This window comes from Emticicia sp. TH156 (assembly GCF_002855535.1).
GTDB classification, from domain to species: domain Bacteria; phylum Bacteroidota; class Bacteroidia; order Cytophagales; family Spirosomataceae; genus Emticicia; species Emticicia fluvialis.
Genome location: NZ_PKRS01000007.1, coordinates 173,015 through 360,393, shown reverse-complemented (window position 1 = coordinate 360,393; position 187,379 = coordinate 173,015). Strand labels below are relative to the sequence as shown.

The 187,379-nt window shown below is 40.9% G+C and carries 166 protein-coding genes and 1 other RNA gene (1 of these 167 cut by a window edge); 67 read left to right on the top strand and 100 right to left on the bottom strand.

Annotated elements, in window-relative coordinates; translation table 11 throughout:
* Positions 1–93 precede the first annotated feature (93 nt).
* The 4 genes from C0V77_RS15220 to C0V77_RS15205 all read right to left on the bottom strand — a co-directional run bounded on the left by C0V77_RS15220 (position 94) and on the right by C0V77_RS15205 (position 5,245).
* Entirely contained in the window at positions 94–1,098 is a 1,005-nt protein-coding gene (locus tag C0V77_RS15220; RefSeq protein WP_101727194.1) for an IS110 family transposase, read from the bottom strand.
* 429 nt (positions 1,099–1,527) lie between these two features.
* Positions 1,528–3,246 carry a GMC oxidoreductase gene (locus tag C0V77_RS15215; protein ID WP_101727193.1) on the bottom strand — a complete coding sequence of 573 codons (1,719 nt, stop codon included), beginning with the start codon at positions 3,244–3,246 and terminating at the stop codon, positions 1,528–1,530.
* Between the two features lie 48 nt (positions 3,247–3,294).
* A complete protein-coding gene (locus tag C0V77_RS15210) occupies positions 3,295–3,813 on the bottom strand; it encodes a gluconate 2-dehydrogenase subunit 3 family protein (RefSeq protein WP_101727192.1) in 519 nt (172 codons plus the stop codon).
* Between the two features lie 103 nt (positions 3,814–3,916).
* Positions 3,917–5,245 (bottom strand): DEAD/DEAH box helicase, encoded by a 1,329-nt coding sequence (locus C0V77_RS15205; RefSeq protein WP_101727191.1) that lies wholly within the window; start codon positions 5,243–5,245, stop codon positions 3,917–3,919.
* Positions 5,246–5,466: 221 nt separating this feature from the next.
* Between C0V77_RS15205 and C0V77_RS15200 the strand changes: the two genes are divergently transcribed.
* Positions 5,467–6,468: an amidohydrolase family protein gene (locus C0V77_RS15200; protein ID WP_229236295.1), complete on the top strand. Its 1,002-nt coding sequence runs from the start codon at positions 5,467–5,469 to the stop codon at positions 6,466–6,468.
* 66 nt (positions 6,469–6,534) lie between these two features.
* Here C0V77_RS15200 and C0V77_RS15195 read toward each other — a convergent pair whose 3' ends face one another.
* Positions 6,535–6,981 carry a DUF2059 domain-containing protein gene (locus C0V77_RS15195; RefSeq protein WP_101727190.1) on the bottom strand — a complete coding sequence of 149 codons (447 nt, stop codon included), beginning with the start codon at positions 6,979–6,981 and terminating at the stop codon, positions 6,535–6,537.
* A 295-nt stretch (positions 6,982–7,276) separates the two neighbouring features.
* On the opposite strand from C0V77_RS15195, the gene C0V77_RS15190 reads away from it, so the two are divergent.
* Positions 7,277–8,488 carry a nucleotidyltransferase family protein gene (locus C0V77_RS15190; protein WP_101727189.1) on the top strand — a complete coding sequence of 404 codons (1,212 nt, stop codon included), beginning with the start codon at positions 7,277–7,279 and terminating at the stop codon, positions 8,486–8,488.
* A 49-nt stretch (positions 8,489–8,537) separates the two neighbouring features.
* On the opposite strand, the gene ssrA is transcribed toward C0V77_RS15190, so the two are convergent.
* Positions 8,538–8,911, bottom strand: a transfer-messenger RNA (tmRNA) gene (ssrA, locus tag C0V77_RS15185).
* A gap of 76 nt (positions 8,912–8,987) precedes the next feature.
* Positions 8,988–11,099, bottom strand: coding sequence for a Tex family protein (locus C0V77_RS15180; RefSeq protein WP_101727188.1), 2,112 nt, complete (start codon positions 11,097–11,099; stop codon positions 8,988–8,990).
* Positions 11,100–11,172: 73 nt separating this feature from the next.
* Here C0V77_RS15180 and C0V77_RS15175 point away from each other — a divergent pair, with 73 nt between their 5' ends.
* A complete protein-coding gene (locus C0V77_RS15175; RefSeq protein WP_143706104.1) occupies positions 11,173–11,676 on the top strand; it encodes a hypothetical protein in 504 nt (167 codons plus the stop codon).
* 115 nt (positions 11,677–11,791) lie between these two features.
* Positions 11,792–13,015, top strand: coding sequence for an NAD(P)/FAD-dependent oxidoreductase (locus tag C0V77_RS15170; RefSeq protein WP_101727186.1), 1,224 nt, complete (start codon positions 11,792–11,794; stop codon positions 13,013–13,015).
* On the opposite strand, the gene C0V77_RS15165 is transcribed toward C0V77_RS15170, so the two are convergent.
* Both C0V77_RS15165 and C0V77_RS15160 read right to left on the bottom strand, forming a co-directional pair.
* Positions 13,010–13,429: a DUF1801 domain-containing protein gene (locus C0V77_RS15165; RefSeq protein ID WP_158237962.1), complete on the bottom strand. Its 420-nt coding sequence runs from the start codon at positions 13,427–13,429 to the stop codon at positions 13,010–13,012. The two genes, C0V77_RS15170 and C0V77_RS15165, sit on opposite strands and share 6 nt — an antisense overlap.
* A complete protein-coding gene (locus C0V77_RS15160) occupies positions 13,407–14,798 on the bottom strand; it encodes a sodium:solute symporter family protein (protein WP_101727184.1) in 1,392 nt (463 codons plus the stop codon). Before C0V77_RS15160 ends, C0V77_RS15165 begins: the two co-directional genes overlap by 23 nt.
* 234 nt (positions 14,799–15,032) lie before the next feature.
* On the opposite strand from C0V77_RS15160, the gene C0V77_RS15155 reads away from it, so the two are divergent.
* On the top strand, positions 15,033–15,866 hold the full coding sequence (locus C0V77_RS15155) for a tyrosine-type recombinase/integrase (RefSeq protein WP_101727183.1): 834 nt from the start codon (positions 15,033–15,035) through the stop codon (positions 15,864–15,866).
* Between the two features lie 49 nt (positions 15,867–15,915).
* On the opposite strand, the gene pdxA is transcribed toward C0V77_RS15155, so the two are convergent.
* Entirely contained in the window at positions 15,916–16,992 is a 1,077-nt protein-coding gene (gene pdxA, locus C0V77_RS15150) for a 4-hydroxythreonine-4-phosphate dehydrogenase PdxA (RefSeq protein ID WP_101727182.1), read from the bottom strand.
* Positions 16,993–17,162: 170 nt separating this feature from the next.
* Here pdxA and C0V77_RS15145 point away from each other — a divergent pair, with 170 nt between their 5' ends.
* Positions 17,163–18,119 carry an NAD(P)-dependent oxidoreductase gene (locus C0V77_RS15145; RefSeq protein WP_255408975.1) on the top strand — a complete coding sequence of 319 codons (957 nt, stop codon included), beginning with the start codon at positions 17,163–17,165 and terminating at the stop codon, positions 18,117–18,119.
* Between the two features lie 18 nt (positions 18,120–18,137).
* Here C0V77_RS15145 and ybeY read toward each other — a convergent pair whose 3' ends face one another.
* Both ybeY and meaB read right to left on the bottom strand, forming a co-directional pair.
* Positions 18,138–18,554, bottom strand: a complete 417-nt coding sequence (gene ybeY, locus C0V77_RS15140) for an rRNA maturation RNase YbeY (protein ID WP_101727181.1) — start codon at positions 18,552–18,554, stop codon at positions 18,138–18,140.
* Positions 18,555–18,580: 26 nt separating this feature from the next.
* Positions 18,581–19,564: a methylmalonyl Co-A mutase-associated GTPase MeaB gene (gene meaB / locus C0V77_RS15135; protein WP_101727180.1), complete on the bottom strand. Its 984-nt coding sequence runs from the start codon at positions 19,562–19,564 to the stop codon at positions 18,581–18,583.
* Between the two features lie 162 nt (positions 19,565–19,726).
* Here meaB and gcvH point away from each other — a divergent pair, with 162 nt between their 5' ends.
* From gcvH to C0V77_RS15095, 8 genes are all read left to right on the top strand, one after another.
* On the top strand, positions 19,727–20,104 hold the full coding sequence (gcvH, locus tag C0V77_RS15130; protein ID WP_101727179.1) for a glycine cleavage system protein GcvH: 378 nt from the start codon (positions 19,727–19,729) through the stop codon (positions 20,102–20,104).
* Positions 20,105–20,188: 84 nt separating this feature from the next.
* Positions 20,189–21,469 carry a dihydroorotase family protein gene (locus tag C0V77_RS15125; RefSeq protein WP_101727178.1) on the top strand — a complete coding sequence of 427 codons (1,281 nt, stop codon included), beginning with the start codon at positions 20,189–20,191 and terminating at the stop codon, positions 21,467–21,469.
* Between the two features lie 23 nt (positions 21,470–21,492).
* On the top strand, positions 21,493–22,023 hold the full coding sequence (locus C0V77_RS15120; protein ID WP_101727177.1) for a DUF4199 domain-containing protein: 531 nt from the start codon (positions 21,493–21,495) through the stop codon (positions 22,021–22,023).
* A 49-nt stretch (positions 22,024–22,072) separates the two neighbouring features.
* The gene (locus C0V77_RS15115) at positions 22,073–22,588 is read left to right on the top strand and encodes a DUF4199 domain-containing protein (protein ID WP_101727176.1); all 516 of its coding nucleotides are present in this window, start codon (positions 22,073–22,075) and stop codon (positions 22,586–22,588) included.
* Positions 22,589–22,591: 3 nt separating this feature from the next.
* On the top strand, positions 22,592–23,314 hold the full coding sequence (gene gldF, locus C0V77_RS15110) for a gliding motility-associated ABC transporter permease subunit GldF (protein ID WP_101727175.1): 723 nt from the start codon (positions 22,592–22,594) through the stop codon (positions 23,312–23,314).
* A 19-nt stretch (positions 23,315–23,333) separates the two neighbouring features.
* Positions 23,334–24,122: a PhzF family phenazine biosynthesis protein gene (locus C0V77_RS15105; RefSeq protein WP_101727174.1), complete on the top strand. Its 789-nt coding sequence runs from the start codon at positions 23,334–23,336 to the stop codon at positions 24,120–24,122.
* Positions 24,123–24,314: 192 nt separating this feature from the next.
* Positions 24,315–25,367: a tRNA preQ1(34) S-adenosylmethionine ribosyltransferase-isomerase QueA gene (gene queA / locus C0V77_RS15100; RefSeq protein ID WP_101727173.1), complete on the top strand. Its 1,053-nt coding sequence runs from the start codon at positions 24,315–24,317 to the stop codon at positions 25,365–25,367.
* Between the two features lie 91 nt (positions 25,368–25,458).
* Positions 25,459–26,157 (top strand): 2-C-methyl-D-erythritol 4-phosphate cytidylyltransferase, encoded by a 699-nt coding sequence (locus tag C0V77_RS15095; RefSeq protein WP_101727172.1) that lies wholly within the window; start codon positions 25,459–25,461, stop codon positions 26,155–26,157.
* Here C0V77_RS15095 and C0V77_RS15090 read toward each other — a convergent pair.
* From C0V77_RS15090 to C0V77_RS15035, 12 genes are all read right to left on the bottom strand, one after another.
* A complete protein-coding gene (locus C0V77_RS15090) occupies positions 26,139–26,945 on the bottom strand; it encodes a hypothetical protein (protein ID WP_101727171.1) in 807 nt (268 codons plus the stop codon). The genes C0V77_RS15095 and C0V77_RS15090 overlap by 19 nt on opposite strands.
* A gap of 1 nt (position 26,946) precedes the next feature.
* Positions 26,947–27,663: an SDR family NAD(P)-dependent oxidoreductase gene (locus tag C0V77_RS15085; RefSeq protein WP_101727170.1), complete on the bottom strand. Its 717-nt coding sequence runs from the start codon at positions 27,661–27,663 to the stop codon at positions 26,947–26,949.
* Between the two features lie 68 nt (positions 27,664–27,731).
* Entirely contained in the window at positions 27,732–34,985 is a 7,254-nt protein-coding gene (gene sprA / locus C0V77_RS15080; protein ID WP_101727169.1) for a cell surface protein SprA, read from the bottom strand.
* A 199-nt stretch (positions 34,986–35,184) separates the two neighbouring features.
* Entirely contained in the window at positions 35,185–35,778 is a 594-nt protein-coding gene (ruvA, locus tag C0V77_RS15075; protein WP_101727168.1) for a Holliday junction branch migration protein RuvA, read from the bottom strand.
* Between the two features lie 105 nt (positions 35,779–35,883).
* A complete protein-coding gene (locus C0V77_RS15070) occupies positions 35,884–36,429 on the bottom strand; it encodes a hypothetical protein (RefSeq protein ID WP_229236294.1) in 546 nt (181 codons plus the stop codon).
* Positions 36,430–36,650: 221 nt separating this feature from the next.
* Entirely contained in the window at positions 36,651–37,106 is a 456-nt protein-coding gene (locus C0V77_RS15065; RefSeq protein WP_101727167.1) for a DUF3299 domain-containing protein, read from the bottom strand.
* A 103-nt stretch (positions 37,107–37,209) separates the two neighbouring features.
* On the bottom strand, positions 37,210–38,421 hold the full coding sequence (locus C0V77_RS15060; protein WP_101727166.1) for an FtsX-like permease family protein: 1,212 nt from the start codon (positions 38,419–38,421) through the stop codon (positions 37,210–37,212).
* A 45-nt stretch (positions 38,422–38,466) separates the two neighbouring features.
* Entirely contained in the window at positions 38,467–39,096 is a 630-nt protein-coding gene (locus C0V77_RS15055; protein ID WP_101727165.1) for an ABC transporter ATP-binding protein, read from the bottom strand.
* 220 nt (positions 39,097–39,316) lie between these two features.
* Positions 39,317–41,701 (bottom strand): ABC transporter permease, encoded by a 2,385-nt coding sequence (locus C0V77_RS15050; protein WP_101727164.1) that lies wholly within the window; start codon positions 41,699–41,701, stop codon positions 39,317–39,319.
* 134 nt (positions 41,702–41,835) lie between these two features.
* Positions 41,836–44,232 (bottom strand): ABC transporter permease, encoded by a 2,397-nt coding sequence (locus tag C0V77_RS15045; RefSeq protein WP_101727163.1) that lies wholly within the window; start codon positions 44,230–44,232, stop codon positions 41,836–41,838.
* Positions 44,233–44,499: 267 nt separating this feature from the next.
* Positions 44,500–45,438: an NAD-dependent epimerase/dehydratase family protein gene (locus C0V77_RS15040; RefSeq protein ID WP_101727162.1), complete on the bottom strand. Its 939-nt coding sequence runs from the start codon at positions 45,436–45,438 to the stop codon at positions 44,500–44,502.
* A gap of 66 nt (positions 45,439–45,504) precedes the next feature.
* On the bottom strand, positions 45,505–46,074 hold the full coding sequence (locus tag C0V77_RS15035; protein WP_101727161.1) for a Crp/Fnr family transcriptional regulator: 570 nt from the start codon (positions 46,072–46,074) through the stop codon (positions 45,505–45,507).
* A gap of 134 nt (positions 46,075–46,208) precedes the next feature.
* Here C0V77_RS15035 and C0V77_RS15030 point away from each other — a divergent pair, with 134 nt between their 5' ends.
* The gene (locus tag C0V77_RS15030) at positions 46,209–47,018 is read left to right on the top strand and encodes a metallophosphoesterase (RefSeq protein ID WP_101727160.1); all 810 of its coding nucleotides are present in this window, start codon (positions 46,209–46,211) and stop codon (positions 47,016–47,018) included.
* An 85-nt stretch (positions 47,019–47,103) separates the two neighbouring features.
* On the opposite strand, the gene C0V77_RS15025 is transcribed toward C0V77_RS15030, so the two are convergent.
* The 3 genes from C0V77_RS15025 to C0V77_RS15015 form a co-directional block, all read right to left on the bottom strand.
* Positions 47,104–47,889: a sialate O-acetylesterase gene (locus C0V77_RS15025; protein WP_101727159.1), complete on the bottom strand. Its 786-nt coding sequence runs from the start codon at positions 47,887–47,889 to the stop codon at positions 47,104–47,106.
* Positions 47,886–49,178, bottom strand: coding sequence for a Na+/H+ antiporter (locus C0V77_RS15020; RefSeq protein ID WP_101727158.1), 1,293 nt, complete (start codon positions 49,176–49,178; stop codon positions 47,886–47,888). Before C0V77_RS15020 ends, C0V77_RS15025 begins: the two co-directional genes overlap by 4 nt.
* A gap of 98 nt (positions 49,179–49,276) precedes the next feature.
* Complete coding sequence (locus C0V77_RS15015; protein ID WP_143706103.1) at positions 49,277–51,976, bottom strand: carboxypeptidase-like regulatory domain-containing protein; 2,700 nt, start codon at positions 51,974–51,976, stop codon at positions 49,277–49,279.
* A gap of 280 nt (positions 51,977–52,256) precedes the next feature.
* Between C0V77_RS15015 and C0V77_RS15010 the strand changes: the two genes are divergently transcribed.
* The 4 genes from C0V77_RS15010 to pgi all read left to right on the top strand — a co-directional run bounded on the left by C0V77_RS15010 (position 52,257) and on the right by pgi (position 56,270).
* The gene (locus C0V77_RS15010; protein ID WP_101727156.1) at positions 52,257–52,799 is read left to right on the top strand and encodes a hypothetical protein; all 543 of its coding nucleotides are present in this window, start codon (positions 52,257–52,259) and stop codon (positions 52,797–52,799) included.
* A 183-nt stretch (positions 52,800–52,982) separates the two neighbouring features.
* Positions 52,983–53,618, top strand: coding sequence for a peroxiredoxin (locus C0V77_RS15005; protein WP_101727155.1), 636 nt, complete (start codon positions 52,983–52,985; stop codon positions 53,616–53,618).
* Between the two features lie 125 nt (positions 53,619–53,743).
* Positions 53,744–54,550 (top strand): glycoside hydrolase family 25 protein, encoded by an 807-nt coding sequence (locus C0V77_RS15000; protein WP_101727154.1) that lies wholly within the window; start codon positions 53,744–53,746, stop codon positions 54,548–54,550.
* Between the two features lie 76 nt (positions 54,551–54,626).
* On the top strand, positions 54,627–56,270 hold the full coding sequence (gene pgi / locus C0V77_RS14995) for a glucose-6-phosphate isomerase (RefSeq protein ID WP_101727153.1): 1,644 nt from the start codon (positions 54,627–54,629) through the stop codon (positions 56,268–56,270).
* 467 nt (positions 56,271–56,737) lie between these two features.
* Here the strand turns inward: pgi and C0V77_RS14990 are convergent, their stop codons facing one another.
* Together C0V77_RS14990 and C0V77_RS14985 are read right to left on the bottom strand one after the other, a co-directional pair.
* Positions 56,738–57,556, bottom strand: a complete 819-nt coding sequence (locus C0V77_RS14990) for a formylglycine-generating enzyme family protein (protein WP_229236293.1) — start codon at positions 57,554–57,556, stop codon at positions 56,738–56,740.
* A 168-nt stretch (positions 57,557–57,724) separates the two neighbouring features.
* Positions 57,725–59,083 (bottom strand): hypothetical protein, encoded by a 1,359-nt coding sequence (locus C0V77_RS14985; RefSeq protein WP_101727151.1) that lies wholly within the window; start codon positions 59,081–59,083, stop codon positions 57,725–57,727.
* Between the two features lie 127 nt (positions 59,084–59,210).
* On the opposite strand from C0V77_RS14985, the gene C0V77_RS14980 reads away from it, so the two are divergent.
* The 5 genes from C0V77_RS14980 (at position 59,211) to C0V77_RS14960 (ending at position 64,261) form a co-directional block, all read left to right on the top strand.
* On the top strand, positions 59,211–60,359 hold the full coding sequence (locus C0V77_RS14980; protein ID WP_101727150.1) for a glycosyltransferase family 4 protein: 1,149 nt from the start codon (positions 59,211–59,213) through the stop codon (positions 60,357–60,359).
* A complete protein-coding gene (locus C0V77_RS14975; RefSeq protein ID WP_101727149.1) occupies positions 60,346–61,398 on the top strand; it encodes an acyltransferase in 1,053 nt (350 codons plus the stop codon). Before C0V77_RS14980 ends, C0V77_RS14975 begins: the two co-directional genes overlap by 14 nt.
* Before the next feature lie 237 nt (positions 61,399–61,635).
* Positions 61,636–62,598 (top strand): VWA domain-containing protein, encoded by a 963-nt coding sequence (locus C0V77_RS14970; protein WP_101727148.1) that lies wholly within the window; start codon positions 61,636–61,638, stop codon positions 62,596–62,598.
* Between the two features lie 21 nt (positions 62,599–62,619).
* Positions 62,620–63,279, top strand: a complete 660-nt coding sequence (locus C0V77_RS14965; RefSeq protein ID WP_101727147.1) for a hypothetical protein — start codon at positions 62,620–62,622, stop codon at positions 63,277–63,279.
* Between the two features lie 34 nt (positions 63,280–63,313).
* Positions 63,314–64,261: a phosphoribosylaminoimidazolesuccinocarboxamide synthase gene (locus tag C0V77_RS14960; RefSeq protein WP_101727146.1), complete on the top strand. Its 948-nt coding sequence runs from the start codon at positions 63,314–63,316 to the stop codon at positions 64,259–64,261.
* Positions 64,262–64,337: 76 nt separating this feature from the next.
* Here C0V77_RS14960 and C0V77_RS14955 read toward each other — a convergent pair whose 3' ends face one another.
* Both C0V77_RS14955 and gltB read right to left on the bottom strand, forming a co-directional pair.
* Positions 64,338–65,843 carry a glutamate synthase subunit beta gene (locus tag C0V77_RS14955; protein WP_101727145.1) on the bottom strand — a complete coding sequence of 502 codons (1,506 nt, stop codon included), beginning with the start codon at positions 65,841–65,843 and terminating at the stop codon, positions 64,338–64,340.
* 99 nt (positions 65,844–65,942) lie between these two features.
* Positions 65,943–70,487 (bottom strand): glutamate synthase large subunit, encoded by a 4,545-nt coding sequence (gltB, locus tag C0V77_RS14950; protein ID WP_409012795.1) that lies wholly within the window; start codon positions 70,485–70,487, stop codon positions 65,943–65,945.
* Between the two features lie 774 nt (positions 70,488–71,261).
* Between gltB and C0V77_RS14945 the strand changes: the two genes are divergently transcribed.
* Positions 71,262–71,876: a glycosyl hydrolase 108 family protein gene (locus C0V77_RS14945; RefSeq protein WP_101727143.1), complete on the top strand. Its 615-nt coding sequence runs from the start codon at positions 71,262–71,264 to the stop codon at positions 71,874–71,876.
* Between the two features lie 144 nt (positions 71,877–72,020).
* Here the strand turns inward: C0V77_RS14945 and C0V77_RS14940 are convergent, their stop codons facing one another.
* From C0V77_RS14940 to C0V77_RS14905, 8 genes are all read right to left on the bottom strand, one after another.
* Positions 72,021–72,416 (bottom strand): response regulator, encoded by a 396-nt coding sequence (locus C0V77_RS14940; protein WP_101727208.1) that lies wholly within the window; start codon positions 72,414–72,416, stop codon positions 72,021–72,023.
* 60 nt (positions 72,417–72,476) lie between these two features.
* On the bottom strand, positions 72,477–74,342 hold the full coding sequence (locus tag C0V77_RS14935; protein WP_101727142.1) for a HAMP domain-containing sensor histidine kinase: 1,866 nt from the start codon (positions 74,340–74,342) through the stop codon (positions 72,477–72,479).
* 708 nt (positions 74,343–75,050) lie between these two features.
* Positions 75,051–76,310 (bottom strand): sulfate adenylyltransferase subunit 1, encoded by a 1,260-nt coding sequence (locus C0V77_RS14930; RefSeq protein WP_101727141.1) that lies wholly within the window; start codon positions 76,308–76,310, stop codon positions 75,051–75,053.
* 95 nt (positions 76,311–76,405) lie between these two features.
* Entirely contained in the window at positions 76,406–77,350 is a 945-nt protein-coding gene (gene cysD, locus C0V77_RS14925) for a sulfate adenylyltransferase subunit CysD (protein ID WP_101727140.1), read from the bottom strand.
* A 31-nt stretch (positions 77,351–77,381) separates the two neighbouring features.
* Positions 77,382–78,083 (bottom strand): phosphoadenylyl-sulfate reductase, encoded by a 702-nt coding sequence (locus tag C0V77_RS14920; protein WP_173830551.1) that lies wholly within the window; start codon positions 78,081–78,083, stop codon positions 77,382–77,384.
* Between the two features lie 12 nt (positions 78,084–78,095).
* Positions 78,096–78,977 (bottom strand): sulfite exporter TauE/SafE family protein, encoded by an 882-nt coding sequence (locus C0V77_RS14915; protein ID WP_101727138.1) that lies wholly within the window; start codon positions 78,975–78,977, stop codon positions 78,096–78,098.
* 5 nt (positions 78,978–78,982) lie between these two features.
* Positions 78,983–79,801: a uroporphyrinogen-III C-methyltransferase gene (gene cobA, locus C0V77_RS14910; RefSeq protein WP_101727137.1), complete on the bottom strand. Its 819-nt coding sequence runs from the start codon at positions 79,799–79,801 to the stop codon at positions 78,983–78,985.
* Positions 79,798–81,888, bottom strand: coding sequence for a HEPN domain-containing protein (locus C0V77_RS14905; protein ID WP_101727136.1), 2,091 nt, complete (start codon positions 81,886–81,888; stop codon positions 79,798–79,800). Before C0V77_RS14905 ends, cobA begins: the two co-directional genes overlap by 4 nt.
* A gap of 444 nt (positions 81,889–82,332) precedes the next feature.
* Here C0V77_RS14905 and C0V77_RS14900 point away from each other — a divergent pair, with 444 nt between their 5' ends.
* Positions 82,333–82,863, top strand: coding sequence for a thioesterase family protein (locus C0V77_RS14900; RefSeq protein WP_101727135.1), 531 nt, complete (start codon positions 82,333–82,335; stop codon positions 82,861–82,863).
* Here the strand turns inward: C0V77_RS14900 and C0V77_RS14895 are convergent.
* The 14 genes from C0V77_RS14895 to C0V77_RS14830 form a co-directional block, all read right to left on the bottom strand.
* Entirely contained in the window at positions 82,858–83,907 is a 1,050-nt protein-coding gene (locus C0V77_RS14895; protein ID WP_229236292.1) for a ribonuclease Z, read from the bottom strand. The genes C0V77_RS14900 and C0V77_RS14895 overlap by 6 nt on opposite strands.
* Positions 83,843–84,265, bottom strand: a complete 423-nt coding sequence (locus tag C0V77_RS14890; RefSeq protein ID WP_101727133.1) for an STAS domain-containing protein — start codon at positions 84,263–84,265, stop codon at positions 83,843–83,845. Before C0V77_RS14890 ends, C0V77_RS14895 begins: the two co-directional genes overlap by 65 nt.
* 57 nt (positions 84,266–84,322) lie before the next feature.
* Positions 84,323–85,198 (bottom strand): hypothetical protein, encoded by an 876-nt coding sequence (locus tag C0V77_RS14885; RefSeq protein ID WP_101727132.1) that lies wholly within the window; start codon positions 85,196–85,198, stop codon positions 84,323–84,325.
* A gap of 29 nt (positions 85,199–85,227) precedes the next feature.
* Positions 85,228–86,256 (bottom strand): glycosyltransferase family 9 protein, encoded by a 1,029-nt coding sequence (locus tag C0V77_RS14880; protein WP_101727131.1) that lies wholly within the window; start codon positions 86,254–86,256, stop codon positions 85,228–85,230.
* Positions 86,257–86,261: 5 nt separating this feature from the next.
* The gene (locus C0V77_RS14875) at positions 86,262–87,242 is read right to left on the bottom strand and encodes a glycosyltransferase (RefSeq protein ID WP_101727130.1); all 981 of its coding nucleotides are present in this window, start codon (positions 87,240–87,242) and stop codon (positions 86,262–86,264) included.
* 15 nt (positions 87,243–87,257) lie between these two features.
* Entirely contained in the window at positions 87,258–88,424 is a 1,167-nt protein-coding gene (locus tag C0V77_RS14870) for a glycosyltransferase family 4 protein (protein ID WP_101727129.1), read from the bottom strand.
* A 108-nt stretch (positions 88,425–88,532) separates the two neighbouring features.
* Complete coding sequence (lpcA, locus tag C0V77_RS14865) at positions 88,533–89,123, bottom strand: D-sedoheptulose 7-phosphate isomerase (RefSeq protein WP_101727128.1); 591 nt, start codon at positions 89,121–89,123, stop codon at positions 88,533–88,535.
* Between the two features lie 5 nt (positions 89,124–89,128).
* Entirely contained in the window at positions 89,129–90,241 is a 1,113-nt protein-coding gene (locus tag C0V77_RS14860) for a glycosyltransferase (RefSeq protein ID WP_101727127.1), read from the bottom strand.
* A complete protein-coding gene (locus C0V77_RS14855; protein ID WP_101727126.1) occupies positions 90,238–91,227 on the bottom strand; it encodes a glycosyltransferase family 2 protein in 990 nt (329 codons plus the stop codon). The genes C0V77_RS14860 and C0V77_RS14855 overlap by 4 nt, the downstream gene beginning before the upstream one ends.
* A gap of 20 nt (positions 91,228–91,247) precedes the next feature.
* On the bottom strand, positions 91,248–92,324 hold the full coding sequence (locus C0V77_RS14850) for a DegT/DnrJ/EryC1/StrS aminotransferase family protein (protein WP_101727125.1): 1,077 nt from the start codon (positions 92,322–92,324) through the stop codon (positions 91,248–91,250).
* 199 nt (positions 92,325–92,523) lie between these two features.
* Complete coding sequence (locus tag C0V77_RS14845; protein WP_101727124.1) at positions 92,524–93,771, bottom strand: ABC transporter ATP-binding protein; 1,248 nt, start codon at positions 93,769–93,771, stop codon at positions 92,524–92,526.
* A gap of 27 nt (positions 93,772–93,798) precedes the next feature.
* On the bottom strand, positions 93,799–94,635 hold the full coding sequence (locus C0V77_RS14840) for an ABC transporter permease (RefSeq protein ID WP_101727123.1): 837 nt from the start codon (positions 94,633–94,635) through the stop codon (positions 93,799–93,801).
* A 37-nt stretch (positions 94,636–94,672) separates the two neighbouring features.
* Positions 94,673–95,770, bottom strand: a complete 1,098-nt coding sequence (locus tag C0V77_RS14835) for a hypothetical protein (protein WP_101727122.1) — start codon at positions 95,768–95,770, stop codon at positions 94,673–94,675.
* A gap of 35 nt (positions 95,771–95,805) precedes the next feature.
* Positions 95,806–98,307, bottom strand: coding sequence for an SLBB domain-containing protein (locus C0V77_RS14830; RefSeq protein WP_101727121.1), 2,502 nt, complete (start codon positions 98,305–98,307; stop codon positions 95,806–95,808).
* Between the two features lie 178 nt (positions 98,308–98,485).
* Here C0V77_RS14830 and C0V77_RS14825 point away from each other — a divergent pair, with 178 nt between their 5' ends.
* Together C0V77_RS14825 and pheA are read left to right on the top strand one after the other, a co-directional pair.
* Positions 98,486–100,405, top strand: a complete 1,920-nt coding sequence (locus C0V77_RS14825) for a DNA topoisomerase IV subunit B (protein WP_101727120.1) — start codon at positions 98,486–98,488, stop codon at positions 100,403–100,405.
* A gap of 61 nt (positions 100,406–100,466) precedes the next feature.
* Positions 100,467–101,540 carry a prephenate dehydratase gene (gene pheA / locus C0V77_RS14820; protein ID WP_101727119.1) on the top strand — a complete coding sequence of 358 codons (1,074 nt, stop codon included), beginning with the start codon at positions 100,467–100,469 and terminating at the stop codon, positions 101,538–101,540.
* 2 nt (positions 101,541–101,542) lie between these two features.
* Here the strand turns inward: pheA and C0V77_RS14815 are convergent, their stop codons facing one another.
* The 11 genes from C0V77_RS14815 to C0V77_RS14765 form a co-directional block, all read right to left on the bottom strand.
* Positions 101,543–101,779 carry a CBU_0592 family membrane protein gene (locus C0V77_RS14815; RefSeq protein ID WP_101727118.1) on the bottom strand — a complete coding sequence of 79 codons (237 nt, stop codon included), beginning with the start codon at positions 101,777–101,779 and terminating at the stop codon, positions 101,543–101,545.
* Positions 101,770–102,699, bottom strand: a complete 930-nt coding sequence (locus C0V77_RS14810; protein WP_101727117.1) for a bifunctional riboflavin kinase/FAD synthetase — start codon at positions 102,697–102,699, stop codon at positions 101,770–101,772. The genes C0V77_RS14815 and C0V77_RS14810 overlap by 10 nt, the downstream gene beginning before the upstream one ends.
* Before the next feature lie 50 nt (positions 102,700–102,749).
* Complete coding sequence (gene truB / locus C0V77_RS14805; RefSeq protein ID WP_101727116.1) at positions 102,750–103,436, bottom strand: tRNA pseudouridine(55) synthase TruB; 687 nt, start codon at positions 103,434–103,436, stop codon at positions 102,750–102,752.
* Between the two features lie 3 nt (positions 103,437–103,439).
* On the bottom strand, positions 103,440–104,231 hold the full coding sequence (locus C0V77_RS14800; RefSeq protein ID WP_101727115.1) for an undecaprenyl-diphosphate phosphatase: 792 nt from the start codon (positions 104,229–104,231) through the stop codon (positions 103,440–103,442).
* Between the two features lie 53 nt (positions 104,232–104,284).
* On the bottom strand, positions 104,285–104,536 hold the full coding sequence (locus tag C0V77_RS14795; RefSeq protein WP_101727114.1) for a DUF3098 domain-containing protein: 252 nt from the start codon (positions 104,534–104,536) through the stop codon (positions 104,285–104,287).
* An 82-nt stretch (positions 104,537–104,618) separates the two neighbouring features.
* Complete coding sequence (locus C0V77_RS14790; RefSeq protein ID WP_101727113.1) at positions 104,619–105,494, bottom strand: ABC transporter permease; 876 nt, start codon at positions 105,492–105,494, stop codon at positions 104,619–104,621.
* An 80-nt stretch (positions 105,495–105,574) separates the two neighbouring features.
* Positions 105,575–106,435, bottom strand: coding sequence for a 1-acyl-sn-glycerol-3-phosphate acyltransferase (locus C0V77_RS14785; protein ID WP_101727112.1), 861 nt, complete (start codon positions 106,433–106,435; stop codon positions 105,575–105,577).
* Between the two features lie 88 nt (positions 106,436–106,523).
* Entirely contained in the window at positions 106,524–107,348 is an 825-nt protein-coding gene (locus tag C0V77_RS14780) for an FkbM family methyltransferase (protein WP_101727111.1), read from the bottom strand.
* A gap of 209 nt (positions 107,349–107,557) precedes the next feature.
* Entirely contained in the window at positions 107,558–108,151 is a 594-nt protein-coding gene (locus tag C0V77_RS14775) for a bifunctional nuclease family protein (protein WP_101727207.1), read from the bottom strand.
* Positions 108,152–108,344: 193 nt separating this feature from the next.
* Positions 108,345–109,310, bottom strand: coding sequence for an electron transfer flavoprotein subunit alpha/FixB family protein (locus C0V77_RS14770; RefSeq protein WP_101727110.1), 966 nt, complete (start codon positions 109,308–109,310; stop codon positions 108,345–108,347).
* Positions 109,311–109,342: 32 nt separating this feature from the next.
* Positions 109,343–110,077, bottom strand: a complete 735-nt coding sequence (locus tag C0V77_RS14765) for an electron transfer flavoprotein subunit beta/FixA family protein (protein ID WP_101727109.1) — start codon at positions 110,075–110,077, stop codon at positions 109,343–109,345.
* Between the two features lie 187 nt (positions 110,078–110,264).
* On the opposite strand from C0V77_RS14765, the gene C0V77_RS14760 reads away from it, so the two are divergent.
* Positions 110,265–110,588, top strand: coding sequence for a tetratricopeptide repeat protein (locus tag C0V77_RS14760; protein ID WP_101727108.1), 324 nt, complete (start codon positions 110,265–110,267; stop codon positions 110,586–110,588).
* Here C0V77_RS14760 and C0V77_RS14755 read toward each other — a convergent pair whose 3' ends face one another.
* Positions 110,589–111,017, bottom strand: a complete 429-nt coding sequence (locus C0V77_RS14755; protein WP_101727107.1) for a hypothetical protein — start codon at positions 111,015–111,017, stop codon at positions 110,589–110,591.
* 236 nt (positions 111,018–111,253) lie between these two features.
* Between C0V77_RS14755 and C0V77_RS14750 the strand changes: the two genes are divergently transcribed.
* Positions 111,254–112,327 (top strand): asparaginase, encoded by a 1,074-nt coding sequence (locus C0V77_RS14750; protein WP_101727106.1) that lies wholly within the window; start codon positions 111,254–111,256, stop codon positions 112,325–112,327.
* A 67-nt stretch (positions 112,328–112,394) separates the two neighbouring features.
* Here C0V77_RS14750 and C0V77_RS14745 read toward each other — a convergent pair whose 3' ends face one another.
* Positions 112,395–112,751, bottom strand: a complete 357-nt coding sequence (locus C0V77_RS14745) for a DoxX family protein (RefSeq protein WP_101727105.1) — start codon at positions 112,749–112,751, stop codon at positions 112,395–112,397.
* A gap of 90 nt (positions 112,752–112,841) precedes the next feature.
* Between C0V77_RS14745 and C0V77_RS14740 the strand changes: the two genes are divergently transcribed.
* From C0V77_RS14740 to C0V77_RS14720, 5 genes are read left to right on the top strand one after another with little or no spacing between them, the layout of a single operon-like run.
* Positions 112,842–113,870 (top strand): DUF3500 domain-containing protein, encoded by a 1,029-nt coding sequence (locus tag C0V77_RS14740; RefSeq protein WP_229236291.1) that lies wholly within the window; start codon positions 112,842–112,844, stop codon positions 113,868–113,870.
* Between the two features lie 12 nt (positions 113,871–113,882).
* Positions 113,883–115,181 (top strand): right-handed parallel beta-helix repeat-containing protein, encoded by a 1,299-nt coding sequence (locus tag C0V77_RS14735; protein WP_101727103.1) that lies wholly within the window; start codon positions 113,883–113,885, stop codon positions 115,179–115,181.
* A 4-nt stretch (positions 115,182–115,185) separates the two neighbouring features.
* The gene (locus tag C0V77_RS14730; protein ID WP_101727102.1) at positions 115,186–116,403 is read left to right on the top strand and encodes a serine hydrolase; all 1,218 of its coding nucleotides are present in this window, start codon (positions 115,186–115,188) and stop codon (positions 116,401–116,403) included.
* Positions 116,404–116,428: 25 nt separating this feature from the next.
* Positions 116,429–117,187 (top strand): NIPSNAP family protein, encoded by a 759-nt coding sequence (locus tag C0V77_RS14725; protein WP_101727101.1) that lies wholly within the window; start codon positions 116,429–116,431, stop codon positions 117,185–117,187.
* A 4-nt stretch (positions 117,188–117,191) separates the two neighbouring features.
* Positions 117,192–118,187, top strand: a complete 996-nt coding sequence (locus tag C0V77_RS14720) for a polysaccharide deacetylase family protein (protein WP_101727100.1) — start codon at positions 117,192–117,194, stop codon at positions 118,185–118,187.
* A gap of 54 nt (positions 118,188–118,241) precedes the next feature.
* Here C0V77_RS14720 and C0V77_RS14715 read toward each other — a convergent pair whose 3' ends face one another.
* Positions 118,242–118,730, bottom strand: a complete 489-nt coding sequence (locus C0V77_RS14715; RefSeq protein ID WP_229236290.1) for a pyridoxamine 5'-phosphate oxidase family protein — start codon at positions 118,728–118,730, stop codon at positions 118,242–118,244.
* Between the two features lie 258 nt (positions 118,731–118,988).
* Here C0V77_RS14715 and C0V77_RS14710 point away from each other — a divergent pair, with 258 nt between their 5' ends.
* On the top strand, positions 118,989–119,456 hold the full coding sequence (locus tag C0V77_RS14710) for a hypothetical protein (RefSeq protein WP_101727098.1): 468 nt from the start codon (positions 118,989–118,991) through the stop codon (positions 119,454–119,456).
* Positions 119,457–119,497: 41 nt separating this feature from the next.
* Positions 119,498–120,700 carry an FAD-binding oxidoreductase gene (locus C0V77_RS14705; RefSeq protein WP_101727097.1) on the top strand — a complete coding sequence of 401 codons (1,203 nt, stop codon included), beginning with the start codon at positions 119,498–119,500 and terminating at the stop codon, positions 120,698–120,700.
* Positions 120,701–121,076: 376 nt separating this feature from the next.
* On the opposite strand, the gene C0V77_RS14700 is transcribed toward C0V77_RS14705, so the two are convergent.
* The 4 genes from C0V77_RS14700 to C0V77_RS14685 form a co-directional block, all read right to left on the bottom strand.
* The gene (locus tag C0V77_RS14700; protein ID WP_101727096.1) at positions 121,077–121,370 is read right to left on the bottom strand and encodes a YtxH domain-containing protein; all 294 of its coding nucleotides are present in this window, start codon (positions 121,368–121,370) and stop codon (positions 121,077–121,079) included.
* Positions 121,371–121,399: 29 nt separating this feature from the next.
* Complete coding sequence (locus C0V77_RS14695) at positions 121,400–121,654, bottom strand: hypothetical protein (RefSeq protein WP_101727095.1); 255 nt, start codon at positions 121,652–121,654, stop codon at positions 121,400–121,402.
* A gap of 314 nt (positions 121,655–121,968) precedes the next feature.
* Positions 121,969–122,421, bottom strand: a complete 453-nt coding sequence (locus C0V77_RS14690; protein ID WP_101727094.1) for a GNAT family N-acetyltransferase — start codon at positions 122,419–122,421, stop codon at positions 121,969–121,971.
* Positions 122,422–122,455: 34 nt separating this feature from the next.
* Positions 122,456–123,487 (bottom strand): RluA family pseudouridine synthase, encoded by a 1,032-nt coding sequence (locus tag C0V77_RS14685; RefSeq protein ID WP_101727093.1) that lies wholly within the window; start codon positions 123,485–123,487, stop codon positions 122,456–122,458.
* A 42-nt stretch (positions 123,488–123,529) separates the two neighbouring features.
* Here C0V77_RS14685 and C0V77_RS14680 point away from each other — a divergent pair, with 42 nt between their 5' ends.
* Positions 123,530–124,429 carry a 1-aminocyclopropane-1-carboxylate deaminase/D-cysteine desulfhydrase gene (locus C0V77_RS14680; RefSeq protein WP_101727092.1) on the top strand — a complete coding sequence of 300 codons (900 nt, stop codon included), beginning with the start codon at positions 123,530–123,532 and terminating at the stop codon, positions 124,427–124,429.
* 56 nt (positions 124,430–124,485) lie between these two features.
* Entirely contained in the window at positions 124,486–125,205 is a 720-nt protein-coding gene (locus tag C0V77_RS14675) for a 6-phosphogluconolactonase (protein ID WP_101727091.1), read from the top strand.
* 73 nt (positions 125,206–125,278) lie between these two features.
* Here the strand turns inward: C0V77_RS14675 and C0V77_RS14670 are convergent, their stop codons facing one another.
* Positions 125,279–126,517: a DUF819 domain-containing protein gene (locus C0V77_RS14670; RefSeq protein ID WP_101727206.1), complete on the bottom strand. Its 1,239-nt coding sequence runs from the start codon at positions 126,515–126,517 to the stop codon at positions 125,279–125,281.
* Between the two features lie 574 nt (positions 126,518–127,091).
* Between C0V77_RS14670 and C0V77_RS14665 the strand changes: the two genes are divergently transcribed.
* The 3 genes from C0V77_RS14665 (at position 127,092) to C0V77_RS14655 (ending at position 130,048) form a co-directional block, all read left to right on the top strand.
* Positions 127,092–127,556, top strand: a complete 465-nt coding sequence (locus tag C0V77_RS14665) for an Lrp/AsnC ligand binding domain-containing protein (protein WP_101727090.1) — start codon at positions 127,092–127,094, stop codon at positions 127,554–127,556.
* A gap of 91 nt (positions 127,557–127,647) precedes the next feature.
* Entirely contained in the window at positions 127,648–129,525 is a 1,878-nt protein-coding gene (locus C0V77_RS14660) for a hypothetical protein (protein ID WP_101727089.1), read from the top strand.
* Between the two features lie 118 nt (positions 129,526–129,643).
* The gene (locus C0V77_RS14655) at positions 129,644–130,048 is read left to right on the top strand and encodes an FdtA/QdtA family cupin domain-containing protein (protein ID WP_101727088.1); all 405 of its coding nucleotides are present in this window, start codon (positions 129,644–129,646) and stop codon (positions 130,046–130,048) included.
* A 92-nt stretch (positions 130,049–130,140) separates the two neighbouring features.
* On the opposite strand, the gene C0V77_RS14650 is transcribed toward C0V77_RS14655, so the two are convergent.
* The 6 genes from C0V77_RS14650 to rfaD form a co-directional block, all read right to left on the bottom strand.
* Positions 130,141–131,127 carry a phytanoyl-CoA dioxygenase family protein gene (locus C0V77_RS14650; RefSeq protein ID WP_101727087.1) on the bottom strand — a complete coding sequence of 329 codons (987 nt, stop codon included), beginning with the start codon at positions 131,125–131,127 and terminating at the stop codon, positions 130,141–130,143.
* A 152-nt stretch (positions 131,128–131,279) separates the two neighbouring features.
* On the bottom strand, positions 131,280–131,816 hold the full coding sequence (gene hslV, locus C0V77_RS14645; protein ID WP_101727086.1) for an ATP-dependent protease subunit HslV: 537 nt from the start codon (positions 131,814–131,816) through the stop codon (positions 131,280–131,282).
* A gap of 154 nt (positions 131,817–131,970) precedes the next feature.
* Positions 131,971–133,575, bottom strand: coding sequence for a pyruvate dehydrogenase complex dihydrolipoamide acetyltransferase (locus C0V77_RS14640; protein ID WP_101727085.1), 1,605 nt, complete (start codon positions 133,573–133,575; stop codon positions 131,971–131,973).
* A 134-nt stretch (positions 133,576–133,709) separates the two neighbouring features.
* Positions 133,710–135,869 (bottom strand): hypothetical protein, encoded by a 2,160-nt coding sequence (locus tag C0V77_RS14635; protein WP_101727084.1) that lies wholly within the window; start codon positions 135,867–135,869, stop codon positions 133,710–133,712.
* A 78-nt stretch (positions 135,870–135,947) separates the two neighbouring features.
* A complete protein-coding gene (gene lepA, locus C0V77_RS14630; RefSeq protein WP_101727083.1) occupies positions 135,948–137,735 on the bottom strand; it encodes a translation elongation factor 4 in 1,788 nt (595 codons plus the stop codon).
* A 155-nt stretch (positions 137,736–137,890) separates the two neighbouring features.
* Positions 137,891–138,856: an ADP-glyceromanno-heptose 6-epimerase gene (gene rfaD / locus C0V77_RS14625; RefSeq protein WP_101727082.1), complete on the bottom strand. Its 966-nt coding sequence runs from the start codon at positions 138,854–138,856 to the stop codon at positions 137,891–137,893.
* A gap of 209 nt (positions 138,857–139,065) precedes the next feature.
* Here rfaD and C0V77_RS14620 point away from each other — a divergent pair, with 209 nt between their 5' ends.
* The 7 genes from C0V77_RS14620 (at position 139,066) to C0V77_RS14590 (ending at position 145,635) form a co-directional block, all read left to right on the top strand.
* The gene (locus C0V77_RS14620; RefSeq protein ID WP_101727081.1) at positions 139,066–139,476 is read left to right on the top strand and encodes a 6-carboxytetrahydropterin synthase; all 411 of its coding nucleotides are present in this window, start codon (positions 139,066–139,068) and stop codon (positions 139,474–139,476) included.
* Positions 139,477–139,511: 35 nt separating this feature from the next.
* Entirely contained in the window at positions 139,512–140,618 is a 1,107-nt protein-coding gene (lpxB, locus tag C0V77_RS14615) for a lipid-A-disaccharide synthase (RefSeq protein WP_101727080.1), read from the top strand.
* A gap of 25 nt (positions 140,619–140,643) precedes the next feature.
* Positions 140,644–141,132: a hypothetical protein gene (locus C0V77_RS14610; RefSeq protein ID WP_101727079.1), complete on the top strand. Its 489-nt coding sequence runs from the start codon at positions 140,644–140,646 to the stop codon at positions 141,130–141,132.
* Between the two features lie 123 nt (positions 141,133–141,255).
* Positions 141,256–142,701 carry a Fe-S cluster assembly protein SufB gene (gene sufB, locus C0V77_RS14605; RefSeq protein ID WP_101727078.1) on the top strand — a complete coding sequence of 482 codons (1,446 nt, stop codon included), beginning with the start codon at positions 141,256–141,258 and terminating at the stop codon, positions 142,699–142,701.
* Between the two features lie 279 nt (positions 142,702–142,980).
* Positions 142,981–144,045 carry a two-component regulator propeller domain-containing protein gene (locus tag C0V77_RS14600; protein WP_229236289.1) on the top strand — a complete coding sequence of 355 codons (1,065 nt, stop codon included), beginning with the start codon at positions 142,981–142,983 and terminating at the stop codon, positions 144,043–144,045.
* 84 nt (positions 144,046–144,129) lie between these two features.
* Entirely contained in the window at positions 144,130–144,720 is a 591-nt protein-coding gene (locus tag C0V77_RS14595; protein WP_101727077.1) for a Crp/Fnr family transcriptional regulator, read from the top strand.
* 129 nt (positions 144,721–144,849) lie between these two features.
* Positions 144,850–145,635 carry an alpha/beta hydrolase gene (locus C0V77_RS14590; RefSeq protein WP_101727076.1) on the top strand — a complete coding sequence of 262 codons (786 nt, stop codon included), beginning with the start codon at positions 144,850–144,852 and terminating at the stop codon, positions 145,633–145,635.
* Between the two features lie 156 nt (positions 145,636–145,791).
* Here the strand turns inward: C0V77_RS14590 and C0V77_RS14585 are convergent, their stop codons facing one another.
* Both C0V77_RS14585 and C0V77_RS14580 read right to left on the bottom strand, forming a co-directional pair.
* On the bottom strand, positions 145,792–146,643 hold the full coding sequence (locus C0V77_RS14585) for a sugar phosphate isomerase/epimerase (protein WP_101727075.1): 852 nt from the start codon (positions 146,641–146,643) through the stop codon (positions 145,792–145,794).
* Between the two features lie 116 nt (positions 146,644–146,759).
* Positions 146,760–148,337 carry a S8 family serine peptidase gene (locus C0V77_RS14580; RefSeq protein ID WP_229236288.1) on the bottom strand — a complete coding sequence of 526 codons (1,578 nt, stop codon included), beginning with the start codon at positions 148,335–148,337 and terminating at the stop codon, positions 146,760–146,762.
* Positions 148,338–148,477: 140 nt separating this feature from the next.
* Between C0V77_RS14580 and C0V77_RS14575 the strand changes: the two genes are divergently transcribed.
* Both C0V77_RS14575 and C0V77_RS14570 read left to right on the top strand, forming a co-directional pair.
* Positions 148,478–149,767 (top strand): aminopeptidase P N-terminal domain-containing protein, encoded by a 1,290-nt coding sequence (locus C0V77_RS14575; protein ID WP_101727074.1) that lies wholly within the window; start codon positions 148,478–148,480, stop codon positions 149,765–149,767.
* Between the two features lie 152 nt (positions 149,768–149,919).
* Complete coding sequence (locus C0V77_RS14570) at positions 149,920–150,645, top strand: N-acetylmuramoyl-L-alanine amidase-like domain-containing protein (protein WP_229236287.1); 726 nt, start codon at positions 149,920–149,922, stop codon at positions 150,643–150,645.
* Positions 150,646–150,648: 3 nt separating this feature from the next.
* On the opposite strand, the gene C0V77_RS14565 is transcribed toward C0V77_RS14570, so the two are convergent.
* The gene (locus tag C0V77_RS14565; protein WP_101727072.1) at positions 150,649–151,926 is read right to left on the bottom strand and encodes an amidohydrolase family protein; all 1,278 of its coding nucleotides are present in this window, start codon (positions 151,924–151,926) and stop codon (positions 150,649–150,651) included.
* 309 nt (positions 151,927–152,235) lie between these two features.
* On the opposite strand from C0V77_RS14565, the gene C0V77_RS14560 reads away from it, so the two are divergent.
* Both C0V77_RS14560 and C0V77_RS14555 read left to right on the top strand, forming a co-directional pair.
* Positions 152,236–152,754 (top strand): uridine kinase, encoded by a 519-nt coding sequence (locus C0V77_RS14560; RefSeq protein ID WP_101727071.1) that lies wholly within the window; start codon positions 152,236–152,238, stop codon positions 152,752–152,754.
* A gap of 87 nt (positions 152,755–152,841) precedes the next feature.
* Positions 152,842–153,723 carry a bifunctional 5,10-methylenetetrahydrofolate dehydrogenase/5,10-methenyltetrahydrofolate cyclohydrolase gene (locus C0V77_RS14555; protein WP_101727070.1) on the top strand — a complete coding sequence of 294 codons (882 nt, stop codon included), beginning with the start codon at positions 152,842–152,844 and terminating at the stop codon, positions 153,721–153,723.
* 36 nt (positions 153,724–153,759) lie between these two features.
* On the opposite strand, the gene C0V77_RS14550 is transcribed toward C0V77_RS14555, so the two are convergent.
* The gene (locus tag C0V77_RS14550; RefSeq protein WP_101727069.1) at positions 153,760–153,972 is read right to left on the bottom strand and encodes a T9SS type A sorting domain-containing protein; all 213 of its coding nucleotides are present in this window, start codon (positions 153,970–153,972) and stop codon (positions 153,760–153,762) included.
* 199 nt (positions 153,973–154,171) lie between these two features.
* On the opposite strand from C0V77_RS14550, the gene C0V77_RS14545 reads away from it, so the two are divergent.
* The 5 genes from C0V77_RS14545 to C0V77_RS14525 all read left to right on the top strand — a co-directional run bounded on the left by C0V77_RS14545 (position 154,172) and on the right by C0V77_RS14525 (position 158,003).
* Complete coding sequence (locus tag C0V77_RS14545; protein ID WP_158237961.1) at positions 154,172–155,263, top strand: sensor histidine kinase; 1,092 nt, start codon at positions 154,172–154,174, stop codon at positions 155,261–155,263.
* Between the two features lies 1 nt (position 155,264).
* Entirely contained in the window at positions 155,265–155,963 is a 699-nt protein-coding gene (locus C0V77_RS14540; protein WP_101727067.1) for a LytTR family DNA-binding domain-containing protein, read from the top strand.
* Between the two features lie 105 nt (positions 155,964–156,068).
* Complete coding sequence (locus tag C0V77_RS14535) at positions 156,069–156,788, top strand: intradiol ring-cleavage dioxygenase (protein WP_101727066.1); 720 nt, start codon at positions 156,069–156,071, stop codon at positions 156,786–156,788.
* A 23-nt stretch (positions 156,789–156,811) separates the two neighbouring features.
* Entirely contained in the window at positions 156,812–157,327 is a 516-nt protein-coding gene (locus tag C0V77_RS14530) for a hypothetical protein (RefSeq protein ID WP_101727065.1), read from the top strand.
* A 4-nt stretch (positions 157,328–157,331) separates the two neighbouring features.
* Entirely contained in the window at positions 157,332–158,003 is a 672-nt protein-coding gene (locus tag C0V77_RS14525) for a hypothetical protein (protein ID WP_101727064.1), read from the top strand.
* Here C0V77_RS14525 and C0V77_RS14520 read toward each other — a convergent pair.
* The 3 genes from C0V77_RS14520 to C0V77_RS14510 form a co-directional block, all read right to left on the bottom strand.
* Positions 157,993–159,189 (bottom strand): hypothetical protein, encoded by a 1,197-nt coding sequence (locus tag C0V77_RS14520; protein ID WP_101727063.1) that lies wholly within the window; start codon positions 159,187–159,189, stop codon positions 157,993–157,995. The two genes, C0V77_RS14525 and C0V77_RS14520, sit on opposite strands and share 11 nt — an antisense overlap.
* Positions 159,190–159,191: 2 nt before the next feature.
* A complete protein-coding gene (locus C0V77_RS14515; protein ID WP_101727062.1) occupies positions 159,192–159,782 on the bottom strand; it encodes an RNA polymerase sigma factor in 591 nt (196 codons plus the stop codon).
* Positions 159,783–159,938: 156 nt separating this feature from the next.
* Positions 159,939–160,316: a hypothetical protein gene (locus C0V77_RS14510; RefSeq protein ID WP_101727061.1), complete on the bottom strand. Its 378-nt coding sequence runs from the start codon at positions 160,314–160,316 to the stop codon at positions 159,939–159,941.
* Between the two features lie 153 nt (positions 160,317–160,469).
* Between C0V77_RS14510 and C0V77_RS14505 the strand changes: the two genes are divergently transcribed.
* Positions 160,470–161,420: a ribose-phosphate pyrophosphokinase gene (locus tag C0V77_RS14505; RefSeq protein WP_101727060.1), complete on the top strand. Its 951-nt coding sequence runs from the start codon at positions 160,470–160,472 to the stop codon at positions 161,418–161,420.
* 34 nt (positions 161,421–161,454) lie between these two features.
* Complete coding sequence (locus C0V77_RS14500; RefSeq protein WP_101727059.1) at positions 161,455–162,015, top strand: 50S ribosomal protein L25/general stress protein Ctc; 561 nt, start codon at positions 161,455–161,457, stop codon at positions 162,013–162,015.
* A 91-nt stretch (positions 162,016–162,106) separates the two neighbouring features.
* Here the strand turns inward: C0V77_RS14500 and C0V77_RS14495 are convergent, their stop codons facing one another.
* The 5 genes from C0V77_RS14495 to C0V77_RS14475 all read right to left on the bottom strand — a co-directional run bounded on the left by C0V77_RS14495 (position 162,107) and on the right by C0V77_RS14475 (position 164,135).
* Positions 162,107–162,676 (bottom strand): Crp/Fnr family transcriptional regulator, encoded by a 570-nt coding sequence (locus tag C0V77_RS14495; protein ID WP_101727058.1) that lies wholly within the window; start codon positions 162,674–162,676, stop codon positions 162,107–162,109.
* A gap of 9 nt (positions 162,677–162,685) precedes the next feature.
* Positions 162,686–162,910 (bottom strand): DUF2798 domain-containing protein, encoded by a 225-nt coding sequence (locus C0V77_RS14490; protein WP_101727057.1) that lies wholly within the window; start codon positions 162,908–162,910, stop codon positions 162,686–162,688.
* A 168-nt stretch (positions 162,911–163,078) separates the two neighbouring features.
* On the bottom strand, positions 163,079–163,405 hold the full coding sequence (locus C0V77_RS14485; RefSeq protein ID WP_101727056.1) for a DUF6686 family protein: 327 nt from the start codon (positions 163,403–163,405) through the stop codon (positions 163,079–163,081).
* A gap of 3 nt (positions 163,406–163,408) precedes the next feature.
* Complete coding sequence (locus C0V77_RS14480) at positions 163,409–163,600, bottom strand: hypothetical protein (RefSeq protein ID WP_101727055.1); 192 nt, start codon at positions 163,598–163,600, stop codon at positions 163,409–163,411.
* Positions 163,601–163,646: 46 nt separating this feature from the next.
* Positions 163,647–164,135 carry a Fur family transcriptional regulator gene (locus C0V77_RS14475; RefSeq protein WP_229236286.1) on the bottom strand — a complete coding sequence of 163 codons (489 nt, stop codon included), beginning with the start codon at positions 164,133–164,135 and terminating at the stop codon, positions 163,647–163,649.
* Positions 164,136–164,288: 153 nt separating this feature from the next.
* Between C0V77_RS14475 and C0V77_RS14470 the strand changes: the two genes are divergently transcribed.
* The 5 genes from C0V77_RS14470 to C0V77_RS14450 all read left to right on the top strand — a co-directional run bounded on the left by C0V77_RS14470 (position 164,289) and on the right by C0V77_RS14450 (position 169,922).
* Entirely contained in the window at positions 164,289–166,655 is a 2,367-nt protein-coding gene (locus tag C0V77_RS14470) for a TonB-dependent receptor (protein WP_229236285.1), read from the top strand.
* A 6-nt stretch (positions 166,656–166,661) separates the two neighbouring features.
* Entirely contained in the window at positions 166,662–167,816 is a 1,155-nt protein-coding gene (locus C0V77_RS14465; protein WP_101727053.1) for a PepSY domain-containing protein, read from the top strand.
* A 62-nt stretch (positions 167,817–167,878) separates the two neighbouring features.
* Positions 167,879–168,583 (top strand): DUF4198 domain-containing protein, encoded by a 705-nt coding sequence (locus C0V77_RS14460; RefSeq protein ID WP_101727052.1) that lies wholly within the window; start codon positions 167,879–167,881, stop codon positions 168,581–168,583.
* Between the two features lie 34 nt (positions 168,584–168,617).
* Positions 168,618–168,833, top strand: a complete 216-nt coding sequence (locus C0V77_RS14455; RefSeq protein ID WP_101727051.1) for a hypothetical protein — start codon at positions 168,618–168,620, stop codon at positions 168,831–168,833.
* Positions 168,834–169,004: 171 nt separating this feature from the next.
* Positions 169,005–169,922 carry a DUF6607 family protein gene (locus tag C0V77_RS14450; RefSeq protein WP_101727050.1) on the top strand — a complete coding sequence of 306 codons (918 nt, stop codon included), beginning with the start codon at positions 169,005–169,007 and terminating at the stop codon, positions 169,920–169,922.
* A 299-nt stretch (positions 169,923–170,221) separates the two neighbouring features.
* Here the strand turns inward: C0V77_RS14450 and C0V77_RS14445 are convergent, their stop codons facing one another.
* Positions 170,222–172,468 (bottom strand): sodium-translocating pyrophosphatase, encoded by a 2,247-nt coding sequence (locus C0V77_RS14445; protein WP_101727049.1) that lies wholly within the window; start codon positions 172,466–172,468, stop codon positions 170,222–170,224.
* A 535-nt stretch (positions 172,469–173,003) separates the two neighbouring features.
* Here C0V77_RS14445 and C0V77_RS14440 point away from each other — a divergent pair.
* On the top strand, positions 173,004–175,475 hold the full coding sequence (locus tag C0V77_RS14440) for a PIG-L family deacetylase (protein WP_101727048.1): 2,472 nt from the start codon (positions 173,004–173,006) through the stop codon (positions 175,473–175,475).
* A 202-nt stretch (positions 175,476–175,677) separates the two neighbouring features.
* Here C0V77_RS14440 and leuS read toward each other — a convergent pair whose 3' ends face one another.
* Positions 175,678–178,461: a leucine--tRNA ligase gene (gene leuS, locus C0V77_RS14435; protein WP_101727047.1), complete on the bottom strand. Its 2,784-nt coding sequence runs from the start codon at positions 178,459–178,461 to the stop codon at positions 175,678–175,680.
* 156 nt (positions 178,462–178,617) lie between these two features.
* Here leuS and C0V77_RS14430 point away from each other — a divergent pair, with 156 nt between their 5' ends.
* Positions 178,618–179,532, top strand: coding sequence for an S-adenosyl-l-methionine hydroxide adenosyltransferase family protein (locus C0V77_RS14430; RefSeq protein ID WP_101727046.1), 915 nt, complete (start codon positions 178,618–178,620; stop codon positions 179,530–179,532).
* A gap of 263 nt (positions 179,533–179,795) precedes the next feature.
* Here the strand turns inward: C0V77_RS14430 and C0V77_RS14425 are convergent, their stop codons facing one another.
* The 8 genes from C0V77_RS14425 to C0V77_RS14390 form a co-directional block, all read right to left on the bottom strand.
* Positions 179,796–180,233 carry a hypothetical protein gene (locus C0V77_RS14425; RefSeq protein ID WP_101727045.1) on the bottom strand — a complete coding sequence of 146 codons (438 nt, stop codon included), beginning with the start codon at positions 180,231–180,233 and terminating at the stop codon, positions 179,796–179,798.
* 146 nt (positions 180,234–180,379) lie between these two features.
* Positions 180,380–181,267, bottom strand: a complete 888-nt coding sequence (locus tag C0V77_RS14420; protein ID WP_101727044.1) for a hypothetical protein — start codon at positions 181,265–181,267, stop codon at positions 180,380–180,382.
* 285 nt (positions 181,268–181,552) lie between these two features.
* Positions 181,553–182,116 (bottom strand): Crp/Fnr family transcriptional regulator, encoded by a 564-nt coding sequence (locus tag C0V77_RS14415; protein WP_101727043.1) that lies wholly within the window; start codon positions 182,114–182,116, stop codon positions 181,553–181,555.
* 109 nt (positions 182,117–182,225) lie between these two features.
* On the bottom strand, positions 182,226–182,786 hold the full coding sequence (infC, locus tag C0V77_RS14410) for a translation initiation factor IF-3 (RefSeq protein WP_101727042.1): 561 nt from the start codon (positions 182,784–182,786) through the stop codon (positions 182,226–182,228).
* A gap of 135 nt (positions 182,787–182,921) precedes the next feature.
* Positions 182,922–184,874: a threonine--tRNA ligase gene (gene thrS / locus C0V77_RS14405; protein ID WP_101727041.1), complete on the bottom strand. Its 1,953-nt coding sequence runs from the start codon at positions 184,872–184,874 to the stop codon at positions 182,922–182,924.
* Positions 184,875–184,908: 34 nt separating this feature from the next.
* The gene (locus C0V77_RS14400) at positions 184,909–186,123 is read right to left on the bottom strand and encodes a tetratricopeptide repeat protein (protein ID WP_158237960.1); all 1,215 of its coding nucleotides are present in this window, start codon (positions 186,121–186,123) and stop codon (positions 184,909–184,911) included.
* Positions 186,124–186,244: 121 nt separating this feature from the next.
* On the bottom strand, positions 186,245–187,141 hold the full coding sequence (locus C0V77_RS14395) for a class I SAM-dependent methyltransferase (protein WP_101727039.1): 897 nt from the start codon (positions 187,139–187,141) through the stop codon (positions 186,245–186,247).
* 27 nt (positions 187,142–187,168) lie between these two features.
* A protein-coding gene (locus C0V77_RS14390) for a hypothetical protein (protein WP_101727038.1) crosses the window boundary here: on the bottom strand, positions 187,169–187,379 show its 3' end. Its footprint extends 1,328 nt past the window's final position; only the last 211 of its 1,539 coding nucleotides appear in the window; its start codon lies beyond the right edge, outside the window; the stop codon is at positions 187,169–187,171.

Sequence of the window (187,379 nt, the reverse complement as noted above, 5' to 3'; positions counted from 1 at the left end):
AAAGACTACGATACCTGAAAATAGAAAATCCAATCTTTTACAGACTGGATTTCCTAAGCATCTCATCTTTTTGATGCAATTATCAAGGATGGCCTAATTAGGGTCATAAGGTTGATTGTTTTTAAAAAGCGTATAAATCAACACCAATAATCTTCTTTGAATAGCTACGGCACCTTTCATTTTTATATTCGTTTTCTCTGTTATTCTCTGATAAGTTTTTTTCATTGCCGGTTCATGCATTGCAGCACTCAAAGCCGGGAAGTATAACGTTTTCCTAATATGTTTGTTTCCCTTTTTGGATATTTTTGTCGGTGCATTTATGGAGGTGCCGGATTGTCTTCGCACCACATCATAACCTGCATAAGCCACCAGTTGGGAACGTGAATGGAATAGGGCAAAGCCATTGGTTTCTGCAATAATGGCAATTGCCGTTATCAGACTGACACCTTTAATGGTACAAACATTTGCGATTCTTTCTTTTAATGCTGGGTCATTAGCCAGTATTTCGCTCATTTCCTCTTGAATCTCTTTGATTTGTTGAGCAATTAAGGCTAATCTACCTTCGATACGTCCGATACTTCTCTGGTCAGGTTGATAAGAGTGTTTCAGGGCATGTAACTGATTTTTGATAGCTGTCTGTTCATCCATTAGACTATTTCTTTCTCTGGAAAGCTGTTTAAGCTGACGCATCTGTCCTGATACAGCTGACCACAAACTCAATTTCCGTTCTACACCCATTTGAGCTAATATTCTCGCATCAATTCCATCGGTTTTCGATTGAATGTTTAAGCTCTGGGCATAACTCTTGAACTGCTTAGCTAAGATAACACTCACCGGCTTTTGGTTTTCAAATAACCAATAGGCTAAAGATTCATAATATACACCTGTAGCTTCCATAGTGTAATGTACCTCTACAGTTATATCGATGAATTGTTGTATCCACCTGTTCATCTTTTCAAAGCCTGAAAGGGTATTTTCAAAGCTTTTGCTGGAAGGAAATAAAACAGACTGATCTAATAGTTTCTGGGCAATGCATACAGAAATGCTTGCTTTACTGATGTCGATGCCAATGTTCTGACGAATGATGGGGTTAGTCATGGTCTTAGGAGTAAAAGTTAATGTCGTTGCTCGCAGTATACTTACTCATCTCCATTGTGGAGTGGTATTAGGTGCTGTTCTGACTTGCTGACTGAAAAATGGGGTAAACTCTACCTGTACATATATCCAATGGATATTGTTTAGCCGCAATTGCCTCTCATTTTTCAGTAGCAATTTAAACTTTTTTCCTCATTCTTATTTTCATTACAAACATACGAGCCGCAATGCTTGCGGCTTCAGAGGCCCGTAAGAAGCATGAAATGCTTGGTTTAAAATTGGGATAACGATTCAATATTGTGTATTTCCAATTTCAGCGATATCCCAATTCTACGATAAGGCGCATGCAATGCGGCTCTACCAAGCCCGGTTTTACACCAAAAAGCCCGGCAATTCAATAAAATCACCGGGCATGCAGCATTCATATCAGTATTATAAATTTCCTTTCTTAAACTCTTTTACGGCGTAGTCTGCTGCACGGGCAGTGATGGCCATAAATGTGAGCGACGGGTTTTGTGTTGAGTTAGACGTCATACAGGCGCCATCGGTAACAAAAACGTTTTTACAATGGTGCATCTGGTTCCACTTATTAAGCAATGACGTTTTCTCGTCTTTGCCCATCCTTACGCCACCCATTTCGTGGATATCAAGACCCGGAGCCTTTTTAGGGTTGTCGTTTGTTCTGATATTCTTGAAACCGGCCAGCGTGAGCATTTCTGTCATTTGCTCGTGGAAGTCCTTGATCATCTTCTCGTCGTTGTCGTCATAGGCAACAGACGTACGAATCAGCGGTATTCCCCATGCATCTTTCTGGTCTTTATCAAGGGTTACAAAATTACTTTCTTTCGGTATGGTTTCGCCCATCATGTGCGAACCCACACGCCAGTTGCCGTACTTACGGTTGAAAAGATTATTTTTGAGGTCTTCACCGATACCACTGTTATCGGTGTATTCCATACGGCTACCGCTGAAACCGGCTGCATAACCCCGAAGAAAGTCGGTCTCCTGTTTGAAAACGTTCCGGAAACGCGGAATATAACTTCCATTCGGACGAATACCTTCTGTTTTAGTATCCAGGAATCCCTCATATTCAGCCGATATCGTAGTACGGAAATTATGGAAGGCTATATATTTACCCAATAAACCGTTATCATTTCCTAATCCATTAGGGAAACGGCTTGAGATGGAATTTAGTAAAATAAGGTTGGTATTGATGGTAGCTGCATTTACAAAAATAACCCGGGCATAGTACTCTGTCATTTGCTTGGTATGCGTATCAACCACTCTTACGCCGGTTGCCTTGTTTTTCTTTTCATCGAAAATGATAGAATGCACCACAGAGTCTGGTCTTAATGTCAGTTTTCCGGTTTTGGCTGCCCAGGGCAGGGTAGAGGAGTTACTGCTGAAATAACCGCCATAAGGGCAGCCACGCTGGCACAGCGAACGGTTCTGGCACTGCCCGCGGCCTTGTTGCAGGTGTATGGGTTGCGGCTTGGTAAGGTGTGCACAACGGCCAATAATAACCGGCCGCGCACCTTTATAATGTTTGGCCATTTCGTTGGTAAAGTGTTTTTCAACACATGATTGCTCATGCGGAGGTAAAAACTCTCCGTCTGGTAATTGTGGCAGGCCGTCTTTATTGCCCGATATCCCTGCAAATTTCTCTACATAGCTGTACCAAGGTGCAATATCAGCGTATCTGATAGGCCAGTCAACGGCGAAACCATCACGTGCGGGGCCATCAAAATCATATTCCGACCACCGTTGGGTGCCTCTGGCCCACATCAGCGATTTCCCACCAACCTGATACCCGCGTATCCAGTCGAAGGGTTTGTCTTGTATATATGGGTGTTCGTTATCTTTTACAAAAAAATGGGCGGCATCTTCATTGAAAGCGTAGCAGCGGCTGGCAATAGGGTTGGCATCTTTCAGCGCTTTGGGTATCTGGCCCAGATGCTCAAACTCCCAGGGCTGCATCATGGTGGTAGGGTAGTCGGTTACGTGCTTTACGTCTCGCCCTCTTTCAAGCACCAGTGTTCTCAGACCTTTTCCTGTTAATTCTTTGGCAGCCCAGCCTCCGCTGATACCAGAGCCAACCACGATTGCGTCAAAGGTGCGGTCTTTGACAGAATCAATATTCAAATATGACATAATAGCTTATAGTGTATGAATAGATTGTAATAATTGTTGTACTTTGGCTTATGCTTTTACAGGCACACAACCATGATAGAAACCCGGAGCCATGTTGAATTTGATAACATTTACCATATAAAATTCAGAATTGGTGTATCCCTGAATGGTTAGCCGTTTAATGGTATTGGCAAATGTTTTTGAGGTGGTGTCTGATGAACTCAGCATCTGGTTGAACAGTGCTTTTTTCTGGTTTGAATCTAACGTGGTGAATGATTTCTGGTAGTTTTGCTGTGCCAGTGCCTCGGTAGCTTTTAGGCCGTCTTTCAGGTTTTTCTGTGCTGCTTCTCCGTAGCAATCGTTAATCATTCTTAGTGCAAACTGGTGCACTTTTAAAGATTTGGCTCCTGGTGTAGATGTTTCCGGAATGATGGTTTCAACGATTTCGCCTAATAGCGCTTCATCATCAAATGTTAAGTTAGCGGTTGTGCCGATTGACTCGGGTGTCCAGCCTGATGCCCACGAAGGCAACGAAACCAGACCACCAAATGCCAGCGACAAGTTTTTAATTGCATTGCGCCTTTGCATAATTATTCAAATATTTAATTGTCGTAAAACTATACAAACTTAGATATTAAAATTGAATAATGCCACCGGCCAATGCTAATAAAATGTTAATAGGTAAAAATACCTATTTTCGAGAGCGTTTTTCGTATGACTTCCCGTATTTCTTTTTCTTTTCTGCCTCGTAATCCCGCCGCACATTTGTTTTCCTGTTTTTCTCTGCTTTTTCATGAAACGCCGGCCCGATATCTTCTTTTTTTAACCTTTTAAGCGCAGGTTCTTTCATAAAAACCCTGGGTTTTTCATCTTCCGTCAACTGGTCTGAAATCTCCAGTCGCTCAGGCAAAGGCAGCATGGGTATCTGATAGCTCATCAGTTGCTCAATGGCTTCTCTGGCTTCCGAATCCTTTTCGGTAAAGAAACTGATGGCTATTCCTTTTTTATCCTGCCGGCCTGTCCGGCCTATGCGGTGAATATAACTTTCTGGCACCTCTGGCACATCGAAATTAATCACATGCGATACCTCTGAAATATCAAGCCCGCGCGAAACCAGATCGGTGGCAATCAGTATACGGTAAGCACCAGTCTGAAACTTCTGAATGGTATCAAAACGATAATTCTGTGATTTGTTTGAGTGTATAACCCCAATCTCAGGCGAAAACTCATTTTCCAGTTCTTCAAAAAGCTGGTCAGCCAGTTGTTTGGTAGCCACAAAAATCAATACTTTGGCGGCTTCCTCTCTTTTGGCAATCAGCATTTCAAGCAGGTTTACCTTTGTAAAGAAGTTAGGCAATTGATAGCCTGACTGCGCTATGTTTTCCAGCGGTGTGCCTGCCGGAGCTGCCTCAATGCGTACAGGCAGATTAAAATGCGTTTGTATAATTTCTTCTACTTCTTCGGTCAATGTGGCCGAAAACAAAAGATTCTGGCGTTTAGCGGGTAGTAAATCAAGAATGTTGATTAGTTGAGGCCTGAAACCCAGGTTCAGCATTTCATCAACTTCATCAATAACAAGTTTCTTAATCGACTTTGACTTTACAATACCGGCAGCCAGTAAATCTATTAATCTGCCCGGTGTACCTACCAGCACGTCTACTCCGTCGGCCAGTTCTGCTACCTGCTGTTTAATGTTTACCCCTCCGTAAACACCCACCACCTTCACACTCTGGTATTTGCTTAATTGCTCAACGGCTTCAACTACCTGGGTAACCAGCTCTCGTGTAGGTACTACCACCAGTATTTGAGGGTTTTTCTCTTTCGAAAACTGATATTGTCTTAGGCATGGCAACAAATAGGCAAAAGTTTTACCCGTACCGGTTTGGGCAATACCGCATACATCCTGCCCCGACATCACTACTGAAAAGGCCTTTTGCTGAATAGTAGTTGGTGTGGTGTAGCCTAAATCGTTTAAGGCGTTTAATAGAGGTTTATTCAGATTTAATTCTTCGAAAGTCATTATTGAAAAAAATTATGGGTCGCGGATTAAGACCTATGGGTACCCCACTCTATTTTATTAGCAAAGGTGAACAAATTTAACGCCTTTTGCTGAAAAGAAGTTTCAAATTTGAAATATAAGTCGATTCGTCCTTTGATAGACAATGTCGGGGTTTCTGTCGACTGTTTTTTGACTTATGGCTGTTGTACATTTACTTTAGAACCTTAAACAATAAAAACAATATGATGAAACAAATCTCTTACAAACAAAACCTGCTTTTAGTGCTGGTTGTTGCTTTGCTTTGCTTTAATGTCAGCGCGCAGGAAACCAAAAAACGCCCGCCTATTATTGATGTACACGTGCATGCCATGAAGGTAAACCCTGCCTTTGCCAACGACCTTTGCCCCTGGTTTCTTAAAAATATGCCAGGCGGTGACCCTAAGCAACCGGCACCGTCTTTCCTGAGCAATGGTTGTGCCGACCCATTGAAAGCAGCCAAGTCTGACAAAGAAATGAAGGATGCACTCTTGGCTACAGCCGAACGCCTGAACGTAATTATGGTAGCCAGCGGTGATGCAGGTGTTTTGCACGACTGGCACAAGGCTGCGCCAAACCGTATTATTCCGTCTTTAGGAATCAGCAACGGTAAAGAAATGACGGTTAAAGCATTTGAAGATTCCCTTTCTAAAGGTTTCTATAAAGTAATGGGAGAGGTAGCGCCACAGTACCAGGGTATGTCGCCTAGTGATTTAAGTCTGGATGAATATTTTGGTGTGGCCGAAAAGCTGGGCGTGCCAGTAGGTATACACATGGGTACAGGGGGCAATGGCATGGCGAATATCACCGCGCCTAAATACCGGGCTTCATTAGGCCGCCCGTTTTTATTGGAAGATATGCTGGCCCGCCACCCGAAACTGAAAATTTGGGTGATGCACGCCGGGTACCCTATGATTGATGAAATGATTGCCCTGATGGGCGCCAACGCTTATGTATATGTTGATTTGGCCGGATTCATCTGGAGCTACCCGCTTGAAGAAGTTCATGCCTATCTGCAACGCTTGATTCAGGCCGGATTCGGTAAACGCATTATGTATGGTACAGACCTGATGGTTTGGCCTAAATTACTGGAGACTTCAATAAACGTAATTGAAAGTGCCAATTATTTGTCGGAAGACCAAAAAAGAGACATTTTCTTTAACAACGCCGCCCGGTTCTTTAACCTTGACGTTAACAAGTATAAGTAATTTAAAATAATAGGGCATACCTCAATGACCTGCCCTAAAGCAGGTCATTGAGGTTATGATTGAAAATCAGTTGGAATTAGCCTGTTTCTTCTGCATTTTTTCATAAACCTTTATACCCATCTTTTGCCCCCATTCTCTACCGGCGTTCATAGATTCTGTTAACAGCATGGGTGTTTTTTCAACCAATTTTTTCCCGGTAGGGGTCTCATAAAATATAATCATGTCCCGTATTTCCTGATGAGAAAAATGTTTATCATAGATTGGTATATAGAGTTCAACAAATTCCTGATAATTAATTTCTTTTTTGAATTCATCAAGAAAACCTTCCGGTAAGTTGTTGTTGGTTGCTGAATTTTTCATCGAATTGACCATGTTTTCAATGGTTACTTTAACAGCATTAATCGCACCGCTTACTACCAGAAAATGCTTTATGTCTTTGATTTTTGCTTCATTGTTTTGTGCCAAAGATGCAAACGAAACGAACAGGAATAGGAGAATAAGTAATTTTTTCATTTTTGAAGATTTTACTGTTAACAGCTAAAAGTGATATAATTTTTGTAATAGTAACCTATTTTTTGTTCTGCAGCAAAATTTAAGAAATTTATTTTAAGTGTGTTTGCAAACAGGCGAAAGAACTTAAACAAGACAAGCACTGTATGAATACCCATAACAAAGATATGTAATCTCTTCTTCAATTTATGTGGTATTTTAGTTTACTTTGAATATATTTTCAATGGGAATCGCACCAAAACTTATTTCGTGACTTTAACTGCACCCTCAGTTATTTAGATCTATAGCAAAACTTAATATGGATAAACGTACAAAACAATTTACGTTAGAGCTGCTGATTTTGGTAGAGGCAATTAAATTGATGCTTTTAAAAGAAAATTCCACCAATTTTGAAAACCTGATAAATGACCCGAAGGTTAACTGGTCGCGCCTTTACAGGCTGGCGGCTTACCATAGTATACGTCCATTTTTGTATGAGGCTTGCCGCAGGGTAGGTATTCAGAACGAATATGTTGATAATCTGAAGAGATTTACACACCAACAGGTTATTAACCACCTGGCAAGTAGAAAAGAACTGGGACGGATTCTTCATTTTTTTAGTAAAAATAACGTTCAAGCTATACCTTATAAAGGTATTTTGTTTTCAGAGAAAATCTATAAAAACCAAATTGTAAGAGAAAGTGTAGATGTAGATATAATCGTGAAGCCTGAACACGCCATGAAAGGGGTTAAGTTGCTTTTGGCAGACGGATATATTTTAAGTCTTGGTCATTATAACCAGAAAGATTCTGTGGAAATAAATGACGAACTGATAAATGAACTGCTGACACGTAATGAAAATCAGGAGATTGGTTTTGATAAATTTTTTGGCCCTGCCGTTAGAGTACATATTGATTACCACTGGTCAATAGGTGAAAAATTTCATGATTATGTATTGGAGGTAGACGATATGCTTGGCAAGTCTGTGGTTGAGAACTTCCAGAATCAGCAGTTACTGGTGCCCAATTCTGAAATTATTTTCAAGATGATTATGAATCACCACGGAGGCAGAGGGTGTTGGGTAAGGCTAAAAGATTTTTGTGACCTGATTGCTTACCGGAATAGTTTCCCTGAAAATGATGATAAGATATTAAGTAGTTGGTCGGCCGAGATGAAGACGCGGAAGGTTTTTGAAGTAGGTAATGCCATTATGAATAATCTGTTTTTTGAGCCGGGAAATTTCAACAGTTTTGAAAAGCAGATACAACAAAGAATTTTTGATTTCTGGGAGGCAGGCAAGCACTATGACCGCGTATGGCCGAAGTTTAAATATAATATTATCTATAAAAACCTGCAGGATAAACCTCTCAGCTGGATAGGCCTGATTAACAAATTGGTTCAGTTTTATTCTGTAACCAGTAAACTTGAGCGGCCCAGGTTAATTGTTTTTCCGGATAGGTTCGTTTATCTGAACGCATTTACCAAGTTTGTATCCTATCTGTGGTTCAGGGCAAAATTAAAGAAGAATTAAGGTTTATTGCTGGCTGAAAAAATAAAAAGCACCATTGAAGGTGCTTTTTTTGTGGAGACGCAGAGAGTCGAACTCTGGTCCGAACATGGCATTTGTCGAGCCTTCTACATGTTTATTCGGTCTTAATTTTCGAGAAAAGGTAGGTGTCCGACATACCAGAGCTTTTCCTTAGAAACCTAAATACTAATTAAGAACAAGTTCCCCGCACTTAATCGCCTCTGCAGGTCGACACTCCGGAATCCCCGCGGCAGAGGTTGGCCGGGGCGGAATGTGGCTAAAAGTTTAATTCACTCCGGAATTAAGCAGCCATGGCATACGAAGTATTGCCAGTTATTGTTCGGAAGAATTTTTAACAGGAGGTTCTACCAACTCCTGACATGCTTTTACTCGCAACCACTCACGCCGTCAAAACCGGTCGTCCCCATGGTCAATATAAGACAAAAAAAAATTATGAAAAGTTCGTGCCATTAAGAAATTATTATTGGGCAGGGTAATGGCATCAGAACTTCATGCTCAGGGCAATTCGCTTACGGGGTATGTCAACTTCTGTTACTTTCACCTGCACTTTCTGATGCACCTTTACTACCTCATTAGGGTCTTTAATAAAACGGTTAGCCATTTGTGAAACATGCACCAGCCCGTCCTGATGCACTCCTATATCAACAAAGCACCCGAACGCCGTTATATTGGTTACAATACCGGGTAACACCATACCTTCTTTCAGGTCTTCTATTTTGTGTACATCAGCCGAAAACTCAAACTCTTCTAATGTCTCGCGGGGGTCTCTGCCGGGTTTTTGTAGTTCAGATAAAATATCGTTCAGTGTAGGCAAGCCCACAGTTGGGGTTACATAGTTATTCAGGTTTATTTTCGATTTTATGGTTGCATTATTAATCAGGTCAGACACCTTCAAACCTAAATCTTTAGCCATTTTCTCAACAATCGGGTAGGTTTCCGGGTGCACTGCCGAATTATCCAGCGGGTTTTTTGCACCATTAATACGCAAAAAACCTGCACATTGCTCAAATGCTTTAGCACCTAAACGAGGTACTTTTTTCAAATCGGCTCTTGACCCAAATGCTCCATTCTGCGCGCGGTAATCAACAATGTTCTGAGCCAGAGAAGGGCCCAGACCAGATACATAGCTAAGCAAATGCTTACTGGCAGTGTTGAGCTCTACACCCACCAGATTCACGCAGCTTTCAACGACCGAATCCAGACTTTCTTTAAGCATTTTCTGCTCAACGTCGTGTTGGTATTGACCTACACCGATTGACTTGGGGTCAATTTTAACCAGTTCGGCAAGTGGGTCCATTAATCGCCGGCCAATGGAAACTGCGCCACGTACTGTTACATCTTTTTTAGGAAACTCATCTCGTGCAATTTCAGAAGCCGAATAAATAGAAGCCCCTTGTTCAGACACCACATGCACCTGTATTTTATCCAGCTTTAAAGATTTCACAAACCCCTCGGTCTCACGGCTGGCAGTACCGTTTCCAATAGCAATGGCTTGTATTTTATAATCAAGCACCAGTTTTTTTACCATTCCTTCGGCCTCCATTTTCTTATCGAACGGATATATCACCGTGTCGTAAATCAAATCGCCCTGCTCGTTCAAAACCACAGTTTTACAGCCTGTTCTGAAACCCGGGTCAATGGCCAGCACTCGTTTTTGCCCAAGGGGAGACGCCAGAAGCAATTGCCGTAAATTGCCGGTAAATATCTTGATGGCCTCAGCATCTGCTTTTTGTTTCGAGAGGTTCGAAAACTCCGTTTCAATACTAGGTTTCAGCAAGCGGTTATAAGAATCGGTGATGGCATCAGCCACCTGATCTTTAGCTTCAGGCAAGCCTCGCAGATAAATTCTGTCAAGGGCATCTACACCGCGTTCTTCATCTATTGAAATATCAACAGATAATATTCCCTCTTCTTCGCCTCGCCTGATGGCCAGCAAACGATGAGATGGAATGCGCGATAATGGTTCTGAAAACTCGAAATAATCCTGATATTTCGCTCCTTCTTCCTTTTTGCCCTTTTTTACTTTGGCCGTAACAATGGCTTCCCGGTCAAATATCTTCCTCACGGCATTTCTGGCTTGTATGTCTTCATTAATCCATTCGGCCATTATATCTCTTGCACCTTGCAGGGCATCATTAATGCTTTCAACTTTATCGTTCAGGTATTTTTCGGCTATGGCTTCAATGTTACGGTCTTTTTGCGCAAATATGATTTTTGCCAGCGGTTCCAGACCTTTTTCAATAGCCATGGTAGCACGTGTTTTGCGCTTTTGTTTGTAAGGCAGGTATAAATCTTCCAGTTCGTTCAGATACAAAGCATTACGAAGCTTTTCCAACACCTCAGGAGTCATTTTCCCCTGTTCTTCAATAGATTTAATAATGGCTTCCCGCCGCTTATCCGCCTCCTGAAATTTCGCGTACAAATCTTTCACCTGAGCTATCTGCACTTCATCCATACTACCTGTCATTTCTTTACGGTAGCGGGCAATAAAGGGCACAGTAGCGCCTTCCTCCAATAAGTTTATGGTATTGGTAACATATTTTTCAGCTGCGTTTACAGCTTGTACTATAATTTGTATTTGTTTTGTTGTCATGGTTCCAACCTTTTTATTAGAAACTGAATCCTTGAGTATAGAATCAATTCAAACACAAAAATCTATTATAAAAATGAAAATTCAACTTTTTATAGGCATCATTCTTTCCACATTATCTTTTGTAGGCTGTGAACAACAATCGGATGATGTAATGACGAAAACGTCAAAGGATTTGAATACCATGGTCATTAAACACGGTACTTCATTTGGTATGTGCCTGGGCCCATGCAAAAGAGAATTGACATTAATGGGCGACGAGGCCTCGTTCACGATTTATTTTAACAGTGGCCGTGGTTCTCAGGGTGGTGACCCACAAACGTATAAAGAGAAACTTACTACAGATTATATGAATGAGCTGGTGAAAAGTGTTGATATTGAGCAGTTTAAAAACTTGAAAGAGGTGATTGGCTGCCCTGATTGCGCTGATGGCGGGGCTGAATGGGTTGAAATAACTATGAACGATTCGAGACATAAAGTTACATTTGAGCATGGACAAGACGTGAAAGAAATTGCGCCTCTTTTGAAAGTGCTTCGTGAAAAAAGGGTATATTTTGAAAACAAATATGTAAAATACTGATATTATTCAGCAGGTATTTTGAAATCTGCCTTTTAAACACTTGCTTTGCAGCCATTAGTCACCTTAGCTTAAAAATCAGCTAAGGTGACTTTTTTTTAACCTTTTTTATTTTAACATGTACGACCTTCTCATTATTGGTGGTGGAGCAGCAGGTTTTTTTACGGCTATTAATGCTGCCGAAAAAAACAAAAACCTGCGGATTGCTATTCTGGAGCGCGGCAGAGATGTTTTACAGAAAGTTAAGGTGTCTGGCGGTGGGCGTTGCAATGTAACCCACGCCTGTTTTGAGCCTTCGGCACTCATTAATTTTTACCCGAGAGGAAATCAGGAATTGCTGGAGCCTTTTAAAAGATTTAATCCGGCACACACCATTGATTGGTTTGAGAGCCGGGGAGTAAGAATAAAAAAAGAATCTGACGGACGGATGTTTCCGGTCAGTAATTCATCGCAAAGCATTATTGATTGCTTTTTAGATGCCTGTTATAAAAACAGGATTGAAATTATTACCAATACACGTGTTGAAAGCATTGAAAACAATGGCGGAAACTGGCAATTGAATGCCATTGGTGACAGGCAGTTTACTTCAAAAAAGCTAATGATAGCCACCGGAAGCGATAACGCTGTCTGGAAATTATTACAGAACCTGGGTATTGAAACGGTGTCGGCTGTTCCTTCTTTGTTTACTTTTAATATTAAAGATGAACGTATTCAGGATTTAATGGGTATCAGCACAGAAAATGTTATTTGCAGGCTGAGCGATTCTAAAAATAAAGCACTGAATGCCTATATTTCTAATGGAGCTATCCTTATTACCCATTGGGGTTTATCTGGCCCGGCCATTCTGAAATTGTCGGCCTGGGCTGCACGTAACCTGCACGATGCCAACTACGAGTTTAGCATATCTGTGAACTGGCTCGGTACGCCCGATATTGAAAAAGTTAGGCAGCACCTACACCAGCAGATAGTAAACCAGCCGAAAAAGAATGTGCTGGCTAATGCAGAGTTTGGTATGTCAATCAGGCTTTGGAAAAGCTTGTGCATAGCCGCCGGGGTAGGCGAATACCAGAAATGGGCTGAAACAGGCAAAAAACATATAGCAAAGCTGGTAGAACAATTGACCGACTGCCGCTTTAGTGTTAAAGGTAAAAGTACATTTAAAGAAGAATTTGTAACAGCCGGAGGCGTTGACCTGGCCGAGGTAGATTTCAGTACTTTCAGCCTTAAAAAATATCCCAACCTATACATGGCAGGCGAGGTACTGAATATTGATGCTGTAACGGGCGGTTTTAATTTTCAGGCAGCTTGGACAGGCGCCTGGATTGCCGCACAAAGTTTATGATTTTTTCCGGCGGGCTGCCTGCAGCATATCGGTAAATACGTTTCGCTCGTTCAATTCATCAAGTATCAGCGCTTCGTTTAGTATTTCAATAAAAGACTGTTTTTTGTTCTGTAAGTCGTCAATATCAGTAAAAGTGATGCCGTGTATATACTTTCTGCCTTTCGCATCTAAAAGTCCGTGCTCGTTAGATAACTGATAACCTCTCAGAAAACACAATTCCAGTCCTTTTTTGGGGTGTATTTTGCCTATGTAGCACACATCATGCTTCACTTTGTACATAGGGGTATTGATACTGAAATGCTCCTGCATTTTAGGATGAGCATTCATAATCAGTTTCTGAAGACCTGCTATTAATTGGTCAATATGCGGTAGCTGATGACTTTTAAAGTCTTCAACCGACAGGTAATTTGTCATTGGGTTTAATGAATGAACCGACGAGCATTCCTGTAATACTGGCCAACAGACCATAAATAATACCGGGTGTATCAGTCGGGTAAAATTGTAAAGTAAGCCAGACGGTCATGCCCATAACCATTGAAAGTAACGCCCCCAGTGCCGATGCTCTTTTCCAGTACAGGCCAGATGCCAACGGCACAAACAAAGCTACCAGACTAACGGCTGATGACTCTCCCACCAACTCATATATTTCAGACTTGTTGAGCGATAATACAACGCTTACCATTGTAATACCAATTACTGAAAGCCTCATAATTTGCAAAAGTCTTTTGTCAGACAGCTTATGACCGTATAAAGGTTTAAGCAGGTTCTCGCCTACAACTGTTGCAGGCGCCAGCACAGCCCCACTGCAGGTACTTAAAATGGCAGAAAGCAAAGCCCCAAAAAAGAGTATTTGTATGCCCAGGCCAGCATGATGCAGCACCAGAAACGGAATGGCCATCTGGGTATCACCTGCTTTTATGTCAGGATACAGTAGACTTCCGCACAGCGCAATTACTAAAGGCATACAAGCCACACTCATATACATAAACGCCGACCAGTACGCACCCCTAACGGCAACTTTCTCTGATTTGGCCGACAAAACCCGTTGAAAAATGTCCTGCTGAGGTATCGAACCCCACCCAATGGTTATCCAGGCCGCAAAATAGGTTATCCAACTGCTGAATGAATGCTCTTTGGGTACCAATCTGAAGAAACCCGTTGGGGTTTTGTTTATCAGTTCGCCCCAGCCGCCAATTTTACCCCAAAGCTCTAGCATTAAAATAAGCATACCAACTATAATAATGGCCGTTTGAATGGTATCTGTAATAGATACCGACCACATACCACCCACATAGGTATAAAACACAACCACCGAGGCGCATATCAAAACACCGTAAACAAAGGGGATACCCGCAATGGCCTGTAAAACTATGGCAAGGGCTACTAACTGAGCGGCGATCCAACTGAAATAAGACGGTATAAGAAAAAGTGCGGAAATCCATTCAAGGCTATTGCCGTATCTGATTCTGAAATAATCGCTGAAAGTAAGGATGTTTAGTTTATAGAGCGGGCGTGCAAAAAATAAGCCTATGAGCAGTAAGCATAAAGAGGCTCCGAAGGGGTCTTCAATGACACCCAAAAGGCCATTCTGCACAAACTCTGATGACGCCCCCATAACCGTTTCTGAGCCAAACCAGGTTGCAAACAGACCCGACGCAACCACGTAGGTTGGCATTCTGCGGCCTGCAATGGCAAAATCACTGGCTGTTTTAACAAATTTAGAAGCAAACCATCCTACAAGTACTGTTCCCAGAAGGTAAATAAAAATAAACGTTAATAGCATGCTTATTCAGCTTTGGTAAGGTTGGATTTAATCAGGTTTTGAAAATAGTAATTTTTGGAGTTCAGTGCCCGCAATTGTGGTTTTTTATTTAAAAATATTGTTTCATTTGCAAAATTTTTTAAAAAAGGCGCCTAGTTTCGTTTTTTAATATCAACTTTGTGCTTTCATCTCTGACATAGCCAAACACCACAGAGAAAAGTTTAAACCATTTCTTAATTAAAAAATTGCCCAACAGTGACCCATCTCATTGAGCGATTTACAGAAATTCTGAAGAAGGGAAAGTACAACTCCCAAACTATAGCCGCTTATAGAAACGCCATTTTTGTTTTTTACAACCATTTTCGTGACCTGCCGCAAAGCAAAATCACCGATGAACTTGTATCTAATTATCTTTTGGAACTGAGCGAAAGGAAGGGGGCCGGGTCTGAGGCTTCAAAGCAGGCAGGAAAAGCCATTAAGCTTTTTTTTGAACTGATTTTCAAGCGCAAGCTGGGAATAAAAAGTTCTGGCCGCATGAAAGAAGATACGCTGCCCGAGGTACTGACCGAGAAAGAAGTTGAATGCATTATAAGCGTGCTTGATAACCCCAAGCACAAAGCTTTAATGGCCACAATTTATGCCCTTGGCCTAAAGCTGAGCGATGTACTTGTGCTTAAAATTAATGATATTGACTGGCAGGCCCGCCATATTACCATTCCTTCTTCAAAAACAGATAAAGGCCGCAAACTCAGGATTCCCTCAAAACTGATTCCTATTCTGATTGCTTACTTTGAAAAACATAAACCTCTGGAGTTGTTGTTTGTAGGCGAAAAAGGAAAAACATATAGCCCGCGTAGCGTGCAGTTGGTTTTTCAGCAGGCTTTGCAAAAAGCTAAAATTGATAAAAACGCCACGGTTCACACCCTTCGCCATAGTTATGCGGTGCATTGTCTGGAGCGTGGAATGGACATACACCTGCTTAAAGATATTCTGGGCCATAAGTACCTCCAAACTACTTCCATTTATTATCAGCTGGCCAATATTGACCTGGCCAACCTCAGAAGCCCGTTTGAAGATCTTGAAATTTAAGGTTCTAATAAAAAACCCGATAGAGGTAAATCCATCGGGTTTTTTATGCTTAATCTTCCATGCTGGCTTCTTTCAGCACTATGTTTTTCTTTTTCAGCGAATTCGCCTCCAGTTCACTTAATTCAGCCCTGTTTTTGGCCACATCAACAGCGGTATAAATGGCATGAATCATAGACGACTCATCTGCCTCATTTTTTCCGGCAATATCATAGGCTGTTCCGTGGTCTGGCGATGTGCGCACTTTTGGCAGCGCAGCTGTAAAGTTTACACCGTTTTCAAATGCCAGCATCTTAAATGGCATCAGCCCCTGGTCGTGGTACATGGCCAGAACAGCATTATACTGTTTCCAGGCGGCAGTTCCAAAAAAGCCATCAGCCGGAAACGGGCCAAAAACCAAAGTGCCTTTTTTCTTTAGTTCTGTTAAAGCCGGTTGTATAATTTCTTTCTCTTCATTACCCAGCAAGCCGTTTTCACCCGCGTGCGGATTCAGCCCCAAAACTGCAATGCGTGGTCTCTGGACACCGAAATCTCTTTTCAATGAAGTATGTATCTGCTCTATTTTTTTAATTATCAGTTCTTTGTTTATTTTTTGTTTTACCTGCTCAATAGGTACATGGCCGGTTGCTACGCCTATCTTAAGTGTATCGCTCACCATAAACATCAAGACGTCTTCCACTTCAAATTCACTGGCCAGGTATTCTGTATGGCCAGGAAACTTAAATTCATCGCTCTGTATATTATGCTTGTTAATAGGCGCGGTTACCAAAGCATCTAACTTGCCAGCTTTCAGGTCGGCCACGGCTCTTTTCAAAGACTCAAACGCCAGTTTACCGGCTTCCGGCGTTACTTTACCTGGTTGTAGTTCCAGGTTCTGGTCGTTCATGCAATTAATTACATTTACCTGCTTATGGTTAATCTGGTCAATTTTCTGAATCGTAAAAAACTGCCAGTCTTTTAGTTCAAGCATTTGCCGGTACCTGTTTATGATTTTCCCTGAGCCATAAATAACAGGTGTACATATTCTGTTTAAACGATTTCCTCCAACTGCCTTCAGTATCACTTCCGGTCCTATGCCGTTCATGTCGCCGATACTAATGCCAATTACGGGTTTATGTTGTTCGCTCACTTTTCTATTGATTTAATTATTTCAATTCTTTCTTAAATGATATGCTATCGGGCAGGCGGTGGGTTTTCCGACAAATATGTATTGATTCTTGCCGATATTTGTTTGACAATATGGTTGGCAAACGTAATTTTGCCGCAATTTACTGACAAACATACGATAAAAAAAATACTGTGAATACAATTAAGCCCGGTAAGCAAAGTTCTGTTTTGATTGTGGATGAAATGCACCCGAGTATCATGCCTATGCTTGATGGTATTGGCCTGGTACCAGATTACCAGCCCAAAATAAAACGGCAGGAGATAATTGCGTGTTTGGGTAATTATGTGGGCATGATAATCAGAAGTAAAACCTTTGTTGATGATGAACTACTGCAAAATGCAAATTCGCTGAAATTTATCGGCAGGGCAGGGGCGGGGCTTGATTTAATTGATGAAGAACTGGCAAGCCAAAAAGGCATTGTAGTATTTGCAGCTAATGAAGGCAACAAGGTTGCCGTTGCCGAACATGTGCTGGGTATGCTACTGGTTTTAATGAATAATCTCCTCATAGCAGACAGGCAGGTAAGAGAAGGCAGATGGCTGAGAGAGGAAAACAGAGGTTACGAGCTTTACAGAAAAACTGTAGGTATTATAGGATATGGCAACAATGGCTCAGAAACCGCCAGAAGGTTTGCCGCTTTTGGATGCAAAGTGCTGGTTTATGATAAATACAAATCGGGTTTTTCTGATGAATACGTAAAGGAGGCCGCAATGGAGGATATTTTTGAAGAGGCCGATATCCTTAGTTTGCACATACCATTAACTCGTGAAACGCACAAAATGGTAGATAATACCTTTTTAAGCAGTTTTGCTAAAAGTATCTATTTTGTAAATGCAGCCAGAGGAGAAATAGTAATGCTTGATGCCATTCTGGCGGGCCTTAAATCGGGGAAAATAAAAGGGGCCTGCCTCGATGTGCTTGAGAATGAAAAACTTCACCAGCTTTCAGAAGATTCTAAAGGAACTTTTGACCAGTTAATTAAGTCAGACAAAGTGATTTTTACACCCCATATAGCCGGTTGGACTCACGAATCTTACGTACGGATTAATGAGGTGTTGATACAAAAAATAAAAGAAATGATTAGATAACCATCTATACTGATGCGCTTACTGAAACAATTGCAAATATTGATTTTCTTTTGCGCGCATCAGTTTTTCTTCTTCATCTGTTTTATCCAAATACCCGCAAAGATGTAAAACCCCGTGTGCCAGTACACGTTTCAGTTCATGTTCAAAACTAGCCTGAAATGCCGTAGCATTGTCTTTTACGCGGTCAATACTAATAAATATGTCTCCTTCAATGCGTTCTTCTTCTTCCGAATTGTCAAAAGTGATAATATCCGTCAGAAAGTCATGATCAAGGTATTCAATATTAATTTTCAGCAGGTATTCGTCTGAGCAGAAAATGTAATTGATATCTCCGGCCTTAAAACCTTCCTCTTCAATAATACGCTTCAGCCAGTTTTTAATTTTAAGCTTTTGCTGCAACCTGAAATCAATATCTTCAACATGAAAATTAATCATACAACATCTGTCTTTATTTTTTCTAATTATTTTCTGATACTGTTTAGCAACTCTCTGGCTCCCTGAATGGCCAGCATTTTGCCCGATAGAATGTTTGTTTCAATCTCGCTCATCTTACTCTTTATAACCGGATTACCGAAAAACTCTTCTTCCAGGGTCTGTTTTATATAGGTATGTAGCCATTCAAGGTTTTGTTTTTGTCGGTTTTGCAGCCAGAAACCGTTCTGCTGCATTTGGTTTACATAGGCAATTACCGTGTTCCAGATTTCTTCAATACCTGTATTATTTAAAGCAGAGCAAGTAAGAACAGGAGTTTGCCACCCATTGCCTGCGGCGGGGTACAAATGTAGTGCCTGCAGGTATTCAAGCCTGGTATTATTAGAGGCCTGCATATTATCTCCATCGGCTTTTGTTATGGCTATGGCATCAGCCATTTCAATAATGCCACGTTTTATACCTTGTAGTTCATCGCCTGCTCCGGCCAGCATCAGTAGCAAAAAAAAGTCTACCATGCCTTTTACAACTGTTTCCGATTGCCCTACGCCAACGGTTTCAACTAATATTACCTCAAACTGAGCTGCTTCGCATAATAGAATTGTCTCGCGGGTTTTATTGGCTACCCCCCCAAGGCTGTTGCCAGCCGGCGATGGGCGTATATACGCCAGCGGGTCATGGGCCAGCTCTTCCATGCGGGTTTTGTCGCCCATTATACTGCCTTTTGTAATCTGGCTGGTGGGGTCTATGGCCAGTACGGCAATTTTTTTGTTCAGGGCGGTAATGGCTTTGCCAAAAACCTCAATAAAAGTGCTTTTTCCCACACCGGGCACACCGGTTACCCCCAGCCGTATAGATTTACCTGTATAGGGCAACAGTTGTTCCAGCAGTTGTTGTGCCAGAGCCCTGTCTTGTGGTAACTGACTTTCAATAAGCGTAATAGCACGGCTAAGTATCATCCTGTTGCCGGATAACACTCCCTCTTTATACGTTTGAATGGAAAGCCTCTTTTGCATTGTATATAATTGTGTGCCAAAGATAAGCGCGTTTTGTTTCGTAAATGAAAAACAGTGTAGGCTTATTTTGTTGGCTTATCAGCTTTTTTTTAACCGGGAATTTTTCAAGTTTCCGACAAATCTACTAACTTGCGGTCGAAATTATAAAACACTTCACGAAAAATGAATTTTCCTTCAGATTTACGTTACACCCAGGAACACGAATGGATTAAGCTAGAAAGTGGCAATGTTGCTGTGGTTGGTATTACTTATTTTGCACAAAGCGAATTAGGTGATATAGTTTTTGTTGAGATAGAAACCCAGGGACAGGAACTGGAGGCTAACGCCATCTTCGGCACAGTTGAGGCGGTAAAAACGGTTTCTGACTTATTTTTGCCGGTGTCCGGAAAAATAATTGAGGTAAATTCAGCGCTGGCCAATAATCCTGAATTGTTAAACTCTGACCCTTACGGTGAAGGATGGCTGATTAAAGTGGAGGTAACTAATGTTGCTGAGATAGACTCTTTGTTAGATGCTGAGGCTTACCAAAAAATTATCTAAGCAAAAGATTATGACATTCGAATCGAAGATATTTTAAACAGAGATGCCCTGCTAAGGGCATTTTTTTTGAATTTTTATAGGAAAATGAAAACTTTGCTAAAATCTGTAAAGATTATAGACGCCAAATCTGACTACAACGGACAGGTAAAAGATATTCTGATTGTGGACGGTAAAATCAGCAGGATTGCTGACCTAATAGACGAAAAAACAGATAAACGGATTGAAGGCGAGAACCTTCATGTATCTACTGGCTGGATAGACCTGCGTGTATCACCGAAAGACCCCGGATACGAATCGAAAGAAGATTTAAGCTCTTTATGCCGGGCTGCTGCAGCAGGTGGATTTACGACTCTTGTTACCCTGCCTAATACAAAGCCTGTTGTTCAAACCAAAGAATCTATTGCTTATTATAAAAGTTTTTCTAAAACCCAGGTGGTAGACATACTACCTGCCGCAGCCGTAACAAAAAATTGTGAAGGAAAAGACTTTACAGAAATGCTTGACCTTCATCATGCCGGTGCCGTTGCTTTTACAGATGGCGACCACCCTCTTTGGAATGCCGACATCCTGCTTAAAACACTTCAGTATTTATATCCTATAGATGGTTTATTGATGAATAGACCAGAAGAGACCACGCTGGCTATGTTTGGCCAGATGCATGAAGGCATAGAAAGTACTTTGCTGGGTATGAAAGGTATTCCGTCAACGGCAGAGGAGCTGATGATTATGCGCGACTTGAAATTACTTGAATATGCTTACAGCCAGATAAGTGAGAAAAAAGAAAACCCTGCATTGCATTTTTCAACTATTTCAACCGCCAGGGCAGTAGAATTAATAAGAGAGGCCAAAGCCAAAGGCTTGCCTGTCAGCTGCGATATTGCCGCGCATCAAATTGTATTTAAAGATGCTGATTTGAAAGAGTTTGATACGAATCTGAAAGTAAATCCGCCTTTCAGAACCGTTGCTGATATAAAGGCACTAGTAGCCGGCCTGGCCGATGGCACGATTGATGCGATTGTGTCTGACCACAACCCCCAGGATGAAGAGTCTAAAAACCTGGAATTTGATATGGCAGATTTCGGAATCATAGGGCTTGAAACCACTTTTGCGGTAGCCAATACCTACGGGCAGTTATCGATTGAGAAACTGATTAGCAAGTTAACCACTAATCCGGCAGGTTTATTGCGTTTAACATCTAACACCATAACAGAAGAGTCTCCTGCCAATTTAACTGTGTTTAACCCTGATTTAGAATGGATTTTCACTGAAAAAGATATCCGCTCAAAATCTAAAAATACACCATTTGTGGGGCACACTTTTAAAGGCAAGGTAGTTGCGGTAGTGAATAAGAACCTGGTAGCCTGAGCGCTGCTTTTGAAAAAGATATTATGCTAAAGAACAGAATTATCAGACACTCGCTGCTTTATGGAAGCATGGCCGCTGCCATTTGTATATTGGTGGCGCTTATTCAGTTTTATGGTATTCATAAAAGTCCGTTCGGGCGTTACAAGCTACCTGCCTTTGGTATAAACGTTCTTTTTATTCTGATTGCCATCTGGACCTACCGGGCCACTAACCGTGGCGTTTTAACCTTTACCGAAGGCTTTTCGGTGGGGTTTCTTACCAATTTGTTTGCTGCTTTTATTACTGCCACATCGTACTTCGTTTTTTTGCAATTGGCAGGTAATGAGGCCATTATGCTTTGGGTAAATGAAAACATACAGGCCATTGAAAAAATCAGAGACAGTCATATCAAGAACTTTGGCTTGCAGGAATACACCCAACTGTTAGAACAAGCTAAACAGGTGCCGTCTGCAGGGTATGTTTTTCTGGACGAAATAGGCAAAAAACAGATTTGTATTATTGCAGTAACAATTATTTCTTTGATTTTCAGACGACATACCTTCAATATTTCGTAAATTTTAATAACTTTAGTTTATATTAGAATTTAAAATAGAATCAACAATTATGGAACAACCCTCAACTGCGCGTGTAGCTCTTAAGTGGGGCATTATTATTGCCGTAATTACAGGTATTTACTCAGTGGTAAGCTATACAACCGGTTTGTTTAAAAGCGGTTTTTCTAACGCTGCGATTTATCTTTTTCTTTTAATAGGTATTATTCTTGCAATCCGGGAGTTCAGAGCCTTGAATGAGAATTTTATTAATTTTGGTGAGTCGCTTGGCGTTGGTACACTGGTTAGTGCCGTTGCCGGAGTAATTTCTTCTGTATTTACGTACGTCTACATTATTTTTATTGATACAACCATCATGGGTCAAATGCAAGACCTGCAACGTGAAAATTGGGAGGCCCAGGGCTTAACTGAAGAACAGATTAATCAGGCTATTGAAATATCTGCTCCTTTTACAACACCAGGTTTTATATTTCTTATCGGGCTTTTAGTTTATATGCTAATTGGTTTTGTGTTTTCGTTAATCATATCAGCTATAATGAAGAAAGATAAACCGGAAATGAATTTTTAATACATGCTAAACATATTCAGAAAAGAGCTCAGTAGTTTTCTTAATTCGCTGGTCGCCTACATAGTTATCGGGGTTTTTCTGGTTCTGGCGGGCTTGTTTACCTGGGTTTTTGAGGGCAATGTGCTAGACTACGGCTTTGCCGACATGACAACCTTTTTTCAGTTGGCACCCTACATTTTTATTTTCCTGATTCCGGCCATTACTATGCGTCTTTTTTCGGAAGAATTGAAATCAGGTACCATTGAGCTTTTGTTTACCAAACCACTGACCGACTGGCAAATTATTCTCGGTAAGTTTCTGGCCTCATTTGTTTTAGTAATAATAGCGCTTTTACCAACATTGCTTTATTATTATTCGTTGTCGGTTCTGGGTAACCCCAAGGCAAATATTGATACTTCTTCGGTAATCGGCTCATATATAGGCTTGTTTTATCTGGGTGCTGTATTTGCATCTATCGGGCTGTTTACGTCTTCGCTTACCGATAACCAGGTGGTTGCCTTCATTTTGGGTTCGGTTGGTTGTTTTATTCTTTATGATGGTGTTCATCAGCTGGCCCAGCTATTCAATGGGGTTACGCAATATTCAATAGATTACCTCGGCCTCAGCTTTCATTATGAATCAATCAGCCGTGGCCTGGTAGACTCCCGCACGCTAGTCTATTTTACAAGTGTTATTGTTTTAATGCTCTACTTTACTAAAATTCAGGTTTCAGGTAAAAAAAGCTGAAATTAATTAAAATCTACGTATGCAATTACCTATATATCAGGTTGATGCCTTTACTGATAAATTATTTGGCGGGAATCCTGCGGCAGTAGTGCCTCTGAATGAATGGTTGCCTGAAGAGCTTATGCAAAACATTGCACTTGAAAACAATCTTTCAGAAACTGCTTTTTTTGTACCAACTGATAACGGTTATCATATCCGTTGGTTTACGCCTGTTGCAGAGGTTGCCCTGTGTGGCCATGCTACCCTGGCTACTGCCTGCGTTTTATTTAAAAGGCTAAACTATAGTGCAGATGTTATCTTGTTTGAGTCAAAAAGCGGAGTGTTAAAAGTAACAAATACAGGCGATTTATTGGAACTTGATTTTCCTGTACAGCCAATTGCTCCTGCTTCTGCCCCCGACTTACTAGTAGATGGCATTGGCCCAATACCTATGGAAATCTACCGTGCAGCAGATGACTACGTACTGGTATACGCCGCACAAAATGATATTGAAAACCTTCAGCCTGATTTCGGTATCCTGAAAAATGTAAAAGCCAGAGGCATCATCGTTACGGCGCCGGCTGCCTCTGAAGAACTGGATTTTGTTTGCAGATTCTTTGGCCCCGCCGTAGGTGTTAACGAAGACCCCGTAACAGGTTCTGCCTTTACAAAACTGGTGCCTTATTGGGCAAAGAGAACCGGTAAACTTGCATTTAAGGCAGAGCAGGTTTCAGCAAGGAGGGGAAAAGTTCTTTGTAAAATACATGAAAACAGGGTATTAATTGCAGGCTCAGCCAGAATTTATCTGGAAGGCACTATAACCGTTTAATCTCATTTTCAAACATTTATGTCAAAAGACTTGACACCCCCTATCTTGATTTAGTACATTTGCGACCTAAAAAACTGAAGGCCAGGGAATATTCCTTTACCTTTTTTTCTTCATGCAGGTAAAATTTATCCCCAAACATGAAGAAATTCAACAAAAATTTTCCGTTCTCAACGGAATCGGGGATTCTATAAAATGAAACTTTCAGAATTTAAATTTGATTTGCCTCATAGTCTGGTGGCCATGTATCCTCCTGAACAACGCGATGGAGCGAGAATGATGGTTGTAAACAGAAAAACAAAAAAGATAGAACACAAAATGTTTAAGGATATTGTTGATTACTTTGGTGAAAAAGACACCCTGGTAGTTAATGATACCAAAGTTTTTCCGGCTCGTTTATATGGTTCAAAAGAAAAAACCGGCGCTAAAATTGAAGTTTTTTTATTGCGTGAGCTGAACAGAGAAATGCGTTTGTGGGATGTGCTGGTTGACCCCGCAAGAAAAATCAGAGTAGGTAATAAATTATATTTTGGAGATAGCGACCTGGTGGCAGAGGTAATAGATAATACTACTTCACGCGGGCGCACTATCCGTTTTCTTTTTGACGGCTCGCATGAGGAAATGATGAAAACCATTCACGAACTGGGTGAAACGCCGTTGCCTATTGATATCATCAAAAGAAAAGTTACTGACCAGGACCGCGAAAGATACCAGACCATATTTGCAGATAAAGAAGGTGCAGTAGCGGCTCCAACTGCCGGAATGCACTTTACAAGAAACGTGCAACGCCGCATGGAAATAAACGGGGTTAATTTCTGCCCGGTTACGCTTCATATCGGTATAGGTACGTTCCGTCAGGTTGATGTTGAGGATTTAACCAAACATAAAACCGATTCAGAGAATTTCTTTATTCCGGATAATACCTGCCAGATTGTGAACGATTCAATAGATAAAGAAGGTAAAATTTGCGCTATTGGTACTACCGTACTGAAAGCGCTTGAATCTTCTGTGTCTGCCAGTAATCATCTGAAACCAGTAGATAACGGTTGGACGGATAAATTCATTTTCCCTCCGTACGACTTCAAGATTACCAATTCACTGCTTACCAACTTTCATTTGCCTGAGTCTATTCTTATTATGATGGCTTGTGCTTTTGGTGGCTACGAATTAATTATGCAAGCCTACCATGAAGCCATCAAAGAAAAGTATAAGTTCTTTACTTATGGCGATGTGATGTTGATTCTTTAACACAGGAATTTATAAAATAAACTATATATTGAACCGGGAAATGGAGAGCGCTTTCATTTCCCGGTTTGTTTATTACCTAAAACACATTCTGATGGAAAAGCAAAAATTTGCAGTTTTAGTAGCAGGTGGCAGTGGTTCGCGAATGGGTAGCGATATACCCAAGCAGTTTCTGCCCTTATCTGGTAAACCTATTCTGCTGCATACTATTGAAAAGTTTCTACAAGTAGAGGGTATCCGGATTATACTGGTTTTGCCAGAGAAAGATATTGAATTCTGGGGCGAAATTATTTCTTATGAAGATTTCGCCAATCCTCATTTAGATTCGCTGCAAGTAGTTATTGGTGGTAAAAGCCGTTTTCAGTCTGTAAAAAACGGCTTAGCATTTGTGCCTGATGATGCCCTGGTTGCCATACATGATGGCGTAAGGCCATTGATTGATATCCAGACCATCAAGCAATCTTTTGATTTAGCAGCAGAAAGTGGAAGTGCGGTTACGAGCGTACCGCTGAAAGACTCTATACGGCAGATAGATGATAATGGCAAAAATCTGGCTGTTGAAAGAAGTAAATACCGCCTGATGCAGACACCACAGACCTTTCAGTCTGGTTTGATTAAAGCTGCCTATGCATTGAACGAACAGGATTCTTTTACCGATTGTGCCAGTGTTTGTGAAATGGCAGGCTACTCGGTGAACCTGATTGACGGAGCCTATGAAAATATTAAAATTACTACGCCGGAAGATATGATTGTGGCTGAAGCACTCTTGAGAAATTATTCAAGGCAGTCGTAGCTGAAAGTAGAAGTGTTTGATACTGTGCCTGGCGGGTTGTTTCTGATGATTCTTATTTTATCCGGATACCCCTTGTCGTTATAAGTCAGTTCTCTTTTGGATTGCAGGCCTTCAGTTTCTTTGAATGAATCTGACTGAAAAGTAAATACTTTTGAGGAAACTATGTTGTTATCGCCGAATGGAAGAAACGAATTGAGGGGGCGTACAAGCCAGTAAAATTTTATTTCTGGTATGCCCGAAAAGAAATTGCGTTTATTGTCGAAGGTATGTTCGGTTATGGTAGGTGGGGCAACCAGGTCAGACCTGAAAACCCTGTAGGGGTTGCCAAGATTATTGTATTCAATGCTTCTGTTTATACCCAGCTTATACCTGCTCAATACATTAATGGGTCTGTTTCTCAGGTCATATTCAACGTTTATTTCATCATCTGGGTCACCGTTGGTGGTCTGAACAATTTTAACTGCATTATCTCGGTCGTCATAAATTCCTTCAAATCTTTTTATATTTTTCAAATCTGCCTCATCTCTTACAGCTTTTACTCTGCCTTTTGAATCATACTCAAAAAATGCAATAACTTTATTGACTGTATCGTTACCGGCATTAAGGTCAAAGCTGAGAAGTTTTTCTATTCTACCGTCTTTTAAAGTAATGAAATCATAATGAATTGTTTGATTGATTGGGTTTTCTTGTACAAACTTTACTAACCTGCAGGTGTCCAGGTCTTCAACCTTACGGCAGGCAGATACAACCAATACCAGAAGAATAGTCAAAAGAAGAAGAAGTCTCATTTCAGAAGATTTTGGCCAATAACCATTCGGGTAATATTTTCATTAAAGTTGCTAATAAAACATACCTTTTGGTAACATAAACCACACTTTTTTTAGCTGCTATGGCATTTGCAATCTGTGCCGCTGCTGTTTCGGGCGTAGCCACCCAGAACATGCCTTTATTTTGTTTCGTCATGGGCGTATCCACAAAACCCGGCCTTACATCTGTAACCTGAATACGAAGGTTGTTTTTTGCCGAACGTAGCCGCAGGCCTTCCATATAGCTGGATACAAAGGCTTTAGAGGCATGGTACTCCGGCGCATAAGGGTTGCTACGCACAGCCGCAACTGATGACACCCCCACAATGTGCCCGCCACCTTTCTTTTTAAAATAATCGTAAGCCCATTGGGCAATGCCCACAAAGCCTCTTACGTTAGTGTCTATGGTTTTTATTTCTTCATCAAATGTAGCCTTACCAAAACCCACCCCGGCATTAATAATAATCTGGTCAAACCCACCATTGATATCGGCCAGCATTTGCATGATTTTTCTGGCGTTTATAAAATCTGCCATGTCCATTTCTGCTACATGCACCGGTTTATCAGGATAGGTATTCCTGATTTCTTCAAGCAAGGCTAAGCGGCGGCCGGTTAGGGTTACTTCATTGCCCTGCATAATCAGTTTTTCTGCCAAAGCACGACCTATGCCCGAAGTTGCGCCAATAATGATGGTTTTCATTGATGTATAATAAGAAACGGTTACAGTTTTGAAACGGTAACCCTAATGTATGAATAAACTTCCGGTTTTTACTGGTCTGATAAATTAAATCTGAGGTTGATACCGCCTGTAGTGGTTCTTCTCGGATACGAGAAGTTGGTAACAAACGGGGTATTATTGGTGTGGTCAACGTAGAAGTTCAGCAAAACGCGTTTATTTACCTGATAGGTAATTCTTGGCCCCCATTGCAGGTTATAGTTTCCTTGCGTGGGCTGAGGGTCTCCGTCCAAGCGGCGCTGAATCGCTTTTATGTCACGAATGGTGAATGCAAACTGGAAATTAAGGTCATTTTTTAGAGTAACAACTCTGCCATCCCGACCTCTCAAAGGTAGTTTTACTCCACTTTTTCTGAATCCAAGATTGAAGACCAGATCTGAACTGCTATACTCAGCCACCTGCGAATTGGAGAGGTTCAATACTGCTCTGCGCTCGCGGTTCCAGTCAAACCTACCTGATATTTTACTTTTGGTAGTAAACTGTACGCCGATGAAAGGCGCAAACTTTTCTTCTAATGAAATGGTGCTCATGATCAGTGCTGGCAAGTACAGATTTCGTGCGCCTACCATTACGTTTTCATTCACTATACTTGCCAGAGGGTAGCCTGCCAGTGCCCAGTCTATTTTTTGTGCATCATATAACAATGACGACGTAAAATTGCCTACGTTGTAGCTGGCAGTATAACTATGGCTGATAGCAATAGAACTGAAAACATTATTAAATGGCTCAAGATTTGCCAATCCGGTATAATCAATGCGCCAGTTTGGCATAGGCATTGTGAGCTTTTTATCTGAGAACGGGAACCTCTTCAGGTTTAGTGTTTTGGCATCTTTACCGCTGTAGGCAGCAATAAATGCCGGTATAAGCACATCCTGAGAGTTTTCTGCATAGGCGCCTGCTTCACCATTTCCGCTTTCTGCCTGCATGGTATTTAACCGGTTAATGATAATCTCGCGGTTGGTTTTCATGTTTTCAAAAACCTGATACCTGTAATTATTGCCCACTTCCATTTTTTCAAAGAAAGTATTAAATGCCCAGAAAGACATACCGAAGTTTCCGGTTCTGATAGGGCTTTTTCTTTCATATTGCTGGCTTGTTGCATTGAAAACGTAATATTCCTGATAGCTGTCTCCACGGCTGAAATTGCCACTTATCTGCATTCTGAAATCCTTGAATGGCTCAATGGTTGTCCGGTAGCTGAATCTGCGTTGCAGAGACTGTGTGTAGGGTTGAGTAATGAGGTCAGTTTTTGATAACCACCCTTTCTCATCGGCCTGATTAATAAAGGCCCGGTTACGGTACTGATTACCCAGTACAAATCCCATGCTCTCTGAGGTAAGGTATGAGCCGTCTAAACCAAAGAATTTGGGCTCAGGCATAAAGCCGGGAAGAATGGTTGTTTCAATAACGGAGTAGTCGTAGTCTATACCACGCACAGCCATCAGCAGGCGCGTAAACGACTTGGCTACATTGCTTGGCGCTACTTCCAGGTTTTCGTCATCACCCGGGGTGCGGGTAAATCTTTTTCTTTCCTGATTTGGCGAATTGGCAAAACGCAGGTATTTAACCTTGTTATAAAGTTTTACGAAATCTATTTTTCCTCTTATTCCGGTTTCTCTTCCGTTTCTGATTGTATTGCCAAATGCCTTTCCGTTAGCATCTGCCAGATTCAGCGCCATAGCCTGGTAATTAAAATTATTATTGTATTTAAAATCACCAGTTACCCAGTCCAGCAGAAAGAACTTATCAAGCGGTAGCCTGTAAGTAAAGCGCATCTCCTGATTAAAGTTTTTGGCTCGTCCGGGTTTTACAATATTGCTTAGCAATTTACTCTCATTGTCGCCGTAAGGTTCATCAATAACGGCGTTCATAGTGGCGGTGTAAGTAAAGAGGATGCTCCTTGACAAATTCCACTGTAAATCATACTGGCGGTTCAGCAGGAAATACTTCTCAAAATAAGGTACCACACCATTGGTGGTTAAGTCAGCGTTTCTGAGTTGGGTTCTGGCAAAACTTCGGTCAAAGTCTGTTCTGAAAGCCATTACCGTTGGCACCGGAGACAAGTTAAAGTCTTTCAGCCAATATAAAAACGGGCGTTCCATTTTTTTGTTGTTTTTGAAAGGCTCCCATTTTATCTCTTTTGGTTGATACTGATAAGTTAAGCCACCTCTGTTTTGGGTAAGGCTGTAATCATCAATCAAAATATTGCTTCGGTTTACATTGTTTTGCGCATAGGTAAATGAAAAGTTTTCAATATCATAGATATGGGCTTTGGCATCTTCTTTTGTTTTTACCTTTCTTACGTTCGAGAAATTGAAACCTTTACGGGTGCTGTTATCAATTACCATGCGCCTGTAGGCTTCTCTCCGCGCAGCGTCTGTAATGTTGTTCAGCGCGTTTTCAAGAGGCATGTCAGGGTCTAGCGGATTAAAATGAGGAGTAATGGTCTGTTTGTCGAAATTAACAAAAAACGGAATTCTAAGTCCCCACTTTTCAGGGAAAAACTTATCCATTTCAACATTTGAAGCAATACCTATTCCTTTTCCGGTTTCTCTGGCTCTTTCAGAGATGCGGTCCTGCACACCACCAAAGCCAAAGGTTTTTAGGTTTGCATTTACCGAAAGCGTGGCAATATCAGCCAGTTTAATATTGGCCGACATAATTGCGGCATCGCCGGATGTCTGGTCAAAGCCATAAGCCCGTAATTCGTTGGCCCAAATAGTATAGGTTTTCAATTGCTCGGTGCCGGTTGATGCGTTACGCAAACCAATCATTATGCTTAACACTGCGCTTAAATCAGGATTCCCCAAAACGGTAATTTTGTAAGTATTGCCATCTGTGCCGTTTTCACTGGTGCCGGTGGTTGTACCAGAGTAAGGTTTGTTGATATTAACAGCATTGCGGTTGCGTTCACCTTTCAGCGCTACCAGGTCTTGTAGGGCTACGTCAATAAAGTTTTCTGAAGGCCAGATTACATTTTCGTCAATAGAGCCATTCGGGGTTAGCTTTAGCTGAGGAATCTCGATTTCGTAATAGTGCTGCGACAAATCCGTTCCGATTCTGATAAACGCGCCGCCCACTTTATTCTGGTCGTTGGCTTCATTCTCTGCATGAATAAACATTCTTAATCTCTTATAATTAAGCATGTCTACACGGGTATTGCGGAACACCCCTCTGGAATCGCCATTGCGCAGGTCTGTTACAGCCAGAGACATCGATTGCTCGTTGAATTTTACATTAAACTGCTGTTGAGTAATATCCTGGTCGCGTATGAATCCCGGAGGAACCTTATAGGGTGTTTTCCCTTCTTTTATATTACAGTTTTGTCCGTCTTCGCCACAGCCGTTTTCTTCAATATTTACTACGCCCATTTTAAACTTTGCGTCGTATAGCTGCGGGGTTTCGGTCAGGCTTTTGTCATATACACGATACTGATTAGACTCTAGCTGAAGGGACGCAAAACGAAGCACCACCGGTTGCTCAAAGTCGGTGAGCATCATACGCATAAAGCGGATTGATTTAAAACCGTTAATGTCGCCAACTTTATTGGTAAATTGCTTAACAGGTACCCGGAAAAGGTACCATTTGGCTTCTGATCCATTTGGAGCGTTTACGCTTACCTGGTCAACAATATAGCTGTTCCCTACGCTTAATCTGCCGGGTGTAAGATTAATTTCGTATTCGTAGTAGTTTTCAATGTCATTGATTGTGTTGTCGCCGTTGATATCTTCTTTGTCTGGCGTTACAGAGTTGGCCAGCGTTGGGCTGGTGGCCGAATTGGTATTGCTTGGCGGCGAATTGTTTTCAATACCCAGATAGTTTTTAAATCGCTCTATTAAAGACTGGCTGGCTGTAAATTCAGGGTCGGTAAAGAACTTGAAGTCATCTGCCGACGGGTCTTTTTCTATTTTTTCTCTGGCCGTTGGGCTTAATTTATCCAGAAATGTTTTGATATGGTCAAAAGTTCTTTCCTGGGCATTGCTTAATCCATCCAGACCCACATCCTGTTTTTCGCGCGAACCAGGCTGGTTGTCGAAGGCATCGGTCATAAACTGCACATTTGGGGCAAAACCCCATTTGGTTTGAACAGGCCTGGATGAGTTGCTTACTGATTCGTTGGCCGGGAAACCGTTTTCAAAGCTGTTTCGCCCGTCTGGTATTAAATCTTCTGAGATGTCGCCCAGATGAAATTTCAGTTTCCCTCCGGTTGTGTTTATCTTGTTTCCGTTAGGAGAGCCGTCTTTAACAATATCCTTGAATGGATCCAGCATCCAGAAGGTAAGGTATTCTGTATTGGCGTTGTCAAAATCATTATCAGCGGTTATACCCCGCATCACTGAACCAAAGTTCTGCTTCGGGTTGTTCAGATAACCATCGGTAGTCAGATTCGGATTATAGTTATACATGCCTCTTTCTGCCGGAAAATAAGAAACATCAAGCAGGTTTACAGGTACCGACTGGCTAAAGGTAGGTATTGACCGCCCCGGGAAAATCTCAAGCGGATTATAAGCTTTTTCGTACAGATTTTGGCTGGCTGCCTCCTGCACCTGAGGGGGTAGGGTACCTTGTGCTGCAAAACCGTTATCAATATAGGTAGTCTGGTCTATTGTGTAGACCGAAATTTTTGCTCTTTTATAGTTATACTCATAGCCTGAGTGGCTTCCCTGAAAACTCTCCGGTACGGTGCCGGGTCTCCAACGGGTAGGCTGGCGGGTAAGGTCATTGATGTTTCTGGTAGCCTCAAAATCATCAATCATGGCATTGCCATTGGTTCTTTTATTATTAACAGCCGGAAACAACTTGGCATACTCGGCCGCAAACTGAATAGCCGACATTTCCTTGGTCTGAATCAGCGGCAGGGCATCCAGCCATCTGGTCAGAAACCGGGCATCTTTTCTATAATTGATATCAAGCCCGACTATGGTGTTATTAACCGGCTCTTGCCCAATGGCGGTACGGGTCATAAATGCCGGGGTACTTTCGCGGAGGGTCATGGCTGTGGCGCCTATTCTGATGTCTTTGCTAAGGTTGAAGTCAAGCCTGGTACCCACCATCATTCTGATTTGCGTGTTGAACATATCCGGCCTCTCATAGTCAATTTTAATCTGGCGCGACGAGTTAAGTACGCTTTGATTCAGAAATCTGATTCGGCCCAATTGCGGTTCAATCAAGTAGTCAATGCCATCCTGCAATTGTATACCACCTGCAAAAATCCGAACAGATTGCGGTGAAGCGCCCAGTGGGAGTGGCACCTCTGCCGAATTACTTGCCTGCAGGCTACCGCGGATAAAAAACTTATTTTTGGTGGTTACCTGCTGTGCATCGGCAAGGGTGGTGCGGTATAATTCGCTAAATACGTATTTGTCTTTAAGTGCCTGTTCGCTTGCATCAAATTTGGCATCCAGTGTTGCACCGAATGGCTCAAGAACCGGAAAAATTAACCTGCCTGTTTTGGCATCAATGGTAACATCTTCAATGAAGTCGAAATTTCCATCTCCACCAGGCTGGGGGTCATTGTTAGGGTTAAGGTTGTCCATGTTCATTACCCTAACCAGCGGTACATCTTTCAGATTCCTTCCTTCCTGTAAATTGGGGTTGTCTATGCCTGTTTTGTCGTCTTTATAAATAATTCTAAGCTGAAAACCCAACTTACCAACACCGGGCACACCTAATGAGTAGATGTTTTTCATCATCAGGTCCCACATGGGGTCACTGGTGCGATTCCGTATGATAGACGACTTAATGAGTTTCAGCATAATGGCTTCATTCTCAGGCCGAATGGCGTAGTCTTCTGTCAGCTCACCCACTTTGTAGGTATTGCCATTGTAAGTGTATTCGTAGGCCACAGCAAGTATTTCATCATTACGTAGCGGTGTAACTAACGAAATATAGCCCAACTCGGCATTAAACTTGAAGTCACGTTCTGTCAGGCGTTTGGCGCCTCTTAAAACTTCATAATCAATGCCTTTTTTAAGGTTTAATGATGCCAGTGCGTCACCAGAGCCTGAATCATCTATTTTACGGAATACAGGATTATCAACCAGGCTGTTATATAGTGGGTTGCCCTGGTTTTTTACCGGCTCATAACTATTATTGCCAGACTTTGTATCACCCAGGCTTGTAAAACCAATCAGGTTTCGCATAGATTCAACCGTATTGGTGCGGTTGGTAACGTAAACTTCAATACGGGTAACTCTTACACCCGAAAGCACCAAAGGCAGGTTGCGCAAGGCTCGTTCATAATTGCTTCTGAAAAACTGCGCAAGGAAAAAGTGCCGGTTTTCTTCGTAGTTATCGGCTCTTATTTCAAAAGAGCGGTTTTGTGCACCGCCGTTCAGGATGATTGACTCTGTTTTTGAGCGTTGCTGAGCTACCACGGCCGTTACATCTAATTTGCCAAATGTAAAGGCTGTTTTCACCCCGAACAGGTTCTGAACCCCGGGTATCAACTGGCTTTTAACAGGCATGCTTATGTTGCCGGCTTCAACTTTCTGAATAATATCTTCCGGCCCGTTTTTAAAGTTCAGCTTTAGTTGATTTTCGAAGTTAAACGCCGCTTTGGTGTCCAGGTTGGTAAGCATACCCAGTTTTTCACCTATCTGGCCATTAAAGTTGATATTAATCTGCTCGTCGAAATTGAAGCGCGTTTGCCTGCGCTGAATGATTGGGAGCAGCGGATTATCAATAAACTGATGAATAACTTTAAAGTCGAGCGTTACGAAACCGTTTGGCTTTAGCTGCTCAATCATGCTGCTGCCGAAAATGCGGTCTACCAGGTTGCCTTTTTGCAGCAGAGGCCTGAGGCCACGGTCAGTGGTGGCGCTTTTACCGTCCTGCAGGTTTTCATATTCGCGAAGTAAACTTTTTCTAACATAAGCATTCTGCAGACTTGAATACTCATTGAACGATAGCGCCTGTGGTATCCTATAATCTAGGTTTTTTCCGGCTTTTTCAGAAATTGAAATTTCTTTTGAGTTGGGAGAGATACTAAAATCGTTACGGATATTGCCGGGGTCTTTCAGATAAAACGGCGATTGCGGCGCACTTTGCGAGTAACGGTTCAGGTATCTGTCCTGCCATCTGTAAGCCGGTTGGCGGCCAGTACGTACAATAACGGTATCTACCGCCGGGGCAGCAAGTGAGTCTGTCCGGGAATTATCAGTTTTTGTTGTGGTATTTCTTCTCCTGCCTCCTATTTGAGCCTCCGCATCTTCACTTATCAATCCAAAGCTGACAACAAAAAAATAAAAGAATATATAATTTTTTCCAAATGGCTGTCTGAGCATAAATTTTGGGGAGTATCAATAGGTATTTTGAATTTAACGACTAAAAACTTACCTGTAGTCTGTTATAAATCAGAAAAAATTGGGCGTTTGTTTATTCTTATTCACAGATGTTCAGATTTTCAGACCTGTTAAATTCTATCAAAGCAAAAATGGATATTTTTTCATTAAAAAAACCTTTGCCGCCAGTTTGCGTCTGGTATTATCTCAGCGCCAGTTTAATCAGTTGTTCTAATGTCAGGTCGTTACCTTCTTTTTTCAGAATGGCATCAATGCTTTTTTCGGCTGCGGCTCTTTGAAACCCTAAAGTAACCAATGCTGTAAGGGCTTCGCTGCGCAAAGCAGCATTGGCCGGTGCAAATATATTTGTTGTGGCGCCGCCCGGCAACGACTCTTTTTTAAGTTTATCTTTCAGTTCAATAATGGCTCTTTGGGCGGTTTTCAGACCAATGCCTTTTATGCTTTGAATGGTGCGTACATCTTCTGAAACAATGGCTTGTTTGATTTCACCAGATGAAAGCGATGATAGCATAATTATGGCGGTACCCGGCCCTATACCAGACACACTGATGAGGTCTTCAAACAATTCTTTCTCTGCGTTGTCGTAAAAGCCATAGAGTGTATGTGCATCTTCTCTTATTATCAGCAGGGTTTGTAGTTTGCATCTTTCACCTGTATTGTGCAACGCAGCGTAGGTCTGAAGCGAAATTTTTACATGATAACCTACACCTGCCACATCAATAATTACAAAGGTAGGGTCTTTGAAAGCCAGTTTACCGTCTAGATAAGCAATCATAATATTCTACAGCACGAAGTGGCCTGTAAGCGTGGTTTAACAATCAGTAACACGTATTAAAATGTAAAGAAATAAAAAATAAGGCACTTTAACACCTTTTCTGGTCTATTTTACCATATTAACACGCAAACCGGCACTAATTTGCCCATTCAGAAAAAATGGCGATGGCAGTGCTTCTACATAAACGCCTGCATCAATGAAGAACGCCAGCTGAGGGCTGGGTAGTTTAAACTCGGCTCCGGCGGTTCCTGTTGGTCCTAATGATATTTTGCTGACCGATTTTACACTTTCAAACCTCCAGGCATCCGGAAAATGCCTTCTGCTGTTTATTTGCCCGCCAAAGCCATAATATACATGGCCCCAGTCTTTACCAAACAAGGGTTGATGAAACAGGTATATGCCTTGCACCATGAAACCTGCGGTTTTGTATTCTCCGTTATTATACCGGCGATTATTATTATACACTAGTCCGTAAGTGCCAACGTTTACATCAAAGGCTCTTGCTCCGTCCTGAAAATATTTTCTGATGTTAGCTCCCAGGGGCTCTCCTAAGCGAAAACCTACAGCCCAATTGTTATCATATTGCGCCTGAACAAGGTTTACTGATGACAGAATAATGGCAGGAATCAGGAGGAATAGTGTTTTTTTCATAAGTGAGAATTTAAGTGTTTAATAGCGCTTTTTTGAACATGACAATCGAAACTGATTTTACCCTGCTAAAAAAGCTATGTGTTTGCGTCATTTATTATCTGATGCTTCATTAACGTACAACGCACACACAAAATTTTGCATCTTTTTTTAGAATTTGTTTTTCAATAAAAAATGCGCCAGATAGCTGAATCAGGCGCATTTGAAATATATTGATTCATAACTTACTGAATCAAATCAGCATTAGCCATGATGTAATTTAACTCATTAATATCATCGGCATTCAGTTTTAAAGTACCTTTTACCGTTATTCTGTCGTCGGTATTAAATCTTTTGGTGGTTTTTTTGAATTTAACCTGCACCACAGATTCAGGCCCTGCCTGGCCGCAGAAAAAACAAGAGCTGTAAGGGTTGGCAGAAAGCACATACATGTTGGCATCAACATCAACAGGTATCATATAACCTGTCAGCACTACTTCTTTTCCCTGCAAGCCGGCTACTTTCTGGCCAAAAGTAGGGTAAAGCACAAACATTGATTCTTCTGCACTCCATTTCTTTTTAAAAGTTACGTCTCTCAGGGTTTCCCAGGTAATTTTTGTAGGCTCTTCTGCCACGAAACCAAATGAAAGCGCGCCTAAAAAGAAAAGGTTGATGATGAAGTACTTCGATAGATTTTTCATTTTATTTTCATACCCTTTGATAAACAAAGGACGTTTAGTTTATAGATGTTGTTCTGATTAAAGGAGCTAAGCCTGAAATTATTGTATAAAATTAAAATATAATTTATTCTTCAGCAAGTGTTCGTGAAATATTCAGCCTGTAAATATTCACAGACGGCAGAGCCGCAGCCAGAATGCCAATTGCTAAAGCACCAATAAACAGGTATATTTCGCCGGTTTGCAGGCCAATCTGGCTTACGTCAAAATGGAATTTCTTGCTGATACTGTTTGATATTAATAATACACCTGCTCTGCTAAAAACCACACCGGCTGCAAAACCAAACAAGGCTAGCAGTACGCCTTCCAGCAATAGCATCAGAAACAAGCGTGTACGGCTGGCACCCATTGAAAGCATCAATGCCATTTCGTATTTGCGTTCTTTTAAAGAGTTATAAAGCGAAACAAAAACGCTGATACCCGATATAAGCATAATGACAGCCGCCAGAATCTGTAATCCATCCATGCCAATGCCCAGGAGTTCAAATAAACGGTTTACCTCAATAGCTGGCAGGGCTGCCTGAAGTTTAGAGTTCTGGTTAATATTACGCGGCATGGTCATTAGCCCCATAGGCGAACGGAACTTGATAAGCGCACTGGTAATTTCTTTTTTGCTCATGTCTGCCTCACCTTCTTCATGTGCCTCACCCTCAGAATGCGCTTCTTCATGGTCATGGATGTTCCAGACACTGCTCAGGCTGGTAAGTACAACGTTATCAATAACAGAGTTATTAAATTCAAGAATACCCACAACTTTATATTTCTTGTCTCCGTGTTGTTCTCCTTCGGCATCAAGCCCATGAGAGCTTATAAAGGTATCACCCGGTTTTAATCCGGTATTAGCAGCTACCTGAGCGCCTAAAACCACATCAAGGTCTTTTTTAAAGATTGCACCCGTGGCAAAGTTTGCTTTAAAATGCTCAAGATATTTTTTGTTGGTGCCTACAATCCTGTACCCACGGTAGTTGTCACCCATTGATAATGGTATCATTTCTTTTACAAGGGGGTTCTGCGCAATCTCCAGCACATCGCTCATATAAACATTTCCGGTTGGGTTATCTATCTGGTAAACGCTAGACAGAATCAGTTGCAAAGGGCTGCCTTTAGCGCCTACAACCATATCAATGCCACTTATGTTTTTGGCAAATTTATCTTGTAATTGTTTGCCGAGCAGCAATAGCAGTGAGATTATGGCTATGCCCAGGGTCATGAGTAGTACGCATAAAAAACTGTTCAGTTTTTTATCGAGTATATTTTTCCAGCTTATTTTGAGTAGCATCGTTTATTATTGAGTATAGGGTATTTGAGATAGGCCATAATTGGCTCAGCTCAATATAATTTTGTTATTAAACTTATCTTTCAGGCGTTGGTCGTGCGTTACAATTACCAAAGACGCACCTATGTTTTTTGATTGGTTTTCAAGCAGGTTAATTACCTTTTCGCAGTTCTCGTCATCCAGGTTAGAGGTGGGTTCATCTGCCAGTATCACCTCAGGGCTGTTCATTAAAGCACGTGCAATGCTTACCCGTTGCTGCTCGCCACCGCTCAACAGTGTTGTTTTTTTATCTAGCAACTCATAAAAGCCCAGGCTTTTAGCCAGCTTTTCTGCCTGTTCTCTGGCCAGCGCTTTATCTGCCAGATAATTAGCCAGCAAGAGATTATCAAGCACGGTGAGCGAACTCACAAAATGAGATTTCTGATAAATAATACCCAGGTGCCTTGCCCGCATTTTCGCCGCTTCTTTTGGATTTAGAGTGGCAAATTCCTGATTGTCAATTTGAATAGACCCGCTTTTGGGGGTTAACAAAAGCGCCAGCAGGTGTAGCAGCGTAGTTTTGCCAGTGCCTGAATTACCCAATATAAGCAGGGTGTCGGCCGAGGCACATGAAAAAGACGGAAAACTGAATTGCTTTTGTTGATTATAAGCAAATGTAAGATTGCGGCAAGTTAGCATTAAAGTTTTTTGTTCAAAGATACGTATTTGCAACTATATTGCACAAATGTTTGGGTATCAGTTCATGAAAATTTAATCCAAAACTACATAGCGTAATGGAATGTGGAAAGCCTTAAGGTAATTTTTAAATAAATAATTTGAAATTACAAAAAAAGCGAGAAGGCCGTCTTCAAACCTTCTCGCTTTTATATACCCTATTAGGGCTTTTGGGGGGTGGGAGTTAATCTGTCTTCAAAGTTTTTACAGGATTCATCAAAGCGGCCTTTATGGCCTGATAGCTCACTGTCAATAAAGTAATCAATACTGCACCCAAAGCAGTTATCGCAAATACCCACCATGAAATATCAGTCTTGACGGTAAATTTGGCAATCCACTGGTTCATAAAATAGTAGGCAACGGGAGTAGCTATTACTATTGAAATAACCACCAGCATTACAAAGTCTTTTGAAAGCAATTGCCAAAGTCCGAAAACGGTGGCTCCGAGTACTTTTCGTACACCTATTTCTTTTGTTCTTTGTTCTGCCATAAAAGATGCCAGGCCAAAAAGACCCAGACAGCTGATAAGTATTGCCAGAATAGCAAACGAAGTAGCAATTTTACCTACTCTTTCTTCATCTGCAAATTTTTTATTGAAGTCTTCATCGGCAAATCTGTATTCAAAAGGTTCAGTAGGGTTAAATCTCTTAAAGGTTGCTTCCAGCTTTTCAACCGCTGTCGATGCGCTTACGGAAGGGTTTATTCTGGCTAAAACAATGTTTTCGGCCGTGTTGCTTAGAAAATAAACTATAGGATTAGCGGCCTCGTACGGCGAGTTTACCACCATGTCGGGTACTACGCCAATTACAGTTGCAGGCCTGCCAAACCATTTCAGTACTTCTCCTACCGGTTTTTTAAAGCCCATAAATCTGGCGGCCGCTTCGTTGATAATTACTGCTGATGAATCTGAGGCAAAATCTTCAGAGAAATTCCGTCCTTCTTTAAATTTCCAACCAATAACTTGTGCATAATTGTAAGATATACCTGTTATAGGTAAATCTGTGGTAAGAGAAGGGTCTTTCCCGCGCCACTCAATTCCGCCTGTTGTACCCCAGAAAGCCGTAGTCGGATTGCTGGCTTCTGCCATTTCAGTTACTGCACCTGATTGAATCAATTCTCTTCTGATAGCCTCCTGGTGTTTATGAAATTCCGGGGTTGAAACACTGATGGATATTAGCCCATTGGCATTATACCCTATGGGTCGGTTTTTGGCATATTGTATTTGTTTAAACACAATGATGGTTCCTATTACGAGTGTTACCGATACAGCAAATTGTATTACCACCAGCACCTTACGCGGCACAGCTGCAAAACGCCCTGCTTTAAATGTGCCTTTCAGAACTTTTATAGGTTGAAATGAAGAAAGATAAAGAGCAGGATAGCTGCCCGAGATAAGCCCGATAAGGAGGCAGAAAGTAATTCCCACAAGCCAGAAAATAACATTGCCAAACGGGATGGTCAGGTGTTTGGAAGCAATGTCATTAAAAAAAGGTAGACTAAGCTGAACCAATAGCAAAGAAATGATAAATGCCATGCCCACTACTACCATTGACTCGCTCAGAAACTGGCCAATCAGCTGCGTTCTTAAAGACCCGATTGCCTTGCGGATTCCCACTTCTTTGGCCCGTTTTTCGCTGCGTGCTGTACTCAGGTTCATGAAATTTATACAAGCCAGTATCAGTACAAAAATACTGATGATACCAATAAGCCTGACATATTCAATTTTTCCGCCTGTATTTACACCGTCTTTAAATTCAGAATACAAGTGCCAGCGGCTCATCGGCAACAAAAACAATTCGGGCTTTTTTCTGGCCAGATACTCATTTACCTTATTGAGCTTAGCATTTTTTATTTTGAACGATACCTTCTCAACTTCTGCCTTATCAGTAAGTTGTGCGTAAATCTGAAAAGCATTTGGCCGCCAGGGGTCATCTTCTTTTTTTATCCAATCGGTATTGTTGAAGTACAAAGCCCATGGGGCAACAAACGCCATATCATGAAAAGTGGTGTTTTCTGGCAGGTCTTCGTAAACTCCGGTAACTTTTAAGTCTAGTTCATTATTGATTTTTATGATTTTGTTCAGAGGGTCTTCATTGCCAAAAAATACGCTGCTTAAAGATGCTGATAGTATAACAGAACCCGGTTCTTTCAAGCCTTCGCTGCTGCCTTTTATCATTTTTAGGGTTAGCATATCTGCAAACTGTGGTTCGGCAAAAATGCCCTGTTTGCTTAGTTTATTGTTACCCAATGTGAGCAGATGTGAACCCACGCCTGTTGTTAAAGCCACCGATTTAAAATCGCTTCCGTAGCTTCTACGCAGTTCATCAGCCAAAGGATATGGCACATAAGGTTGTGTGGTTTTTTTACCATTGTTGGTAAGGTTTTGCATTATCTGCATAACGCTGTTCTGGTTTTTATGGTAGGTATCAAAAGATACTTCATCAAAAACCCATAGCCCAATTAAAATGGCCACGGCCATGCCCGTTGCCAGACCGAATATATTAATAAATGAATACCCCTTGTGTTTAAGGATATTTCTAAACGCTATTTTGAAATAATTAAGTATCATCAGACTCTTAGCCCCTAACGGGTGGCTTGCCTTTTGGGAGCATTACCTATTTGAAAACAAGATAAGCTCCGGATTAATAGATTTAAAACCTATGTAATGCATAAGCTATTTTACCTACGCTGGTTTAGAAACACTTACTCTGCCTTCAATGATTTTACCGGATTCGTCAATGCTGCTTTAATAGATTGGAACCCAACCGTTGCTATTGATATTACAAAAATTAACAGACCAATAAAAGCATAAAACCACCATTGAATTGTAATGTGATATGCGAAGTCCTGTAACCATTTATCCATAAAGTAATAGGATAGAGGTATAGCGCAAACAAATGCAATACCCACCAGTTTTAGGAAATCGGTAGAAAGCAGCACGGTAATGCCTGCTACCGATGCCCCTAATACTTTACGGATACCAATTTCTTTGGTACGCTGCTCGGCAGCAAAGGCTGCCAGGCCGAAAAGTCCGAGGCATGATACCACAACTGCTACAATGGCAAAAGCGTTAAAAAGGGTTGCAGTGCGCTGTTCGGTCTTATAAAGGTTGTTGTAGGTTTCATTAAGAAATTTGTATTCTAATGGGCGGTTAAGGATAAACTCTGACCAGATTTTTTCTGAAGCGCGGATAGCCTGTTGCTCTTTGCCTCTGGCTGGTTTTACAAAAACGCTGCCTCGCCAGTTAGAGCTGTTAAACACTACAAGTGGTTCTATTCTTTCATGAACACTTTTATAATGGAAGTCTTTCACTACTCCGATAATTATTCCTTTTCTGCCATGGAGATTGAATCGCTTGCCCACAGGATTTTTAATTTTAAACTTTCTGATGGCAGCTTCATTCAGTACTACATTATCGTTGTCGGCGGTGTTGTTTTGTTCAAACCACCGGCCATCTGCCATTTTGAGGGCGAACAGGTTCTGAAAATCATATTCAGCTGATAATTGCGCTACCGTCGGCTCAAAGTCTGCAGGGCGGCCATCCCAGTCAAGGCTTCCGCTATGAGAACTTTTTATTTCAACAATGTTCTGGCTGGCTAAGGTTACCCCTTCCACGCTGGTTTCAGATAGTAGTCTGCTTTTTACGGTTTGAATATCAATTTTTTCGCGGATGTTCCAGGGAATGGTAAACTCAAAGATATTAGCTTTTTCGTACCCTAATTTCATACTCCTGATAAACTCAATCTGCTGAAACACAACCAATGTGGCAATAAGGAAAACAGAAGAAACCACAAACTGAACTACAACAAGTGTTTTTCTGAATGAGCTGTTATTTGATTTAAGTATGTTTAAACCTTTTAATGCCCTGATAGGCTGAAAGGAAGACAGCAGAATGGAAGGGTATACGCCAGTGAGCAAAACGGACATTAAGGTTGTGCCTGTAAGTACCTGCCAGAGTGTCAGATTTGTTAAATCGGGGGTAAAGTTTTTATCTGTCAGATTATTGAAAACAGGCAACAAGCTGTAAATAAGACCCAAGGCAATCAAAAGAGCAATTGTACACATCAGAATTGACTCAACCATAAATTGAATGAACAACTGGGTGTATCCTGCACCAATAATTTTTTTGACACTCACCTCTTTTGCTCGAAGGCTGGCACGTGCAGTGGCCAGATTTACATAATTTATACAAGCTGTGAGCAATATTATCAGTGCAAGAGCAAGAAATACATAAGTGGTTTTGGCATTCCCCTGGGGCGCTCCTGTAAAACGCCCGATACCATCAGTATGAATAGCGGCCAGGGGTTCAGCTTCCAATGTAATATCTTTATTTATTTCACCTGTTTTTTCATCTCTGCCTGCATATTGAATAACCCTTGTAACTTTCTGATCAATTTTTGAAATATCAACCCCCTGCTTTAACAAAATAAAAGTTTCATAATTGTAATTGTTCCAATTGTTGTCATTTTCAAGATTTTTTGGGTTTGACAAATAGGCTGCCATTGGCAGAATAAAGTCATACTGAAAACTGGAATTGGTAGGGTTATCTTTAAAGACTGCCCTCACCATGTAGTCAAGCGTATCAATTCTGATAATTTTTCCGCTTGCTTTTGTTGAACCGAAAATTTGCATTGCTTTAGATTCGGTCATGATAATACTTCTTGGATTCCGCGCAAATTCGTTCAGATTACCATCCACCAGTTTATAATCAAACATCTCAAACCAGTTTTCATCAACGCAGGCTACCTTTTTTTCAATAGAGGTCCAACTGTCTGTTTTCATAGACGCACCATTCCAGAAGGGTCCTGTTACTCGTGTTACCGCCTCAATTTCAGGCAATTGTTTAATTTGTTCTGCCAGTGGCAGCGGGGTAGTAGCCCAATGCCAGGTATCTTCTTTATTTACCTTGTTATGGGTGATTATCTGTCTGATTCTATGTGCTTTTTCATGATAAGTATCAAAACTCAGTTCGTTCTGAACCCATAATAATATCAAAACGGCTACGGCCATACCAACAGCCAGCCCACCAATGTTAATGAATGACGACACCTTGTTTTTTAACAGGTTTCTGATTGCGAGTTTAAGGTAATTGCTTATCATAAATTAATGTTGTAGAAGTATGGGTGATAGTTACTTTTACAGGTTAACTGTTTTAATAGTCAAATTACCTGTAAAGCATTTAAAAAATACGTAACATTAATGGTAATCTCAAATGATATGCCAATCCGAAAATATACCTTTAACGCGCTCAAATATTAAATTTATTGCGTTTTAGTGTCCGATATCGTACAGTTGGTTTGTCCGAAAGCGTACAAAAAAAACAGCCATTTTCATGGCTGCCTTTTAGTTATTGCAAAGCATTAAAAATCAAAAAACCGGTTTTTGTCTCAGTGTTTCCAAGGTTTCCTTTACACCATCCTGATAACTCGTTGGCTTTACTTTGAAGTACCTTTCAAACTTACTGCTATCGAAAAAATAGTCTCTGTCGAATTGATAACGCATCTCATACATCTCTTTCATGAAACGTACAAAAAGGCCTGTTACCCAAACCATCCATGCAGGTATTAACTGGTATCTGGCGCTTTTGCCCATTTCACGGGCAAACAACTCAATCCATTCTTCTCCTGTCAGGCTGTGTTTATCAGTCGGTAAATTCCATATCTGGTTATAGGCTTCAGCAGTGTTGCCCAGCAGGGCGGTAGCTTTGGCGGCATCGGGCACATATATAAAAGAGTGCTTTACTTTGGCATGGAACATCCATTGTGCTTTTTTGCCGGCAATCAGGTTTTTATATATCAGTTCAACAGGCATGCTTCTGTCTTTTACTGCTCCGTAAAAATCTGGTGCACGGGCTATAATGGCTTTCAGGTTTCGGTTTTCAATGGCATTCAATATCATTTTATTGAGCTGCATGCGCATTTCGCCTTTTTTACTGGTGGGGCTGAACGGAGAATTTTCAGTGATGTGCTTTACGTGATTGCCGCCTATCATATATACACTATCAAAAAACACAAGCCTGGCGTTGTTTTCAATGCAGGCATCAATCACGTTTGTCATCAGGGCTATCCAATACTTTTTCCATACTTTCAGGTTGTATTCAAACCCAACGGTAAGATATACAATTTCAGACCCCTTAATGGCTTTAAAAACCTCTTCTTTTACAGTAAGGTCGGCAGAGAGAATGGTGTCCGTATCGTTTATTTTCTTCGGATTACGGCTTACCAGACGAATATCATTTGTATAGTTTTTGAGTGCTTTGGCGAGTTCGGTACCTATGGCACCGCTGGCTCCTAAAATAGTTTGCATAAGGCGTTTTGTTTAATTTGACAATGCAAATTTCAGTAACAAAAGCCTTGTTGGTCTTGACAAAAATCAAGAAATGGTTTTACGCCTGATACGGCTGAAAGTTTCGGGGGTCATGCCCAGCATAGAGGCAAGATATTGTAGTGGAACCTGATTAAATAATTCTTTATTTTGCTCGAAAAAAAACTGATAACGCTCTTCAGCAGACATGGAAAGATGCCGGAAGATGCGGTCTTCTAACATAATAAAGCAACGGGCTATAAAGAGTTTTTCAAGCAGGTGCCATTTTGGAATCCGCGTGCCAAGACGGCTGTAATCTTCTTTGCTAATGGTAAATAGCTCAGTGTCTGTAAGGGCCTGGATAGTCCAGCGGGCTGGTTTTTCAAAAACAAAGCTGGCAAGGTCTGTTGTGAAATATCCTGCGGTAGAAATCCACTGGGTAACCTCTCTGTCATCGGTTGTGGCATAAATCCTTATCAGGCCATACCTGACAAAACTCATTTTTTCACAATAACGACCCGTTTTTAGATAAAAATCTCCTTTTTTTAGGGTTTGCGGTTTAAATAACGAACTAATGTGCAGTAGGTCTTCTTCATCTACTCCAAAATAAGAATTAATATATTTTTCTAGCTCTGTCATAACCTGTATCTGGCTTACTTGTAATTAGGCTTGGTGTAAGAACCATTTTTTACTGATTCTTAATATGGCCACTCAAATTAAGAATAATATTTTATGTAGTTTTGAAAAATCTAAAACTTAACACCTATTTGCGCATGGAACGCCGCGATTTTATTAAAAACATTTCTCTGGCAACACTTTTATTGGCCGATGGCAGCATCTTACCGGCACTGGGTGCTGATGCCTTTGCAAAAAAGCCAAAATTAAGATTTGCCGTGGCATCAGACGGCCACTACGGACAAGCCAAGACTGACTTTGAACAGTATTTTGCTACTGCCGTAAACCAGATTAATGCGCAACATAGAAAATCGAAACTTGATTTTTGTGTTTTTAACGGCGACGTTATTCATGATAATCCTGATTTTTTGCCTGCTTCAAAAAAAGCGCTTGACGGCCTGCAAATGCCTTATTATGTAACCCAGGGAAACCATGACCGCGTTGAACCGCAGATTTGGGAAGATACCTGGAAAATGGCGCTCGATTATGATTTTACATCCAAAAACAATGCTTTTTTGCTAGGTACTACTTCTAACGTGAAAGGTCAGTACCTTTGCCCGAATGTGAGCTGGTTCAGAAACAAACTGGAAGAGCATAAAGACAAAAAGAATGTATTTATTTTTGTGCATATAACGCCGGTAAAATGGACAGACAATGGCAAAGACTGCGTGGAGTTTCAGGAATTGCTTAAACAGTATAAAAATGTAAGAGCGGTTTTTAACGGGCATGACCACGACCAGGAAGGGGTAAAGTTAAAAGATGGCATTCCTTATATGTTTGACTCGCATATCGGAGGCAGTTGGGGTACGTCTTATCGTGGATTCAGAATTGTGGAGCTAAACAAAAATAATGACATTCTTACTTATCTTCTTAATCCTGTTGATATAATTAATCTGGACAATTTCTGAAATTGAATATCCATATTTTAAAAAAGCAGGGAGACAGAGAATCCAGAAGAGTATTGTCTCCCTGCTTTTTTTAATGGTTAAGTAACTACTTTTTAAATTTCAGATAAGCCTCGGCGTATCTTTGACCCATCTGGCGCTGGCCATCAGAGTTGAAATGCACAAAGTCTCCTTTATGGGTCAGGTCTCCGGTACTAATTAATGCTGCATACGGGTCTGATGCCACATATTTTTTCATAATATCATTAATCGCGCTCCAGTTTTCAGGTGTTTTAGAATAGGAACCCAGTTCGCCTAAAATTATGGGTAGTTTATCATTGCCGGCATAAGACCTGAAAATACCAAATAGTTTTCGTAGGTTTTGTTCATAAAGCGGTATCCGCTTGGCAGTGGCGTCACTTTCTCCCTGATGCCAGATGATGCCTTTAACTATGCCTTTTGTTTTGGCAAATGCCATTTTTTCTTTGAAATTGGTCAACAAACGAACTTTTCTTTGAACCGAATCGCCTAGCCACTGGCCTATATAGCTGCCCCCAACAGCTGTGGGTATTAATAAAATTGTTACCTTTTTGCTAATGTGTTTTTGCAGGGTTTTGGCAAAAGATAGTCCACAGTCAAGCCCTTTCATGTTTGGTTCATAAAAGTGAATAGGTTCTTTGGCTTTTATAATTTGGTTGTCTTTATCAATGGTTAGTATTTTTTCGTCAGTGAGGGTGTCCTGTGCTTCAACTACCCCTCTGCCGGCCATGTTAGATTGCCCGGCCATCAGAAAAACCCAGGTTTCTGTTTTCTGTTTGTCATTTGTATTGTTTTTAGTTGAGTGGCAGGCAATAAGCCCGGCTAGCATGAGTAGGGTGCAAATAAATAATTTCATAGTGTCAGGTTGTCGGTTTTATGTTGGGTTTTATTTAAAATTTTCACCAGCAGCGGCAGTGTCAGCCCCTGCACAATAAGCGTAATAAGTACAACTACAATTGATATAAATATAACTGCATCTCTTTGCACAAAAGGGCTGCCATCCTGCAGAACAAACGGCAGCGAAAGCGCCGATGCGAGTGAGACTATTCCGCGCATACCAGCCCAGCCAATAATTAATGAATTTCTCCAGTCAATTTGTTCATCGCCATATAGCCTGGTTCTGAAACCCATCAAATTCTGTGTGCGTTTATCAATGGCTTTTTTTAAGTTATTGCTGTGCCCGAAAATCCAGGCAATGCGCAGTACAAGCATAATGAAGGCAATCAGAAAACTGTAGCCAATGTAAGGCATAATATCGGTGTGATTGATACTTTTAATAACATGAGGAAACTCAAGGCCAATAAGGATGAAAATCAGTCCATTGAGCAAAAATATGATTACGTCCCAGAAAGCCTTGTTTTGCTTTTTGGTTTCAACTGAAACCAGCCTGCCTGAATGCACTGCCAATGTTATGCCCAGTGTTACCGCAGAAAGCACACCAGACACATGAAATTCTTCGGCCAGCAGATAAGCAATAAACGGAGATAACAAAATGGCACTGATGGCTATAAGATTATTATGATATACCTGCAGAAGAAAGAAGGCGAGTATGCGGCCAATGCAAATACCAACAAATATGCCCCCCAGTGCTACCCAGATAAACTGCAACTGGGCTTTCCAGAGTACAAAGCTGGTGCCTGTAATGGCAGCTACTGCAAAGCGGAAGGCAATAAGTCCCGAGGCATCATTTACCAGGCTTTCGCCTTCAAGTATAGTAATTGTTCTGTGAGACAAACCTAAGCCTTTGGTTACGTTGGTTGCCGCTACTGCATCCGGCGGCGACAAAATGGCCCCAAGTGCAAACGCCACCGGCCATGAAATGCCCGGTATGAGATAATGAGCAATGACAGCTATGGCTGTTGTGGTTAAAAAAACAAGCGGAATAGCCAGCGTGCTTACGGTTGAGAGGTTTTTGCGAAGGTCTTTATAAGATATATTAAAGGCGGCGTCGAACAGCAAAGGCGGTAGAAAAATCAGGAATATGATTTCGGGGTTAATAACTACGGTTGGCACACCGGGCAAAAAACCAATGCCTATGCCGGCAGTTACAAGAAGAATTGGGTACGAAACTTTTATGCGGGTAGCCACGGCTGATAAAACTATCATGATACCCAGAATAAACAAAACAATGCTATAGTTTTCCATTTCATTCAGTTTGCGTAGAAAGGGGCAAAGAAGAATAAAATTCGGTAAAAACAAAAATTATCTTTATTAATGATGGCGCAGGTTAAGCTATTTTTAATTTACTTTTTGGTTGTTATCACAATTACGCCATTGCCGCCCCTGGCACCGAAAATAGATGCGCTGCTGTATTTCATGGCTCCGAGACTCTGGATATCGCGCACATTAATAGAATTTAATAACGTACTTATACGCTCAGGGCTGTCTACCAGGTTACCATCCATTAACAAAGCCGCGGGTTGAAAAGCGCTTTTAAAAGACATGGCACTCGAAAAAGCTGCCGTATAGGTGGCGGTGTTCGGGTCATATTTAACTATCATGCCTGGTATCCTTTTCAATAAATCAAAAATGGTAAGGCTCATATCCTGCTCTAAAATCTTTACATTGAAGTCGTTGGCAAGGCTACCATACCCGGCGGCTTTTTCTTCTTCAATAGTTGTTTTCTTAAACAAAATACCATTGCCAGCCAGTTTATTAACTATTTCAGGATTGACAGTTTGAACATTTGGCGCAGGCTTAGTACTTATCATGTCAGCGGCATCAAAATCTATTCTGTTAACATTGGGTATGTCCGGACTGAAATCATCAGGCAAACTGCCTGATAAACCTCTATAAGCCCAGAAATCACGAATTTCAGTGTTGTTATCATTCGTTATGGTGCCATCTGCCGTAAATTCAAGATAGAAATTCTGTAAAATAATTTGTGACCGTTTGTAAGGGTAATCAACAAATGTAAGCCTTAGCGGCTCGTTTCTGTTTGTTAGAAACACCAGAAGCGGATAATCAGAGTGCAGATAGAATCGATTGACGGTGGCGTCAAACTTGCACAATTCGTTGGCGGTGCAGGTTACTAACGAGCTGTCGGCCATTTCAGACTTAACCGTAACATAGGTATCGTAGATGTCCTGAATTTTAAGCATTTTAAAAACTGCAAAACCATTTTCTTTCAGCTTGTTTTGACTTAACGATACAAGGAAATACTTTAGCGATTCCTGATAAACCTTTAACTGGTTTTTTTCCCAGCTTACCCTCTGTTTATCATCTTTTGGTGCTAGTTTTTCAAAGTATTTATCTCCGGTTATCTGGTTTTCTTTATCGTTATTTTCAAAGTGGTTCAGTTGATAGGTTATTTTATAACCAAGCGCATTGTTTTGTATAATAAGTGGTCTGGTTGCCCGGGCTGTCAGTTTTTTGGGCTCCTCCTGAGCAAAGTTTACCACCTCCGGATTCAATACCTCGCAATTTTCAGTAAACAACGTTGGGGCCATGTCCATGCCTGGGTCGCCTAGTAGAGCCTTCTCAAAAGTTTTCCAGTTTCTTTGAAAGTCTTTGTTTTTCTCATTGGCAACAGAAAAATTATCAGGTTTAAGGTTGATATTCAATAGCCGGGTATGGTCGCTGGCGTTGAATGATTCTTTTGCCAATAAAAACCCGGGGCTTGTTACCAGCAATTCTAACACCTGGATTGTGGCCGGAACCCTCAGCGTGAATTTCCCTTCCGTGTTGGTTTTTGTACCGGTACTGGTGTGATTCATAAATACATCGGCATTGGCAACTGCCAAGCCCCCCGGTGCAGTTACTTTGCCACTAACAAACCAGAATTTCCGGTCATTTTCTGCAAAAAGGTTGGCTAATAAATCGGGCGAGGCATCCTGTGGCACAACCACTTCATCTTCGTAATCGTCAGGCAGTAAATTTGAGAAACCTTCGTTGCCCCAATGGTCGGTTACAACCATACTATTGGGTTTTGTAATCCATCCATTGGCGGTAAATTCAATCGAGTCAAGGGGCAAAGAAATCTGCGAATATTTGTAGGGATAATCTCTGAACACCGGTACTGTATTAAAGTTATCCAGCAGAAAAACCAGCAATGGTTTTTTGGAATGCAGAATGTACCGCCTTGAAAGACTGTCATAACTGCACAGGCTATCAGCAGTGGTTTTATAAAGATTACCTTCTTTCAGTTCGTTTGCCACGCTTGTTCTGTTGTATAATCCTTCTCTGATTTTGTTCTCCTGAAAAACTTCAAATCCATTAACCGGTAATTTGTTTTTTGCCAGCGACACCAGAAAATTTCTAAAAGAGTTGTTATAGGCGCGGCTTCTGAATTTCTTCCAGCGGTTTGCCTGTTTATCATCTTTGGGTTTCAGGTGTTCAAAGAATTTGTCTCCGGCAAAATAAGTCAGCCTCCCGTTAGATATAAACGTTTCCATCTGAAACATAATCTTATATCCCAGTCCTTTATTTACAATAAAAATGGGTTCGCTGACGGTAGCAATTACGTTTTTGTCTTTGTCGTATTCAAGTCTTACTGCTTCCTGATTCTGTATCTCGCAGTCGTTGGTAAATTGAGAATCACCCAGTACACCGTCTTTAAAAATCTTCCACTTTTTCTTCCAGTCGCGGTCTCTTTTGGCGGTTACTTTTACTTCATTCAGCACAGTAGACCCCTCGAGCAAAAATATGACACCCCGTACCAGTTCATTAGGCTGTAATACTTTTTTTAATGTATTATACCCAATAAATGAAACCACAACTTCTATTTTCTGAATAGACTTTGGTATTTTCAGAACAAAACTGCCATCGGCTTTTGTGATAGTACCTATAGAGGTATTGTTTACATATACATTCACAAATTCTATCGGGGTTTTGTCCATTTCCAGCACTTTACCTTTCAGCGTCCATGTGTTCTCCTGCGCCCGGGTTAATGTGAGGCAGGTTAACTGAAACAAAATACACAAGAGGGTAAAACGCTTTTTCATAAATTTACAGATTCTGATAAGCTGGTACCAATCAGGCCTTTTTTTTAAGGTTTTATTCAAATGTACTAATTTTTTGTAAGCACACTTCCAAACTGCAAATGATTTATTTTGCAGGTGGGTCACTAAGAATTTGAGAGGAATGAATTAGGTTTTATAAAAATAAATCAAAAATATCTTTGAAATGTAATATATTATTTCTAAATTAAAACCAGAGTTTTGTAGTGATACAGTTAAGCTAGTTTTCTATAACGGAGTTTTTTCACTCTTTAAATTATCTACAATGAAAACGAATTTATTATCGCTCATGCTGATTCCAGCACTTGCTTATGCCTGCCAGACAGCCAATTCTTCTACCAACAGTTTTCAGGACACCGAGAACGAGAAAAAGGAAATAATGGCTGTAATTGAATCTGAAACCGATTGTTTTTTTAAGCGCGACTACAACTGCTGGCAGGAAAAATTTGCTCACTCAGACTATGCCTATCAGGCCTGGAGCAATGCCGACGGCACCTTTGATGCCAGCGTAGGTTGGGAGAATATCAATAAAAACCTGGGAAAATCTATAAAGGAGAATCCGAAAGAGAAAGAAGAGGCTGGCCACAGCCACCCGATTGTAAAAAGAAAAAACGTACGCATTAAGTTTTATGGTAACAATGCGGCACATCTTACCTGGGACCAATACAACAGCGACCGCAACAGAAAATACTTTCTGCAAAGCAAGGAAGTACGCCTGATGGAAAAGATTGACGGACAATGGAAAATTGTAAATGTTTCTGCCTTCTGGAATTACAAAAACAAAATTCCATTGGCACAAGTAAGGTAGTTGAAAGGTGAAAAGGGGCTTTGGAAGAAGCCTCTTTTTGTTGATAAAATCCTATATTAGGTGTTCAATATTTTCTGCATAATTTTGAGTACATTTGGAACTAAATCGTATCTAAATTCATTATCTACTAAACTAGTAGATTATTGCTATTAAATATTATTCATCTTTTAAATATAAAAGCTTATGTCACTCAGATTAGGAGATATCGCACCAGACTTTACAGCAGAAACTACCCAGGGAACCATTAATTTTCATGAATGGCTTGGTAATTCTTGGGGTCTTTTATTTTCTCACCCTGCCGATTTTACTCCGGTTTGTACAACCGAACTAGGCAAAACCGCGCTTTTAAAAGGCGATTTTGAGAAAAGGAATGTTAAGGTAATTGCTGTTTCGGTTGATGACCTTGATTCTCATAACAAATGGGTGCCGGATATTCAGGAGGTAAACAACGTAGTGGTTAATTTTCCTATTATTGCAGACCAGAGCCGTAATGTAGCCACGTTGTATGATATGATTCACCCGAATGCTTCTGAAAAAGCTACCGTTCGTTCGGTTTTTGTAATTGGACCTGACAAAAAAATAAAATTAACACTTACTTATCCGGCTTCAACGGGTCGTAATTTTCAGGAGATTCTCCGTGTGATAGATTCTTTGCAGTTAACTGCTAATTATCAGGTGGCTACTCCGGCTGATTGGAAAGATGGCGACGACACCATTGTTGTTCCGGCAGTTTCGACAGAAGATGCCATTGCTAAGTTTCCGAAGGGTGTAAATGTGGTAAAACCTTACCTGCGCTATACGCCTCAACCAAATAAATAATATTATATTGTTATATTTTAACAGAAAACCGGTGGTGTAAACCTCCGGTTTTTATTTTTTGATTATTTTTGCGGAATGTTTATAATTTCGCTTCAAAAGAATTAATACTTGCGTTGCTGCCTTGAATGAAGACCCAGAAGAAAAACTCCGCCCGGACACCCAAACAAAAGCAGTCGGTAGCAAGGCAGGTTCTGGGTTTAAAGAGTCTTTACCTACTTACGGGTTTCCTTGTTGTGGCGGCGTACTATTTTTATGTAAGAGACGCTGAGCAATGGACATATGTTAAAGATTTTGGAATTAAAATTCCGATGCGGTATAGCATACATGGTATTGATGTGTCGCATCATAATAATAAAATAAACTGGCAAAAGCTGAATAAAGGCAATAATGAAGTTGAAATCAGTTTTTGCTTCATAAAAGCAACCGAAGGTGCAAAACTGAAAGATAAAGATTTTAATAAGAACTGGAGAGAAGCCAAAAAGGCAGGTATCATGAGAGGCGCCTATCATTTTTATGTACCGTGGGCCGACCCCGTGGCGCAAGCCCAGAACTTTATCAGAACAGTTAATTTAGAAAAAGGCGACTTTATACCCGTTATTGATTTTGAGGTGCACGGCACGAGTCGTAAAGTCAGAAAAAACCTGGTGGCTAACGTTACCACCTTTTGTGAGTACCTCAAAAGCCACTATGGTGTAAGGCCCATTATTTATACCAACAGGCATATTTACCGGCAGTATGTAAAAGGTAATTTTGATAACCACCCACTATGGATTTCAGATTATGACAGCCGCAGGCTTGAGGGTTATAACGAAGCAAGTCTGATTCTCTGGCAGCACAGCACCAATGGGCGTGTGGCAGGTGTAAGCGGCGATGTAGATTTTAATGTTTTTGTGGCTTCTGAAAGCCAATTAGACGATATTTGTATTAAATAAAGATTATTCCTATCCCCTGAGGAACAATTAACTAATCAAATTAAGCCTCATTTCAGGGGGCTGAGGTATTCATACTATGCTACCTACTACAAATTTTACGCAAACACCTGCATTTAAGAAACTTAAAAGTCATCATAAAACCATTAGTAAAAAGTCCTTAAAAGAACTTTTTGCTGAAGATCAGAACCGATTCAAGAAATATTCAATCAGATTCAACGATTTACTGGTTGATTTCTCCAAGAACAACATCAACGGTCGTACACTTTCGTATCTTACCGACCTTGCCCGCGAATGTAACCTGCAGGAAGCCATTGAGCAGATGTTCACAGGCTCAAAAATTAACCAGACCGAAAACCGCGCGGTGCTTCATGTGGCTTTACGCAACAGAAGCAACACACCGATACTAGTTGATGGGGCTGACGTAATGCCTGATGTAAATGAGGTATTGGCCAAGATGAAAGATTTCTCTGAAAAACTAAACACTGGCGCCTGGAAAGGGTTTACCGGTAAATCAATTACTGACATTGTAAATATTGGTATTGGTGGCTCAGACCTGGGCCCGGTAATGGCAACTGAGGCGCTTAAACCTTATGCCAAAAATTTAAAAGTGCATTTTGTGTCGAACGTTGATGGCACTCATATTGCTGAAACTTTAAAGGGGGTGTCGCCTGAAACAACACTTTTCATGATAGCTTCCAAGACTTTTACAACCCAGGAGACCATGGCTAATGCGCATTCGGCACGTGCCTGGTTCCTGAAAACAGCGTCTGATGAAGCCTATGTAAAGAAACACTTTGTGGCAATTTCAACTAACCGCACCGAAGTTGAAAAATTTGGTATTGACCCTGCCAATATGTTTGGGTTCTGGGATTGGGTAGGAGGGCGCTACTCGCTTTGGTCGGCCATCGGGCTTTCAATTGCCTGCTACATTGGGTTTGAAAACTTTGAAGCGCTGTTATCTGGTGCGCATGAAATAGACAACCACTTCAGAACCACACCATTTCAGAAAAATATACCTGTGGTATTGGCACTGCTTGGGGTTTGGTATAATAACTTTTATGGGGCTGAGTCTCATGCCATATTGCCTTACGACCAATATATGCACCGCTTTGCTGCGTATTTCCAACAGGGAGATATGGAATCGAACGGTAAATATGTCGATAGAAATGGTAATCAGGTTAATTATCAGACAGGTCCTATCATCTGGGGTGAGCCTGGTACAAACGGACAGCACGCCTTTTATCAGTTAATACACCAGGGTACTAAATTAATTCCTGCCGATTTCATCGCACCGGCCATTTCGCATAATCAACTGGGCGAACACCATAAAATGTTACTTTCTAATTTCTTTGCTCAAACCGAAGCCTTAATGAACGGCAAAACTCTGGACGAGGTTTTGGGTGAACTGAAAGGGAAGTCTCAGGAAGAAATAAATAAAATAGCCCCTTATAAGGTTTTTCAGGGTAACAGACCAACCAACTCAATTTTGGTTAAGAAAATAACTCCTAAAACATTGGGTAGCCTGATTGCCATGTACGAACACAAGATTTTTGTGCAGGGGGTTATCTGGAACATCTTTAGTTTCGACCAATGGGGTGTTGAACTTGGTAAACAGTTGGCCAACAAAATTTATCCTGAATTGCAGGACGAAGCAGCCATCTCAACCCATGATAGCTCAACCAATGGTTTGATAAACCAATATAAAAAATGGCGTAAATAAAATGATGAACATAACCCGCTAGAAGCAAGCGGGTTATGTTTTATTGTGTTTTTTCATTTTTTATTGAAAAAACAATTTTATTAGAATTTATAAAAAAAATAAGTTTACATTTGGAAATGTAAAAACTGTGTTTTACTTTAGAATCAGAATTACAAATATGCTTTCCTAATTAAAAAAAACGGTTGGATGCCTCAATAGTAGCCAGTCGTTGCGAGAACGCAAGTTCAACCGCAAATCTGCGTAAAGTTATCATGCTGTTATGGGAGATGCCCAGGTGTCTCCCTTTAACAGATAAACTTCAGAAAACAGGCTATTCAACAGCCAGCTGCCGAAATAGTCATTCCCTCAAAAAAAATGTTGAAATTCCCTTTTTAAAGCCAATAAGTTTTTTTAAGGTAACTTAGAATATAAGTAGGAGTGTTAAAAAACAGCTTGATGCGTAATTCTACTGCAATTGAGTGGATGATTCAGATATCCTTCACGCATCTGAAACCCACGTGCATGAGGCTTGTTTCCGGGCTGGTGAATGACCTGCCTGATACGCGGTATCCATGACACCACGAGGGTTCACAGAGAAAAGAGCCGCCTCTTTGTACTTTTTCTTTTTTCTCAGCAACTGTATCGGCTTTGTTAGCAATGATAGCCTGATAATCTGTTCTCCAATCTTCGCACCATTCCCAGACATTACCGCTGAGATCGAACAATCCGAGAGGTGACTTGGCAAAAGAACAAACCGGCGCAGCATAATGAAACCCATCAAGCGTTTTATCAAATTCAGGGAATGAACCATTCCAGGTATTGGCAAGATAACTACCGTTGGCTACTATTTCATTACCAAAAGGATAATCCATTCTTGAATTGCTACCATTGCGGGCTGCGTGTTCCCATTCAATCTCATAAGGCAGCCTTTTCCCGGCCCATTTAGCATAGGCGCTGGCATCGTTCCACGATACCTGTGTTACAGGATAATTATCTGCTGCTTTGGGTTTGTTTTTTCCGTAAGGGTATTCCCAGTTTGCACCTTTGGCTAAAATCCACTGTTTGGTTTCTTCGTTCAGTATGCCGGCATCACCAAATTTTTCAGCCTCTGTCTTATAATGTGTAGCCTCAACAAATTTTCTGAACTGCCCAACAGTAACTTCGTGCGCATCCATTAAGAAAGGCTTTACCTGTACCCAGAAGGTCGGCTTTTCCCATTCCACACCTTCTTCAGAGCCAATCAGGGTAAATCCACCCGGCACATACACCATACCTTCAGGAATATCCGGCGGGGGTGTATTAACCACCGTTTTTTCAGTAGGCTCATCACTATAAACAGTAATATTTGAATTAAATAAATACCCCTCTGGTTCATTCCTGCAGGATAAACAGAGTACTGAGATTAATAACAGAGCAGCGTATTTCATAGTGGCATAAAGCAGCGTGGTTTGTAAAAGGGTAATTTAAACTTTCAATCAGGCAGAAACAGTTGAACCGGCAGGCCTGGTAACCACCACCTTTTTGTAATCTAAGGCAAAGCGCGCCACAAAGAGCATGACTGTCCACCGCTGGTAGTCGTAGGGCATTCCGAAAGTAAAGTTCTGAATAACCGTTGCCAGAAAAGTATAAGCAACAAACAAAGTAAAACCACAGGTTGGGTTAAGCACCTGCCTGCCCACCCAGGCCATTAAAACCAGATGAATAATGGCAAAAAAAGAAAAACCTATGATACCCAGGTCGTTAAGTGTTTGAAAAAAGGGAGAGTCGATATACTTATGCTGATACCCTTGTCCTAATATTACACTTAGCCAGTCGCCGTCTTCAATTCTTTCATTCATGTCTTTAAACATGGCAGTGATATTGGTTACGCGAGTAGAGGCAGAATCATCGCCAGCCACAATAGTAGGCGTAGAAGGTTCTGTACCGGTTAGGGTCATGAAAATTTTCTCGACACGCTCAGTTATCAGGCCTGAAATATGGCCAAAAAACTCGCTGAAACGTGTATGCTCAACCACATAATATGCCAATAAAGCCGTTAGAGCCAGTAAGGCAAAGCCTTTCAAGCCTGTTAACCATTTAAGCGATTTATAAATGTTATTTGAATTGAAGCTTGAAATGTAATATAAAAAGAAGAAAATACCCGTAACCAGAATCATGGCCATTGCCTGGCAAAGCGCCAGCACAACCAATAATAAAAATACACAGCCCAGATACATTAACCGATACAGAATACGCTTCTCTTCTCTCAGCAGTATAACCCCGGCCACTAAACCGCAATAAGCGCTTTTGGCATAAATATGCGGGTTACCCATTGAAGACATGGCGTCGTCGCCGCTAAAGCTGATAGACGCACGCATACCTATTACATACATAGGGTTCTTGAAAATATAATAAAGCAAGCCAAGCCCACCTATAACGCATATAATTAGTGTAATTTGAAGAAAGTTGTCTTTCAGGCTATTAATAGACGTACCCGCAAATATAAACATCGATAAAATGATGATGCCCTGATAAACGGCCTCAACCGTAGTATTGGTAAACCAACCCCGGTTAGGGGTATAAACAGCCAGATAAAAAACTGCCAGTAAGGTATAACCAATGCACATCAGATACCCAACCGTATTGGTCTGATACACTTTTTTTAGATTGAACGGTATGGCTATTAAAAGGCTGCCCATAGTAAAGGCGCCTGTAAAGGCAGTGCTGCCAGGGGCTAGTTTTATGCCGTCTCTTAAAAAATATACTAACGGCCCGCCAAAAAAGAACAGGCTCAAACCTACGCTCTGGCGATACTTAAACAATTTATTGAGTATTAAATCTATAAACTTTATCATCCGTTAATATTTTTACAAATATACTCTCCGGGTTTATAAATGTTATTTATTATCCCTAAATTTTCTGTTTTAGGCGCATTTTTTCTTAATTTTGGCGCCGTCAATAATAAAGATAAACCGGCTTAGAATGAGGATACTTATTATTCATCAATACCTTTGGTCGCATTACAAAGGTAAAATTTATACAGAGCTCCAGAAAGTTGTCGATAGTAATAAAGGAGATGAATTATTAGTACTTCAAACCTCATTAAATGAAATAACCCGCGCTAATCTTGGGCCTGTCGACAGAAGTATCCATCAATACAATTACCAGGTACTGGTAGATGACTATTATGAGAACATTCCGAATCTGACCAGAGCAAAAAAAATGCTATATTGGGTTCGGAAATTCAAGCCAGATGTGGTAAATATTTCCGGCTATTATGAAGGTGGCATGAATACTGTACTTTTTTACTGCCGGATGGTTGGTATAAAAGTAATTATTTCGGTTGATTCTACCGAAAACGACAATCCAAAAGTATGGTGGAAAGAAGCATTCAAGCGTTTTGTTGTTAACAGAGCACAAGGCTTTTTTTGTTATGGCTCTAAGGCTGCCGAATATATGCTTAAGTTTGGTATAAAACCACATCAGATTCTGCTGAAAAATAATGCTGTAGATAACGCCAAGGTTTGGTCTGTTTTTACAGATGCGCTGGCAGAACGTAATGTTTGGAAGCAAAAGTATGGGCTTCGGCCATATAATTTTATTTATACAGGCAGGTTGATGACCATCAAGAATGTAGCCGGGCTTGTTAAGGCCTATTCGCAGTTAAAGTCAAAAGACTGGGGCCTGATTATTCTGGGTGATGGCGTAGAAAAAGATAACTTACAAGCTTATGTTGCTTCTGATCAGATAGATGGCGTATGCTTTATAGAAGGCCAGGTATGGTATAATGTGCCAAAATATATGGCAATGGCCGACGTCTTTGTTTTGCCGAGCTACTCTGAACCCTGGGGATTGGTTGTGAATGAAGCAATGGTTTGCGGGCTGCCTGTCATAGTTTCTGAAAAGTGCGGTTCGGCATTCGACCTCGTTAAAAATGGCTTGAATGGCTATACTTTTAACCCCTTTGATACTGCCCAACTGGCAGAATTAATGGCCGGTTTTATTGCTGAACCAGAAAAAATAAAGCAGTTTGGAAGTGTATCTCAAGAAATAATCAGAGACTATTCGCCCGGGCAGGTAGCTCATCAAATGTATGACGGCTTTAAAAAGGTAATGAATGACTATCAATAGAACTAATAATTTCGATTTGCTCCGGCTCATTGCAGCTTTTCAGGTGCTAATATGGCATGGCGCTGTGCAGTTCAAGGTTTTCGATAACATGTGGGGTTTTCTGTCTTTGCTGTTTCATATACCCGGCGTTCCTATTTTTTTTACCATTAGCGGTTTTTTAATCAGCCATTCTCTCGAGCGCAATCAGTTTAATCTCAAGAAATATTTCAAAAACCGGGCATTAAGAATTTATCCGGCCCTTTGGGTTTGTACAGCCATTACAGCATTGCTGCTCATTTACTTTGTAAAGCCAATTATACTAAAAGACCTGCTTTTATGGCTGGCTGCCCAGGTGTCTTTTTTGCAATTTTATGCAAGTCCTTCCTTAAAAACATGGGGGGCTGGTCACCCGAACGGCAGCCTTTGGAGCGTAGCCGTTGAGCTACAGTTTTATCTGGTTTTGCCTGTACTGTTGTATGTCATTAACCTGCCCAGGAAACTATGGCAGACAAATTTACTACTGGCAATTATTTTTGTAGTTTCTGTTCTGCTAAAGTTGGGTATTAATACCAATAGTTGGGTTTTAGCGCATGAGCAGGTGCATAAACTTTTTGGCAACACTGTGCTTTATTATCTGCACTTTTTTTTAACCGGCATTGCCATTTACAAGAACTTTACCTGGGTTGAAAAACTAGTGAAAGATAAAGTTCTGATTTGGCTTATCATTTATGTCGCTTATGTATTAATTGCCTGCACCTGGCTTAAATTATACGTAAACCCTTACGATGTTTCTGTATGGGGCATTATAGCCAATACGCTGCTATCTATGCTTAGTTTGTCTTTTGCTTTTTCATACCAGCATCTGAGCAAACAATTATTGCAAGAGAATGATTTGTCTTATGGAATCTATATTTATCATCTGCCGGTTATTAACGTAATGTTGAGCTTAGGATATACCGGTAGTATATGGAATTTAATTGCGATGTCGGCAATTGTATGCCTGTTATCTTACTTTAGTTGGATATGGGTTGAGAGACCAGCCCTGAAAGCTAAGTTTTAAGTGCTTTTTATGTGCCGGGCTAAGCCCCTCAATATTTGAGCAACTAAAAATATGTACAAGCAAAGTGTTTTTGAGTGCAGATAATTGAAAAGCGCTGATATTATGTTAGCAGAATTATTTTTGATTAACAAAAACTTTTAACAAAGCCAGAGGTTTAATCTGATATTTTTTTGGCAATTTTGTGTAAAAAAAGTCGTTTAATATATCATTTTAGATAGCCGGATTACATAACTCAGTATGAATTGGATTAAACCACTTACCATTGTTGAATACGTTTTTATTGGCATATTCTTGTTGGTATATGTGGTCTACTTTATTAGGAGTTATATTATTGCAACCCGGCTTGGAACTTCGGCAAGGTCGGTTGCTATTAAGTTTTTTATCAGAACGGCCTACCTAAGCCTTTGTATACTGGGTTTGCTTGGCCCTAGTTTTGGTGTAAGCGAAATAGAAACACAGGCAGCCGGTAAAGATGTGTATTTTGCTTTTGATGTTTCGCGTTCAATGGATGCGGTAGATATTGAACCCACCCGCCTTGAAAAAGTTAAATTTGAACTTGTGAAAAACCTGGCCGCTCTTAAGTCAGACAGGGTTGGGATAGTAGTTTTTTCGTCAGATGCCTTTGTTCAGGTACCGCTTACTTTTGATAAAGATTTACTTAAGCTTTATATTCAAAAACTCAATAGCGACTTGTTTACTGATTCCGGCACTGACCTTAATTCTGCCTTTAAACTGATTCAGACCAAATACAATTCGGTAAGTGCACCTGCCAGAAAAGCAAAGGTTGTTATACTGATAAGTGATGGAGAAGATTTTGGAGAGCTTGATCCATCTGTAATACAGGATTTAAAAAGAAACAGGGTCAATTTTCTTGCACTGGGTGTTGGCACAGCGCAAGGTGGAAAAATAAAAACCGGCTTCGACTACAAAAAAGATAAAGAAGGAAACGTTGTGGTGTCAAAATTAAATGCTGACTACCTGAAAAGGCTGGCCAGAGCATTTGGTGGAAAGTATTTTCAGTTATCGAACCGGGTAAACGATGTGCCTGCTTTATTAAAGGAGGTGTCGCAGTTAAACAATAACTGGGTAGATACCCGGAAAATGACCGTGGCTAATAATAAGTACTTTTATTTCGTTTTTCTGGCATTGGTTTTAATGATAATTGATATTCTGGTTACAATAAGAACTATAAAACTTTAAGGCCGAATACAAATAAACTCAATGAACACCTGGTTTTTTTACATATTGTTATTGTTTCTGAATATTCGTTCTTTAACGAATGTCTCTGAACGGAACAGGTTAAAAATTGAGGCAGGTACAGCCTTTAATAAAAAGAACTATGCAGTAGCCCGTGAAAAGTACCAGAATCTGGCTAATATTTCGTTCAATCTGGAGCCTGAAGCGCGTCTGAATATGGCGCACGCCTATTTTTATACGCAAGATACAGCGCGCGCCTTACTGGAGTACAAACGGCTTTTACGGGTAAGCGATGAGAAGATTTTCACGGGGGCCATTATTCAGATTGGCGTTATAAACGCTATGCAGAAAGATAGCGCAACTGCCCTTCAGTTGTTCAAAGAGGCGCTAAAAAAGAATCCTGATAACCAGATAGCCCGCTATAATTATGAACTAATGAAGAAGCGCATGCCTGTTAACAATCAGCCTCCGCCTCCACCTCAGACTTTGGAGAATCAGCCAGAGTCGGCAGAAACAAAGCAATCTGATGTAAAAAAAGATGAGTTGCAGTCTACCATGCCCGAAAAAATGAGTCGCGAAAAAGCATTGCAGATATTAGAGGCCATGAAAACCAACGAGTTACAATATGCCCCCTCAAGGCAGGCCAATAAAAAGAAAGACAACAAAAACGAAAAAGACTGGTAGCGCCAGGCAGCAATATAAATTTAATGATTTTAGTATGACAAACATTTCTGTAGTAAAAGAAACAAATTTTAATTTTGAAGGCCAGACAGGATTTTATAGAGGCAAAGTTCGTGACGTATATGATTTTGATGATAAAGTGGCTATGATAGCCTCCGATCGTATCTCTGCCTTTGATGTAATTCTTCCCAGGCCAATTCCGTCAAAGGGTCAGGTGCTGAACCAGATTGCCTCAAAATTTCTTTTTGCAACCAAAGATATTGTTCCTAACTGGCTGGTAGCAATACCAGACCCTAATGTATCAATAGGTGTTAAGTGCCAGACCTTCCCGGTAGAAATGGTAGTGCGGGGTTATCTGGTAGGGCATGGGTGGCGTACTTATAAAAGTGGGTTAAGAACGCTTTGCGGTGTAACCTTGCCGGAAGGTATGGTGGAGAATCAGAAATTTCCTACACCCATCATAACTCCAACAACCAAAGCCCATGAGGGGCATGACGAAGACATCTCTCGCGAAGAAATTATTAGCCGTGGGCTGGTATCTGAAGAAAAATATACGCAACTTGAAAAATATGCACTGGCATTGTTTGAAAGAGGTACTCAAATGGCTGCTGAAAAGGGTTTGATACTGGCAGACACCAAATATGAGTTTGGTGAAAGAGATGGGGTGATTTATTTGATAGACGAAATTCATACGCCAGATTCATCCAGATACTTTTATGCCGATACATACGAAGAGAATCTGGCTAAGGGCTTGCCACAAAGACAGCTTTCAAAAGAGTTTGTGAGAGAGTGGCTGATAGCTAATGGATTTCAGGGAAAAGAAGGACAAACGGTGCCTGAAATGACAGATGAGAAAGTGGCAGAGATATCACAGCGCTATGTAGAGCTTTACGAAAAAGTAACAGGAGAGACCTTTGAGCCGGCTGTAAGCGGTGACATTCTGAAAAGAATTGAAGATAATATCAATAATTATCTGAAAGGCTGATTTTTCTGATAAATTCCTATTTAAACAAAATGAGCCACACCTTACGTGCGGCTCATTTTTATTTATGAGGCAAAAATCAAATACCAATATAAGCCGGCGAAATCATAGAAACCGATTTTGCCTCCAGTAATGACTCTCCCATCAGATATTCGTCAACTTTTCTGGCGCACTCACGTCCTTCCGAGATAGCCCAAACTACCAGCGATTGTCCGCGACGCATATCGCCCGCTGCAAACACTTTAGCATTATTCGTCTGATATTCAAGCGCTTTCACGTTTTTACGTTCGTCAACTTCTATTTCCAGTTGTTCAAGCAAATCCTGTTGCGGATTAAGAAACCCGGCAGCAATCAGTGCCAATTCGCAAGGAATTTCACGTTCATTCATTTCTATCCTCTGGCCATTAAATATAGCAGATTCAGAAATAATCACCCCTTTCAGATTGCCATTTTCGTCGCCCACATATTCTTTTACGTTAATGCTGAACAAACGCTCACAACCTTCTTCGTGCGATGTTGACGTCCGTTTGGTCAAAGGCCAGTTTGGCCACGGTGTAGTTTCTGCTCGGAATTTATAGTACGGCTGTTTCTTATCGTCCAAACTCGGTTCAGACATAACCTCTACCTGCGTAATGCTTTTTGCTCCGTGGCGGTTAGATGTACCCACACAGTCAGAACCCGTATCACCACCACCAATAACCAATACATTTTTGCCTGTTGCAAAAATTTCGCCGCTTGCATAGGCCTCGCCTCTGTGGTCGGCTACACGCTCAATACCTGCTACTCTTTTATTTTGTTGGCTCAGAAACTCCATAGCCGGGTAAATGCCTTTCAGTTCTTTGCCTTTAATATCAATCATTCTAGGCACGGTAGAACCACCAGCCAGTACTATGGCGTCAAAATCACGCAATAAATCATTAGCTTTTACATTTGCACCTACGTTGGCATTGGTTTTAAATACAATCCCTTCAGCTTCCATTACTGCCACTCGGCGTTTTACTACCGATTTATCCAGCTTAAAATCCGGAATACCGTATCTTAACAAGCCACCCACTTCATCAGCTCTTTCAAAAACTGTTACCCAGTGGCCAGCTTTATTCAGTTGGGCAGCTGCTGCCAGACCCGCAGGGCCTGAGCCTATAACCGCCACTTTTTTGCCTGTTCTTTTACTTGGAATGTTAGGCTGTACCCATCCGTTCTCATAGGCTTTTTCAATAATTGATTTCTCAATGTACTCAATGGCCACCGGTGGTTTGTTAATGCCCAATACACAGGATGCCTCACATGGGGCAGGGCAGATACGACCGGTAAACTCAGGGAAATTGTTGGTAGAACTCAGAATCTGGTAGGCATACTCCCAGTTTTGTTCATAAACGGCATCGTTAAACTCAGGGATGATGTTTCCCAGAGGGCAACCATTATGGCAAAACGGAACACCGCAGTCCATACAGCGGGCTGCCTGTTGTAGTGTTTGTTGGGTATCATAATTGGTTTCTACCTCATTATAATCTTTTTTTCTTTCCAGAACATCTCTTTTGAGGGATGGCTGGCGTTCGAACTCCAAAAAACCGGTTGGTTTTCCCATTTCTTTATTATGATTTTGTGTATGTCTAAAGGTTAATTATTGCCTCTGAAAGATAAAACCACTGGTATGCAAGAGTTTCATCTTTCAAAGACGGCGGTGTTATGCCAGAACGTTTTCGGTTTCTGCTTTTTTCTTTCTTTCAAGCAAAACGCGTTTGTAGTCGGTAGGTATTACTTTTACAAAGCTATTAAGTGCCTCACTGAAATTATCCAGAATTGATTTTGCCATGCTACTGTTCGTAACAGCCAGGTGCTTTTCAATGAAGGCTTTCAGCATTTCGGCGTCTTCCGCATCAGGTTTTTCAAGACCTACCATTTCTTTATTACATTTCGACTCAAAGTCGCCATCGGTATCATAAATGTAAGCCATGCCTCCACTCATACCTGCAGCAAAGTTACGACCGGTTTTGCCTAATATAATAGCCAAACCACCTGTCATATATTCGCAGCCGTGGTCTCCTACACCCTCAACCACTACTTTGGCGCCTGAGTTTCTTACGCAGAAACGTTCTCCTGCCATACCTCTGATGTAGGCCTCGCCAGATGTAGCGCCATAAAATGCAACGTTACCAATTATCATGTTTTCTTCAGCGGCAAAGGTTGCTTTTCTATCCGGGTACACAATCAGTTCGGCACCGCATAGACCTTTACCAAAATAGTCATTTGAATCCCCTTCCAGCTCCAGTTTCAAACCTTTGGTAGAGAACGCCCCGAAAGACTGCCCTGATGTACCGCGGTATTTATAATGAATAGTGCCATAAGGTAAACCGTCGCCTTTAAATACTTTTGAAACCTCGTTTGAAAGCATCGCTCCGATACTACGGTTCAGGTTGTTAACGGAATATTCGGCAGTTACTTCCTGTTTGCTTTCTAATGCAGGCTTGGCATCTTTTATCATCTGCCAGTCAAGCACGTGGTCAATGCCGTGGTCTTGTTCTTCTTGTTTGTATTGTGCTACATCAAGCGCAGTTGGTTCTTTGAAAAGAATACCGCTTAAATCAATTTTCTTGTATTTCCAATGCGACAGGTCGTCACGTTTTTCAAGGAACTGAACCTGACCCACCATTTCATTTACAGTGCGGAAGCCCAATTCGGCCATTATTTCACGCATTTCGCGGGCCAAATACGTAAACATGCTTACCACGTGTTCAGGTTTTCCACTGAACATGGCACGTAATTCCTTATTCTGAGTAGCAACACCTACGGGGCAGGTGTTCAGATGGCATTTACGCATCATGATACAACCTACAGATACCAACGCTGCTGTAGCTACACCAAATTCTTCTGCACCCAGCAGGGCTGCAATCACTAAATCTCTACCTGTGCGAATCTGTCCGTCTGCCTGCACTACCACTCTGCCACGCAATTTATTTTTAACCAGTGTCTGATGGGTTTCAGCCAAACCAAGTTCCCAAGGCAAACCTGCATGGCGGATAGATGAAAGCGGAGAGGCTCCGGTTCCACCGTCATGGCCTGCAATAAGTATTACGTCTGAGTGGGCTTTGGCAACACCTGTTGCTACGGTTCCCACACCTGCTTCCGAAACCAGTTTTACTGAAATACGGGCATCGCGGTTTGAATTTTTGAGGTCATATATCAGCTGTGCCAAATCCTCAATTGAATATATATCATGGTGAGGCGGAGGAGATATCAAACCTACACCCGGCGTACTGTGCCGAACTCGGCCAATCCAGTCGTCTACTTTATGGCCGGGTAACTGGCCGCCTTCTCCGGGCTTGGCACCCTGTGCCATTTTTATTTGTAATTCTTTGGCGTTGGTCAGATAATAACTGGTTACACCAAATCTGCCAGACGCCACCTGCTTGATGCTTGAGCTCAGATTATCACCATTGGCATCAGGCTGATAACGGATTTCATCCTCACCGCCTTCGCCAGAGTTAGAGCGGCCGCCGATGCGGTTCATGGCAATGGCAAGTGTTGTATGGGCTTCCCATGATATTGAACCGAACGACATAGCTCCGGTAGCAAAGCGTTTGAAGATGTTTTCAACCGGCTCAACTTCTTCAATAGGAATAGGATTTCCTTTTCTGAAACGCAACAGGCCTCTGATTGTTAAGGCATCTTTGCTTTGGTCGTTAATCAGTTTCGAGTATTGTTTGAAAATCTGATAGCCTTTTTCTAAATCTTTTTCACCGACTCTGCCGGATTGCTGCAATAAGTGAATACTTTGAGGATTGAACATGTGGCGTTCGCCGCGTTGTTTCCACTGGTAAACCCCACCAACTTCTAATCTTTGTACCGATACCTGCGGTACGTCCGGATACGCCACTTTATGGCGTACTATGGCTTCTTTGGCTATATCTGCAATACCCATACCGCCAATGCGGGAGATGGTACCTGTAAAGTACTTGTCAATTACCGGTTTGTTCAGACCAATACACTCAAAAATCTGGGCGCCCTGATATGATTGAAGCGTTGAGATACCCATTTTTGAGAATATCTTCAGCAACTCTTTATTAACCGCCTTGATATAATTTTTGTAAAGAACGTAATCCTGATTTTCGCCCTCAATCAAACCTTTTTTGTTCATCCAGGAGATGGTCTCAAAAGCCATGTAAGGGCAAATAGCCGAGCAGCCATAGCCTATCAAAGTTGCCACGTGGTGGGTTTCCCAGATGTCGCCAGCCTCTACTACAATGCCTGCTTTGCCTCTGATTCCTTTCTTAATTAAGTGGTGATGAACCGCCGCCGTGGCCAATAAAGACGGAATAGGGGCGTGGTCAGAATCTATGGCCCGGTCTGACAGAATCAGAATCTCGAAACCGTCTTCAATGGCATCTTCTGCATAACGGCAGATTCTGTCAAGGGCAAATTCTAATGCTTTACCGTAGTCGGGTACTTTGGCATTAAAATAAGTGTTGATGGTTTTGGCCTGAAAACCTTTGTAATCTACAAAGCGTAGTTTGTCAAATTCTTCAACCGTTAAAACAGGTTGTTCCAGTTCCACCATCCGGCAATGAAGCGGTGATTCTGTCAGGATGTTTTCGTTTGAACCTACAAACGAAATCAAAGACATGATGGCTCTTTCTCTGATAGAGTCAATAGGCGGGTTGGTAACCTGCGCAAATAATTGCTTGAAGTAATACGATAAATGCTGGCTTTGGTCTGAAAGTATGGCCAGAGGGGTATCAACACCCATTGAGCCGATTGCTTCCTGCCCGGTTTGTGACATAGGAGCCAGTATCATTCTTAAATCCTCTGATGTAAAACCAAAAGTGATTTGTCTTTTCAGAAGCACATCTTCGCTGTAGTTCTGATAAGGGCGAATCGACTTTGGCAGCACAGAAGTTTTGATTTTGTATTCATCAAGCCATTCCTGATAGGGTTGTCGCGAACAAATATCTGCTTTAACTTCTTCATCCGGTATAATTCTTCCCTGCTCCATGTCAACAATAAACATTTTGCCCGGTTGAAGACGGCCTTTCGAAATTACTTTCTCCTGGTCAATATCTAATACCCCTGCTTCTGAGGCCATTATAACGGTGTCGTCATCTAAAACCCAGTAGCGCGATGGGCGTAATCCGTTTCTGTCAAGTGTTGCACCAACCATTTTGCCGTCTGTAAACGATATGGAAGCCGGGCCATCCCAGGGTTCCATAATGGCTGCGTGGTATTCGTAGAAAGCCTTTCTGACAGGGTCCATCTGCTCGTTGCCGTCCCATGCTTCAGGTATCAGCATCATCATTACATGTGGAAGCGAGCGGCCCGATAGGTACAGCAATTCAATTACGTTATCCAACTGTGCAGAATCTGAGTTGCCTGCATCACAAATCGGAAGAATCATATCCATTTCTTCCTTCGTGAAATACTCAGACAAAAACGATTTCTCTCCGGCTCTTATCCAGTTTACGTTACCTTTTACGGTGTTTATTTCACCGTTGTGGGCAATAAAACGGAAAGGCTGTGCCAGTTTCCAAGATGGGAATGTATTGGTTGAAAAACGTGAGTGAATAACTGCAAAGGCTGAAGTAACAGATTTATTAGATAAATCAGGGAAGTAGTATTTTAACTGCTCGGTGGTTAACTGCCCCTTATAAGAGATAGTACGGCACGAGAGCGATGAAAAATAAAAATGCTCTTTAGCGCCAGCTACTGACTCACGGATGATGCGTGAAGCGTATTGACGCAAAATATATAGTTTTCTTTCAAAATCTATTTCTTCTGTAATGTCTGACGGCCGTTTGATAAACACCTGCTCCACATGCGGCTCAACTGAGCCTGAACCGTCGCCAAGGCAATCGCCTTTGGTAGGTACAACTCTGTAACCCAATAATTCAAGCCCGATTCTCTCAATCTTTCGGTTAAGTATTTCTCTGCATTCCTCTCTCTCTGTTTCATTCATAGGAAAGAAAATCATTCCTACACCATACTCACCACTTGAAGGCAACTGGAAATTAAGTTTGTTACACTCATCCAGTAAAAATTCATGCGGTATTTGTAATAAAATACCGGCACCGTCACCCGTGTTTGGGTCACAACCGCACGCACCACGGTGGTCCATGCGCTCAAGCATTTTTATGGCATCGGCAACAATTCCGTGAGACCTGCGGCCTTTCAGATGTGCTCTGAAGCCAATACCACAGGCATCATGCTCGAATTCCGAACGATATAGACCTTGTTCCATTGTTTGCTCTGATTCAGTCATCGTGCGATAAAATTTATAGGGTTTTAAATTGTACTCTGGTTATATATTTTGTAATTTAATCGTGAAGCATTAAGCCCAATAATCTTCTGAATTGTTATATATATATAGTATATACAGCAATTGAATTGCAATATAATACTAAAATTATTTGGCATAACAACTTTGAAACCAAATTTTATTTATCTAATATAAAATACTTGTTTTTACAATAGTTGTTATGAGAATAATGCAAAAACAATAATTTTTAGAACTCTGATTTCTGGATATTATCGGCAATTTTTAGCGAATATTCGCTACTAAAGTCGGCTTTTTGCGAAGATTTCAAACTATTGTTAGCTAATTTACAAAAAGTTAATTTTTCTGCCAAAATTTCTTCATTTTTCTTAATTCTACTTTATGGCTGGTTGTTTTCAGTAGTTTTTGTATATACGTAATAATCGGTATATGTTTTTTCTTATCTGCCATGAGTCAGGGCAGGCAAGATGTATTTTTTTAAACTGTTTATGGCGTGTCTGGCTGGCACAAACAGTTAAAAGTACTGTAATTGAATTATTCTATGTAAAATGTTCATTTATAGGCCTATTCATTGACTTATTCTAATATTTGTAAAGAATCTTTTTTTTGCAAAATAGTTGCAAAAACCCTTGTTATATGGAACCAAAAAAGGTCTTAAAAGTCACTAAAATCAATAATTGCTTGATAATCAGGATATTAATATTTACCTTTGTGCCGTCAACAAATTTGATATCCCGAATGAAGCAAATTAAATTAATGCTGCTGACTGGTTTTATGGTCAGCATGACAATTATTACTTCAGAAGCTGCGTCCTTTGAAAAGTACTTCCAGAAACTTATCAGATTTGAAGGAAAAGGCTATGGAATTAACAAAAGAGTATGGGGAAAAAAGACGTTTACAAAGGCAGAGGCCTTTAAAATTCACAGAAAACATTACTGGAATAAGTATCACGGAGATTTATTTAAGAGCCAGGAAGTTGCCGAAATACTTATAGACCAGATTATTACCGCAGGAGAAGGTGTAAACAGAGTGAATATCAGAGCCTTTGAGGCAATTATCGGCGCTCCGCAAGACGGTCGTCTGTCAATTGAAGACGTAGAACTGGCTAATTCGTTTTTTCAGTGCGAGTACATTGTGAATCCCTACATGAATTACCGCCTACATTATTATGGCTCAAGAAAAAATGCCAGCAGATACCCCGGCTGGACAAAAAGAGCAAAGGCTTTTGGAATTTTGGATGAGGAGAAGAATATGCTGGCAGATTTCCTGATTCTTCCGGATATTCTGATGGCAAAAGACCCGGAGGTAAGTCTGGATGATAAGACAGATAAACTGGCTTCTAAGTTGAATTGATAAAAAAAATCCTTTAATGTTAATATTAAAGGATTTTTTTTTGCGTTTAAATCAAAGGCGTCTGGCGGTCAAACAAAGCCAGCAGGCTTTTATCCAGTGTATAATTATTTAGTGCCTTTGCTCAATTAAAGAAAACGAAATATTTTAAGCAGTATAATCGGCCACCAATTGTTCAATCTGTTTTTTCCCGATAGGTTTAACAAGAAAATCTGAAACAACGGTGTAATTAGCGGCTTTTTCGTGGTCTTGTGTATCGATAGACGAACTAACAATATATAGTGTTATTTTCTTATCAAGATCTAATCTTTCAAATTCATCTAAAAACTGCCAGCCGTCCATCACCGGCATGTTCAGGTCCAGAAGAATAATATCTGGTAATAATTCTCTCTCTGTTAATACTTTCGTTAGTTGATTAAATGCCTCTTTACCATTCTGAAAAATCTCAATGTTTTCAAAAACGTTGATGGATGCCAACATTCGCTTCAGAACATACGTAAGTATTTTGTCATCATCTATTATCCAGACATTGTTTATTTTCATATCAGATTTTGCTTGCATCAAAACGGTTAATAATAATTTTGTCTATATAATTTACAGACATTAGCCAGACGCTGAAGCCAGGTTGTGTGGGTGCAGGATACAAACTTTAAAGGTGCTTCCTATATCAACGGTACTTTCAACTTCTATTTTGCCACCAAGTGCTTCAACCTGGTTTTTGGTAATAAACAGTCCTAAACCTCTGGCATCTTTATTCTGGTGGAAAGTCTTATACATGCCAAAGAGTTTTTGCCCATGTTTAGTTAAATCAATTCCCATGCCATTATCTGCAATTTCGAGAATAATATATTTTAAATTTTCTCTGACACTGATATGAATGACCGGAATGCGGTCTGGATGCTGATATTTAATGGCATTGGTTATGAGGTTAATGAGCACACTTTCAATGTATTCGGCACTGTAAGAAATTTCAAGATTAGGAGGTACAAGATTATAAACAATAGCCAGCGACTCTGATATCAGGCCTTTCAGATTTGTTAGTACTTTTTCTACTTCGTTGTACAGGTTTATTTTTTTTATCTGAAGGTTAAGGTTGGTCTGTATCTGTAATACTTCGTTCAGGTAATGAACGGTTTCCTGCAGGTTATTGGCTATGGTAATCAGAAAATCAATTAATTCTCGCTTTTTGGTTTCATCCGGTTCGTCAGGCAGCAAGTTGAGCAGCATCTGAAAGTTACCGATATGTGACCGAAGATTATGTGAGGTAATATGCGTAAAGTTAAGCAGTCTTTTGTTTTGCTCGCTCACCAGGTCAAGGGTGTTTCTGAGCTCCTGTTCTTTGCTTTTGGTCTGGGTTATATCAGCGTGCGTACCCAGCATTAGCAAAGGCTGGCCTTTGGCCGACCACTCTACAATTTTCCCTCTATCATTTATCCATACCCAACTTCCATTTTTATGCCGCATGCGGTATTCGCATTCATAAAATTCAATTTCTCTGCTAAAACACTTCTCGATGTTTTTATCCGGAATGTGTTTGTCGTCAGGGTGTACCAGGCTACTCCAGGTACTTTTGCTGATAGGCTGCAATTCGTCTAAGGTATAGCCAACAATTTCGGCCCACCTGTTATTATAAATTACCGTATTGTCTTTTATATTCCATTCCCAGGTACCAATATTTGCTCCCTCTATGGTTTGGTAAAGCCGCTGCTGTTCGCGCTGGAGTTCTTCTGACGCTTTTTTTTGCTCGGTTATATCTGTTATCTGTGATATAAAATAAAGAGGGGTAAACTGGCTGCTCCAGATAATAGAAACCGATAGTTCAGCCCACACAATATGCCCCAGCTTATGGATATACCGTTTTTCCATTCTGTAGCTTTCTATTTCCTTATTAAGCACTTGCTTAAAATAAGAAAGGTCTTTGCTGAGGTCGTCCGGGTGAGTTATATTCTGAAAGGTCAGCTTTATTAACTCTTCTTCCGTGTAGCCTAATATTCGTGGTAGTTCTTTATTTACTTTAATGAAATACCCCATCGGCGAGACCAATGCCATACCAATGGCAGCGGATTCAAAAACCTTAGAGAACTTTTCTTCTGTTAACTGAAGCGTAGAGTCCAGGTCTCTTTCATAAGAAATATCTTTCAATGTGCCATATGCTAACACACACTGTTCATTATTAAAGTCGGCGTAACCGCTCGCTTCTACCCATTTTGTATTCCCTTTGGCAGTTCGTATTTCAAATTGTTCAACGAAAGGGTCTCCGGTTTGTATCAGGTTTCTGGTTAATTCACTTACTCGTTCTTTAATTGCGGTGGTTTTGAAAAAACCTATTGCCAGTTCAATCGTTGGTTCAAAATCATCATTTAACTCGTAGATATATTTCACTACGTGGTCCCAATCCAAAATGCCTGTCATTACATTATATTCCCACGTTCCGACCTTAGATAGTATGTTTGCCCTATTGTACTTCATTAGTAATAATAACTGAAAATAAATTTCAATCAGATAATTAAGTTTGGAAGAATTTAATTGTTAAATAGTAATTTGGGGCAACGCGCAAATATATCTTTCAGAAGCATGGTTGTTCTAAAAATGTTCAATTCTGTTCGCGAACGCAATATAAATGTATTAACATTTATCTCAAAAAAATGGAATTACATTTATGAAATGTAGTTTAAATGATGCCGTTCTTAAAAACATTACAATTTAGCAAATATGGCATCTTTACGCGTTATAAGTAATCATCTTTTTTTATTCTTACTCTGATTAACCAGTAGCAATGCCTGCTCGAATTTCAGGCATTTACCTAGAAATGTGTTTGTTCTTATTTATTCATAAGCGTCAATACAATTATACTTATAACTTACCAACAAAAGCCTTTAAATAATGCCGTTTTGGACAAAGCTAACTTGCTGTTACTATTAGCTGTACTAGCTAACAATGCCAGGTTTTACCATGTTTCAAATATCAGATTGATTTTCTTCATTACTACGGCAGGCATCTAATATTAATGACCTAAACGCTGCTGAGGCGAAATCAAGCTAATTTGAAGTTAAACTATGCCACAATTAAAGCAGAATTCAGATAAAAAAAAAGACAGCAAAAATTGCTGTCAGTTTTTACCGAACCCTAAACTATTTCAAAGTCGCAAGTTTGGTTGATGAATATTTTGTAACTGTATTATTCTACAAAGCCTACACCTACTGTACTGTTGGTGATTTCGTCAATCAGAATAAATGCGCCATTGGTAGGGTTGTCTACGTATCTGTCTGCATAAACAGGGCTTGCAGTTTTGATAGATACCCAACCGATTTCATTTAGCTTAATACCGCCTTCATGCGATGGTTCGGTATTTAAAGTCATATTTTTGATATCAATCATTGAGTTGATACCCGTAATTTTTGCTTTCACACGGTTGATACCATGCTGTAGCAAATAGGCTTTACCAACTTTCAGGGCTTGCCCGTCAAGCCAGCATATTCTGGCATCAATTTCTTTTTTAGCCTCCGGTTGCCCGCCTACTTTTACCAGCATGTTGCCCCGGCTGATATCGATGTCGTCTTCAAGTGTAATTACAACCGACTCACGGGCGTGGGCAATTTCCAACTTGTTGCCAAATTTCTCAATCGTTTTAATTTTGCTGATTTGGCCACTGGGTAGGGCTTCCACCAAATCGCCAACCAGAAAACTTCCGCTGGCTACTTTGCCTGCATAGCCCCGGTAATCATGAAAAGCTTCAGTTTTAGGTCTTACTACCAGCTGAACCGGGAAACGCGCAGGCAAATGCGAAATAGGGTTTATCTGGTTGTCGAGATTTTCGAGCGTTTCAAGCAAGGCACTACCCTCATACCATGGCGTTTCGGTTGATTTTTTTACCAGATTCTCACCAAATAAAGATGAAATAGGTATAAATGTAACAACCTGGCCTTCAAAACTTACCTGCTCGGCTAGTTTTGAGAAATCACTTTTTATTTCTTCGAAACGTTCCTGGCTATAATTTACCAGGTCCATTTTATTAACGGCTACTATGATGTTTTTGATACGCAACATCGACGAGATATAGAAATGGCGCTTGGTTTGTTCAACCACGCCATTGCGGGCATCAATGAGAATAATAGAAACGGAGGTGTTTGAAGCCCCCGTAACCATGTTTCGTGTGTACTCAAAGTGCCCGGGTGTGTCTGCGATGATGTATTTGCGCTTAGGTGTACTAAAATAGATGTGAGCCACATCTATGGTAATGCCTTGTTCACGTTCGGCAATTAAGCCATCCGTTAAAAGAGATAAATCAAGGAAATCAAGACCTTTTCGTTTAGAAGCCGCTTCAAGCGCTTCAATTTTATCGCCGGTTATAGAGTTGGTTTCATAAAGCAAACGGCCGATAAGGGTACTTTTGCCGTCATCTACCGAGCCTGCCGTTGCTATTCTTAGTATATCCATTGTAATGCTATTCTGAAAATTAAATCTTAAAGAATTATAAGTGAACCCAGCAAACCTGAATTAATCACTCATCCACTCAATCACTAAATCGCTTATTAGAAGTAGCCTGCCTGTTTACGCTTTTCCATAGCAGCTTCAGAGCGTTTGTCGTCAATACGTGCACCCCGCTCAGAAATTTTGGCCGACAAAATCTCAGAAATCACATCGTCCAGATTATCAGCTTCAGAGGCAACTGCGGCTGTACAGGTCATGTCGCCCACGGTACGGAAACGCACCTTGGTTGTATAAGGTACTTCGTCGTCAGATTTATTAATGAAATCAGAATCTGCCCAGATGAGACCATCGCGGTCAAAGACTTTCCGTTCATGGGTAAAATAGATACTCGGAATCCGAAGTTTTTCTTCTTTTATGTAATTCCATACATCCAGTTCTGTCCAGTTAGAAATCGGAAACACACGAATGTTTTCACCCAGTTCAATTTTTCCGTTCAGCATATCAAACAATTCAGGTCTTTGCTTTTTGGCATCCCACTGACCGAAATCGTCGCGTACCGAGAAAATTCTTTCTTTGGCTCTGGCTTTTTCTTCGTCGCGGCGGGCACCTCCAATACAGGCATCAAATTTAAACTCTTCAATGGCATCAAGCAGTGTAACGGTTTGCGCTGCATTACGGCTGGCATATTTACCGGTTTCTTCTTTTACCTTGCCTTGTTTGATTGAATCCACAACATAACGAACATGTAATTCAAGACCCAGTTTATTTACGAGCCAGTCGCGGTATTCAATCGTTTCAGGGAAATTGTGGCCGGTATCTACATGAAGCAATTTAAAGGGAATTTTGCCTGGATAAAATGCTTTTTCGGCCAGCCTTACTACTGTAATAGAGTCTTTACCGCCGGAGAATAGTATGGCTGGTTTCTCGAACTGAGAGGCCACTTCTCTGAGAATATAAATTGCTTCATCTTCCAGTTCACGTGGGAAAACCCCGCTGATACCTGAATTTGAATTAATGATTTCTGAATTGTTTAAAAAATTACTCATAATTCGTTGTTTATGCTCACCAAATGCAAATTTAAGAAACTTGGTGTAATCCACACTCTTTTTTAGATTCTTCCCACCACCAGCGCCCTGCTCTTGGGTGTTCACCGGGTTCTGTGGCGCGTGTGCAAGGCAAACAGCCAATGCTAACAAAACCTTTTTTATGTAATGGGTTGTCGGGAACCCGGTTGACTGCGATATACTCCAGCACTTCTTCGTACGACCAATGAATGAGCGGATTAAACTTCCAGACATTGTTTCCGCCATCCCATTCCCAGATCTTCATGTCGTTCCGGTTTTCTGATTGTTCTGCTCTCAAACCAGTTATCCACACCTCTGCTCCGGCCAATGCTCTTTTTAAAGGCTCAATTTTTCTGATGGCACAACATTCTTTCCGGTTTTCAACCGACTCATAAAAGCTGTTAAAGCCCTTTTGTGTTACCAGTTGCTGTACTTTTTCAGTACTTGGGAAATAGGTTTCAATAGACTGTTGATAGCGTGCACGTGTTCTGTCCATCAATTCGTATGTTTCCTGAAACAGCCTGCCGGTATCTAAAGTAAATACTTTGATATTTAATGAACCACCTGCTACGCTGTTTTTGAAAATGGCGTGGGTGATTACCTGATCTTCCTGCCCGAATGATGTTGAAAACACAACTTTACCAGGAAACTGACCGGCTATAAAGTTGAGGCTCTCTTCTAAGGAAAATTGTTCTAATTTTTCTATGTCAACCATAATAAACTGCAATTAAAACCAGACTTTAATAATGTTATAAACGCTTAGACCCACCACTAGGGTGCCTACAATGAGCATGATGGTTTTGGGCGGAAACAACTTTACAAGAAATGCACCTAGCGGAGCAGCCAGCACCCCCCCCAGAATAAGACCTGCAATGGGTTGCCATGCCTGAATATCAATAAAAAGCATAAATATGCCTGTGCTGAAAAATGCCACAAAAAACTCGGCTGTATTAACAGTTCCAATGGTTTCTTTGGGGGCATTTCCTTTGTTGATAAGGTTTGAAGTTACCAGCGGACCCCATCCGCCACCGCCAATTGAATCAAAAAAACCGCCTATTAAACCCAATAAACCCAGGTTTTTGTTGGTGGGGGTGGCTGGTCTTTTTTTGAACGCTTTTACTATAATTACTATACCCAGACCAACCAGATAAAGCGATATGTACGGGCGAATGACTTTGCCGTCTATAATCTCAGAAATAAGATAAGCTCCTATCATTGAACCAATCACACCTGTGATAACGATTCTGAAAAAGAGCTTCTTATCAATGTTGCCAAAATATAAGTGCGACAGGCCGGAGACACCGGTTGTAAAAACCTCTGCCGTATGCACACTGGCCGTAGCATAAGCAGGTGGCACGCCTACACCCAGCAGCATTGAAGTACAGGTGGCTCCGTAGGCCATTCCAAGTGCGCCGTCTACCAGCTGGGCCAGAAAGCCCACGCCTATATAATACAAAAACAGATTGTCTATACCCCACTGAAATGAGTGAATACTGGCAAAAATACGATAGGCCAATACACCAATCAGTAAAACTTTTAAGGCAAGTATTGCCACAGCAATATATTTTAGTCGAACGTGCGCGCTAAGGGTATTGGCTATTCTTTCCATATACTTTACTTACTTGACTTGTTTAGTTTTGTTTTACCGGAGTACTGATGCCCAATGTAACATAAATGCTGAATGCTGTTTTGCTTAACCACGTTTCCGATTAATATAACGGCCGGGCTGCCCAACTGATTTTTCTCTGCAATTTCTGGCAGATTTTTCACATCTCCAATTCCGATTTTTTGTTCGGATGTGGCAGCGTTCTGTATAATTGCTACCGGAGTGTTGCCAAATCCTTCTTCTTCAAAAATACGGGCTATAGAAGCCAGTTTTTTCATGCCCATTAGAATAACAACTGTCGACTTTGAGCGCGCTGCTAAACGTACATCTGCAGACAAACTCTGGTCTGCTTTGGTACCTGTAATAACCCAGAACCCGTCAGCAACACCTCTGGCTGTAAGCGGAATTTCATAAAAACCGCCTGACATGATGCTTGACACACCAGGTATGTAGGCGGTTTCTATTCCTCTTTCTTTGGCATAAGCAATTTCTTCATTTCCACGACCAAATATAAACGGGTCGCCGCCTTTCAGACGCACCACATGCCCTTTTTCAAAGGCTTTTTCGGCTATCATAAAATTAATGCTGTCCTGGCTTACGCTTTTTTCAAAACCGCGCTTGCCAACATAAATTCGTTCGCATTCAGGGTGGCAGTATTCCAGTAGCTCTTCATCTATCAGGGCATCATAAAGTACTACATCGGCTTGTCGCAGCGCATTGATGGCTTTAAGAGTAATCAGCTCAGGGTCGCCCATGCCTGCACCCACTACTGTGAGCTTCGGAACAGGGTTCAAAAAACCGGGTGTTATATTTTGGGTAGAACTCATGCTTCAACAGTGGCATTTTTGTTGGCTTCTCTCCATGTAATGGCTTCTTTCAAAAAGTTCTCGGCTTCAGATATATAATCAATAGCAAAAACCTGGCTTGGCTCGTTCTGATTAATCTGCAAAACCTGCGCTTTAAAATTACCACCGAAGTAGTCAGCAAAGTTTTTATCAAATTCGTTCATTACACCATGTTGGGTGCTGCTGTTAATGTTTTTATCAAGCAACAGCGCTTTAGCTGTATTAATCTGCGACTGATAGGCGTAATAAATGGCATCTGCCCATCGGCCTTCATCAAATGCAGTTCTTGCCCAGTCAATTTTCTCTTCCGATTCGTAAAACAAAGTTGCCACCAGGTCAATAATTACGCTGGCACATTCGCCCACACCAATTTCGGTCTGGAACAACTCATCGCGGCCCCAGTCAACAAAGTCGGTATCAATCAATGTAGTGAGGTCTGCCAGCGGTTTTAGCAGGGTATAGAAATATTTTTCACCCTGGCGGTCGTAATAATCATTGAAATACTCGCCTTCCAAACCGTTGGTTTCGTAGTCATTTAATACAATTCTTAATACCTGAGGGCCTCTTTTGCTTGGTATTTTTATTACCTTATCGGCAATACGGCCTTCGCCGTTTCCTTTGATGCCACCGCCCAATAATACCTGAACCGCAGGCAGTACTTTTCCTGCTGATTTCAGAGAGCTGCCATGGAAACCAATGTGCGCCATGCTATGCTGGCCACAGGCATTCATACAGCCTGATATTTTTATCTGCATGTTGGTTTCCTCAATCAGTTCGGGGAAATCCTCACGCAATACTTTTTCAAATTCAAGGGTAATTTTTGTACTGTCAGATATGGCCAGGTTACAGGTGTCGGTACCAGGGCAGGCAGTTATGTTAGCAATACTGTTTGCACCAGGTGCCGCCAGCTTATGGTCGCTTAAAACGCTGAAAATATAGGGTAAATCTTTAGCCAGTACAAAGCGCAGCAACAAACCCTGATTAACCGTTACGCGTACATCGTCTGCAATATAAGGTCTTAATTTTTCAATCAGGCTTCTTGAAACCACGCTTGAAATATCTCCCAATGGCACGCGGACGAAAACACCATAATAGCCTTCTTGTTTTTGTGCAAATACATTGGTTTTAAACCAGTTTTGATAGGCTTCTGAATCGTTTGCAGGTAAATCCTGCGGTTGTGGGGTAGCATAGTTATACAGGAACTCAGGCTTTTGGGTATCAATAGGATACGTTTTTACTTTCAATGCTGTTTTTTCGCCTTCAACCAGATTCATAAATTCTTCAAAGCCAATTTTGGCTATCAGAAATTTCATACGGGCTTTGTGTCTTGAGTTTCTTTCGCCGTGTCTGTCAAATACCCTGATAACCGCCTCTGTAAACGGAATCAACTGATCTGCTTCCAGAAACTCATACGCCACATGTGCCAATTGTGGTTGTGCGCCTAATCCGCCACCCAGCATTACTTTAAAACCTCTTTTACCATCCTTAATTTTAGGGATAAATCCGAGGTCGTGCATGAAGGTAAGTGCAGTATCGTCGTCAGTATTTGAGAAAGCCATTTTGAATTTACGACCCATCTCCTGGCAAACAGGATTGCGCAGGAAGTACTCAAACGCAGCATGCGTATAAGGCGTTACGTCGAAAGGTTCTTTGGGGTCAATACCGGCAGTAGGAGAGGCCGTAATATTTCTTACAGTATTTCCACAGGCTTCACGAAGGGTGATGTTGTCCTGCTCCAGTTTTGCCCATAATTCCGGGGTCTTGTCAAGGCTCACAAAGTGAATCTGAACATCCTGGCGAGTGGTAAGGTGCAAGTTACCGGTTGAGTACTCGTCTGAAATATCTGCAATGCGCTTCCATTGGTTAAGTGTCATTTTGCCATAAGGCAATTTGATTCTTACCATCTGCACGCCCTGCTGGCGCTGTCCGTAAACACCGCGAGCCAGACGCAGACTACGAAATTTTTCTTCATGGATTTTACCTTCGCGGAAAAGTCTGATTTTACGCTCTAAATCAATGATATCTTTTTCAACTAATGGATTCTCTAGTTCTGTACGAAAACTTTGCATGACTTCCTTTTTTTAACTTTGCAAATATACATAAATCCTATAATTATTATAGACTATATGGGTGTAATTCTTGTATTTTTTTTGTAACTGACTGATAATTAAGTGCTTGGTGTTTTGTTGATGTGATTTTACAGGAAGGAAAAGCTAAAATACAAACTTTTATCTTGAAGTTTTAGTTTCCTTTAAACAGATTAAAATGCTTATCCGCAGTTTGCGTTTGCTATTTTGGGCTAAAATTCAAGGTTTTTGTTAATAGATAAATGTACCTGCAATAGCCGGTGTAAAAGTGTATGAGCTACAACTTTCAGCTCTGGTTTGAGGGTGTTTTATTTAAATTTGCTAAGGCAATATTTTGAAATTAATGAATAACAGCTCTTTAATGGCTTTGGTTTAAGTATTTAAAAAACTATTCTTATTTTTGATAAAAATTTATTGCATAAGTGTATGTATGAAAAAATAAATGACGGTGAGTACCCCACCATTACCGAGTCTAAGGCTATTATCAGATTTCAGGATTGCGATCCACTTCAACATCTCAATAACTCAAAGTATTTCGATTATTACTTCAATGCCCGCGAAGACCAGGTGGCCAAGTTATACGGCTTTAAGTTTTCTGAAGTTTTTAAAAATTACCGCACAAGCTGGGTGGTTTATCAGCACCAGATAGCCTACATTCGTCCGGCTGTAGTGAGCGAATGGGTAAAGATTTTTTCAAGAGCCATTTATTTTGATACTGATACACTGGTAACAGAGTATTTTATGACGGATGAAAACAAAACCGAGTTGAAAAACTTTATGTGGACCACCAGTAAGTATGTTAGTGTAGAAACAGGCAGGAGAGTACCCCACCAGAAAGACATTATGCACTACCTGGCTGCCACCTGCGAGAAAGACGTTAACTTTAACCAAATCAGTTTCAACGACCGCATAAAGGTTGTAAAACAAGAGTTGCTCTTAAAACAGTCTTTTTTATAGAAGTTTGAAAGTGGCACCCTCTGTGGCCAGAAAAGTGTTTTCAAAAACCTCTTTGGCTTCGCTCAGGTGATTATCAAGTGTTTTGTAGCGAGACGAATAATGGCCGATAATAAGTTGGCCTGCCTTTGCTTTATGGGCAATAGTTGCGGCCTGCCTGGCGGTAGAATGATTAGTGGTAATAGCCCGTTTCAGTTCTGAATCAGTAAAGGTGGCTTCATGAAAAATGTTGCCTACATTTTGCAATTGTGGTATGATAGCTTCATGAAAGGCCGTATCTGAACAATAAGCAAATGATTTAGACTGACCGCCAGAAACTGTGTATGCTTCATTCTTGTAAACCTGGCCCGTCAGAGGGTCTTGTACGTCCAGCCCGTCTTTCAGCATCTTCAAAAACGGAACCGGAAAATTTTCGGGTAGTTTATCAGCCAGTAATTTCCTTTTATTTTCTTTGGTACGAAACAAAAACCCGCAGCAGTCAATTCTGTGTACTAAAGGAATGGTCTCTACAGTAATAAGCGGGGTTTCAACAATCCGGCTGGCAACGGTGGTGTCTGTTGCTACAAAATTAACCTTAAAGTGAAGGTAGGTTTGCGAATGCTTGAACTGAATGGTGAGTATCTCTGCTAACTCTTTTGGCCCGTAGATGGTTAAATCTTCTTTGCGTTGGTTCAGATTCCAGCTGGATATCAGCCCGATTAAACCAAAATAATGGTCGCCGTGAAGGTGACTGATAAATATATGACGGATACGATGCGAGCGTACTTTGTGTTCCAGCAGGCGGAACTGGGTACCCTCGCCACAATCAATCAGAAAGTGCTCGTTATCCAGCGTTAATAAATAAGCCGATGGGTTGTGTTCAAGTGTGGGAGTAGCAGAGCCCGTGCCAAGTATTAAAAGTTCAAAATTCATAATAACCCCTTGCCCCGAAAGGGGTATGTAATAAGTCTGATGGTTGAATAGTAGATATGTGCCAAAGAACTCAGTATTTTTCTTCCTGAAATCCGTTATCTTCACCGAGGTCGAACTCGTCGTCGCTTTCTTCACGGAAATCGTTTTCAAGGTCATTCATAAACACGGCATCAATGGCTTCATCAACCGTTGGCAAAATAACAAGTTCAGGTATCTTGGCCTCATCAATGGCATCAATTAAATCATCATCTTTTGTGCATATCACAAAAAGCCCTTGTTCTGTTCTGCAAACTTTGTTGGCTTTTCTGATTAAAGACAAACCATCTTCATCAATTTCAGTAATTTTTGTGAAATCGGTTATCATATTGGTGTAGCCTTCACGATAAAGCTGAACCACCAGTTTTTCAAAAGGCGCAGTTATTTCAGCTCCAAAAGTAGTTTCGTCAAGAGAAATAAGAGCGTACTGCTCTGTTTTTTCAATTTTGTAATTCATATAAAACTATGTCAGGTAATTTTGCAAAATTAAGTTAAAAAAAAGCTTCTAATCAAACTATTGAAGCAAATCGATTATTTTATCTGCCAAACTATTGATTTTTCTTAAATTTCTGGCAATTAATTTGCCGGTTTTGTTTTCTTTTGGTAAAGATAAGCCATATACAGGCTCTATGGGCGTTAAAGGGTACGTTTTTAACTTTCTGTTCAAAGCCGGCCAATAGGGCATTCCTTTAAAATTTACCGATATCAGCGGTTGCCCGTTGACCGTATTTGTTGAAACGTCAATTTTACGTTCGGGTAAATTCCAGGTCCCAATATTAATACCGTTATGCTTTGATAATAATACGTTATCATAAAAATTCGGAACGTGCTCAAGCCAGAGTTGGTCTGAGTTGAGCCCGATACATAAATTGGTGCTACCTTTCTGAGTTGTATTTTTACCCCACCAGTCAAGAAAACGCATGGTTTCATCAGATTTTTTAAATCCAATAAATCCTGAATGGTAGATGCCAGTGTTGAGAATCTGTTTTTCATCCGGATGCACGCCTGCATGCAGCAACTGGGGTACCAGTATGATTGAAGAATGATTTAACTCCTGGCTGATAAAATCGACAGGATTGAAAAGAACACTGGTGCAATCAAGATACAAGACCTTATCTGACTGCTGCAAGGCATACTTTGCAAAAAAAGGTTTGGTATTATTTAGCAGCTCTGCAGTATTGTAGGTGGCTGTCATGGTTTCAAAATCCGGAATTACTAATTCATCAACACTCACAATCTTATGCGGTGATTGAAAAGCGGACGGAATCCTTTCGGCTTTGTCAATAAGCCCTATAAAATAAATGGCATTGGGGTGGTTTTCCCTGATGGTGTCGCCCAGCAGAATAGCATTGGGCAACTGGTTTATATAACAAAGTGTAAAAAAAAGCATAACATAACTGCCGCAAACCTTGGTTGGTTTCAGGCTAAAATTAACAATTTATTTTCAGTAATGGCCATTATCACCGTTTCAACTTCAATGTCTGCACTTGGGCCGTTGGTATTTCTAACAATTAATACATTTTCACCCATTTTATATTTACCTGAATACGGTATATGATTCACAAAGTTCTCTAATTTGCCAATCATGATCAGGCCTGGCGTACCTACAGCATTGGCCAGATGCGCCGGGCCGCTGTCAATGCCTATAAAAAAAACAGCTCTGCTGATAACCTCTGCTGTTTCAAGAATAGTAAGCCTGCCGCATAAATTAACAAAACGGGGGCTATTGATTTTTAAATCGCTGCTGAGACCAATTTCAATAACATGAAAATCAGTGCTTTCAATTATATAATTTATCAGAGCATCCCATTTTTTATTGTTCCAGTTACGGCTGTTTTGGGCTGATTGCGCATGAATAACCAGAAACTTTTGGGGTAATTGAAGCTGGTCAACCCTGGCTTTGTGCTTGTTGGTTAAAAACAAGCGCGGTTGCATATCTTCAACGGCAAGACCGGCCATTTTTTGTTGAACCGATAATAAATTACCCAGAAAATAATAATTATGTATGGTGATATCTTTGGCGTCGGCTTCCGGATTCTCAACATACACCTGGCAAACCGGACAATAGCTGTTATTTCTGAACTGTAAATTATAAATAGTATCAAAAATGCCTGAGTTAATTAACAAGCGACGTTGATTAGCGCAGAATTCTTCCAGTATGTCATCCAGATTCGGATTATTTTCCAGCAACTCTCGGAACATCGGTTTTACAATCCAGATAAGATAGTCGCCGGGATGCTTCTGCCTGACCTGCCTGCTGATGGGTTCTCCGGCTACAATATCACCAAACTGCTGGGTTAGTATAATGGCAACCACTTTTTTTTTGCCAGCAAACCCTGCTTTTAAAAGCATCAGTCTGAACCAAACCCTGAAAAAATGCCAATAAACCAGAAACAGATGGGTATATTTTCTATAACGATGTTGCCAGAGCGCAATAAATTTCTGCATAAAGATTATGACTCAACCAGCTGAGCTAATTTTTCAAGCGGGAGTTTTAAATATTTTCTTACCCGCAAATATCGCTTTATTTTAGGAGGTTTAATATAATCGCACTTAAAATGTTTCCAGTAAAGCTCGTTGTTTTTAAGCAATTCATTTCTATAAAGCTCAAATAATGCTACTATATCAGGCCTGTCTTCAAAGTTGATTCTGTTCTGGTATTTAGACACCTCATTGGGTTTTGCTATCAGGTAACCGCTGTAATGAAAAAACTGTAAAGCCGTTGAATTGTTAATAAACCATCTGCCGTCTTTCTCGGTGCATATTCTCTCATGCAGATTCCAGTAGGCTACATTGTAGCCCAAATGCTTGTTGATTAACACGTTGTCAAAATAAACCGGAAAAAAATCTGCCCAGTGCTGGTCTACAAATAAGCCGTTGCATAGATCAATAAGGCATTCTTTTTCCAGTTTTTGGCACCACCAGTCAACCATTTTTCTGGCTGAAACTGATCTTCTGATGGCTACAAAACCAAAGTTAAAAACGCCTGTATTTACAATATCTTCTTCATTTTGCCATTTGGTGTCGTTGTAGGGGGTTGTGGTATGCGGGGTAACAACAATATCGTATTTTTGTAGGCTTTCTTCCAGATGTGTGAGCTTATCAAAAACAATAATATCTGGGTCAAAGTAGATTATATTGGTCGCCTCCGGGTTGTTTCTAAGAAAATAATCAAGATAATAGGGCTTAACTGCGGTATTTAGTTCTGTTATATCATAGCGTGCGCACATACCGGACAGGTCTGCTATCTGTATTTTGTCCAGCTCAAGCAGCGGGTAATCAGGCAGTTTAGATGTATCAATATCTTTGGTATCCAGTTTATCTACCAGCCCGATTACAAACCGGAAATCCGGATTATGTTTTTTAAGCGAGTCGCCTAATGTATGTGCCTGTGCCAGATAGTTAACAGAGCAAAGTGTAAAAGCGAGTGTCATGTATGCGCCAGTCTTTTATGCCAGATTCTCTAATAATTTTTCAATTTTAACAATAGAGTTTTCAAAACTGTATTGCTTCAAAACTTTTTCTTTGGCTATTTTACCAAAAACATGGTTAGGGGTATCCTTCAGAGCCAGAATTGCAAGGGCCATATTTTCAATATCCAGATAGTCAAAAAGTTGTCCGGCGTCTTGTTCAATAAATTCAGAGCAGCCGCCGGTTTTTTCAAATCCAAAAATCGTTCGTTCAGCCAGCGCGGCTTCAAGCATTACCAGGGGGAATGGGTCTTCGCGTGAAACTACCGTGAAAACATCAAAACAATTTATCAGTTCAATGGCTTCGGGGGTGGGTTCAATAAAGGTAATATGTTCGCTGATACCCATCCTTTCCACATCAAAGGCTATTTGTTCATAATACTCACCTGATTTCCTGATACCCACCCACACAAAATGTATTTCAGCTGCATTAGGGGTAAGTAATCTCTTTGCCAGAGAAACAAATACATCAACACCTTTTCGCCATTCGGCATTGCCACATCCGCCAACCAGAAATGAGCCTTCCGGAATATTGTATTTTTTTCTGATGGCTTGTTTATTTACCTGAGCCGACCTTTGAAGCACCGCATCATTATCAACAAACGAATGAATTATTTTTACTTGATGGCTGTCAACACCGTGGTTTTTTATCAGATTATCTGCCACAGCCATTGAGCAGGCAATTATACAGGCACTTTTCTGGAACAAAGTAATTCTATTGCTTTGCGCTGAATAAAGTTGGATTGAAAACTCAAGCTCATGAATATGCGTAATGAGCGGGGCATTCAGAATTGATAGAAGTTCTGGTATAACCGGGGCAGAGGCTATAGTATTGGCATAAATAATGTCGAAATGCTCATTAGCCAATTTGTTTTTAAGGTCCTCTTTATTTTTCTGGTAATAACTGGCTTGCTTCATACCTATTTTACCCAGCCATCGCTTGCTTAAAGTTTCAGGAGCATTGTGGGTATCTTTAGGATAGTGATATAACTGGGCAATTTGCTCAAAGTCTTTTTCCAGAGCACCCCCATCAAGCAATAGCAAATGAACTGAAACCTTCTTTTTTTGAAAATACCGCATAATATTTAACAAAAAAAGCTGAGCTCCGGCTCTGTTTGCGTCATGACTGACAAAGAGAATCTTCATGAATAGGGATGTCTTAAGCTAAAGGTATTCAGAAAATAATGATAAACAGTTTTTTAAAAACAAGATGCTTTATTAAACGGGTAATAACCAAAACCGAAATGTAATACATTACTTTTCAGCGCTTAATACTTTTTTTTCAATCAGCAGCATCAGAATATGAATCACCTTGATATGAATCTCCTGAATGCGGTCTGCATACCCAAAGTGCGGTACAATTATTTCGGCATCGGCTTTTCCTCTCAATTGGCCACCGTCTTTACCCGAGAAGATGACAACCTTCATGCCTTTTTCACGGGCGGCATTTACAGCATTTATTATGTTTTTAGAGTTGCCACTGGTGCTAATGCCCAACAACACATCACCGGCATTACCCAGGCCTTCTATAAAGCGTGAGAAAACGAAGTCGAAACCGTAATCGTTGCCCGTGCAGGAAATGTGGCTTGGGTCTGATATAGCTATTGCGGCCAGCGAGCGGCGGTTTTCTCTGTACCTGCCAGAAAGTTCTTCAGCAAAATGCATTGCGTCGCAATGAGAACCGCCGTTGCCACAAGAAATAATTTTTTTGCCATCTAGTAAAGCATCTGCCATCAGATTAGCAATTGCTTCTATATTTTTAAGGTTTTGTTCAGAAGAAATAAAATCATCCAGCACTTTTTGTGCTTCTTTTAATTCAACGAGTATATCATTTATTGCGCTCATATCTTTTATTCCTGGTTTTCATTAAAAAAACTAACCCATTTCTCAATCTGGTTTCTGATATCAAAGTTTATCGCTCTGTTTTTTAGCGTTTTTGTATTTATTTCAGTTTGTTTATTCTGAATCTGAACCATGGCGCCTGCTAAATCACCGGGGTTAAAGCTATCAACTACCAAACCCATACCCGGTTGCATAAATTCAGATATTCCGCCTGAATTAAAACCTGCAATGGGCTTTTGAAGATAAGCAGCCTCTATCATTACCAAAGGAAAAGGGTCTTCGCGGGCCAGCAAAACAAAACCATCTGCCATATTAAAATAATCATAATAGGCATCAGATTGTTCACCAATCATCAAAAAATTCAATTTTTCAGTTGACGCCCTTTGTTGCAGATAGTGCAAAACCCCGGTTTTCTTGATGTTACCCAGCCAAATCAGGTAAGTATTTTCAGGAAGGTTTTCAACCACATCAGGCACCAGGTCATATCCTTTTCGGTGGTTCATAGAGCCAGACATCAACCACACAAATGCGTTGGCAGGTATGCCCAGTTGTTTTCTTAACGCTTCTGCCGGTTGTTTAACTACTATTTTTTCTGTATCTACAAATTCATGCAGCAGAATGGTATTATTATAACCCATCTGCCGGATTCTTTTTTCTACAATGGCCGAGCAGCAGATTATTTTTTCAGCGTGGTCAAACTGAAACCGGAAGTCGTCATACACAATTTCGTCATAAATCCCTACCAATTCATGTACATGAACATAATAGGGGATATGCAGGCTATGTGCCAGCCTTGCAAAACGAGGCATGGTAAGTGTATTCAGGTACCATTTATCTGCTTTTACCTGTGCCTGTATCTTCAGAATCCGGTTTTCTTCCGGCGTTTTTCTGAATAGCTGAAAGTAAATGCCTTCATAAATTTTAGATAAAAAGCCATTTTTACCAGTATTGATAAAGGTCTGGTCGGCGGTTGAATGTTTTGCAAATAACTCACCATTGCTGCAACTATACACCACCGATCTGATTTTGCCTGATAAATGCTTCAGCAGATACCATAGCATCATCTCAGAGCCTGTCCGGCCGCCAGTTGGTGTCAGAAAAAGAATGGTTTTATCTTTCATTTACTAATTTTATAGAAATTTGGTTTTTTCAATAGAATACTCCAGAAATAGCCTGAAAAAAGACCAATCGTACGGGCAAATCTTTTCTGGTTATGTAGCTCTCCGAAAGGGTTTTTCAGATGAAGTATATTGGATACGATTTTCATCATAAAAAATACAGGAACCCAAATCCAGTAATGTAGCATGAGTAAAAAATAATGCAATGCTCCATACTGTTTCCGAATCCAAACCAGATTAGATAGCTGAATCTGTTCATCAAACCGGTTAAAATAAGTGTAGTTACGGGCCTCTTCGTAGCGTTCGGGTTTACTGCCCCATTCTTCATGAATAATACGACAGTTTTTAAAAACCAGTTGCCTGCCAATTTTTCCAAGTCTGTTTCCCCATTCGGTATCTTCACCATAGAGAAAAAACTCTTCATCAAAGCCCCCGGTTTTTTCAAAGCCTTCGCGCCGCACCATAAGAAATGCAGCGGCAATGTAGTCTACCTGTTCAGGGTCATCATATTTTGTGTAAGGTATAAGGGTATCTAGGTATTTTCTGAGTGGGGGCGGGGTAATCCAGAAATCGCGTCTGAACGTAAATGTATGATAAAAGGCACGGGGTGTTAAATCCGGATATACCTGATATGCCCCACCCGCAATGGCATCCGGGCGATTATCAAGGTTACTGACACAGCGGTCTATTACATCTTCAAACAACTTGGTATCTGAGTTCAATAATAAAAAATATCTGCCTTTAGCCTGCTTCATACCCAGATTATTGGCTCTGCCAAAGCCTGCGTTATAACCTGTGGGTATCCAGTTTACTTCCGGAAAAACAGCCTTTACATAGCCTTCATCATCGCCTTTGGACTGGTTGTCTACCACAATTACCTCATAACTAACCTTCCGTGTAAACTGCTGCACTGTTTTCAGACACTCAACAATTAACTCAGGTGTACGATAATTGACAATAATTATGGATACATCAACCACAGAAGCCATTCGTTTTCTTAAACAATAGATTAAAGTGTACTATTTACTATCTGGGCAATTCGTTCTGCATCTTCAAGCGCCAGATCATAATACAAAGGTAATGATAATGCCGCTACTGACAACCGCTCAGAAACCGGGCATGGTGTGTAGAAATCTAAATATGGAAGCTGATTGAGAGACGGATAAAAATACCGCCGGGGAACGATGTCTTCTTTCTTTAGGGCTGCGGTTACCTCAAGCAGTTTTTGTTCAGAAGGCAACATAACAGGGTAGTAGGCATAGTTATAAACAAAGCCTTCTATATTTTGCCGGGGTTGTTTCAGTTTATCCCAGTTAAGCAGTTCATTATATTTTGCAGAAACAATTTTTCTTTTTTCTATGATGTCGGCTACATGAGGCAGGTTAACCAGCCCCATGGCTGCATGAAACTCTGAGTTTTTGGCATTGATACCCATCATGTAATAGTCATCGTTTTTATGCCCGAAACTTCTGTAATGCGCCAATACTTTTAGAAGTTCGTCGTCTTTACATATCACGCATCCACCCTCTACCGTATGAAAAACCTTTGTAGCATGAAAACTACAGGTGGCCACATCGCCATAAGAAAGAACCGAATTGCCTTTATAAGTTGCGCCAAAACTATGGGCGCCATCATAAATTACTTTCAGGTTATATTTACGGGCAATCTGCTCAATTTTTTCAACATTGCATGGCCTGCCATACACATGCGTAGCCATTATGGCAGTGGTTTTGTCGGTAATGGCCTGCTCAATTAAATCAGCATCAATATTATAGGTATCTGCCTCAATATCTACAAAAACAGGCTTTACGTTTTCCCATAAAATTGATGTAGTAGTGGCACAGTAAGAAAAGGGAGTAGTTATAATTTCGCCTTGCAGATGCAGCGCCTTAATGGCTAATTGCAGAGCAATTGTACCATTAGTTACAAACAAAAGGTTTTTAACGCCCAGGTATTCTTTAAGGCGGGCTTCTAATTCCTGCACCAGAGGGCCATTGTTAGTAAGCCATGTAGTTTCCCAGATACCCTTAATTTTATCCTGGTATTCTTCAAAAGGGGGTAAAAATGATTTTGTTACGTTTATCACAATGTGCTATTACTAGGTTTGAAAACTGATGAAGATTCAGAATCTACTCAGATTTTATGGCTGTAACGTTATAGTCGCGTGATACACAGGTTTCTGAGCCTATTCAAAATGCAGTTTGCAAATGTAATTAATATTTGAATACAAGGAAGATGAATTTCAGAATCCTTTCAAAGGTAATACACTGTGGGGTTTTGGCAGGTTATGAAATAAGCCCGTCAACTTTCCACGTTTTCACCGGAATATGTATCGGGCGCACGGCACCAGGCCATTTGCCATACCAGCTGGTGCCTTCGCGGTAGTCGGCCACATCAAAACTAATGGCATCTTCTATAAAAAATACCGGGTCTGAGGTGTCTTTTACAATCATAACCGATATATAGTAAGAACCATCGTTAAGGAAATTACCGGGTATCTCCAACACACCTTTTACCAACCCTTTGGTAAAATTTCTGGCCGTACTACCTACGTTAAAAACGCATTCGCCTGTCATGCTATATAAAAAAACACTCAGGTTAAGCTCTGCGTTTTCAACCATATTCCAGAATTCAAATATCACTTTAAGCGGTGTGCGTACATCTATATTTTTGCTGCCGTTAACAAAGTCGGGCGATAACTCAACGTGCTTAATACGTACCATGTCATTCCCTGGTGCGTCGTCTGGGGTATCCCAGCTTTGTGTCAGTTTAAATTTTGAGATGCTAGTCATGTAATCATGCAGCACTTCACCCACTTCACCATATTTAACAAGGCCACCTTTTTGCAAGAAAGCTGCCTTATTGCAAAGCCCCTGAATAGCGGTGGCATTGTGGCTTACAAACAATACTGTGCGGCCATGACTGGACACATCTTTCATTTTGCCCAGACACTTTTTCTGAAACTCAGAGTCGCCAACGGCAAGCACTTCGTCTACAATCAAAATTTCAGGTTCAAGATGCGCGGCAATGGCAAACCCCAAACGCACATACATACCTGATGAATAACGTTTTACAGGTGTATCAAGAAATTTTTCTATTCCGGCAAAATCAACAATTTCATCAAATTGTTTTCTTATTTCGTCCTGCCGCATTCCCAGAATCGCACCATTGAGAAAAATATTCTCTCTTCCGGTTAATTCAGGATGAAACCCCGTACCCACCTCAAGCAGGCTGGCCATTCTGCCTTTTACACGTACTTCGCCATGGGTTGGTTCGGTAATACGGCTTAGTATTTTTAAAAGGGTTGACTTACCTGCACCATTAGAACCCACAATTCCTACTCTGTCTCCCTGTTCAATATCAAAGCTCACACCCCTTAAAGCCCAGAAAACCTCTTTTGTTTCCTGCTCTTCTTTATTGGCAAACATCTCTTGCACAAAGCCCGAAAGGGTTTCTTTCAGATTCTGATATTTCTTTTTCTTATGGCTAAGTATATACTTCTTTGAAATATTTTTTATTGATATTGCTTTCATGCAAAGTGCCTTTCAGTAGTCCAAAAATTAAATGTAATCCACAAAAGAATTTTCGTTTTTGCGGAAAAACCAAATGGAAAAAATCACCGATACTATAGCAAATATAATGCTTGGCAACAGGCTCTGCCAGTTAAGCGGAGAGTGGTTGGCCAATAAAGACCAGCGCATACCGTCTATGGTTCCAACAATCGGGTTCAGATTATAATAAGTATACCACCATGCAGTTTTTTGTTGTTCGCTTGTGTAACCAACCGGAGAAATAAAGAAACCAAACTGAACAATGAAAGGAATTATCTGTGCAATATCGCGGTATTTAACATTTAAAACAGCAGCAACGAGGCCCAGACCAAAAGCATTGAGATAAGCCAGCAACATGAAAAACGGTGCCATGAGTACCTGCCAGTTGGGCATAAACTGGTAATATAGGCAAAAGACAAAAAACATGGCAAAAGCTATGAGGGCATCCAGTAGCCCCACCAGCAACGAACTGAACGGGATGATTATCCGCGGAAAATACACCTTCGACACCAGATTGCCATTGCCTACAATACTATTACTGATTTGTGAAAGACACTGCGAAAAGAAAAGCCATATAATTACGCCCGGTATAACAATAATCATATAGGGCAAAGTTGCGTCAGTCTCCATTCTGGCAATTTTACCAAAGGCAAAGGTCATAACAACTGCCGTTAGTAATGGTCTGAAAACCGCCCAGGCAATACCCAATACTGTTTGTTTATAGCGCACCATGATATCGCGCTTACCCAGTATCCAGAATAGTTCTCTCTGCAGCCAGATGTCTTTCCAATAATGAAGTGCCGATTTACCCGCTTTTATTACTATTTCGTTATCCGATTTTTTCATGCACAATTCAAATTCAATCAATAATAAAAACTTACTTTTAGCTAACCAGCTCCTGATAGGTTCTTCTGAAAATAATAAACACTACGCAAATAAAAAAGCCTAATAATGCCCCCAATTTTGAGCTGCCACCAATAATGTAATCTTTTCTGATTAATGGCAGGCGCACCGGCTGAAGCATAGTAAAGAGGGGAGTCTGATGAATCAACAACATTCTGAGGTTTTCTACAGACGCCATTTGCGTATAATACTGATTTGATATAAAACTGTTGTTACGGTTTTGCTGTTGCTGGCGCATAGGCGCTGTGGGGTCAACAGCGTTCAGGTTCTGATAGGTGGTAATAGCCAGTTGTCTGTCTGCAGAGCTTAACTTGCCTTCCAGTTCTCTCAGGCGGCTTACCTGAATATCATATATTTCTTTTGTTTTTTTGGTGCGCACTTCAATGTAAAACTCTTCCAGGGTTTTTAACAGGGTTTCAAGCCAAATTTTTGTAAGCATTTCGCTATTCGTATTGGCCGACAGCACCATTATTGAGCCATTCTTATCTAAAGGAGCCATGCTGGTCTGTTTTACCAGTTTTTCATAAATGGCAGTAACAATTTCGTTTTCAGGTTTACTGAACTGGTCAGGGCTTTTGGGTCTAAACCTGAATTTAATTGCTTCTGTATTGGCTGCCTTAAACCAGTCGCCAGCCCATTCTTTACGGCTTATATCGCTACTGTCTTTATAATAATTAATAAACAATACCTTCCGGTTATTCACTACTACCTCTTTCATGAGGGCTCTTTCGTACAAAGCCTTTGATGAAATTACTGACGTAAAGTTGCCACCACTGAATAAATCATTCGACTGTGAGCCACCCATATTACCAACTCCAAAAGCACTGGCAATGCCGGCAAAACTGCCCATGGCATTCTGATTAGAAGAACCAGACTCCAGATTGAAATGGAGCTCTCCGTAATACTGCGACTCCTTGAAGTTCTTGATGTCAAAGATAATACTACCTAATGTGCCTATAGCAATACTTATCAAAAGTAATCTCCATTCACTACCTATCAGTTTAAAAAACTTAACAATCTTCTGAAATAACTCTTTTGTACTGATCTGCTCTTCTTGTATGATTTGTGTTTCAGCCATTGTTTTATTAAAAATAGTGTTTTTTATACCACTGATTATTTTGAAAGCGAAATGATTCCGAGAATAGTAACTACTGTGGTCATGGTTGCACCAATGGCAGTTAAGAATCCCTGCACCTGCGATAGCTGCTGTTGGGCAGTAAGGTTTCTTTGAGGAATAATAATCTCTGAACCTGGTTCAACCTTTGGATATATATTTACGAAGAAAAAGCGTCTGGTCCGGTCAACCGAGCCGTTAGCATATAAAATATATGATTTACTTTTAAGCGACTTTTTAGTAAAACCTCCAGCTTTTGAAACGTAATTCATGAAGGTTTCTCGGTTAATGTACTTAATCGTAGTGGGATAGAGTACCTCACCCTGAATACGGACAGTTTCCAGGCGTTTAGGAATACGGATGATGTCTCCATCCTGAAGAATCATATCTGCATTTGAACCCGGGTTTTCTATGATTTTCTTGAGGTCAATACCTATCGATGATTTTTTGGTACTGCTGTCTGCATCAATTTCAATTCTCTGGTTATTTCCGGCGCTATTGGCAATTTCGCTAATTGTTTTTCTTCTTTGTTCAAGTTCTATATCGCTCAACTGAATGGTTCTGATCAGTGTGGCACCTTCAATGTAAGATTGAGGCGTAAGCCCGCCTGCACGTGCTATGGCGTCTGATATTTTATCGTCTTTGTTTTTTATGCCATATTTAGCCGGAAACAAAACTTCACCTTCAACACTTACAAAAGACTGGCTTACGTAGTTGGGTGATTTTCTGATGAAAATTTCGTCGAACGGATAAAGAATAAAATTAGTACCGGCAGTTTCCACACTCAGGTCAGGGCGGATATTGAACTGAAAAGTATCTGATATCTGTGCACTGGTTGATGTTGGGTCTACATTGCGCTTGCGTCTAACAACTTCTACTCTTGACAAAGAGGCAGATTCTGACAAACCGCCTACTTTTACCAGTACGTCTTCAATTGTCAGGTTTCTTACATACGGAATTTCAATACCACCTTGCCCATCAGGGTTATTAATAGCTCCCTGAATACGTATGTAAGCTGGTTCTGTAAGGTCAAATACCGATGGAATAGTTATTACATCTTCTCTTTTAAGAACCACATCCGCCGATTTACCTTTTATTATATCATCCAGATTGAGCGATATGTTTTCAATTATCATATCTTCTCTGGTTCTGGATATAGCAATTCTTCCCGTAAGGGCTTCGCCACGTAAACCTTCTGCCGACTTAACCAATTGCATAAGGGTAGGGTTGCTGTCCAGTGAATATTCACCCGGACGGAAAACCGAACCTTGAATGCGGACCATATTTTCGTATCTTTCAAGGAGTCTTTCAGTGATTACCGAGTCGCCGGATATGATGTTAAATGTATTAAAATCTGCTTCCATTACATCCAGTATTTTCCGTTCACGGCTGGTGTTTCTATGCACTTTTAAGCGGTGCCTGTAAGCATACGGGTTAAAACCACCGGCATAGCTTATTAAATCAGAAAGTTTTTCATTTTCTGTCAGTTCAAATAAACCATTTCGTTTGGTATTACCGCTAACTGCTATTCTTGAAATAAACGGTGAAATTTGAATGATGTCCTGGTCTTGTAGAATGATGTTATCTTTGGCAAATCCTTTAATAAGTATTTCGTATAAATCAAGCGAAGCAACAATTCGATTATTCCGAATCAAATTAATCTTTCTGAAAGTACCCAACTCGTTAGGGCCACCGCAGGCATACAAGGCATTTAGTATGGATGACAGCGAAGAAAGTGTGTAGGTGCCAGGTGCTACTACTTCGCCGGTAACCGTTACTTTTATACTTCTGATATTGCCCAGAGAAACAATCAGATGCGTGTTAGGCGGAAAACCTTCATAAGACTTTAAACCTGTATAAACTTTGGCCATTCGGGCCATAATTTTCTCTCTTGCCTGCTCCATAGACGAACCAGCCAGATAAATAAGCCCGACGCGGTCTAAGGTTATATAGCCGTCTGGCGATATAACGGTCTTATAGGTAGCCTGTGAGTAACCATAAATATCAATAACTAACTGGTCGTTTGGGCCAAGTACATAATTGCTGGGTGTAGCAATGTTGAGTGCCGGTGTTGGGTCAAACCTGGTAGTATTGAATAAATTGTAGCCAAAAATTCTTTTTCGCAGCGCTGCTCTTGAAGCGTCTTTTTCCAATTCAGACTCACGAACTGACTTCAACGAGTCTTCTCGTGCCATTGAAGCAAGGTCTGCTGCACTTAATTGCAGATTTCTTGTTGAATTGGGGTCATTACTTACATTTTTGTTATTACTACTTTTTTGCTGATTGCCGTTTTGCTGGGTATTTGAAGTTTGCTGTGTATTTCCAGGATTACCCTTCGTACCAATGGGGGCTCCGGTTGTGTTTGCAGGTGATATTGGCCCTGTGGCCGGGCCGCCTCCGTTACCTATGGGGGCATTTTGTGCAAAAGTATTGCTAATTATTAGCGTAAAAACCGTAATTTTGAGAAAACTTTGTAAGAAATTATTTTTGTTAAATTTCATATCTATAACGTTATTTGCCAAATTACAATTAGGAATTTATGTGCGCCACAACTTAATACAATGCAAAGTAAGTGAAGTTTTTTTATTTTTTTGCGCTTTGGTATTAAGTATGTGATAAAAAGAACTTTGAATTGCAAAGTAAGTTATAAATTCAAATAAAACAAAATATTTTTCAAAAATGGCTGAAAACAAGGAAGTAACTTATAACGAAGACAGTATTCGTTCGCTTGACTGGAAGGAACACATAAGATTACGGCCGGGTATGTATATCGGAAAATTAGGAGACGGGTCGGCTGCTGATGATGGAATCTATGTTTTATTAAAGGAGGTACTGGATAATTGTATTGATGAGTATGCCATGGGTTATGGCAGGTCTATTGAGATAAAACTGGACGAAGGTAGTTTGGAGGTAAGAGATTACGGACGCGGAATACCCCTGGGTAAAGTGGTTGATGTGGTATCTAAAATAAACACGGGCGCCAAATATGATAGTAAGGCTTTTCAGAAAGCGGTGGGGCTTAACGGGGTAGGTACAAAAGCTGTAAATGCGCTTTCGTCAAGGTTTAAAGTACAGGCTTACCGAGATGGTAAAACCAAATGGGCTGAGTTTTCTAAAGGCGAATTGGTGAGCGAATCGGAAATTATAGATACAGACCAGAAGAATGGTACCTGGGTTACTTTTACCCCTGACGACACAGTGTTTAAGCACTATCATTATATTCCGCAATTTGTGGAGTCAATGATTTGGAATTACTGTTACCTGAACGCCGGGTTGGCTATATTCTTTAACAAACAGAAGTACATATCTCAGAATGGATTACTTGACCTGCTGCGTCGCAAAACAGATGAAGACCTGTTGAGGTACCCTATTATTCACCTGAAAGGCGAAGACATAGAGGTGGCGTTGTCGCACGGTAACCAGTACGGAGAAGAGTACTATTCATTTGTAAACGGACAAAATACTACGCAGGGTGGTACACACCTTTCGGGTTTCAGAGAAGCAATTGTACGAACTGTCAGAGAGCATTTTGGTAAAGACTACGCTCCGGAAGATATCCGTCAGTCAATCATTGGCGCTATATCAATTCGGGTACAGGAGCCGGTTTTTGAGTCGCAGACCAAAACCAAGCTGGGGTCTCAGAATATGTCGCCCGAGCCAAATTCACCAACGGTAAGAACATTCATCAGCGATTTTCTGAAAGAGCAGCTAGACAATTACCTGCACATGAACCAGGCAGTTAAAGATGCCCTTAAAAAGCGCATTGAACAGTCTGAAAGAGAAAGGAAAGAATTGGCTGGTATTAAAAAACTGGCTAACGAAAGGGCCAAAAAAGCAAACCTGCATAACCGTAAACTTAGAGACTGCCGTTTTCATCTGGATGATGAAAAAAACGAGAAACGTCATGAAACCGTGATGTTTATTACTGAAGGAGACTCTGCCAGTGGCTCAATAACCAAAGCACGAAACCCCGAATTACAGGCCGTATTCAGTTTAAGAGGTAAGCCTTTAAACAGTTTTGGCCTCACTAAGAAAATTGTTTACGAAAACGAAGAATTTAACCTGCTGCAACATGCACTGAACATTGAAGATGGTCTGGAAGGCCTCAGATACCAGAAGATTATTGTAGCTACCGATGCCGACGTTGACGGCATGCATATCCGGCTGCTATTGCTTACATTCTTTCTGCAGTTTTTCCCGGACCTGGTGCGTGAAGGACATTTGTATATCCTGGACACGCCACTTTTCAGGGTGCGCAATAAAAAAGAAACTATATATTGCTACTCAGAAGAAGAAAAAGAGGCGGCAATTAAAAAACTTTCGCCAAAACCTGAAATTACCCGTTTTAAAGGTCTTGGCGAGATTTCGCCCGATGAGTTTGAAGGTTTTATAGGTGAGGATATTAAACTGGACCCCGTAATTCTTGAGAAGGAATCATCAATTACCAAAATTCTGAGTTATTACATGGGCAAAAATACACCTGAACGCCAGCGGTTCATTATTGAAAACCTGAGAGTTGAGAAAGATGAAATTGATGAAAAGCTTGAAGAAATTCTTGACCTGAAAGAAGGAAAGCCCGATTTGAAAGAAGTTGCCTGATTATCTGCCTGAAAAGGTTTTACCCTAATTTATTATAGACATTTAAACACCTATCTTAACAGTGACACTAGACGAAGTAAGAAAAGATATTGATTCAATTGACGACCAACTATTAGTATTGCTCAATAAACGTATGCAATTGGTGCAGCGGGTAGGTGAAATAAAACGTTCTACCAAAGCTATTATTTACAGACCCGAGCGCGAAAAGCACATCCTTGACAGGATGAAGGCGCAAAGCCAGGGGCCTTTGACAGAAGATGCCATTGATGCCATTTTTCTGGAAATATTTGCCGCTGCCCGGAACATTGAATTGCCCGAAAGAATTGCTTTTCTGGGGCCCGAAGGGAGCTTTACGCATCAGGCGGCAGAAAGCCGGTTTGGCGCTATGAGCGAGTACATGACACTGCCCACCATTAAGTCGGTTTTTGAGGCAGTTGATACCGGCAGAGCCAAATATGGAGTGATTCCTATCGAGAATAATCAGGAGGGTATCGTATATGAAACTGTAGACCTGCTGAATGAGATGAGTGTAAATGTAGCCGCAGAATTAAAGATTCCGGTTCATTTTGCGCTGGCTACAGAAGCAGAGAATCCATCGAAAATCAAACGGATATATTCTAAAGACATTGCCTTCAGACAATGCCGAGGGTTTCTGAACAAGTATTTTGAACAGACACAACCGGAAGAAATTCAGGTGGAGTCGACCTCAAAGGCGGCAAAACTGGCTGCAGAAGACCCTGAAAGTGCAGCCATCTGCTCTGAAATTGCCGCAAAACTTTTTAGCCTTCCTGTGCTTTTCAACAACATAGAAGATAACGGACAAAACCGTACCCGCTTTTATATATTGGCCAAAGATTTTGTTAATGAGAAAAGCGGTAATGACAAAACCACGATTATTGCTCGTTTGCCTGATACTGATAAACCGGGTATTCTGGCCAATTTTCTTCAGGATTTCAAAAAGGCGGGTGTAAACCTTACAAAAATTGAAAGCCGGCCATACAAAGGCAGCGAAGATTTCAATTTCTGGTTCTTTATTGAGTTAGAGGGTTTCTTTAAAGATGAAAATCTGGAGAAAGTGTTTAAGAAACACAGAAACGCGATCAAATGGCTGGGTAGTTACGTAAAAAATGCCTGATGCTATTTTTTTCTGAAAACAGCGGCGGCTGCAATTAGTACCCAAACGATATTAACAAACATCGACGGATATGCCTGGTGGAAATATGTATTGATTACAAAACATATTCCACCAATGGCATTGGCCCAAATGTAACGCGCATCTTTGGCATCCATTTTGCCTTGAATATTCAGGAAATAAGAGCCAGTAACCAAAACCGCCCCAATCCAGCCAATAATTTCTACCAGGTTTAGTTGCATAAAATCTGAATACCCGTTTCTTTATCTTTTGTTATCTGGCTTTTCAGTTCATCCAGTCCGTTAAATTTCCGTTCAGGCCGAATGTAATCAACCAACTCAACGGTAATGTTCTCGCCGTAAATATCATCGCTGAAATCTAGTATGTACACTTCCTGTGTTCGGCCGATGCCATCAACAGTAGGGCGGTTGCCTATATTCATTATGCCATTGAGCCACTGCCCTCTTACAAGTGCCTTTACTGCATATACGCCATTGGCTGGTATTAATTTGTATGACTCAGCTACCTGGACATTAGCAGTCGGGAAGCCAATGGTACGACCCAATTGGCGGCCTTTAACAACAATGCCAGAAAAAGTATAAGGCCTGCCAAGCAATTCGTTGGCGGCTTTAATCTGGCCATTCTGTAACGACTCCCGTATTTGTGTAGAGCTGATAACCAGGTTGTCTATTTCCTGCCGTGGAATTTCTTCCAGTTCTAATCCGAAACGGCGTGCATGGGCTTCCAGATACTCAAAACCACCTTCACGGTTTCTGCCAAAGCGGTGGTCGTAGCCTATTACCAGTTTTTTGGTGCCAATGGTATCAAGCAATATATTCTGTACGTATTCTTCTGAAGACAGCTCTGAGAACTCTCTGGTAAATGGCACTATCAGTAAGTGATTTACCCCTTGTTGCTCAAGCAACTCAATTTTTTCATCAATGGTAGAAAGCAATTTTAAGCCCTGGCTGTCTTGCGAAACCACCATACGCGGGTGAGGCCAGAAAGTAAGAACAACCGATTCGCCGCCAGAGGCCGCTGTGCTTTCGCGTAAAATCTGTAAAATTTTCTGATGTCCTAAATGAACCCCGTCGAAAGTGCCGCTGGTTACCACAGCATTAGCAAGAGGTGTAAAGTCAGATAGATTATAATATACTTTCAATGTTAAGACGTTTTAAGAAGCACCCGGGGGCAGTATTTGTGTATCACCACTCAATTATTGGGTGCGAAATTACGAATATTCTCTAAATACTGGTCGAGGCTGAGTGCATTTTCAATGCGGAATTCACCAATACGTGTGCGTCGCAAAGAACTCATGTAAGCGCCCGAATGCAGTAATTTGCCTAAATCTCTCACCAGGCTTCTGATATACGTACCTTTAGAGCAAACTATTCTGAACGATAGCTCCGGGAAGTTGCCTGCATCAACTTCAAAGGCTTTTATTTCAACCTGACGCGACTTAATGACCACTTCCTGTCCTTTTCTTGCTGATTCGTACGCCCTTTTGCCATCTACTTTTATAGCAGAGTGTGCCGGGGGTATCTGGTCAATTAACCCTGTGAGTTGTGCTACTGCCAGCTGAATGGCATCAGGTGTAATATGGCTGATAGGATATTCCGCATCAAAATCTGTTTCCAGATCAACCGATGGCGTAGTTTTACCAAGCACCAGGGTTCCGGTATATTCTTTTTCCTGAGCCTGATAGGTCTCAATCTCTTTGGTTTTTTTATTGGTACACAATATAAGCAAGCCGGTGGCCAGGGGGTCTAGCGTACCGGCGTGGCCTACCTTCTTATATTTAGCTGCGTACCTAACCTTGTTTACAACATCAAACGATGTCCATTTCAAAGGTTTATCTATCAGCAGTACATCATTGCGCTCGTCTGGTACTGTTTGCATCAATTAAACAATCTTTAGGTCAAATCCTGCTGCCACAAGGCCAATTATAATCAGGCCGACAATAATTCTGTAATAACCAAAAACCTTGAAACCGTATTTCTGAAGAAAACCAATAAAGAACTTTATAGCCAGCATGGCCACAATAAAAGCCACAACATTACCCACTAATAATAATTGTAGTTCTTCAGTTGAAAACGTAAGTGAGCCTGCTTTGTAGCTCTTTAACAACTTGTAAGCAGATGCCGCAAACATGGTAGGTACTGCCAGAAAGAAAGAAAACTCGGCAGAGTTTTTTCTTGATAAACCCTGAAACATACCACCAATGATACTGGCAGCAGAACGAGAAACGCCGGGAATCATGGCTATACACTGAAACAAGCCTATTTTAAGGGCATCGGGGTAACTGATGTTTTCTTTTGTGGCTTTGTTTTCAAAGTATTTATCAATAAATATCAATATTACCCCGCCCAAAACCATTGAAATAGCCACAACCAGCACGCTCTCTAATAATGAATCAATAAAATCATTCAGTAAAAAGCCGATAATCATGGCTGGTATAAAAGCCGTGAGCAGTTTTGTATAAAACTGAACTGACTGGAAGAAGCGTTTCCAATAAAGTACCAGAACAGATAAAATGGCGCCAAACTGAATGTTAACTTCAAAAATCTTGGTGAACTCAAGCTCGCTGATTCCCATTAATGAAGAACCGATAATCATGTGTCCTGTTGAGCTGATAGGCAGGTATTCTGTTATACCTTCAATAATGGCAAGTATAATGGCCTGAAAAAAATCCATTGATAAAATTGTAAAAGTTTAGGATATGTGAGTTAGTATGAGCCTTAATAGACTTATTTTTTTTTGAAAATGGCATAAAATTCAAAAATGAAGCCAATAAAAACAATGGCTGGCCCTAAGGTTATGCCCAGAAAACCAAAGCCGAATTCTTCTTTATCCTGGGTCATAATAAAAAAGCCCACAAGAATAAGCGCTATGCCTGCCAGCATTAATACATAGTTTTTTCTGGTAAACGGAAGCGCACTTTTGGTTTCAGCGCCTGTAGTTTCGGTTACTTCCGATGCTTTTGCATTTGTATTTTTCATAAGTACAAAGGTTCTGTATCCCGTAAAAATATTTTATTGGTTTGCCATGCAACAGGGATATGTTTCGCATGAAAAAATGATTTTAATATAAGTCGTCAAGATTCATTCTCAGGTATCTGTACATTGACTGAAAAGTGCTGAGCACACTGATTAAAATGCCCAGAACAATAACCCCACCGCAAAGAATACCAATTTTCAGGTAGTCTTGCAATATAATCAGGCTTGGTATTTTATTAATAGCAATCTGCTGCACGCCCATAAACAAGCCAATGGCAATGATACCAGACAATAAACCGTGTACTAAACCACGGCCAATAAAAGGCCTTTGAATAAACCAGTTGGTAGCGCCAACCAGCTGCATACTTCTAATAATGAGCCTTTGCGAATAAAGCGCCAGACGAATGGTATTGTTGATTAGCAAGATAATGGCAATGAGCAAAATAACAATAATAGAGGCGATAATCAGAAAAGCGTTGTAGGCATTTTTATTTACGCTGTCTATAAAATCTTTGGCATAATTGACCTCAAAAACCCCGTCTATTTGTTCCAAATCTTTTTTGATAGTTACCAGATTGGCTTCACTCTGGTAATCTTCCTGAATTTTAATATTGAAGGCATCGCGGTATGGGTTTTCACCTAAAACCGGCTTATAGTCTTCTTTCAATTCTTTCAGAACTTTCTGTGCAGTGCTTTCTTTTGATATGAACTTTATCTGTGGCGTATTGTCAAGGTAAGCCAAATAATTTTTCTTGATGATAAGGTTACGGATAGAGTCTTGCTGAGCCGGGGTTGTTGATTTGTCAAGATACACCTGCACTTCAACATTCTGGCGCACGTAACCAACCAGTTGTTTTGATGTAATGGCTATCCAGCCAACAAAGGCAATCAGAAATAAAGCAGTGGTTAAGCTGATAATAATTAAAAGACTCGGAAAACTGCCTATTTTTCTTTTCGACATCTTGAATATCTTTAATACAATACTTTGCCTGTTTGTAACTTTGGGCAAAGATAGGAAATGTAGCAGAAATTCGGACTAAATTAATGATTTTTAACAGATCCTTCGGTGTCTCCACGCCAGCGCGCTATGCGTTCGGGCATGTTTTGTTCTATGATATTCTTTACAACCTCAGTTATTTCATCTACGGTTGCATCTGGAGAAAAGTGAATAGGGTCTTTGAATTTTACCCTTAGTTCGGTATTCCGTTTTTTGTAGGCAAGGCCAGTTTTATTAAATGCCCTGCGGAAGCCGTCTATTACTACTGGCACAACAATGGGGTTATTTTCTTTAATTATGTGTGCAGTACCTTTTCTGATAGGGGCATAAGGGCTGGTTGTACCCTGCGGAAAACTCACCACCCATCCAAATTGTAATCCTTTAGAGACGTTATTACCTGCCGACGAGTCCAGGTCTCTTCTTACGTTTTCTCCTTTCGCTCTCCATGAACGTTCTACCAGAATGGCGCCTGCCAGGCTGAAAATACGCGGAATAAGACCTTCTTTCATTGTTTCGCTGGCGGCAACATAAAATGTACGCGCTCTGGGTGCAAATAATGATACCGGAATAACTCTATTACCAAAGCCCCATTTAACTGAACAAAACACATGATAAAAGGTGATTACATCTGCAAAATAGGTTTGATGATTGGATATAAAAAATACATTCTGGTTGGGCAGGCGGGCAATTTTTTCGGCGCCTTCTACTTTTAACTGATTAGCCACGGCTATGCGCCAGTAAGTGGGGAAACCAGCCACAAGAATGATAATACGTTTTAAAATAAGCCAATTACCGAAAGGATCACGCTCAAAAATACCCAGAATATCAATGTACGAAACAAGCCTAAAAAACAAATTAGGGTCTTTGTTGGGAATTGGTAAAAAGTTACGCAGTATTCGAATCATTATCGCTTTATATTGTTTAGTCAGGGTTTTTGAATGCGTAAGTTAAAAATAAAAACTTACAATTCCACAACCCTGACTGCACCAGGGCTTATTTTACCGGAACCGCCCAAATGTCAAAATGTTTCCAGTCGCTCATATTTTCGCGTTTGATTGCCTGTTTTTTAGCTTTAGCGTCAAATGCTTCAACATAGGTTAAATGGTAGCCCATATCTGCCACCAGGTCATAAAGACTTTGCCTTTCTGCCTTTGATAACCCCGGAAAACACTCAAAAATTAAATTTGGTTTATGTTTTTTCAATAAAGAGGCAATAGACCTGATGATTTCTATATCATAGCCTTCGGTATCAATTTTAATGAGTGACAGGTTCTTTAGTTCTTCAGGGTAGTTTTCGTTCAGGAAACGCTCCAGATTCACCCCTTTTACTTTTTCATTCAATTCGTATTTCCCGTGTCTGTTCTGCTGTGTTTCGGCAATGCCGCCATTGTTATGGGTTGCCTCTGACGAACTGTAAAAAAAATCGCCTTCATGGGTTGCAATAGCCAGTTGCAGCGGAATAATGTTGGTAAGTTCTTTATTGAGAGAGGCGTTTTTTTTAAGTATCTTGTAAATATACGGGTTTGGGTCAAAACCCAGTACGGTGCCTTCTTTGCCAACCGCCAATGCCATTGGTAGCGTAGAATCGCCGATATGGGCACCGATATCAATCACAAAGTCTCCTTTTTTTAGAAAAGCATTGTAAAAATCTACCTGGCTTTGTGTAATATGCTTTTCGGATTCAAGTGGGTTTTCCCATTTGGCAAAATTTACTTTACCAAACTGAGGTAATTCATATTCTTCCACTTTATGGCCGAATTCCCTAAACGTTGTTTTTATTTGGTGTTTTTCAAATTTTCTTTTCAGATAGGAGAACATAATAAATAATAGGTTTAAATGATGTTTTAATAAATAAAGAATCAGACCTTTATACCCAAATCTAAAAAAACTATGTAATGTTTTAATGCTATTTTTAATATAAATTAATTTTTTATTAAAATTGATGTGAGAATTGACCCCCGGGGCAAAAAAAATAAGCTATCTGACTGATATCAAATAGCTTATTACATATAAATTCTGAAAACAGCTTAATTGCGCTTGCTGATTTCGTCTCTTATTTTAGCGGCTTTTTCGTATTCTTCATTGGCCAGAGCCTGATTAAGCAGGTTGTGCAGTTCTTCCAGATTAAGGTCTTTAAGAGAATCTTTCTTTACTCTCTGCGGGCGGGAAGAAGAAGATACCAGTTCCTGTGGTTCGTCGGCGGGTGTGGCATCTTGTGCGGTTATACCTGCATCTGAAAGAATCTGGTCGGTAGTATAAATAGGTACCTGAAAACGCAAACCAATAGCTACCGCATCTGACGGCCGGGCGTCTATTGATTTCTGGCGTATGCCATCAGTACAAATAATTTTGGCATAGAAGATACCCTCCTTTAAATCAGAAATAAGAATTTCTTCAACTGTAAAGTCAAATGCACGGGCAAATGACTTGAAGAGGTCGTGCGTCATTGGTCGATTAGGCGTTATACGCTCCATTTCAATCGCAATGGCTTGGGCTTCAAACATTCCAATAATAATCGGTAATCGGCGATTACCAAATTCCTCTGCCAACACCAACGCAAATGAGCCGGTTTGTGATTGGCTTGGAGAAAGGCCAAGTATTTCTAGTTTTATTTTTTCCACGTTGCAAATATAAGGATTTCTTAAATTGCCCATTCACTTCAACCATAAAAATTAAGAAGCAGCGTATCCTTATATCTGGTAAACTTCCATTCGGTACTTTTGGTTTCCTTAATTTGCTATATACAGGCTATGTACAAAAACATAAAGCCTCTGAAATCGGCTTTCAGAGGCTTTGCTAAGTATAATCAGTTTTTTAGTTCAAATCTTTAACCGCTTTGGTAAGTTTAGGCAATACATCAAACACATCGCCTACAATACCGTAGTCGGCTGCTTTGAAGAAAGGAGCCTCGGGGTCTTTATTAATAACCACTATTACTTTAGATGAATTAACCCCGGCCAGGTGCTGAATAGCCCCTGAAATACCGCAGGCAATATACAAATTCGGCGAAACCTTCACGCCTGTTTGTCCAACGTGTTCGTGGTGTGGTCTCCAGTCAAGGTCAGAAACAGGCTTAGAGCAGGCCGTTGCTGCGCCCAGCGCTTCGGCCAGGTCTAGTAATGGTTGCCAGTGTTCTGGCCCTTTCATGCCTCTGCCACCAGATACCACGAGGTCCGCCTCTGGTAATGACACCGTTCCTGACGCCTTTATGGTTTCTGTTACTTTGGCAGTAAAAAGATTCTCAGCTAAAGCAGGAGAGAAGGTCTCAACCGTTGCGGCCGTTGAACCTTCTACCGGATTTACCACGTTTTTCTTGATAGCCAAAACCTTAATATCGCTGGTTACGTTTACATCGGCAAATGCTTTACCCGTAAAAATGCTACGTTTTACTTTAAAACCACCTGATAAATCTGGCAGTTCTACGACGTTTCCGACTACTGCGGCTTTTAACGTACCTGCAGCCCGTGCAGTTACGGCATCGGCAAGAGAAGACTTCGCCGTAATTATTACCTTAGCGCCTATTGACTGCACGGCTTCTACCAATACTTTGGCATAAGCCATGCTGTTGGCGGTTTCCAGTTTTGGGTCGTTGGCGTGCAAAACTTTGGCAGCGCCATAATGGCCTGCAATGGCCAGCGCGCTGGCATCTGCCTTGCCAATAACCAAAGCTGTAACAGCTGTGCCTGATTTTTCGGCCACCTGAGCGCCATAATAAATAGCCTCAAGCGATGATTTTTTGATTGCGCCATCGGCAATCTCTGCAAAAACTAATATAGCCATATTATAAAGTCTTTTCTGAATTGAATAATATATTAAAGCACTTTGGCTTCTTTATGAAGCAGCTCAATTAATTTTTCTGCTTCATCGGCAGGTATCATCTTGCAGGCACCTTTGGCCGGTGGCAAGCTGTATTTATCAGTAGAGGTGAGCGCCTCGCCCGATGCCGGAATTACTTTCAATGGTTTGGTACGGGCTGTCATAATACCTCTCATGTTAGGTATTTTCCATTCGGCTATGGGTTCCTGGCAACCCAAAACAAGTGGTAGGGGGGCTTCCAGTTTTTCTTTTCCTCCTTCTATCTCACGGGTCATTTTTGCGGTGCCGGCTTCTATATCTAATTGCATAACCGGCGAGAACGACGGGATACCCAGTATTTCGCCCACAATACCATGTACTACACCCGAGTTATAATCACTGGTTTCGCGGCCCATCAATATCAGGTCATAACTGCCTTCTTTAGCTACTGCCGCTATTTGCTCAGCTACAAAATAAGAGTCGGTAGGGTCGGCATCAACCCTGATGGCATCATCAGCACCAATAGCCAACGCTTTCCGTATTTGTGGCTCGGCATCTGCTTCACCAACATTCAGTACGGTTATACTTGCACCTGATTTTTCTTTTAATTCTACGGCTCTTGCCAGTGCGTAATCATCGTAGGGTCCGATGATGTATTGTACTCCTGCCTTGTTCAACTTGGTGTCGCCATCAGTAAAACTGATTTTTGAAGTTGTATCAGGCACATTCGAAATGCAGACTAGTATTTTCATAGTTTTTTGCCCCTTACCCCTAAAGGGAGATAATTATAGAATAGATGCTTTCAGGGGTTTTCTAAAAAGCATTGTATTTATAATATTGAACAATATTTATTGCCTATTTTTGCCTTTTAAGGATGTGTACCGACAATAAATTGTTATGCACGCATAACATTACAAAGCTAAATTAAAGAACAATAGTATGCAAGAGGAACGATTAAAAATTTTGCTACAGTATCTGGAAGAAGAGCCCAATGAGCCCTTTAATATTTACAGCGTGGCTATGGAGTACATGAATACCAACCCGGGCAAAGCGCTGGGGTATCTTGAGAAATTACTGGCAGTGCATCCTGATTACGTGCCAACGTATTACCACGCAGCCGCTTTGTATTTTGAGCTGGAAGAATTTGAAAAAGCTGATGAAGTGTATAAAAAAGGTATAGAAATAGCTCACCAGAAGCAAAATAAAAAAGCTTTTGATGAGCTAAACCGAGCTTACAGAATGTTTCTTGACGAAATCGAATAATTAATGATGATATTCGTCTTCTTCCTGAACACTTTTCTTACCAAACAAGGCTCTGAAAGTATCGGTCATATAAAATATATCCAATACTTTATTACGGGCCTGTTTCATTGTATAAACCCTGTGGTTTTGTTGTATCTGTTCTTCCAGGTATTTCAGCACATATGCCATGCACTCTTCGTTTACCGAAAAATCGTCAACTATATACATCACAAACCGGTTTTCGATGGCCTCGTCTGCTAAATATAAAACTAAATGAAAATCTTCTCCTACCAGAAATGCCGCAGTTTTGTCTGTATCAAACTTCCTGAACATCTCACCGTTATCTACAAGGCAATCAATAATTGCTACCTCGTCTGTTATGATTCTTAATGTTGGTTGCACACGCATAATACCGTCTTTTTTATTGTGTTCTAGTTTGTTGCTTTTCAAATATAACGTAATAATTCAAATTAAATTCACGAAAAGTGAAAAAAAATCTTGGAATAGTATAATTTATAAATTATAAAATTGCCTGAATCAGGTTTATTTTTGAGTAGTAATACTCAAAAAAATAACATTTTATCAAAATCTTGTATCGTTTTAAGTAATTTCGCTTTCATAAATTAAAAAAAACAGCTTTTGGCCTGAAAAGGTAACTTTCATTTTTGCCCAAAAATTTTTTTTCAATGCGATATAAGACCTCAAAAATCAACACTTCATCAACTAAAAATAATCGTGCCACCTCTGTTTTAATGATTTACACAGGCGGAACACTGGGTATGGTATATGACTCTAAAAGTAAAAGTTTAGTGCCTTTTGTTTTTAGTGAGATTTTAACCAACGTGCCAGAGCTACATCGGCTGGAGTGCGAACTCACCACTTTGACGCTTGATAAACCCATTGACTCGTCTAACATGCAACCGGCAGATTGGGTAGAAATGGCCCGCATTGTGTATGATAATTTTCAGGATTATGATGCCTTTGTGATTCTGCACGGAACCGACACAATGGCCTACACGGCCTCTGCGTTGAGTTATCTGCTTGAAAACCTGAGCAAACCTGTGATACTGACAGGCGCACAGTTGCCCATTGGCGTAGCAAGAACCGACGCCCGTGAGAATCTGATTACAGCCCTTGAAATTGCATCGGCACAAATTAACGGCCGCCCGGTAGTACCAGAAGTAGCCATATATTTTAATTCTTACCTGCTAAGGGGTAGCCGCGCCAAGAAGAAAGAAAGCAGCCAGTTTAATGCCTTCAGGTCTGATAACTACCCTTTTCTGGCCGAAGTGGGGGTTACAATTGACTACAATTTTCCGTTCATACGCCCGTATCGAACCGATTTACCACTGATACTCCACGAAAAGCTGGATGAAAATGTAATGATATTGAAGCTTTTTCCAGGTTTGCATCGTAATCTGATGCATAATCTTTTTAAAACCACCGGCCTGAAAGGCGTGGTAATGGAAACATACGGAGCCGGCAATGCACCATCAGAAAGCTGGTTTCTGGAAGAATTGAAACAGGCTATTGATGCCGGGATTGTGATTTTCAATGTATCGCAATGTGATGGCGGACGGGTGTTGCAGGGTACCTACCAGACCAGCAGGCAATTGCAGGAAATTGGCGTGGTAAGCGGCTCTGATATAACTACCGAAGCGGCCATTACTAAAATGATGTATCTTTTTGGAAATGAGGAGTCGCCCGAGCGGGTAAAATTCAATCTGGAACGTGATATTTGTGGCGAAATGTCAGTTTAAAATCGTTTTACTAAACTTATCAGGTCCACCTTTATAGCCTTTATATAGTTGATTAAAGTAAGAGATGTCAGGTGTATAAATATGCCCACCCTAAAAGTAAGAATTGTAGAGGCAGGCGCAACCATAGCAAAAGTTGTGGCATGCGGTGAAATTTACCTGATGTTGCAATATAAACGTTTGCAGGAAAAACCGCAATTAAAAGTACAATTATTCCCCAGGCAGCGTAAGTTCTTGTGGCCGGTAACAACAAGCCTGCACCTAAGACAATCTCAGCCATGCCGCTTAACTGTACCATCGCCTTATGAAAAGGTATGTAAGGTGGCATGGCTTTAAGGTAAAACCTCTCGTTAATAAAGTGCATAATGCCTGCAAAAATATAAATTGCGGAGGCTAAGTATAATCCTATCGACTCTACGGTGCTCATGGTAAGTTGCATTTTAGGCTGCGCAAATTAATTTGTTTTTTATAACTATTAACGCTTACTTGGTAATAATATTCAACCAGGCCTCTTACTATGAAAGCGTTACTTACTTTTTGTATGGTATGTGTACATTGCTTTGCCATACGTGCCCAGTCGGGTACCAGCAACAAACCCATTGTTAAAGCGGCTTCTGCTTTCCTGCAACTGCTCGACAAAACCCAGCTTGAAAAAATCATTTATGCTTACGATTCAGAAGAACGTTTCAACTGGTATTTTGTACCAAAAGCCCGAAACGGACTGATGCTGAGAGAAATGACCGACCCACAGAAAGCAGCAGCCTTGAATTTATTGAAAGCAACCTTAAGCCAGCAGGGACAGGAGAAAGCCATAGCAATTATGCAACTGGAGATTATACTGAAAGAACTGGAGAAGGCGCCACCTGAAAGTGATTACCGAAGCCCGGTAAAGTATTATTTTACTATTTTCGGAACACCCAATGAAAACAAGCGCTGGGGATGGCGTTTAGAAGGGCATCATTTGTCGCTTAATTTCTCCTCAGCCTCCGGAAAACTGGCATCAGCTACCCCTTTGTTTTTCGGCAGTAACCCCGGCATTGTGCCAACCGGTGAAAAAAAAGGCTACCGGATTCTTAAAGATGAAGCTAATGATGCTTTTGAACTACTCAATTCATTTTCTGCCGAACAAATAAAAAAAGCAATTGTATCGGATATCGCCCCTAACGACATCATAACCAGCAATAAACGCAAAATAGGTGCGCTGGCTGATGAAGGCATTACCTTTGCTGAAATGAACGATAGTCAGCAAAAACTGTTATTGCGGCTGTTAAGTGTTTATGTAAAGAATTACCCGCTGGGTTTTTCGAACGAACTAATGCAGAAAATAGAAAAGGCCGGATTAAACAAGTTAAGGTTTGTTTGGGCCGGGGGTAGAAAGTATGGAGAATCTAACGGGCATTATTACCGGATTCAGAATGAAGTAATTCTGATTGAATATGATAATACCCAAAACGGTGGAAACCATATACATACCGTAACGCGTGACCTGACCAATGATTTTGGTGAAGATATACTCAGCAGGCACTATGAGCAGGAACATAAATAAAACTAAACATTCATGATGCTGTGGCTGTACTTTATCTGGTGGTTTATGTTGGCAGGGCAGCACGCTGGCCCAAAGACCTATTATGTAAGTGATACCGGGAATGATGCAAACGACGGGCTAAGTATAAAAACAGCCTGGAAAAGTATGGCAAGAGTAAACGAAACCATATTTAAGCCAGCAGACCGCTTATTATTTGAAGGCGGTAAGGTATTTAATGGAACCATACAACTGGATAGCCTTGATGGTGGCATTGCCGGAAGTTTAATGATAATTGGCAGTTACGGGGGTAAAAAGGCGATTATTAATGCCGGAGAGAACGGTGGATTTTTTGCTCATAATACCCAGGGCATCAGGCTTGAAAATCTGGTTTTTGTCGGAAACGGTGTAGATAAAAACAAGCAGAATGGCATTGAATTTTACAACGGTTACGCATCAAAATGGTTAAGTTCAATTGAAATTGACAGTTGCGAGGTAAAGGGGTTTCATAAGTATGGAATCTTGATTATAGGCGACAAAAGCGATTCCACCGGCTATAGAAATGTAAAAATAACACATACTATTGCTCATGAAAACGGTGAGGCAGGTATGGCATCATTGGGTAAATATCCGGCAATTCCGCACAAAAACTTCTATCTGGCACATAACAAGGCATATCATAACAAAGGCATTTTAAGCAAAACAACCAATCATTCAGGCAATGGCATTGTAATGGCCGGCATTGATGGCCTATTGATTGAGCAATGTGAAGCATACGAAAACGGGGCAGATAACAGATGCACCGACGGCGGGCCTGTGGGCATTTGGCTATGGGCTTGCAAAAATGGCATTATTCAGAATTGCGAGTCTCATCATAACCATGCCGGAATGACCAAAGATGGAGGAGGTTTTGATATAGACGGCGGGGCGTCAGATTGTGTTATCAGAAATTGCTACGCACACGATAACGAAGGTGCAGGTTATCTGTTGGCTCAATTTGATTGCCCGCTCAAATTCAGCCGTAATAAAATTCTTAACAATGTAAGCCGTAATGATGGTCTGAAAAACAATTACGGCAGTATTACTCTATGGGGGCAAAATGCACAAAACAGCGTAAGTAATAGCATTATAAGTGGCAATAAATGCTTTGTGGAGGCAAAAGGCGTTAAGAACGGAAAACCCTGTGGCGTTCGGTTGTCGGGTTCTTATTTTAATGGTGTAAAGTTGCACAATAATTACTTTGAGATTGCAAAAAATGCCCGATACATTAATGCAGATAAAGAAGTAAGTGCTGCAAGTGTACACTTTAAAAACAACAAACTTAAACAAAGGTAGTGTTATGAAATACCGTTTATTATGTATGGTAGCTTTAGTATGGGCCCAATCATACGCTCAGAAAAAAACCACAGATACATATTTTCCTGCTTTCAATAACTGGCTGCAAAAAAAGCCTGAAGAACTGGGTCTGAACGGAGCAAAACTGGCAGAGGCCATCAACTTTGCCATTGCCAATGAGTCAAAGAATCCGCGAAATATGGAGGTGTCGCATTACAAGAGCTTTGGTAAAGAACCATTCGGCTTTGCTATTGGTCCATTTGCCGAAAGGGGTGTACCCACCGGGCTTATTATCTACAAAGGGTATATAGTTGCCCAGTGGGGCGAGCCTGATAGATGCGACATGACCCACAGCGTAACCAAGAGTTTTCTTTCAACAGTGGTTGGGCTGGCCGTTGACAAGGGATTGATAAAAAATGTAAATGACACGGTAGCCCCTTATGTGCCACCTGTTGAAACTTATGGACAACCTGTAAGCCGCCCGGCAGATGATTTTGGTAAGCCTGAATTAATAAACCTGTTTGATACTCCTCATAACAAAACCATTACCTGGGATGCCCTTTTAAGACAAACCAGCGATTGGGAAGGAACGCTTTGGGGAAAACCCGACTGGGCAGACAGGCCTGATAAAGATGCAGCGCTATGGCAGGGCAGACCCAGACACAAGCCCGGCTCGGTTTATGAATATAATGATGTGCGCGTAAATGTGCTTTCTCTGGCGACGCTGAGTGTATGGCGCAAACCATTGCCGCAGGTACTGAAAGAACAGATAATGGATAAAATTGGGGCATCAAATACCTGGCGATGGACCGGCTACCGCAATTCGTGGATAGTGTTGGACGGACAAGCCGTGCAATCGGTAAGTGGCGGAGGGCATTGGGGAGGCGGAATGTTTATTAATGCCTATGATATGGCCCGCTTTGGCCTTTTGACATTGCATAGAGGTAAATGGAGCGGCCAGCAGTTGTTATCTGAAAACTGGGTAAAACAGGCATTGACTCCAACCACGGCCGAACCAACTTATGGCTATATGAACTGGTTTCTGAACACCGATAAAAAGTTATTACCAAGTGCCGCGGCTAATGCATTTTATCACCTGGGTAACGGTACCAATATGATTTATGCAGACCCTGACCACGAGCTGGTAATGGTAACCCGCTGGATAAGCACCAATGCCATGGATGGATTGGTGAAAAGAGTTTTGGAAGCCTTTCAGCAATAAGTAATTCAATTTTAAACTAACATCTATGAAACAATTAACCTTAACTATTTTATTCATTTTTCTGATATTTGGTGCTTTGGCGCAATCAGCCCTGGGCAAAAATGAAATTTACGAAATACGGGTGTACGAAATGCGCTTCGGCTCACCGGTTGCCAATCTTGAAAACTATTTTAAAAATGCATTGATACCTACGCTTAACAGATTAGGTGTAAAAAACGTAGGCGTGTTTAAGGAAACCGGTAAATCTGAGCCGGCTAAAATTTATGTCATTATCCCTTATGAATCCATAGAGCAATATGGAATAATCAACGCACGTGTAAAGACAGATGCCCAATACAGAGAGGCAAGTGCAGAATATAATGCGCTTCTGCCTGATAAAGCTCCTTATACCAGATTTACCTCTTCTCTGCTACTGGCTTTTGACGGCCTGCCGCAAATGATAAAACCCAAAGCCGAGCAACGTTTCTTTGAATTAAGAACCTACGAAAGTTTTTCGGAAGATGCTTCACGCCGGAAGATAAAGATGTTTAATGATGAAGAAATAAAGATTTTCTACAACACGAAATTGAATCCGGTTTTTTTCGGAGAAGTTATAGCCGGAGACCACCAGCCTTGTATCACCTATATGCTTACATTTAAAAACATGGAAGAAAGAGACGCCAGCTGGAAAGCTTTCAGCGCCGATGCAGACTGGAAACGGATAGCGCCAATGCCCGAATACGCCAATACGGTGTCTCGTATTATAAGAGTTTTTTTAGAACCAACCGCTTATTCACAAATTTAACTGAATGAAAACCGTTTTCTCTATTATTGCAGGGCTTTCAATAGCTTTGCAGGTAAATGCCCAAAATGCTACCTACGCAGAAAGACTGGGGTACCCCAAAGGAGCCAAAGTAATTATTATGCATGTTGACGACGTAGGGATGTCGTACGACTCAAACATCGGCGCTATCAAAGCTATGGAAGAAGGAGTGGCCAATTCACTGAGTGTAATGATGCCTTGTCCCTGGGTACCGGGCTTTGTACATTATATGAAGCAACATCCTAAAACAGATGCCGGGTTACACCTGACACTCACCTCAGAATGGAAAGACTATCGCTGGGCACCATTGGCCGGTAAAGCTGCGGTACCCAATCTGGTAGATGAAGAAGGCGCAATGTGGCGCAATGTACAAAGTACAGCCATGCACGCATCGGCCGATGATATTGAAAAGGAAATCAGAAGCCAGCTGGACAGAGCCCGGACAATGGGTTTTGAACCCACACACATGGACTCGCACATGGGTACACTCTTTGCCAGACCTGATTTTCTGGAGCGTTATCTGAAAATAGGTATGGAACAAAAAATACCGGTGATGTTTCCGGGAGGGCACGATTACATGATAAGAAAAGAAATCGGAAACCTGGGCCTTCAACTAGTGCAGGCACAGGCAATAGGTAAAAAATTATGGGATGCCGGGCTACCCGTACTTGACGATTTACACAACGTTAGTTATGAGTGGAATCAGTACAAGAATCAGAAAGTAAGCGACGAAGTATTGCAGAAATACAAAACTCAGAAATACATTGAGTCGTTTAAAGACCTTCAACCGGGTGTAACGATGGTTATTATGCATTGTACGGCCACAACCGAGGTTTTTGAACACATATCAGACTCCGGCAATAACCGAAGAGGAGATTTACTGGCCATGCTTGATCCTGCACTTAAGAAGTACATACAGGATAACGGCATAATTATGACTACCTGGAGAGAATTGAAAGAAAGAAGAGAAAAAGTGAAATAATGACAAGTTAAAGTCCCGGCAGTAAATACTCTACCGGGACTTTTGCATTCTTACTTAAAACTTCACTGTGCCATAAGCACCTTCGTCAGTATATTCTTTTCCGGTTACGATACTGCTTAACATTTTTAGGCCCACAATTATTTTGTTTGAGGCGCTATCCCAATACTCGGCTTCATGAGCCATAACCCTTATCAGGGTTAGATTTGGGTCATCTTTTCCTTCCGGAAACCATGCTTTGGCAAAGGGTGTCCAGAACTCATCAATTTTCTTTTGGTCGTCTACCTGCTCAGCTTCACCCATAATACAAACGTAGGTATTATCTGAAGGCGATGAATAACAGACACACACATGTGCATTTGACTTTATTTCATCAATTTTACCCGAGTCTTTCGCAGTCAGAAACCAGATATTTCCCGCTTCGTCCATACCTTGTGTTCCCATGGGTCTGCTTCTGATATGTCCATTGTTATCATTCGTACATAGCATAGCAAACTTAATATCTTTCACCATTTCACGGATATCTTCACGGGTTTTTGTCTCCATATTATTCATCGTTTTTAAAGTCGTTTGGTTCAGCAGTATTTAATCTAAAAAACGCATTCCATCCTAAGTACGTGCGGTTTTAAGTCAAAGAAGCAATCGGTGAGGAGAGAAATCAACAGTATGTCGGGTAATTTAATTCTCTGGTTTTATGATTATGCTTAAAATCATACTGTGGTATGACTTTTTTCTTTCTCAGGATTAGAATTTATTCCCAATTTCACAGAAAGTTAAAGCCAAAGATAAAAAACATTTATTTCCATGAACAAGCTAAATGAAGAAGCATTGAGAAGCCTGAAACAACTCCGGGAAATTAATACTGTGAGAGCTAAGGGATATCAGAAAGCTGTGGATATGACCAAGAACGGAAGTTCAAAAAAGTACTTCGAGGTCAAAATAAACGAGAGCAAGTCTCTCAGTGAGTTTATTGACCGCTCGCTTGAAATTGTAAACGAGCCTGAAAGTAATCTGCGTAAATTGGAAGGAGACAAGCTGCACCAATCGCAGTTTTATTACACAATGGCTGCATCGTCTACTAACCCGCGTACAGTGGCGGTTTCATGCCAGTTGGGCGATAAATTTGCAGAAAAAGCCTATGCTTCGGCTCTTAGCGTACTTCAACTGTTATCATGGCCTGAAGTAAAAAGCGTTCTCGATGTGCATGTTTCAAATCTGAGAAAATCGTTTGAATCAACACAAGAAGCATTTGATCTGGCTTTTATCTATTGATAGACACTAATTACACAACCACACAATTACTGAATAACTGCATGGATCTTAGAACTGAATCGCCGTTCTGGCTGATGAAGAACGGTATTGTACGCTCATATCCTTCCTTAAAACAATCGTGTACTATTGACGTGGCCATTCTGGGTGGCGGTATTACCGGCGCTTTAATTGCCTACCATCTTACCAAAGCAGGCATTTCTGCAATCATGCTCGACAAAAGAAAAATTGGTATGGGTAGTACCTGTGCCAGCACTTGCTTGTTGCAATACGAAATTGATACGCCATTGGGCGAGTTGACCCGCCTTGTTGGAAAAAAGAAAGCAGAACAAAGCTACCTGATGTGTATTGAGGCCATTGATAAAATTCATGCAATTACAAAATCTTTTAATGCAGACGTGGGTTTTAGTTACAAAAAAAGCTTTTACTATGCTTCAAAAGAAAAAGAGGCAGAGGAAATCAGGTCTGAGTATGTGTTAAGAAAAGGGATAGGCATTGAGCTGGATATACTAGAACGAGACGATATAAAGGCAATTTTCCCATTTGAAGCGCCAGCCGGCCTGATGTCGGCAGCCGGTGCGCAAATAGACGCATACTGTTTTACACATGAGCTACTCAATGAATCAATAAAAAACGGGCTCGGGGTTTTTGATAGCACAGAGGTTGTTGAAATAAAACAGAGCAAGGCAGGGGTAGAACTTAAAACCAACTACGGCGAAACCGTAAAGGCTAAAACACTGATAATTGCCTGTGGGTATGAGTCGCAGGCTTATGTACCCAAAAAAGTAGTAGATTTTAACTCGTCATTTGCCATTGTGAGCGAGCCAATTGAAAGCCCAACTCTATGGCATGAGAACTGTCTTATCTGGGAAACAGCCCGTCCGTATTTGTATATCAGAGCCACAGATGACGGCCGGATATTGGTAGGCGGAAAAGATGAACCTTTTTATAATCCGGAAAAAAGAGACAGGATGACAACAAAAAAAGGTAAGCTTTTGAAAGAGGCTTTTATGAAAAAGTTTCCGGATATTGATTTCAGAACTGATTTTTGCTGGTCTGGCACCTTTGCCGAAACCAAAGACGGGCTTCCGTATATTGGTACTATTGCCGGGCAACCACATACCTACTATGCACTTGGTTTTGGTGGCAACGGGATTGTGTTCAGCCAGATAGCAGCAGAGATGATTAAAGACAAAATGTTAGGTAAAAAGCATGAAGGAGACGAAATTTTCAAGTTTACGCGATAAGATAAAAATGGTGCCTGTCATTACATAAATAGCTTAGCAATTACATACAAACTAAGTTTTTAATGGCTGATGGACGAGCATAAAAAAAGCAGAGTTTTTATAAAAAGACCCCGCTTTTTTGGGTTTAGCTACCCATTTAAAGTATAATTGTGCAGATTTGGATTTAATTTTTTTGTGCGAATTCAGTAAGCGATTTTTATGTATTGTGTGAATTTAAGTAGCTATTATAAATCGTTTAGAGAATTTATAAATGACTTTTAATTGTGCGGTTACAGATTTTTATAAAACGTATCTGAAAAATTAAAACAAGGGGTATAACAAAAACTATACCCCTGTTTGACTTTCACAACCACTATAGAATCCACGATTAATATGATTAACTAAGCCAGCTTTTAACTTTATCTTTCGCTTCTTTGGCTTTGTCAGACACTTTATCGCCTATATCATCAGCTTTTTCTTTTGTTTTTTCCCAGGCTTCAGAGGCCTCCTGTTTTGTTTCAGACCACTTGTCTTTTACGTTTTCTCTGGTTTCAGACCACTTTTCCTTTGCGTTTTCGCTTGCGTCTTCCAATTTCTGTTTTGTATCCTCATAAGCGTTTGCCGCTTTATCTTTCAGGTTTTCAGTGGTGTCTTTTACTTTATCTTTTAACTCCTCTCTTTCAGTTTTCATAGTCTTTGTGTTTTAATGATACAAAAAAATTATTCAGCCTTAACTGTGTCACTCTTTACTACTGCTGATGAATCCTGCGGACTGAGTGAACCGAATCTTCCACCTTTATCGGGGCCCCCAACAGTAATAAACCCACCAATCCAGGCTATTATTGAAAAAAACAGCACTAGCCCTACAACCCAAAGTAACATTTTCTTTAGATTGAGATTTTTCTCTTCGTGTACCTGTTCTTCAACATCTTTGTCGATTGGTTCGTTTTGATTGTTTTTGTCTGGTATTTTCATGGTTGCAGATTTAATGCTTCTTCAATCAAAAAAGCTATACCTACAAAAAAAACGGTTTTTTGAAGCTGGTTTGGGGTTGAAATTCCACACGATGAGCAGCCAGACGAGGAAAATCGGCAACTTTTACAATTGCCAGAAGGCGAAGCTCACAGCTATTTTTTAAGTGAGAATGTTTAGAATTAAGCGTAAAGCCAGCACTGAAGAGGAAGCATGTGTATAAAATGCCTGAAAATTAAGCAAACCAGGCAATGATGAAGAAAAGAAGGCTGCCGGAAAACAGCAAGTACACGGCAGCCATAAGTATAATGGAGATATCAGAAATCGATATGGCAGTTAATCCACTCGCCATCAAATCTGGTCGGAAAATTCTTTCTGTAAAAGTTAATGGCCGGCTCGTTCCAGTCCAGCACCTGCCACATCATACCCGTACAATTGGTTTTGCGGGCCTCTTCAATTGTTTTGTCAAACAATTGTTTGCCCAGCCCGTTACCGCGCATAGCCTCGGTAACCACTATGTCTTCCAGATACAGCCGTTTGCCTTTCCATGTAGAGTAACGGAAATAATATATAGATATTCCTTGTATTTTACCGTCAACCTCGGCCACAAAACAACCAAATATTTTGTTTTTGCCAAAGCCATCTTTCAACATCATTTCTACGGTGTTGGTAACCTGTTCAGGTGCTTTTTCATAAACGGCTAGTTCATATACCAGATCAAAAACCTGCTGAACATCCTGTTTTCTTATTTTTCTGATCTTTATTTTCATTACAAGGTTGTTTAATGGTTAGCAGTAGGCGCTTCTATTCAGTAACGTAATTCTCCCATTTGGCAAGCACATTCTTAAAGTCTTGTGGCAGTTCGGTATCAAACTGCATCCATTGCTTGGTGCGAGGATGTATAAAACCCAGTGTTTTGGCATGGAGCGCCTGCCGGGGCATTAATTCAAAGCAGTTTTCTACAAATTGTTTGTATTTGTTAAATACCTGTCCCCTCAGAATTTTATCGCCACCATACTCGGCATCATTAAACAAAGGATGCCCCAGGTGTTTCATGTGTATGCGTATCTGGTGTGTACGGCCGGTTTCAAGGTTACATTGCACCAGCGACACATAACGTAAGTCTTTCAGAATTTTGTAATGCGTAATGGCTTCTTTGCCGTAATCGCCATCCGGATACACATCAGATACTTTGCGGTTTTTCAGGCTGCGGCCAATAAAATTATGAATTGTTCCGGTTTCTTCTTTGGGTACACCCCAAACCAAAGCATAGTATGTTCTTTCAATTGAATGCTCAAAAAACTGATTGGCCAGGTAAGTCATAGCGTAATCGTTCTTGGCAATAACTAATAAGCCGGAGGTATCTTTATCAATGCGATGCACCAGACCTGGGCGGATTTCGCCGTTACGATGGGTAGGCAGGTTTTGCAGGTAATAAATTAAACCGTTTACCAGCGTGCCTGTCCAGTTGCCAAAGGCCGGGTGCACTACCATACCTGCAGGTTTGTTGATAATCAGGATGTCTTCGTCTTCAAAAACAATATTGAGCGGGATATCCTCAGGTATCAGCTCGGTATTGCGTGGAGGCTTGGGCAAAGAATAGGTGATAACATCAAACGGTTTAACCTTATAGCTGGCCTTGGCTGATTGACCGTTTACCTTTATGGTTTCGGCATCGATGGCGTTCTGGATGCGGTTTCGTGAAATATTCTTTGAAAAATGCGGTAGGTATTTATCAAGCCGCATCAAAGCCTGGCCTTTATCTACCACAATCCGCTGGTGTTCATAAAGTTCTTCCTCGTCGTCGTTATCTATATTATCTTGTATTTCAGACATTCTGATTAATTTTGGACCTAATTCTGTTTTTTGTGCAAAGATATGTTTGATTTTGAAAAAATACTAAATCTGCCTTCTCCATTAGCGCCTTTGACCGACACCGCCTTTGATGAAAAAGCCCTGAAAGTTTATGTAAAAAGAGATGATTTAATACATGCTCAGATTTCGGGCAATAAATGGCGCAAGTTAAAGTATAATCTACTGCAGGCAAAAAGTAAGGGATACAGTAAACTGATAACCTTTGGCGGGGCGCATTCTAATCATTTATATGCAATGGCTGCGGCTGGCAAATATCTGGGTTTTGAAACCAGAGGGATAATAAGAGGCGACGAACTGAATGAAAACTCAAGTATTACCTTGCAATACACACATCAATGCGGTATGCAATTGCTGTTTGTTACAAGAGAAGCCTACCGTGATAAAGAAAATCTGCTGAGTATTTATAGAAAAGACGATGAATACATAGTGCCGGAAGGCGGCAGCAATGCACTGGCAATGGCAGGGGTAGCAGAAATGTATCAGGAAATAACAAGCCAGCTGGGTTATGCGCCCGATTATATTTTTTGCCCGATAGGGTCTGGCGGAACAATGGCCGGTTTAATTAATGCTACAGACCAGACCAGAATAATGGGGGTATGTGTACTTAAAAACGCCGAGTATCTTGAAACCGAGATACTTAATCTGATTGAAAACAAAGCACATCAGAATAAAAAGAACTTCAGGTTTTTTCATGATTTTCATCAGGGCGGTTATGCTAAAAATACACCCGAATTGAAAAGTTTTATAGAATGGTTTCAGCAGAAACATGGTTTTGATATTGAACACGTTTACTCGGGCAAAATGTTTTATGCGTTTTATCAGTTATTAAAATCCGAAATCAGGCCAGATAGTACCGTTGTATTAATTCATACAGGTGGCTTACGCAGATTCTGCCAAAAATAAATACATTTGTATCTTGTCTTAAGATTCATTCAACCTTAATATTAAACCGATTCTCTATGCAAATTGAAGTTTTCAACGATTCTCAGGAATTAGCCACGCATACAGCGAAATTTATCATTAATACAGTAAAAGAAAAACCCACAGCCACATTTATACTCACATCGGGTGACACCCCCGTGCAATCCTATAAAAAAATTGTTGAGCTGGCTCAACCGGAAGACTTTGCTCAGGCTACCTTTATAGGCCTCGACGAATGGGTTGGCATACCTGCCACAAGCGAGGGCAGTTGCCGGTATATTGTGGAAGAGAATCTACTGAAACCTTTAGGAATTAATACAGCACAATATACTTTTTTTGATTCGATGACAGACGACCTCCAAAGCGAATGCAAAAGGGTAGACCAGCTGATATTCGATAAAGGCGGTGTAGATGTTATACTGGTTGGAGTAGGGCTGAACGGGCATATAGGACTAAACGAGCCGGGAACCAGCTTTGATTTATACAGCCACGTATCAAAACTGGCAGATATTACTATCAGTACCGGGCAGAAATACTTTCAACAAAGTACTGACTTGTCGCAGGGTATAACTATCGGCTTAAAGCACCTTTTGGAAGCAAAGACAGCCATTCTGATAGCCACGGGAGAGAGAAAGGCGGATATAATGAGAGAAATAGTCGCTCAGGAGCCCAACATTAATCTGCCGGCTACGGTCTTTAAAAAACACACCAATGGCCAGGTTTGGATAGATAAAGCAGCTGCTTCGTTTTTAGAATAGCTTGGGTACCAGTACAATCAAACCCGGATAAATGTAGCATAAAACATTTATCCGGGTTTAATTATTTGTAATATTAGTTGGCTATCCATTGCATTATCAGCCCGGTTATATAACCGCAATAGGTGCCGATGGCATTGCCCAGAATAGCCAGTAAAACACCAATAGGAGCCAGCGACGGGTGAAAAGCCGCAGCCACCACAGAGGCCGACGCCACACCACCCACATTAGCCTGCGACCCAACAGCCGTAAAAAAGAATGGCGCCTTTACTAGCCAGGCTGCCACTAAGGTGAATACTGCATGGGTGAGTATCCAGACCAGACCCACAATGAGCAGCGTTGGATTGCTGAAAGCATCAAAAATATGCAATTGCATTCCGATAGTTGTAATGAGTATATACAAAAATAAAGTGCCGAATTTGGTGGCTCCCAGGGCCTCCAGCTGACGGGCTCTGGTGGTTGATAGCACCAAACCGGTAGAAGAGGCAATGGTAACTATCCAGAATGATTTTGAGGCCAGGCTGTAAGCTTTTAAAGCAGGATAGTTAGTTTCAATAAACGGAGCAATGGTATCGGCAAGTAAATGCGAAAAAGCGGTTATGCCAAACCCTACGGCCATAAGTATGGTCAAATCCTGAAAATCGGGGTTCTTTTGTTTTATTCCGTCAGTTTCAACTTTTATTCTTATTTCGTCAATTACTGTGGCATCTGCTTTCATTTTTTTGTCGAGAATAGTGGCTTTTCCAACAAAGTAAAGAAGCAGACCCAGCCATAATTCAGAAAACAGTACGTCTATTACACTGGTTTGAGCAAAAACATTGGGGGCAGGCTGAAATATCTCTTTTAGCGCCAGTTGATTAGCGTTGCCGCCTGTCCAGCTACCGGCTATAGTGGCCAGTCCGCGCCATACTTCTTCACCATTTCTGTTTAAAAAGCCGGGGTCTATTGTTTTGCCCACCATTAAACCTAGAGGCCCGCCTGCCATTACGCCCAGCGCGCCAATCAGAAAAACAAAAAGGGCTTTACTGCCGAGTTTTTTAATGGACTGGAAATCGATACCCAATGTAAAAAACACCAGGCAGCACGGAAGAAGGAATCTTGAGGCGGTTTCATCAAGCTGAGACTCAGCTGCTGAAATCACGTTAAACGAACTCAACAGGCCGGGTATAAAAAAGCAAAGAAGAATAGGCGGTACAACTTTAAAGAATTTACTGAAGGTTTTTACTTTAGTTGAATAGAATATGATTGCAAGTGTGCCCAGCAGAATGCCCAGCACAATGGCGTCGTTAGTAAATATCGGGGTGTCTGATTTCATGGATGGTTTCAGTTCGTCATAGGGGGTTTGGTAAACATTTTCAAATAGTTTGATTAAGCCAAAAGACCTGAAAAAACGGTTCCTGAAGGCCTTAAAACGCGTTAAATAAAAAACACGCAATCCTCAATTCGGAACTGCGTGTCGCAATTACACTTCATCAACAAACTAAAAACCAAATAATGTTTTTGCTAAGCAAACATACTTAAAAAAAAAGTATGAAAGAAATTTATCCATAAATCTTTCATACTTCACGCTGTAAGAGGGGGACTCGAACCGCCCACGGTGTAGTTAGCCACAGTACAAATTTTGGTGGTCAATCCCAGTCGACTAAAATTGTCCGGCTTTATGCTGCGTTTGTCCTATTATCACCACCCCCGAGACAGGAGGGCATGGCTGCCAATTTCATCACCTTACATTATCATGTCTTAGTTCACTATTTGTTCCCTTTTGACACTACAAAGATACGGCAAAAAATCTGACTGTTGCAAATTTTATATAAATATTATTTAAAATTTAGATAATTGTTAAAAATAAATTAACTTTATTGACAATTTATCAAAAACCTACTAATCTAATGGACAAAAATTTCGAAATTGACAAAACAGACCTGAAGATATTGTCATTATTAATGCAAGATGCTAAAATGCCTTACACTGCCATTGGTGAAAAAATCTATGTTTCGGGTGGAACCGTACACGTTAGGATGGCAAAAATGGAACAAATGGGCATAGTAAAAGGTTCACAGCTGATTGTTGACCCCATTAAACTCGGTTGGGACATCAGCGCATTTATTGGTATCTATCTTGATAAAAGCTCTTTGTATGACGAGGTGGCTGACCAACTGGAAAAAATACCAGAGGTAGTAAGCATTAATTATACAACAGGTATGTATAGTATTTTTGCCAAAATTGTTTGCAGAGATACCCCGCATTTGAGGGAGGTGCTGCACGACAAAGTGCAGAAAGTACAAGGTATACAGCGAACTGAAACCTTCATATCTCTGGAAGAACGCACTGTCAGGCCCATTCCTTTGCTTTAATAGCTTACTATTTTTTCAATTATCAACAGCAAAGCCATATCTAAATTCTTACTTTTGTGGTGTGTAGTTACTTAACTATCTGCCATCAGTAATGAATTTTAAAAAAAATAAACAAAACCTGCTTTTTATTATTGCAGCCCTGTTGCTACCGGTAATATATGGTATTGTGTTTGTAAGAAATTTTAGCCTGCCTGTTACTGGTGGCGGAGATATTGACGAATGGGAGTTTGTAGGTTATTATCTTTCAGAAAACCTCACATTTGATGTATTTCCGCAGTTAAATTTAAGGCAAAACCAGACACTTTATCCTTTTGGTGTTACTCAGGTTTTTTCAGACTGGTCGCTCGAAAGCAATTATTGGTATGCATTGTTTTATAAATGGCTGGGGCATGGCGCCTGGCTTAATTATTATTATGTATTAAGTCTGATAATATCGTTTCTGGGTTCTTATTTGCTTTTAAAGAAAGATTTTGGGCCAAGAAAAGCCTTTTTTGCTGGCTTTGTGGTAACATTCTTCAATTTTTATGCTTTGCATAAATACCCATACCATTTTAATCATAGTACGATACACTGGACCATCCTGAGCATATTTGCTGATTTTGTTTTAATCAAAAGAATTGCTTTGAAAGAGAAAATTTCATTGAAATGGGTTTTCCTAAAGGCATTTGTCCTGATTGCTACTTTGGGTATGAATCTCGGATATATTTGTGGCTACGCCCTTAGCAGTTTTATGCTCAGTTTTTTTGTGGCCGCCATTGTGCTCATTTACAGGTATCTGAATAACGATAACCAGGTTTTGGGCTATTTTTCTGACTGGGCCAATGAATTGCAGCAAAATAAATGTTTTTTTTTAGGTCTTGCGGTTCCGCCTCTGCTATTATTGTATTTTTACCTGCCGCTTGTTTGGCAGATTTATCAGGAGTCTAATCTGGTATATTATCGTAATACTGAAAAGACGGTGGCCATGTGGAGCCATCCGTTAAGAATGCTTTTTCCTTATTTCCCTTTTTTTGATGTAACGTTTTATCCGCTGACGGATATCTTAAAAGATAAACCAGAGGGGCTCGGCTCTGGTAGTCCCGGCTGGTTTTGCCTGATTACAGGTATAACGGGCTTGTGGCTAAACCGCAAAAAATACTGGCTGACTTTTTTACCACTGCTAATTCTTCTGTTGATTTATACGTTTTATCACCCGAACCGGGTGCCAACAGTAAAGATTTTTCCCTGGGGTACTTATAATCGGGTACCATCCAGATTTACCTCTATTTTACCGGTTATATTCTCTTGTTTCTTTTTAACTGTTAACTTTTACCAGGTAAAATATCGCAATTGGCTGATTGGTGTTATGTGTATTACCGGACTTACCGAATTGGTGGTTGTTTACAGAAGCCTCTATAATAAATTGCCTTATGAGGTAGATAGCAATTTTTTCAATTACATGGGTATTATTGAAAAACAAAAAGGGGAGGCCGTACTTGATTTTCCTTTTTGTATTGTAGGAGGCGATGGTTCTGGTATGAAAGAAAACCTTTGTCCGCTTTATGAAAAAACCTGCAACATTTATGCTTTGAGGCGATTCCACCATAAAAAAGTAATGGGCGCTTATTACAGTTACATTCAACCACAAACCATCAGAAGTTTTACAAAAATAAATGTATCTGCCATGCAAACGCTTCAGCAGTTTAATCCTGAAGCTAAGCGCGAACGACTGGAAGACCTGACAGAAGAACAACTCGCATATTTGGTGAAGTACTTTCAGTATAACGATTTCTGCGGAATAAACCTGTGCATTGATTTGATTTCTGAACAAACCTACAACAGAATTGTTAAGACATTAGGTATGCCTATTGCAGCAACAGTATTACCCGGAGCCGGCAGAGCAGTTTTTATACCTAAACCAGACGAATGGCGGAAATTGGTGAATCGGGAGAAGGTTTTATCTATGAGATTTCCGTGTGGGTGTTATTAAAAATATATTATTTTAGCATTAATTGAGCCAAACAGCTTTTTATTGTTAAAAAAAAATCTTTATTTTACGATAATGCTCACAATTTTTTGAATTACTATTAAATTAGAAGTATAGCCTCATGGCCAAATTATTTCATTTACAAACATATTCTTCAGAAAAAGGAAGTCTGACGGTGTTTGAAAAAATACTTCCCGAAGGCATCAGAAGAATCTTTTACATTTACGACGCAAAGAATCAGGTTAGGGGAGGACACAGACATAAACTGACTAAAAATGCATTAACCTGTGTAAGCGGTAGTTGTAAAGTGTTTGTTGATAACGGAGAAGAACAACAGATTTTTGATTTAGATACCCCCGATAAATGTTTGCTTCTGGACCCAAGAGATTGGCATGAAATGTACAATTTTACTGACAACGCCGTATTACTTGTGCTTTCAGACCAGTTTTATGATAAAGAAGATTACATTTTTGAGCGTTATCCGGAAAAAGAACTCCATTCTGGTAATAAAGTTACTTTTCGGTAATGAAACTATATCTAAACTCCCATTCTGCTATTGAAGAAGAATGGGAGTTTATAAAAAATTATTGTTTTAAGCTTCTTAGGCAACCAACAGAATCAGCCTTTAAAAGTTTCTCCTCTTTCTTTCAGTAGATTTTCCTGGTCAGGTATTCTCGGATCCTCATAAATTGTTCCGTTATTGAGTTTGAACTTCTTTGGTTCAGCACCCGGTGCTTCTCTATGGAATGGAAGGGCTTGTGCCGACGAATAATGGCAAACGAATGACTTACGGGTTTGATTTGGGTCGTTGATAATAGAGCCGCCATGAACTAACGCTGAATGCCAGATTAACACGTCACCTTTTTTAATAAGTAAGGTCTGCTTTTCCAGGTTTAGTTCTTTACACTGGTTGTCAAGGTATCTGGCATAATCAAGTGGTGTTTTGGTAGAATATTGTCCGCTATAAAAAATGCCGTTTCCGAAGTTGAACTTCTTTACTTTTTTATGCGACCCTGCAAAATAATATAAAGGCCCCGAGTTGATATGTACATCTTCCACGGGAATCCAGGCAGCAGCTAAGTTGCTGGGTATCTTTGCTGTAACCCAGGGATAATCTGCGTGGGTAGGCTGCTGACTTCCATACAGAAAGCTAAGGCTTTGCATGCCTACCACCGGACTGTTAAAAATGGCTTCAAGGAAACTAATAATATCTTTATATAAAAATAGTTTTTTAGCAGCTAAGCTCTGGTTATGGAAATCATTAATTTTAACCATTTTGCCTAAAATCTGCCCGGTTGTCCATTCATAGGCGTGCCTCATTAATTTGGGTTTAAATTCATCACGGTCAATCTGAACGTAGGTTTTAAACTTTGATGGGTTGTTAATGAGCTCCATTACATCAGACCAATACAAATCAATGAGTTCGTGCGGTATAACCTGCTCTAAAACTACGTACCCGTTTTCTTTCCAGAAATTCAGTTTTTCTTCAAGATTATAGGGTAAATCGGCTCTTAGCTGATGTGTTTTTAAAAATTCACTGATATCTGCATTTTCCCTGTCAATCCAGGGAAGTGTTTCAGTGTCGAAATCGCGTGGACCATTCATGCGATAGTAGATTTTTTTCGCAAATTCTTTTAGTTGGGACATGGTGGATTGTTAAATTTTTGCCGAATTTAGCATTATGAAGCTTAACCAACAACAAATGCTTGTTATTTTAATGTAACCTTCTCTACTATATTTTATCTGGTTTTATAAGCTCATAATGTTTCAATGATTATATTATGATTGGTATAAATGCATATATCGGCCGCAATATTTAATCCTTCCTGCACCATCTCAATAGCGCTCATGTCAGTCGCATGTCGTTTTAAGGCAATAGCAGCCGACTGGGCAAACATACTACCAGAGCCAATAGCCGCAATCTGATTATCAGGCTCAAGTACATCGCCTGTACCAGATATAACCAGCATTTCGGTTTCATTGGCCACAATCAGCATGGCTTCCAGCTTACGAAGGTACCTGTCCATGCGCCAGTCTTTGGCCAGTTCAATGGCGGCTCTTTTCATGTTGCCACCATAGCTGTTAAGTTTGTCTTCAAATCTTTCAATCAGTGTAAAGGCATCGGCGGTTGAACCGGCAAATCCTGCCAGTATTTTGCCTCCATACAGTTTTCTTACTTTGCGCACATTGCTTTTGGCAATGGTGTTTCCCATAGTTGCCTGGCCGTCTGCTCCTAAGGCAACTTTACCATTATGGATTACACCAAGTACGGTGGTTGAGTGTATTTTTTCCATTGTAAATTTTTATTATTGGCCACAGGCCCACTATCATAAGCTATTATTCATCCAGATACGGTTGTGTCTATACAACAACCTGTACAAAGAAATAAATCCCTCATGTATACACTGAGGGATTTATCCATATAAGCATAATATGTAACACAAAATACTATACCAACAATTTGTATGGCTCTTCCAGCAATTGTTTCAGCGTAACCAGAAACGCAGCTCCCGTAGCTCCGTCAACCACACGGTGGTCGCAGGTAAGGGTTAGTTTCATAATGTTGGTTGCAAAGAACTGCCCGTCTTTTACGCCTACCGTTTCTTTAATAGCACCCACAGCCAGAATACAAGACTCAGGCGGGTTGATAATAGATGTAAACTGATCAATACCAAACATACCCAGATTACTTACGGTAAAGGTGTTGCCCTCCCAATCTTTAGGCTGTAACTGTTTGTTTTTGGCTTTTCCGCCAAGGTCTTTGGTTTCAGCTGCAATCTGCGATAGTGTTTTGGTATTGGCAAAACGAATAACCGGTACCAATAGACCTTCTTCAACAGCTACGGCCATACCAATATGTACATGATGGTTTTTACGGATTTTATCTCCCATCCACGATGCATTTACCATTGGATGTTTGGTAAGTGCAACAGATACCGCTTTGATAACGATGTCGTTAAATGAAATCTTAACCGGCGACACCTCATTCATGGCCTCTCTTGCCTTTATGGTTTTATCCATTGTTATCTCCATCGTCAGATAGAACTCTGGAGCTGAGAATTTAGATTCAGATAAGCGACGGGCAATAGTCTTACGCATTTGCGAAAGCGGAACATCCTCATAACTTTCCTGACCGGCAGGTGCAGCAGCTACCGAAGGCGCAGCGCTTGGCGCTGCCGCCGCAGGTTTAGCCTGAGGTTTGAAACTGTCAACGTCATTCTTAACTATTCTCCCACCTTCACCAGAACCGTTCACGTCTGAAAGGTTAATACCTTTTTCTTCTGCAAGGCGCTTGGCCAAAGGAGAGGCAAGAATACGTCCGTTATTGGCAGCGTGAGATTCAGTTGCATCAGGAGCCTGTGCCGGAGCAGCAGCCTCTTCAGTTTTTGTTTCTGCCGGAGCAGGGGCAGCAGCGCCAGCCTGGCTGTTTAGCAAAGCCTGATAATCGGCGCCTTCTTCGCCAATTACTGCAATAACCTCGTTTATTTTTGCGGCTTTTCCAGCCTCAATACCAATATACAATAATGTGCCGTCTTCATAAGCCTCTAGTTCCATAGTGGCTTTATCTGTTTCAATTTCTGCCAGAATATCGCCAGACTTCACTTTATCACCTACTTTTTTCAACCAAGCATGAATAACACCCTCTGTCATGGTGTCGCTCAGAAGAGGCATCTGTACTGTTTTTGCTTTAATATTAGAAACATCAACAGCAGGGGCAGACGGTGCAGCAGCTTGTGGCGCTGGCGCAGCTTCTTTCGGCGCTTCTGCAGGTGCAGCAGCACCACCGCCATTGAGCAGGCTTTGGAAGTCTTCACCGGGTTTACCTACCACCGCCATTATCGCATCAACCGGAACCGACTGTCCTTTCTCAACACCGATATAAAGAAGTGTTCCGTCATAATAAGACTCCATATCCATGGTAGCCTTATCGGTTTCTACTTCTGCAAGAATATCGCCTGATTTTACTGTATCTCCAACTTTTTTATGCCATGCTGCTATCACACCTTCTTCCATGGTGTCGCTCATCTTGGGCATTCGGATTACTTCTGCCATTGTATAAAATTTGCTGGTTTTTTTGATTTTATTTATTCAAGTCTTAAAATTATAACAAAGTAGCCTAATGTCCTTGAAAACTTGATAGAATTTAATTTTAAATTTTCGGGTACGGCTCTTTGCTGCCTTTATTTTTATTTGTAAAATACTTCATTTACAGGCTTTTGCAGCAATAGAAGCGTCATATTATCAAATTGCTTCTTTTCTGCTGTTACCGGTGCCAATTTATTGATGATCAGTGAATCGTCTGTTACCAGCGCGCTGTATGTAAAAGATTTTTGCGCGTTGGGTATAGGCTTGAGTTCTGGCGGGTATTTTACGTACCCAAACCTGAACCTGCTGCCATATTTGCTTTTACCATACATAAAAAATGGATGCACCCAGTTGGTTTCCAGTGCCAATCCCAGATTATGGTCATTGTTTCTTAAGCTGGCAAATATTCCGTTAAAAGCCTTGTAGGTTTTATCATCAAATGTAAAATAACCCTGTTTCCATTCTTTACGTTCAAAAATATTATGTCTGGCAAAATCATAATATGTTGTGCGGTCAAGAATCCTGAATATTTCTTTGCGTTCAGCCAGACTCACATCCGGCTTTATCTGATAAGCTATATTGGCGAAGTCCTGGCTAGTGGTTTTGGTATAATATCCTTTTCCGGTTAATTCTTTATATTCATTTTCGCCAAGTTGAGCCTCCCGTCCGCCGATGGTGTGCGGTACATATACAAGGGCTTTCTTAAAAAAGTAAGCAGCTGGTATAATTGGTTTGAGCGTATTGCAAAAAACAAACGGAAGCGTGGAAATCAACAATAAGGTAATTAGGGTATCTAATAGCCTGTTTCTGTCTTTAATTATCTGCATGCCAATAAATGCTGCAACAGGCATTGCACCTATGAAAAATGGTAATTGAGTACGCGAATGAAAGGTTTGCCATTTAAAAATACTGGCATAGCTAATTAAACCAATAACGGCCAGCGAAAAATAAACTAGCACGGTTTTCTTAACCTGGGACTGTCTGTTTTTAGGATTAACAAACCAACAGGCACAAAAGAGAAGCAAAAAGAAATGGATGAAATTGCCTGAGAAATCTTCGCCAATAGAAAAAAGTGTATTATACTTGGCAAATGTTGAAGCCTGATTGTTGAGGTCATAGCCTATAAATTGATGAAACCCCTGTATGAAACTGTCGTAGGCGTAATTCCAGGAGTTAAAAGGCAGGCCGATATGGTTACCAACAATTTTTGAAAGATTAGACAGCGTTACTTTTAAACCTGTTTGTTCATTTCTGTAATTATAGTATAATAAACTGCCGGGCGAGGGCATCAGGATGTTTCCAAAAACTATGAAATTGCGATAAAAGAAAGCGGAAAAAGTTATGAGAAACAAGCCTACTGAAATAAACCCGATTTTGATGGCAGCTTTCCAGTTGTTTTTAAAAACAAACACTGCATACAGAACAATAAAACCTATGCTATATATAAAAGTAGTATATTTTGTAAAGCCGCCGAGCATAAGAGCCACGATGGCCCAGTAAAATTGCCTATTGGGTACAGTAGTTTTATTTTTAAAAATTAAACTGCCAAAAAATAAAAAGCAAATGAAATAAAAACTTGCCAGGTAGTCGTTCTGGCTGGTGGTTGATTGCACAACCCCCATTGGAATACTAAAAACAAGTATGGCTGCAAGACCTTGCCCTTTTTTGCTTACACCCCATAGCTGTCCTATAAGAGAAGCAGCTACTAATGTACCTGCCATTGATACAAACTGAACTGCATTGACAAAGTAATCTCCGCCTGCCAACACCAGCGTGTGCAAAAGAAAATACTCCGACATGACGTTATAATATAACTGGAACGGAGAAGTGGTAGGGTAATGCTGCAGGTTCTGGTTTTGTATCCAGAAGTCTGCCCTGGCCAGATGATAATTTAAGGCATCTGTATTATTAGGAGTTACATAAAAAGTGAGAAATCCCAGAACAAGGAAAAGGAAAACGAAAAAGAAAGTATTAAAGCCCGATAAGTACTGCGTAAGACACATATCGTTGAAATGAACAAAAGCCCATTTCTTCTTTAAAAAAACTACCCTGCATAGAAACAAGGCCAGTAAAAGATATGATGCAATTAAAAAAAATGAGTTGAGGCAGTTAAAAAATGCTGACACCTCTGTAACCAGAAATACAAACACCGAAAAGGCTAGCAGCGACTTAATGAATGAAACCCTGTTTCCATTATCTTTACCATCTCTGATATAGAGAAACAAACCTATTATATTAATAAATCCTAATAGAATGGGCATACGTATTTAAGAATTTTTATCTCACATTCCAGAACTAGAGGTGCATCAACGCCAAAGCGATACCCGGATACGCTTGTATCAGCTGATTTTCAATACTGCCATAAATGCTTCCTGTGGCACTTCTACGGTTCCTATCTGGCGCATACGTTTTTTACCTTTTTTCTGTTTTTCCAATAGCTTACGTTTACGCGAAATATCGCCACCATAACACTTGGCAATTACATCTTTACGCAGTGCCTTTACGGTTTCGCGGGCAATAATTTTAGCGCCAATAGCTGCCTGAATGGCAATTTCAAATTGCTGGCGTGGCAATAACTCTCGTAGTTTTTCGCAAAGCTTTTTGCCCCAGTCATACGCCTTGTCGCGGTGTACAATGGCCGAAAGTGCATCAACCGGTTCACCATTAAGCAGGATGTCCAGTTTAACTAGGTTAGACTCACGATAGCCAATCAGATGATAATCAAGTGAGGCATAGCCTCTGGATATGGTTTTTAGTTTGTCGAAGAAATCAAATACAACTTCTGAAAGCGGCATTTCAAAAGTAAGCTCCACCCGTGTGGCTGTCAGGTAAACCTGGTTTTTCAGGATACCTCTTTTTTCCATACATAAGCCCATAATAGGGCCCACGTAGTCGGCGGCTGTAATAATCTGGGCATTGATGAAGGGTTCCTCAATCCAGTCAATATAGTTGGGGTCTGGCATTTCAGACGGTGCTGAAACCTCCAGCGTTTCTCCTTTTTTATCAATTACATTGAAACGCACCGACGGCACGGTGGTCAGTACAGTCATATCAAACTCACGTTCCAGGCGCTCCTGAACAATTTCCATGTGAAGCATACCCAGGAAACCGCACCTGAAACCAAAACCCAATGCCGCTGATGTTTCAGGCTCCCAAATAAGGGCGGCATCATTCAGCTGAAGTTTTTCCATGGCCTCTCTCAGGTCTTCAAACTCTGAAGTCTCAACCGGATAAATACCTGCAAAAACCATAGGCTTTACCTCTTCAAAACCTTTAATGGCTTCTTTGGTAGGGTTTTCAGCATGGGTGATGGTATCACCCACTTTTACTTCTTTGGCCACCTTTATACCTGATATGATGTAACCAACGTCTCCGCAGTCAACAAAGTCTCTTGCTTCTTTCTGAAGTTTAAGAATACCTACTTCATCGGCAATATACTCTTTACCGGTAGCCACAAATTTTACTTTGTCGCCCTTACTGATACGGCCATTCTTTACACGGAAAATAACCTCTATGCCACGGTAAGAATTAAACTGTGAGTCGAAAATAAGGGCCTGCAGTTCTGCCTTCGGATTCCCCACCGGCGCTTTTATACGTTTAATAATGGCTTCAAGAATTTCATTGATACCAATTCCTTCTTTGGCGCTTGCCGGAATAATAGAATCTCTGTCGCAGCCTATCAGGTCAACTATCTGGTCTTTAACTTCCTCAGGCATTGCGCCGGGGAGGTCAATTTTATTTAAAACAGGTATTATCTCCAGGTCATGGTCCAGAGCCAGAAACAGGTTACTGATGGTTTGTGCCTCTATACCCTGCGACGCATCAACCACCAGAAGCGCGCCCTCACATGCGGCAATAGAACGTGAAACCTCGTAACTGAAATCGACGTGACCGGGTGTATCTATAAGATTTAATATGAATTGTTCGCCTTCAAACGTGTAGTTCATCTGAATAGCGTGGCTCTTAATGGTAATACCTCGTTCTCTTTCAAGGTCCATATCATCAAGCACCTGGGCTTGCATATCACGGTCTGAAATAGTATTGGTAGATTGAAGAAGGCGGTCGGCAAGTGTACTTTTGCCGTGGTCAATGTGTGCAATAATGCAAAAATTGCGAATATTTTTCATTTACTGTTAAGTTCCGGATAAGATTGGCAGTGCCTCTGGTTTTAAAGCCCGCCTGTGTTTGATTCGATACAAAAATGCTGATAGATATATCAGAAATCTGTTACCGATACATTTGTTCGCAAAAATAGTAAGAAAAAGAGGATAAAATGAAGATTCTATAGATATTTATCTCCAACCAGATAGTTACTCACGTAGTCGTGCACTGCGTCTTCCAGTGAAGTAAAAGGTTTTTTGAAACCAATCATGCGCAGCTTACTCATATTTGCCTGAGTAAAATACTGGTATTTATCGCGTATGTCGGCGGGTGTATCTATAAATTCTATCTGTGGTTCAAGGTTCAACGCAGCGAAAGTTGCCTTGGCCAGATCCAGAAAGGTGCGCGCTTTGCCTGTGCCCAGGTTATAAATACCCGAGTTGCGGCGCGAGTGCATCAGATAAATAAGCACATCAATTAAATCTTTCACATATATGAAATCGCGCATTTGTTCACCATCGTTATAATCGGCACGGTGAGATTTAAACAACTTTATACCCCCTGTGGCATTAATCTGATTATAAGAATGAAATATAACCGAGGCCATTCTGCCTTTGTGATATTCGTTTGGCCCGAAAACATTGAAAAATTTAAGACCAGCCCAGAAGAAAGGCGAATCTTTTTGTGTAAGAGCCCATTTGTCGAAATCATTTTTTGATTCGCCGTAGGGGTTCAAAGGTTTTAATTGCGGAATCAGCAGCTCATTATCATCGTACCCAAATTCTCCGTTACCATAGGTGGCAGCAGATGAGGCGTACACCAGCGGAATCTGGTATTGATGGCACTTTTTCCATATTTGCTTAGAATAGTTCAGGTTCAGTTTATTGAAAATCTCCTGATCAAATTCTGTGGTGTCTGTACGTGCACCAATATGAAAACAAAACTCAACTTCAGCCTGATTTTTATCGAGCCATTCAAAGAAAACGTCACGGTGAACAAATTCCTGAATTTTCTTGTTCGCTAAATTGTTCATTTTCAGCGGATTAGAAAAGTCGTCAACCGCAATGATAAAATTAAAGCCATCTTGATTCAACCGTTGTATCAAACAGCTTCCAATAAAACCAGCGGCACCCGTAACAATTATCATAGAACTTTAAGTAGTGTTATTAGATTGCAAATTTAATGCATTCCTAAACGCAAATCCATAGACTTAACTTTGATTAAATTGCACTTTTTAAAGAATATATCCCGTAGCCCCTTTAGTAGCAATGTGTTATTGTTTTTTTGGTGATATTTTTGTAAAATTTTTGAAGAATGCTCCGCCCTGAATGGGCGGTGTGAGTAATAATAACTAATATGATTTATATAACCAGGCGTGAGCGATTCAACGCTGCTCACAGATTATGGAATGCGGAGTGGTCGGACGAAAAAAACAGAGAGGTTTTTGGTTTGTGTTCAAACATACACGGGCACAACTGGGAGCTGGTTGTAACCGTGAAAGGAGAAATAGACCCCAATACAGGTTTTGTAATGGATCTGAAAGATTTAAGTAAGGTAATGAAAAGCGAGGTAACTGATAAGGTAGACCATACCTTTTTGAATGAAGACGTGCCTTTTTTGAAAGGGAAGTATCCGACAACAGAAATCTTTGCCGTGGAAATCTGGAAAATTCTGGCACCGGTACTGCAAGAAAAATACAATACTACTTTGCACTGTGTAAAACTGATAGAAACACCTAACCATTATGTTGAGTACTTCGGCGACTGATTTTTGTTTTCTGAAGGTCTTCTATACTGATAAATATGAAATACTTTATTATAGCTGGTGAACGCTCAGGAGATTTGCACGCATCAAATCTGATTAAAGCAATCAGACAGGCAGATGCGCAGGCTGTGATAAAAGGTTGGGGTGGCGACTACATGCAGGAGGCCGGGGCAGAAGTTTTGATGCATTATAAAGAGCTGGCATTTATGGGTTTCGCAGAGGTGCTGGCCAATCTGTCCAAAATTCTTGGCTTTTTTAGTTTGTGTAAAAAGCAGATTGACGAATTTAAACCCGATGGCATTGTATTGGTTGACTACGCCGGATTTAATATGCGGATTGCCAAATGGGCAAAACCACAAGGGTATAAACTTTTCTATTATATATCGCCCAAGGTTTGGGCCTGGAACCAGAGCCGCGCTTTGCAGTTGAAAAAAAATATTGATAAGTTATTTGTCATTTTTCCGTTCGAAGTAGATTTCTTCCGCAAGTACAACTACGAAGTTGAGTTTGTTGGTAATCCGTTGTTTGATGCCATAGCGGCTTTCAAGCCAAACCCTGATTTTCTGAAACAGAATCAGCTGGAAGAAAAGAAAATAATTGCTTTACTGCCGGGTAGCAGACGGCAGGAAGTTGAAAAGATGCTTGAACTAATGGTTGCCACCAAAGCGCAATTTCAGGGATACCAGTTCGTTATTGCTGGGGTAGGAAATTTACCTGCCGAATTTTATGAAAAGTTTTTGGGGCATGAGGTAAGCCTGATTACAGACCAGACCTATGATTTGCTGACACATGCGCAGGCAGCCATGGTAACTTCAGGTACCGCTACACTCGAAACCGCCTTGTTTGGCGTGCCGCAGGTGGTGTGTTATAAAACTAGCTGGTTATCATATAGTATAGCCAGCAGGTTAATCAGAGTGCCGTATATTTCATTAGTTAACCTGATTGCAGAAAAAGAAGCCGTAAGAGAGTTGATTCAGGATGAGCTGACACCGGATAACATTGCTGCTGAAATAATGAAAGTTCTTGTAAAGTCGCCCGAAAGAGACACGCAACTGGCAGAATATGAAAGAATAAGGGCGATATTGGGTAGTGCAGGGGCGTCGGCACAAACGGGTAAAAGAATAGTTGAAATTTTAAAAAACTGATTTATATATAAATTATTGAAAGACAATGAAACTCCACAAAATAGTATTTGTACTGGTATTGGGTATGCTGGCCATTTGGTCTTGTAAAGACAAAAAAGAAACGGTGCTTAAATCAAGAACCGAATTGATGGCCGGTACTTCTTCAAAATCCTGGAAAATCACCAAAGCCGAGGCCAGTATTACTACAGATGCCAAAATTGACCTGGTTTCTACCCAACAAGCATGTATAACAGATAACCTGCTGGTGTTTGCAGTAAATGGTACTTATGAGCTTAGAGAAGGCGCTTCAAAATGTAATGCCGCAGACCCGGATTTGATTCTAAGTTCAAACTGGAGCTTTACTGACAATGAAACCAAGTTTAAGATTGACAGAATCGTATTTTTGGGAGTTGAACTCAAGGATACAGTTTTTGAAATTGTTGACCTCTCCGACAACGTATTTACCGGCAAAACAAATATTGATTATAAAGGTACCAAATACCAGCTTGTTGCCACTTTTCAGGTGGTTAAATAGGTAAAATGGGTAAGTTATCATAATAATTTAATAAAAAAGCGCATCTTATTGCTATTAAGGCTAAATTTGCGAACAAATATAGCTTAACTGGTGTTAGCCTAACAGAGCATAAAGCAAAAATACATGAGTAAGGACTTAGAATTATTAGAAGAATTAACAACCTCTGAATATAAATACGGGTTTTATACAGATATTGAAGCTGATGAGGTTCCGGCTGGATTAGATGAAAGTGTGGTTCGTGCTATTTCTGCAAAGAAGAACGAGCCTGAATGGATGCTGCAATGGCGCTTGAACGCGTTCAGAGTCTGGCAAAACATGACCGAACCCAAATGGCCCAATGTTAAGTATCAGCCTGTTGATTTTCAGTCTATTAAGTATTATTCAGCGCCTAAACAGACCAAGGTTATCAATAGCCTTGATGAGATAGACCCCGAGTTACGCCGTACTTTTGAGCGTCTGGGTATTTCTCTAAAAGAGCAGGAGCGCCTGTCTGGTGTAGCAGTTGATGCCGTGATCGATTCTGTTTCAGTAGCTACTACCTTTAAGGTAAAGCTGAAAGAAATGGGGATTATTTTCTGCTCAATGTCAGAAGCTATTCAGGAACACCCGGAGCTGGTTCAGAAATATCTGGGTTCTGTTGTGCCGGTGAAAGATAATTTTTATTCGGCTTTAAATGCTGCGGTTTTCTCTGACGGCTCGTTTTGTTACATTCCAAAGGGGGTACGCTGCCCCATGGAGCTTTCAACATATTTCCGTATCAATGCTGCCGGTACAGGCCAGTTTGAACGCACGTTGATAGTAGCCGAAGAAGGCGCTTACGTAAGTTATCTTGAAGGTTGTACTGCCCCTCAGCGCGACGAAAACCAATTGCACGCTGCCGTGGTTGAAATTTTTGCCCATAAAGACAGCGAGGTGAAATACTCGACCGTTCAAAACTGGTATCCGGGCGATAAAGAGGGTAAAGGTGGTATTTATAACTTTGTTACCAAACGCGGCTTGTGTTTTGGAGAAGGTTCTAAAATATCATGGACACAGGTTGAAACCGGCTCGGCTATTACCTGGAAATACCCATCAGTTATTCTGCGTGGCGATAACTCAATCGGTGAGTTTTATTCGGTGGCTGTAACCAATAATATGCAACAGGCAGATACCGGAACCAAGATGATACACATCGGTAAAAATACCAAAAGCCGTATTGTTTCGAAGGGTATTTCGGCGGGCAGAAGCCAGAACTCATATAGAGGATTGGTTGATATTTCGAAAAGAGCGCAAAATGCCCGTAACTTCTCGCAGTGTGATTCATTGCTGCTAGGTGACCGTTGCGGAGCACATACTTTCCCTTATATTGAAGTAAACAATTCATCGGCATCTGTGGAGCATGAGGCTACTACCTCAAAAATAGGCGAAGACCAGTTGTTTTACTGTAACCAGCGGGGTATACCTACCGAACAAGCCGTTGCCTTAATTGTAAACGGATATGTGAAAGAGGTATTGAACCAATTGCCAATGGAATTTGCCGTAGAAGCACAAAAACTATTGGAAATTTCGTTAGAAGGCAGTGTTGGGTAATCAGAGTAGATTCATCGATTTAAATTATATGAGAACCTCTTTGCAAAATGCAGAGAGGTTTTTTGTTGCCGCAGGAAGAGGTGCAATGCTTGCGGCTTATCGCAGAAATGGGATATCATCGAATTTGATTTGCCTGAATATGATTTTATTGTTTGTATTTGCCCCTGAAGCCGCCTGAAATACCCCAAAACGAAAAGTTTAACATTTCATTAACCTTTTTTTACAAGTGTTTCGATAAAGCCAAGAGCAAAACTTGTAGATTCGTTAAACCCGTAATAAATGAGCAAAATGACAAAATTTCTACACCTTTATCTTTTGTTGATGCTAGTTTCCAGCACTTTATGCAAAGCACAAAACAGGTCAGACCTGTTAATAGTTAATAGCAATACTGAAACAAAAGAGGTACTTACATCTAATGTACCCAGCACTATTAACCGGACAATCAAGCAAGACAAAAAGGGCAATATCTGGTTTGCTGCTTTTGATGGGGTTTATCGCTATGATGGACAATCATTCGTTAATGTTATGAAAGATGTGAGTTCCGCCCGTTTTTTTTCTGTTACAGAAGATAGAAACGGGAATTTCTGGTTCACTTCCATTGGTTCTGGTGTTTATTATTACAACCCCTCGGCAGGTAAGAAATCTATTCGGAATTTTACAAATAAGGATGGGCTTGTCAATGACAGTGTTCCATATAGTTATGAAGATAAGAGAGGTAATATGTGGTTTGGTACTTTAGGTGGTGCAAGCCGCTACGATGGGAAAGTGTTTCAGAATTATAAACCGAATGGTGGTTTACCAAATGCAAATAAAGACGATAATGATGTGAATGCTATCATTGAAGACAAAACAGGAAAATTCTGGTTTGGTACAAGAGGCAATGCCTATGTTTTTGATGGCAGGAAATTTACTGTACTTACCAACAATGGTGAAAAATTTACGAATGTCCGTTCAATAATTGAAGACAAAAAGGGGAACATCTGGCTTGGTGGGAGCGATGGTCTTTGGCGCTATGACCCATCAGGTGCGCTCAGGGCAGGAGGGCAATTATTTACAAATTTCACAAAAGATTTTATTGGGTTTATTTATGAAGATAAAAATGGAAACATCTGGACGAGCGCCAAAAATGGTTATACCGGAAGATGGGAACTTGCCCGATATGAGGCTAAATCTTTATCCAATCAAAAGCCAACTGTATCCAAAATAAATCCAGAATTTGAGGCTAATGCTGGCATGATTTTCGGCATTTTAGAAGCGCATGATGGAAGCATCTGGTTTGGCGCTTTAGATGGCGTGCGCCGATTTGACGGAAAAGTCATTACCCACTTTAAAAATAAGAAATAATACGATTCAAAGGAAGTTTTAGGAAAAACTTGTCGGATTAGCATGTAATGAGTAGCTTTGATAAACCCTGCATTTACTCATATTATGCCTACTGACCTTGAAATACTCGCTCAGGCCCTAAAAGCACTGGCTGATATTGATGAAAACGAATTCAGCATCTCGGCTTCTTGCTGGCAGAAGAAAAGCTACAAAAAAGGTGAATATTATAATGAGTATCGCAACGTGTGTAAGTATCTGGGTTTTATTCTGGACGGAGTATTCAGAACGTATTATGTAGATGATGATACCGGTGAAGAAAAGAATGTTTTCTTTTACTCAAAAAATCAGGTGGTGGTTTCTTTTAAGAGTTTTATTACACAAACTCCTTGTAATTACTACACACAGTCGATGACTGACTCCAGGATATTATATATACATATCGATGACTTGAACAAACTGTATCAACAGTCTCATAAATGGGAGCATCTGGGTAGAATCATTGCCGAGCTTGCCTTTGGGGTATCTATGAACCGTACAGAAAGCTTTCTGTTTCAGAAACCGGAGCAGCGGTATCTGCAATTACTGGAAGACCACCCAGATATTTTCAATTCAATACCCCTCTATCAGATTTCCTCTTATCTGGGTATTCAGGGCCCATCTCTCAGCCGTATCAGAAAACGTCTGGTAGGGAAATAATTCATTCAGAAAAAAATTAAGGTTTCTTTCGATTTTAACTTAGGTTAAAATTATTGTCATGCCCATGTATGACCTTTGTGGTGTAGTCAACGATAACTACGCCAACAAGAAACTTTAAATTTTACTACAATGAAAAATATCACCACCAATAACATCGTATTCATTACCGGCGCTTTCGTACACAATTCTTCATGGGAAGAATGGCAACGCTACTTCGAGAGCAAAGGTTATAACACTGTTGCGCCTGCCTGGCCTTATAAAGATGCCCCGACTGCTGCCGACCTGAGAAACAGACAACCCAACGACACTGATTTAGCTGCTTTAACATTGGATGAACTGGTTGACCACTACGCCAAAATAGTGAGTCAGTATCCAGAAAAACCAATCATCATCGGTCACTCTTTGGGCGGTTTAATTACCCAGATTCTCGTAAACCGTGGTCTGGCCGCTGCCGGTATTGCTATTCATCCGGTGCCACCTTTGGGTGTTTTCCCTTATGAATTTTCGTTCCTGAAAGCAGGCTGGAAAGCGCTTGGCCTGTTTACCTCTCTGAAAAAGACCTATCTGATGTCGTTGGCCGACTGGCAATATGCCTTTGTAAATACAATGCCATTGGAAGCACAAAAAGAGGCTTATGAGAAATACACCATACCGGAGTCTAAAACAGTGGCCAGAGGTGGTTTAACCAGCGCAGCTAAAGTAGACTTTGCCAAACCTCATGCGCCTTTGCTGATAACCTCTGGTGATTTAGACACCATTATTCCTGCACATTTAAATAAGCGTAATTATAAAGCTTATAAACAGTCTGGCTCAATACTCGATTACAAAGAGTTTAAAGGCCGTAACCACTATGTGTTAGGCCAACCCACCTGGAAAGAGGATGCCGATTATATATTGGATTGGTTGAAAAAGTAATGGTAGCAGATTGAGAAAAAGTAAAGAGGAGAGGCCATGTGGTTTCTCCTCTTTTGCGTTTATAATATGAATTCACGAAAACCGTGATTAAAATCACGGTCAAACTAAACATCTGTTGTTAATTTGTGCATATCTACTGAAGTAGGTAAAGAATGATTATTCCGTTAAACCTCTCAAATATGCAATGCTTTTTGGTACGTTGATAAGCTCGTTGTTGCTTTCATCTTCAATAAAAAAGTGCTTGATACCCGCTTTTTTAGCTTCTTTAAAAATATTTACCCAGTCGGCCTGGCCTGTGCCTAATACCACATCATTTTCTGACGGCGTATGACCGGAGAAATCACCTTTGATACCTTTTTTCAAATCTTTTACGTGCATCAGCTTCCAGCGGCTGCCATATTTCTTTAACAGTGCTACCGGGTTTCCGCCTCCATGGATGGTCCAGAGTACATCCATTTCAAACGAAACATAAGCCGGGTTAGTATTTTTTATCAGGTAGTCCATTAATGTACCATCTTCATAAGGTCTGAACTCATAACCGTGGTCATGATAACAAAATGTTATTCCGTTTTCTTTCAGCACTTTTCCGGCATAGTTAAAATCTTCTACTGCTTTTTTTGCATCTTCAATTGTAAAGTTGTCGCCTTTATGGGGTATCCAGGCACACATAACAAATTTAGCCCCCAGAGCCTTCGCTTTTTTTACGATTTCCTCGGGTTTTCGCAACTCTTCATATCCTGCACCGGTCGATGGAATCTTTATTTCGCGTTCATCACACATTTTTTTAAATTCCTCTAACGAATATCCGTTGGCACCTCCACCTTCAATTTCTGTTATTCCCAGCGCTTTTATAAGGTCTAATGTACCCGGCACGTCTTTCGGCATTATGTTTCGGTAGGTGTAGGTCTGCAAACCTATAGGAGCAGTGTAAACCATTAACTTCTTCTGGGCTTGGGTTCCATGAAATAAGCATAAACCCAATAAACTGTATAGTACGATTTTTTTCATAGTAAAAAGGCTTAACAGCCCTGGTTGATTATAGATAATTGATAGCCTTTGTTCTGCGGGCAATATACTAAAAAAGATGTTTAATAAAGCCAGATATGTGCCTCTGATGATTGGAATCAGAGCCAGATAACCTCAATTACTTCATCTTTTTTAACAATTGTAGTGTGCTTTATATGAGCGTTTCGCTTCAATAAAATGGTGTTTTGCCGGGCCTTGCTGGCATCTTGCGATACAACCAGTGTAGGTGTTCTTTTATGAAAAACACTGACAATTTCGCCGGGTGTTACACTTATTTCAATATTACGTTCATTTTCCGGAACAGAGACTGTCCTGACCCGATTTCTATTATCAAGTGCCTCTTTGTCTGAGCTCATCATCAGGTCAAGGGCTTTGGCTGCATTGGGTATGCCGTAGCCAATATAATTGTTGCCGAAAGGGTACAGGCTGGCTGATTTCTCAATGAAATTTTTAGCAGCCTTATTGGTCAACTTCGGATTCGCCTGCAGTAAACAGGCCACAAAGCCAGTAATAACAGGCGCGGCCAATGATGTGCCATATAATGAGTAGCAGGAAACATTGGGTTTCAGGTAATCCAGAAAATCGGGGCCAATACTGCTATAACCCATTTTTAGGCCGTTTTCGTTGGTGGCGCCAACTGCAATTACTCCTTCCACATCAGCAGGGGTAGATATAATACGCCAGTCGCGGTCACCGCCTTCATTCCCTGCAGAAACCACCAGTATTATGCCTTTTTCTTCGGTTGCAATTCTGGCGGCTTTGGCAATGGTACTGGTGTTGCCGTTCATTTGTTCAGGGCTGTAATCTTCTTTCGGATTCGAGAAACCTTTGGCATAGCCCAATGACGTATTAATTAATCGCACACCCAGGCTGTCCATCCACTCCATCGCTGCTACCCAGTTGTCTTCCTCACCTCTGAACTCCCTGCCACCAGTATCAGTTCTGGCCAGATAAAACTTCGCCTGCGTGGCCAGGCCAAACTGAATTTTATTATCATGTGTTTTGCCTGTTATGGCAGTCAGCACCTCAGTTCCATGAAAATCAGAGCCGGTCTCGCGTTCATCAAAGTGATTTGTTTTCCCGGGGTTTATATAGTCTCTCACCGCCAGAATCCGGTTGCCGGTCAGTAAATGACCCAATGCCGGCGACTCACTGACACCATAATACCCGGCGTCAATAACGCCAATGGTTACTCCGTTTCCGTTCAGGCCAGTTTGTAAGAACCCTTCAATACCTACCTGTTTCATGGCGAAATCTACCCGTATGTCATCTGGAATTTGAGAACGATTAATGGTTACCGGATACAATTTACTATCTATAAGTATTACTTGGCTTACAAAAGGCAAATTTCTGACCACCTGCAATTGCTCAGGCAGCAGATAGGCCGAGATGCCATTTAGCCAGCGGGACTCATGAACGGGGCTTATATGGATACTCTTCAATACCGAGATATACCTGCCGCAAACCGGTATGTCTGTAAACTGGCTTGCAGGTAAACCAAGTTCTCTTCTGTTTTCTTTACATTGCTCAGATACCGCTGCCGGCAGGCCGGTTTCTTTGTCTTTAAACAACACCCAATATTTATGCTGTGAAAACCCCTGAAAAGAAAACGAAGAAAAGAAAGATAAGAATATGAAAATTTGACGTACACTTGCCATACCAATGCAATAATTCATAATTTTATAACCCAATGAGCAATATAGGCTTACAGATATTCTGTTGTATAAAGAACTGACAACCCCAGACCGTTTCAGAATATAAATTTAATTGAAAATATTCGGCTTGTAGTTAAAACTACCCATAATTTATTCACTTTATGCGTTACGAACCAATTGATTCCACTCTCTTTTCATCTAACCGGGCAAGGCTCACGGGTTTATTAAAACCCAAATCAATGGCCATTGTTCTGTCAAACGATGTCATTCCGAGCAATGCTGACGGTACTCTGGGGTTCAGACAAAATAACGATTTGTTTTATTTAACAGGTATAGATCAGGAAGAAAGTATTCTGATTTTGTTTCCGGATTTTCCGGACGAAAATTTCAGAGAAATATTACTGATAAGAGAAACCAGCGAGCATATAAAAATATGGGAAGGCGAAAAACTGAGCAAAGAGCAGGCTACCGATATATCAGGAATAAAGAAAGTGGTGTGGGTAAACAGTTTTGAGACCTTATTGCGCAAGCTGGTTTTTGAGGCCGAGCAGGTATATCTGAACCTGAATGAGCATGACGGAGCCGACTGGAAGTTTGAAACAAGAGAGCGGCGGTTTGTGAACGATTTTAAGTTAAAATTTCCGTTACACCAAATAGAAAGGCTTGCCCCGTTAATGCGCCGGCTCAGGGTTGTTAAACAAGCCGCTGAAGTAGATTTGTTAAAAAAAGCCATTGGTATTTCTGCCCGAGGCTTACGCCGGATGGCTAAGTTTCTGAAACCTGATGTGTATGAATTTGAACTGGAAGCAGAACTGACACACGAGTTTTTAATGAATCGTTCTCGTGGCCATGCCTTTCAACCGATTATTGCTTCAGGCGCCAATGCCTGTGTGTTGCACTATGTAACCAGCAATGAACGATGCAAAGACGGGGACCTGATTCTGCTTGATTTTGGGGCAGAATATGCTAATTATAATGCAGATATTACCCGCTGCCTGCCCGTAAATGGCAGGTTCAGTATGCGGCAGAAAGCGGTGTATCAGGCGGTACTGAGAATTTTGTATGCCGCCCGTGAAATGATTGTGAGTGGTAATACGATGGATATACTAAGAAAAGAAACAGGTAAAATAGTTGAATACGAACTCATTGAACTGGGTTTATTGAAACACCATGAAGTAGCAAAGCAAGACCCCGAGGCACCACTATACCGCAAGTATTTTCCGCATGGTATTTCGCATCATCTCGGTCTGGATGTGCATGACGTAGGCAGCCGTTATGAAACATTTAAACCCGGTATGGTTTTTACCTGTGAACCGGGCATATACATACCCGAAGAAAAACTGGGTATCAGGCTGGAAAATGATATTTTAATTACCGCGCATGGAAATATTGACCTGATGGACGGCATACCGATAACTATTGATGAAATTGAGCATTTAATGAATAACTAATCTGGTTTTGTTATCTTTGCGTCTCAAACGATTATCCCGATTTTATGTTTCAAAAATTGAATTCATCAAAAATATTCATTTTTATACTTTTGATTTTTGTGCCTCTTTGTTTGCGAGCCCAGAGTGCGGATGAAAAAATTTTTAAACAAAAAATGGATTTGCCCAAAAGCGAAACCACTGCAAAAACGGCCATTACAATAGCGCAATCTTTTATCGGCCAGCCTTATAAGGCCGGAATGCTGGATGCCGCAACAAATGAACAACTGGTGTGTACACTGAAAGATTTTGATTGCTGGACTTTCGTAGAAACGGTATCGGCTCTGGCTATTACCAGGCATTCTCCTATTTCTGATTTTCCTGTTTTTTTGTCATATCTTAAAAAACTTCGCTACCGCAGTGGCAACATTGACGGCTATGCCTCAAGGCTGCATTATTTTAAAGAATGGGCAGTGAGAGCAGAGCAAAATAAAATTGCACTAGACATGACCGAATTGATGGGTGGTGTGCCTTCTGACAAGTTGATTAATTTCATGACCACGCACCGCAGTTTGTATCCGCATTTGCAGAAACAGGAGACCTTTGCCGAAGTTACCAGATACGAATCTGAATTAAACGGTTATGGTTTTTATTATATACCCAAGGCTGACGTAAAAAAGATGGAGAGCCAGATTGAAGACGGAGACATTATTGCCATTACATCAAATATAGAAGGGTTGGATTTTAACCATGAGGGCTTTGCTATCCGTAAAAATGGCAGAATACATTTGCTGCATGCATCGCAGGAAATGAAAAAGGTAATGATTTCGGCCGAGCCTTTAACAGATTACCTGAACCGGATTAAAAAACATTCCGGAATAGCCGTATTGCGGTTGTTATAGTGGCTAATCAATAATTTTTCCGTCTTTCATTACCAGTTTTATATTTCTGATGGCTTGTATGTTTTGTGCAGGGTTGCCTTCTACTACCAAAATATCGGCCAGTAAACCGGGCTTTATTCTACCTGCCTGTTTTTCAATATGAAAAGCATCGGCATTAATACTGGTTGCTGATTTCAGCACATCTAAAGGCTGCATACCATATTCAACCATCATTTCCATTTCCCGGGCGTTGTCTCCATGTGCAAAAACACCTACATCGCCTCCCATGCAAATTTTTACGCCTGATTTTAAAATTTCTTTAAAAGTCTGTTTTTTCTGCTTAACACGTTCCGGGTCAGGTTCAATGCCCTTTTTCCAGCCTCTGTATTGCAAAATGGCGTCCCCGGCTGCAAGGGTAGGGCATAAGTACACGTTTTTTTCTACCATCAGTTTCCAAATTTCAGGCGTGCCGTTGTCGCCATGCTCAATAGTTTCTACACCTGCTTCAATGGCTCTTCGCATTCCTTCAGGTGTTGAGGCATGCGCAACTGTTGGTCTGCCTACGCTTCGGGCTGTTGTTACAATCAGCTTAATTTCGTCAACCGTAAAAGTAGGTGCTGCTTCACCTCTCAGGCCCCATCTGTAGTCGGCATATATTTTAATTAAATCGGCGCCTTTGCCAATCTGGTTTCTTACTTTCTTTATCAAATCGTCGTGGCCGTCGGCTTCTTCGGCTCCTTGAGGTAAAGTAATTTCAGAAGCAAACCCTTTGGGCGCATAGCTTCCGGTGGCTACCAGCGCTTTGGTGGCAATCAGTAATCGTGGCCCCGGTATAATGTTTTCATTGATTGCCCTTTTTAAACCAACATCGTCAAATTCGGCACCCTCAGTGCCCAAATCTCGGGCAGTAGTAAAGCCCGCTTTTAAAGTTTTTTCAGCATGCGTTACAGCTCTGGCCGTTCTGTATGAGCGCGATTCTTTTAAAACCTGGTCGTCCCAAGGGGTTTCGTTGTAAGGATGAAGAAATAAATGTGTATGGCCTTCAATGAGCCCTGGCAAAAGTGTACAGTTTTTCAGGTCAATAATTCGGGTGTCTTTATCAAGGTCTTTCTCGATGGTTGTCTGTAACCCAACATTTTCTATTTTATTGTTTTTTATTAACACACCATAGTTTTCAAATATTTTTTCACCATCAAAAACCCGGGCAGGTTTCAGATAAACGGCAGGTTGTGCCTGAAGGCTGGATGAAGCTGTCAGGCACAATGAGAACAATATGAGTCTTTTAATAAAATGTATGCGCATAAGATGCCTTTATTGAATAGGTGGGTAGTAAGCGGCGATTATTGCCTGAAACGTCTAAAACCGATGAACCCAACGGTAATAAAAACAAGGCCCATCACCAAATTAGAAATAGTAACGGTAGGTGTAAAAAAACGGAGCGAAATAATGAGTACGCCGCATGCAATAGCTACATAGCTGGCATAAAATGATAGCTTGTTTTTATCCATTTGTATCAGGTCAGGTAATTGATTTGAATTTTATTCAAAAATAAACTTTTATTTAATTTTATTGGCTGAATTTTACATTTTTACGAAACAATCAAAGAAACACATGCTTATTGGTATAGGCGGGGTGAGCCGCTCCGGTAAAAGTACGCTGGCCAATCTTCTGGTAACCCATTTCAGGAAAAACGGCAAAAAAGTAATTGTTTTTCATCAGGACGATTTTGTGTTTCCGGAAACGCAGATTCCGAAGATAAAGAACCGCACAGACTGGGAGTCTCCTCATTCTATTGATTTCCCATTGTTTGAAGATGTGCTGGTACAGTTTAAAGAGAAATTTGATGTTGTAATAGCCGAAGGGCTTTTCGCTTTTCATAGCGACTCTATCAATGCGCTATACGACAGGAAAATCTTTGTTAAAATCTCTAAACGCACTTTCCTGATCAGGAAAGCTATGGATACCCGATGGGGATATGAACCTACCTGGTTTATTGAACATATATGGGGGTCGTTTCAGAAATTCGGTAAGCCATCTGCCCATGTAAAAGATATGCTGGGTGTGAGCGGGGAAGATGAGTTTGATATGGACAAAGTGATTAAGTATATCCAAAAAGGAAATAGAAGCTAGGGTAGGCTCTTCATTAGATTTTCAACGATTAATTTTTGAATTTGTTCTATTTAACAGACCTTTGCATTCTCATTAAAAATCAGTTCAATGAATCTTATAGACGGAAAATTAATTTCGGCTCAGGTAAAACAGGAGTTAAAAGAAGAAGTTGAAAAACTAAAGGCAGAAGGTGGTAAAACCCCGCATCTGGCGGCCATATTAGTTGGCAGTAATGGTTCAAGTGAAACCTATGTAGCCAGTAAAATCAGGTCTTGCGAAGAAATAGGCTTTAAGTCGACTCTTATCAGAAGAGATGAAAGTGTTACTGAACAAGAGCTGCTGGAGGTGATTCAACAGCTAAACAACGACGAAGATATTGACGGCTTTATAGTACAGCTTCCGCTGCCTGCTCAGATAAATGTTGAAAAAGTAATTGAAGCCATAGAACCCAGAAAAGACGTAGATGGTTTTCATCCTATCAACATAGGCCGAATGGCCAAGGGGTTGCCTGCCTACATTTCTGCTACACCGTTTGGGGTATTGGAGTTAATTAAAAGATATAAAATAGAAACTGCCGGTAAACACTGTGTGGTAGTAGGCCGCAGCCAGATAGTGGGCTTGCCTATGAGTATTCTGATGCAGCGCAATGCGTACCCCGGCAACTGTACGGTTTCTTTGGTACATAGCCGCACGCATAATCTGGCTGAAATTACGCGCCAGGCTGATATTCTGATTGCAGCATTAGGAAAACCTGAATTTATAACAGCCGATATGGTAAAAGAAGGAGCTGTGGTGATAGATGTTGGTTTAACCAGAGTAACAGACACCACCAAAAAAAGTGGCTTTGCCCTGAAAGGAGATGTAAAATTTGACGAAGTGGCGCCTAAGAGCAGTTACATAACACCAGTACCCGGTGGCGTTGGCCTTATGACAGTAGCTGCGCTGATGTACAACACGCTGTTATCGGCCAGAAGAGAAATTTATAAATAATCCAAAAAGGGGCTTAGGCCCCTTTTTTTTAATTTATTAGTGATTGATAAAGAGTTGATGAACAATAGATTTACCGCTTTCGGTTTGTAGTTCAACAAAATATATACCATCTTTAAGCTTTTCAATATCAAACTCTTGTTGGTTGCCTGCTTCCAGATTTTGTTTCTGTACGATTCTCCCCTTGGCGTCTTTTAATAATGCTGTTGTTTTCATGGTGTTGAACGATTGTTTACTAAATTCTGCAGTCATGATATTATTTTTTTCTCTTAAGACGAAACTTTGATTGAAACAAGTTGCATTGGTTTAATTTATTTTTGTACTTATTCAGCATTTAAATTAAACGGTACCATAATTCAACAAAAGGGTCTGTTTACCGATAGATTTGCTAAGTTAACCGATTTTAACCATTTTAGGTCGTGCAAGTTCTTTAAATTTAAAAATGTTTCAGTTGAAAAACGTTTTCATCATAGCGCATTGGGTAGGTTGGCTGTTGGTTTTTAGCCTTACAGCTTTGTTTCTGTCTGAAAACAGGAGCCTGACAGGAGTTTTACTTGACCCCAACCTTTGGACATTCTTTTTGATATACATCTTTATATTTTATGTCAATTTAATTTGGTTGATTCCATCGTTTTTCTTCAAGAGGAAGTTCATGCAATATTTTGTATTTGTTCTGATAACCTTTGTTCTTATAGTGTTTGTAAAACCATTTGATAGACTTGTAATTGAGAGAAACCGATATGAAATGAGACCCAGACACCGATTTGAACCACATTTACCGCCTCCGGTAGATTTTAAAGGTAATCCACCCGGATTTAAACCTGAGAGGCATGAACAGGAAAGGGAAGCACGAAATTTTGATGTGGTAAGCGTTTTTTTGTTTGGCTTAGTATGGGCTTTAGGAATTGCACTTAAAATGAATGAAAGATGGAGAGATTCAGAAAAAAGGGTGTTACAAGCCGAAACAGACAGAGCCAATGCCGAACTTTCATTTCTGAAGGCACAGATAAATCCTCATTTTCTTTTCAATACGCTCAATAACATATACACACTGGCGGTTACTAATAGTAAGAAAACAGCAGCCAGCATCATGAAGTTGTCGCAGATAATGCGATACGTAACCGATGAAGTATCAGAAGATTTTGTGCCTTTGGCCAATGAAATAGAGTGTATCAGCAATTATATTGATTTGCAGAAGCTGAGGTTGAGCGCTAAAACAGAAGTGATTTTTGAGGTAAATACCTTAGATACCTCTCAGAAAATTCCGCCACTGCTATTAATGACTTATGTAGAGAACGCCTTCAAGCACGGAATAAGCAATCATGACAAGGCATTGATTGAGATAAGTATTAAATCCGGAAAAGATAGCCTGCATTTCATCTGCAGAAATAAGCTTTTTTCTACCTTCAGGAAAGTTGAAAGAACGGGCATAGGGCTATCGAATACCCGGCAAAGACTTCAACACTTGTATCAGGACAGGTTTAATCTGATAATCAATGATGATTCGGGAGTGTATCAGGTTGAATTAACCATTAACAATTGATATGAAACTTAAATGTATTGTAATTGATGATGAACCTCTTGCACTTGAACTTATGCGGCAGTATATATCAGAGTTTGCAGAGCTGGAACTGATACAAATATTTGATGACGGCATTGAGGGTAAAGCTTTTCTTGAGCATAACATTGTTGATTTGTTGTTTGTGGATATTAATATGCCTGATATTACCGGGCTTGAGCTGGTGGCTTCGCTAGTGAACAAACCTTTGGTTGTTTTCACTACAGCCCATAGAAAATTTGCCGTAGAGGGTTTTGAGCTGGATGCCATTGATTACCTGCTAAAACCAATTGACTTTGAACGTTTCAGCAAAGCTGTAAGAAAAGCATTAGATTATTATAAGTACCTGAACACTACCACTAGCCAGCCTGCAGAATACATCTATGTGCGGGCAGAGTATAGAATGTTAAGAGTAGATTTAAGTACTATTGAATACATTGAAGGCCTGGAAGACTATATAAAAATTCATATTTCGGGTCAGTTACATCCGGTTTTAACGCTTATGTCGCTCAAGGGAATACTTGAGCTGTTACCCTCTCATCAATTCAGCCGTATACACCGTAGTTTCATTGTAGCAAATATGCAGGTTAAATCAGTAATCAGAAAAAACGTTCAGTTACGGTCGGGCATTGAGTTACCAGTTAGTAACAGCTACAGGCATTTCGTTCAAAACTGGCAGGGGTAATAGTCATTTCACCGATACAAAACCTCTATTGACCGATACTTTAGATGGCTGTGCAATTATTATCTTGGTTAGTGCGTCTATAGGAGTATAAAACAAAAAATTACTATGGACAGAAAAGACTTTCTATTAAGAGGCTTAGGGTCTCTGGCAATTACTCCGTTTTTATCTGCTTGCAAAGACGAAGATGTAACACCAACTACTTCTACTGATACTACGGGTACTACATCTGGGTCAACTTCAGGCTCATGCACAGCTACTGCCAGCGAAACGGAAGGGCCATTCCCAACCAAAACACCTGGTTCTTTGGTAACTAATGATATAACGTCTGACAGAACCGGCACCAAACTGGCTGTTAAAATTGTGATTCAGAACAAAAACAACAGTTGTGCTGTGCTGGCCAACGCCATTGTTGATATCTGGCATTGTGATGCCGCCGGTAATTACTCTGAATACGGTGGAACGGGCATGCAAAGCACCAATTATACCAATGTGCATTTTTTAAGAGGCAGGCAGACAACAGATGCTAATGGCCTGGTTTCCTTTACAACTATCTATCCGGGTTGGTATTCCGGAAGAGCAACGCATATTCATGTGCATGTGTACAATAGCAGCGGTAAATCTCTTTTGGTAACTCAGATAGCTTTTCCGGAAGATGTAAGCAAGGTGGTTTATGGGCAGGGAGTTTATGCAAGCCATGGCCAGGCCGATACAACCAATGCCCGGGATAATGTGTTCGGAGATGGCACAGAAACGGAAATGTCTTCAGTTACAGGTAGTGTGTCGTCAGGCTACACACTTACGCATACAATTGTTGTCAGTGCCTGATTACCAATAAAAACCATTTTAAAATGGCAAAAGGGATTGTAAAATTTTGTTACAAGAAAGTGATAGACAAAGGTTCGCAAGGTAGTTGGGACAAACTTGTATTTGATGACACCTGGCTGGAGTTTTCTATGCAGTCGCAGTTTTTTAACAAAGATGGGAAATATGAGACATACAAGGATATTGTCAAGAATATTCCCGGAGCAGAAAAACTGAATTATCTGGTTAGCACTGCCGCAATTAACTATATAAGGCAGTTAAATAATCTGGTGCCAGATGTGTTCAATTCGCTTCATGAACTATGTCTTCCATTTGAAAATTTCAGGTTTGAAATCCTTCAATCTCATGTCAGCCATAAACAAGACCATCAGGTGGTGATCTATTTTTATTCTGAACCTGTTCTCTGGATTGATACCATTTATAATCAATTGCTGATAGCTACAGGCCAACCTCTGGAAAATGCCCTGGAAAAAGATGACATCAAAACTGATTTAATAAGCCTCATGCCTGATTTAAGTATTTCATCATTTAAATCAATCTGAAACCATGCTTGACCAGACAGAAGGACAAATTTTTCTTTCAGAAAAAAGAGAGTTGTCAATTATTAATAACTACCGGAGTTTCAGCAGTATAAAAGAAGTAGCCTGTGGGAATCTGATTAAGTTTGATGATGATACCCTTAAAGGTGGTGCAGATGTTAAAATTACAGCCTCGCAAAACTGCAAAGTGGTTATTATTCCCATCGTTGGTGCCATTGAATTGACAGATGCAACAGGTAAAAACATATTGATAGATGCTGGCGGTGCCTACATTTTTTCAATTTCTAAAGGTGAAACCTACACCATCAAAAATATTTATGCAGAAGAAATGGTGAATTTTGTGCAAATACATCAGACTAATAATGGATTGAAAACGCCGCCAAAAGAGGTCTCATTTGATTTGGATTTTGCCAGAAATACACTTCTGCCCGTTGGCAATGGGGTACACATAGGTAAATATGAAGGTAGAAGTGAAGATACTTTTCAGCTATACGGTACCATCAAAAGTGTTTTCGGGTTTGTGGTTGAAGGCGCTTTTGAGTTTCAGAACCGTTTGCTTGAAACCCGAGACGCACTATTGATAACTTTAAACAATGCCAATGAAAAGTTGCAGATAGAATTTGAAGCTCTCTCAAACAATGCCATTATAATAATAATAGAAGTAGAAACTAAGGCCTGAATATCAGTTTGGTAGTATAGAATTTCCCTTTCTGAAACTGAAAATAAATTTTACCAACCCTGATAACCGTCATTTCTTTGATGTTGTCAGGGTTATTCAGGTCATCTTCAAGGGTATGAATACTTCCGTTGGTCTTTTTGGCAATCTGAACATAGTCTGACTGAAACGCCAGGTCTTTCTCATAGGTTTCGCCGCATAGTATAATATGCGTTTTCTTTTTAACCTTCGATAAATGCTTCATGTCTTTAACGGGGCTGCTGTTATCGGCAATCATGATAATCTCATCAGCTTCCGGAAAGTGCTTTTGTGCATATAATAAAGCTTCAATGTTGTTCTCGGGTTTGTCGTTATTGTTTTCTGTATTACTTATGGCGGCAAACATGGCATCCCACAACTGCATTTCATTCTTTTCTTTTACCATAAACATTTTACCGGGCAGCTTGCCTTTGGTCTGGTTGCCCAGGCTGTCGCAATCGGTAAAGAAAACCACTCCTTTCACACTGGTATTGTCGGCATTTTCGGTTATCCAGTCAAATACCTGAGTGGTGTACGGAAACATGCTCGACGTCATGTCGCAAACAATCACTACATTTTTCCACTTTTCAATGTTTCTGTCCAGTGCCTGGTAAGAGGTAAGTTCGTATGTTTTACCTAACTGGCGCACCCGAAGTATTTTGTCGCTCATTGAAATGGCAGAAGCGTTCAGGTATCTGATTTCCTTGTCTAGTAAATCCGGATGAATTTTGGGTGTGGTAGTGGTTAATTTCCTGGAGGCCAGCTTATTTATGTGAAGGTTCGAAAAGGTTTCGGGTTTAAAGTTTTCAGCGTTTTTTTCTGATGCCTCGATTTCTTTGGCAATAACAGGCGGATTAACCTTTTTCAGGTCGGTTTCTTCTGCAGCCTCAGTGTCTTTAGACATTGGCTGAACCACCGTTTCCGGTTTGTTTTCTGGCTTTACAAAAGGTGATTCTAACGATATTTGTTGTATAATTTCTACCTCATGGTTATTGTAAAGGTAAAAACCCAAACCGGCCATCATAAGAACAGCGCCGGGAATAGCAAAGCGAAGAAAAGAACTAATCTTTATTTTGCGTTGCATTTTCTTCCAGTCTTCCGGCGAATAACCCGGCTGGAAGCTATCCAGCTTCTCCCTGATTATCCGATGAAATTTTTCTTCTTCTGACATGACTACAATATTTTCGTTAATTTTTGACGAAGCAGACCATTAGCCAAAGATAAATTGGCTCTGGATGTACTTTCTGCAATCTTTAACATTTCTGCAATTTCTTTGTGAGAGTATCCTTCAATAGCATACAAATTAAAAACAATCCGGTAATTTGATGGTAAACTCTGAACGGCCGCCATGATATCTTCAGATGAAAGACGGGCATAAACTGATTCGTCGCCGAAGTTTTGTTCAGCTATGTTTTCAGACAACTCAGCCGATTGCTTATTTATATTTTTTCTGTAATGATCTATGGCGCCGTTAATCATTATACGCCGTAACCAGGGCTTAATACTCTCAATATTATCAATTTTGTGCAGGTTTCTGAAAACTTTCAGAAATCCATCATTCATTATTTCCAAAGCATCTTCTCTGTTTTCACAATAACTCAGGCAGGCAGATAATGCAAACCCATGAAAATGCTCATAGAAGATTTTCATGGCCTTTTCATTGCCTTTCAGGCAGTTTTCGACAACCTCCATCAAACTATTCGAGGTCAATAGCTTTTTTCTGGTTAAGGTTTTAAAGTAAATTTCTGCTGTCTGTGTTGTCATGGGAAATTTACGTTTGAAAATTCAGGTGCTTTTTATCAAGACGTAAATTACCTTTCAAAACGCTGTTGAAAATAATTTTTTTTCCCGGTTTCAGGCAGATATTTATTTGCTGGTCTGGAGAAGCAAACTATTCATGCGTAGTTAGTCAAGCAAAATTCAGACACGCGCCTGCATGGCCCTGGCGGTTTGCTTCCGCTTCGGATACACGTAGTCAAAGCCGTTCTGAACTTTAAGGTTATAATCAAAAAACTCAATTGCCCTTTGCAGGTGGCTGCGGTTAATGGCCACAAAATAAGGTCTTTTACCAGCACCTTTACGTACCAGCCGGGCATCAAGTTTAAAAATTGTACCTTCCGGATAATTGCCAATCAGTTTTGAGGGGCAACTTATTTTTATGTCGCGCGGTACAGGCTGGCCTAAAATGGTGGTCAGCCGCATTCTTCTTTTATTGATGTCGAAAAAAGATTCGGCAAAGATATCTATAAAGAAAACCTTGTTTAGTTCCGGAACCTCATCCAATAAAGACAACTGCATTCGCTTTGGTGTTTAGCAACCTGAGTGCACACCCACTACAGGCATTTTGGGAATTATGCAAATCTATACAAAATTTGAAAATATTCTAAACAGGTATGTGATTTTTTAAGTAAAAAGCGTACCTTTGCGCATCTTTTTTCGAAGTGTAAACAAATGGCAGAAGTTAAGATTTTTTCAGGTACGTCATCAAGGTATTTGGCCAGTCGGGTAGCCGATTATTATGGCAAAGATTTAGGAAGCGTAAGCATCAACCGTTTTGCTGATAGCGAAATTTCGGTAAGCTTTGATGAATCTGTAAGAGGGTGTGATGTGTTTCTGGTTCAGTCGACATTTCCTCCGGGAGATAATATCATGGAGCTATTAATGCTGATTGATGCTGCCAGACGTGCCTCGGCTCACTATGTTTGTGCAGTTATACCCTATTTTGGATATGCCAGACAAGACAGAAAAGATAAGCCAAGGGTTGGCATAACAGCCAAGCTGATTGCCAATATGCTTACAGCTGCCGGTGCAGACCGGGTGATGACCATGGACCTGCACGCCGGCCAGATTCAGGGATTTTTTGATATTCCTGTTGACCATCTAGAGGGTACGTCAGTTTTTGTGCCTTACCTGAAAACCCAAAAACTGGAAAATATCAAGTTTGCATCTCCTGACGTAGGCGGGGTGGCGCGTTGCCGCAAGTTTGCTTCTTATTTTGATGCCGATATTGTGATTTGCGACAAGCATCGTAAAAAAGCAAACGAAATAGCCTCTATGCAATTGATTGGTGATGTTGAAGGCTCTGATGTGATTCTGGTTGATGACCTGATTGACACCGGAGGTACCATTTGCAAAGCAGCTGATCTTATTTTATCTAAAGGCGCCAGGTCGGTTCGTGCTTTCTGTACGCACCCGGTGCTTTCTGGTAAAGCAAACGAAAACATTTCAAACTCGGTTCTTACCGAACTGGTAGTAACTGATACCATTCCATTGCGCTACGACAACCAGAAAATCAAGGTGTTGTCTGTTGCTGAACTATTCGGCAAAGCCATTGGGCGTATCAGAGATAACGGGTCTATTAGCACATTATTTATAAATTATCAACAGAATCTGGGCTTCTGACAAGAACCCGATTCATTATTTAAACTTTACAAAAATGAAAAAAACTGAGATTGTAGGGTATAACAGAGCGAATCTCGGACGCCAGGCTTCACAGGAATTGCGCGCGCAAGGTATGGTTCCATGTGTTCTTTACGGTGGTGCCGATCAGGTTTCGTTCTATGCGCCTGCTTATTTGTTCCGTGACCTATTGTTCACTCCAGATGCTTACGAAGTAACCATCAATATTGAAGGCAAAGTATATACAGGTATCTTGCAGGATTCACAATTCCATCCTGTAAATGACCAGATTATCCATGCTGACTTCCTGGAAATTACACCTGATAAAATTATCAAGGTAGCGGTTCCTATCAAATTGCACGGTCCGTCAGAAGGACAAAAGAAAGGGGGTAAACTGGTTCAGAAAATGCAAAAACTACGTTTGCAAGGGCCAGCCAAGTATATTCCTGATTACGTAAACGTTGATATCAAAGACCTGGACTTAGGTAAGTCTATCAAAGTAGGTGCTATTGGTGAAATTGAAGGTGTTAAAATCCTTGATGCCGCCAGCAATCCTGTGGCAGTTATTACCATTCCTCGTTCTTTGCGTCAGCAATAAGATTGAGCTAATCGCTAATAGATATTTAACGGGCCGGCAACGGTCCGTTATTTTTTTGTAGTTTAGCTACGGCGGCTTGGGGTCTGATGATTTATATTTTAGATTTCAGGCGGCTCAGTGTTTCCTGAGATACATTCAGGTATGAGGCAACCAGCTTGTTAGGCAGCCTTCTTACTACCATAGGGTTTTCTGCCATCAGTCTGCGGTATCTTTCAGTAGCATCCTGTGTTAAAAAAGACATCAACCTGCGGGTATTATTAACATACGCTTTTTCAAGATAATTTCTATAGAATTTTTCCCATTGAGGTACAACTGTAAGTAGCTGATGGAAATCCTGATGTGTTATATACAGAAGTTCGGTGGGTTCGGCAGCCTCAATAAACTCATCTGATGGCTCTTCGGTTATAAAACTTACCAGTGCGGTGGCAAACTGGTTTTCAAAAGCAAAATAGCGTGTGGCTTCCTGCCCGTCTTCATTAATAAAAAATATACGTAAACAACCTTTGCCAACGAAGAAGGTTCGCTGGCTGGTTTGTCCCTGTATAACCAAAGGTTCATTTTTCCTTAGTTGTAGAGGTTTGAAGCAACATAGAATGCTTTTTAATTCATCTTCACTTACATCAATCTGACTTCTGATATATTGGTTTAGCTGTTCGTGCATGTATAAAAATCAATCTTTAACAGTCAGTTTTTCTGCCAGTTTTCGGGCATTAGGAATAATAAGAAATGCGGCAGCATAAGCCACAGGTAGCATGACACTCCAGGCTTTCAGAAATTTAAAGAACCAGTCTTCGCCAAAGCCGTAGTTACGCATCAGGCCTACAAAAGCCATAATTAATGTCATGGGTATCACCACAAACAATGTGTTGACATACTTAAAATGTTTCTTTTTCATTTGTTTTAATTGTTTAAGAATAATTTGATGATGCAAAATTGCATGGTTTATTTTTCTTAAACTTTGACGTAGGTCAAAAAAAATCTTGCCACTCAAAATGGTGGCAAGATTGCATACTACGACAGTTATTTACGACTTAAATATAAAATTCTTATTGGGTTTATTCATTCAGTATTGTAATACTTTGTTTACTTCTATCATCACAAAGGCATCGTCAAGCATAATTCTCAAATGCTCAAACTCGCGCGGCGTAAACATCAGGTAAAAATTACTAACGGGTGTTTTTAAACCTATGTTACGGCCATTGCAGCACAAATCTCCGGCATTAAAAACGGTATCGCCATCGTCTAGTATTCGTCTGAACTGCCGTAGGTCTTCTTCCGGAAAAACAAACAACTGATTATTAAAAACCATATTGTATTTTTCGCAGCACGGGCATTTACCTACATATCCATAGCTGCAAGAGGCCAGTATTAAGAGCTTATGATTATCCATTTTTCACCGGGTCAACTTCTTTTTCAACACTTCACCGTAGTTAATTTTATCATAGCCGTTTATTAAATCTTTAAACTGGCTAAGCAATGGTTGGCCAATCAGAAAAATCCGCTGATTGTGCACATATTCTATTACCTCTGAAACCTGCTGAAACAGCTGCGCATGGTTTGTGGTTATTTCTGAGTTTTCTTTCATAACTTATAAAAAATAAATGCGCATTTTTTGGGTTGGCTGTATGGTTTCAGTTATTAAGCGCCTTTTTGTTTTCGCAATTTTGCCTTTCACAATGGCCGTATAAAAGTAAATCGTGCTGGGTAATTTCAAATTGCATCATTTCGCCAATCATTTTCTGAATCTGCTGTAAACGTGGGTCGCAGAATTCTTTCACCTGTTGGCAATCCAGGCAAATCAGGTGGTCGTGCTGCCTGAAATTGGCCGCTTTTTCATATTTGGTTACATTGTTGCCAAACTGGTTTTTGCGTATAAGCCCGCATTCCAGTAAAACTTCAAGGTTATTATATATGGTAGCCCGGCTTACATACTGTTTTTTGTCGACCATTGTTTTGTAAAGGTCTTCTGCGTCAAAATGGTCATTCCTTGAATAAATCTCCTCTAACATCATCATCCTTTCTGCAGTCTTTCGCAATCCTTTTTCCTCCAAAAAGATTAAAAACCGGGCAAGAGCTTTCTCGTAGTTTACATCTTTCATTTTTCCTCTGTTGCTGGCCATTTATAAGTGGTCTGATTTAATCCTGAATCTTATCCTGAGACAAAGTTGAGGCTTATTTAGAATTAATCCAAATAATTTTACCTTTTTATTTTTAATTAGTCTAAATAAGATATACATTTGCGTCATCAAATCAAACAAAGCATTTTTAAATAAATGAGTAAACTAACACCCCACAAAATGAAGTCAGTTTTTACAGTGTTAATGCTAATGTGCGGTTCGTGGGCATGGGCTCAGAACGGAACAGTGAAAGGAAGAGTGATTACCAGCGACGGTAAAGCAGCAGAGTTTGTCAATGTAATTTTAAAAGGAACAAACAAAGGCACGCTAACCGATACCCTGGGTAATTACCAGATTAGCCAGGTGAAGGCCGGCGATTACACGGCGCAGGTAAGTTTTATTGGCTTAAAAGCCGAAACCAGAAAGTTTAGTATGAAAGCAGGCGAAACCGTTACGCTTGATTTTACGATGGACATAAACGCCAGCCAGTTGCAGGAAGTAGTAGTGGCAGCCAACCCGAGTAAATATGTATCAGATTATCCTTCTATTTCGCTTCGGCTAAAAACTCCCCTTCTTGAAATCCCGCAAAACATACAGGTAATTACCAAACAGGTGATTCAGGACCAGCAGATTTTTGATATGCTGGAAGGCGTAACCCGCAATGTGAGTGGCGCAACCCGTGTAGAGCACTGGGATACTTACGCCCAGATAAACATGAGAGGCTCGCAGATTGCGGCGTTCAGAAATGGTATGAACGTGCAGTCTACCTGGGGCCCGCTGGTAGAAGACATGAGCATGGTAGAGCGCATTGAGTTTGTAAAAGGCCCGGCAGGTTTTATGCTGGCCAATGGCGAACCAAGTGGTTTTTATAATGTAGTTACCAAAAAGCCAACGGGTATTAACAAAGGAGAAGCCTCAATGACAGTCGGCAGCTTCAATACCTATCGGTCAACATTGGATTTTGATGGTAAATTGACCGACAATGGCAAAATCCTTTACCGGTTGAACCTGATGGGGCAGACGAAGGGCTCACACCGTGATTTTGAATACAACAACCGCATATCAATTGCACCGGTTCTGAAGTTTCAGTTTACACCCAATACCTCATTAACAGCCGAATACACCTACCAGTTTAACCAGATGTCGGTTATTGGTTCAAATTACGCATTTTCTAAGAAAGGCATGGCCGATTTACCAGTTAATGCCACTACGGCAGAGCCGAACATGGACCCATCGAACATTAACGATAATACGTTTTTCCTGACGCTGGCACATAGCCTGAACAGCAACTGGAAACTGACCGGCCAATTGGCATACATGACCTACAAACAAATTGGGCAGTCGTTATGGCCAACTGGTTTTTCGGCCAATGGTGATACGTTAATCAGAGCTGCCTCTGTCTGGGACGTGCTGGGCATTACAAAAGTAGGTCAGTTCTTCGTAAACGGCGACGCTAAAACAGGTGTAGTAAGCCACCGGATACTGGCAGGCCTTGATATGGGCCAGAAGGATTTCTATCATGACTGGTCGCAAGGAGGCACCTTTAAAGGACCCCAAGGTTTTAATATTTACAATCCTGTACATGGAAACGTACCGGCATCGGCCTATCCAAAATACGACAGAAGCCTGAGCCTACGCCAGAGAGGAGTTTATTACGCTCAACAATATGCAGCCATTTATGCACAGGATGAAATCAGGTTCTTTGAAGATAAATTAAGACTAACCCTGGCCGGAAGATACACCAGCGCACAAAATAGTGACCCATATTCTGGCTTTGTGAAATCAGAGAAGTTTACTCCACGTGTGGGTTTGAGTTATTCTATCGACAAAAACACGAGCGCTTATGCGGTATTTGATCAGGCTTTTCTTCCACAGGCAGGCGCTGACGCACAAGGTAAAGGCTTTAAGCCAATTACTGGAAACAACAAGGAAATTGGCTTGAAACGCGAATGGCTGGGTGGTTTGTGGTCTACGTCGGTAGCTGCCTATAATATTACCAAAAACAATGTACTGACAGCCGACCCTAACAACCAATTCTTCTCGGTTCAGTTAGGGCAGACACAAGTAAAAGGATTCGAATTTGACTTACGCGGGCAGTTGATTCATGGTCTTGACCTGACTTTGAACTATGCCTACACCGATGCCAAAGTAACCAAAGATACGCAGGAAAAAAACGTGGGCGTACAAACGCCGGGGTCGTCTAAAAATATTGCTAATGCCTGGTTGAGCTATAAATCTACGGCGGGTAGCATGCAAGGGTTTGGCGTATCGCTTGGCGGTCAGCTTATTACAGGTCGTTCGTCATGGTATGTGTTTGACGGTTCAAAACAAGGTTTACCCAACTATTTCAAAATGGATGGCGCCGTTTCTTATCAGGCCAACAAATTTGCTGTGGCTCTTAATGTAAATAACATACTCAATGCCTACTTATTTATGGGCGCTTATTATAACTATAGCGACTTCTATTACTGGCAGGCAGAAGCAAAAAGAAACCTTCGTCTTTCAATCAATTACAAATTCTAATCAGGTATGACCTTTAAGAAATTAATAGGTAAACTACACCTCTGGCTCGGGCTTGGCTCCGGGCTGGTGGTGTTTGTGGTAAGTATAACCGGTTGTATTTATGCCTTTCAGGTTGAAATTCAGGACCTTACACAACCTTACAGGTATGTTGAGGTTCAGAACAAGCCTTTATTGAAACCATCTGTGCTAAAGGCCATAACAGAGAAGGCGGTGCCTAACAAAGTAATTCATAGTATCACCTATGAAAGACCCGGGCGTGCGGCCATTGCCACTATTTATCATTACGAGCCTTCCTATTATTATCTGGCTTACCTGAACCCATACACTGGCGAAGTGTTGAAGGTGAAAAATATGGATGAAGATTTCTTCCGTATTATTCTCGACGGCCATTTTTATTTATGGTTACCTGACCGAATCGGGCAGCCGGTGGTGGCCACTGCCACGCTGATTTTTGTGGTGCTGATGATCAGCGGGCTGATTCTTTGGTGGCCTAAGAATAAGTCGGCGGCTAAACAGAGGTTTTCAGTAAAATGGAATGCCCGCTGGAGAAGGGTCAACTATGACCTGCACAATGTGCTGGGTTTCTACATGACCTGGGTGGTTATTTTTATTGCCATTACCGGGCTTGTTTGGGGGTTCCAGTGGTTCTCTAAAGCCTATTATTATACGCTTTCAGGAGGCAAAACACAGGTTGAATACTACGAGCCGGAGTCGCCCTCTTTACCTGTTGCCTCTTCTATACCAGCGATAGACCGCATATACGAAAAAGTAAGGGCAGAAACCCCCGAAGCGCTTACAATAGAGGTACACCCGCCTGAAACCGGGAAATCAACCATTGCCACTGCCACCACTACCGATACAGATGTGTACTGGAAGCACGATTACAGGTATTTTGACCAATATACCTTGAAGGAGGTACCGGTGAAGCATGCCTTTGGCCGCCTGAAAGACTTATCGACAGCAGACAAAATCTTCCGGATGAACTACGATATACACGTGGGAGCATTGTTTGGTTTTTCTGGTAAACTATTAGCATTTTTTGCCAGCCTCATAGCTGCCAGCCTGCCCATTACAGGTGTTTATATCTGGTGGGGTAGAAGAAAAAAGAATGCAAAAACGGCAGGCCAGGTTAAAATCAAAGCAACTGTACTAAATGCCTGATTTCTGAAAGCGGTAATAACGGCCGATGTTCAATTGAATCCAATACATAAAATCATAACTCTATGAAAATTAAACTTGCAGTACTTGCCTTTATTCTGATGCCCTATGTGTTGCAGGCACATGGCTATTGGTTAGAGGTGAAAGGTTCTGGCAAACCAGGTGAGCCTGCCAGAATACAGATTTATTATGGCGAATATGTAAACCAGGGTAGGATGAAGGGTAAATCGCTCGACAAAATGAATGAGATTAAACTCTTTGTGATTGACGAAGCCGGAAACCGCCAGGACATACCTATCAAACAAACCGAAACACATTGGGAGGGTACCTTTACACCAGCAACTGAAGGTAATTACCAGATACTGGGCATTAACGAAACCCGCGAAGTGCAAGACTGGCATAAGCATAACCTGGGTATTGTAAGACCCATGCAGTACCTGCGCACCAACTATAAAGTGGGCAAAGGCGCTGTACAGGCTAAATCGGTCAATTACTTTGATATTGTTGCTACTGAATCAGATAATGGCATTAACCTGACAGCCTTTAAAAACAATGTACCTGCCGACAAAGCAAAGTTGACCATCATAAGCCCTGACGGTTGGGAGAAAGTAAAAATAACTACCGAAAAAGGCAGGGCTTCATTTGTACCAAACACCAAAGGGGTGTATCTGATAGAAGCCGAATGGATTGACAAAACACCCGGAACTTATCAGGATAAACCTTATGAGTCGGTCAGGTATCATACAGAAACCACCATTGAAGTAAAATAGGCTCCGACTACTGAATCCACACCACACTTTTGCCATGAAATTTATAACCAATATCAAGAATCCGGATGAATTGCAGAGCCTGAGCGATGAGTTGAAAAAAGTGGGGGTATCTTCATTCAGAATTGATTTCGGCGCTCATCATATTCTTACCATCAATAATGAAGCGGTAAAAGAAGACGAAATAGAATGCGCTCTAAGAAAAGCAGGTTGCAAATGCGTTTGCTTTAAGCAATGTAATTATAAAGCCTAAATAGCGAAGTGCCTGGATGATTTTAATCATGAATTACAAATGATGTAATGGCGAGTCATTTCACAGACAAACAAATTAATTCAATCGCTATTATATACGTCTGGCGAAACGCAAACAGGAAGTGATAATCCATTTTTTAACTATAAATCAACTATTTTAATTTAAACAGATATGAAAAAAACATTCATGTTGTTACTGGCAGGATTTGGCGCATTTGCCCAGAAATCGGCTGACATAGCGGCTATCAAAGCACAATGCGGATGCCATGAAGTGAAATTTGATTACGCAGAGACTTTCAGCCCCAATAAAGAGTACAAGCTAAGCAGCCAGTACCATGCAAAAGGAACCGAATATGTATTTGTGGTGGAAGAGTCGAAAGATAAGATTGTTATTCAACACTTACTGGCAATCGGCGATACCATGGTGGTGAAACACTGGCGAGAAGACTGGACCTACGAAGACCCAACCTTATTCAGTTTTTATAAAGAAAGCACCTGGAAATACACACCTCTTGAAAAAAACACGGTAAAGAAAGGCTGGTCGCAGAAAGTATATGAGGTAGAAGATGGCCCACGTTATGAGGGTTTCGCACAATGGTCGCACGTAAACGGAAAACACCTTTGGGAAAGCAAAGTAGATGCGCCACTCCCACGTCGCGAGTACACCAAAAGAAAGGATTACAATGTTCTGAAAAGAGGTAACCGTATTTATGTTACAGATTACGGCTATCTGCACGAACAGGATAACGATAAAGTACTAAGAAAAGATGGCAAAGACCTGGTTTTAGTACAGGAAAAAGGTTTGAACGACTACCGTCGACTGGCTGATGATAAAGCCTGCGAGGTAACTAAAAAATGGTGGGCTGAACATGGCGCTTTCTGGGCTGATGTTCGTGCAGAATGGCAGGGAGTTTTCGACCAACACAAAACTTTTACATTGAAACAATTTGTAAGAAGCAAAATGTTAAGCGAGCATCTGGAAGCCATTGAAAAAGAAAAGAATGATTCAGCTACAAACCGCAAAAAGATTAAAGATGTCTTAACCCAATTTGTAACTTATAATACTGATGAAGTAATTGGCAAAAACTAAGCCCTTGTACAGATTTCAGAATTCTGTGATTTTTGAATTGATAAAGTCCCGTAAGGCGAGAGCTTTGCGGGCTTTTTGTTTTATACATTGTGCCAATTAACGAAACAGGTAGGGCCGCAATGCTTACTGCTTATCGAAGAATTTGATTTGCAAAGCATAGTTTTACATACCTGGTTCACCTAATATATATACCATCAGAGACGCATGCAATGCGTCTCTACTAATAATAAAAAAGAAGCCCCGCTGAGCAATCAACGGGGCTTCAAAATAGCTTATTTTAAGCCTGAAAAGGCTTTGTATTATTTCACTGATGCAACGGCTTCTGCTTTAGCTAAATCCGCCTTTGAAGGGGCTGAAACAGCTTTTACAACCGGAGCTTTCTCAGGAACACCCGCATGTTTGGCCGGCACTGCAATGTATGGCGCAATAACCAACGATACGATTGACATCAATTTAATCAGAATGTTCATAGATGGGCCTGAGGTGTCTTTGAAAGGGTCACCTACGGTGTCACCGGTTACAGAAGCCTTGTGTGGCTCTGATTTTTTGAAGTAGGTTTCACCATCAATAACCACTCCTTTTTCGAACGATTTCTTGGCGTTGTCCCATGCACCACCGGCGTTAGACTGAAACATACCCATTAGAACACCCGATACAGTTACCCCAGCCAGCAAACCACCCAGAATTTCAGCCGATGAAGTATCTGAAAAAACATTTTTGAATCCGAAGCCCACTAAAACCGGCACTATAAGAGCGATGGCTCCCGGTAGAATCATTTGTTTGATTGATGCTTGTGTAGAAATTGCGACACATTTTTCGTACTCAGGTTCTGCTTTGTATTCCATAATTCCGGGGATTTCACGGAACTGACGGCGAACCTCATTAACCATTTCCATGGCGGCCTTACCCACCGCAGAAATACAAAGGGCACTGAAAATAAAAGGAATCATACCGCCTATAAACAAGCCGGCTAATACCGGGGCTTTGTAAATATCTATGGCGTCAATTCCGGCAATACCTACAAAGGCAGCAAACAATGCTAATGATGTAAGCGCTGCTGAGGCAATGGCAAAGCCTTTTCCGGTAGCTGCTGTGGTGTTACCAACGGCATCGAGGTTGTCGGTGCGTTCGCGTACTTCCGGAGGCAACTGAGACATCTCTGCAATGCCACCGGCGTTATCGGCAATCGGGCCGAAAGCATCAATAGCTAATTGCATGGCAGTTGTGGCCATCATACCGGCTGCGGCAATAGATACGCCATAAAGGCCGGCAAATTGATAAGAGAAAATGATACCTGCTGCCAGAACGATGATGGGTAATACGGTTGATTCCATACCTACAGCCAAACCGCCAATAATATTGGTAGCATGGCCTGTACCTGATTTCTGAACGATAGACACTACCGGGCGTTTACCCATAGCCGTGTAATACTCGGTGATAACAGACATTAAAGCACCTACTACCAAACCAACCACAATAGCCCAGAAGACACCCATGGCTGAAAACTCATGCCCGCGAAGGTTCAGGCTGGCAGGTAAAATATTGGTTACCAGAAAATAAGAAGCTATTAGCGTAATAATAATAGAAGCCCAGTTGCCCAGGTTCAGTGCGTTCTGAACTGAAGATTGCTCGTTGCTGATACGCACAAAGAAAGTTGACACCAATGATGCCAACAAACCAACACCGGCAATAAGCATGGGTAGTAAAACAGGTGAGAACCCCCCATAATTATCAGTAACTTTAATTTCCTGCCCTAAAACCATTGTAGCCAGAATAGTAGCCACGTAAGAGCCAAACAGGTCGGCGCCCATACCGGCAACGTCACCCACGTTATCACCCACGTTGTCTGCAATTGTGGCCGGGTTACGCACATCATCTTCAGGGATACCCGCTTCAACTTTACCTACAAGGTCAGCGCCAACGTCGGCAGCTTTGGTATATATACCGCCACCCACACGTGCAAACAAAGCAATAGATTCTGCACCAAGCGAGAAACCTGCCAGTACTTCAATGGCGGTTTTCATACCGATAGAAGTCAGGTCTTCTCCTTGAGCAAAAATGTTGTAAAACACAATGAATAGTCCGCCCAGACCTAAAACGGCAAGCCCTGCAACACCCATACCCATTACTGAACCTCCGGTGAACGATACCTGCAGTGCTTTTGCCAGCGAAGTACGGGCAGCCTGAGCAGTACGAACATTAGCTTTGGTGGCAATTTTCATACCTATATAACCGGCGGTGGCGGAAAAAATAGCTCCGATTAAGAATGCAACAGCAATGATAGGTGAGGAATGAATAGGGGATTCGGCAGTGCCTTCACTTGTGCCCAACCAAGCCAGTATAATGGCTGTTGGTATGGCAAAATAGGCCAAGATTTTCCATTCTGCTTTCAAGAATGCAATGGCTCCGTCGGCAATGTAGCCTGAAAGCTTCTGCATGTTGGCATCTCCGGCAGGCTGGTTAGATACCCAACTGAATCGCCAAGCAGTGTAAAGTAATCCGATTATTCCGAATGCCGGAACAAGGTAGACAATCTGTGAATCCATAAATGAATTATTTTGAGTTTAGTAAGTATTATTTTAAGAATGTTTACAAATTTACAATAAGAACTTGAATTAGAAAATGCACGATTTTGAAAAAATGACCGATTTTTTGCAAGTTATTGATGGTCAGTATTTTGAATGTGGATAAATTCCGGGTTGTTTGGTCTGTTTGTTACTAAAAGAAGTTTTTTTTGCATTTTACTGTGCTTTTTGAAAGTAAAATACCATATAAATATCCTGTTTTTTCAGAGGCTGACAAATCGTCATATTTTTGGTTGGAGAAGTATGAAAAATTGCTTGTAAGGCAACTGAAAGGAGTACTAAGATGATTTGAATTTTGCCTTTATAAAACAAAATGAGTATTTCTAAAAGGGCTGTTTAGAATGATTCGATTTTTGATGTAGTTCAATGCCTAAATTAATTTTGGTAAACAAAAATCTTTATTAACTTTCTGACCTGATTCATACGGCTTATTTTCCAACCTTTTTATTAGTTCTGTTTTTCCATCTTAACCTGATTTTTATAATATCTAACTACAATGAAGAAAACCCTAATTTACTTTTTTACACTTTTTACAATGGTTAGTTTCGGTCAAACGAAACAATTGAGTACCGGTGAAATCATCCAAGCCATGAAAAGGCTCAATGTAGTAGGCAATGTATTGTATGTGGCTGCACATCCGGACGACGAAAATACACTTTTTATTACCTGGCTTTCAAAAGAAAAAATGGTACGTGCCGGCTATATTGCCATGACCCGTGGCGATGGTGGACAAAACCTGATAGGCTCGGAGCAGGGGGAATATGTAGGTTATCTGCGTACGCATGAGCTGCTGGGCGCCAGAAGTATTGACGGCGGCGAGCAGTATTTTACCCGTGCCAACGATTTTGGCTTTACCAAAACTACCGATGAAGCGCTAAAAACCTGGGGCAAAGAACAGATTCTGGCTGATTTGGTTTGGAGAATCAGAAATTTTCAGCCTGATGTAATGGTAAATCGTTTTCCACCAGACCCCCGTGCCGGGCATGGGCATCACTCGGCATCAGCCGTGTTATCTGAAGAAGCCTATAAAGCTGCTGCTGACCCGACGCGTTTCCCTGAACAACTGGCTTATGTGAAACCCTGGCAGGTAAAGCGGGTGGTTTGGAACTCGTTCTCGCCCAATTTCCAGAACAACACACCCGAGGAGGGCAACTTTATAAAAATAGAGCTGGGTAATTATAACGCATTACTGGGTAAATCATACACTGAAATTGCTGCCGAAGCACGCAGTATGCACAAAAGCCAGGGATTTGGTTCTGCAAGAACCCGTGGTGAGCGTGCAGACTATGCTTTGCATAAAGTAGGAGAACCTGCACAGAAAGATTTGTTTGATGGCATAGACATGACCTGGAAACGCGTAAAAGGCGGCGAAAAAGTGGAAGGATTGGTGAATCAGATGCTTGCTGATTTTAAACCTGAAAACCCGTCGGCTTCTGTTCCTGCTCTGATAAACATTTACAATGCCATTAACGGACTTGAAGTTAACGTTTGGACAACCTACAAAAAAAATGAAGTTAAGGATTTGATTCTGGCTTGCAGCGGACTTTGGTTTGAGGCGAATCCGGTTGATTATTCGGTAGCGGGTGGTGATAAAATCAAGGTGAATCTGAGTGTTATTTCCCGCTCTGATGTAAACATTACCTTAGATAAGGTGAGCTTTAAAGGTACTGGAAAAGATTCAACCATGAATCTGAAACTGGTTTATAATAAGCCAGTTAATCAATACTTTGATTTGTCGATTCCGGCAAGCACACCAATAACACAACCATATTGGTTAATGGAAGAAAAAGAAAAAGGTTTTTATAAAGTAAAAGACCAGCAATTAAGGGGCCTGCCTATTAAACCTGCTGATTTGGTTTGCGATTATACCTTTACCATTGATGGCAAAGCGTTCAGCTTTCAAACACCACTGACTTACAAGTTTGTAGAACCATCAATCGGTGAAATTTATCGATACTTTGAGGTTCGTCCGGAAGTAATGGCCACAATAGACGAAAAGGTATATGCCTTTGCTGATAACCAGCCAAAAGATGTAAAAGTAACGGTGAAAGCCGGTAAAAAGGGTGTGTCAGGCAGTGTGTCGCTGGTAGCACCGGCGGGCTGGAGAATTGAACCTGCGGCCATTAATTTTGAACTGAAAGATAAGTACGAAGAAAAGATAGTGAGCTTTAAGGTTTATCCGTCTGCCACGGCATCAGATGTAAGCCTGAAAGCTGTGGTAAAAACGGCCAGTGGTACTTACAACCGCGGAATTGCCACCATAGATTACAAACATATACCTACGCTTACTTTGTACCCGGTTTCTGAGGCAAAGGCCATCAGAATTGATTTAAAGAAAAAAGGAACAAAAATCGGATACATTGCCGGTGCCGGTGATGAGGTACCTGCGGCTTTAGCACAAATCGGATATCAGGTAACCATGCTTACCCCGGTTGAATTAGGTAAGGATTTATCTGCCTATGATGCCATCATAGTTGGTGTACGCGCCTATAATACTGAAGAGCATCTGAAGTATTTTCAGGATAAATTAATGGATTATGTAAAAAATGGAGGTAATGTGGTTACGCAATACCAAACCAACGCATTTTATGGGGTATCTAAAGTAAAAGAAATAGGGCCATATAATTTCGGTATCGGTCGCGGACGGGTGACAGATGAAGTAGCCGAAGTAACTTTTCTGAAACCTGCGCACCCATTGTTGAATACACCTAACAAAATAACAGCCAAAGATTTTGACGGATGGATTCAGGAAAGAGGTTTATACTTTGCCGATAAATGGGCAAAGGAATATGAAACTATCTTTTCAATGCATGATGCAGGTGAAAGAGAAGAAGAAGGAAGCGTGCTATATGCCAGATATGGAAAGGGTAATTTTGTATTTACAGGTTTGTCGTTTTTCAGAGAGTTACCAGCAGGCGTACCCGGGGCATATAGGCTGTTTGCCAATATGATTTCGGTGGGGAAATGAAATTCTTCCAATAAGTCTAAATAAAAATAGGAGCGGGTTGCCTGCTCCTATTTTTTATTTTCGTAGAGCCGAATTGCAATGCGGCTCCTGTCGCAGAATATGTGTTTTCGACTATTATACTACAGTAAATACCTTTAACTGGATTTTGTATGCCTCCGAAGCCGTATTGCAATACGGCTCTACCTGACTCTAGGCATTACATTTACACCACTACATTCACAATTCTTTTCGGCACAACAATCAGCTTTTTAGGTGCGTTACCTTCCAGCCATTTGATTACATTTTCGTTTTCAAGAACTGCCTTTTCAATACCTTCCTTGCTCATATCAGCCGGGAAAGAGATGGAGGTTCTTACTTTACCGTTTATCTGAATCGGGTATTCAAATGAGTCTTCTATCAGGTGCTGCGCCTCAAATGCTGGGAAACTCTGTTGGGTAACAGTACCTTTTTCATTGCCCAGAATCTCCCACAATTCTTCTGAAAGGTGTGGTGTATATGGCGACAGCACTATTACCAGTTGCTCAAGAATGGCTTTCTTAGAACACTTCAAATCAGACAGCTCATTTACGCAAATCATGAATGTACTTACTGAGGTATTGAAAGAGAAACTTTCTACGTCTTCAGATACCTTCTTGATGGTTTTGTGCAAAGCTTTTAATTCTGCCTTGGTAGGTTCGGCATCTGTTACAATGTATTTGCCGTTCTGGTCGTAGAACAAACGCCATAGCTTACGAATGAAGCGGTAGGTGCCTTCAATACCGCGCGTATCCCAGGGCTTGCTCTCTGTCAATGGCCCCAGGAACATTTCATATAAACGGAATGTATCTGCACCGTATTTTTCTACGATATCATCCGGGTTCACTACGTTGAATTTCGACTTCGACATCTTTTCAACTTCTGAACCACAACGGTAAATGCCGTCTTCCAGTATAAACTGAGGGTCGTCGCCTATATCATTTCTGGTTGCCTTGAATTTTTCAACATCAAGCACATCGTTATCAACGATATTTACATCTACATGCAGCTTTGTAGTATCATACTGATCTTTCAATCCATAAGAAACAAAAGTAACCTTATCTGTGCCTTTTACACGATACACAAAGCTTGATTTACCCATAATCATGCCCTGATTAATGAGTTTAGCGGCGTATTCTTCCTGTGGCACGTAGCCTCTGTCTTTCAGAAATTTGTTCCAGAACCGGCTGTATAGTAAGTGGCCTGTCGCGTGTTCAGTTCCACCTAAATACAAGTCTACATTCTGCCAATAATCTATTGCTTCTTTTGAGGCAAATTCTTTGTCGTTTTGCGCATCCATATAACGGTACCAATACCAGCTGCTACCGGCCCAACCCGGCATAGTGCTTAGCTCATAAGGGTTACCTTTGTAATTCCAACCTTCTGCACGGCCTAAAGGTGGCTCTCCGCTTTCGGTAGGCTGATACTTATCAATTTCAGGCAGTACTAATGGCAGGTCTTGTTCATCAACCAGATATGGCAAGTTGTCTTTGAAGTAAACCGGAACCGGCTCTCCCCAATAACGCTGGCGCGCAAAAACGGCATCACGTAAGCGGTAATTTACCTTGCCTTTTCCAATGCCACGTTCTTCAAGGCTGTCAATCAGTTTTTGAGTAGCCTCTTTGTAACCTAAACCGTTAATAATGCCCGAATTAATATATTTTCCTTCTTTGGTTGCATCGGCCTGTGTATCAATATCCACTTGTGCATCCAGTATCGGCACAATAGGTAAATTGAAATGCGTGGCAAAATTCCAGTCGCGCTGGTCGCCAGACGGCACACCCATTACCGCACCGGTACCATAACCTGCCAATACGTAGTCGGCAATCCAGATAGGTACTTTTTCACCACTGAAAGGGTTGATACAATAGCTGCCCGTAAATGCACCTGAAACCTTTTTTACGTCAGACATCCGGTCGAGCTCCGAGCGTTTCTGTGTTTCGGTGATATAGTTATCAATGCTTTCTTTTTGCTCAGGCTTGGTTAATGAGGCTACCAGTTCATGTTCCGGCGCCAATACCATAAACGACACACCATATATGGTATCTACCCGGGTAGTAAACACTTCAATCAGTGTTTCGGGCTGGTTTTCTACGGCAAATTTTACCATGGCGCCTACCGAACGACCAATCCAGTTGCGCTGCTGCTCTTTCAGAGATTCAGACCAGTCTACCGTATCCAGACCTGAAATAAGCCTGTCGGCGTAGGCAGTTATGCGCATCATCCACTGTTGCATTTTTTTCTGAATCACCGGGTATCCGCCGCGTTCAGAAACACCATCTTTTACTTCGTCGTTAGACAATACCATACCTAACGCCGGACAAAAATTAACAACGGCCTCTGACAGGTAAGTTAAACGATATTTAAGCGATAGGCTATATTTTTCTGTATCAGTAAAGGCATTCCATTCATCAGCCGTAAATATGGCTGCATCATCATCACACACGGCATTTACACCTTTGGTGCCATTCTGAGCAAATTTTTCGTACAGCGTCTCAATTGGTTCGGCCTTGTTACTGTCTTTGTTATACCAACTTTTAAAAAGCTCCATGAAAATCCACTGCGTCCATTTATAGTAGGCCGGGTCAGAAGTACGTACTTCGCGGCTCCAATCGTAACAAAAACCGATTTTCTTTAGCTGGCTTATGTAGGTTTTAATGTTGGCCTCGGTAGTAATAGCCGGATGCTGACCTGTCTGAATTGCATATTGCTCTGCCGGCAGGCCGAAGGAATCAAAGCCCATTGGGTGCAATACATTGAAGCCTTTCAGTCTTTTGTATCTTGAATAGATATCGCTGGCGATGTATCCTAGCGGATGGCCAACGTGAAGACCCGCCCCAGATGGGTAAGGGAACATATCTAATACATAAAACTTGGGTTTGGAATGGTCAATTTTAACTTCATAGGTTTTGTTTTCTTCCCAGAATTGCTGCCATTTCTTGTCGATCTCACGGTGGTTATACTCCGACATAAATAATTTTATATAATGTAAATGAGCCTGAATAGCTCTTTGTTTAAGTAATTTTTTTGCAAAAATAGCATTTTAAGGCTTTAAATTGTTAATTTGTTCAATAATATCCCTAAAACTTATCAGGCATTTCTAAAGATACCATTTAACTGATAGCCCATGTTGCGCAAAATCTTCCTTACTATTCTGTTTTTTTTTCTGATAGCCCTGGCAGGTGTTATTTATGTATTCAGATACAGGTCTGAATCGGCTTTGGTGCTGATGACTGATTTTGGCACAAAAGACGGAGCCGTGGCAGCCATGAAAGGTGTGGCCCTGCAGCAGTCGGGCAAACTGGTAATACATGATTTAACCCATGATATACCCGCCTTTAATATCTGGGAAGGTGCCTATCGGTTGCAACAAACAGCGCCTTACTGGGAAGAAGGGACTGTATTTGTATGCGTAGTAGACCCCGGGGTAGGCACCGATAGAAAATCAATTGTGCTGAAAACCAAAGCCAACCATTACTATGTTGGGCCTGATAATGGATTGTTTACCCTTGTTGCGGAGCGTGAGGGAGTTGATGAAGTGCGGGAGATTTCAAGTGCCAACCGTTTGCCAGACTCGCAGGGTTCTTATACTTTTCATGGCCGTGATGTATTTGCTTTTACTGGCGCAAAACTGGCAGCAGATATGATAGATTTAGATGGAGTAGGGGCGTCGGTGCCTGGAAACCAATTAGTAAGGTTGGCGTATCCCAGGCCTGCATTTAAAAATAAAGTGCTATCTGGTGGAATAGCTATTCTGGACATAAAGTATGGAAACTTATGGACTAACATTGATGAAAAGACATTCAAACTGCTTGGCGCAAAAGAAGGTGACAGCCTGCAGGTAAAAATTTATGAGAATGATCGGCTGGCCTATCAGGGGCAGGTATTATTTGGTCATACTTTTGGTGATGTGAAGGAGGGCGAAAATATATTGTATCTGAACAGCCTAATGAATCTTTCGTTGGGTATTAATATGGGTAATTTTGCCAATACCTACAAAATTGGAAGCGGTACCGACTGGCGCATTGAAGTGAGCAGGTAATGAAAAGTACATCATTTTAATAGCAACACAATAAGAATTGTTACGGGCAAAACCATTAAGAAAACGAGTTCTTAATAGTTCGATTATTAAGGTAATAAAAAAAAGACGTACCAATAAAAATTGATACGTCTTACTTCTTAATTATCTATATATAATTATTTCTTAGTTGCCTTGGGCGCTATGAAAACAATCATGCGTTTACAGTTTAATATTTTCTTTTATATAACTGATGGAATATTTTCTTCTTAATTTATTATCAACTTTTACTTTACTTCTTCTGCATAATTAGGAATAGCACAGTCGCCAAAAGGTGCTGTCTTTTTCTTCATAGGTTTTATGTCATCAGGAGATAAATAGGGGAGCTTATATCTTTCATGCCTAAAGAAGTGTCCCCAGTTCCAGAACTCCCATATATTTCTTCTGAAATTCCTGTAAACGATTGTATCTGGAGAAGTGGGATAACATTCCCGGAAACTCTTAAAAATAATGTCAATGTCTCTGATGTGTGGACCTTTCATTTCATCTTCCCACATTCTGAATTCACCATGTGCAGTTGAGTAATTGAAATCTTTTATATGAAACTCAGGGAGGAATAGAACACTGCCAAGAAGCATGCGGAAAAGGCCGATGTAATTAGAAGCATAGGCGATGAACCCAAATGCTAAAATCAATATTGTCCAAATTTTAAGTTTTTTTTTCATATCAAGAGTTTTAAAATTGTATTGACTTTCTAAAAGTTGGAAAGTTAACTGGTAGATATTTTTTGAACTTAATTTTAGAAAGCTTTAAGGCAAGTAAATCTTATAAAAAGCAATTCACTTGCCTTAAAACTTTGAAATCTTCAGAGTTATTTACAAGAGCCGCTTGATCCTGTTATCCCACCGCCTGCATTTATGGTTACTGAACTACTATTAGACATTCCTCTTATAATCTGACCTAATCTTGCTGGTGTGTGAAGGAAAAGGTATGTAAATCCACCACCACCAGTTGGAATTGGGCCTACTTTACTTAAAGGCAAGGGAATATTAATCCCAGCATTACTTAGAACACTCAATGCGGCATCCGTACAATTATAGTCCTCTAACGAGTAACTACTATTTTGCCAATTAATTGATGAATTAACAGCATTTGTAAATTGTGTACTATTAACAATATAAGTTGCACTTACATCATAAGGTAATTGACTATTATCTCTAATAACAGATGAAATATTAAAGAATAAGGAAATTGGCGCCCAAACATTAGGATAAAATCCTACACTGGGAGATGTAGTTTGACCTGTATTATTATCTATTTTTGAAAATTGAATAAAAGTATGTCCAACATCATTATTATCGTCAATTGGTCTGGACGAGTTAGATATTGGTTGATCTACACAAATGGCAATTTTATAAGTGTAATTGCCCGAATTGTTTTTCATACAATTTAATTCTGAGTCAATGTTTATATTAGGAGAAGCATTACCCCCAGAAAAAGATAAACTTTGATATGTCAATATAGGATTCCACCCTGCATATCCTCCTCCCCCAGTCGAATAATAATCATTTGGTGAAAATGTAATATCACTGCCACCAAGGTCACTACAATAAGCATTAATGGAATGAGAATAATGCACATCGCACCAATTTTGGGCAGGAACACAAACTTCCACAAAAACCGGAATTTGCCCGCAAGGATAATCTTTTACACCTTTAATTCTACTAGTTTTAGTTAGATTTTCTTCTCCTATTATCAAGTTGGCTTCTAATTTCCCCTGTTTGTAATCAAAAGCTCTTAAAAAAGAACCCTGAATGTCACGAACCCAAATTTATCCTGAAAAAGAATAAGGCTCATTTTTCTTTTTGGTAAAGAAAGTATCATCTGGAATTGAAGTTGATAATTCAGCAATGATTTTTTCGTTTTTTGGCTTAAACATCAATAAGCTAGTAAGCTCACTTACTCCAAGTTTTCTTTAATTGAATAACTTGTTGTGGCTTGAAGCAAAAATATTAGCGTAATATTTTAAAAAAACTGATTCAAATCATTTTTTTGCCCTCAACCGGCTTAATGTTTCTGGTTCAATTTCCAGATGCGAAGCAATATGTTTGACAGGTACCCTATGTAGAATGTCGGGAATTTGCTGCTGCAGAAAAACATATCTTTCGTTCACAGATTTCATCCTGATATTGTAGTTTCTTATTTCACTTAAACAATAATACTTTTCAGTCAGTACTCTTCCAACGTAATTAAATTCAGGGAAATTATCATATAGAAACTGTAAATCTGTATAAGAAAGTGACCACATGACGCAATCTTCCAGTGTTTCTATATATTCGTTCGATGGTTTTTGTAAGAAAAAACTAATGACAGAAATAATAATATCGGCCTCCTTAAAAAACCAGGTTGTATGTTCCTTACCGTTTTCGATGAAATAGGCTCTTACAATTCCTTTTTCAATAAAATAGATTTTTCTGTTTACTGTTTCCGGCTGAACAATTATTGACTTTTTAGCGAAAACCTCATTTTTTAGCTTCTTTTCTAAGAAATACTGTATTTGTGGAGATAAAGGCTTTATGGCAGCAAGAGTGGAGATAATCTGTTGCATAAATTGTGTAGTTAAAGTTTTCACAGCTTTGTTAATTATTCCATAAAAATAAAAAAAAGACGCACCAATAAAAATTGATACGTCTTACTTCTTAATTATCTATATATAATTATTTCTTAGTTGCCTTTGGTGCAATGAAAACAATCATACGTTTACCTTCCTGCTTGAATTCACCTTCTGGTTTACCGTACTCATCAAGCCCTGCAATGAAGCGTCTCAAGAGTTCGGCTCCCTGATCTTTGAACACAATCTGGCGGCCTACAAAGTGTACATAGGCTTTCACTTTGGCGTTTTCTTTCAGGAAACTGATGGCATGCTTCAATTTAAAATTAAAGTCATGGTCGTCAGTCTGCGGACCGAAACGTATTTCTTTGATGACCGTCTTGGCAGCTTTGGCTTTTATTTCCTTCTGCTTTTTCTTCTGGTCATATTTAAATTTAGAATAATCTACAATTCTGCAAACTGGGGGATTGGCCGTAGGAACTATCTCAACCAGGTCGAGGCTTTGTGCCTGTGCCATTGCAAGGGCCTGATTGGTATCAAAAATGCCTTGCTCTACATTGTCGCCGACTAAGCGGACTTGAGGTACCCGTATTCTTTGATTGATACGGTGTTCATCTTCTTTCTGTACTGGTCTTCTGAAATTACGATTGAATGGTTGTTGTGCCATTTAACGATTTTAAGGTTACTAATAATTGATTTTTACGAAATTATGAACAATAATCTTAAAAACAAACAATAAGTTAATTTTTAAACAAATTACAAGAGCCGTCAGGCTGTTTTATTATCTAACGGCTCCTGTTATTTAATTTGAACCGAATTTCGGGATATTTTTGTTGATTTCTGCTCTGGCATAAGCAACAAATTCTTCGATGGTCATAGAGCCTAAATCTCCTTCACCTTTACGGCGTACCGACACCCTGCCTTCTTCTGATTCTTTTTCACCTACAATGAGCATCAACGGTAATTTGTTTACTTCTGCATCACGTATTTTACGACCAATTTTCTCGTCTCTATGGTCAACATAACCTCTGATGTCGTTCTCCTGTAAAGTTAAGAACACATCATTGGCATAGTCTTCATATTTTTCCGAAATCGGTAGAATGGCTATCTGATCAGGCGATAACCACAATGGGAAATTACCGGCTGTGTTTTCAATCAGAATGGCTATGAAACGTTCTAACGAGCCAAACGGCGCACGGTGAATCATAACGGGGCGGTGCTTCTGGTTGTCAGAACCAACGTATTCCAGCTCAAACCTTTGTGGTAACTGGTAGTCTACCTGTATGGTTCCCAACTGCCATTTACGGCCTAAGGCATCTTTTACCATGAAGTCGAGTTTTGGCCCGTAAAATGCAGCCTCGCCCAGTTCTTCTACCGTATTCAGTCCTTTTTCTGCGGCGGCTTTTCTGATAGCGTTTTCTGCGCTGTCCCATGCCTCGTCGGTTCCGAAATACTTGGTTTTGTTTTCAGGGTCTCTTAATGAAACCTGCGCCGAAAAGTTATCAAAACCAAGCGCTTTGAAAACATATAGCACAAGGTCTATTACTTTTTTAAATTCGTCTTCTACCTGGTCTTCACGGCAGAAAATATGGGCGTCGTCCTGAGTAAAGCCGCGTACACGAGTTAAACCATGTAACTCACCACTTTGTTCGTAACGATACACGGTTCCGAATTCAGCCAGACGCAATGGTAATTCGCGATAACTTCTGGGCCGTGAACGGTAAATTTCACAATGGTGAGGGCAGTTCATGGGTTTCAGCATAAACTCTTCACCCTCTTCAGGCGTAGCAATTGGCTGAAAAGAGTCTTTCCCGTATTTTTCCCAGTGCCCTGATGTAATATAAAGCTGCTTGCCACCTATATGAGGGGTAACAACCTGCTGGTATCCTGCTTTTACCTGTGCCCGGCGCAGAAAATTCTCCAGCCTTTCTCTTAGCATGGCACCTTTAGGCAACCATAGTGGTAAGCCTTTGCCTACTTTTTCAGAGAAGGTGAAAAGTTCCAGTTCCTGACCCAGTTTGCGGTGGTCGCGTCTTTTGGCTTCTTCCAGAAACTGAAGGTATTCGTCCAGCTCTTTTTGTTTCGGGAAAGTGATACCATAAATGCGGGTAAGCATTTTGTTGTTCTGGTCGCCTTTAAAGTAAGCACCGGCCACATTCATTATTTTGGCTGCTTTAATAAAACCGGTATTAGGAATATGAGGCCCGCGACACAAGTCGGTGAAATTACCCTGGCGGTAGAAAGTAATAGAACCGTCTTCCAAACCCGAAAGTAAATCCAGCTTATATTCGTCGCCTTTTTCTTCAAAGTACTTCACGGCATCTGCCTTAGACATCGGAATACGCTCGTAGTCGTTTTTCTGACGAGCCAGTTCCAGCATTTTATCTTCTATTTTCCTGAAGTCGTCGTTTGATATAGTAACACCGTTGGTATCAACATCATAATAGAAACCGTTTTCTAATGGCGGGCCAACCCAGAATTTAACACCAGGATACAAAGCCTCCAGCGCCTCGGCCATTAAGTGTGCCGACGAATGCCAGAATGTAGATTTACCGTCCGTATCGTTCCAGGTCAGAAGTTGCAAGGTTGAGTCTTCTTCAATGGGTTGACTGGCATCCTGAACTTTTCCGTTCACCCTGGCAGCCAGTACGTTTCTTGCCAGCCCTTCGCTGATGGAAAGGGCGACATCGTAACTCGAGCTTCCTTTTGGATAATCTCTTACGCTTCCGTCCGGTAATGTAATTTTAATCATCATTCTGGTTGTACTATTTTTTATTAATTGTTGCTACTTATCTGAACCTCATTTTTTTTAAGGAATCAGTTTTTACGTTAACTTTTGCTTTTGGTTTTATAGTATTTACTTTCACCCTTGCGGTGTCCAGTAGTTTACGGGGTTCTTCAACTACTGGCTTCGTTGGTTGTTTTTTAACAACAACGTCGTTTTCAGAATAGTTGCGATAACCAAAGTTTAACCTGCCTGATACCCTGTTGAGCGCCACAATTGCCTGCTCATCGCTTGGGTTTTTCTCAACGGCCTCTTTCAGCGCGTTTTCGGCCTCCTGAAGATTCCCCAGCTGCTCATGCGTAAGACCCAGCAAAAAGTAAACCTTGGGTAAGTCGCGGTTTATGCCGGCGGCTTTTTCATAGTTTTCCAGTGCTCTTTCATAGCTTTTCCAGCGGTAATAAATGGCGCCTGAGTATAATAGCACGTCGGTTCTTCTGGGGTCTACGCGGGCTGCTCGTTCGTAATTAACCAGGGCGCTGTCTAGCCATCCTTTTTTAAAATAGGTCAGACCTCGTTCTACAATAAAATCTGCATTGTTCTTAAATTCAGCAATGGCTTTCCGATTCACCACCAGCGCGGAGTCATACATCCGGTAGCTTTGAAGTATCTCAGTCAGCCTTGTGTATCCCTCACGGAACGATGGCTTAATTTCAATAGCTTTGTTAATTAGCGCAATGGCACTTACTGTGTCGCCTTTACGTGCAGCCAGGGTGCCTCTGTAGAAATGCGTTTCACCATCAAATGGCGCTGTTTGCATTGATTTTGCCAGGTATTTTTCTGCACCGGCCAGGTCATTTCTTTGCTGAGCAAGGTCGCCCAGCAGGGTATATAATTCCGGGGTATCAAAGTTCAGGATTTCAGCACTCTGCGCAAAAGAAAAAGCTTCATCTGTTTTTTTCATTCGGCGCAAGATAAGCGCCTTTGTAAACAAATATTTGCCTACATTAGGCTTTAGCTGGTCGGCACGGTTAATGTCTTCCAGAGCGCTTTCGGTGTCGTTCAGTTTCAGATATATGCCGGCTCTTTTGTAATAGTTCTCTGCTACGCTGGGGTTGCTTCTGATGGCCTCTGTAAGAGCCACCTCGGCAGCTTCGTTCATTTCGCTTTCAGTCTGAAACTGTGTAGGCGGAATTTTGGAGCGCTCGCGGTTGCCTTGCCCACAGGCGGCAAGCAAAACCGATACTATCAGTAAAATATATAAATGAAATTGTTTTTGCATTATTATTTGGTGGTACCACACGGGCATACAGCCATTTTTTTACAAAAATCCGAAAATTTTCTAACAATAAAAACCTTTACCAAGAATATAGAGTGGCAGCCGGAACAGAACAGACTGTTTGCTACACAGAGGCAAAACGATAAAACACACCTAAAGGCAGATTTTTACCGAATGTGTCTTGTATGATCAGTTCACCCATTTCAGGATTCATGACGGCCTGATAGTTCTGTTTAATGATGGTTTCTGCAATTACTGCCGAAAAACCCATTGAATAGAGATTTAAAATAAAAAAGAAGTGGTTATCATCAATCAGTTGCAGGCATGCTTTTATAAGTTCGTTGATTCCTTCTTCCAGAATCCATTTCTCACCGTCGGGGCCACGGCCATAAGCTGGTGGGTCTAGTATGATACCATTGTATTTTCTGCCACGTTTTACTTCACGTTTTACAAATTTCAGGGCATCTTCCACTACCCATCTGATATCAGTCAGCTGGCTGATATCCATGTTTTCGCGCGCCCATGAAATAGTTTGTTTAATAGAGTCAACGTGTGTAACGTCAGCGCCGTTTCCTCTGGCAACTATAGAGGCACCACCCGTGTAAGCAAAAAGATTAAGTACCTTTGGGTTTTCAAGGGGCATACTTTTCAGCTTGGTTTCTATATATTGCCAGTTTTCGGCCTGTTCCGGAAAGATACCCACATGCTTAAATGAAGAAAGCGAAAGTTTGAATTTATAATTTTTACCACCCAGGGTATAGGGTAAATACCATTTTTCAGGCATTTTTTTTAGATTGTGCCATTCACCTCTTTCGTCCGGGCTTAGCTGATCGCGCCCTTTGGTTTTTCTGAAAACAGCAGAGGCTTTTTTCTCCCAGATTTCTTCACTGAGCGATTTATCCCACACGGCTTGTGGTTCAGGGCGGGCCAGAATGTAATCGCCGAAGCGTTCTAATTTTTCAAAATTGCCCGAATCTATTAATTCGTAGGAATCTATTTTTGGCTGAAGAAGCTGATACAAGGTAAATTCTTTTAAATGAAACTTAAATTACTGCACTTTGCTGAGATAAATAATCTTACGGATATTTGTCTGAGGAAGCGACTGTTGTCTTTTTTTGCGTTTGCCGTTTTCCGGCTTTGGCAGGTCTAATTCTTTTATGGCTTCAAATTTAACACGACTTCCGTCTGCAATAAAATAATTTCCGTACCAATTTCGAACACCATGATAACCAGCCACAAACTGCGCATTTTTTGGGTCA

Coding starts and splice junctions, on each gene's coding strand:
- C0V77_RS14785 (WP_101727112.1), bottom strand. CDS start 106,435: ATGATTCGAATACTGCGTAACTTTTTACCAATTCCCAACAAAGACCCT.
- C0V77_RS14930 (WP_101727141.1), bottom strand. CDS start 76,310: ATGGATATACTAAGAATAGCAACGGCAGGCTCGGTAGATGACGGCAAA.
- C0V77_RS15215 (WP_101727193.1), bottom strand. CDS start 3,246: ATGTCATATTTGAATATTGATTCTGTCAAAGACCGCACCTTTGACGCA.
- cobA (WP_101727137.1), bottom strand. CDS start 79,801: ATGAGTTCTACCCAAAATATAACACCCGGTTTTTTGAACCCTGTTCCG.
- C0V77_RS14975 (WP_101727149.1), top strand. CDS start 60,346: ATGACTATCAATAGAACTAATAATTTCGATTTGCTCCGGCTCATTGCA.
- C0V77_RS14580 (WP_229236288.1), bottom strand. CDS start 148,337: ATGAATTATTGCATTGGTATGGCAAGTGTACGTCAAATTTTCATATTC.
- C0V77_RS14845 (WP_101727124.1), bottom strand. CDS start 93,771: ATGAAAGCAATATCAATAAAAAATATTTCAAAGAAGTATATACTTAGC.
- C0V77_RS14440 (WP_101727048.1), top strand. CDS start 173,004: ATGAAGAAAACCCTAATTTACTTTTTTACACTTTTTACAATGGTTAGT.
- C0V77_RS14965 (WP_101727147.1), top strand. CDS start 62,620: ATGAACACCTGGTTTTTTTACATATTGTTATTGTTTCTGAATATTCGT.
- C0V77_RS15205 (WP_101727191.1), bottom strand. CDS start 5,245: ATGACTTTCGAAGAATTAAATCTGAATAAACCTCTATTAAACGCCTTA.
- C0V77_RS15015 (WP_143706103.1), bottom strand. CDS start 51,976: ATGAAAAAGCGTTTTACCCTCTTGTGTATTTTGTTTCAGTTAACCTGC.
- C0V77_RS15005 (WP_101727155.1), top strand. CDS start 52,983: ATGTCACTCAGATTAGGAGATATCGCACCAGACTTTACAGCAGAAACT.
- C0V77_RS15035 (WP_101727161.1), bottom strand. CDS start 46,074: ATGACAGAGCTAGAAAAATATATTAATTCTTATTTTGGAGTAGATGAA.
- C0V77_RS14500 (WP_101727059.1), top strand. CDS start 161,455: ATGAAAAAAACTGAGATTGTAGGGTATAACAGAGCGAATCTCGGACGC.
- C0V77_RS14740 (WP_229236291.1), top strand. CDS start 112,842: ATGAAAGCGTTACTTACTTTTTGTATGGTATGTGTACATTGCTTTGCC.
- C0V77_RS14840 (WP_101727123.1), bottom strand. CDS start 94,635: ATGAAAAAATCGGATAACGAAATAGTAATAAAAGCGGGTAAATCGGCA.
- sprA (WP_101727169.1), bottom strand. CDS start 34,985: ATGCTCAGACAGCCATTTGGAAAAAATTATATATTCTTTTATTTTTTT.
- ruvA (WP_101727168.1), bottom strand. CDS start 35,778: ATGATTGCTTATCTAGACGGTAAACTGGCTTTCAAAGACCCTACCTTT.
- C0V77_RS14830 (WP_101727121.1), bottom strand. CDS start 98,307: ATGAAATTTAACAAAAATAATTTCTTACAAAGTTTTCTCAAAATTACG.
- C0V77_RS14475 (WP_229236286.1), bottom strand. CDS start 164,135: ATGGCCAGCAACAGAGGAAAAATGAAAGATGTAAACTACGAGAAAGCT.
- lpcA (WP_101727128.1), bottom strand. CDS start 89,123: ATGAGCGCAATAAATGATATACTCGTTGAATTAAAAGAAGCACAAAAA.
- C0V77_RS14670 (WP_101727206.1), bottom strand. CDS start 126,517: ATGAAATCAGACACCCCGATATTTACTAACGACGCCATTGTGCTGGGC.
- C0V77_RS14745 (WP_101727105.1), bottom strand. CDS start 112,751: ATGAGCACCGTAGAGTCGATAGGATTATACTTAGCCTCCGCAATTTAT.
- C0V77_RS14710 (WP_101727098.1), top strand. CDS start 118,989: ATGAACAAGCTAAATGAAGAAGCATTGAGAAGCCTGAAACAACTCCGG.
- C0V77_RS15115 (WP_101727176.1), top strand. CDS start 22,073: ATGGAACAACCCTCAACTGCGCGTGTAGCTCTTAAGTGGGGCATTATT.
- C0V77_RS15020 (WP_101727158.1), bottom strand. CDS start 49,178: ATGGAAAACTATAGCATTGTTTTGTTTATTCTGGGTATCATGATAGTT.
- C0V77_RS14915 (WP_101727138.1), bottom strand. CDS start 78,977: ATGGAAAGAATAGCCAATACCCTTAGCGCGCACGTTCGACTAAAATAT.
- C0V77_RS14735 (WP_101727103.1), top strand. CDS start 113,883: ATGATGCTGTGGCTGTACTTTATCTGGTGGTTTATGTTGGCAGGGCAG.
- infC (WP_101727042.1), bottom strand. CDS start 182,786: ATGGCACAACAACCATTCAATCGTAATTTCAGAAGACCAGTACAGAAA.
- C0V77_RS14815 (WP_101727118.1), bottom strand. CDS start 101,779: ATGCAACTAAACCTGGTAGAAATTATTGGCTGGATTGGGGCGGTTTTG.
- C0V77_RS14570 (WP_229236287.1), top strand. CDS start 149,920: ATGGATTTGCCCAAAAGCGAAACCACTGCAAAAACGGCCATTACAATA.
- C0V77_RS14655 (WP_101727088.1), top strand. CDS start 129,644: ATGGCCAAATTATTTCATTTACAAACATATTCTTCAGAAAAAGGAAGT.
- C0V77_RS14780 (WP_101727111.1), bottom strand. CDS start 107,348: ATGTTCTCCTATCTGAAAAGAAAATTTGAAAAACACCAAATAAAAACA.
- cysD (WP_101727140.1), bottom strand. CDS start 77,350: ATGAGTAATTTTTTAAACAATTCAGAAATCATTAATTCAAATTCAGGT.
- C0V77_RS14920 (WP_173830551.1), bottom strand. CDS start 78,083: ATGGTTGACATAGAAAAATTAGAACAATTTTCCTTAGAAGAGAGCCTC.
- C0V77_RS14825 (WP_101727120.1), top strand. CDS start 98,486: ATGGCTGAAAACAAGGAAGTAACTTATAACGAAGACAGTATTCGTTCG.
- C0V77_RS14855 (WP_101727126.1), bottom strand. CDS start 91,227: ATGGCTTCTGTGGTTGATGTATCCATAATTATTGTCAATTATCGTACA.
- lpxB (WP_101727080.1), top strand. CDS start 139,512: ATGAAATACTTTATTATAGCTGGTGAACGCTCAGGAGATTTGCACGCA.
- C0V77_RS15175 (WP_143706104.1), top strand. CDS start 11,173: ATGAAAATTCAACTTTTTATAGGCATCATTCTTTCCACATTATCTTTT.
- C0V77_RS15060 (WP_101727166.1), bottom strand. CDS start 38,421: ATGCTACTCAAAATAAGCTGGAAAAATATACTCGATAAAAAACTGAAC.
- C0V77_RS14675 (WP_101727091.1), top strand. CDS start 124,486: ATGCAAATTGAAGTTTTCAACGATTCTCAGGAATTAGCCACGCATACA.
- C0V77_RS14480 (WP_101727055.1), bottom strand. CDS start 163,600: ATGAAAGAAAACTCAGAAATAACCACAAACCATGCGCAGCTGTTTCAG.
- C0V77_RS14715 (WP_229236290.1), bottom strand. CDS start 118,730: ATGGAGACAAAAACCCGTGAAGATATCCGTGAAATGGTGAAAGATATT.
- C0V77_RS15190 (WP_101727189.1), top strand. CDS start 7,277: ATGGATAAACGTACAAAACAATTTACGTTAGAGCTGCTGATTTTGGTA.
- C0V77_RS14980 (WP_101727150.1), top strand. CDS start 59,211: ATGAGGATACTTATTATTCATCAATACCTTTGGTCGCATTACAAAGGT.
- C0V77_RS14535 (WP_101727066.1), top strand. CDS start 156,069: ATGGACAGAAAAGACTTTCTATTAAGAGGCTTAGGGTCTCTGGCAATT.
- C0V77_RS14525 (WP_101727064.1), top strand. CDS start 157,332: ATGCTTGACCAGACAGAAGGACAAATTTTTCTTTCAGAAAAAAGAGAG.
- C0V77_RS14690 (WP_101727094.1), bottom strand. CDS start 122,421: ATGAAAATAAAGATCAGAAAAATAAGAAAACAGGATGTTCAGCAGGTT.
- C0V77_RS15170 (WP_101727186.1), top strand. CDS start 11,792: ATGTACGACCTTCTCATTATTGGTGGTGGAGCAGCAGGTTTTTTTACG.
- C0V77_RS14445 (WP_101727049.1), bottom strand. CDS start 172,468: ATGGATTCACAGATTGTCTACCTTGTTCCGGCATTCGGAATAATCGGA.
- C0V77_RS14485 (WP_101727056.1), bottom strand. CDS start 163,405: ATGGATAATCATAAGCTCTTAATACTGGCCTCTTGCAGCTATGGATAT.
- rfaD (WP_101727082.1), bottom strand. CDS start 138,856: ATGATAATTGTTACGGGTGCCGCTGGTTTTATTGGAAGCTGTTTGATA.
- meaB (WP_101727180.1), bottom strand. CDS start 19,564: ATGCAAAAGAGGCTTTCCATTCAAACGTATAAAGAGGGAGTGTTATCC.
- C0V77_RS15200 (WP_229236295.1), top strand. CDS start 5,467: ATGATGAAACAAATCTCTTACAAACAAAACCTGCTTTTAGTGCTGGTT.
- C0V77_RS14470 (WP_229236285.1), top strand. CDS start 164,289: ATGAGTAAACTAACACCCCACAAAATGAAGTCAGTTTTTACAGTGTTA.
- C0V77_RS14730 (WP_101727102.1), top strand. CDS start 115,186: ATGAAATACCGTTTATTATGTATGGTAGCTTTAGTATGGGCCCAATCA.
- C0V77_RS14530 (WP_101727065.1), top strand. CDS start 156,812: ATGGCAAAAGGGATTGTAAAATTTTGTTACAAGAAAGTGATAGACAAA.
- C0V77_RS14800 (WP_101727115.1), bottom strand. CDS start 104,231: ATGGATTTTTTTCAGGCCATTATACTTGCCATTATTGAAGGTATAACA.
- truB (WP_101727116.1), bottom strand. CDS start 103,436: ATGCAAACAGTACCAGACGAGCGCAATGATGTACTGCTGATAGATAAA.
- leuS (WP_101727047.1), bottom strand. CDS start 178,461: ATGTCGGAGTATAACCACCGTGAGATCGACAAGAAATGGCAGCAATTC.
- C0V77_RS14955 (WP_101727145.1), bottom strand. CDS start 65,843: ATGGGAAAACCAACCGGTTTTTTGGAGTTCGAACGCCAGCCATCCCTC.
- pgi (WP_101727153.1), top strand. CDS start 54,627: ATGCTACCTACTACAAATTTTACGCAAACACCTGCATTTAAGAAACTT.
- C0V77_RS15030 (WP_101727160.1), top strand. CDS start 46,209: ATGGAACGCCGCGATTTTATTAAAAACATTTCTCTGGCAACACTTTTA.
- C0V77_RS14640 (WP_101727085.1), bottom strand. CDS start 133,575: ATGGCAGAAGTAATCCGAATGCCCAAGATGAGCGACACCATGGAAGAA.
- C0V77_RS14400 (WP_158237960.1), bottom strand. CDS start 186,123: ATGCAAAAACAATTTCATTTATATATTTTACTGATAGTATCGGTTTTG.
- C0V77_RS14610 (WP_101727079.1), top strand. CDS start 140,644: ATGAAACTCCACAAAATAGTATTTGTACTGGTATTGGGTATGCTGGCC.
- C0V77_RS14905 (WP_101727136.1), bottom strand. CDS start 81,888: ATGCAAAGTTTTCGTACAGAACTAGAGAATCCATTAGTTGAAAAAGAT.
- C0V77_RS15055 (WP_101727165.1), bottom strand. CDS start 39,096: ATGCTAACTTGCCGCAATCTTACATTTGCTTATAATCAACAAAAGCAA.
- C0V77_RS14720 (WP_101727100.1), top strand. CDS start 117,192: ATGAAAACCGTTTTCTCTATTATTGCAGGGCTTTCAATAGCTTTGCAG.
- C0V77_RS14900 (WP_101727135.1), top strand. CDS start 82,333: ATGTATGAAAAAATAAATGACGGTGAGTACCCCACCATTACCGAGTCT.
- C0V77_RS14455 (WP_101727051.1), top strand. CDS start 168,618: ATGAAATTTATAACCAATATCAAGAATCCGGATGAATTGCAGAGCCTG.
- thrS (WP_101727041.1), bottom strand. CDS start 184,874: ATGATGATTAAAATTACATTACCGGACGGAAGCGTAAGAGATTATCCA.
- C0V77_RS14685 (WP_101727093.1), bottom strand. CDS start 123,487: ATGTCTGAAATACAAGATAATATAGATAACGACGACGAGGAAGAACTT.
- C0V77_RS14550 (WP_101727069.1), bottom strand. CDS start 153,972: ATGACTGCAGAATTTAGTAAACAATCGTTCAACACCATGAAAACAACA.
- ybeY (WP_101727181.1), bottom strand. CDS start 18,554: ATGATTAATTTTCATGTTGAAGATATTGATTTCAGGTTGCAGCAAAAG.
- C0V77_RS14450 (WP_101727050.1), top strand. CDS start 169,005: ATGAAAAAAACATTCATGTTGTTACTGGCAGGATTTGGCGCATTTGCC.
- C0V77_RS15210 (WP_101727192.1), bottom strand. CDS start 3,813: ATGCAAAGGCGCAATGCAATTAAAAACTTGTCGCTGGCATTTGGTGGT.
- C0V77_RS15180 (WP_101727188.1), bottom strand. CDS start 11,099: ATGACAACAAAACAAATACAAATTATAGTACAAGCTGTAAACGCAGCT.
- C0V77_RS14940 (WP_101727208.1), bottom strand. CDS start 72,416: ATGAAAATAAACAATGTCTGGATAATAGATGATGACAAAATACTTACG.
- C0V77_RS15125 (WP_101727178.1), top strand. CDS start 20,189: ATGAAAACTTTGCTAAAATCTGTAAAGATTATAGACGCCAAATCTGAC.
- C0V77_RS14790 (WP_101727113.1), bottom strand. CDS start 105,494: ATGTCGAAAAGAAAAATAGGCAGTTTTCCGAGTCTTTTAATTATTATC.
- C0V77_RS14890 (WP_101727133.1), bottom strand. CDS start 84,265: ATGAATTACAAAATTGAAAAAACAGAGCAGTACGCTCTTATTTCTCTT.
- C0V77_RS14495 (WP_101727058.1), bottom strand. CDS start 162,676: ATGCACGAACAGCTAAACCAATATATCAGAAGTCAGATTGATGTAAGT.
- C0V77_RS14870 (WP_101727129.1), bottom strand. CDS start 88,424: ATGAAGATTCTCTTTGTCAGTCATGACGCAAACAGAGCCGGAGCTCAG.
- C0V77_RS14960 (WP_101727146.1), top strand. CDS start 63,314: ATGACAAACATTTCTGTAGTAAAAGAAACAAATTTTAATTTTGAAGGC.
- C0V77_RS15025 (WP_101727159.1), bottom strand. CDS start 47,889: ATGAAATTATTTATTTGCACCCTACTCATGCTAGCCGGGCTTATTGCC.
- C0V77_RS14620 (WP_101727081.1), top strand. CDS start 139,066: ATGATTTATATAACCAGGCGTGAGCGATTCAACGCTGCTCACAGATTA.
- lepA (WP_101727083.1), bottom strand. CDS start 137,735: ATGAAAAATATTCGCAATTTTTGCATTATTGCACACATTGACCACGGC.
- C0V77_RS14540 (WP_101727067.1), top strand. CDS start 155,265: ATGAAACTTAAATGTATTGTAATTGATGATGAACCTCTTGCACTTGAA.
- C0V77_RS14935 (WP_101727142.1), bottom strand. CDS start 74,342: ATGAAGTACAATAGGGCAAACATACTATCTAAGGTCGGAACGTGGGAA.
- C0V77_RS15105 (WP_101727174.1), top strand. CDS start 23,334: ATGCAATTACCTATATATCAGGTTGATGCCTTTACTGATAAATTATTT.
- C0V77_RS14705 (WP_101727097.1), top strand. CDS start 119,498: ATGGATCTTAGAACTGAATCGCCGTTCTGGCTGATGAAGAACGGTATT.
- C0V77_RS14680 (WP_101727092.1), top strand. CDS start 123,530: ATGTTTGATTTTGAAAAAATACTAAATCTGCCTTCTCCATTAGCGCCT.
- C0V77_RS14465 (WP_101727053.1), top strand. CDS start 166,662: ATGACCTTTAAGAAATTAATAGGTAAACTACACCTCTGGCTCGGGCTT.
- C0V77_RS15045 (WP_101727163.1), bottom strand. CDS start 44,232: ATGATAAGCAATTACCTTAAACTCGCAATCAGAAACCTGTTAAAAAAC.
- C0V77_RS14510 (WP_101727061.1), bottom strand. CDS start 160,316: ATGCAGTTGTCTTTATTGGATGAGGTTCCGGAACTAAACAAGGTTTTC.
- C0V77_RS14725 (WP_101727101.1), top strand. CDS start 116,429: ATGAAACAATTAACCTTAACTATTTTATTCATTTTTCTGATATTTGGT.
- C0V77_RS14835 (WP_101727122.1), bottom strand. CDS start 95,770: ATGGCTGAAACACAAATCATACAAGAAGAGCAGATCAGTACAAAAGAG.
- C0V77_RS15195 (WP_101727190.1), bottom strand. CDS start 6,981: ATGAAAAAATTACTTATTCTCCTATTCCTGTTCGTTTCGTTTGCATCT.
- C0V77_RS14430 (WP_101727046.1), top strand. CDS start 178,618: ATGTTGCGCAAAATCTTCCTTACTATTCTGTTTTTTTTTCTGATAGCC.
- C0V77_RS14875 (WP_101727130.1), bottom strand. CDS start 87,242: ATGACACTCGCTTTTACACTTTGCTCTGTTAACTATCTGGCACAGGCA.
- C0V77_RS14970 (WP_101727148.1), top strand. CDS start 61,636: ATGAATTGGATTAAACCACTTACCATTGTTGAATACGTTTTTATTGGC.
- C0V77_RS14695 (WP_101727095.1), bottom strand. CDS start 121,654: ATGAAAATACCAGACAAAAACAATCAAAACGAACCAATCGACAAAGAT.
- C0V77_RS14795 (WP_101727114.1), bottom strand. CDS start 104,536: ATGAAAAATACAAATGCAAAAGCATCGGAAGTAACCGAAACTACAGGC.
- C0V77_RS14665 (WP_101727090.1), top strand. CDS start 127,092: ATGGACAAAAATTTCGAAATTGACAAAACAGACCTGAAGATATTGTCA.
- queA (WP_101727173.1), top strand. CDS start 24,315: ATGAAACTTTCAGAATTTAAATTTGATTTGCCTCATAGTCTGGTGGCC.
- C0V77_RS14985 (WP_101727151.1), bottom strand. CDS start 59,083: ATGATAAAGTTTATAGATTTAATACTCAATAAATTGTTTAAGTATCGC.
- C0V77_RS14460 (WP_101727052.1), top strand. CDS start 167,879: ATGAAAATTAAACTTGCAGTACTTGCCTTTATTCTGATGCCCTATGTG.
- C0V77_RS14885 (WP_101727132.1), bottom strand. CDS start 85,198: ATGCTTTTTTTTACACTTTGTTATATAAACCAGTTGCCCAATGCTATT.
- C0V77_RS14425 (WP_101727045.1), bottom strand. CDS start 180,233: ATGAAAAAAAAACTTAAAATTTGGACAATATTGATTTTAGCATTTGGG.
- C0V77_RS14415 (WP_101727043.1), bottom strand. CDS start 182,116: ATGCAACAGATTATCTCCACTCTTGCTGCCATAAAGCCTTTATCTCCA.
- C0V77_RS15070 (WP_229236294.1), bottom strand. CDS start 36,429: ATGAAAAAAACACTATTCCTCCTGATTCCTGCCATTATTCTGTCATCA.
- C0V77_RS15165 (WP_158237962.1), bottom strand. CDS start 13,429: ATGACAAATTACCTGTCGGTTGAAGACTTTAAAAGTCATCAGCTACCG.
- gldF (WP_101727175.1), top strand. CDS start 22,592: ATGCTAAACATATTCAGAAAAGAGCTCAGTAGTTTTCTTAATTCGCTG.
- C0V77_RS15040 (WP_101727162.1), bottom strand. CDS start 45,438: ATGCAAACTATTTTAGGAGCCAGCGGTGCCATAGGTACCGAACTCGCC.
- C0V77_RS15160 (WP_101727184.1), bottom strand. CDS start 14,798: ATGCTATTAACGTTTATTTTTATTTACCTTCTGGGAACAGTACTTGTA.
- C0V77_RS14505 (WP_101727060.1), top strand. CDS start 160,470: ATGGCAGAAGTTAAGATTTTTTCAGGTACGTCATCAAGGTATTTGGCC.
- C0V77_RS14565 (WP_101727072.1), bottom strand. CDS start 151,926: ATGCGCATACATTTTATTAAAAGACTCATATTGTTCTCATTGTGCCTG.
- gltB (WP_409012795.1), bottom strand. CDS start 70,487: ATGGAACAAGGTCTATATCGTTCGGAATTCGAGCATGATGCCTGTGGT.
- C0V77_RS14880 (WP_101727131.1), bottom strand. CDS start 86,256: ATGCAGAAATTTATTGCGCTCTGGCAACATCGTTATAGAAAATATACC.
- C0V77_RS15085 (WP_101727170.1), bottom strand. CDS start 27,663: ATGAAAACCATCATTATTGGCGCAACTTCGGGCATAGGTCGTGCTTTG.
- C0V77_RS14635 (WP_101727084.1), bottom strand. CDS start 135,869: ATGCCCATTCTATTAGGATTTATTAATATAATAGGTTTGTTTCTCTAT.
- C0V77_RS14600 (WP_229236289.1), top strand. CDS start 142,981: ATGAGCAAAATGACAAAATTTCTACACCTTTATCTTTTGTTGATGCTA.
- C0V77_RS14650 (WP_101727087.1), bottom strand. CDS start 131,127: ATGAATGGTCCACGCGATTTCGACACTGAAACACTTCCCTGGATTGAC.
- hslV (WP_101727086.1), bottom strand. CDS start 131,816: ATGGAAAAAATACACTCAACCACCGTACTTGGTGTAATCCATAATGGT.
- C0V77_RS15050 (WP_101727164.1), bottom strand. CDS start 41,701: ATGATACTTAATTATTTCAAAATAGCGTTTAGAAATATCCTTAAACAC.
- C0V77_RS15065 (WP_101727167.1), bottom strand. CDS start 37,106: ATGAAAAATCTATCGAAGTACTTCATCATCAACCTTTTCTTTTTAGGC.
- C0V77_RS15010 (WP_101727156.1), top strand. CDS start 52,257: ATGAAAACGAATTTATTATCGCTCATGCTGATTCCAGCACTTGCTTAT.
- C0V77_RS15120 (WP_101727177.1), top strand. CDS start 21,493: ATGCTAAAGAACAGAATTATCAGACACTCGCTGCTTTATGGAAGCATG.
- C0V77_RS14590 (WP_101727076.1), top strand. CDS start 144,850: ATGAAAAATATCACCACCAATAACATCGTATTCATTACCGGCGCTTTC.
- C0V77_RS15090 (WP_101727171.1), bottom strand. CDS start 26,945: ATGAGACTTCTTCTTCTTTTGACTATTCTTCTGGTATTGGTTGTATCT.
- C0V77_RS14700 (WP_101727096.1), bottom strand. CDS start 121,370: ATGAAAACTGAAAGAGAGGAGTTAAAAGATAAAGTAAAAGACACCACT.
- C0V77_RS14750 (WP_101727106.1), top strand. CDS start 111,254: ATGCGATATAAGACCTCAAAAATCAACACTTCATCAACTAAAAATAAT.
- C0V77_RS14860 (WP_101727127.1), bottom strand. CDS start 90,241: ATGAAAGATAAAACCATTCTTTTTCTGACACCAACTGGCGGCCGGACA.
- sufB (WP_101727078.1), top strand. CDS start 141,256: ATGAGTAAGGACTTAGAATTATTAGAAGAATTAACAACCTCTGAATAT.
- C0V77_RS14490 (WP_101727057.1), bottom strand. CDS start 162,910: ATGAAAAAGAAACATTTTAAGTATGTCAACACATTGTTTGTGGTGATA.
- C0V77_RS14765 (WP_101727109.1), bottom strand. CDS start 110,077: ATGAAAATACTAGTCTGCATTTCGAATGTGCCTGATACAACTTCAAAA.
- C0V77_RS15220 (WP_101727194.1), bottom strand. CDS start 1,098: ATGACTAACCCCATCATTCGTCAGAACATTGGCATCGACATCAGTAAA.
- C0V77_RS14555 (WP_101727070.1), top strand. CDS start 152,842: ATGAATCTTATAGACGGAAAATTAATTTCGGCTCAGGTAAAACAGGAG.
- C0V77_RS14585 (WP_101727075.1), bottom strand. CDS start 146,643: ATGAAAAAAATCGTACTATACAGTTTATTGGGTTTATGCTTATTTCAT.
- C0V77_RS14760 (WP_101727108.1), top strand. CDS start 110,265: ATGCAAGAGGAACGATTAAAAATTTTGCTACAGTATCTGGAAGAAGAG.
- gcvH (WP_101727179.1), top strand. CDS start 19,727: ATGAATTTTCCTTCAGATTTACGTTACACCCAGGAACACGAATGGATT.
- C0V77_RS14515 (WP_101727062.1), bottom strand. CDS start 159,782: ATGACAACACAGACAGCAGAAATTTACTTTAAAACCTTAACCAGAAAA.
- C0V77_RS14945 (WP_101727143.1), top strand. CDS start 71,262: ATGAAGCAAATTAAATTAATGCTGCTGACTGGTTTTATGGTCAGCATG.
- C0V77_RS14575 (WP_101727074.1), top strand. CDS start 148,478: ATGCGTTACGAACCAATTGATTCCACTCTCTTTTCATCTAACCGGGCA.
- C0V77_RS14520 (WP_101727063.1), bottom strand. CDS start 159,189: ATGTCAGAAGAAGAAAAATTTCATCGGATAATCAGGGAGAAGCTGGAT.
- C0V77_RS14560 (WP_101727071.1), top strand. CDS start 152,236: ATGCTTATTGGTATAGGCGGGGTGAGCCGCTCCGGTAAAAGTACGCTG.
- C0V77_RS15095 (WP_101727172.1), top strand. CDS start 25,459: ATGGAAAAGCAAAAATTTGCAGTTTTAGTAGCAGGTGGCAGTGGTTCG.
- C0V77_RS14595 (WP_101727077.1), top strand. CDS start 144,130: ATGCCTACTGACCTTGAAATACTCGCTCAGGCCCTAAAAGCACTGGCT.
- C0V77_RS15000 (WP_101727154.1), top strand. CDS start 53,744: ATGAAGACCCAGAAGAAAAACTCCGCCCGGACACCCAAACAAAAGCAG.
- C0V77_RS14660 (WP_101727089.1), top strand. CDS start 127,648: ATGAATTTTAAAAAAAATAAACAAAACCTGCTTTTTATTATTGCAGCC.
- C0V77_RS14770 (WP_101727110.1), bottom strand. CDS start 109,310: ATGGCTATATTAGTTTTTGCAGAGATTGCCGATGGCGCAATCAAAAAA.